This is a genomic window from Pseudomonas sp. H1_F01 (assembly GCF_054681425.1).
In genome coordinates this window covers 2,980,954-3,211,639 of sequence record NZ_CP162823.1, presented here as the reverse complement: position 1 = coordinate 3,211,639, position 230,686 = coordinate 2,980,954, and the positions used below count along the sequence as shown (strand labels likewise).

General features: G+C 62.4%; 194 protein-coding genes (2 of these 194 running past the window's edge). 105 read left to right on the top strand and 89 right to left on the bottom strand.

Annotated elements, in window-relative coordinates; genetic code table 11:
- From AB4O09_RS14775 to AB4O09_RS14755, 5 genes are all read left to right on the top strand, one after another.
- Window positions 1-490: the end of an efflux RND transporter permease subunit gene (locus AB4O09_RS14775; protein WP_003202298.1), read on the top strand. The gene continues 2,690 nt to the left of window position 1, outside the view; the window shows 490 of its 3,180 coding nt (coding positions 2,691-3,180); its start codon lies beyond the left edge, outside the window; the stop codon is at window positions 488-490.
- Complete coding sequence (locus tag AB4O09_RS14770) at window positions 487-1,908, top strand: efflux transporter outer membrane subunit (RefSeq protein WP_003202299.1); 1,422 nt, start codon at window positions 487-489, stop codon at window positions 1,906-1,908. The genes AB4O09_RS14775 and AB4O09_RS14770 overlap by 4 nt, the downstream gene beginning before the upstream one ends.
- 328 nt (window positions 1,909-2,236) lie before the next feature.
- Window positions 2,237-3,295: a tetratricopeptide repeat protein gene (locus AB4O09_RS14765; protein WP_003202300.1), complete on the top strand. Its 1,059-nt coding sequence runs from the start codon at window positions 2,237-2,239 to the stop codon at window positions 3,293-3,295.
- A gap of 152 nt (window positions 3,296-3,447) precedes the next feature.
- The gene (locus AB4O09_RS14760; RefSeq protein ID WP_003202301.1) at window positions 3,448-4,950 is read left to right on the top strand and encodes an ATPase domain-containing protein; all 1,503 of its coding nucleotides are present in this window, start codon (window positions 3,448-3,450) and stop codon (window positions 4,948-4,950) included.
- Complete coding sequence (locus AB4O09_RS14755; protein WP_013693470.1) at window positions 4,947-6,620, top strand: response regulator; 1,674 nt, start codon at window positions 4,947-4,949, stop codon at window positions 6,618-6,620. The genes AB4O09_RS14760 and AB4O09_RS14755 overlap by 4 nt, the downstream gene beginning before the upstream one ends.
- Window positions 6,621-6,784: 164 nt before the next feature.
- On the opposite strand, the gene AB4O09_RS14750 is transcribed toward AB4O09_RS14755, so the two are convergent.
- The 5 genes from AB4O09_RS14750 to AB4O09_RS14730 are packed head-to-tail and all read right to left on the bottom strand — an operon-like array spanning window position 6,785 to window position 13,322.
- A complete protein-coding gene (locus AB4O09_RS14750; RefSeq protein WP_013693471.1) occupies window positions 6,785-7,162 on the bottom strand; it encodes a response regulator in 378 nt (125 codons plus the stop codon).
- The gene (locus AB4O09_RS14745; protein WP_013693472.1) at window positions 7,155-8,435 is read right to left on the bottom strand and encodes a hybrid sensor histidine kinase/response regulator; all 1,281 of its coding nucleotides are present in this window, start codon (window positions 8,433-8,435) and stop codon (window positions 7,155-7,157) included. The genes AB4O09_RS14750 and AB4O09_RS14745 overlap by 8 nt, the downstream gene beginning before the upstream one ends.
- 5 nt (window positions 8,436-8,440) lie before the next feature.
- The gene (locus tag AB4O09_RS14740) at window positions 8,441-9,028 is read right to left on the bottom strand and encodes a chemotaxis protein CheB (protein WP_003202309.1); all 588 of its coding nucleotides are present in this window, start codon (window positions 9,026-9,028) and stop codon (window positions 8,441-8,443) included.
- The gene (locus AB4O09_RS14735) at window positions 9,025-9,840 is read right to left on the bottom strand and encodes a CheR family methyltransferase (protein ID WP_003202312.1); all 816 of its coding nucleotides are present in this window, start codon (window positions 9,838-9,840) and stop codon (window positions 9,025-9,027) included. The genes AB4O09_RS14740 and AB4O09_RS14735 overlap by 4 nt, the downstream gene beginning before the upstream one ends.
- Complete coding sequence (locus AB4O09_RS14730; RefSeq protein WP_003202314.1) at window positions 9,840-13,322, bottom strand: response regulator; 3,483 nt, start codon at window positions 13,320-13,322, stop codon at window positions 9,840-9,842. The genes AB4O09_RS14735 and AB4O09_RS14730 overlap by 1 nt, the downstream gene beginning before the upstream one ends.
- A 284-nt stretch (window positions 13,323-13,606) precedes the next feature.
- On the opposite strand from AB4O09_RS14730, the gene AB4O09_RS14725 reads away from it, so the two are divergent.
- The 10 genes from AB4O09_RS14725 (at window position 13,607) to AB4O09_RS14680 (ending at window position 25,123) form a co-directional block, all read left to right on the top strand.
- Complete coding sequence (locus tag AB4O09_RS14725) at window positions 13,607-13,981, top strand: response regulator (RefSeq protein WP_003202315.1); 375 nt, start codon at window positions 13,607-13,609, stop codon at window positions 13,979-13,981.
- Window positions 13,982-14,058: 77 nt separating this feature from the next.
- Window positions 14,059-15,351 carry a glycosyltransferase gene (locus AB4O09_RS14720; RefSeq protein WP_013693475.1) on the top strand — a complete coding sequence of 431 codons (1,293 nt, stop codon included), beginning with the start codon at window positions 14,059-14,061 and terminating at the stop codon, window positions 15,349-15,351.
- Between the two features lie 69 nt (window positions 15,352-15,420).
- Entirely contained in the window at window positions 15,421-16,326 is a 906-nt protein-coding gene (locus AB4O09_RS14715) for an AraC family transcriptional regulator (protein WP_003202319.1), read from the top strand.
- A 340-nt stretch (window positions 16,327-16,666) separates the two neighbouring features.
- Window positions 16,667-17,977, top strand: coding sequence for an ABC transporter substrate-binding protein (locus AB4O09_RS14710; protein ID WP_003202320.1), 1,311 nt, complete (start codon window positions 16,667-16,669; stop codon window positions 17,975-17,977).
- 157 nt (window positions 17,978-18,134) lie between these two features.
- Window positions 18,135-19,067, top strand: a complete 933-nt coding sequence (locus AB4O09_RS14705) for a carbohydrate ABC transporter permease (RefSeq protein WP_003202322.1) — start codon at window positions 18,135-18,137, stop codon at window positions 19,065-19,067.
- 10 nt (window positions 19,068-19,077) lie between these two features.
- Entirely contained in the window at window positions 19,078-19,908 is an 831-nt protein-coding gene (locus AB4O09_RS14700; RefSeq protein WP_003202324.1) for a carbohydrate ABC transporter permease, read from the top strand.
- 39 nt (window positions 19,909-19,947) lie between these two features.
- The gene (locus AB4O09_RS14695; RefSeq protein ID WP_013693477.1) at window positions 19,948-21,051 is read left to right on the top strand and encodes an ABC transporter ATP-binding protein; all 1,104 of its coding nucleotides are present in this window, start codon (window positions 19,948-19,950) and stop codon (window positions 21,049-21,051) included.
- A gap of 15 nt (window positions 21,052-21,066) precedes the next feature.
- Window positions 21,067-22,548, top strand: coding sequence for a mannitol dehydrogenase family protein (locus AB4O09_RS14690; RefSeq protein WP_027911597.1), 1,482 nt, complete (start codon window positions 21,067-21,069; stop codon window positions 22,546-22,548).
- 136 nt (window positions 22,549-22,684) lie between these two features.
- Window positions 22,685-24,172, top strand: a complete 1,488-nt coding sequence (xylB, locus tag AB4O09_RS14685; protein ID WP_053162800.1) for a xylulokinase — start codon at window positions 22,685-22,687, stop codon at window positions 24,170-24,172.
- 12 nt (window positions 24,173-24,184) lie between these two features.
- Entirely contained in the window at window positions 24,185-25,123 is a 939-nt protein-coding gene (locus AB4O09_RS14680; RefSeq protein WP_013693480.1) for a carbohydrate kinase family protein, read from the top strand.
- 84 nt (window positions 25,124-25,207) lie between these two features.
- On the opposite strand, the gene AB4O09_RS14675 is transcribed toward AB4O09_RS14680, so the two are convergent.
- The 4 genes from AB4O09_RS14675 to AB4O09_RS14660 all read right to left on the bottom strand — a co-directional run bounded on the left by AB4O09_RS14675 (window position 25,208) and on the right by AB4O09_RS14660 (window position 28,754).
- The gene (locus AB4O09_RS14675) at window positions 25,208-25,489 is read right to left on the bottom strand and encodes a DUF1652 domain-containing protein (protein ID WP_003202334.1); all 282 of its coding nucleotides are present in this window, start codon (window positions 25,487-25,489) and stop codon (window positions 25,208-25,210) included.
- A 389-nt stretch (window positions 25,490-25,878) separates the two neighbouring features.
- Window positions 25,879-26,886 (bottom strand): threonine ammonia-lyase, biosynthetic, encoded by a 1,008-nt coding sequence (gene ilvA, locus AB4O09_RS14670; protein WP_003202336.1) that lies wholly within the window; start codon window positions 26,884-26,886, stop codon window positions 25,879-25,881.
- A gap of 330 nt (window positions 26,887-27,216) precedes the next feature.
- Window positions 27,217-28,365: a PQQ-dependent sugar dehydrogenase gene (locus AB4O09_RS14665; RefSeq protein ID WP_003202339.1), complete on the bottom strand. Its 1,149-nt coding sequence runs from the start codon at window positions 28,363-28,365 to the stop codon at window positions 27,217-27,219.
- A 47-nt stretch (window positions 28,366-28,412) separates the two neighbouring features.
- Window positions 28,413-28,754 carry a hypothetical protein gene (locus AB4O09_RS14660; RefSeq protein ID WP_013693481.1) on the bottom strand — a complete coding sequence of 114 codons (342 nt, stop codon included), beginning with the start codon at window positions 28,752-28,754 and terminating at the stop codon, window positions 28,413-28,415.
- Between the two features lie 262 nt (window positions 28,755-29,016).
- Here AB4O09_RS14660 and ku point away from each other — a divergent pair, with 262 nt between their 5' ends.
- Both ku and ligD read left to right on the top strand, forming a co-directional pair.
- The gene (gene ku, locus AB4O09_RS14655) at window positions 29,017-29,907 is read left to right on the top strand and encodes a non-homologous end joining protein Ku (RefSeq protein ID WP_027911599.1); all 891 of its coding nucleotides are present in this window, start codon (window positions 29,017-29,019) and stop codon (window positions 29,905-29,907) included.
- Between the two features lie 32 nt (window positions 29,908-29,939).
- Window positions 29,940-31,907, top strand: a complete 1,968-nt coding sequence (gene ligD, locus AB4O09_RS14650) for a DNA ligase D (protein ID WP_460108379.1) — start codon at window positions 29,940-29,942, stop codon at window positions 31,905-31,907.
- A gap of 100 nt (window positions 31,908-32,007) precedes the next feature.
- Here the strand turns inward: ligD and lpxO are convergent, their stop codons facing one another.
- Complete coding sequence (gene lpxO / locus AB4O09_RS14645; protein ID WP_258634027.1) at window positions 32,008-32,907, bottom strand: lipid A hydroxylase LpxO; 900 nt, start codon at window positions 32,905-32,907, stop codon at window positions 32,008-32,010.
- 404 nt (window positions 32,908-33,311) lie between these two features.
- Here lpxO and AB4O09_RS14640 point away from each other — a divergent pair, with 404 nt between their 5' ends.
- Both AB4O09_RS14640 and AB4O09_RS14635 read left to right on the top strand, forming a co-directional pair.
- A complete protein-coding gene (locus tag AB4O09_RS14640) occupies window positions 33,312-34,901 on the top strand; it encodes an ABC-F family ATPase (RefSeq protein WP_003181279.1) in 1,590 nt (529 codons plus the stop codon).
- Between the two features lie 596 nt (window positions 34,902-35,497).
- Window positions 35,498-36,691: an MFS transporter gene (locus AB4O09_RS14635; RefSeq protein WP_003202348.1), complete on the top strand. Its 1,194-nt coding sequence runs from the start codon at window positions 35,498-35,500 to the stop codon at window positions 36,689-36,691.
- Between the two features lie 702 nt (window positions 36,692-37,393).
- On the opposite strand, the gene AB4O09_RS14630 is transcribed toward AB4O09_RS14635, so the two are convergent.
- Together AB4O09_RS14630 and AB4O09_RS14625 are read right to left on the bottom strand one after the other, a co-directional pair.
- Entirely contained in the window at window positions 37,394-38,431 is a 1,038-nt protein-coding gene (locus tag AB4O09_RS14630; RefSeq protein ID WP_003202350.1) for an alpha/beta hydrolase family protein, read from the bottom strand.
- 185 nt (window positions 38,432-38,616) lie between these two features.
- Window positions 38,617-39,225: an FMN-dependent NADH-azoreductase gene (locus AB4O09_RS14625; protein ID WP_003202352.1), complete on the bottom strand. Its 609-nt coding sequence runs from the start codon at window positions 39,223-39,225 to the stop codon at window positions 38,617-38,619.
- Window positions 39,226-39,354: 129 nt separating this feature from the next.
- Here AB4O09_RS14625 and AB4O09_RS14620 point away from each other — a divergent pair, with 129 nt between their 5' ends.
- Together AB4O09_RS14620 and AB4O09_RS14615 are read left to right on the top strand one after the other, a co-directional pair.
- On the top strand, window positions 39,355-40,263 hold the full coding sequence (locus tag AB4O09_RS14620) for a LysR substrate-binding domain-containing protein (protein WP_003202353.1): 909 nt from the start codon (window positions 39,355-39,357) through the stop codon (window positions 40,261-40,263).
- Window positions 40,260-40,610: an MmcQ/YjbR family DNA-binding protein gene (locus AB4O09_RS14615; RefSeq protein ID WP_013693486.1), complete on the top strand. Its 351-nt coding sequence runs from the start codon at window positions 40,260-40,262 to the stop codon at window positions 40,608-40,610. Before AB4O09_RS14620 ends, AB4O09_RS14615 begins: the two co-directional genes overlap by 4 nt.
- Before the next feature lie 4 nt (window positions 40,611-40,614).
- Here the strand turns inward: AB4O09_RS14615 and AB4O09_RS14610 are convergent, their stop codons facing one another.
- Both AB4O09_RS14610 and AB4O09_RS14605 read right to left on the bottom strand, forming a co-directional pair.
- Window positions 40,615-41,034, bottom strand: coding sequence for a DUF1294 domain-containing protein (locus AB4O09_RS14610; RefSeq protein WP_003202356.1), 420 nt, complete (start codon window positions 41,032-41,034; stop codon window positions 40,615-40,617).
- Window positions 41,031-41,861 (bottom strand): undecaprenyl-diphosphate phosphatase, encoded by an 831-nt coding sequence (locus AB4O09_RS14605; RefSeq protein WP_003202359.1) that lies wholly within the window; start codon window positions 41,859-41,861, stop codon window positions 41,031-41,033. The genes AB4O09_RS14610 and AB4O09_RS14605 overlap by 4 nt, the downstream gene beginning before the upstream one ends.
- Window positions 41,862-42,135: 274 nt before the next feature.
- On the opposite strand from AB4O09_RS14605, the gene AB4O09_RS14600 reads away from it, so the two are divergent.
- The 9 genes from AB4O09_RS14600 to AB4O09_RS14560 all read left to right on the top strand — a co-directional run bounded on the left by AB4O09_RS14600 (window position 42,136) and on the right by AB4O09_RS14560 (window position 50,530).
- A complete protein-coding gene (locus tag AB4O09_RS14600; protein WP_003202361.1) occupies window positions 42,136-43,770 on the top strand; it encodes a methyl-accepting chemotaxis protein in 1,635 nt (544 codons plus the stop codon).
- 277 nt (window positions 43,771-44,047) lie between these two features.
- On the top strand, window positions 44,048-44,611 hold the full coding sequence (pnuC, locus tag AB4O09_RS14595; protein WP_100263804.1) for a nicotinamide riboside transporter PnuC: 564 nt from the start codon (window positions 44,048-44,050) through the stop codon (window positions 44,609-44,611).
- Window positions 44,608-45,132, top strand: coding sequence for an AAA family ATPase (locus AB4O09_RS14590; protein ID WP_100263826.1), 525 nt, complete (start codon window positions 44,608-44,610; stop codon window positions 45,130-45,132). The genes pnuC and AB4O09_RS14590 overlap by 4 nt, the downstream gene beginning before the upstream one ends.
- Before the next feature lie 322 nt (window positions 45,133-45,454).
- Complete coding sequence (locus AB4O09_RS14585; RefSeq protein WP_028237513.1) at window positions 45,455-45,901, top strand: hypothetical protein; 447 nt, start codon at window positions 45,455-45,457, stop codon at window positions 45,899-45,901.
- Window position 45,902: 1 nt separating this feature from the next.
- Entirely contained in the window at window positions 45,903-46,496 is a 594-nt protein-coding gene (locus AB4O09_RS14580) for a hypothetical protein (protein ID WP_028237514.1), read from the top strand.
- A gap of 59 nt (window positions 46,497-46,555) precedes the next feature.
- Complete coding sequence (locus AB4O09_RS14575) at window positions 46,556-47,545, top strand: hypothetical protein (RefSeq protein WP_028237515.1); 990 nt, start codon at window positions 46,556-46,558, stop codon at window positions 47,543-47,545.
- Window positions 47,546-47,714: 169 nt separating this feature from the next.
- Window positions 47,715-48,395: a C39 family peptidase gene (locus AB4O09_RS14570; RefSeq protein WP_223473222.1), complete on the top strand. Its 681-nt coding sequence runs from the start codon at window positions 47,715-47,717 to the stop codon at window positions 48,393-48,395.
- A 58-nt stretch (window positions 48,396-48,453) separates the two neighbouring features.
- Window positions 48,454-49,200 carry a hypothetical protein gene (locus tag AB4O09_RS14565; RefSeq protein WP_223473221.1) on the top strand — a complete coding sequence of 249 codons (747 nt, stop codon included), beginning with the start codon at window positions 48,454-48,456 and terminating at the stop codon, window positions 49,198-49,200.
- A 46-nt stretch (window positions 49,201-49,246) separates the two neighbouring features.
- Window positions 49,247-50,530 (top strand): transporter, encoded by a 1,284-nt coding sequence (locus tag AB4O09_RS14560; protein ID WP_028237516.1) that lies wholly within the window; start codon window positions 49,247-49,249, stop codon window positions 50,528-50,530.
- A 163-nt stretch (window positions 50,531-50,693) separates the two neighbouring features.
- On the opposite strand, the gene AB4O09_RS14555 is transcribed toward AB4O09_RS14560, so the two are convergent.
- Window positions 50,694-52,019: a sigma-54 dependent transcriptional regulator gene (locus AB4O09_RS14555; protein WP_003202380.1), complete on the bottom strand. Its 1,326-nt coding sequence runs from the start codon at window positions 52,017-52,019 to the stop codon at window positions 50,694-50,696.
- A 341-nt stretch (window positions 52,020-52,360) separates the two neighbouring features.
- Here AB4O09_RS14555 and AB4O09_RS14550 point away from each other — a divergent pair, with 341 nt between their 5' ends.
- The 3 genes from AB4O09_RS14550 (at window position 52,361) to nhaB (ending at window position 55,698) form a co-directional block, all read left to right on the top strand.
- On the top strand, window positions 52,361-52,627 hold the full coding sequence (locus tag AB4O09_RS14550) for a hypothetical protein (RefSeq protein WP_013693488.1): 267 nt from the start codon (window positions 52,361-52,363) through the stop codon (window positions 52,625-52,627).
- Window positions 52,628-52,810: 183 nt separating this feature from the next.
- Window positions 52,811-54,100, top strand: coding sequence for a hypothetical protein (locus AB4O09_RS14545; RefSeq protein WP_003202384.1), 1,290 nt, complete (start codon window positions 52,811-52,813; stop codon window positions 54,098-54,100).
- A gap of 95 nt (window positions 54,101-54,195) precedes the next feature.
- A complete protein-coding gene (gene nhaB, locus AB4O09_RS14540) occupies window positions 54,196-55,698 on the top strand; it encodes a sodium/proton antiporter NhaB (RefSeq protein WP_027911603.1) in 1,503 nt (500 codons plus the stop codon).
- A gap of 160 nt (window positions 55,699-55,858) precedes the next feature.
- Here nhaB and AB4O09_RS14535 read toward each other — a convergent pair whose 3' ends face one another.
- Genes AB4O09_RS14535 through gnd form a run of 3 tightly spaced genes read right to left on the bottom strand, consistent with a single transcriptional unit; the run spans window position 55,859 to window position 59,198 of the window.
- Window positions 55,859-56,680, bottom strand: coding sequence for an HAD family hydrolase (locus AB4O09_RS14535; RefSeq protein WP_003202386.1), 822 nt, complete (start codon window positions 56,678-56,680; stop codon window positions 55,859-55,861).
- Complete coding sequence (zwf, locus tag AB4O09_RS14530) at window positions 56,677-58,197, bottom strand: glucose-6-phosphate dehydrogenase (protein WP_003202388.1); 1,521 nt, start codon at window positions 58,195-58,197, stop codon at window positions 56,677-56,679. Before zwf ends, AB4O09_RS14535 begins: the two co-directional genes overlap by 4 nt.
- Window positions 58,194-59,198 (bottom strand): phosphogluconate dehydrogenase (NAD(+)-dependent, decarboxylating), encoded by a 1,005-nt coding sequence (gene gnd / locus AB4O09_RS14525; RefSeq protein WP_223524515.1) that lies wholly within the window; start codon window positions 59,196-59,198, stop codon window positions 58,194-58,196. Before gnd ends, zwf begins: the two co-directional genes overlap by 4 nt.
- A 250-nt stretch (window positions 59,199-59,448) precedes the next feature.
- Here gnd and AB4O09_RS14520 point away from each other — a divergent pair, with 250 nt between their 5' ends.
- Both AB4O09_RS14520 and AB4O09_RS14515 read left to right on the top strand, forming a co-directional pair.
- Window positions 59,449-59,622 carry a DUF6026 family protein gene (locus AB4O09_RS14520; RefSeq protein WP_013693491.1) on the top strand — a complete coding sequence of 58 codons (174 nt, stop codon included), beginning with the start codon at window positions 59,449-59,451 and terminating at the stop codon, window positions 59,620-59,622.
- 382 nt (window positions 59,623-60,004) lie between these two features.
- Window positions 60,005-61,744 (top strand): phosphoethanolamine transferase CptA, encoded by a 1,740-nt coding sequence (locus AB4O09_RS14515; protein WP_460108374.1) that lies wholly within the window; start codon window positions 60,005-60,007, stop codon window positions 61,742-61,744.
- A 24-nt stretch (window positions 61,745-61,768) separates the two neighbouring features.
- On the opposite strand, the gene AB4O09_RS14510 is transcribed toward AB4O09_RS14515, so the two are convergent.
- The 4 genes from AB4O09_RS14510 to AB4O09_RS14495 all read right to left on the bottom strand — a co-directional run bounded on the left by AB4O09_RS14510 (window position 61,769) and on the right by AB4O09_RS14495 (window position 64,793).
- Window positions 61,769-62,263, bottom strand: a complete 495-nt coding sequence (locus tag AB4O09_RS14510; RefSeq protein ID WP_003202396.1) for a GNAT family N-acetyltransferase — start codon at window positions 62,261-62,263, stop codon at window positions 61,769-61,771.
- A 57-nt stretch (window positions 62,264-62,320) separates the two neighbouring features.
- Window positions 62,321-63,442, bottom strand: coding sequence for a cell division protein ZapE (gene zapE / locus AB4O09_RS14505; RefSeq protein ID WP_003202399.1), 1,122 nt, complete (start codon window positions 63,440-63,442; stop codon window positions 62,321-62,323).
- A gap of 241 nt (window positions 63,443-63,683) precedes the next feature.
- Window positions 63,684-64,025, bottom strand: coding sequence for a nuclear transport factor 2 family protein (locus tag AB4O09_RS14500; RefSeq protein WP_003202401.1), 342 nt, complete (start codon window positions 64,023-64,025; stop codon window positions 63,684-63,686).
- A 51-nt stretch (window positions 64,026-64,076) separates the two neighbouring features.
- Window positions 64,077-64,793, bottom strand: a complete 717-nt coding sequence (locus AB4O09_RS14495; RefSeq protein WP_013693492.1) for a helix-turn-helix transcriptional regulator — start codon at window positions 64,791-64,793, stop codon at window positions 64,077-64,079.
- A gap of 289 nt (window positions 64,794-65,082) precedes the next feature.
- On the opposite strand from AB4O09_RS14495, the gene AB4O09_RS14490 reads away from it, so the two are divergent.
- On the top strand, window positions 65,083-65,553 hold the full coding sequence (locus tag AB4O09_RS14490; RefSeq protein ID WP_003202406.1) for an LEA/WHy family protein: 471 nt from the start codon (window positions 65,083-65,085) through the stop codon (window positions 65,551-65,553).
- A gap of 1 nt (window position 65,554) precedes the next feature.
- Here AB4O09_RS14490 and AB4O09_RS14485 read toward each other — a convergent pair whose 3' ends face one another.
- The gene (locus tag AB4O09_RS14485; RefSeq protein ID WP_003202409.1) at window positions 65,555-66,478 is read right to left on the bottom strand and encodes a carbon-nitrogen hydrolase family protein; all 924 of its coding nucleotides are present in this window, start codon (window positions 66,476-66,478) and stop codon (window positions 65,555-65,557) included.
- Window positions 66,479-66,564: 86 nt separating this feature from the next.
- Here AB4O09_RS14485 and AB4O09_RS14480 point away from each other — a divergent pair, with 86 nt between their 5' ends.
- Window positions 66,565-67,473, top strand: coding sequence for a LysR substrate-binding domain-containing protein (locus AB4O09_RS14480; protein WP_305440622.1), 909 nt, complete (start codon window positions 66,565-66,567; stop codon window positions 67,471-67,473).
- A gap of 3 nt (window positions 67,474-67,476) precedes the next feature.
- On the opposite strand, the gene AB4O09_RS14475 is transcribed toward AB4O09_RS14480, so the two are convergent.
- The gene (locus AB4O09_RS14475) at window positions 67,477-67,731 is read right to left on the bottom strand and encodes a hypothetical protein (RefSeq protein ID WP_003181187.1); all 255 of its coding nucleotides are present in this window, start codon (window positions 67,729-67,731) and stop codon (window positions 67,477-67,479) included.
- Window positions 67,732-67,893: 162 nt separating this feature from the next.
- Here AB4O09_RS14475 and AB4O09_RS14470 point away from each other — a divergent pair, with 162 nt between their 5' ends.
- Window positions 67,894-68,211, top strand: coding sequence for an ElaB/YgaM/YqjD family protein (locus AB4O09_RS14470; RefSeq protein ID WP_003202414.1), 318 nt, complete (start codon window positions 67,894-67,896; stop codon window positions 68,209-68,211).
- Window positions 68,212-68,376: 165 nt separating this feature from the next.
- Here AB4O09_RS14470 and AB4O09_RS14465 read toward each other — a convergent pair whose 3' ends face one another.
- The 3 genes from AB4O09_RS14465 to AB4O09_RS14455 form a co-directional block, all read right to left on the bottom strand.
- On the bottom strand, window positions 68,377-70,260 hold the full coding sequence (locus tag AB4O09_RS14465) for a feruloyl-CoA synthase (protein WP_041931192.1): 1,884 nt from the start codon (window positions 70,258-70,260) through the stop codon (window positions 68,377-68,379).
- A gap of 135 nt (window positions 70,261-70,395) precedes the next feature.
- Window positions 70,396-71,844, bottom strand: coding sequence for an aldehyde dehydrogenase (locus AB4O09_RS14460; RefSeq protein WP_013693496.1), 1,449 nt, complete (start codon window positions 71,842-71,844; stop codon window positions 70,396-70,398).
- Window positions 71,845-71,952: 108 nt separating this feature from the next.
- Window positions 71,953-72,783, bottom strand: a complete 831-nt coding sequence (locus AB4O09_RS14455) for a p-hydroxycinnamoyl CoA hydratase/lyase (protein ID WP_003202420.1) — start codon at window positions 72,781-72,783, stop codon at window positions 71,953-71,955.
- 213 nt (window positions 72,784-72,996) lie between these two features.
- On the opposite strand from AB4O09_RS14455, the gene AB4O09_RS14450 reads away from it, so the two are divergent.
- Entirely contained in the window at window positions 72,997-73,491 is a 495-nt protein-coding gene (locus tag AB4O09_RS14450; RefSeq protein WP_003202422.1) for a MarR family winged helix-turn-helix transcriptional regulator, read from the top strand.
- A gap of 156 nt (window positions 73,492-73,647) precedes the next feature.
- Here the strand turns inward: AB4O09_RS14450 and AB4O09_RS14445 are convergent, their stop codons facing one another.
- Complete coding sequence (locus tag AB4O09_RS14445) at window positions 73,648-74,955, bottom strand: OprD family porin (RefSeq protein WP_003202424.1); 1,308 nt, start codon at window positions 74,953-74,955, stop codon at window positions 73,648-73,650.
- 312 nt (window positions 74,956-75,267) lie between these two features.
- Between AB4O09_RS14445 and mhpT the strand changes: the two genes are divergently transcribed.
- Complete coding sequence (gene mhpT / locus AB4O09_RS14440) at window positions 75,268-76,491, top strand: 3-(3-hydroxy-phenyl)propionate transporter MhpT (protein ID WP_460108371.1); 1,224 nt, start codon at window positions 75,268-75,270, stop codon at window positions 76,489-76,491.
- Window positions 76,492-76,895: 404 nt separating this feature from the next.
- On the opposite strand, the gene AB4O09_RS14435 is transcribed toward mhpT, so the two are convergent.
- The 12 genes from AB4O09_RS14435 to AB4O09_RS14380 all read right to left on the bottom strand — a co-directional run bounded on the left by AB4O09_RS14435 (window position 76,896) and on the right by AB4O09_RS14380 (window position 93,326).
- The gene (locus AB4O09_RS14435; RefSeq protein ID WP_223524507.1) at window positions 76,896-78,515 is read right to left on the bottom strand and encodes a methyl-accepting chemotaxis protein; all 1,620 of its coding nucleotides are present in this window, start codon (window positions 78,513-78,515) and stop codon (window positions 76,896-76,898) included.
- A 111-nt stretch (window positions 78,516-78,626) separates the two neighbouring features.
- Complete coding sequence (locus AB4O09_RS14430) at window positions 78,627-79,322, bottom strand: anaerobic ribonucleoside-triphosphate reductase activating protein (protein ID WP_032833023.1); 696 nt, start codon at window positions 79,320-79,322, stop codon at window positions 78,627-78,629.
- Window positions 79,319-79,480 carry an anaerobic ribonucleoside-triphosphate reductase gene (nrdD, locus tag AB4O09_RS14425; protein WP_003202433.1) on the bottom strand — a complete coding sequence of 54 codons (162 nt, stop codon included), beginning with the start codon at window positions 79,478-79,480 and terminating at the stop codon, window positions 79,319-79,321. The genes AB4O09_RS14430 and nrdD overlap by 4 nt, the downstream gene beginning before the upstream one ends.
- Before the next feature lie 31 nt (window positions 79,481-79,511).
- On the bottom strand, window positions 79,512-81,527 hold the full coding sequence (locus tag AB4O09_RS14420; protein WP_123350706.1) for a ribonucleoside triphosphate reductase: 2,016 nt from the start codon (window positions 81,525-81,527) through the stop codon (window positions 79,512-79,514).
- A 316-nt stretch (window positions 81,528-81,843) separates the two neighbouring features.
- Entirely contained in the window at window positions 81,844-82,836 is a 993-nt protein-coding gene (gene moaA / locus AB4O09_RS14415) for a GTP 3',8-cyclase MoaA (RefSeq protein WP_003202440.1), read from the bottom strand.
- 25 nt (window positions 82,837-82,861) lie between these two features.
- A complete protein-coding gene (locus AB4O09_RS14410) occupies window positions 82,862-83,830 on the bottom strand; it encodes a peptidylprolyl isomerase (RefSeq protein ID WP_003202442.1) in 969 nt (322 codons plus the stop codon).
- 10 nt (window positions 83,831-83,840) lie between these two features.
- A complete protein-coding gene (gene narI, locus AB4O09_RS14405) occupies window positions 83,841-84,521 on the bottom strand; it encodes a respiratory nitrate reductase subunit gamma (protein WP_003202444.1) in 681 nt (226 codons plus the stop codon).
- Window positions 84,514-85,269 (bottom strand): nitrate reductase molybdenum cofactor assembly chaperone, encoded by a 756-nt coding sequence (gene narJ, locus AB4O09_RS14400; RefSeq protein WP_013693501.1) that lies wholly within the window; start codon window positions 85,267-85,269, stop codon window positions 84,514-84,516. Before narJ ends, narI begins: the two co-directional genes overlap by 8 nt.
- A 2-nt stretch (window positions 85,270-85,271) precedes the next feature.
- Window positions 85,272-86,810, bottom strand: a complete 1,539-nt coding sequence (gene narH, locus AB4O09_RS14395) for a nitrate reductase subunit beta (RefSeq protein ID WP_003202449.1) — start codon at window positions 86,808-86,810, stop codon at window positions 85,272-85,274.
- Window position 86,811: 1 nt separating this feature from the next.
- Entirely contained in the window at window positions 86,812-90,585 is a 3,774-nt protein-coding gene (locus tag AB4O09_RS14390) for a nitrate reductase subunit alpha (protein ID WP_114731222.1), read from the bottom strand.
- Between the two features lie 64 nt (window positions 90,586-90,649).
- Window positions 90,650-92,047 (bottom strand): NarK family nitrate/nitrite MFS transporter, encoded by a 1,398-nt coding sequence (locus tag AB4O09_RS14385; RefSeq protein ID WP_027911613.1) that lies wholly within the window; start codon window positions 92,045-92,047, stop codon window positions 90,650-90,652.
- Window positions 92,025-93,326 carry an MFS transporter gene (locus AB4O09_RS14380; protein ID WP_003202455.1) on the bottom strand — a complete coding sequence of 434 codons (1,302 nt, stop codon included), beginning with the start codon at window positions 93,324-93,326 and terminating at the stop codon, window positions 92,025-92,027. The genes AB4O09_RS14385 and AB4O09_RS14380 overlap by 23 nt, the downstream gene beginning before the upstream one ends.
- 309 nt (window positions 93,327-93,635) lie before the next feature.
- On the opposite strand from AB4O09_RS14380, the gene AB4O09_RS14375 reads away from it, so the two are divergent.
- From AB4O09_RS14375 to AB4O09_RS14365, 3 genes are all read left to right on the top strand, one after another.
- Window positions 93,636-95,435: a HAMP domain-containing protein gene (locus AB4O09_RS14375; protein ID WP_003202457.1), complete on the top strand. Its 1,800-nt coding sequence runs from the start codon at window positions 93,636-93,638 to the stop codon at window positions 95,433-95,435.
- Complete coding sequence (gene narL, locus AB4O09_RS14370; RefSeq protein ID WP_003202460.1) at window positions 95,432-96,079, top strand: two-component system response regulator NarL; 648 nt, start codon at window positions 95,432-95,434, stop codon at window positions 96,077-96,079. The genes AB4O09_RS14375 and narL overlap by 4 nt, the downstream gene beginning before the upstream one ends.
- A gap of 254 nt (window positions 96,080-96,333) precedes the next feature.
- A complete protein-coding gene (locus AB4O09_RS14365; RefSeq protein ID WP_003202464.1) occupies window positions 96,334-97,011 on the top strand; it encodes a Crp/Fnr family transcriptional regulator in 678 nt (225 codons plus the stop codon).
- Window positions 97,012-97,745: 734 nt separating this feature from the next.
- On the opposite strand, the gene AB4O09_RS14360 is transcribed toward AB4O09_RS14365, so the two are convergent.
- From AB4O09_RS14360 to norR, 8 genes are all read right to left on the bottom strand, one after another.
- The gene (locus tag AB4O09_RS14360) at window positions 97,746-98,111 is read right to left on the bottom strand and encodes a putative zinc-binding protein (protein ID WP_003202466.1); all 366 of its coding nucleotides are present in this window, start codon (window positions 98,109-98,111) and stop codon (window positions 97,746-97,748) included.
- Window positions 98,111-98,581, bottom strand: coding sequence for a ubiquinone anaerobic biosynthesis accessory factor UbiT (ubiT, locus tag AB4O09_RS14355; RefSeq protein WP_003202468.1), 471 nt, complete (start codon window positions 98,579-98,581; stop codon window positions 98,111-98,113). The genes AB4O09_RS14360 and ubiT overlap by 1 nt, the downstream gene beginning before the upstream one ends.
- The gene (locus tag AB4O09_RS14350) at window positions 98,575-99,465 is read right to left on the bottom strand and encodes a U32 family peptidase (RefSeq protein WP_003202470.1); all 891 of its coding nucleotides are present in this window, start codon (window positions 99,463-99,465) and stop codon (window positions 98,575-98,577) included. Before AB4O09_RS14350 ends, ubiT begins: the two co-directional genes overlap by 7 nt.
- An 11-nt stretch (window positions 99,466-99,476) precedes the next feature.
- Window positions 99,477-100,472: a ubiquinone anaerobic biosynthesis protein UbiU gene (gene ubiU, locus AB4O09_RS14345; RefSeq protein ID WP_003202473.1), complete on the bottom strand. Its 996-nt coding sequence runs from the start codon at window positions 100,470-100,472 to the stop codon at window positions 99,477-99,479.
- Between the two features lie 81 nt (window positions 100,473-100,553).
- Window positions 100,554-101,789, bottom strand: a complete 1,236-nt coding sequence (locus AB4O09_RS14340; RefSeq protein ID WP_038858468.1) for a molybdopterin molybdotransferase MoeA — start codon at window positions 101,787-101,789, stop codon at window positions 100,554-100,556.
- Window positions 101,786-102,340: a molybdenum cofactor biosynthesis protein B gene (gene moaB, locus AB4O09_RS14335; RefSeq protein WP_003202476.1), complete on the bottom strand. Its 555-nt coding sequence runs from the start codon at window positions 102,338-102,340 to the stop codon at window positions 101,786-101,788. The genes AB4O09_RS14340 and moaB overlap by 4 nt, the downstream gene beginning before the upstream one ends.
- A gap of 88 nt (window positions 102,341-102,428) precedes the next feature.
- A complete protein-coding gene (gene pdxH / locus AB4O09_RS14330; protein ID WP_028236914.1) occupies window positions 102,429-103,076 on the bottom strand; it encodes a pyridoxamine 5'-phosphate oxidase in 648 nt (215 codons plus the stop codon).
- Between the two features lie 206 nt (window positions 103,077-103,282).
- Window positions 103,283-104,815, bottom strand: coding sequence for a nitric oxide reductase transcriptional regulator NorR (gene norR / locus AB4O09_RS14325; protein ID WP_460108370.1), 1,533 nt, complete (start codon window positions 104,813-104,815; stop codon window positions 103,283-103,285).
- Between the two features lie 161 nt (window positions 104,816-104,976).
- Between norR and ytfE the strand changes: the two genes are divergently transcribed.
- Window positions 104,977-105,651 (top strand): iron-sulfur cluster repair protein YtfE, encoded by a 675-nt coding sequence (gene ytfE / locus AB4O09_RS14320; RefSeq protein WP_003202481.1) that lies wholly within the window; start codon window positions 104,977-104,979, stop codon window positions 105,649-105,651.
- Between the two features lie 154 nt (window positions 105,652-105,805).
- Here the strand turns inward: ytfE and AB4O09_RS14315 are convergent, their stop codons facing one another.
- Both AB4O09_RS14315 and AB4O09_RS14310 read right to left on the bottom strand, forming a co-directional pair.
- Window positions 105,806-106,243, bottom strand: coding sequence for a hypothetical protein (locus AB4O09_RS14315; RefSeq protein WP_414880856.1), 438 nt, complete (start codon window positions 106,241-106,243; stop codon window positions 105,806-105,808).
- 25 nt (window positions 106,244-106,268) lie between these two features.
- Window positions 106,269-107,459 (bottom strand): NnrS family protein, encoded by a 1,191-nt coding sequence (locus tag AB4O09_RS14310; protein ID WP_003202486.1) that lies wholly within the window; start codon window positions 107,457-107,459, stop codon window positions 106,269-106,271.
- Between the two features lie 573 nt (window positions 107,460-108,032).
- Here AB4O09_RS14310 and AB4O09_RS14305 point away from each other — a divergent pair.
- Window positions 108,033-108,716: a Crp/Fnr family transcriptional regulator gene (locus AB4O09_RS14305; protein WP_003202487.1), complete on the top strand. Its 684-nt coding sequence runs from the start codon at window positions 108,033-108,035 to the stop codon at window positions 108,714-108,716.
- Entirely contained in the window at window positions 108,713-108,913 is a 201-nt protein-coding gene (locus AB4O09_RS14300) for a hypothetical protein (RefSeq protein ID WP_003202489.1), read from the top strand. The genes AB4O09_RS14305 and AB4O09_RS14300 overlap by 4 nt, the downstream gene beginning before the upstream one ends.
- A 4-nt stretch (window positions 108,914-108,917) precedes the next feature.
- Here AB4O09_RS14300 and AB4O09_RS14295 read toward each other — a convergent pair whose 3' ends face one another.
- From AB4O09_RS14295 to AB4O09_RS14270, 6 genes are all read right to left on the bottom strand, one after another.
- Entirely contained in the window at window positions 108,918-110,756 is a 1,839-nt protein-coding gene (locus tag AB4O09_RS14295; RefSeq protein WP_027911922.1) for a nitric oxide reductase activation protein NorD, read from the bottom strand.
- Between the two features lie 177 nt (window positions 110,757-110,933).
- Window positions 110,934-112,361, bottom strand: a complete 1,428-nt coding sequence (locus tag AB4O09_RS14290) for a cbb3-type cytochrome c oxidase subunit I (RefSeq protein ID WP_460108367.1) — start codon at window positions 112,359-112,361, stop codon at window positions 110,934-110,936.
- Between the two features lie 3 nt (window positions 112,362-112,364).
- Entirely contained in the window at window positions 112,365-112,805 is a 441-nt protein-coding gene (locus AB4O09_RS14285; RefSeq protein WP_003202495.1) for a c-type cytochrome, read from the bottom strand.
- Window positions 112,806-112,983: 178 nt separating this feature from the next.
- Entirely contained in the window at window positions 112,984-113,241 is a 258-nt protein-coding gene (locus AB4O09_RS14280; protein WP_003202497.1) for a cytochrome C oxidase subunit IV family protein, read from the bottom strand.
- A gap of 12 nt (window positions 113,242-113,253) precedes the next feature.
- Complete coding sequence (locus tag AB4O09_RS14275; RefSeq protein WP_460108365.1) at window positions 113,254-113,838, bottom strand: cytochrome c oxidase subunit 3 family protein; 585 nt, start codon at window positions 113,836-113,838, stop codon at window positions 113,254-113,256.
- Window positions 113,822-114,556 (bottom strand): CbbQ/NirQ/NorQ/GpvN family protein, encoded by a 735-nt coding sequence (locus AB4O09_RS14270; RefSeq protein ID WP_371856181.1) that lies wholly within the window; start codon window positions 114,554-114,556, stop codon window positions 113,822-113,824. The genes AB4O09_RS14275 and AB4O09_RS14270 overlap by 17 nt, the downstream gene beginning before the upstream one ends.
- Window positions 114,557-114,823: 267 nt before the next feature.
- Between AB4O09_RS14270 and AB4O09_RS14265 the strand changes: the two genes are divergently transcribed.
- The 11 genes from AB4O09_RS14265 to AB4O09_RS14215 all read left to right on the top strand — a co-directional run bounded on the left by AB4O09_RS14265 (window position 114,824) and on the right by AB4O09_RS14215 (window position 124,140).
- On the top strand, window positions 114,824-116,503 hold the full coding sequence (locus AB4O09_RS14265) for a cytochrome D1 domain-containing protein (RefSeq protein ID WP_043041934.1): 1,680 nt from the start codon (window positions 114,824-114,826) through the stop codon (window positions 116,501-116,503).
- A gap of 24 nt (window positions 116,504-116,527) precedes the next feature.
- Window positions 116,528-116,836, top strand: coding sequence for a c-type cytochrome (locus tag AB4O09_RS14260; RefSeq protein ID WP_003182369.1), 309 nt, complete (start codon window positions 116,528-116,530; stop codon window positions 116,834-116,836).
- Window positions 116,837-117,016: 180 nt separating this feature from the next.
- A complete protein-coding gene (locus AB4O09_RS14255) occupies window positions 117,017-117,346 on the top strand; it encodes a c-type cytochrome (RefSeq protein WP_003202506.1) in 330 nt (109 codons plus the stop codon).
- Window positions 117,343-118,521, top strand: a complete 1,179-nt coding sequence (locus AB4O09_RS14250; RefSeq protein ID WP_003202509.1) for a cytochrome D1 domain-containing protein — start codon at window positions 117,343-117,345, stop codon at window positions 118,519-118,521. The genes AB4O09_RS14255 and AB4O09_RS14250 overlap by 4 nt, the downstream gene beginning before the upstream one ends.
- A gap of 2 nt (window positions 118,522-118,523) precedes the next feature.
- On the top strand, window positions 118,524-118,982 hold the full coding sequence (locus AB4O09_RS14245) for an Lrp/AsnC family transcriptional regulator (RefSeq protein ID WP_003202511.1): 459 nt from the start codon (window positions 118,524-118,526) through the stop codon (window positions 118,980-118,982).
- A complete protein-coding gene (gene ahbB, locus AB4O09_RS14240) occupies window positions 118,979-119,491 on the top strand; it encodes a siroheme decarboxylase subunit beta (RefSeq protein ID WP_003202513.1) in 513 nt (170 codons plus the stop codon). The genes AB4O09_RS14245 and ahbB (AB4O09_RS14240) overlap by 4 nt, the downstream gene beginning before the upstream one ends.
- On the top strand, window positions 119,484-119,927 hold the full coding sequence (locus AB4O09_RS14235; RefSeq protein ID WP_003202515.1) for an Lrp/AsnC family transcriptional regulator: 444 nt from the start codon (window positions 119,484-119,486) through the stop codon (window positions 119,925-119,927). Before ahbB (AB4O09_RS14240) ends, AB4O09_RS14235 begins: the two co-directional genes overlap by 8 nt.
- Window positions 119,902-120,471, top strand: a complete 570-nt coding sequence (gene ahbB, locus AB4O09_RS14230; protein ID WP_003202518.1) for a siroheme decarboxylase subunit beta — start codon at window positions 119,902-119,904, stop codon at window positions 120,469-120,471. The genes AB4O09_RS14235 and ahbB (AB4O09_RS14230) overlap by 26 nt, the downstream gene beginning before the upstream one ends.
- Before the next feature lie 114 nt (window positions 120,472-120,585).
- Window positions 120,586-121,764, top strand: coding sequence for a heme d1 biosynthesis radical SAM protein NirJ (gene nirJ / locus AB4O09_RS14225; protein ID WP_003202520.1), 1,179 nt, complete (start codon window positions 120,586-120,588; stop codon window positions 121,762-121,764).
- 40 nt (window positions 121,765-121,804) lie between these two features.
- Window positions 121,805-122,647, top strand: a complete 843-nt coding sequence (gene cobA / locus AB4O09_RS14220) for a uroporphyrinogen-III C-methyltransferase (RefSeq protein ID WP_003202521.1) — start codon at window positions 121,805-121,807, stop codon at window positions 122,645-122,647.
- Window positions 122,644-124,140: a nitrite reductase gene (locus AB4O09_RS14215; RefSeq protein WP_305440659.1), complete on the top strand. Its 1,497-nt coding sequence runs from the start codon at window positions 122,644-122,646 to the stop codon at window positions 124,138-124,140. The genes cobA and AB4O09_RS14215 overlap by 4 nt, the downstream gene beginning before the upstream one ends.
- Window positions 124,141-124,301: 161 nt before the next feature.
- Here AB4O09_RS14215 and AB4O09_RS14210 read toward each other — a convergent pair whose 3' ends face one another.
- From AB4O09_RS14210 to AB4O09_RS14200, 3 genes are all read right to left on the bottom strand, one after another.
- Complete coding sequence (locus tag AB4O09_RS14210) at window positions 124,302-125,486, bottom strand: porin (RefSeq protein WP_003202526.1); 1,185 nt, start codon at window positions 125,484-125,486, stop codon at window positions 124,302-124,304.
- Between the two features lie 400 nt (window positions 125,487-125,886).
- Window positions 125,887-127,161, bottom strand: a complete 1,275-nt coding sequence (locus AB4O09_RS14205; protein WP_305440661.1) for a glucarate dehydratase family protein — start codon at window positions 127,159-127,161, stop codon at window positions 125,887-125,889.
- Window positions 127,158-128,555, bottom strand: a complete 1,398-nt coding sequence (locus AB4O09_RS14200; protein ID WP_305440663.1) for an MFS transporter — start codon at window positions 128,553-128,555, stop codon at window positions 127,158-127,160. The genes AB4O09_RS14205 and AB4O09_RS14200 overlap by 4 nt, the downstream gene beginning before the upstream one ends.
- Window positions 128,556-128,662: 107 nt before the next feature.
- Between AB4O09_RS14200 and AB4O09_RS14195 the strand changes: the two genes are divergently transcribed.
- A complete protein-coding gene (locus tag AB4O09_RS14195; RefSeq protein WP_003202532.1) occupies window positions 128,663-129,559 on the top strand; it encodes a LysR family transcriptional regulator in 897 nt (298 codons plus the stop codon).
- Between the two features lie 119 nt (window positions 129,560-129,678).
- Here AB4O09_RS14195 and AB4O09_RS14190 read toward each other — a convergent pair whose 3' ends face one another.
- Window positions 129,679-130,041, bottom strand: a complete 363-nt coding sequence (locus AB4O09_RS14190; protein ID WP_027911920.1) for a DUF6124 family protein — start codon at window positions 130,039-130,041, stop codon at window positions 129,679-129,681.
- Between the two features lie 640 nt (window positions 130,042-130,681).
- Complete coding sequence (locus tag AB4O09_RS14185) at window positions 130,682-131,584, bottom strand: ADP-ribosylglycohydrolase family protein (RefSeq protein WP_003202534.1); 903 nt, start codon at window positions 131,582-131,584, stop codon at window positions 130,682-130,684.
- Window positions 131,585-131,804: 220 nt separating this feature from the next.
- On the opposite strand from AB4O09_RS14185, the gene AB4O09_RS14180 reads away from it, so the two are divergent.
- Complete coding sequence (locus AB4O09_RS14180) at window positions 131,805-132,239, top strand: nuclear transport factor 2 family protein (RefSeq protein WP_003202535.1); 435 nt, start codon at window positions 131,805-131,807, stop codon at window positions 132,237-132,239.
- 215 nt (window positions 132,240-132,454) lie between these two features.
- Here the strand turns inward: AB4O09_RS14180 and AB4O09_RS14175 are convergent, their stop codons facing one another.
- Window positions 132,455-133,378, bottom strand: coding sequence for a LysR family transcriptional regulator (locus AB4O09_RS14175; RefSeq protein ID WP_013693517.1), 924 nt, complete (start codon window positions 133,376-133,378; stop codon window positions 132,455-132,457).
- A gap of 128 nt (window positions 133,379-133,506) precedes the next feature.
- Here AB4O09_RS14175 and AB4O09_RS14170 point away from each other — a divergent pair, with 128 nt between their 5' ends.
- Both AB4O09_RS14170 and AB4O09_RS14165 read left to right on the top strand, forming a co-directional pair.
- Complete coding sequence (locus AB4O09_RS14170; RefSeq protein WP_013693518.1) at window positions 133,507-133,713, top strand: tautomerase family protein; 207 nt, start codon at window positions 133,507-133,509, stop codon at window positions 133,711-133,713.
- Between the two features lie 325 nt (window positions 133,714-134,038).
- Window positions 134,039-134,773, top strand: a complete 735-nt coding sequence (locus AB4O09_RS14165; RefSeq protein WP_460108362.1) for an SDR family NAD(P)-dependent oxidoreductase — start codon at window positions 134,039-134,041, stop codon at window positions 134,771-134,773.
- Between the two features lie 66 nt (window positions 134,774-134,839).
- On the opposite strand, the gene AB4O09_RS14160 is transcribed toward AB4O09_RS14165, so the two are convergent.
- Together AB4O09_RS14160 and AB4O09_RS14155 are read right to left on the bottom strand one after the other, a co-directional pair.
- A complete protein-coding gene (locus AB4O09_RS14160; RefSeq protein ID WP_028236922.1) occupies window positions 134,840-136,981 on the bottom strand; it encodes a TonB-dependent siderophore receptor in 2,142 nt (713 codons plus the stop codon).
- A 260-nt stretch (window positions 136,982-137,241) separates the two neighbouring features.
- Window positions 137,242-138,633: an aminotransferase-like domain-containing protein gene (locus AB4O09_RS14155; RefSeq protein ID WP_305440670.1), complete on the bottom strand. Its 1,392-nt coding sequence runs from the start codon at window positions 138,631-138,633 to the stop codon at window positions 137,242-137,244.
- Between the two features lie 136 nt (window positions 138,634-138,769).
- Between AB4O09_RS14155 and AB4O09_RS14150 the strand changes: the two genes are divergently transcribed.
- From AB4O09_RS14150 to AB4O09_RS14080, 15 genes are all read left to right on the top strand, one after another.
- Window positions 138,770-139,918 carry an MFS transporter gene (locus tag AB4O09_RS14150; protein ID WP_415239652.1) on the top strand — a complete coding sequence of 383 codons (1,149 nt, stop codon included), beginning with the start codon at window positions 138,770-138,772 and terminating at the stop codon, window positions 139,916-139,918.
- A gap of 79 nt (window positions 139,919-139,997) precedes the next feature.
- Entirely contained in the window at window positions 139,998-140,669 is a 672-nt protein-coding gene (locus AB4O09_RS14145; protein WP_013693520.1) for a GntR family transcriptional regulator, read from the top strand.
- 112 nt (window positions 140,670-140,781) lie between these two features.
- On the top strand, window positions 140,782-141,714 hold the full coding sequence (locus tag AB4O09_RS14140) for a 4-hydroxyproline epimerase (RefSeq protein WP_305440673.1): 933 nt from the start codon (window positions 140,782-140,784) through the stop codon (window positions 141,712-141,714).
- Window positions 141,711-142,826, top strand: a complete 1,116-nt coding sequence (locus tag AB4O09_RS14135; RefSeq protein ID WP_114731232.1) for an NAD(P)/FAD-dependent oxidoreductase — start codon at window positions 141,711-141,713, stop codon at window positions 142,824-142,826. Before AB4O09_RS14140 ends, AB4O09_RS14135 begins: the two co-directional genes overlap by 4 nt.
- Window positions 142,819-143,055, top strand: a complete 237-nt coding sequence (locus AB4O09_RS14130) for a 2Fe-2S iron-sulfur cluster-binding protein (protein ID WP_003202550.1) — start codon at window positions 142,819-142,821, stop codon at window positions 143,053-143,055. Before AB4O09_RS14135 ends, AB4O09_RS14130 begins: the two co-directional genes overlap by 8 nt.
- Window positions 143,052-144,308, top strand: coding sequence for an NAD(P)/FAD-dependent oxidoreductase (locus AB4O09_RS14125; protein WP_003202551.1), 1,257 nt, complete (start codon window positions 143,052-143,054; stop codon window positions 144,306-144,308). Before AB4O09_RS14130 ends, AB4O09_RS14125 begins: the two co-directional genes overlap by 4 nt.
- A 113-nt stretch (window positions 144,309-144,421) precedes the next feature.
- The gene (locus tag AB4O09_RS14120) at window positions 144,422-145,171 is read left to right on the top strand and encodes an AraC family transcriptional regulator (RefSeq protein WP_060613920.1); all 750 of its coding nucleotides are present in this window, start codon (window positions 144,422-144,424) and stop codon (window positions 145,169-145,171) included.
- 234 nt (window positions 145,172-145,405) lie between these two features.
- Window positions 145,406-146,224, top strand: coding sequence for an ABC transporter substrate-binding protein (locus AB4O09_RS14115; protein WP_013693523.1), 819 nt, complete (start codon window positions 145,406-145,408; stop codon window positions 146,222-146,224).
- A 10-nt stretch (window positions 146,225-146,234) separates the two neighbouring features.
- The gene (gene lhpI / locus AB4O09_RS14110; protein WP_003202557.1) at window positions 146,235-148,013 is read left to right on the top strand and encodes a cis-3-hydroxy-L-proline dehydratase; all 1,779 of its coding nucleotides are present in this window, start codon (window positions 146,235-146,237) and stop codon (window positions 148,011-148,013) included.
- Window positions 148,006-148,671 carry an amino acid ABC transporter permease gene (locus AB4O09_RS14105; protein WP_013693525.1) on the top strand — a complete coding sequence of 222 codons (666 nt, stop codon included), beginning with the start codon at window positions 148,006-148,008 and terminating at the stop codon, window positions 148,669-148,671. Before lhpI ends, AB4O09_RS14105 begins: the two co-directional genes overlap by 8 nt.
- A gap of 12 nt (window positions 148,672-148,683) precedes the next feature.
- On the top strand, window positions 148,684-149,334 hold the full coding sequence (locus AB4O09_RS14100) for an amino acid ABC transporter permease (RefSeq protein WP_003202560.1): 651 nt from the start codon (window positions 148,684-148,686) through the stop codon (window positions 149,332-149,334).
- Window positions 149,327-150,049 (top strand): amino acid ABC transporter ATP-binding protein, encoded by a 723-nt coding sequence (locus tag AB4O09_RS14095; protein ID WP_003202562.1) that lies wholly within the window; start codon window positions 149,327-149,329, stop codon window positions 150,047-150,049. The genes AB4O09_RS14100 and AB4O09_RS14095 overlap by 8 nt, the downstream gene beginning before the upstream one ends.
- Window positions 150,050-150,168: 119 nt before the next feature.
- Window positions 150,169-151,197: a trans-3-hydroxy-L-proline dehydratase gene (locus tag AB4O09_RS14090; RefSeq protein WP_460108357.1), complete on the top strand. Its 1,029-nt coding sequence runs from the start codon at window positions 150,169-150,171 to the stop codon at window positions 151,195-151,197.
- Window positions 151,198-151,373: 176 nt separating this feature from the next.
- Window positions 151,374-152,291 (top strand): dihydrodipicolinate synthase family protein, encoded by a 918-nt coding sequence (locus AB4O09_RS14085; protein ID WP_003202565.1) that lies wholly within the window; start codon window positions 151,374-151,376, stop codon window positions 152,289-152,291.
- Between the two features lie 219 nt (window positions 152,292-152,510).
- Window positions 152,511-153,065 carry a DinB family protein gene (locus AB4O09_RS14080; protein ID WP_043041928.1) on the top strand — a complete coding sequence of 185 codons (555 nt, stop codon included), beginning with the start codon at window positions 152,511-152,513 and terminating at the stop codon, window positions 153,063-153,065.
- 72 nt (window positions 153,066-153,137) lie between these two features.
- On the opposite strand, the gene AB4O09_RS14075 is transcribed toward AB4O09_RS14080, so the two are convergent.
- From AB4O09_RS14075 to AB4O09_RS14055, 5 genes are all read right to left on the bottom strand, one after another.
- On the bottom strand, window positions 153,138-154,202 hold the full coding sequence (locus AB4O09_RS14075) for a 2,3-butanediol dehydrogenase (RefSeq protein ID WP_235038325.1): 1,065 nt from the start codon (window positions 154,200-154,202) through the stop codon (window positions 153,138-153,140).
- Between the two features lie 84 nt (window positions 154,203-154,286).
- Window positions 154,287-155,399, bottom strand: a complete 1,113-nt coding sequence (locus tag AB4O09_RS14070) for an acetoin dehydrogenase dihydrolipoyllysine-residue acetyltransferase subunit (protein ID WP_043041927.1) — start codon at window positions 155,397-155,399, stop codon at window positions 154,287-154,289.
- A complete protein-coding gene (locus AB4O09_RS14065) occupies window positions 155,399-156,415 on the bottom strand; it encodes an alpha-ketoacid dehydrogenase subunit beta (protein ID WP_014339122.1) in 1,017 nt (338 codons plus the stop codon). The genes AB4O09_RS14070 and AB4O09_RS14065 overlap by 1 nt, the downstream gene beginning before the upstream one ends.
- Window positions 156,416-156,451: 36 nt before the next feature.
- Entirely contained in the window at window positions 156,452-157,429 is a 978-nt protein-coding gene (locus tag AB4O09_RS14060; protein ID WP_003202577.1) for a thiamine pyrophosphate-dependent dehydrogenase E1 component subunit alpha, read from the bottom strand.
- A gap of 2 nt (window positions 157,430-157,431) precedes the next feature.
- Window positions 157,432-158,505 carry an ATP-NAD kinase family protein gene (locus AB4O09_RS14055; RefSeq protein WP_027911913.1) on the bottom strand — a complete coding sequence of 358 codons (1,074 nt, stop codon included), beginning with the start codon at window positions 158,503-158,505 and terminating at the stop codon, window positions 157,432-157,434.
- Between the two features lie 342 nt (window positions 158,506-158,847).
- Here AB4O09_RS14055 and AB4O09_RS14050 point away from each other — a divergent pair, with 342 nt between their 5' ends.
- Window positions 158,848-160,713, top strand: coding sequence for a sigma-54-dependent Fis family transcriptional regulator (locus AB4O09_RS14050; RefSeq protein WP_003202580.1), 1,866 nt, complete (start codon window positions 158,848-158,850; stop codon window positions 160,711-160,713).
- Between the two features lie 4 nt (window positions 160,714-160,717).
- Here AB4O09_RS14050 and AB4O09_RS14045 read toward each other — a convergent pair whose 3' ends face one another.
- From AB4O09_RS14045 to AB4O09_RS14035, 3 genes are all read right to left on the bottom strand, one after another.
- Entirely contained in the window at window positions 160,718-161,047 is a 330-nt protein-coding gene (locus AB4O09_RS14045; RefSeq protein WP_027911912.1) for a hypothetical protein, read from the bottom strand.
- A gap of 222 nt (window positions 161,048-161,269) precedes the next feature.
- Entirely contained in the window at window positions 161,270-162,481 is a 1,212-nt protein-coding gene (locus tag AB4O09_RS14040) for a cytochrome c biogenesis protein DipZ (protein WP_027911911.1), read from the bottom strand.
- A 183-nt stretch (window positions 162,482-162,664) separates the two neighbouring features.
- Window positions 162,665-162,928, bottom strand: a complete 264-nt coding sequence (locus AB4O09_RS14035; RefSeq protein ID WP_003202587.1) for a DUF2790 domain-containing protein — start codon at window positions 162,926-162,928, stop codon at window positions 162,665-162,667.
- A 223-nt stretch (window positions 162,929-163,151) separates the two neighbouring features.
- Between AB4O09_RS14035 and AB4O09_RS14030 the strand changes: the two genes are divergently transcribed.
- The 6 genes from AB4O09_RS14030 (at window position 163,152) to AB4O09_RS14005 (ending at window position 171,509) form a co-directional block, all read left to right on the top strand.
- Window positions 163,152-163,892, top strand: coding sequence for a response regulator (locus tag AB4O09_RS14030; RefSeq protein ID WP_003202589.1), 741 nt, complete (start codon window positions 163,152-163,154; stop codon window positions 163,890-163,892).
- Window positions 163,889-165,199, top strand: a complete 1,311-nt coding sequence (locus AB4O09_RS14025; protein WP_003202591.1) for an ATP-binding protein — start codon at window positions 163,889-163,891, stop codon at window positions 165,197-165,199. Before AB4O09_RS14030 ends, AB4O09_RS14025 begins: the two co-directional genes overlap by 4 nt.
- A gap of 346 nt (window positions 165,200-165,545) precedes the next feature.
- A complete protein-coding gene (locus tag AB4O09_RS14020) occupies window positions 165,546-166,187 on the top strand; it encodes a ferric reductase-like transmembrane domain-containing protein (protein WP_003202593.1) in 642 nt (213 codons plus the stop codon).
- 143 nt (window positions 166,188-166,330) lie between these two features.
- Window positions 166,331-168,130 (top strand): thiamine pyrophosphate-requiring protein, encoded by a 1,800-nt coding sequence (locus AB4O09_RS14015; RefSeq protein WP_013693534.1) that lies wholly within the window; start codon window positions 166,331-166,333, stop codon window positions 168,128-168,130.
- An 11-nt stretch (window positions 168,131-168,141) separates the two neighbouring features.
- Window positions 168,142-168,822, top strand: a complete 681-nt coding sequence (locus AB4O09_RS14010; protein WP_003202596.1) for a DUF2238 domain-containing protein — start codon at window positions 168,142-168,144, stop codon at window positions 168,820-168,822.
- 113 nt (window positions 168,823-168,935) lie between these two features.
- Window positions 168,936-171,509, top strand: coding sequence for a bifunctional diguanylate cyclase/phosphodiesterase (locus tag AB4O09_RS14005; protein WP_003202598.1), 2,574 nt, complete (start codon window positions 168,936-168,938; stop codon window positions 171,507-171,509).
- 148 nt (window positions 171,510-171,657) lie between these two features.
- Here the strand turns inward: AB4O09_RS14005 and AB4O09_RS14000 are convergent, their stop codons facing one another.
- The 9 genes from AB4O09_RS14000 to gspG all read right to left on the bottom strand — a co-directional run bounded on the left by AB4O09_RS14000 (window position 171,658) and on the right by gspG (window position 194,362).
- Window positions 171,658-184,221, bottom strand: a complete 12,564-nt coding sequence (locus AB4O09_RS14000; RefSeq protein WP_460108352.1) for a filamentous haemagglutinin family protein — start codon at window positions 184,219-184,221, stop codon at window positions 171,658-171,660.
- A 211-nt stretch (window positions 184,222-184,432) separates the two neighbouring features.
- Entirely contained in the window at window positions 184,433-185,623 is a 1,191-nt protein-coding gene (locus AB4O09_RS13995; protein ID WP_003202602.1) for a substrate-binding domain-containing protein, read from the bottom strand.
- 428 nt (window positions 185,624-186,051) lie between these two features.
- Complete coding sequence (gspF, locus tag AB4O09_RS13990) at window positions 186,052-187,263, bottom strand: type II secretion system inner membrane protein GspF (protein WP_027911908.1); 1,212 nt, start codon at window positions 187,261-187,263, stop codon at window positions 186,052-186,054.
- Window positions 187,263-188,681 carry a type II secretion system ATPase GspE gene (gene gspE, locus AB4O09_RS13985; protein WP_027911907.1) on the bottom strand — a complete coding sequence of 473 codons (1,419 nt, stop codon included), beginning with the start codon at window positions 188,679-188,681 and terminating at the stop codon, window positions 187,263-187,265. Before gspE ends, gspF begins: the two co-directional genes overlap by 1 nt.
- 139 nt (window positions 188,682-188,820) lie before the next feature.
- On the bottom strand, window positions 188,821-191,181 hold the full coding sequence (gene gspD / locus AB4O09_RS13980; protein ID WP_027911906.1) for a type II secretion system secretin GspD: 2,361 nt from the start codon (window positions 191,179-191,181) through the stop codon (window positions 188,821-188,823).
- Window positions 191,178-191,756, bottom strand: coding sequence for a type II secretion system protein GspM (gspM, locus tag AB4O09_RS13975; protein ID WP_027911905.1), 579 nt, complete (start codon window positions 191,754-191,756; stop codon window positions 191,178-191,180). Before gspM ends, gspD begins: the two co-directional genes overlap by 4 nt.
- Window positions 191,749-192,921, bottom strand: coding sequence for a type II secretion system protein GspL (gene gspL, locus AB4O09_RS13970; RefSeq protein WP_444758486.1), 1,173 nt, complete (start codon window positions 192,919-192,921; stop codon window positions 191,749-191,751). Before gspL ends, gspM begins: the two co-directional genes overlap by 8 nt.
- The gene (gene gspK / locus AB4O09_RS13965) at window positions 192,918-193,904 is read right to left on the bottom strand and encodes a type II secretion system minor pseudopilin GspK (RefSeq protein WP_003202613.1); all 987 of its coding nucleotides are present in this window, start codon (window positions 193,902-193,904) and stop codon (window positions 192,918-192,920) included. The genes gspL and gspK overlap by 4 nt, the downstream gene beginning before the upstream one ends.
- An 8-nt stretch (window positions 193,905-193,912) precedes the next feature.
- Window positions 193,913-194,362 carry a type II secretion system major pseudopilin GspG gene (gspG, locus tag AB4O09_RS13960; RefSeq protein WP_003202615.1) on the bottom strand — a complete coding sequence of 150 codons (450 nt, stop codon included), beginning with the start codon at window positions 194,360-194,362 and terminating at the stop codon, window positions 193,913-193,915.
- A 148-nt stretch (window positions 194,363-194,510) separates the two neighbouring features.
- Between gspG and gspI the strand changes: the two genes are divergently transcribed.
- On the top strand, window positions 194,511-194,888 hold the full coding sequence (gspI, locus tag AB4O09_RS13955) for a type II secretion system minor pseudopilin GspI (protein ID WP_003202616.1): 378 nt from the start codon (window positions 194,511-194,513) through the stop codon (window positions 194,886-194,888).
- Window positions 194,889-194,963: 75 nt separating this feature from the next.
- On the opposite strand, the gene AB4O09_RS13950 is transcribed toward gspI, so the two are convergent.
- The gene (locus AB4O09_RS13950) at window positions 194,964-195,434 is read right to left on the bottom strand and encodes a type II secretion system protein N (protein ID WP_003202618.1); all 471 of its coding nucleotides are present in this window, start codon (window positions 195,432-195,434) and stop codon (window positions 194,964-194,966) included.
- 117 nt (window positions 195,435-195,551) lie between these two features.
- Here AB4O09_RS13950 and gspH point away from each other — a divergent pair, with 117 nt between their 5' ends.
- Both gspH and AB4O09_RS13940 read left to right on the top strand, forming a co-directional pair.
- Window positions 195,552-196,004, top strand: coding sequence for a type II secretion system minor pseudopilin GspH (gene gspH, locus AB4O09_RS13945; protein WP_003202620.1), 453 nt, complete (start codon window positions 195,552-195,554; stop codon window positions 196,002-196,004).
- Window positions 196,001-196,612, top strand: a complete 612-nt coding sequence (locus AB4O09_RS13940; RefSeq protein ID WP_363809040.1) for a PulJ/GspJ family protein — start codon at window positions 196,001-196,003, stop codon at window positions 196,610-196,612. The genes gspH and AB4O09_RS13940 overlap by 4 nt, the downstream gene beginning before the upstream one ends.
- Before the next feature lie 225 nt (window positions 196,613-196,837).
- Here the strand turns inward: AB4O09_RS13940 and AB4O09_RS13935 are convergent, their stop codons facing one another.
- Genes AB4O09_RS13935 through AB4O09_RS13925 form a run of 3 tightly spaced genes read right to left on the bottom strand, consistent with a single transcriptional unit; the run spans window position 196,838 to window position 198,991 of the window.
- Window positions 196,838-197,779, bottom strand: coding sequence for a FecR family protein (locus tag AB4O09_RS13935; protein ID WP_460108415.1), 942 nt, complete (start codon window positions 197,777-197,779; stop codon window positions 196,838-196,840).
- Window positions 197,780-197,816: 37 nt separating this feature from the next.
- Window positions 197,817-198,362: a sigma-70 family RNA polymerase sigma factor gene (locus AB4O09_RS13930; RefSeq protein ID WP_460108348.1), complete on the bottom strand. Its 546-nt coding sequence runs from the start codon at window positions 198,360-198,362 to the stop codon at window positions 197,817-197,819.
- The gene (locus AB4O09_RS13925; RefSeq protein ID WP_003202627.1) at window positions 198,359-198,991 is read right to left on the bottom strand and encodes a secretin and TonB N-terminal domain-containing protein; all 633 of its coding nucleotides are present in this window, start codon (window positions 198,989-198,991) and stop codon (window positions 198,359-198,361) included. The genes AB4O09_RS13930 and AB4O09_RS13925 overlap by 4 nt, the downstream gene beginning before the upstream one ends.
- A gap of 201 nt (window positions 198,992-199,192) precedes the next feature.
- Between AB4O09_RS13925 and AB4O09_RS13920 the strand changes: the two genes are divergently transcribed.
- Window positions 199,193-199,546, top strand: a complete 354-nt coding sequence (locus AB4O09_RS13920; RefSeq protein WP_003202629.1) for a hypothetical protein — start codon at window positions 199,193-199,195, stop codon at window positions 199,544-199,546.
- Window positions 199,547-199,672: 126 nt separating this feature from the next.
- Here AB4O09_RS13920 and AB4O09_RS13915 read toward each other — a convergent pair whose 3' ends face one another.
- Window positions 199,673-200,113 (bottom strand): carboxymuconolactone decarboxylase family protein, encoded by a 441-nt coding sequence (locus tag AB4O09_RS13915; protein WP_003202631.1) that lies wholly within the window; start codon window positions 200,111-200,113, stop codon window positions 199,673-199,675.
- A 195-nt stretch (window positions 200,114-200,308) separates the two neighbouring features.
- Here AB4O09_RS13915 and pdxR point away from each other — a divergent pair, with 195 nt between their 5' ends.
- From pdxR to AB4O09_RS13900, 3 genes are all read left to right on the top strand, one after another.
- Complete coding sequence (pdxR, locus tag AB4O09_RS13910; RefSeq protein ID WP_038855998.1) at window positions 200,309-201,742, top strand: MocR-like pyridoxine biosynthesis transcription factor PdxR; 1,434 nt, start codon at window positions 200,309-200,311, stop codon at window positions 201,740-201,742.
- Window positions 201,743-201,863: 121 nt separating this feature from the next.
- Window positions 201,864-202,145, top strand: coding sequence for an antibiotic biosynthesis monooxygenase family protein (locus tag AB4O09_RS13905; protein ID WP_013693545.1), 282 nt, complete (start codon window positions 201,864-201,866; stop codon window positions 202,143-202,145).
- A 264-nt stretch (window positions 202,146-202,409) separates the two neighbouring features.
- On the top strand, window positions 202,410-202,814 hold the full coding sequence (locus AB4O09_RS13900) for a cupin domain-containing protein (protein ID WP_038855997.1): 405 nt from the start codon (window positions 202,410-202,412) through the stop codon (window positions 202,812-202,814).
- A 181-nt stretch (window positions 202,815-202,995) separates the two neighbouring features.
- Here AB4O09_RS13900 and AB4O09_RS13895 read toward each other — a convergent pair whose 3' ends face one another.
- On the bottom strand, window positions 202,996-207,864 hold the full coding sequence (locus AB4O09_RS13895; protein WP_003202639.1) for an NAD-glutamate dehydrogenase: 4,869 nt from the start codon (window positions 207,862-207,864) through the stop codon (window positions 202,996-202,998).
- Between the two features lie 442 nt (window positions 207,865-208,306).
- Between AB4O09_RS13895 and AB4O09_RS13890 the strand changes: the two genes are divergently transcribed.
- Complete coding sequence (locus tag AB4O09_RS13890; protein ID WP_003202641.1) at window positions 208,307-208,660, top strand: hypothetical protein; 354 nt, start codon at window positions 208,307-208,309, stop codon at window positions 208,658-208,660.
- 172 nt (window positions 208,661-208,832) lie between these two features.
- Here the strand turns inward: AB4O09_RS13890 and AB4O09_RS13885 are convergent, their stop codons facing one another.
- Window positions 208,833-210,986: a WG repeat-containing protein gene (locus tag AB4O09_RS13885; protein WP_038859338.1), complete on the bottom strand. Its 2,154-nt coding sequence runs from the start codon at window positions 210,984-210,986 to the stop codon at window positions 208,833-208,835.
- A gap of 255 nt (window positions 210,987-211,241) precedes the next feature.
- Between AB4O09_RS13885 and AB4O09_RS13880 the strand changes: the two genes are divergently transcribed.
- The 14 genes from AB4O09_RS13880 (at window position 211,242) to AB4O09_RS13815 (ending at window position 230,418) form a co-directional block, all read left to right on the top strand.
- Window positions 211,242-212,267, top strand: a complete 1,026-nt coding sequence (locus AB4O09_RS13880; RefSeq protein WP_013693550.1) for a LacI family DNA-binding transcriptional regulator — start codon at window positions 211,242-211,244, stop codon at window positions 212,265-212,267.
- Window positions 212,268-212,420: 153 nt separating this feature from the next.
- The gene (locus tag AB4O09_RS13875) at window positions 212,421-213,203 is read left to right on the top strand and encodes a sugar phosphate isomerase/epimerase family protein (RefSeq protein ID WP_038857623.1); all 783 of its coding nucleotides are present in this window, start codon (window positions 212,421-212,423) and stop codon (window positions 213,201-213,203) included.
- A complete protein-coding gene (locus AB4O09_RS13870; RefSeq protein ID WP_123423097.1) occupies window positions 213,196-214,176 on the top strand; it encodes a sugar kinase in 981 nt (326 codons plus the stop codon). Before AB4O09_RS13875 ends, AB4O09_RS13870 begins: the two co-directional genes overlap by 8 nt.
- An 86-nt stretch (window positions 214,177-214,262) precedes the next feature.
- Window positions 214,263-215,561, top strand: coding sequence for an MFS transporter (locus AB4O09_RS13865; RefSeq protein ID WP_003202651.1), 1,299 nt, complete (start codon window positions 214,263-214,265; stop codon window positions 215,559-215,561).
- A 15-nt stretch (window positions 215,562-215,576) separates the two neighbouring features.
- Window positions 215,577-216,554, top strand: coding sequence for an NAD(P)-dependent oxidoreductase (locus AB4O09_RS13860; protein ID WP_038857249.1), 978 nt, complete (start codon window positions 215,577-215,579; stop codon window positions 216,552-216,554).
- A gap of 1,312 nt (window positions 216,555-217,866) precedes the next feature.
- Window positions 217,867-218,826 (top strand): AAA family ATPase, encoded by a 960-nt coding sequence (locus AB4O09_RS13855; protein WP_003202654.1) that lies wholly within the window; start codon window positions 217,867-217,869, stop codon window positions 218,824-218,826.
- 9 nt (window positions 218,827-218,835) lie between these two features.
- Window positions 218,836-219,780, top strand: a complete 945-nt coding sequence (locus tag AB4O09_RS13850; protein ID WP_003202656.1) for a DUF58 domain-containing protein — start codon at window positions 218,836-218,838, stop codon at window positions 219,778-219,780.
- Complete coding sequence (locus AB4O09_RS13845) at window positions 219,777-220,271, top strand: DUF4381 domain-containing protein (RefSeq protein ID WP_460108344.1); 495 nt, start codon at window positions 219,777-219,779, stop codon at window positions 220,269-220,271. Before AB4O09_RS13850 ends, AB4O09_RS13845 begins: the two co-directional genes overlap by 4 nt.
- On the top strand, window positions 220,264-221,343 hold the full coding sequence (locus AB4O09_RS13840) for a vWA domain-containing protein (RefSeq protein WP_003202661.1): 1,080 nt from the start codon (window positions 220,264-220,266) through the stop codon (window positions 221,341-221,343). Before AB4O09_RS13845 ends, AB4O09_RS13840 begins: the two co-directional genes overlap by 8 nt.
- Window positions 221,340-223,076, top strand: a complete 1,737-nt coding sequence (locus AB4O09_RS13835; RefSeq protein WP_003202663.1) for a tetratricopeptide repeat protein — start codon at window positions 221,340-221,342, stop codon at window positions 223,074-223,076. The genes AB4O09_RS13840 and AB4O09_RS13835 overlap by 4 nt, the downstream gene beginning before the upstream one ends.
- Window positions 223,073-224,710 carry a BatD family protein gene (locus AB4O09_RS13830; protein WP_013693554.1) on the top strand — a complete coding sequence of 546 codons (1,638 nt, stop codon included), beginning with the start codon at window positions 223,073-223,075 and terminating at the stop codon, window positions 224,708-224,710. The genes AB4O09_RS13835 and AB4O09_RS13830 overlap by 4 nt, the downstream gene beginning before the upstream one ends.
- 226 nt (window positions 224,711-224,936) lie before the next feature.
- A complete protein-coding gene (locus AB4O09_RS13825; protein ID WP_003202667.1) occupies window positions 224,937-226,181 on the top strand; it encodes an exonuclease SbcCD subunit D C-terminal domain-containing protein in 1,245 nt (414 codons plus the stop codon).
- Window positions 226,178-229,819 carry an AAA family ATPase gene (locus AB4O09_RS13820; RefSeq protein WP_460108341.1) on the top strand — a complete coding sequence of 1,214 codons (3,642 nt, stop codon included), beginning with the start codon at window positions 226,178-226,180 and terminating at the stop codon, window positions 229,817-229,819. Before AB4O09_RS13825 ends, AB4O09_RS13820 begins: the two co-directional genes overlap by 4 nt.
- Window positions 229,816-230,418, top strand: coding sequence for a glutathione S-transferase (locus AB4O09_RS13815; RefSeq protein ID WP_013693556.1), 603 nt, complete (start codon window positions 229,816-229,818; stop codon window positions 230,416-230,418). Before AB4O09_RS13820 ends, AB4O09_RS13815 begins: the two co-directional genes overlap by 4 nt.
- Before the next feature lie 143 nt (window positions 230,419-230,561).
- Here AB4O09_RS13815 and AB4O09_RS13810 read toward each other — a convergent pair whose 3' ends face one another.
- A protein-coding gene (locus AB4O09_RS13810) for a hypothetical protein (RefSeq protein WP_003202672.1) crosses the window boundary here: on the bottom strand, window positions 230,562-230,686 show its 3' portion. It continues 1 nt past the right edge of the window; only the last 125 of its 126 coding nucleotides appear in the window; the start codon is cut by the window's right edge — 2 of its three bases fall inside, at window positions 230,685-230,686; it ends in the stop codon at window positions 230,562-230,564.

The following is a 230,686-nucleotide window of genomic DNA, read 5'->3' as shown; positions in this document are numbered from 1 at the left end:
CGCGGCACAGTACGAAAGCTGGAGCCTGCCATTGGCGGTGATCCTGATCGTACCGATGACCCTGCTGTCGGCCATTACCGGGGTGATTCTCTCCGGCGGCGACAACAACATCTTTACCCAGATCGGCTTGATCGTACTGGTGGGGCTTGCCTGCAAGAACGCGATCCTGATCGTCGAGTTCGCCAAGGATAAACAGCTCGAAGGCATGAACCCGCTGGCGGCGGTGCTGGAAGCGTGCCGCCTGCGTCTGCGGCCAATCCTGATGACCTCCTTCGCCTTCATCATGGGCGTGGTGCCCCTGGTGTTCTCCAGTGGTGCCGGTGCGGAAATGCGTCATGCCATGGGTGTGGCGGTGTTCTCCGGGATGCTCGGCGTGACCTTCTTCGGCCTGCTGCTCACCCCTGTGTTCTATGTACTGATCCGCAACTTCGTCGAGCGCAGCGAGGCCCGCAAAGCGGCCCGGGCTTTGAAACTGGAGGCGCAACAATGAGTTTGAAAGCGTTCGTGCCGAGCTTGCTGGTGTTGGCCTTGAGTGCCTGCGCCGTGGGCCCGGACTACAAGGCCCCGCAAACGGAGGCGGCGAATATCACCACCGCCACCGACGGCGCCGCCGGCCAGAAGAATTTCGACCGTGCCCGGTTCGAAGGCATCTGGTGGCAGCAGTTCGACGACCCGACCCTTAACGCGTTGGTGACCCGTTCCCTGGAAGGCAACCGCGAGTTGCGCGTGGCCTTCGCCCGTTTGCGGGCCGCCCGGGCGATTCGCGATGACGCCAGCAATGACGCCATGCCGACCATCACCAGCCGTGCCAGCAGCAATCTGGGCAAAGGCCAGATCCCGGGACAGACCACCGACCGGGTCAATACCGAGCGTTACGACCTGGGCCTGGACATGGCCTGGGAACTGGACTTGTTCGGACGCATCCAGCGCAACCTGGAAGCCACCGATGCCAATCAGCAGGCGATCGAAGCCGATCTCTATCAGTTGCAGGTGACCATGATCGCCGAACTGGTGGACGCCTACGGTCAATTGCGCGGCGCGCAACTGCGGGAAAAGATCGCCCTGGCGAACCTCAAGAACCAGCAGGATTCGCGCAAGATCACCGAAAGCCTGCGTGATGCCGGCGTCGGCGATCAGCTCGATGTGGTGCGGGCCGATGCGCGCCTGGCCTCGGTGGAAGCCAGCGTGCCGCAGTTGCAGGCCGAACAGGTGCGTCAACGCAATCGCATCGCCACGTTGCTGGGCGAGCGTCCGGACAAACTCAGCGTGGACCTGAGCCCGAAACAGTTGCCGGCCATCGCCAAGGCCCTGCCCATCGGCGACCCGGGTGAACTGCTGCAACGGCGCCCGGACATTCTCAGTGCCGAACGCCAACTGGCCGCTGCCACGGCGCGCATCGGCGTGGCCAAGGCCGACCTGTTCCCACGGGTCAGCCTGAGCGGTTTCCTCGGTTTCACGGCTGGCCGCGGCTCGCAGATCGGCTCCTCGGCGGCCAACGCCTGGGCGCTGGGCCCGAGCATTACCTGGGCGGCTTTCGACCTGGGCAGCGTACGGGCTCGCTTGCGCGGTGCCGACGCCGAGGCGGACGGCGCCCTGGCGACCTACGAACAGCAAGTGCTGCTGGCTCTGGAAGAATCGGAAAACGCCTTCAGTGACTACGGCAAACGCCAACAACGGCTGATCTCGCTGATCCGCCAGAGTGAATCGAGCCGCGCCGCCGCCGACCTCGCCGAGATTCGCTACCGCGAAGGCACTGTGGACTTCCTCGTGCTGCTCGACGCCCAGCGCGAACGCCTGGCCGCCGAAGACACACAGGCCCAGGCCGAAGTGGACCTGTACCGCGGCATCGTCGCGATCTACAAGGCCCTGGGCGGCGGCTGGAAACCGGAAACCGTCGCCAGCAACTGATCCCCCTGCTCAACCGAGCTCCTTTGGTTGGCCGCAACCAGCCAAATTTTTGCCCCGCTTCTCATTTGGACGCGGGGCTTTTTTTCGGCTGGCGCTAACCTCCACCTCCTCTTGGAGGAGCACCCTGTGGGAGCAAAGCTTGCTCGCGATAGCAGTGTGTCAGTTGCATTGCTGCAAAATGTGCCACCCTCATCGCGGGCAAGCCTTGCTCCCACACTGACTCGGGCAAGCTTACCCTCGGCCCATGAGATGCTTCACAGGGTTTGACTCAAGCCCCCACCTGACCGAAGCTTGCGGCATTTCACGCTTCTGGTAATGGATTCCCTGCATGCTCTCGCCTCGCCGCCGCTATCTGCTCCTCAGCCTCTGTGTCCTGTTGGTGATTGGTCTTGTCGCGGTATGGCTACGCAGCACCACGCCGCAGATCCCTGAAGCGATCAAACGTGGCTACAGCGAAGCCTTGGGAAGCGCCCGCAACGGGCAGCCAGGGGCAGCGCGGATGCTTTACCAGCAATTGGGGCGTCCGGACCTTTCGCCCAAGCGCCGCGTGTGGCTACACGCCGAACTGCCCAACTACCCCAGCCCCCAGGCTCTGAAGCTGGCGGACGCGGACCTGCACAGCGAATCACCGGACGTGCGTCGGGCCGCCATTGGCAGCATCGTCGGGCTGGTGCCGACGGGTCAGCGCAGCCTGTTGCTCGGCCCGCTCCTGGATGATGACGACCAGAATGTCCGGTTCGCCGCCGTGAACGCGTTGCTGGGCTTGTCGCCGGATGACCTCGGCCTGTATTTCGGGGCGATGCAGTTAGCCATCGACACCTGGGAACAGGTGCTCGAGGACGGTCCGAAAACCGCTGAGACCCACTACCAGCTCGCCCGACTGCACCTGCACAACGCCGAACTGAAGAAAGCCCAACAAGCCCTTGAACAGGCCTTGCGCCTGCAACCGGACAACCTGCCGGCGCTGGTCATGCAGATCGAGGTGCTGGACAAACAGGGCCAAAGCGAAGCCGCACGATTATTGCTCGCCCGACAGTTGCAAACCCAGCCCGCGTCGGCTTATCTGCAACATGCGCTGGGCATGTGGCTGCTGCAACACGGCCAGAACGAGTATGCGGTGCTCGGCTTGGCAAAAGCGGTGGAACTGGAGCCCGAGAACCGCCATTACCGCTATGACCTGGCGACCACCCTGCATGCCGAGCAGGAAGTGGAAGCGGCGCTGAAACAGCTGCAGGAAATTGTCCAGCGCTACCCCGCCGACCGCAAGGCACGGGTGCTGCTGATCAACTATTGGAAGGAGACCGGCCAGTTGCAGAATGTTCAAATCCTGCTGGCGCAACTTGAACAGTTGAACCCCGACGATCCGGCGCTGCAACAGGGTCTGTAGGCCCTTCGGTGCATGCCGAAAGTTGTGCAATACACCGCGTTTTATCGATGTAAGCGGAACCGCCATCAGCGCCAAAGGTCAAGTGTTCAGGCAGTTGAATTCAGGCGATACCCCGCCTGCTGCCCACTTCCCTAGTCATGAGAGGGCTATTTTTGTCTACATCTAACGAGTTGATCAGTGCAAAAGCCGCCACCGGCATCGAAGGACTGGACGATGTCCTTTCCGGTGGTTTGTCCCGCGGCCATGTGTTCCTGCTTGAGGGGGAACCGGGGACTGGTAAGACCACGGTCGCGCTGCATTTTCTGTTGGCCGGCGCCAAGGCTGGCGAGCGCTCGTTGTACATCACGCTATCGGAAACCGAGCGTGAACTGCGTCAGGGCGCAACCTCCCACGGGTGGACGCTGGACGACAACATTCATATTTTCGAACTGACCCCGCCCGAAAGCCTGCTCAATGCCGAGCACCAGCAGAGCCTGCTGTACTCCTCGGACCTGGAGTTGGGCGAAGCGACCCGACAGATCTTCGAAGTGGTCGAACGGGTCAAGCCGACCCGGGTGGTGCTCGACAGCCTGTCGGAGATTCGCCTGCTGGCGCAAAGCTCCTTGCGCTATCGTCGCCAGATCCTCGCAATCAAGCACTACTTCGTGCGCTACGACGCCACAGTCCTGCTGCTCGACGACCTGACCACCGAGTCCCTCGACAAGACCGTCCACAGTGTCGCCCACGGGGTGATTCGCCTGGAAGAACTGACCCCCAACTATGGCGCCGAACGACGCAGGATCCGGGTGGTCAAGTATCGCGGGCAGAAATACCGTGGTGGTTACCATGACTTCACCATCATGGGCGACGGCGTACACGTCTTCCCACGCCTGGTGGCCGCCGAACACCGTGGCCAATACCTGCGCCAGCAACTCTCCAGCGGCATCGGCGAACTGGACGCCCTGCTGGGTGGCGGTATCGAGACCGGTTCCAGCACGTTGATCCTCGGCCCGGCGGGGACCGGCAAGTCGCTGATAGCACTGATTTTTGCCGCAGCCGCCGTGCATCGCGGCGAGAAGGCCGCGCTGTTCATCTTCGATGAAGAACTGGGCTTGTTGTTCGAACGCATGAAAAACATCGGCATCGACCTGCAAGCCCTGCAAGAGACCGGCAACCTGCTGATCGAACAAGTGGACGCCGCCGAGCTGTCCCCTGGCGAGTTCTCCCACCGCGTGCGCCGTTGTGTCGATGAGGGCGATATCAAGACCGTGGTCATCGACAGCATCAATGGCTATCAGGCGGCCATGCCGGAAGAGAACGCCCTGGTGCTGCACATGCATGAATTGTTGCTCTACCTCAACCGCAAGGGCGCGGCGACCTTCATGACTGTTGCGCAGCACGGTCTGGTCGGCGACATGCAGGCGCCCGTGGACATTACTTACCTGGCTGACACGGTGATTCTTTTGCGTTATTTCGAAGCACTGGGCAAAGTGCGCCGGGCGATTTCCATCATCAAGAAACGTACGGGCAGCCATGAGTCGACCATCCGCGAATACCGCATCAGCGGCTTGGGCATGACCATCGGCGAGCCGCTCGAGGCGTTCCAAGGCGTCTTGCGAGGGGTTCCCACTTACATGGGCGAGAGCAACCCGCTGCTCAGGGATGAACACCGGTGACGCTGGCCGAGCCCCTGTCCGAGCGGGCGCTGATCCTCGCGCCGCTTGGGCGGGACAGCCAGATCGCCTTGATGATCCTCAATGAGGCCGGTTTTGCCGGCCTCATCTGCCGTCATCTGGGCCATTTGTGCGAAGAACTGGAAAAAGGTGCCGGCCTGCTGGTGATTTCCTCGGAAGCCCTGGTGGGGCCCGATCTGGAAGCGCTATTCCTGCACATCGAGCAGCAACCAGCCTGGTCTGACCTGCCCATTGTCTTGCTGACCCATCACGGCGGCCCGGAACAGAACCCGGCGGCGCGTATCGGTACGCAACTGGGCAACGTGACCTTCCTTGAGCGCCCTTTCCACCCAGTGACCCTGATCAGCCTGGTGACCACCGCCCTGCGAGGCCGTCGAAGGCAGTACGAAGCCCGCGACCGCCTGATCGACCTCAGCAACAGCGAACTGCGCCTGCAAACCACCCTTGAAACCCTTGAACAGCAAGTGGAAGAACGCACGGCCCAGTTGCGCCATAACGAAGAGGCACTGCGCCAGTCGCAGAAAATGGAAGCAGTCGGCCAACTCACCGGCGGTATCGCCCACGACTTCAACAACATGCTCACCGGGATCATCGGCAGCCTCGAACTGCTGCGCCGGCGCCTGGCCCGGGGCCGCACCGAGGACCTGGACAGCCTGATCGACCTGGGCGTGACCTCGGCCAACCGCGCCGCCGGCCTGACCCATCGCCTGCTGGCGTTTTCCCGTCGGCAATCGCTGGACTCCAAGGCGGTCCAGATGAACACGCTGGTGTTGTCCATGGGCGAGCTGCTGCAACGCAGCCTCAACGAAAGCATCCGCCTGGACATGCAGCTGGACGAACAGCTCTGGATCGCCGAAGCCGACCCCAACCAACTGGAAAGCGCCCTGCTCAACCTGGTCCTCAACGCCCGGGATGCCATGCCCAATGGCGGGAACCTGGTGGTAAAGACCTGCAACCGGCACCTGGATGCCGATTTCACCGACGCCTACACCAACCTGGAACCCGGCGACTATGTGGTGCTGAGCGTGCAGGACAGCGGTTGCGGCATGCCCGAAGCGATCATCGGTCGCGCGTTCGATCCGTTCTTCACCACCAAACCAATCGGCCAGGGCACCGGGCTGGGCCTATCGATGATCTATGGGTTCAGCAAGCAATCGCGCGGGCATGTGACCATCGACAGCGAAGTCGACAAAGGCACCACTGTGAACCTTTACCTGCCGCGCTTTCGCGGTGAGGAAATCCACGAGCCCCAGGTCAACACGCCACACGCCCCGTATGCGCAGGACGGTGAGACCGTGCTGATCGTCGAGGACGATCCAGCGGTGCGAGTGCTGGTGAGCGCGGTGTTGAGCGAGCTGGGTTATGCCTTTGTGGAAGCGGCCGACGCCAACGGCGCAGTACCGATCCTCCAGTCAGGCCAACGCATCGACCTGCTGATCAGCGATGTGGGCCTGCCCGGCATGAATGGCCGGCAACTGGCGGAAATCGGCCGGCAGATCCGCCCGGACCTGCCGATACTGTTCATCACCGGTTACGCTGAACATGCAGCCGTACGCGGCGGTTTCCTTGACCCGGGGATGCAGATGATCACCAAACCGTTCACGTTTGATCTATTGACGGCCAAGGTCCGGGAGATGATCACGGTTCCTTGATTTTGTGGGAAGGCCCTTAACCCTGTGGAAAGGTCCTTGATTCTGTGGGAGCAAAGCTTGCTCGCGATGAAGTCGCCTCGGTTTCAGGAAGACCCAGTGGGCCTCATCGCGGGCAAGCCTTGCTCCCACAAAGCCTTGCCCAATCCAAACAATACTTATGAAACCTACGACAACATCGACTGCATGATGGCCTGCAGCTCATCCAGGTCGAACGGCTTGTCCAGGATCGGTGCCTTGCGGGTAATGGGGCTGTCAGTGTCGCGCACTTCCTGCGCGTAGCCACTGATGAAAATGACCTTCAGCTCGGGACGCAACTTGACCGCAGGCTCGGCGATCTGCACCCCGGAGATACCACCCGGCAGGCGGAAATCGGTAATCATCATGTCCAGATGAGGCTTGCTCGCCAGGATCTCGAACGCCTGGGCACCGTTTTCGGCCCGTAGCACCCGGTATCCCTCGCCCGACAGGTAGGCCGACAACACCATCAGGATCGACGGGTCATCCTCGACGATCAATACAACATCTTGCGCATCTTCACTCATGAGAAGCCTTTGTTCGATCAATAGCTGCTGATACGACCTTGGGGTCTCTCAGAGGTTGCGTCTGTTCGGCGGTTTTGTCCAAGACAGTTTTCTGCAAGGGCAGGCAAACACGAAACAACGCCCCTTCATTGAGGCGACTGTTGACCGTGATGGTCCCGCCATGAGCCGCGACAATCTGCTCGGAAATGAACAGCCCCAGCCCAAGGCCCGCAGCGGCCGCCTTGGACGATACGCGCTCGAACTGCTGGAAGATACGTTTCTGGTTTTCCTCGCTGATACCGATGCCATGGTCCTGGACCTCGATACAGGCGTGGTCGGGCGTCTTGTAGACGCGCACCTCGATCGGGCCCTTGCCACCGTAGCGCAACGCATTGGTCAACAAGTTCGAGATCACCTGCTCGATACGAAACTCATCCCAAAGTCCCTCCACCGACGGTTCGGCCAGGCAGGTCAACGAGCACTCGGCGACGGCTATCTGCGGCTGGAAATTGCGCAGCAGGTTCTCCACCAGTGCCGTCAGGTTGAAGCGGGTCGGGCGGATCGACAGCTTGCCGGTGCGAATCCGCGAGACATCCAGCATGTCCTCGATCAACCGGATCAGGCTCTTGATCTGGCGCTCGTCGCGCTCGACCATCGCCCGCACCTTGTCCAGGCTGAAGGCTGCGGCGTTGTCCCGGGCCAGGTGCATCTTGCGCAACTGTGTCTCGAGGATAAGGCCATTGAGGGGCGTGCGCACTTCGTGGGCGACGATGGACATGAAGTCGTCACGCATGCGCACCGCTTGCTCCAGCTCGCCACGGGTGGCCTCCAGTTGCTGCAACAGAACCTCCTGCTCGCGGCGACTCTGCTCAAGGGCTACGACCTGCTCCTTCATGGCCTTTCGTTGACGGTACAACTCGACGAACACATTGACCTTGCTTTTGACCGCTTGGGTGTCCAGCGGCTTGTGCAGGAAGTCCACCGCACCGTTTTCATAACCGGTAAAGGCATAGTTGCGTTCACGACCTGCGGCACTGACGAAAATGATAGGGATGCTGCGGGTCTTCTCCGTGCCGCGCATCAGCTCGGCCAGTTGGAAACCGTTCATGTCCGGCATCTGCACATCGATGATGGCCAGGGCAAAGTCGTGTTGCAGCAGCAGGGACAGCGCTTCGTCCGCGGACAGGGCCTTGAAGACCTCGCGGTCGCCGCCCTTGATCAACGCTTCCAGGGCCAACAGATTCTCAGGCAGATCATCGACGATCAGCAGTTTGGCTTGAATATCTCTTGGCATGTGGTTCATTCCAGCCCGGCCAGCAATTGGCCGATGCCTTGCAAAGTAAGGATATGGTCGGGCTCGTGCAGGGCCAGCGCCGCCTCGGGCATGGTCGAGACCTGGGCTTCACCGGGGTCCTGGACCACCGTGATCCCCCCCAGCGCCCTGACCTTCGCCAAGCCACAGGCACCATCGTTGTTGGCGCCGGTCAGCACCACGGCCAGCAATTTCTGGCCGTAGACATCGGCGGCCGATTCAAACAACACATCGATGGACGGCCGCGAATGATGCACCGGCTCCTCCAGGCTCAACGACAGGCTACGGTCAGCCTCGACCGACAAGTGATAGCCGGGCGTGGCGACATACAAGGTGCCCGGCACGATGTCTTGCTTGTCCCGGGCTTCCTCCACCGGCACCGCCAGACGATGTCCGAAGACACGGGCCAGTTGGCTTTCGCGCTCGTCCGGCAAATGCAACACCACCAGGATGGGCACGCCAAAGCCTTTGCGCAGGTGTCCGAAGACCCTGAGCAGTGCCTCGACGCCACCGGCCGATGCACCGACGACAATGGCTTCGATGGGCGGATTGGATCTGTCCTTGGTCTGGTTCATAACTTGCGATAGATCCGTTCCTGTTTGACCAACGGTTCGAATCGATGGCCGTAAGCCGAGAAATCCAACGTCTCCTTACTGCCCAATACCAGGAAACCACGGTGACAAAGGGACTCATGAAACAGTCCAAACGCACGATCTTGTAGTTTCTTATTGAAATATATCAATACGTTACGACAGGAAATTAACTGAGTTTCTGAAAATACACTGTCGGTCGCCAGGCTGTGATCGGCAAAGGTCACGTTCTCGCACAGGGTTTTGTCGAACATCGCATAATCGTAGGCGGCGGTATAGTAATCGGCAAACGAGCGCCGGCCTCCGGCGGCCTGGTAGTTCTGGGTGTAGGTGCGCACGTTTTCCAGGGAAAAAATCCCCTGCTTGGCTTTTTCCAACGAGCGCGGGTTGATATCGGTGGCATAGATGAGCGTGCGGTCCAGCAGGCCTTCTTCGCGCAACAGGATCGCCATGGAGTAGACCTCCTCCCCCGTGCTGCAACCGGCGATCCAGATCTTGATCGAAGGATACGTCCTGAGCAGCGGCACGACTTCCTCGCGTATGGCCAGGAAATGCGAGGGGTCGCGAAACATCTCGCTGACCGGGATCGTCAGCAGTTGCAGCAGTTGCATGAACGCTCCCGGGTCGTGCAGCACGCGCTCCTGCAATGCCGAGATGGTCCTGCACTCGAACTGGCTCAGCGCATGGTGGACCCGGCGCTTGATGGACGCACCGGAATAGTCGCGAAAATCGTAGCTGTACTTGAGGTAGATCGCTTCGATCAACAAACGAAGTTCAATGTCGGTGTCACGTTCCACTAAATTCTTTCCATATTCGGCAACCACACGCGAATCAGCGAGAACAGACGATCCAGATCGATCGGTTTGGCCAGGTAGTCGTTGGAACCCGCCGCCAGGCAGCGTTCCTGATCATCCTTCATGGCCTTGGCCGTCACGGCAATAATGGGCAGCTTGCGCCAGCGCGGGTCCTTGCGGATCAGCGCGGTGGCTTCGAAACCGTCCATCTCCGGCATCATTACATCCATCAGCACCAGGTCGATGTCGTCGAATTCGTTCAGGCGATCGATCGCCTCCAGGCCGTTACGGCCGATGACAACGATCGCCCCCTTCGCCTCCAGGGCGCTGGTCAGGGCAAAGATGTTGCGCACATCGTCGTCCACCAGCAGCACCTTGCGGCCTTCAAACACCTTGTCGCGGCTGCGGGCGGTCTTGAGCATCCGCTGCCGTTCATGGGACAACCGGGATTCGACTTTGTGCAGAAAGAGTGTCACCTCGTCCAGCAGGCGCTCTGGCGAGCGGGCGCCCTTGATGATGATCGAGCGCGAATACTTGCGCAGTTCGGCCTCTTCATCGCGGGTCAGGTTGCGCCCGGTGTAGACGATCACCGGCGGGAAGGAACAGATGTCTTCACTGGACATGCGCTTGAGCAGGTCATTGCCGAGCATGTCCGGCAACTTGAGGTCGATGATCATGCAGTCGTAGACGTTGCTCCGCAGCAGGTCCAGGGCTTGCTGGGCCAGGCCAACGGCGGTGATCTCGATGTCATCGTCGCCGATCAGGCGGGTAATGCTATCGCGTTGCAGGTCATCGTCCTCCACCAGCAGCACCCGCTTGACCTTCTGGGTCAGCTTGGCTTCCAGGCGGGCGAACACATCCTTGAGTTCTTCGCGGGTGGTCGGCTTGACGGCATAGCCGATGGCGCCCATGTGCATGGCGGCTTCGACGCGGTCTTCGACGGAAATCACGTGCACCGGGATGTGCCGGGTTTCGGCCCGTTCCTTGAGCCGCTGCAACACCGTCAGCCCGGAATGATCCGGCAGGCGCATGTCCAAAAGGATCGCGTCGGGAGCCAGTTGCAAGGCCAGGTCGAAGCCTTCATCGGCACCGTGGGCCACCAGGCACTGGTAACCGAGCTCATGGGCCAGGTCGAACAGGATCCGGGCGAACTTGGGCTCGTCCTCGATCACCAGGATGCACCGGGTGTCGAACGGCGCCTTGTCGCGGTCGTCGGCAAATCGGGCAATCGACGTATCCACTTCAGCGATCAGCGGTGCCGGGGCGGCTTTGGGTGCAGCCGGCGCTGGCGCAGTGGCCGTCGGGGTGAACGTCATCGGTTCCATCGGCGAGTCCCCGGGCTCGACATAACGTTCAGGCATTACCAGCGTAAACACACTGCCCTGCCCCGGCTCGCTGGAAACGCAGATCGAGCCGCCCAGCAACGTGGCCAGGTCCCGGGAAATCGACAACCCCAGGCCGGTGCCGCCGTAACGACGATTGGTCGTGCCATCGGCCTGGCGGAACGCTTCGAAGATGCTTTGCTGCTGATCGGCGGCGATGCCGATCCCGGAGTCGCGCACCATGAACGCGATGCCCGAGCCCGGCTGCCCGGCCACCGACAGGCTGACGGTGCCTTGCTCGGTGAACTTCACGGCATTGGACAGCAGGTTCTTGATCACCTGCTCCAGGCGCTGGCGATCGGTGTAGAGCATCGCCGGCGCATCGGGCAATACCTGGACCTCGAACCCCAGGCCCTTGTCGGCTGCCAACGGCTCGAACATGTCCCGCAGGCCTTCCACCAGACGCTGCACGCTGGTGTTTTCCGGGCGCACTTCCAGCTTTCCGGCCTCGACCTTGGAGATGTCGAGAATATCGTTGATCAGGTTCAACAGGTCGTTGCCGGCGGAGTAGATCGACTCGGCAAACTTGACCTGTTCCTCGCTGAGGTTCTGCTGCGGGTTTTCCGACAGCAGCTTGGACAGGATCAGCGAGCTGTTGAGCGGCGTGCGCAGCTCGTGGGACATGTTGGCCAGGAACTCGGATTTGTACTTGCTCGAACGCTGCAACTCTTCGGCGCGCTCCTGCAACTGGATCTGGGCCAGGTTCAGCTCGCTGTTCTTCTGGTCCATGGCGTCGCGCTGCTCGGCCAATTGCTCGTTGGTCTGCTCCAGCTCCTGTTGCTGGGCTTCCAGGTGGGCCTGGGACTCCTTGAGAATGCGCGACTGCTCTTCCAGTTCCTCGTTGGCGGTCTTGAGCTCTTCCTGCTGCACTTGCAGTTCTTCGTTCAACTGCTGGGTTTCGGCCAGCACTTCCTGCAAGCGCTGGCGATAACGAGCGGCCTCGATGGAGGTGCCAATATTGCCGGAAATCAGCTCCAGCAGCTCAATGTCGCGCTCGGTCAATGGCCGCAGGAAGCCCAACTCGATGACACCGTTGATCCGGTCATCGTCACTGGTGGGCGCTACCAGCACGCTGTTGGGCAGCCCTTGTCCCAATCCGGAGCTGACTTTCAGGTAATCGTCCGGTACGTCATCCAGGCGAATGAGACGCCCCTGTTGCACGGCCTGGCCGGCGATGCCTTCACCGTCGACAATCTTCTGCTGCTGCGCGTCATCCTCCCGGGACAAACCATAGGTGGCGACGCGCTTGAGCACGCCATTTTCTTCTCGCACATAGAGCGCAGCGACCGCCACATCCAGGTACTTTGCACAGAACTGCAAGATGTTGCGGCCCAACAGGTTCAGGGACAACTGCCCCAGGACCTGCTCGGCCAACTGGGTCTGGCCATTGCGCAACCAAGCCTGCTTCTCCAGGTGCAAGGCGCTGCCTTGCTGGATCTTCAGGCTGGCGCCGTAGCTCTCGGACAAGCTCAACAGATCCCGGCGGCCGACGTAGGCCAGCAACCCACTGACTGCGGCGACGAACAGCAGGTACAGGGCAATGCTCCAGACAGTGGTGGTGCGCACGTCCTGGCTACGCGCCGCACGCAGTTGCTGCTCGGTATCGACGATTTCCTCGAAGGTTTGGCGGATCTCGTCCGTCAAGCGCTTGCCGCGCCCGGACCTCACCGCACTCCGGTAATCCCCGCTGCTGCGTTGCAGGTCGATCAAGCCCTGGGCGTACTTGGACCATTCCGCCTGGATCGCTTGTATCTTGTGCAGCCGGTCGGTCTGGACGGGGTTGTCGGCTGTCAATTCCAGCAGTGTATCCAACGCGACGGCGATCCGCGGCTTGGCCACTTCATAGGGCTCGAGAAAGTGCTCGTCACCGTTCAACAGGTAGCCACGCATGCCGGTTTCCAGGTCCACGCTCAGCTTGAGCGCCTCATTGGCATTATTGATCACCCGGTCGGTATGCCCGACCCACTGAATCACCGACAGCAAGTACGTGACAAGGATGATGAAAAACACCGAGCTGAGGGCGCCCATGCCCAGCGGCAGGCTGATATTGCGGCTCAGGAGCTTGCGAAAACTTTGCTCGTCGACCGAAGACGAAGGAGTCATGGAAAGGGCCTTGGTGGACAGTTGAAAACCGTGGAGTTTGCCCGAAAAACGGCGCTTGGATCCACATTATCTGACGAGTCAAAGGCGCAACTCCCGCGACGATCTACCTTGTAGCAAGGAAGCGACTATCCTTGTCAGCTCTTGTACTATAGATCCTTTCTTGTACAACCTTGGGAACTTGTGCCGCCTCGGTACTTACTCATAAAAGAGGCTCATAAAAGAGGCTCATGAAAGAGACTTTTTTTCGAGTCTCCCTCCCGCTCCCTTCTTCGAGAATGTCTACTATGTCCACCCCTCCTCCTCCTGCCACCCAGTCCACCATCCTGGTCGTCGAAGACGATGACATTGTGCGGATGTTAATCGTCGACGTGCTGGAGGAGCTGGAATACCAGGTGCTGGAGGCGGATGGTTGTGAGCAGGCGCTGGCATTTTTGCACAACGACGCGCAGCCCATCGCACTGATGATGACTGACGTCGGCCTGCCGGTCATGGATGGGCGCGAATTGGCGAAACAGGCCCGAGCCGTGCGACCACAACTGCCTGTGCTGTTTGCCAGCGGTTATGCCGAAAGCATCGATGTGCCTGAAGGCATGTCGGTGATCGGCAAGCCCTTCTCCATCGATCAGTTGCGAGACAAGGTCAAACGCATTCTTTCTTGAGCCGGATCGTATTCTTGGTCACTATCGGCGCCCCGCGCGCCGATGGCGCCTGATCCGCTTCGAGGAGCCCCCTGCTCATGCATCACCCCACCGCCACCAAGGTCCTGGTCATCGGCTATGTCTGGCCCGAGCCGCGTTCATCGGCTGCCAGTGGGCATGTCATGCAGATCCTCGACACCTTCCTCGGGCAAGGCTGGGACATCACCTTCAGCAGTCCGGCAGGTCCAGGCGAACACCGCGCCGACCTGCTCGCGCTGGGTATCCGCGAAGTGCCGATCGAACTCAATAGCAGCAGCTTCGACGCCTTCATCAGCGAGCTGGCGCCGGACATCGTGCTGTTCGACCAATTCATGATGGAAGAACAGTTCGGCTGGCGGGTCGAGAAGCACTGCCCCGGCGCCCTGCGGGTGCTGGAGACGTCAGATTTGCAGAGCCTGCGCCACGCCCGGCACCAGCGCTTGAAGGACCGCCTGAAACACGATGAGGCTGGCGAGGATTTCAGCGACCTCTTCGCCCCGGCCCTGGACGAGGAGTTCCAGCGGATGGCCGATACCGACCTGGCCAAGCGGGAAATCGCTGCTTTGTACCGCTGCGACCTCAACCTGATGGTGTCCGAGGTTGAAATCGAACTGTTGGTGGAGCACTTCAAGTTGCCCCGTAACCTGCTGCACTGGTGCCCGTTGATGCTGGACCTGCCCGGCGAGCCGCCGGTACCGTTCGAGGACCGGGCGCATTTCCTGAGCATCGGCAACTTTCGCCACGCGCCGAACTGGGACGCCGTGCTCTGGATGAAAAACGCCATCTGGCCATTGATCCGCCAACAATTACCCGGCGCGCAACTGCACCTGTACGGCGCCTACACCCCGCCCAAGGCCGCCGCGCTGCATAACCCGGCCCAGGGCTTTCACATCATGAACTGGGCCGAGGACGCCTTGCAGGTGATGTCGGCGGCACGCATCTGCCTGGCGCCGCTGCGTTTCGGCGCTGGCATCAAGGGCAAGCTGATCGACGCCATGCTCTGCGGCACCCCCAACGTCACCACACCCGTGGGGGCCGAAGCCATGCACGGCGACATGCCCTGGCCCGGTGCGATTGCCCAGAGCGCCAAAGGCATCGCCAATGCGGCGGTGCAGTTGTATCGCGACCAGGCGCGCTGGACCCAGGCCCAGGATGCGGGCCTCACTTTGCTTGCCAGCCGCTACCGACAACAGGTGCATGGCCCGGCGCTGATCGACAGCCTCAACGCTTGCCGGGTGGACCTGGCGCAACGACGCCGGGACAACTTCACCGGCAGCATGCTGCGTCACCACCAGCACAAAAGCACCCAATACATGTCCCAGTGGATCGAAGAAAAAAACCGCAACGGTTAGACGTCAGAGTGGCAGCCGCCTGGCGAAGGGGGCATTATCCGATGGCGATAACAATAAAAGCGCCAGGCCATGACCCGAACAGCCAGAATCACCGACCCCTCCTACGAGTTGATGGACGACCATAACGGGTTGTCCATCATCTACCGTCAGCACGGTTTTCCCTGCCCGCTGGTGCGCTGGCATTTCCACAAGGAATACGAGTTGCACTTGATCGTCGCCAGTTCCGGCAAAGTGTTCATAGGCGACTATATCGGCAACTTCTATCCCCAGTCGCTGTTCCTCACCGGCCCCAACCTGCCCCATAACTGGATCAGCCAGGTGGCCGAGGACGAAGTGGTGCACAAGCGCGATATGCTGGTGAACTTCACTGATGAGCTGTTCGAAAGCGGCCACCAGGTATTCGCCGAACTCAAGACGGTCGCACCGCTGCTCGAACGTGCCCAATACGGCATCGAGTTCCGCTGCAAGCGCACCATCCGCCAGGCCATGACCCTGATGCAGCGCATCGCCGATTCCCAAGGCATGAGCCGCCTGGGGCATTTTTTCATCCTGATGGAGCTGCTGGCCGCCACGGATGACTACCAACTGCTTTCCGGCGCGACCTCTGCGCAAGCGGCGGACGAACACAGCGTCGACCGCACCAACCGCGCGGTGGACTACATCTTTGCCCACTACGCCCGAGAACTGTCCCTGGAAGAAGTGGCCGAGCACCTGGGCATGAAACCCACCTATTTCAGCCGGGTGTTCAAACAGGCCACCGGTCGCTGCTTCATTGAATTCGTCAATCGCCTGCGCATCAGCAAATCCTGCGAGTTGCTGGCCGACGGCGATAAACCAGTGACAGACGTGTGCTTCGAATCGGGTTTCAACAACATTTCCAATTTCAACCGGCGTTTCCAGCAGCTCAAGGGCATGACCCCGTCCCACTACCGGCGGCTGGCGGTGCAGCGATTGACCGAGCAGAACCAGGGCTGAGAATCTCGAATCATTTCTGTGACGGGATTTATGTAGGAGCAAGGCTTGCCCGCGATGCAGGCGCCTCGGTTCCCCAAGAGACCGCGTCATCTTCATCGCGGGCAAGCCTTGCTCCCACAAAGCGGGGCGATGCGACATTTCGATAAATCCTCTCGCCACAGGGTCCTTTGTTTGGCTTGAACCCTCATCAGTGCAAAAAAGTATCAGCACAAGTGCGACGGATGATTTGTCACGCCGTCCATTGAGGGCTGTAATCAGCGCACATTCTTCCCTTCATCCGGAAGACACAAAAACAATAACTGTCCTTCTGCAGCCTTCGGGCGCGGAAAAGGAGTGCGCGATGAAACCTTCGGTAAAAGCTCTGCTTGTCTCCACCTGCATGACCCTCAGCAGCGTCAGCTTTGGCGCACAGACCCTCACCATTGCCACCGTCAACAACAGCGACATGATCCGCATGCAAAAGCTCTCGAAAACCTTCGAGGCCGAGCACCCGGACATCAAGCTCAACTGGGTGGTGCTCGAAGAAAACGTCCTGCGCCAGCGCCTGACCACCGACATCGCCACCCAGGGCGGACAGTTCGACGTGCTGACCATTGGCATGTACGAAGCTGCACTCTGGGGTGCCAAGGGCTGGCTGGAGCCGATGAAAGACCTGCCGGCCTCCTACGACCTGGACGACGTTTTCCCTTCCGTGCGCGATGGTTTGTCGGTCAAAGGCTCGCTGTACGCCCTGCCGTTCTATGCCGAAAGCTCGATCACCTATTACCGCACGGACCTGTTCAAGGACGCCGGGCTGACCATGCCCGAACACCCGACCTGGACCCAGATCGGTGAGTTCGCTGAAAAGCTCACCGATAAATCCAAGGAACAATATGGCCTGTGCCTGCGGGGCAAGGCTGGTTGGGGCGAGAACATGGCGCTCATCACCACCCTGGCCAACGGTTATGGCGCGCGCTGGTTCGATGAGAAGTGGCAGCCGCAATTCAATGGCCCCGAGTGGAAAGACGCACTCAATTTCTATGTCGACAACATGAAGAAATCCGGCCCGCCGGGTGCTTCCAGCAACGGTTTCAACGAAAACCTGGCGCTGTTCAACAGCGGCAAATGCGCGATCTGGGTGGATGCCAGCGTCGCCGGTTCGTTCGTCACCGACAAGACCCAGAGCAAGGTGGCCGATCACGTTGGATTCACCTTCGCCCCCCACGAAAAAACCGACAAGGGCACTTCGTGGATGTACTCCTGGTCCCTGGCCATCCCGACCAGTTCCAAAGCCAAGGACGCAGCTACGGTCTTTACCACCTGGGCGACGTCCAAGGAATACAGCCAATTGGTCGCCAAGACTGATGGCATTGCCAACGTACCGCCAGGCACCCGCACCTCGACCTACAGCGACGAGTACATGAAGGCCGCGCCGTTTGCCAAGGTGACCCTGGAGTCGTTGAAAGTCGCCGACCCGAAAGCGCCAACCCTCAAGCCTGTGCCCTACATCGGCATCCAGTTGGTGACCATTCCCGAGTTCCAGGCCATCGGCACCCAGGTGGGCAAGTTCTTTTCCGGCGCACTGACCGGCCAGCAGACCGTGGACCAGGCGTTGACCGCCGCGCAGTCCACCACCGAACGCGAGATGAAACGCGCTGGGTATCCCAAGTAGTCGGCTCATTGAGGCCCGCTCCCGATTCCCGTGGGAGCGAGCTTGCTCGCGATGAGGGCCTTGCAGCCCATATCGCGGGCGGCTGACACGACGCTATCGCGAGCAAGCTCGCTCCCACAGTGGATCTTCATAGGCCCGCAAAAATCGGTTCAATGCCATGAATAGCTCAACAACAACTGCCAAAGCCCCCATCGAGATTGCCCCGCCGGCACGCAAGATCCGCCTGGCGAACCCCGGTTGGTTCCTGGTCAGTCCTTCAGTGGCCTTGTTGCTGCTGTGGATGATCGTGCCGCTGGGCATGACCGTCTACTTCTCGATGATCCGCTACAACCTGCTCTACCCCGGCGAAAACGAATTCGTCGGGCTGGAGAACTTCACCTACTTCCTGACCGACTCGGGTTTCATGCCCGGTGCCACCAACACCCTGTTGCTGGTGGGCAGCGTGCTGCTGATCAGTATCGTGCTGGGGGTGTTGATCAGCGCGCTGCTGGAGGCCAGTGAGTTTTTTGGTCGCGGCATCGTCCGTGTGCTGCTGATCTCGCCGTTCTTCATCATGCCCACCGTCGGCGCGCTGATCTGGAAGAACCTGATCTTCCACCCGGTCTCGGGCATCCTCGCCTCGGTGTGGAAACTATTCGGCGCCCAACCGGTGGACTGGCTCGCCCACTATCCGCTGCTATCGATCATCATCATCGTGAGTTGGCAATGGCTGCCCTTCGCGATCCTGATCCTGATGACCGCCATGCAGTCGCTGGACCAGGAGCAGAAAGAAGCCGCGCGCCTGGACGGTGCCGGCCCGATTGCGATCTTCTGGCACCTGACCCTGCCGCACCTGGCCCGCCCGATTGCCGTGGTGCTGATGATCGAGACGATCTTCCTGCTGTCGGTGTTCGCCGAGATCTTTACCACCACCAACGGTGGCCCCGGCTACGCCTCCACCAACCTTGCCTACCTGATCTACAACCAGGCGCTGGTGCAGTTCGACGTCGGCATGGCTTCGGCCGGTGGCCTGATTGCCGTGGTCATTGCCAACATCGCCGCCATCATCCTGGTCCGGATGATCGGCAAAAACCTCACCGACAAGAACTGAGGCCGTCGCCATGACTCTTCAACAATCCCGTCGCCTGCAAAGCCTGCTGCTGGGCACGCTGGCCTGGGCCATCGCGATCCTGATCTTCTTCCCGATCTTCTGGATGGTGCTGACCAGCTTCAAGACTGAAATCGACGCGTTCGCCACGCCACCGCAGTTCATCTTCACGCCCACGCTGGAGAACTACCTGCACATCAACGAGCGCAGCAACTACTTCAGCTTCGCCTGGAACTCGGTGGTGATTTCCTTCAGCGCCACCGCCCTGTGCCTGCTGATTGCGGTGCCGGCGGCCTACTCCATGGCGTTCTATGAAACCCAGCGCACCAAAGGCACGTTGCTGTGGATGCTCTCCACCAAGATGCTGCCGCCAGTGGGCGTGCTGATGCCGATCTACCTGCTGGCCAAGCAATTTGGCCTGCTGGACACGCGTCTCGCGTTGATCGTCATCTACACGTTGATCAACCTGCCCATCGTGGTCTGGATGATTTACACCTACTTCAAGGACATTCCCCGCGACATCCTCGAGGCCGCACGCCTGGATGGCGCCACGCTGTGGCAGGAGATGGTCCGCGTGCTGCTGCCGATTGCCAAGGGCGGCCTGGCCTCTACCGTGTTGCTGTCACTGATCCTGTGCTGGAACGAGGCCTTCTGGTCGCTGAACCTCACCTCCTCCAAGGCCGCGCCGCTGACGGCGTTGATTGCCTCCTATTCCAGCCCGGAAGGTTTGTTCTGGGCCAAATTGTCGGCCGTCTCGACCCTGGCCTGCGCGCCGATCCTGATCTTCGGCTGGATCAGCCAGAAACAGCTGGTGCGCGGTTTGTCCTTCGGCGCGGTGAAATAACGCGCCCTACCCAATAATCAGAAGTGGAGGCCCATCATCATGGCCAACCTGAAAATCAAGAATCTGCAAAAGGGTTTCGAAGGCTTCTCCATCATCAAGGGCATCGACCTTGAGGTGAACGACCGCGAGTTCGTGGTCTTCGTCGGCCCGTCGGGCTGTGGCAAGTCCACGCTGCTGCGGCTGATCGCCGGCCTTGAAGAAGTCAGTGACGGCACCATCGAACTGGATGGCCGGGACATTACCGAAGTCAGCCCGGCCAAGCGTGACCTGGCGATGGTGTTTCAGACCTACGCCTTGTACCCGCACATGAGCGTGCGCAAGAACATGTCCTTCGCCCTGGACCTGGCCGGCGTGCCCAAGGCCGAGGTCGAGAAGAAGGTCAACGAAGCGGCGCGCATCCTTGAGCTGGGGCCGATGCTCGAGCGCAAGCCCAAGCAACTGTCTGGCGGCCAGCGCCAGCGTGTAGCGATTGGCCGGGCCATCGTGCGCAACCCGAAAATCTTCCTGTTCGACGAACCCCTGTCCAACCTCGACGCGGCCCTGCGGGTGCAGATGCGCCTGGAACTGGCACGCCTGCACAAAGAGTTGCAGGCGACCATGATCTACGTGACTCACGACCAGGTCGAAGCCATGACCCTGGCCGACAAGGTGGTGGTGCTCAATGGCGGGCGCATCGAACAGGTCGGTTCACCGCTGGAGCTGTATCACCAGCCAGCCAACCTGTTTGTCGCCGGGTTCCTCGGCACGCCGAAAATGGGCTTTCTCAAAGGCAAGGTCACCGGCCTGGACAGTCAGGGCTGTGAAGTGCTGCTGGACGCCGGCACCCGTATCAGCCTGCCCTTGAGCGATGCCAGCCTGAGCGTCGGCGGCGCGGTGACCCTGGGGATTCGCCCCGAACACCTGAATCTGGCGCAACCGGGTGATTGCACCCTGCAAGTCACCGCCGACGTCAGCGAGCGGCTGGGCAGCGACACCTTCTGTCACGTCGTCACGGCCTCCGGCGAAGCCTTGACCATGCGCGTTCGCGGCGACCTGGCGAGCCGTTTCGGCGAGCAACTGAGCCTGCACCTGGACGCTGAACACTGCCACTTATTCGATGCCGAGGGCGTTGCGGTGACCCGCGCGCTGCGCGCCGCCGCCTGATTGCCGAGACCTGCGATGAAACTCAATCGACAAAACCTGCACAACCTCAACCCTGGCGTCGCCCTGCCCGCCTACCCTTTGGGCGACGTCCGCCAGGGCATCGCCCACATCGGCGTCGGCGGTTTCCACCGGGCGCACCAGGCCTATTACACCGACGCGCTGATGAATACCGGCGCCGATCTGGACTGGGCCATCTGCGGCGTGGGCCTGCGGGCCGAGGATCGCCGTGCCCGGGATGACCTGGCCGGCCAGGACTACCTGTTCACCCTGTACGAACTGGGCGACACCGATGACACCGAAGTTCGCGTGATCGGCGCGATCAATGACATGTTGCTGGCTGAAGATGGCGCCCAGGCGCTGATCGACAAACTCGCCGATCCGCAGATCCGCATCGTCTCGCTGACCATCACCGAGGGCGGCTATTGCATCGACGACAGCAACGGCGAGTTCATGGCCCACTTGCCGCAGATCCGGCACGACCTGGCCCATCCTGACGCGCCGAAAACCGTCTTCGGTTTCCTCTGCGCCGCCCTGGCCAAGCGCCGCGCGGCCGGCACCCCGGCGTTCACACTGATGTCCTGCGATAACCTGCCTCACAACGGCGCCGTGACTCGCAAGGCGCTGCTGGCCTTCGCCGCGCTGCGCGATGCGGAGCTGGGGCAATGGATCGACCGCAACGTCAGTTTCCCCAACGCCATGGTCGATCGCATCACGCCCATGACCAGCGTGGCCCATCGCCTGCAACTGCATGATGAACATGGCATCGACGACGCCTGGCCGGTGGTCTGCGAACCGTTCGTGCAATGGGTCCTGGAAGACAAGTTCGTCAACGGTCGCCCGGCCTGGGAAAAGGTCGGCGTGCAGTTCACCGATGACGTCACCCCCTATGAAGAGATGAAGATCAAGCTGCTCAACGGCAGCCACCTGGCGTTGACCTACCTGGGCTTTCTCAAGGGTTATCGCTTCGTCCACGAGACCATGAACGATCCGCTGTTCGTGCGTTACATGCGCGCCTACATGGACCTGGACGTGACTCCGCAACTGGCGCCAGTGCCGGGCATCGACCTGACCGACTACAAGAACACCCTGGTGGAGCGTTTTTCCAACCAGGCCATTGCCGACCAGTTGGAACGGGTCTGTTCGGACGGCTCGTCGAAGTTTCCAAAATTCACGGTGCCGACCATTAACCGCTTGATCGCCGACGGTGGCGAAACCCGCCGCGCGGCGCTGGTGGTGGCCGCCTGGGCCGTGTACCTGAAGGGCGTTGACGAGAACGGCGTGACGTATTCAATCCCGGACCCACGGGCAGCGTTCTGCCAGGCACTGGTGGCTGACGATGCGCTGGTGACCCAGCGGGTGCTGGAGGTGGAAGAAATCTTTGGCACCGCCATTCCCCGCTCGCCGGAGTTCGTGGCAGCATTCGAATGGTGCTGCAACAGCTTGCGCGAACACGGGGTAACGCGAACGCTTGAGCGGATACTGACTGACGTGAACTGAGGTTTAATCGTTCCCACGCTCTGCGTGGGAACGCCTCGACGGACGCTCCGCGTTCGGCTTCTTGGGGACGCGGAGCGTCCCGTGCTGCATTCCCACGCAGAGCGTGGGAACGATCTGACCACTCAGGGGTTTTTCCATGGCAAACCAACAACTGTTCCTGGGCATCGACTGCGGCACCCAAGGCACCAAGGCGCTGATCCTGGACGCGACCAGTGGCCAGGTCCTGGGCCAGGGTGCCGCGGCGCACGCCATGATCAGCGGCCCCAACGGTCGCCGCGAACAAGACACCCAGCAATGGCTCGATGCATTCACCCAGGCGACGCACCAAGCCTTGGCGGACGCTGGGGTCAATGGCCAGGCGATCCTCGGCATCGGCGTCTCCGGCCAGCAACACGGCCTGGTGTTGCTCGATGACCAAGGCCAGGTGCTGCGCCCGGCCAAGCTGTGGTGCGACACCGAGACAACGCCGGAAAACGATCGGCTCCTGGCGCACCTGGGTGGTGAAGACGGCAGCCTCGAACGCCTCGGCGTGGTGATCGCGCCGGGCTACACGGTTTCCAAGCTGCTCTGGACGCGGGAGCAGCATCCCCAGGTTTTCGAACGCATCGCCAGCGTCCTGCTGCCTCACGACTTCCTCAACTACTGGCTCACCGGCCGCCATTGCAGCGAATACGGCGACGCCTCGGGAACCGGCTACTTCAACGTACGCACCCGCCAATGGGACGTGCAACTGTTACAACACATCGACCCCAGCGGTCGCTTGCAAGCAGCGCTGCCGGAACTGATCGAGGCCCATCAACCGGTCGGACGCATCCTGCCGGCCATTGCTGCGCACTTGGGCATCAACCCCGAGGCGGTGGTGGCCAGTGGTGGTGGCGACAATATGATGGGCGCCATCGGCACCGGGAACATCCAGCCCGGCGTGATCACCATGAGCCTCGGTTCCTCCGGTACGGTCTACGCCTATGCCGCCGAACCTGCGGTCAGTCCACAGCCGTCCGTGGCGACGTTCTGCTCCTCCAGCGGTGGCTGGCTGCCGTTGATCTGCACCATGAACCTGACCAACGCCACCGGGGCGATTCGCGAATTGCTGGCGCTGGACATCGACACGTTCAACGCCCTGGTGGTCCAGGCTCCGATTGGCGCCGAGGGCGTGTGCATGCTGCCGTTCCTCAACGGCGAGCGTGTTCCCGCCCTGCCCCACGCCACCGGCAGCCTGCTGGGCCTGACCACTACCAACCTGACCCGGGCCAACCTGTGTCGCGCCGTGGTCGAAGGCACGACCTTCGGTTTGCGCTATGGCTTGGACCTGCTGCGGGCCAACGGACTCCAGGCCCAGAGCATTCGCCTGATCGGCGGTGGTTCGAAGAGCGCGGAGTGGCGGCAGATCGTCGCCGACATCATGGACACCACGGTCATTTGCACCGAACAGAGCGAAGCAGCTGCCTTGGGGGCGGCGATCCAGGCAGCATGGTGCCACTCCGGTTCACAGACAGGCTTGGCCGAACTGTGCGAGCGCTGCGTCAAGCTCGACCCGAGCAGCGAAACCCGGCCAATCGCCGCGCATGTCGCGGCGTCGCAACAGGCTTATGAACGTTATCGACAACACGTCGCAACCCTTTGAGAGCGGGAAACTATGTATTTGGTGTGTGGTGAAGCGCTGTTTGATTTTTTCAGTGAGACCGAGGCGGATGGCCCGGCCTCGCAAGTGAACTACAAGGCTATTGCCGGTGGTTCACCGTTCAACGTGGCCGTGGGGCTGCGTCGCCTGGGTGTTGAATCGGCGCTGTTTACCGGGTTGTCCACCGACTACCTGGGACGACGCTTGCAGCAGGTTTTGCTCAATGAAGGTGTCAGCGCCCAATATCTGGTGGACTTCGACGCACCAACCACCCTGGCGATGGTCGCCGTAGGCGCCAATGGTTCGCCCCACTACAGTTTTCGCGGCGACGGCTGTGCGGACCGACAACTGAGCCTGGCGCATCTACCGGACCTGGGCCCCGAGGTACGCGGCTTGCATTTCGGCTCGTTCTCGCTGGTGGTCCAGCCCATCGCCGATACGCTCCTGGCCCTGATGCAACGCGAAAGCGGCCGCCGCCTGATCAGCCTCGACCCGAATGTGCGACTCAACCCGCAGCCGGATATCGAGCTGTGGCGCTCGCGGATTGCGACGCTGGTGCAATATGCCAACCTGGTCAAGGTCAGTGACGAAGACCTGAACCTGCTCTACCCCGGGAAAGAACCGGAGTCGATCATCGAAGGTTGGCTGGGGAACCGCTGCCAATTGGTCTTCCTGACCCGTGGCGGCCAGGGCGCTACGGTCTTCAGTCGCCAACACGGCTCATGGTCGCTGCCGTCCTGTCCGGTGACGATCGCCGACACCGTGGGTGCAGGCGATACCTTCCAGGCCGCACTGATTGCGTGGTTGACTGAACAACAATTGGATTCGGTCGAGGGCTTGCACACCCTGACCCGGGAACAGATCAGCGCAATGCTTGAGTTCGCCATTCGCGCGGCCGCCCTGACTTGCGGCAAAACCGGGCCAGACCTGCCCTATAGGCAACAATTGAACTGAATGGCGCATCGCAGCTAAAAAACTGGACGCCGGGTTCGGACATGACCGGACCCGAGCGTCAGGCTTACAAGGACAAGGCCTTTATCAGCGGCCAGTCATCCGCTGGTGTTGCTGATGAAAGTGATTGCCAGCGGCAGGGTTGTGGTCGAGCTCGGTACGCAGCTCCGCGATCAGGTCGTTGATGGCCCGGCAACCGGTGAGTTTATTGGCATCGATGTCGGTTTTGATCAAAGCCACGCGATCGGTTGCATGATCGTCGTAAATCTTGACCGTCATCTTGAGCTCAGGTGACAAGGTGCATTGCGAGCGCTTGGGCAACAAGCTGCTTTCAATGATGTTTCGCATTTCGAGGGCAGATAGAAACATGGCGACTCTCTCCTGTTGAGGCGGCCAACTTATGTTCACGCCGGCGGTATTTTCGTCCGTTTTCTTCCCTGCGGACTGGGACTACGAATACCGTGCCGTTCGTTCGTTCGTTCTTTTTAGCGTTTTCAGTCAACGAGTTCGCCAGGCGAACTCTTGAATCATCCCGCAAGAAGTATGCCTGTATTGAAGACCTTGCGGATTGATCTGAATCAAGCGCTTAGCTTCGTCCCGCGCCAGAGAGCTCGTGCAAAATGCAAGGAAACGCTACTTTTTCCATGCAAACTGCAATCGCTTTTATCCTGCTCGCAACCTAGAGTAGCCCCTATTGCGAAGACGCAAACGGGCATCCGTCGCCTGCTTCAAAAAAAGTGTGACGTAGCGTAAAAAACTCAAAACGCGCCCACCGCCGCACGCTCGGCCACGTGGCGCAAGCTGTCGAAATTGATATTGGCACCGGAATCGATCGCCACCAGCGTCTGGCTTCGCGCCCCCGTGTGCGCCACGTACTGCTTGATGCCTGCCACCCCCAGTGCGCCCGACGGTTCGGTGATGGAGCGGGTATCGTCATAGATATCCTTGATCGCGGCGCACAGTTGATCGTTGCTCACGGTCATCACTTCATCGACACAGAAACGGCAGATATCGAAGCCATGGGCGCCGATCTGCGCCACGGCCACGCCATCGGCGAAGGTTCCCACCTCTGGCAAGGTAACCCGCTCACCGGCTGCCAGCGCCGCCTGGAGACAGGCAGAATGCTGCGACTCGACGCCGATGATGCGTACTTCCGGGCGCAGGTACTTGACGTAGGCCGCGATCCCGGCGATCAGCCCACCGCCGCCGACCGGGACGAAAATCGCATCCAGCTGGCCGGGGTGCTGGCGCAGGATTTCCATGGCGACGGTACCCTGCCCGGCGATCACGTCCGGGTCATCGAAAGGCGAGACGAACTCCCGCCCGGTCTGCTCGGCCAGGTCCAGCGCGTGCGCCAGGGCAAACGGAAAGCTTTCCCCGTGCAGAATCGCTTCGGCGCCTCGGTTGCGCACGCCCAGCACCTTCAATTGCACAGTGGTCACAGGCATGACGATGCTGGCCGAAATCCCCAATTCCCGTGCCGCCAGCGCGACACCCTGGGCATGATTGCCGGCGGACGCGGTGATGACGCCACGGGCACGCTGCTCCGGGGTCAGTTGCACGAGTTTGTTGTAGGCACCGCGGATCTTGAAGGAAAAAGTCGGTTGCAGGTCTTCGCGCTTGAGCAGGATCCGGTTACCCAAGGCCTCGGACAATGCGGGAGCCGCTTGCAGTGGCGTGCGCACGGCCAGCTCATAGACCGGCGCGGCGAGAATCTTCTTAACGTAGTGCTCAAGCAGGGCTTGCTCGGTGCGGGTAACGGTCATGGCGATCTCCTGGTTCGGGCAGAGCCCAGGAGACAGAAAGAAAAAACCCGCCTCCAGGGCGGGTTGGGTGCAGCCGTCAGCTAACCCGCCAAATAAGGAATGGCGGTAATAATGCTTGGCTGGCTGCGCAGTACGGTTGAAGTCATGGGTGGAAATTAGCGGTGCGTTGTTGGCAAGTCAATGGCAAATATTGATTAGCTGTGGCGACAGTCTCAAGTGAACAGCATTACCTGTGGGAGCGAGCTTGCTCGCGATAGCGGTGTGTCAGTCAGCATCAATGTCGGTTACCCAAAGCCATCGCGAGCAAGCTCGCTCCCACATTTTCTACAATTACTTGAGTCCGACTTTATACAACGCCCCGTCGTCCTCATCCGTCAGCACATACAGGTAACCGTCCGGGCCCTGGCGAACATCCCGGACTCGCGCCTTGAGCTCACCCAGCAAACGCTCCTCGTGGACGACCTTGTCGCCCTGCAATTGCAGGCGGATCAGTTCCCCGGGCACCAGCGCCCCGATGAACACGTTGCGCTGCCAGGCCTTGAAACGATCATGGTCGTAGAACGCCATGCCGCTGAGCCCCGGTGACACCTGCCAGACGTGGTGTGGGCCAACGGTGCCCTCGACAGTCTTGCCCTGGGCTTCGGGAATCGGGGCACCGGAGTAATTGATGCCATGAGTCGCCAGTGGCCAGCCGTAGTTCTTGCCACGCTCGATGATGTTCATCTCATCACCGCCCTTGGGCCCGTGTTCGTTCTCCCACAACGTGCCATTCCAAGGGTTGAGGGCCGCCCCCTGGGGATTGCGCATGCCGTAGGACCATATCTCGGGACGGACGTTTTTCTGGCCGACAAAGGGGTTGTCGTCGGGCACCTTGCCGTCGGGGTAGATACGCACCACCTTGCCTTGCAGCTTGTCCAGGTCCTGGGCAGTGGGCCGCTCGTTGTTTTCCCCCAAGGTAATGAACAGATAACCGTCCCGGTCGAAGACCAGGCGCGAGCCAAAGTGGTTGCCCGTGGACAACTTGGGCTGCTGACGAAAGATCACGTCGAAATTCTTCAGGCTCTTGAGGTCTTCGGACAGTTGCCCGCGCCCCACGGCGGTGCCGGCCTTGCCGTCTGCGCCCGCCTCGGCATAAGACAGGTAGACGGTGCGATCCTGCTTGAAGTCGGGCGACAGCACCACGTCCAGCAGACCGCCCTGGCCCTTGGCCCACACTTCTGGCACGCCACTCAAGGGTGCGGACAATTGGCCATCGGGGCTGACCACGCGCAGGTTGCCCGGTCGCTCCGTCACCAGCATGCCCTGCTGACCAGGCAAGAATGCGACAGACCAAGGGTGCTCCAGCCCCTTGACCACGGTGGTCACTTCCACGGTGCCCTCCTCGCTCTTGAATGATTGGGTCGGCGCGCCAGCCGCCGGCGTGGCAAGGGTCAGGGCAGCGCTGGCGCAACATGCGGCCAGGAGTGTTTTACGCAACATGCACAATTCCTTCTGTGGTTTGAAAAGAGAGCGACTGCCTCCAGTACCTAGCGGTTGCCATTTTGGCTGCTCCTGGGTGGCGTAGGAGACTCGATGGTGGGGCGCGGCGAACCCGAGGGCTGGCCGGACCGGGGATAACCATTGCCGATGCCGCCGTTTTCCAGGGTCGGTGGGCGCGGTACCGGCACCGTCGGGTTGTCATGAATCGTCGGCACATTGGACCGCGTGCCCTGCATGCTGTTGGGATTGGCCCGCCGCGTCGGGCTGTTATAGGGATTGTTGTTGCCCGGCAGATTCTGGGCCAGAACCACGGGGCCTCCGCCAGGCGTGGCGGCTTGGGCGGCGGCGGTCAGCAACAGCGTCATGATGGCAATTATCAGCCTGTTCATTCGGACACCTCTTGAGTTCAGGCATATCGAAAACACGCTACGCCGCAGGTTCGCCCTTGTTAAGCGAAATGTCCGGGCGAAGATGTAACGAAGAGTCTCCGAACCAATATGGGAGCGAGCTTGCTCGCGATAGCGGCGGGCCAGCTTGCGTCAATGGTGCCTGCACCGTCGCCATCGCGAGCAAGCTCGCTCCCACAATGGAAACTTTTCCCAAGGCGCGAAGGTCACCAGAAAGACATCCACCGGCAAGGACAACACCACCATGGCACGGGCAATCTGGAAAGGCGCAATCAGTTTCGGGCTGGTCCACATTCCTGTCGCGCTGGTGTCGGCCACCTCGTCCCAGGGTGTGGATTTTGACTGGCTGGACAAACGCAGCATGGACCCGGTGGGCTACAAACGGGTCAACAAGGCCACGGGCAAGGAAGTGACCAAGGACGACATCGTCAAGGGCGTCCAGTACCAGAAAGGCCAGTACGTGCTGCTCAGCGAGGAAGAAATTCGTTCCGCCCACCCCAAGTCCACCCAGACCATCGATATCTTTGCCTTTGTCGACAGCGAGAAGATCCCGTTGCAGAACATCGACACGCCCTACTTTCTCGCCCCCGACAAACGCGGTGGCAAAGTCTATGCCCTGCTGCGCGAAACCCTGGTCAAGACCAACAAGGTCGCCCTGGCCCATGTCGTGCTGCACACCCGCCAGCACCTGGCGGCGCTCATGCCCCTTGAATCGGCGCTGGTACTGGTGATGCTGCGCTGGCCCGCGGAGGTACGCGACCTTGATGTCCTGGAGCTGGGCGACGAGGTGACGAACCCGACCCTGGCCAAGGGTGAGCTGGAAATGGCCAAGCGTCTCGTGGAAGACATGAGCGCCGACTGGGAGCCACAAGAATACCGGGACAGTTTCGAAGACAAAATCATGGAACTGGTGGAGAAAAAGGCCAACGAAGGCCGCCTCGAAGCGGTGGAAACCGACCCGGGCGAAGAACAACGCAAGACCGCCGATGTCATCGACCTCACCGAGTTGCTCAAGCGCAGCCTGGGCAGCAAGGGCAAGGCCACCGACAAATCCGCCGGAAAGCCCCTTGCAAAACCTGCGAAAGCCGGCAAATCCGCTCCTGCCAAAAAAGCCACCAAGGCCTCCCGGGGGTAAACCCTGGCGTGCGCAATACAAGGGAATCTGTCATGGCCAACGCCGAGAGTGAATCTGCTCGTTTGTCCAACGCCAAGTCGGACGCTACGACGGCCCGCAAGGCGCCTCAAAACCGCCTGCCCGAGCGCCTGGCGCCGCAATTGGCCACGCCCGTGGAAGAACCGCCCACCGGCGAATGGCGCTATGAAGTCCAATTCCACGGTTATCGACTGCTGACCCGCATCGAACATGGCGAAGTCCGCTTGTTCAATCGCAATCACCAGGACTGGACCGAGCGACTGAAGCTGCATGCCGACGCCCTGGCCGGGTTGAACCTGGGGGACAGTTGGCTCGACGGCGAACTGGTTCTGCTCGATGAGACCGGCCACGCCGATTTCGCGGCCCTGCGCCAGGCCTTCGACATCAGCCGCACCGTCGACATGGTGTATTTCCTGTTCGATGCGCCGTTCCTCAATGGTGCCGACCTGCGCCAGGCGCCGGTGGAAGAGCGTCGTGCAGCCCTGAAAAAAGCCCTCGGCAACAACGCCAGCAAGCGCCTGCGCTTTTCCGAGTGGTTTTCCGCCAGCCAGCACGACATGTTCGAAAGCGCTATCGCGCTCTCACTGGACAGCGTGGTCGGCAAGCGCCTGGGCAGCCCCTATATGTCCCAGCGAAGCGCCGATTGGGTAAAACTCAAGTGCCGGTTGCGCCAGGCTTTCGTCATCGTCGGGTTCACCCGCCCCCAAGGCAAGCGCAGCGGTTTCGGCGCGCTGTTGCTGGCTGTCAACGGGCCCTCGGGGCTGCTGTACGCCGGTCGGGTCGGGACAGGGTTCAGCCAGGCGCAAATCAAACAATTACACGCGCAACTGTGCGCGCAGCAGCGCGAGACTTCGCCACTGGCGTTGCCACTCGACGGTGTGCGGGGGCGCGGCGTGCAATGGGTCGAGCCCGGCCTGACCTGCGAGGTCGAGTTCACAGAATGGAGCCGCGACAACCAGGTGCGCCAGGCTATTTTCCTGGACTTGTCGAGCACTATGCCGGCCAACAAGGTAGTTCGCGAGCAGCCCCTGCCGATAAAGCCCGCGACGCCAGAACCCAAGCGTCGCAGCAAAGCCCGCGCGGCCAAAGTCGACGGCGTGACAATCACCCACGCCGATCGGGTCATCGACAGTGTCAGCGGTGTGCAAAAGGCCGAGCTGGCGCAGTATTACCTGGACATCGCCCCGTGGATCCTGCCGCACCTCAAGCAGCGGCCGGTCGCGCTGCTGCGGGCACCGGACGGTATCGGCGAAGAGCAGTTCTTTCAAAAACACGCCGATCGCCTGGAGATTCCCCATATCAAACAGCTGGATCCGCGACTGGACCCGGGCCATGCAGCGCTGATGGAAATCGATGACATCCACGCCCTGGTCAGCGCGGCGCAGATGGGCACGGTGGAACTGCACACCTGGACCGCGACCCACGACCGGATCGAGACCCCCGACCTGTTTGTCCTGGACCTGGACCCGGATCCTTCGCTGCCCTGGAGCGCCATGATCGAGGCGACCCACATGACCTTGGCGGTGCTCGACGACTTGGGTTTGCAGGCTTTTCTCAAGACCAGCGGTGGCAAAGGCATGCATGTGATCGTGCCCTTGACGAGAAGTGAAGGCTGGGACACCACCAAGGCGTTCGCCAAGGCCATCTCACAGTTCCTGACCCGGCAAATGCCAGAGCGCATCACGGCCACCATGGGACCGAAGAACCGCGTCGGGAAAATATTCGTCGACTACCTGCGCAACGCCCGCGGCGCGAGCACGGTGGCCGCCTACTCGGTGCGCGCCAGGCCCGGCCTGCCGGTCTCGGTGCCGATTGCCCGGGCCGAACTGCAGACCCTGCGCAACGCCCAGCAATGGGACATCTATACCGCCCTGGAACGAGCCAAGGGCTTGAGCGCCGATCCTTGGGAAGGCTACAACCACCGCCAGCGGATCACGGCCAGGATGTGGGAGCAACTGGATGCGCAAAAACCCACCGACTGAATGTAGGAGCTGTCGAGTGCAACGAGGCTGCGATCTTTCCACAACCCATTGAGTCCAGAGCGAACGATCAAGATCAAAAGATCGCAGGCTTCGCCAGCGCCTACATCCAGATAAAGATCACCAGCAAGCCACCAAAGAACGCCCACTTCTGCAGGTAATAAAGCGTGCGGTTGCGTTTTTTCAGGGCCTTGCCCTGCAACCGTATCTTGTAGAGCCTGGAGAACGCCCGGTTCAAGGCACCCGTCCTGTCGCCCGCGTCGTTGGGCGCACCGGCCGCCGCCATCACGGTGCGGCTGAACCAGCGGTTGAACGCGGCTGCCCAGCGAAACTTCATGGGCCGCTCCACGTCGCAGAACAGGATGATGCGATTATGGTCGGTGGAGTTCTCGGCGTAATGAATGAACGTTTCGTCGAAGATCACCGCCTCGCCATCGCGCCAATGATAAGGCTCACCATCGACATTGATGTAGCAACCAGCATCGTTGGGCGTTTCCAGGCCCAGGTGATACCGATAGGACCCGGCGTAGGGGTCGCGGTGCCGGACCAGTTTCGAGCCCGGCGGCAACTCGGCGAACATCGCTGCCTTGATCGAGCCGATGCTCTGCACCAGTTCGGTGGTGCGGGGGCACAGCTTCATGGCCGAAGGATGGCTGTCGCCGTACCACTTCAGGTAGAAACGCTTCCAACCGGTCTTGAAGAACGAGTTGAAACCCACATCGTCGTATTGCTCGGAACGTTTGATCTCCCCCGCGTGCAGCAGGCCCAGGCCTTCGGCACGGATCTCTTGCCAGTGGGCCTGCAACGGGCTCAGGTCCGGGAACTGCGCCGGGCTCAGGAACGGCCTGTTGGGCAGTTTCGAGCACAGGTACAGCAGGCAATTGATCGGCGCGAGAAACGACGAATGATCGCTCAACTGGCGTCCGAACTTATGCCGCACGCGACCGCGCAGATGAACGTAGCCAATGGAGAAGATGTAGAGCGCGACAATGATGAGCTTCACGAAAAACCATCACAATGCTGGAGTGAACAGGTCGTTTCCCCGGGCCAGCCAAGCGGCAAGGGAGATGGCATAGGGTGAGATGGCATTTTAGCCACAGTTTGTAACCGAAAGTTATCCTTCAATTGTGAAAAACTGTCTTGCCCGGGCAATACCCTATCGTTTATGCGGCCAGACCAGTACAATCGCCGCCAACTATTACGCGCCCCCTTTGGTCGATACCGCAAACGCGGCTTCGGCGCACGTCTACCGGGCCAGGCGCTCCGTATTGCTGCTGTCCTCTTATGCCGGATGGACCCTTGAGCTTGCGACCGCGACGCCTTTGCGCGGTCGGGACGTGCGCAAACAGGTACTGAACAGGTACTGCCGCACCCTTAGCTACTCTGAATGTTCCGCAGGATAAACCTTTGATCTCTACAGCTAACATCACGATGCAGTTCGGCGCCAAGCCACTGTTCGAAAACGTCTCTGTCAAATTCGGCGCGGGTAACCGCTACGGTCTGATTGGCGCCAACGGTTGCGGCAAGTCGACCTTCATGAAAATCCTCGGTGGTGACCTCGAGCCGTCCGGCGGCCAGGTCATGCTCGAACCGAACGTGCGCCTGGGTAAACTGCGCCAGGACCAGTTCGCCTACGAAGAATTCACCGTGATCGATACCGTGATCATGGGTCACGAAGAGCTGTGGAAGGTCAAGGCCGAGCGCGATCGCATCTATTCGCTGCCGGAAATGACCGAAGAAGACGGCATGGCCGTGGCCGAGCTGGAAACCGAATTTGCCGAGATGGACGGCTACACAGCCGAATCCCGTGCCGGTGAACTGCTGTTGGGCCTGGGGATTGGCATCGAGCAGCATTTCGGCCCGATGAGCGAAGTGTCGCCAGGCTGGAAGCTGCGTGTATTGCTGGCCCAGGCGCTGTTCTCCGACCCGGAAGTGCTGCTGCTCGACGAACCGACCAACCACCTGGATATCAACACCATCCGCTGGCTGGAAAACGTGCTGACCCAGCGTTCGAGCCTGATGATCATCATCTCCCACGACCGTCACTTCCTGAACAGTGTCTGCACCCACATGGCGGACCTGGACTACGGCGAGCTGCGCCTGTTCCCGGGCAACTACGACGAGTACATGACCGTGGCGACCCAGTCCCGCGAGCAACTGCTGTCGGACAACGCCAAGAAGAAAGCACAGATTTCCGAGCTGCAGTCGTTCGTCAGCCGCTTCTCGGCCAACGCCTCGAAAGCCAAGCAGGCCACCTCTCGCGCCAAGCAGATCGACAAGATCCAACTGGCCGAGGTCAAGCCTTCGAGCCGTGTCAGCCCGTTCATTCGCTTCGAACAGACCAAGAAACTGCACCGCCAGGCGGTCATTGTCGAACGCATGGCCAAGGGTTTTGATGGCAAGCCGCTGTTCAAGGACTTCAGTTTCACCGTCGAAGCCGGTGAACGCGTGGCGATCATTGGCCCGAACGGTATCGGCAAGACCACCTTGCTACGCACCCTGGTCAATGAACTGGAACCCGATGCCGGTACCGTGAAATGGACCGACGCCGCAGAGCTGGGCTACTACGCCCAGGACCATGCCCACGACTTCGAGGACGACGTCAACCTGTTCGACTGGATGGGCCAGTGGACCCAGGGCGGCGAACAACTGGTTCGTGGCACCTTGGGCCGCATGCTCTTCTCCAACGACGAGATCCTCAAGTCGGTCAAGGTCATTTCCGGTGGTGAGCAAGGCCGCATGCTGTTTGGCAAGCTGATCCTGCAAAAACCCAACGTGCTGGTCATGGACGAACCGACCAACCACTTGGACATGGAATCGATCGAAGCGCTGAACCTGGCGCTGGAAAACTACCCGGGCACGCTGATCTTCGTCAGTCACGACCGTGAGTTCGTCTCCTCCCTGGCCACCCGCATCATCGAGCTGAGCGCCGATGGCGTGGTTGACTTCAGCGGCACCTATGACGACTACCTGCGTAGCCAGGGTGTGGTGTTCTAAGGACAGCCCTTGGCTGTTCGCTGCAAAAGCAAAGCCCTGCCCACTGTGACAGGGCTTTTTGCATTCCAAGGTAAAAACCTGTGGGAGCGAGCTTGCTCGCGATGGCGGCCTGACAGCTGGCCAGGATTTTGTTGACCTGGGTACATATCCATTGTTGTGGTAACGGCGGCTTATGGTTCCGCCCTTACGGCGGGTCACTATTGAGAAGCCCGGAAGCCGGCCCAGTCAAAAGTAACCAAAACGCTCCTGCCCCACCACTCGGTGCCTCGCTTAGGCTCGGCATGTCCTCACTCCGGCATTGCTCCGTGGACCCGCCGCGAAGGGCCATCCATGGCCCAGCGCAGCTATCCCGGTCGTGCACCCATCAGCCCTGTGGGAGCAAAGCTTGCTCGCGAGGCGGCCTTACAGCCGACCTGTTTCTCCCTGGTGAGCCCAATCCCTTGTGGGAGCGGGCTTGCTCGCGAAGGGGCCGGTGCATACAACCTCAATTGAAACTGAACATCCGGCTCCCCAAGCACATTTAGTTAGCCTGCTTTCTTTTATCCCCTCCTCGCGCCATGATGAGGCTCTCTTACCGCTGCCCGCGAACGAGCCCTATGCCCACGCCCTCACCTGCCTCCAGCTCCCTGTCGGTCACCCTGCAGATCGTCTCCATCGTTTTCTACACCTTCATCGCCTTCCTCTGCATCGGCCTGCCCATTGCCGTGCTGCCGGGTTATGTCCACGAACAACTGGGCTTCAGCGCGGTGGTGGCCGGGTTGACCATCGGTTCACAGTACTTGGCGACCCTGCTCAGCCGCCCCATGGCCGGGCGGCTGTCGGACAGCGTCGGCACCAAGCGGGCAATCGTCTATGGGCTGTCGGGGATTGTGCTCAGCGGCGTACTGACTCTGCTCTCGACCTTGCTGCAAAGCTTTCCCCTGCCCAGCCTGTTGATTCTGATTGTTGGGCGCTTGCTGCTCGGCGTGGCCCAAGGGCTGATTGGCGTGGGCACCATCAGTTGGTGCATGGGCCAGGTGGGTGTGGAGCACACCGCCCGCTCGATTTCCTGGAACGGCATCGCTTCGTACGGAGCCATCGCCATCGGCGCTCCGCTGGGCGTGGTGATGGTCGGTGAGCTGGGGTTCGCCAGCCTGGGCGTCGCCTTGTCGCTGCTGGCCGGGGCGGCGCTGTTGATCATTCGTAACAAGCCGTCGGTGCCGGTCATTCGCGGCGAGCGCTTGCCTTTCTGGGCGGTGTTTGGACGCATTGCGCCGTTCGGGGCGGGCCTGAGCCTGGCGTCGATCGGCTACGGCACGCTCACCACATTCATCACGCTGTTCTATATCAGTCGCGGCTGGACCGGCGCGGCCTGGTGCCTGACAGTCTTCGGTGTCTGCTTCATCCTGGCGCGGTTGTTGTTCATTTCCAGCATCGCCCGTTTCGGGGGTTTCAACTCGGCCATTGCCTGCATGAGCATCGAAACCCTTGGGCTGGTATTGCTGTGGCTGGCGCCGTCCACCGCGTTCGCCCTGGTCGGTGCCGGGCTGGCTGGTTTCGGGCTATCGTTGGTATACCCGGCGCTGGGGGTGGAGGCCATCAAGCAAGTGCCTAATACCAGCCGGGGGGCCGGCTTGAGCGCCTATGCGGTGTTCTTTGACCTGGCGCTGGCGATTGCCGGTCCGCTGATGGGGGCGGTGGCGTTGAACCTGGGCTATTCGTCGATCTTCTTCTGTGCTGCCTTGTTGTCCCTTACCGGGCTGGGTCTGACTCTGCTGCTGCGTCGCCGAGCCGTAAGCGCACCTTATTGATCGTAATACTGAAGGTCCGGTATTTACTTGTTCTTGTGTGTATATCCGTTATTTAGGTAACGGCGGCTTAGGGTTCCGCTCTGACAGCGGGTCACTTTTGGAAGAGCGCCAAAAGTAACCAAAAACGCTTTGCCCCACCACTCGGCACCTCGCCTAGGCTCGGTGTGCCCTCACTCCGGCATTGCTCCGTGGGCCCGCCGCGAAGGGCCATCCATGGCCCAGCGCGGCTACCTCGGCATCCATGCCGAGGTGCCCACTCCACAATGCCTGCGTTCGGCCAGCGTGGTTAACGGGGCGTCGAGATCAAAATCCAAAGCAAAGCAAGAGCGCGACACGTCCAGCATCTATGTAGCTGAGCCACCGCCATCGCGAGCAAGCCCGCTCCCACAGGAGAAACGCGATCACCCAGAACCAGGTCGGCTGTTAGGCCGCCTCGCGTTGGACGTTGATCTCGGCGCCCCGTTAACCACGCTGGCTGAACGAAGGCATGCCGAGCCTAAGCGAGGCACCGAGTGGTGGGGCAGAAGCGTTTTGGTTACTTTTGACTGGGCCGGCTTCCGGGCTTCTCAAAAGTGACCCGCCGTCAGGGCGGAACCCTAAGCCGCCGTTACCGCAGAAATGGATATACACACCATCCTTACGTAAAAACCATGCCCCTCGGAACAGAAGATCAGAATCTCCGGGAACGCTTAAGTGAACAGCTTATTGATCAGCCGTCCTCATCCCCGCCCGGGTTGGCTTGCCCAAGGCCTCGCCGAAGAAACGGCTGGCCTCGGAGATCATGGTGCGGTGGATGTCCTTGCGATCGACACCGTCAGCATCCGTGCACAGCGCCGGCATCGCGGCGATCTGTTCGTCGGTGCACGGTGCCAGGAAAACAAAATGCCCCGCGCCGGCCAGGGTCTTGAAGTCCGGTGCAGTGGGCAGCTTGCGGGCCAGCGCGGCGGCATTCTTGTCGAAGGCCACGAGTTTGTCGCCATCGCCGCTGTACAGCAGCACCGGCACGTGGACATCGGCCAGGGTATGACGGCCAAACTTCAGGCTCAATGGCGCCATCAACAACAATGCCCTGACCCTGGGATCAGCCACTGGTTGCAGGTCATCGCGGTCAACGATCAGTTCGCCTTGGGTATTGCAGGCGTCTCGGTCATCCGGTCGCTCCACGCAGTAGCGGCGCAGACGATTGAGGTCCGGCGTCGCACCGGACAGGATCAACGCGGTTTCGCCGCCGGCCGAATAGCCGATCACCCCGACCTGCCCGGCGTTGACGAACGGCGAGAGCATCGGGTCATTGAGCGTGGCGGTGATGGCTTCGGAAATCTGGATCGGCCGCCCGTACAGGTTGCTCAGGGTGCCAAGCCGGCTGTGATCCTGGGCGTTGTCGCCGGGGTGAATCACTGCCACCACGACAAACCCCTTGCGTGCCAGGGAGGTGGCCAGGTCATGCAGGGCCAGCGGCGTACCGGTATTGCCATGGGACAGCATCAGCAGCGGAAAGCGGCCGATGGCGATCTGGGCGTCTGGCGCGGCATCGATCTGGTAGCCACCCAGCAGGCTGGACTGTTCCCGGTCGGTGGACGGATAAAAGGCGATGGCGTGCATCGGCTGCTGATCCAGCGGATCGAGAAAGCTCAGCTCATGGAAACCGGCGCTCCAATGCGGATGCGGCCCCGGTGCGGCCTGCACTGAACCGAGACTGGCAAACAAGCAAAGCAGCAGCGCTGCACCAAAACGCGTCATCGAATCTTCCACCTTCACCAGCGCACGGGAAGGCCCCGTCGCTCGCCGTCTTGGCCGTGCATAACCTGCGCCATAAAACCCGGCGCCGAATGCAGCAAAACCCTGCATCCCGGCCATCCAATGACGACGAGAATACAGGGTTTTACGAAGGTTGCCCCAATAGCTTTGGAGCCTTTACGCAAGCCTTACGCGGCGGCGAACTGTTCGCCGATCTGCGCCTGGGCTTCGTTCATGCCCTTATTGCGCATGTCGTCGCCCTTGGCCAGCCCTTCCGCACGAACGAATTCGATGTCGGTGATACCAAGGAAGCCGAACATCACTTTCAGGTAATCTTCATGACCCGCGCCACTAGGTTGGCCGGCATGCAAGCCACCCGCCGTGGAGACGATCACCAGTTTCTTGCCACCGCACAGGCCTTCGAAGCCGGCTTCGGTGTAGCGGAACGTCTGGCCAGCGACGGCAATGCGGTCGATCCAGGCCTTGAGTTGAGTCGGAATGCTGAAGTTGTACATCGGCGCAGCGATGACCAGCGCATCCGCCGCCTGGAATTCTGCCATCGTCTCGGCGCTAAGGTCAGCTTCGTGCTTCAGGGCCGCGTCGCGCAACTCGGCGCTGGTGCCAGCGGCGATCAAGGTCTGGGCGGAAAAATGGCTGATGGCGTCAGCGGCCAGGTCGCGATAAGTCACCGTGATGCCTGGCTCGGCGGCTTTCCAGGCTTCAACCACTTCACGGCTCAATTGGCGGGAAGCGGAGTTGTCGCCGAGGATGCTCGAATCGATGTGCAGCAGTTTCATGTCAGTGCTCTCCAAGTGAGGACCGCAACCGGGCGATCAATTGGCGACAATCCTATCGATGAAGCCAATGATCGATAAGTCAGCACAAATGCGATAGTTTGTCCTACTGACAGGACAATCGAGTTCAACATGCAAGACCTCAATGACTTGTACTACTTCGCCAAAGTCGTCGAAGCCGGCGGTTTCGCGGCGGCCGGACGGTTGCTGGGCATTCCCAAGTCACGACTGTCGCGGCGCATCGCCGAGCTGGAAGAACGCCTCGGCGCCCGGTTGCTCCAGCGCACCACCCGCCAATTGAAATTGACCGCGGTCGGCGAACGTTATCTGCGCCATTGCCAGGCCATGTTGCTGGAGGCCGAGATGGCCGACGAAGCGGTGGCGAGCATGTCCAGCGAACCCCGTGGCCGATTGCGGGTGTCGAGCCCGGTGGGGCTGGCCCACCAGTTTCTGCCGGTAGTGATCGAAACCTTCCTGGTGAAATACCCTTTGGTGCAACTGGATATGACCCTGCTCAACCGGCGGGTGGACTTGATCGGTGAAGGCATCGATGTGGCGTTGCGCGTGCGCGACCTGGGGGACGAGGATCCCTTGCTGATGACCCGGCGCCTGCGCCAGGCGCGGCTGATGATGGTTGCCAGCCCGGCCTTTGTCGAAGGACGGCGGATCGAAACCCCGGATGACCTCAAACAGTTGCCGGTGCTGGGGGCATTGGAAGCCGATCGCCAGGTGCACCTGCGCCTGGTCAGCGCAGATGGGCAGCGTGTGGAACTGGGCCTGGAAGCCCGCCTGGGCATTGACGACTTCATTGTGCGCCGCGCCTGTACCCTCGCCGGCCTGGGCTTCACTTTATTGCCGAGCATGTATTGCGAGCAGGAATTGCAGGACGGCACACTGGTGGAACTCTTGCCTGGATGGTCATCGCCCGATGGCTGGCTCCAGGCGGTCTACCCGCATCGGCGCGGCATGCTGCCAGCGGTGCGTGCATGGATCGATCATTTGGTGGAAGCCTTCGAGGGCTGTGGAGATAGAACGATATGAGGTTGAGCGAAGAGGATGTCGCGCAGTTTTGCCTGGGCCTGCCCGGCGCCAGGGAGGACTACAAATGGGGTGGCGTACGGGTATTTTCCATTGCCGGGAACAAGATGTTCGCCCTGCAGGGCCTGCGAGGCGACTCGCTGGCGTTCAAGGTCGACAAGGATCTGTTCCTGGGCCATTGCGACCGGCCGGGCATTCATCCCGCGCCTTACCTGGCGCGGGCCCAGTGGGTCATCATGCAGGTGCCCTACCCGCTGGGTGCCGAAGAGCTGCGTGGTCTGCTGCAACGCTCACACCAATTGGTGGTCAGCAAATTGCCCAAGCGCACGCAGGTGGGCTTGTTGCTCTAGCCATTCAGAACAGATAGCTGCCCAGGAACAATTGGTCGATCCAGAACACCTGGTGCAGCAGCACGATGAACCAGAACACGACCTGAAACGATACTTTGCGGGTCTTGTGGCGAAACAGCTGCTGGGCCAGCAAGGCTCCGGGCCAACCGCCGGCCAGCTCCACCGCATGCAGCACGTTCTCCGGGGTGCGCCAGGTGTCGGCGCGCGCCTTGCGCTTGTCGCTCCAGTACAGCAGGAACGCCACCACGCTGACGACGCCGTAAGCCACCATCGGCACCCACGACACCGCCCGCAGCCCGAACAGGAGCGAACCGAACAACGGCAAGGCACAGAGCAGCGCAAACACCATCAGTTTGAGCCGCAGGTGCTGCACGCTGCCTTCAGCATTGCGCCCGGCGCGTTTGCGGCTGCCTGATTCGTTCATGGCTTGGCAGCGGTCCAGTCTACCCAGCCGAACTGCCAGGTTGCCAGGATCAACAGGCCGAAGGCGATTCGATACCAGGCGAACACGGCGTAGCTGTGGCTGGCGATGAATCGCAGCAGGCCCTTGACCGCAATCATGGCGAAAATGAACGCCGTGACGAAGCCAATGGCGAACACCGGGAAATCCGTCGGGACGAACAACTCACGGTATTTGTAGCCCGAGTAGACTGCCGCGCCGACCATGGTCGGCATCGCCAGGAAGAACGAAAACTCGGTAGCGGTTTTACGCGACAGCCCGAACAGCAGGCCACCGATGATGGTCGCACCGGAACGGGAGGTGCCTGGGATCATCGCAATGCATTGGGCCAGGCCGACCTTCAGCGCGTCCTTCCAGGATATCTCGTCCACAGTTTCAGCGTGCACCTGGTGCTGGCGCTTCTCGGCCCAGAGCATCACCAGGCCGCCCACCACCAACGCGGTGGCCACCGTGATCGGGTTGAACAGGTAGTGGTGGATCCAGTCGGCTAACAGCACGCCCAAGACCACGGCGGGCAGGAAGGCGATCAGCAGGTTGGCGGTAAAGCGGCGGGCGCTGGGTTGTGTCGGCAGGCCCAGCACCACGTCGAAGATCTTGCGGCGGAACTCCCAGACCACCGCCAGGATCGCGCCGAGCTGGATGATAATGTTGAACGCCATCGCGCGCTCGCCACCGAACTCAAGCAAGTCGGCGACAATGATCTGGTGCCCGGTGCTGGAAATCGGCAGAAACTCCGTCAAGCCTTCCACTACGCCAAGAATCAATGCCGAAAAGGCAGTCCACAAATCCATTCATCCCCCAAAAAAGACGCTGTTCATGCAGGTCTTATCAATATTCAAGTGTCATGCAGGTACCCCCGCAGCGGGTGCACGATAACCGCGACCTTTCAAAAAAAACCAATGAAAAATGAGAACCGGCTCAGGTTTTGCGCTGCGGGGCCGAAATCCTATCAGACAAGCCCTGATAACGCTGCCGCGTTGTGACTCAGGTCAATTACCGATAGCGGCCGGGCGCTACAGTGCCGGCCGTCGATATGACAAGAATAAAAAACCGGAGTGACAGCGTATGAATAGCTTGCGCAGTGTGTCGATCAGCCGACGCTTGTGGCTCATCCTGGTCGTGGCCATCGTGATGTTGTTCACGCTCGGCGCCTTGATGCTTAAACAGATCCACACCGACCTCTACCAAGCCAAGGTGCAGAAAACCCAGCATGTGGTACAGACCGCCAGCGGCGTGCTGACTTACTACCAAGGCCTGGAAGCGGCCGGTACCCTGACCCGTGACGCCGCGCAAAAGCAGGCCCTCAGCGCCGTGCGTGGCCTACGCTATAACCAGAGTGACTATTTCTGGATCAACGACCTGACGCCGGTCATGATCATGCACCCGGCCAACCCGAAGCTTGAAGGCCAGAACCTCTCGGCCATCCGCGACCCGAACGGCTATGCGCTGTTCAACGAGATGGTTGCCATCGCCAAGTCCAAGGGCGCCGGCATGATCAACTACCTCTGGCCGAAACCGGGCGCCGAGGCCCCGGTGGGCAAGACCTCCTACGTCCAACTGTTCGAACCCTGGGGCTGGATCATCGGCTCAGGCGTGTACGTGGATGACGTCCAGGCCGAGTTCCAATCCCAGGTAATCAAGGCCTCGGTGGTCGGTTTGATCATCACCCTGCTCATGGGCCTGCTGTTGACCCTGATCGTGCGCAGCATCGTCGGCCCGTTGCAGGAAACGGTCAACGCCATGGCCAACATCGCCAGCGGCGAGAGCGACCTGACCCGCACCCTCGACACCCACGGCCAGGACGAAGTCACGCAACTGGCGCGGCATTTCAACGCCTTTACCGCCAAGCTGCGGCAAGTGGTGACCCAACTGCAAGCTTCGGCCAGTGCGCTGGGGCAATCTTCCAGCGAATTGGGCAACGACGCGGCGCAGGCTCAGGAACGCAGCCAGCAGCAGTCGCAACAAATGGAACTGGTAGCGACCGCGATCAATGAAGTCACCTATGGCGTGCAGGACGTGGCCAAGAACGCCGAGCACGCGGCCAGTGAGATGCGCGACGCCGAATCCCAGGCCCAGCAAGGCCAGGTCAACATCGATGGCAGCTTGCAGCAGATCGACCGCCTGTCCCAGACCATCGACCAGGCAGTGGAAGTGATCCGCACCCTGGCGAGTGAAAGCACCCAGATTGGCAGCGTGCTGGAGGTGATTCGCTCCATTGCCGAGCAGACCAACCTGCTGGCTCTCAACGCCGCGATCGAAGCCGCCCGTGCCGGCGAACAAGGCCGGGGCTTTGCGGTGGTCGCCGATGAAGTGCGGCTGCTGGCCCAGCGTACGCAGAAGTCCACTGCAGAGATCCAGGCGATGATCGAGCGCCTGCAAAGCCATTCCGAAGCTGCCGTGAAAGTCATCAGCGACAGCAGCCGTGCCTCGCAACTGACGATTGAACAAGCCGGCCTGGCCGGTGCCAGCCTCAACGCCATCGGCCAGGCCCTGCGCAATCTCAACAGCCTGAACGCCTCCATCGCCAGCGCCACCCTGCAACAGGCCCATGTGGTGGAAGACATCAACCAGAACGTCACCCAGGCCGCCGGCCTGTCCCACAGCACCGCCATGGCCGCCGAACAATCCAGCCAGGCAAGCACCCGTCTCAAGGCGTTGAGTGAACAGTTGAACGGGTTGCTCACGCAGTTCCGGGTCTGAAGATCGGTAGACCACCCCTGTGGGAGCGAGCCTGCTCGCGAATGCGGTTTGATTTGATCGTTCCCACGCTCCGCGTGGGAATGCATCCCGTGACGCTCTGCGTCACATTCCAGAAGCGGAACGCAGAGCGTCCCTGGCGACATTCCCACGCAGGAGCGTGGGAACGATCGTAATCCCTTGCTCGCGATAGCGACGGTACATTCAACATTGGTATTGGAGCTGTCCACGCCATAGCGTTTACAATCGCCGCCCTCTTCCATTTCCCCAAGGAACCGCCATGTCCGGGCTTGAACTGTTTGCCGCAGCCCTCGGCGTGATCGCCGTCTGGTTGACCGTCAAACAGAACCCCTGGTGCTGGCCGATCGGCCTGGTCATGGTGTTGCTGTACAGCTGGATTTTTTTCGAGGTGAAGTTGTACTCGGACATGCTGCTGCAGGTTGTCTACGCGGTGCTGCAACTCTACGGTTGGTGGCAATGGACCCGCGCCGGGCACAATCATGATGGACGCCAGGTCAGCCGCCTCGGCGGGTCGTCAGTGCTGTTCGGCCTGGCTATCGGTGCGGCAGGCAGCCTGCTGTTGGGCGCCGCCATGGCCCACTGGACCGATGCCGCCCAGCCCTGGCTCGATGCCGCGCTCACCGGTTTCAGCCTCGTGGCCCAGTGGTGGATGGCGCAAAAACGCGTGCAATGCTGGCCGCTGTGGATCGTCCTGGACGTGATCTTCGTCGGCCTGTTCATCTACAAGGGCTTGCACCTGACAGCGGCGCTCTACGCCCTGTTCACCCTGCTGGCCGTGCAAGGCTGGCGGGAATGGCGCGCCGATCCGGCCCTGCGCGCATGAAGGTAGTGGTGCTGACCGGCCCGGAATCCAGCGGCAAGAGTTGGCTGGCGGCGCAATTGCAGGAACACTTTGGTGGCGTGCGGGTGGATGAGTACGTGCGCCATTTCATGGAGCAGACCCAACGCGATACCTGCCTGGCCGACATCACCGACATCGCCTCCGGCCAACTGGCCTGGGAAGATGAAGCGCGTGCCCGCCGTCCGGCGCTGTTGATCCTCGATACTCACCTGTTGAGCAACATCCTCTGGAGCCAAACCCTGTTCGGCGACTGCCCGGACTGGCTCGAACCGGCCCTGCTGGCCCGCCATTATGACCTGCACCTGCTGCTGAGCCCCGAGCAGGTCGAATGGACCGGCGACGGCTTGCGTTGCCAACCTGAACTGGCTGAACGGCTGGCGTTTTTTGAAGCGATCGAGGCTTGGCTGAGCGGACACCGGCAACCGTTCCAGGTCATTGAAGGCGATTGGGCGCAACGCCAACAGCAAGTGTTCGCCGTCGTTAGCCAGCTGCTTCAAGCCTGATCGCGGGGTGATCTGTTCCATTCTTGAAACAGCGCAGTCGCTCCAAACCCGGATCCAACGCCGCTTCATCAAATTGCCATCAAGACTGTCAAGTTTCTGAAACACCCGCCCAAAAGCCTGGATTCAGAGGCCTGGAACAGTAAGTGACCGGTTAGTCACCCTGTGCCGTGTCTCAGCGCTGAAACACCCCTTCCACCCGGCATACCGTCGAAAAATACAACTCATTGAATTTAAAGGTATTTCAAAACTCGGCACGACACCTGCTCTGCCCCACTTCGCAACGCTGGACCAGGGCCAGCCCACCGAAGAAGGAATCGATGCCGTGGGGACTTTCGAGAGAAGTTTGACCTGTCTGCTGTTGATCGGCTGCGCCGCCAGCGCAACGCTCAGTCTGCCAGCGCAGGCCGAGGGCAACGGCGTCATTGTCCTCAACCGTGACGTGCAGCCCATCGCAATTGGTCGCAACGGTGGCAAAGATCCCTACCCGACCACCGTCAATGCCAACCCCTCCGAACGAATCCACCAGGCGACCGCCAGCACCGAACTGAGCGATGGCGAATTTGCCAGCGTGGCCAGCGGCTCGTCGATCCGCAACACCGTCAACCCGAATACCGGCGTGCAAGGCCTGAACGTCGTGAGCAATCCCAACGGTATGCCGGGCATGAATGCCGGTCACGGTGGCGGTAGCGGCGGCGCGATCTCCGGCACCATCAACCGCTCGCTGAGTTCCGGCCTGGCCCCGCTGGGTCGGCTGGCGGGAGGCCAGTGAGATGAAGCCCGTGCTGTTTCTGCTCGCCCTGTTCATGCTTTCCCTGCTCAGTTCTTTCACCGTATTTGCCGATCCAGGTGTTGCGGTGGTCAGTAACGCCAACCTGCAGGATTCCGGCAGCCATTACACCGGCAACTTCAACGTCAACCAGGCCGCCGGCGACCAGATCCAGCAAACCAACACCCGGGCCATCGCCATTGGCAGCCACGCCCAGGCCAGCACCCGCGTACAGCAACGCGTCGACACGCCGGCCGACCCTTCCATGAACGCCACCGCCCGTATCGGCGGCAACTCCTTCACCAACGGCAACGGTGTACTGGGCGTCAACCAGTCCGCCGGGGCCAACAACCAGATGGCCAATGTCATGCGGGTGGGCATCAGCGCCCATCCGCAGAGCATTGATGACAGCGCCCTGTCTCAACAGAACGTGGCGTTGCTACCGAACTCAGGAGCAACTGGCACCCCAACCGGCAGTCGCCAGGTCGTTACCAGCGACCAGGCCTTCACCGGCAGCCGAGGGGTAATCCAGGTGAACCAGAGCGCAGGGGTGGGAAACCGTATGGCTAACACCCTGAGCATCCGGGTTGCTGATTGACCCGGAGGCTACATAAGAAAGTACCGACACTTAACCAACGACACGCAAGGAGAAACACCATGAAACCTACAATGGCACTCAAACCATTGGTTTTCGCTCTCGCCGCGGTCATGACAATGGCGGCACAGGCTGGAGGAAACGACAACAATAATGGCCATGGCAATGGTCACGGTCATGGCAACGGCCATCAGCAAGGGCCGACGCTGGATCAATTGCTCTCCATCAATGCCGGCGCTGGGGCTACGGTGCTGGATGAGCAGAACAGCGACGGCAACGTGGTGACCAACCAGGCCACCAGAAACACCGCTGAAGCCACTGACTCGCTCAATGGCAGCAACGGCAACATGGGCGCCAACATTGCCGGCGGCGACGGCAACCAGCAAGACAACGCCGCCGCCCTGGCCACCGCCGACGAAAGCTTCATCTTCGGCTCGGCTGTCGCCGCCTCCAGCGCCACGCAGGTCAATAACAACAACTACGTCAAGAACAACTCGACGCAAAACAACGCCTCGCTCACCAATGCGGGCAACAATGGCTCCGGCAACATCGGCATCAACGTGACCGCCGGGAACTTCAACCAACAGAAAAACAACCTGGCCATCGCCGTATCCGGGGGCCGTGTCGCACAGGCCTCTGCCGCGGCTGACCAGTCCTCCACCGGCCTTGTGGTCGACAACAAAGGCGTGCGGACCTACAAGACCGACACCCTCACCAGCACCTACAGCGCCTCCGGCACGTTCAAGGCCAAAGGTACCGGTACCGCCGAAGACGATCACGGCGGCTGGGACAACAAAGGCGGCGGCTATGGCGGCGGTCACGATGACGACAAGTTCAAGTTCTCCGCCGTGGGGACCTTCGAACTGGCCGGCAGCAACACCCAGCAGGTGCTGACCCGCGACGGTTGGAAAAACCCTGTGATCAACAACGCCACCATGACCAACTCAATGAACGGCTTCTCCGGTAACGGCGGCGCCAACGTGTCGGCAGGCGTGGGCAACCAGCAGAGCAACTCGCTGTCCATCGCTGCCGGCTGCAAGGCTTGCATGTAAAAAAGTACCGCTGTAGGGGCGAGTCTGTGGGAGCAAAGCTTGCTCGCGATGAGGTCGTTACATAAAACGCCTCTGTTGGTTGTAAAACCGCTATCGCGAGCAAGCGTTGCACCCACGGACTCGCTCCCACAGGGGGCTTTTTCCTGGATGCCCACTAGGCGTATTGATCATGCGTGTCACTGCCGTTTCCCTGCTGCTCTGCCTGGCCTGCGCGGCCGAAGCAGCGCAGATGCCTGTGGCCGCCCTGCCTGGCGGCATGCTGGTCTACAAACCGGTGCAAAGCGTACGCGAACGCAAATTCAGCGACATCGTCGAACAGAAAACCGATTTCAGTTGCGGTGCCGCCGCGCTGGCCACGGTGCTGCGCCAGGCCTATTGGCTTGACGTCGATGAAGAGCACGTCATCAAAGGCATGTTGGTCAATGCCGACCAGAATCTGGTTCGCACCCAAGGGTTTTCCATGCTGGACATGAAGCGCTACGTGGAAACCATCGGCATGCGCGCCCGAGGCTACCGGATACCGCCAGAGAAACTCGAAGCGGTGACGATTCCGGTGGTGGTCCTGATGGAAATACGCGGCTACAAGCACTTCGTGGTGTTGCAGCGGGCCGACAAGCAATGGGTCTACATCGGCGACCCGGTGCTGGGCCACAAGCGCTACGCCCATGATGAGTTCATCAAAGGCTGGAACGGCATCGTCTTTGCGATCGTCGGCCCGGGCTATGACAAGACCAATGCACTACGCAGCCCTCCTCAACCCTTGACCGCCCGTAACAAGCTGGACGGTTTCAACCCGGTCAGGGATGCGGAACTGATGGATTTCGGCTTCATACAGAGCGACTTTTTTTAATCGCCGACCAACTGCCAACATAAGTACAAAAAGGAGCAGGACGCTCCGGGAGCAGCACATGAAAACCTCACACTGGCTGTCGCTGGCCTGCCTGCTCGCGACCGCCTCGGGCTACGCCCATGCGGGCTTCAAACCCATCGAAGTCAAGGACCAGGAGCTTGCCGAGCTGCGCGGTCGTTATGTCATGCCCGGCCGAGTCATCAGCTTCGGCATCGTCATGAGCAGTACCTGGCGCAACGCCAGCGGCGACTTGATCGGCGCCACCAGCGCCATGCAGATCCAGGCTGCCACCGTCAAACCCGAATTCTATGTCTCCACCATCAAGCAGACCGGTAACGGCAGCGTTCCGGACCAGGGCAGCGGCAATATTACCGGTGGCGCCGGCCTTGGCACGAGCCAGGGCGTGACCCAGAGCGTACGCGCCGCCGGAGACGGCAATACGGCCTACAACAACGTCAACATCAACGTAAAAGAGAGCAACCAGGCCCCGGCACTCGTGCCTTCCCAAGGCCAGTTGCTGACCAAGGGCCAGACCATCAGCGGCAGCAACGCCGCCGGCAGTGTCGCGGTCACCGCCACCGGCAGCGGCGTGCAAATGGCGATCCAGGCCAGCCATAACCAGGGCAGCACCCTGCAACAAGTGGCCCAAGGCGGCTTGCTGCAAAACACCCGTCTGCTGGGAAACAGCAACCTGGTCAACAACATGACGCAGCTCAACGTGGTGCTGAACAACAACGGCCCCAGTGCCGGAGCATTGGACTGCAACCTGACTCAGTTACGTGGTCTTCGAAACCTCGGATATTGATCTACGTTGATCGCCGATCAATGGGCAAATAAGGACGGCATATTTCATGTATCGATCCGTATCGTTGCGCGCTGTGATGTGTTTAAGCACGTTGTTCCCGGCGGCCGTGTTGCAGGCGGCCCCGGATGCGGACATCGAGGCCCTGAAACAGGAACTTCTTGAGCTCAAGCAACGATACGAGGTCCAGCAAAAGGCCCTGGCGGTGCTCGAACAGCGGGTTCGCCAAGTGGAGGATCAACCCGCCGCCCCACCGCCCAAACGCCTGGCCAAATCCCCGGCCGACATGAAAGGCAACCAGACCGTGGCCGGCAGCGGTGCGACAACGGCTGGCGGCAGTGGCTATGGGCAATCCCTGGCCGATGATTCCCAGCCGGCCCAGAGCGTCTCCAACCTCTATGACGAGGCCAGCGGCTTCTTCGGCGGCGGTAAATTCAGTTTCGAGACCGGCGTGACCTATTCGCGCTACGACACGCGGCAACTGATCCTCAATGGTTTCCTGGCCCTGGATTCGATTTTCCTGGGCAACATCAACCTCGACCGGATCAAGGCTGACACTTGGACGCTGGACCTCACTGGCCGTTATAACTTCGACAACCGCTGGCAGTTCGACCTCAACGTCCCGGTGGTCTACCGCGAATCCACCTATCAGTCAGGCGGCGCAAACAACGGCGCAGCCGGCGTCACCAGCGAAGAAACCGTGACCCGCGACCCGACCATCGGCGACGTCAACTTCGGCATCGCCTACAAGTTCATGGATGAGTCGATCAATTCCCCGGACGCGGTGGTCACCCTGCGGGTCAAGGCCCCCACCGGCAAGGACCCATTCGGCATCAAGCTGCGCCAATCCCAGGCCAACACCAACCTGTTCGTGCCTGACGACCTGCCCACCGGCAACGGCGTATGGTCGATCACGCCAGGGCTTTCGCTGGTCAAGACCTTCGACCCGGCGGTGCTGTTCGGCACCCTCTCCTACACCCATAACCTGGAGGAGTCGTTCGACGACATCAGTTCCACGGTCAACCAGAAGATCCCAGGCAAGGTGCGGATCGGCGACAGCTTCCAGCTCGGCGCGGGCATCGCCTTCGCCTTGAACGAGAAGATGAGCATGTCGTTCTCGGTTTCTGACCTGATCCAAAAGAAAAGCAAGCTCAAACAGGACGGCGGCGACTGGGAATCGGTGGTCTCCAGCGACGCCAACGCCGGCTACTTCAACATCGGCATGACCGTCGCCGCGTCCGACAACCTGACCATCGTGCCCAACCTGTCCATCGGGCTGACCGACGATGCGCCGGATTTCACCTTTAGCCTGAAATTCCCGTACTACTTCTGATGCCCTCAGGGATATGTGATGGGCACATATCCCAAGGGAAATGCAAAACCACTGTGGGAGCGAGCTTGCTCGCGATGAGGCCCTTTCAGTCAGCATTGATACTGAATGAAAGACCGCTATCGCGAGCAAGCTCGCTCCCACAGGGGATGTGCGCAGGTTTTAGTCAGCGGATCTGATGCTTGTGCAGCAGGCGATAGAACGTCGGCCGGGACACGCCCAGCACCCTGGCGGCCACGCTCAGGTTGTCGCTGTGACGGTTGAGCACATCGCTCAGGGCCTGGCGCTCGGCGCGGGTCTTGTAGTCCTCCAGCGTACCCATCGGCACCGCGACGCCCTGGTGGCTGGCCAAGCCAAGGTCCCGGGCTTCGATTTGTCGCCCTTCGGCCAACACCAAACCGCGCCGGACGCGGTTGGCCAGTTCCCGCACATTGCCGGGCCAATCATGCATGCCCATCGCCACCAAGGCATCTTCGCTGAAGCTGCGGGGACGGCGACCGGTTTCCTGGCTGTAGAAATGGGAGAAGTGACTGGCGAGCATCGACAGGTCGCCATGACGCTCGCGCAGCGGCGCCATCACTACTTGCAATACGTTCAAGCGGTAATACAGGTCCTCGCGAAACCGCTTGTGCTCGATGGCCGCCTCAAGGTTCACATGGGTGGCCGCCAAGACCCGCACATCGACCGCGATCGGCTGGCTGCCACCGACCCGCTCAATGTGTTTTTCCTGCAGGAAACGCAGCAGATTGGCCTGCAGCTCCAACGGCAGATCGCCGATTTCATCGAGAAACAACGTGCCTCCATGGGCCGCCTCGATCCGCCCGATCTTGCGTTGGTGAGCCCCGGTGAACGCGCCCTTCTCATGCCCGAACAACTCGGACTGGATCAGGTGCTCCGGGATCGCGCCGCAGTTGATGGCGATGAACGGCTTATTACGCCGGTAAGACTGACAATGCAGGGTGCGCGCCACCAGCTCCTTGCCGGTACCGCTCTCCCCGCGAATCAATACCGGCGACTCGGCGGGCGCCAACTTGCTCAATAATTTGCGCAGTTCGCGAATCGGCTTGCTGTCGCCCAGCAGTTCATGTTCGGGCTGATCGATGTGGATCGAGCCCTGTCCCCGCAGGCGCGCCATGCCAAACGCCCGGCCCAGTGTCACCTGGACCCTGGACACGTCGAACGGCAAGGTATGGAAGTCGAAAAACCACTCGCAGACAAAATCACCGACATTTTGCAGGCGCAACACTTCCTGGTTGAGCACAGCGATCCATTCGGTGCCGCTACGGCTGATCAACTCCTTGACGGCTTCCGGGCGTTCCAGGTGAAAAGGCTGCAATCGCAAAAGACCGACGTCACACGTCCGATCGCCAGCGTGTTCGAGGGCGCAACTGTCCACCTCCCAGCCAATAGTGCGCAGAGCTGGCAACAAGCGATGGCAATCATCGCAGGGATCAACCACGAGCAGACGACGGGACGTACTGGCTTCGATCATGACTGATCCTTGGCGTCAAAATAAGGAAATATGATTAGAAACAGGCGTTTGGCAGACCTGCATGTAACAGTAGCAAGAAGTTGACACACCCTTGTATCAATTGATTATCGGGATCGCTTCAAAGTGGTTATAAGCAGGCGTTTCGTTAGTTATCACAGACCTGTTTGTTTCAGGGTGCTTTCAAACAAAAGCCCAAAAGCCTGGTCTGAAAGAAAATCGAAATTTATTTAAATAATGTGTGACCCGCCTACGGGTTCGGGACATCAGTACAAGTAACCAGCCGCACGGTACGCCCAACCGACGGCACATCATTTGTTTGGGCACACTTAAGAGAAAACGCCATGAACGCCCCGCTCCGTATCAACGAAGCTCTTTTGATTGCCGACCGCGCATTCCGTCCTTTCCAATGCGTGGCCTGGGCTCCACAAGACGGCAACGGTGAACTTAGCCTGACCGTCATCGACCGCACCAATACCCATATTGGCCGCACCCAAATTCCAAGCAGCGCCTATACCGACCCGGTCCAACTGGCCGATCTGTTGAAACAGGCTCGTGCCGAACTGAGCCAAGAAGGCTACACATTGCAATCCTGGTCGATGCCTGAATAACCACAGGTAAAGCCTGTTATCGATTGCAGGCTTGGCTCTGGGTTGTAAAGCCATCGTTATGGCACGAATCGCCGCTGTATCTGTAGAACATGACAGTTGTGTATTGTCACATTCAGGGATTGAATGTTGCCCTCATGCAGTCGTCGCCCTTTCGGGCTGCTCGACACGCAAGGAGAGGCAGGCATGCTCGATCAATTCGCGTTTGTGTCCCCCAGGGCCATGGCCCACGCTGGGCAACTTGATCCAGGCTTTGCCACCAACGGCAAAGCCTGGGTTCATTTCGAAGACAGTACCTCGAGCCTGACCACCGGATTGACCCTCGATCACGCCGGACAAATCCTGGTGGCAGCCAGGGTCGAGACGGCCCACGGCAGTCGGTTCGGGCTGGCGCGACTCAACCACGACGGTGAGATTGACCCGGACTTCGGCACCCGCGGCTACGTGATCGGCGCGTTTGAACAGGGTTTCGAAGCGACGGCGGGCAAGGTGATCGTGTTGCCCGATGGGCATATCCTGCTGTCCGGCCTGCACTACGAAAGCAATGACCACACCCTTCCCGCCCTGGCGCTGTTCGACCAGCAAGGTTGCGCCGTTCAAAGCTTCGGCAACGCCGGCCGGCACGTCATCAGGCTTTGCGGCAATCTCTCCCAAGGCCTGCGCGACCCCTGGCTACCACCCGGCGTGCCGGGGCTTGAGGCTTGCGACATGCAAGTGCAGGCCGATGGTCGGATCCTTGTGCTCGCCAACCACCACTATCAATTTTCCGATCATGTCGGCGTACTGATCCGACTCTTGCCCGATGGGGCGTTGGATCCTTCGTTCAACGGTCGCGGCTTCGTGATGGTCCGACGCTTGTTGAAAAATACCTGGCTCGGCTGTCTGGTGCTCCAGGCTGACGGTCATATTGTCGTCGGCGGCGCCATCGACTTGCCCCAGCATGGCTTGATTGCCCGTTACGACAGCAGCGGCAAACTCGATGACAGCTTCGGCGAAAATGGCTTCCTGTCCATCCTGGCGCAGGGGCACAGCGTGATGGTCAGCCAAATCGTTCAGGATACGAGCGGTGATCTGCAGGTGTTCGGCAGCAGCCGTGATCCGATGCATAGCCTGTCACTGAAAGTACGCCCCGACGGCAAGCCGGACCGTCATTGCAACCAGGGCCAGTGCCAACTCATGGCGATCGGACGCAATGCCAGTCAGTGGACCGCCGCCCAGCTTCAAGCGGACGGAAAACTGGTGACCGCTGGCGCTACCATCGGTGGTATCGAGGCCGACTTCGTACTTGCCCGACATCTGCCAGACGCCAGCCTCGACCCGGATTTCGGCCAGGGCAAAGGCTGGGTTCGCACTCGACTCGGCTACAGCCTGGACACCGCCACCACCCTGGCTATGCAGGCTGATGGAAGAATCCTGGTGGGCGGTTATTCGCTCCAGGGGCATTATCGAGCGGTGGTTGCGCGGTATTGGGCCTGAGTCGGATTATCGCGGGTGAACGGTATTTATTCTTACTCTTGATATTCCTCATTTCTTACGGCAAGTTGCGCGCTTCTAATTAAAAGGAGCAGCCGATGTCCGGTTCAATGGCTCAGGCTTTCGCGCATAACTTTCTGGGGCATTCCCCGCGCTGGTACAAGGCGTGCATCATCACGTTCCTGATCCTCAATGCCGTGGTGCTGTGGACCCTGGGCCCGGTTGTTGCCGGCTGGATGCTGGTGGTGGAGTTCATCTTCACCCTCGCCATGGCCCTTAAATGCTACCCGCTGATGCCCGGCGGCCTGCTGCTGGTCGAAGCCCTGGTGCTGGGCATGACCACCCCCAAGGCGCTGTACGATGAGCTGCTGCACAACTTCCCGGTGATCCTGCTGCTGATGTTCATGGTGGCAGGCATCTACTTCATGAAGGATCTACTGCTGTTCCTGTTCTCACGCCTGCTCCTGGGCGTGCGCTCCAAGGCGCTGCTGGCCTTGATGTTCTGCTTTCTCTCGGCGTTCCTGTCTGCGTTCCTTGACGCATTGACCGTCACCGCGGTGATCATCAGCGCCGCGGTCGGCTTTTATGCGGTGTATCACCGTGTGGCGTCGGGCAACGATCCGCGCCAGGACAGCAATGTCGATGAAGACCACGATCTGCCGTCGAGTCATCATGAAGATCTCAATCAGTTTCGGGCGTTTCTACGCAGCCTGCTCATGCATGGCGCCGTAGGCACAGCGCTGGGCGGCGTCTGCACCTTGGTAGGAGAACCGCAGAACCTGCTGATCGGCCATGAGATGGACTGGCATTTCATCGACTTCTTCCTGAAAGTCGCGCCGGTGTCGCTGCCGGTGCTGGTGGCCGGGCTGGTGACCTGCGTAGCCCTGGAAAAACTGCGCTGGTTCGGTTACGGCACGCTGCTACCGGACAACGTACGTGCCGTGCTGGCCGACTACGCCGAGCAGGACAATCGTGAACGCACCGCACGCCAACGCGCCGCCCTGATCGTCCAGGGTATTGCCGCGCTGATCCTGATCGTGGGCCTGGCCCTGCACATTGCCGAGGTCGGTCTGATCGGCCTGATGGTCATCGTGTTGATTACCGCCTTCACCGGCATCACCGACGAGCACAGGCTCGGCAATGCGTTCAAGGACGCCATGCCGTTCACCGCGCTGCTGGTGGTGTTCTTTGCGGTGGTGGCGGTCATTCACGACCAGCAGTTGTTCACGCCGCTGATCCAGTGGGTGCTGGGCCTGCCCGCCGACCAGCAGCCCGGCATGCTGTTCATTGCAAATGGCCTGCTGTCGGCCATCAGCGACAACGTGTTCGTGGCAACCATCTACATTACCGAGGTCAAGCAGGCCTTCGTCTCCGGCCACATGAGCCGCGAACAGTTCGAGACCCTGGCGGTGGCCATCAACACCGGCACCAACCTGCCGAGCGTCGCCACACCCAACGGCCAGGCTGCATTCCTGTTCCTGCTGACCTCGGCGATCGCCCCGCTGATTCGCCTGTCCTATGGCCGGATGGTCTGGATGGCCGTGCCCTACACCGTGGTGATGGGTGGCTTGGGCTGGTATGCGGTGACTTACTGGTTGTAAAAAACTTGGAACATCGATGGCAAGGGGATCCCTCTGTGGGAGCAAGGCTTGCCCGCGATGAAGGCGATACGGTCTATCAGGAACCGAGGCGCCTGTTTCGCGAGCAAGCTTTGCTCCCACAGTGGGAATGAATTCCCCTGCCACCAAAGGCCAGGACATCCTATCGCGGCAAGATGTAGCGTTCGATCGCCAGCGCCGCACCGTCGTCAATAACCGCAGCGGTCACGACGTCCGCTTGGCGCCGGATCGCCTCTTCCGCCTGCCCCATGGCAATCGACAATCCCGCGCGATGGAACATCGCCGGGTCGTTGCCACCGTCACCCATGGCCGCCGTCTGCTCCAGCGGCACATCGAGGAAGGCTGCCAGGGTCGACAGCGCTTCTCCTTTGTTCGCCTTCATGGCCGTCACATCCAGGTAGATCGGTTGCGAGCGCGACACCTGGGCCTGGTCCTTGAGCAGCGGATGCAACCGCGCCTCCAACTCCACCAGCAGGTCCGTGTTGGCGCTGGTGGCGACGATCTTGTCGATCCGCTCCAGGTACGGCTCGAAGCTTTCGACCTCTACTGGTGGGTAGCCCAGGCCACGCGTCTCCACCGGCACCATCGGACCGTTGGCGTCGCGCACCAGCCAGTCGCCATCGGCAAATACCCAGACTTCGATGCCGGGCTGATCGGCGTACAGGGCCAGTGTGGCCAGCGCTGCTTCGGGTGGCAGGTAGTGGACGGCAAGAAAGCTGCCATCGGGATGAACCAGCGTGCCGCCATTGAACGCCGCCGTGGGCAGGTCGACACCCAGGGCCTCGATCTGCTGCAACATGGCCCGCGGTGGCCGCCCGGTGGCGAGGCTGAACAGCACACCGGCCTCACGCAATGAGCGAACCGCCTCAATGGTGCGCTGGTTCAGGCTGTGGTCGGGCAACAGCAGTGTGCCGTCCATGTCGCTGAGCAAAAAACGGATGGGATGCTTCACCAGATCACTCATCCGAGGTCGTGCCAGACGCGACTGTCGCGGGTCAGCAAGTCATCGGCGGCCGCCGGGCCATCTTCGCCGGCCTTGTAGGGCTGGAATGCCGCGTCCTGCTGCCAGGCATCGAGGAACGGCTGCACGGCGCGCCAGCCGTTTTCGATGTTGTCAGCGCGCTGGAACAGCGTCTGGTCGCCGGTCAGGCAATCGTAGATCAGGGTTTCGTAACCCGTGGATGGTTGCATTTCGAAGAAATCCTTGTAGGCAAATCCCAATTCGATATTGGCCATGTCGAGTGCCGGCCCCGGCCGCTTGGCCAGCAGGTCGAACCACATGCCTTCATTGGGCTGAATCTGGATTCTCAAGTGCGTAGGTTGCAGTTCGTCGACTTCGGTGTCGCGAAACTGCGCGTAGGGCGCGGGCTTGAAGCAGATGACGATCTCCGTGTCCCGCACGCTCATGCGCTTGCCGGTGCGCAGGTAAAACGGCACGCCGACCCACCGCCAGTTGTCGATCATGACCTTGAGGGCGACGTAGGTCTCGGTGCTGCTGTCGGGCGCCACGTTGGCCTCCTGGCGATAACCTTTCACCGCCTTGCCACCGACTTCACCGGCCGCGTACTGGCCGCGGACCGAGTTGGCCCGGGCCTGCTCCACCGACCAGGGCCGGATCGCCCCGACGACCTTGGCCTTTTCCCCACGCACTGCGTCGGCACCAAACGCCGCTGGCGGCTCCATGGCCACCATCGCCAGCAGTTGGAAAAGATGATTGGGCACCATGTCCCGCAGGGCGCCGGTATGTTCATAAAAACTGCCACGGGTTTCCACGCCGACCGTTTCGGCGGCGGTGATTTGTACGTGGTCGATGTAGTGGTTGTTCCAGAACGCCTCGAACAGGCTGTTGGAGAAACGGCTGACCAGAATGTTCTGCACCGTTTCCTTGCCCAGGTAATGGTCGATGCGATAGATCTGTTTCTCGCTCATGACCTTGAGCAGGCAGGCGTTCAGCGCTTCGGCGGTGTGCAGGTCGGAGCCGAACGGCTTTTCGATCACCACTCGCCGGAAGGCCCCCTCCTGCTCCTGAAGCAGCCCGGCCGCACCAAGGCGGCTGACCACTTCACTGAAAAAGCGCGGCGCGGTCGCCAGGTAGAAAACCGCGTTGCCGGTGCCGCTGGCGGCGATTTTGGCCGCCAGCGCCTGGTAGGTGCTCTCATCGAGGAAATCACCCTGGACGTAGCTGATGCCCCGGGCCAGCTTGGCCCACAGCACCGGATCGAGCGCCCGGTCGGCATCGCCGCCCTTGCTCGCCGCTTCGTTACGGATGAAGTCCTCGAGTTTCTTGGCAAAATCCACATCGCTGATGGCGTTGTGGTCAACCCCGATGATGCGCAGCCCATCGCCCAGCAGACCGTCGCGACTGAGGTGGTAAAGCGCCGGCATCAGCAGACGCTTGACCAGATCGCCATGGGCGCCGAACAGAAACAACGTGGTCGGCGGCGCGGGTTCTGCCTTGGATTTGCTGCCGATCGAGGTCATTTTTTCGGCGTCTCCACGTGGCCGCCGAAGCCGAAGCGCATGGCCGAGAGCATTTTGTCACCGTACGTGCTTTGCTGGCGCGAGCGGAAACGGGCAAACAACGAACTGGACAGGACCGGAACCGGCACCGCTTGCTCGATGGCAGCCTCGATGGTCCAGCGCCCTTCACCGCTGTCGGCGACCTCACCGGAAAAACCATCCAGTTTCGGATCGCTGGCCAACGCGTCGGCGGTCAAGTCCAGCAGCCAGGACGACACCACGCTGCCGCGACGCCAGACTTCAGCGATATCGGCCACGTTCAGGTCGAAGCGCTGCTCCGGTGGCAGGCTTTCGCTGGATTTGGTCTTGAGGATGTCAAAACCCTCGGCAAAGGCCTGCATCATTCCGTATTCGATGCCGTTGTGGATCATCTTCACAAAATGCCCCGAACCGGCCGGGCCAGCGTGGATGTAGCCACGTTCGGCGCGGTCATCGTCGGATTTGCGGTCACGGGTGCGCGGGATGTCGCCCATGCCCGGCGCCAGGCTGTCGAACAGCGGGTCCAGGCGCTTCACCACTTCGGCATCACCGCCAATCATCATGCAGTAACCGCGTTCCAGGCCCCAAACGCCGCCGGAGGTGCCGACATCGATGTAGCTCAGGCCTTTTTCCGACAGGGCCTGGGCGCGACGGATGTCGTCCTTGTAGTACGTGTTACCGCCATCAATGATCACATCGCCCGGCTCCAGCAGTTCGCTGAGGACGTTAATGGTGTCTTCGGTGGGTGCGCCGGCCGGCAGCATGACCCAGACCGCCCGAGGCTTCTCCAGCCCGGCGACCAGTGCCGGCAGGTCCGCGACGCCCGTGGCGCCTTCCTGACGCAGGTTTTCGACAAAAGCGGCGTTGCGGTCGTAGACGACGGTGGTGTGCCCATTGAGCATCAGGCGCCGCGCAATATTGCCGCCCATGCGGCCCAGTCCAATGATCCCGAGTTGCATGTGCTGATGCTCCCTACTACAAATAAAGGTGTGTCAAAGATTTAACACTATCGACTAATGGAGGTTAGTCCAGAGCATTGCTGCATAGTTTCCGGGTAATTCGAGCGATCACAAGGGATAACGCTCAAGATCCGGCCGAAGACACAGCGACCATGAAAAATAAAAAAGTTCCAATCACAAGCAAAAGAAATCAGAATCGGCGCCGATAGTAGAGGTGTCGACCAAATACTGGCGACATCTCTATAGTTGATGTACGCCATTTGCGAGGTGAGCAATGGGCCCTGTCGTTACCGCACGTCCTCCCCAAACCCTTTATGTGACCATTCGTCGCGATGAATTGCGCCTACTCAAGGAAGAACGCGATCTACTGCTTGATGAAGTGACGCAACTGCGCATGCAGTTGCAACACGCACAGTTGTCCCACCAGAGCCAGTCCCTGGCTCGGTAACCGCCCCAGAGGCACAGCGCCAGGAAGTGACACTGGCCAAACCGGTGTCATTTCCATGCGAGTCCGCCATGCACACTTGTGGCGAGGAGATCTGTCCCCACAGGGCTGTGGGAGCAAAGCTTGCTCGCGAAACAGGCGCCTCGGTTCCTGAAGGACCACATCGCTTTCATCGCGGGCAAGCCTTGCTTCCACAGACACATCCCCTGCCACAAATAAATCCCTCCCCCCAGGTGCTCGCACCCCGTTATCGATTTGTATTCGAAAAACTCACAAACTTTTCACAACCGACTCGTGATACTCCCCGCCTTTAAGGTTGCTCGGCGTATGCCTGCGGTCACCAATCCGGTGCAGACAGCGTCGTCGACAAAGGCTGGAGCGCTTGATGAGTTTGTTCAAACGCAGCAAAACGACTGCGAAAGGTTTCGACTGGGCCGGGCTTGGCTGGCTGTTTCTGTTCTTCTGGTACTTCTCTGGCATCACCCAACTGCTCATTCTGTTGAGCGACACCTCCGGCTTCACCGGCTTTCGCCAAGCGTTCGTGATGAGCGCGGTGTGGTTGGCGCCCATGCTGCTCTTCCCCGCCCGCACGCGCGTGCTCGCGGCCTTGATCGGCGTGGTGCTGTGGGCCTGCTCCATGGCCAGCCTCGGCTACTTCTTCATTTATCAGCAAGAATTTTCCCAGAGCGTCATCTTCATCATGTTCGAATCGAACGTGTCTGAAGCCGGCGAGTACATGACACAGTATTTTGCCTGGTGGATGGTGGCGGCGTTCCTGGCCCACACCGCCGTCGGCTATTGGCTCTGGACCCGCTTGCGCCCGGTGTACCTGCCCCGGGGCCAGGCCATGGTCGCAGCAGTCGCCATTGTCTTGGCCGTGGTCGGTTATCCGCTGATTAAGCAGACCCAGCGTACCGGCAGCTTTGCCGGTGGCCTGGAGAAATTCGAAGATCGCATCGAGCCTGCGGTGCCGTGGCAGATGGTAGTGGCGTATCGTCGCTATGGTGAGCAGTTGGAGAACATGCAAGGCATGCTCCACAGCGCCAGCAAGATCGCGCCACTGCGCAACCTCAAGGACGCCATGGCCGACCAACCGGCCACTCTGGTGCTGGTGATCGGTGAATCCACCAACCGCCAACGCATGAGCCTCTACGGTTACCCGCGGGAAACCACGCCAGAGCTGGACAAGCTCAAAGGCCAGCTGTCGGTGTTCGACAACGTCATCACCCCGCGCCCCTACACCATCGAAGCGCTGCAGCAGGTGCTGACGTTCGCCGACGAACAGAACCCGGACCTGTACCTGAGCACCCCGTCGCTGGTGAGCATGATGAAACAGGCCGGCTACAAGACCTTCTGGATTACCAACCAGCAGACCATGACCAAGCGCAACACCATGCTCACGACCTTTTCCCAACAGGCCGACGAGCAGGTGTACCTGAACAACAACCGCAACCAGAATGCCGCGCAGTACGATGGCGATGTGATCGAGCCATTCAACAAGGCCTTGGCCGACAGCGCCCCGCGCAAGCTGATCGTGGTGCATCTGCTCGGCACCCACATGAGCTACCAGTACCGGTATCCGCCGACCTTCAACAAGTTCACCGACCGCCAAGGCGTACCGGCAGGCCTGCGTGATGATCAGGTCCCGACCTACAACAGCTACGATAATGCGGTGCTGTACAACGACTTCGTCGTGTCCAGCCTGATCAAGGACTACGCCAAGACCGACCCCAACGGCTTCCTGCTGTACCTGTCGGACCATGGTGAAGACGTGTTCGACTCCTCGGGCCACGGCACCCTGGGCCGTAATGAAGGCAAGCCGACCGCGCCGATGTACACCATCCCCTTCATGGCCTGGGCCTCGCCCAAGTGGCGCGAAAGCCATGACTGGAACTTTGCCGGCGACCTGTCGCGCCCCTACAGTAGCTCGCACCTGATTCACACCTGGGCGGACATGGCTGGCTTGAGTTTTGATGAACTGGACCACAGCAAGAGCCTGGTCAGCGCGGACTTCAAGGCGCGCCCGCTGTTGATTGGCGACCCCTATCAAACCCCACGCAAGGCCCTGATCGACTTCAGCCTGATGCAGCCCAAGGCAGCGGCGGCTGCAGTCGTGCAGAAATAACCGAACCCCCTTAGAAGCCCGCTTTTACAGGGGCTTGATCCAGAACTCCATAGGTCCGTGGGCCGGGTCGAACATGCCGGCGGCAAAGCCGAACTTGGCATAGCTGGCCTGGGCCACGGCATTGCCCTCGAGCACTTCCAGGGTAATCTTGCAGCAACCACGCTGGCGGGCGATGTCCTCGACCTTCTGCAGCATCTTCTGGCTCAGCCCGAGCCCACGAAAATCCTTCATCACCGCCACGTCGTGGACGTTCACCAGTGGCCGGCAGGCAAAGGTTGAAAAACCTTCGAAACAATTGACCAGCCCCGCCGGTTCGCCGTTGACGAAAGCCAGCACGCTGAAGGCATGAGGGCGCTTGGCCAGTTCCTCGGGCAGATGCAGCAGCACCTCTGCCGGCAATGGATGCCCCCCGCCCATCGGGTCCTGTGCATAGCCGTTGAGCACATGACAGATCGCTTCGGCGTGAACCGGGTTGGTGTAGCTGGCTTGCAGTACAAGGATGTCCTTGGCTTCTTCCATGACCTTCCATCTCACTTCGTTAGTGCCGCCAGCTCGAAGCCGTCGGCGGGATACAGGTCAGGTTCGCTGACCAAAACGTTGCATTTGCATTTCCTGGAGGCGGCTGAGGGTACGGCGAAACGGGAATTGCAGATAGCCCTCGGTATACAACTCATCCATCGGCACCAGGGCCGAAAGGCACAACGGCACCTTGCGGTCATAACACTCGTCAACCAGGGCGATGAAGCGCCGTACACCATCGTCATGGATCGACAACTGCGGCAATTCGCGATCACCGGCCTCGACCCGTTCGACACCGTCTTCGGTGCCACGGGCAATGCGCCCTTCGCGTTGTTCGGCGCTCAGGCACGGCACGTCACTGAGCAGGATGACGCTGAAGCGGTCGCACAGCGCCATGAAATCCAGCGCCGAGAACGGTTGCTCGCACAGGTCGGAGTAACGGCTCCAGAGCACGGTATCGCTGGCCCGAACCGGTTCAAGCAGGCGATGACCGACCTCGATCGGCGCAGTGCTCGACGCTTGCCCGGTGGTCAACTGGTTGAAGACCTCCCCCAGCGGATCAGGTTGCCCGGGATCGCGCAGCCAATAACGTTGCTGTAACTGACCTGGGTGCTGGCGATGGTCTTGCCAACCGTTCACCGGCACGACCTGCATGTATCGATTGATCGCGGTGATGGTCGGCAGGAAACGCTCGCGGTTGTGGCCGTTGGCATAGAGTTCTTCCGGCGGCAGGTTGGAGGTACTGACCATCACCATGCCCAGCTCGAACATCACCTGGAACAGGCGCCCGAGGATGATTGCATCGCCGATGTCGTTGACGAACAGTTCGTCGAAACACAGCACCCGTACTTCAGCACTCAACTCCCGGGCCAGGGCCTGCAAGGGATCCGGCGTGCCAGTGAGCTGAAATGAACGCTGATGCACCCACGCCATGAAATGGTGGAAGTGTTGTCGACGGGCCGGCACCTTGAGGCTTTCATAAAAGCGGTCCATCAGCCAGGTCTTGCCACGTCCCACCGGGCCCCAGAGATAAACGCCCTTGATCGACTTGCGACCTTCGTGCAACGCCTTGTGGCATTGCTCCAGTGTCATGATGGCCAGTTCCTGGGCCTCGTCCTGGACGAAGCCGTGGTGTTCGATGGCATGCTGCCAGGCACTCAAGGGGGAGTCGAAAGTCATACGGCCCGGGTCCGGAAAACGAAGGTGGGGAGTATGCCATGGCGAACGACTGCAGGAACCCTGCGTGGATCTGTGGCGTGGGGTTTATCTGTGGGAGCAACATCTTGTGAAAGCATGGCCTGTGGGAGCATGGCTTGCCCGCGATAGTCGCGCCGCGGTCCAACAGCCAAACCGCGTTATCGTTCATCGCGGGCAAGCCTTGCTCCCACAGGCCTTGCTCCCACAGACCTGAGTGCAGAACCTAGATCGAGATATCCAACCGACTGATCTTGCCCTGCTCATCGAGCCGGAAGGTGTAGCGTAACTCCAACGGGCTGCCGGGGAATGTCCCGGAGATCAGGTTCTGCACCAGCACCTTGCCAGTGCGTTGCTGCACATTGAGGACTTCCACCCGCGGCTGGAAGCGCTGGGCGGTGTCTTCCATCCATTGGGCGATGGCCTGGGTGCCAACACGGTGCTGGCCTTCATCGAACACGTTGGCATCCTCGGCGAAGAAACGCGTCACTGCCGAACTGTCACGGGCATTGGCGGCGGCGATGTAGCCGGCGATGGCCGGGGCCAGGGAAGAGACGGGATTGGACATGGTACGGCTCCTTGTTTTATCGATCTGGCACTATGCTAGAACAGCGTTGTGTCAGTTTTTGTCAGGAGTGAAACGCCCGGTTTCGTCCAGCTTCATCAGCGCAAACCAGTCGCGCAGCAAGTCGCTGCGTCGGCCCGGATAGCGCTCGCCCTGCTCGGTGGCAGAGGCAATCCGGTCAGTGCGAAAAGTCCGATAGGCGCCGCGCAATTCACACCAGGCCACCACCACCCGCGCTTCATTGAAAAAGCCCAGGGCCAGCGGCCAGATCAAGCGTTGGCTCGGGGTCTTGTTCACATCGGCGTAATCGATATGCAGCTTGGCCTGGGCGCGAATGGCCTGGCGGTACACATTCAGTTCCACCGTGTTCTGCGGATAGCCATAACCCGGTGGACCGGGCAATACCGTGGGGTTGCGCAAGGCGTCTCGCACATCGGGGGCCAGCACTGCGGCGACCTTCGCCAGGGCGTCGGCGGCGGCCTTGCCCAGCACCTCGTCGGCGCGCTGATCGACGTAGCGCAAGCCCAGCACAATGGCCTCGATTTCATCGGCGGTGAACATCAGTGGCGGCAGGAACAGGCCGCTGCGCAAGACATAACCGATACCCGCCTCGCCCTGGATCGGCGCGCCGAGGGAGGTGAGTTCGGCGATGTCGCGGTACAAGGTGCGCTCGGAAACGTTCAGTTCGCCCGCCAATGTCGCAGCGGTGACCGGGCAACGCTTGCCCCGCAAGACTTGCAGCAAAGTGAGCAACCGAGAGGTACGCGACACGATGGACTGTCCGGAAAGAAAAAGTTGACGCAGATTAGCAGAGGCTGGTGTCAGAAACTGTCAGGAGCCATGATCCTTGTTTGGACCCAGAGCAAGGTGGAATCTGCCCCCGCAAGGCTGTGGGAGCAAAGCTTGCTCGCGAAACAGACACCTCGGTTCCTGAAAGACCGCATCGCCTTCATCGCGGGCAAGCCTTGCTCCCACAGGGTGGTTTGCCGTTGTCATGGGGCCGCTGTGGGTTATCGTACTCAATCGTTTCCGAGTTTTTTCCTTTCTTGAGAGTCTATCCATGCGCAGAATCCTCGGCCTTTCCGTTTTCCTGATACTGCTCAGCCTGAGCGCCTGCGCCCTCTTCCCGCACCGTGACCCGCTGAACATCAACGTAGTCGGCATCGAACCCTTGCCCAACCAGGGCCTGGAGGTGCGTTTCGCCGTGAAACTGCGCGTGCAGAACCCCAACGAAACCGCCATCGACTACAACGGCGTGGCGCTGGACCTGGAGGTCAACGACCGTACGCTGGCAACGGGGGTCAGTGACCAGAGCGGTTCGATCCCGCGCTTTTCCGAGGCGATCCTCAGTGTCCCGGTGAGCATTTCGGCGTTTTCGGTGTTGCGCCAGACCTTGGGCCTGAGCCAGACCCAAGGTCTGGACAACCTGCCCTATGTGCTCAAGGGCAAGCTCGCCGGCGGCGTATTCGGCACCCTGCGCTTCGTCGACCGCGGAACCCTCGACCTGCCGGGTTCCGCCGCCAGCTGGTGAATCATGCCGTGAAGCGCACGCCGGGCTTGGCGCGCTCATCCACCACCAACTCGAACACATCCGGCCTGGCGTAATGCCCCACCACGTCATAGTCGTAGCGCGCCCGCACCAGTTCATCGGTGTCGATTTCGGCGGTGAGTAACCCCGCCGTGTCTTTCAGCGGCCCGGCCAGCACGTCGCCCATGGGCCCGACAATCACGCTGCCACCAGCAATCAACGGCCGCTCGGCCGGCCAGTGCGCGACCTCGATACCCAGGGCCTGCGGCGAAGCCTGGACCTGGCAGGCACTGACCACAAAGCAGCGACCTTCGTGGGCGATATGGCGCATGGTCACCTGCCACATCTCCCGCTCATCCACCGTCGGCGCACACCAGACTTCCACGCCTTTGGCGTACATCGCGGTGCGCAGCAGCGGCATCATGTTTTCCCAGCACACCGCCGCGCCGACCCGACCGACCTGGCTGTCGATCACGGGCAAGGTCGACCCATCGCCCTTGCCCCAGATCAGCCGCTCGGTGCCGGTGGGCATCAACTTGCGGTGCCGGGCTACCAGGCCTGCATCGGGTTCGAAATACAGCGCGGTGCAGTACAGGGTGCTGCCGACACGCTCGATGACGCCCAGCACCAGGCTCGCCCCTGTACGCGCCGACAGCCCGGCCAGCGCTTCGGTTTCAACGCCGGGCACGTCAATGGCATTGGCAAAATAGCGGGCAAACGCCTCGCGCCCCTCCGGCAGCCGGTAACCCAGTTGAGTCCCGAACCCCTCGCCCTTGGGATAGCCACCCAGCAGCGCTTCAGGCATCACCACCAGGCGCGCGCCGGCCTCGCGAATGGCCTCTTCGTAGGAAAGGATCTGTGCCAGGGTCTCGCCCTTGCCGCCAGGCAACGAGCCGATCTGCAGGGCAGCCACAATGGATTTGGGCATGTTTTTTCAACTCCTTGATCATCAGGTGTTGCTGATTCTCAAGCAGCGGCCGATCATGAATAAAGCCCTGAATGCTGCTAAATGATATGAGCCTTATGAATATCGCTGACATCGACCTCAATCTGCTCAAGACCTTCGAAGCCCTGCATGACGAATCCAGCGCCAGCCGCGCCGCCGTGCGCCTGGGCGTGACCCAGTCGGCCATCAGCGCTGCGCTGCGCAGGCTTCGCGGTTTGTATGACGATCAATTATTCGTGCGCACCGGCCGGGGCCTGGCGCCGACGCTGCGGGCCAATCAACTGAAGCCGGTGATCAGCGAAGCATTGGATAAATGCCGCCAGAGCCTGGCGATGGTCGACCCGGATGCCAGCCATTACGAAGGCCGCTCGGTCATCGTCGGCCTGTCGGACGATTTCGAAATTGCCCATGGGCGACGCCTGATCGAAGAAGTGGCCCACCGCGCGCCGGGCCTGCGCTTGATTTTCCGCCAGACCCACAGTCAGATCGTCGGCCGGGCCCTGATGGAGCGCGACCTTGACCTGGCGATCACAGCGGGCGGTTTCGCCCAGCGATTGCTCAGCCGTCAGGTGTTGGGCGAAGGCGATTACGCTTGCCTCCTGGACCCGGCGAGCCTGGCGCAGGGCCAGCAATCCCTCAGCCTGGAGGCGTTCGTGGCCCGTGAACACCTGCTGGTGTCTTCGGGTGGTTTCATCGGCATCACCGACGAAGGGCTGGCCGGGCTTGGCCTGAGTCGGCGAGTCTGCGCCTCGACCACCCACTTTGCCGCGTTGCCGTTCCTGCTCAAGGGCAGTCAGGCCGTGGCGACCATCCCGACCCATGCCGCCCGGGCCATCGCCGACCTCAGCGGCCTGGCCTTGCTGCCCTGCCCCCTGGCCTTGCCCCGCTACCCCATCGAGTTGGGATGGCGAACCCACACGCAAATGGAGCCGACTATGCTCAAGGTTCGCGAGGCCATTACGGCAACATTCACCTAAGGCTTACTTGTTGGCAGCCATCAGTCGATTGACCTCACTGCGCACCATGTTGGCGTACTCCGGCGGCGACATGCCGTCCAGTTCGGCACGCACCCACTCGGCCCACTTGCCCTTGCGTTTGGAGCGCTCGCCGAACAAGCGGGCGGCATCGCCCTTGGCCTTGCCCAGGTTGTTTTGCCACAGTTCAAAAAGTCGGGATTTTTCGTCTTCCAGCGCGGCGCGCTCGGCCAGGGGCTTGTCAGCCAGATTGAAGCTCATGGGAATTACCTGTTGCGTAAATAGGCGCCATCTTACACCTTGGAGGGAAACGTCTTAACCACGATTTGTGATGGACTGCCCTGCCAGCGCCGAGCGTTGCAACTTTTTAACGGGCACGGCACTCCATTGTTCAATGCCATCATCCACACAAGGAGTACTTCCATGGCCCGTAAAGGCACCGTGCAAGCGAACGGAGAGCAAATCAAGGATCAAGCCTTCAGCGAATTGACGGCTCTGATTGAAGAATCGGAAAAGCTGCTCAAAAGCAGTGCCTCGCTGGTGGGCGAAGAGGCCGAAGACCTGCGAGGCCAGATATCCCAGAAACTGCAACAGGCGCTCGACTCAGTCACCAGCACCCGGGAACGTACCCGTCCCATGGTCGATGCCACTGAGGTCTATATTGGCGGCCACCCCTGGCAGACCGTGGCGATTTCCGCCGGTTTCGGCCTGGTGGTGGGTTTGTTGCTAGGACGGCGTTAAACACCACAAACCAGTCCCCGGACCTCATGTGGGAGCGAGCTTGCTCGCGATGACGGTGAGTCAGGCAACATCTCTGCTGCTGAACCACCGCAATCGCGAGCAAGCTCGCTCCCACAGGAGTTTGTGGATGAGCCTGCCACTTATGAACATCCACAAGGTTTTGCTTTAAGCCACAGGTCCCGCCCGCAGGATCGACGCATCCTCCCCGCGATACAGCGCCTCGACCTTCCCCGCCCGCCACTGCAGCACCGCCCGTTGGTTGATCGAGCCTTTGTCGGTGATTTCACCACGGTCGATGGACGCCGGTTCATCGAGCAAGGCGATCCACTCCACGCGACTGGCGTTGCCGCTGGCTTCGCGGTTCAGGCGTTGCAGCCAGTCGGCGAACCATTGGCGTACCGGCGGGCTGGCGAGGACCTGGGCGTCGCTGGCCTCCCCGCCCAGGCCCGACAAGCGTCGGCATTCAGCAAGCCGTGGGAACACCAGCGCCCCCAGGCACTCGCGATCCGGCGCGGTGATCACCAGGTCCTGGACGTAGGGCGTGCCCTCCAGCACCGCGCGGTTGCGCAACGGCCCGACGCTTACGAATACACCGGAAGACAATTTGAAGTCCTCGGCGATCCGCCCATCGAACATCAGCCCCAGTTGCGGATTGCTGGCATCGGCCAACTTGATCGCATCCCCCGAACAATAGAAACCCTCCTCGTCGAATACCTCGGCAGTTTGCTGCGGCGAGCGCCAGTAGCCGGGCATGATGTGCGGCCCGCGAAAACGCCCTTCGAACTTGCCGTCCACCGGCACCAGCCGGACTTCGCAGCCGGGCGCCGGAAGGCCAATGTAGCCGGCCATGGACAACGGCCCGGTGGTGAAGGTGCAGGACGGCGCCGCCTCGGTCATGCCCAGGCCCGCCATCATGCGGATACGTTCGCCGCAATGCTGTTCGGCGACCTTGTCGAGCCGGTCCCAGGTGCTTTGGGACAAACCCGCTGCCGCAAAGAAGAACAGACTGATGCGCTTGAAGAATCGCTCGCGCAACTCACCGTCCCGCTCCAGGGCGCTAACCAGCTCCTCCCAGCCCTTGGGCACGGTCAGGTAGGCGGTCGGTGAAATTTCCTTGAGGTTGCGCAGGGTTTCGGCGAAGCCCTGGGCGGTGGGTTTGCCGTCGTCCAGGTAGAACGTGCCGCCGTTGTACAACACGATGCCAACATTGTGGCTGCCACCGAACGTGTGGTTCCACGGCAACCAGTCCACCAGCACCGGGGGCGCCTCGCCGAACACCGGAAAGGTCTGCAGCAGCATCTGCTGATTGGCGCAAAGCATACGCTGGGTGGTGATCACCGCCTTGGGCAGTTTGGTGGAGCCTGAGGTAAACAGGAACTTGGCGATGCTGTCCGGGCCAGTGGCGGCGAACGCCTGCTCGGCCTCGGCGCCGCCGGGTTGGGCCAGCAGGCTGGCGAAGCTTGTCCTCGACCGGCCAGCTATCTCGCCACGCACCGTGATCAAGGGCACGTCCGCCGGCAATACGGCAGTGATTGCCCGCTCGAACGGTGCGGCTTCGCTGACAAACACCAGCCCCGGCTGCAACAGATCGCAGACGTGACGCAGCTTGGCGAAATCCTGGGACAGCAATGAATAGGCCGGCGAAACCGGGCAATAGGGAATACCGGCGTACATCGCGCCGAGGGCCATTTGCAGGTGCTCGATGTCGTTGCCGGAGAGCAGCGCCAAGGGTTTCTCGGCCGATAAGCCGTAACCGAGCAGGCTTTGGGCGATGGCCCGGACACTGTCGAGCATTTGGGCATAACTGACACGACACCAGTCACCACCGGCTTCACGGGCGGCGATAAACGTCTGCTCTGGGCGCACCTCGGCCCAGTGCACCAGGCGCTCGAGCAACCGCGCCGGCAGCGGGGCCAGAGGCTCCAGGGAGCGCATGTGCAAGATGCCACGCTCTTCCCGGACTTCGACGGCAGGATGACCAATCGACACCTGGCGATACCGCCTGGCCTCGGGTCGGGAGGACGGTCTGGACTCGAAACTCACGTACATTTCCTCCACCAAGGCACACTCGGGTCGCGATGCGAGCGGAGCGTGGCAGCACTAGGCTGCGGCCTTGTCATTATTATTCTGGCCTGCATCGGGGCGACGGTGTTCAAGGCTCCACCGCCCGCGATGCGACGGGTTTCAGATCGGGTAATGCCGGGGACCGTTCTGCAAGGTCACCCAACGCAGCTGGGTGAAATGCTCGATGGACGCCTTGCCGCCAAAGCTGCCGTAACCACTGGACTTGACCCCGCCAAAGGGCATCTGCGCCTCATCGTGCACGGTCGGCCCGTTGATGTGGCAAATGCCCGACTCGACCCGCTGGGCCAAGGCTAGAGCACGGCTCGTGTCGCGACTGAAGATGGCGGCCGACAGGCCGAACTCGGAATCGTTGGCCAGGCGCAACAGCTCTTCATCGCCGTCACCGCGCAGAAGCACCGCCACCGGCCCGAAAGACTCTTCGCGGTACAAGCGCATCTGCGCAGTGACGCCGTCGAGCAAGGTTGGTTGCAGGATGCTGCCTTCCAACTGCCCACCCGTGACCAGCGTTGCGCCTCTGGCCAAGGCATCGTCGATCAGCCCCTTGATGCGTTGACCGGCACTGACGTCAACCAACGAGCCCAGCACCGAATCAGCAGCCGTCGGATCGCCGGCGCGCAGGGTGGCGATCTTGGCGGTCAAGCGGGCGATGAACTCATCCGCCACACGGGCATCGACGATCAGTCGCTCGGTGGACATGCAGATCTGGCCCTGGTTGAAGTAGGCGCCGAAGGCCGCCGCTTGCACCGCAGCGTCCAGGTCGGCATCGTCCAGCACCAGCAGCGGCGCCTTGCCGCCCAGTTCCAGCAAGGCCGGCTTGAGGTGACGCGCCGACAGTTCGCCGACGATGCGCCCGACATGGGTCGAACCGGTGAAATTGACCCGACGCACCGCCGGGTTGGCGATCAACCGCTCGACAATGGCCGGCGCATCCGCCGGTGCGTTACAGATCACGTTGACCACGCCGTCACCCAGCCCTGCGTCCTGCAACACCTGGCCGATCAGCCGGTGCACCGCCGGGCTTATTTCAGAAGCCTTGAGCACCACGGTGTTACCACAGGCCAGGGGCATGGCGATGGCGCGGGTGGCGAGAATCACCGGAGCGTTCCAGGGCGCGATGCCCAGCACTACGCCGCAAGGCTGACGCAGGGCCATGGCGAAACTGCCAGGCACGTCCGAAGGAATGATTTCGCCATTGATCTGGGTCGTCATGGAAGCGGCTTCACGCAGCATGTTCGCCGCCAGGTGTACGTTGAAACCGTACCAATTGGCCATGGCACCGGTTTCGCCGGCAGCAGCGACGAATTCACTGCTACGGGCCTGCAACTGCTCGGCCGCACGCAACAGTCGCGTGCGGCGTTCGTTAGGCGCCAATGCGGCCCAGGCGGGAAACGCCGCTTGGGCAGCAGCTACTGCGGCGTCGGCATCTTCCAGGGTGGCGGCGGCCACGCGAGACACCACCTCACCCGTCACCGGGTTGCAGCGTTCGAAGGTCCGGCCGTCACGGGCCGGGCACGACTGGCCGCCAATCAACAGGGGCACGTCCAGCATGGTGATTCCTCTTTATTGTCTTTATCGGGAATGCATCGCAGCGGTGTAACAGTAGCGCCAGGGCGAGGCAGCGAACAGCGGGATGCGGCCCGCCATTCGCCGGTCGATTCAGCGCTTATAGGTTTGCAAGCCAGGCTTGATGCTCTTGTCGTCCAGAAACTGTTTCATGCCCTGCTCGCGGCCACCTTCGGTGTCGAGCAGGCGCGACTGGTCGAGCTTGGCGTACAGGTAATCCTCGTTCTGCTCCCAGGTCAGTTCGCGGCAGCGTTTGAAACCATGCTTGGCGGCCCGCAGCACCACCGGGTTCTTTTCCAGCAGGTTGCGCGCCAGCTCCACCGTGACTTCACGCAGTTGCGCCAAGGGCACGCTTTCGTTGACCAGGCCCATTTCGGCGGCTTTCTGCCCGCCGAACGTCTTGCCCGTCATGATGTAGTACAGCGACTGGCGATGGCCCACGGTGTCGGCCATGGCCTTGCTCACCAGGTTGCCTGGCGGAATGCCCCAGTTGATTTCCGAGAGACCGAAGGTCGCTTCGTCGGCGCAGATCGCCAGGTCGCACGCCACCAGCGGGCTGAAACCGCCACCAAAGCACCAGCCGTTGACCATGGCGATGGTTGGCTTGGCGTACATGCGCAGCAGCTTCCATTGCCATTGCGACGCTTCGCGACGGATTTTTTCCTGGAGGATTTCCGGCCCGGCATCCACTTCGCGGAAATATTCCTTGAGGTCCATGCCGGCGGTCCAGGCATCACCGGCCCCGGTCAGCACCAATACGCCAGCGGCCGGATCCTGCTCCAGCGTCTCGAGCACGTCGATCATCTCGCGGTTGAGGGTCGGGCTCATGGCGTTGCGTTTTTCCGGGCGATTGAGGGTGACCCAGGCGATGCCCTCCTCGATATCGACCTTGACCGTTTTCCAGCGACCTTCGTAATTACTCATGATGCGTGCTCTCTTGTTCTTGGCTGAAGATGATCAAAAACTAAACCGGAAAAATAGTTATGTCAATTAACTATTAATCGATTTATCTGTATTTTTCCGGGTCTGGGTCGGCGGTTACAAATCTCGAATTTGCGCGACCCCATAGCCAGGGCGTCGCAACCCCGGCAAACTGGATAGCCTTGTTAATCACTTACCTTGAGGAAGTTCACTTCGATGGCCAAGTCTTCCAAGCTTGCCGAACCCGCCGAACCCGCCGAGCCCCTGGCCGCCGGTACCGACGCGCAAGCGCCGCTGGACTCCGCGCTGGACGACCTGATCGGTTACGCCCTGCGCCGCGCCCAGTTGAAACTGTTCCAGAACCTGATTGGCCGGCTCGCCGTCCACGATCTGCGCCCTGCCCAGTTCTCGGCGCTGGCGATCATCGACCAGAATCCCGGCCTGATGCAGGCCGACCTGGCCAAGGCCCTGACGATCGAACCGCCGCAAGTGGTGCCGCTACTGAACAAACTGGAAAGTCGGGCCCTGGCCGTGCGTGTGCGGTGCAAGCCGGATAAACGCTCCTACGGGATATTCCTGAGCAAGACTGGCGAAACCTTGCTCAAGGAACTCAAGCAAATCGCCGCACAGAGTGACTTGGATTCCACCGCGACCCTTTCAGGCGCTGAGCGGGAGGAGTTGCTGCGGTTGTTGAAGAAGGTTTACCACTAGCAAACCTGGCGGCGCTCCCTGTGGCGAGGACGCAAGCTCCGGCTATGTGGGAGCAAAGCTTGCTCGCGACGAAGGCACCTCGATTCCTGAAAAACCGCAGCGTTTCAATCGCGGGCAAGCCTTGCTCCCACAAGAGCAAGCCAGACACCTGGGAACTCACCAGATCGGCACGCTGTACGTCACCAGGAACCGTGTCTGGTTCTCGTCGCGAAACGCCGCCGTACCCGGGAAGTTGTTGCGATAGATCGATTTGCGCGCCAGCAGCCCGACGTTTTTCAGCGGGCCGCTCTGGATCACGTACCCCAGTTCCATCTGGAACTCGCGTTCCTTGCGATCCTCGGCATTGAGGGCCGCCAGTTCGATGTGATCACCACGCACATAACGCAGCCGACTCCGCAGGCCCGGCACGCCCACGGCGGCAAAGTCGTAGTCATGGATCGCCTGCCAGGTGCGTTCCTTGGCATTGAGAAAATCCGAGCTCATGGTCATTTCGCTCAAGCCCATCAGCTCGGTGCCGGACACATAAGGTGTGGCCGTATCGCCACTGGAATGCATGTAGCCCAGGCTCACGCGATGGCCACCCAGGCGATAGCCGACCAGCGCCGAGACATTGCGGTTATCCACTTTTCCGGCCTTGGCCGCGCCGTCTTCGTCGCTGAAAAAACTGCGCAGGTCGGTGGTCAGGACGCCATCGCCCAAAGGCAGGTTATGCAATAACGCCAGAGTGTTCTGTTGATACAAATCCGCCACTTCGGCGTGGTAAGCCCGCAGGCTGAGGTCTTTGCTGACCTGGTAGTCGCCGCCCACGTACGCCATATGGGAAGAAGTCGCCGCACCGTTGAAACGACGGTTGGGCGAGGCGATGCTCATCGGTTGGTAGTCGGTGGAATCGCGCCGGGCGATGCGATCGATATAACCGGTGTTCAACGTCAAGCCGTCGATGTCCTTGGAACTGAGAGTCGTCCCGCGAAAGGTCTGCGGCAGCAGCCGCGATGGGCTGGCAAAGGCAAACGGCAGGAAGATCGACACATCGCCGGTCTTCACCGTGGTTTGCGCGAAACGCAGCTTGCCGGTCACGCCCAGGCGCGAATACTCATCAGCTGCGCGCTTGTCGCTGCTCGACACCGGCAACAGTTCGGTGCCGCTTCGGTCAGGTGACGAGTCGAGCTTGATGCCCAGCAATCCCCTCACGTCGAGGCCGAACCCAACCGCCCCTGGGGTAAACCCCGACTCGACGTTCATGAACACACCTTGAGCCCACTCCCTGGCCGCGGTCTTGGCGCCGTCGTCCTTGTAGTCGCGGTCCATGTAGTAATTGCGCAGGGTCAGGGTGCCGTGACTGTCGTCGATGAAGCCCTCCGCCCGCAAGGCCGGAGCCCCCAGGCTCAGCCCGAGACAAGCCAGCAGATGAACGAGCGATGAAACAGGGCGCGCCGTCAGGGCGGCCCGGGCAAGGTTTGGCATGTTCGATTCCACTTATTGTTGTTGTTTTGTTCGGCCCAACCTTGGTGGTGGGGGGCCGTGGGAACCAAGAATGGAAACTGCACGGGCGCTTCGTCAATCAACAATGACCGATAATCGAACATTAATATCATTAACTAATTTACCAACTGACTCGAAGATTCGTACCAAACCTCTGATTTTTATAATGATCTGGCCAGTTTATGACTCCCCATTGGCAACCTTCATTTTTTAGTTAGCTTTGTTAATCTTAAATGCACCTACCGGCTATCCTCCGAGCCGGTGTCCCTCACAAAAACAATAAGAGGATTTGCCATGAACCGTCCGGCGCGTCGTGCGACGCTGACCATCGCCTTGTGTTTCATTGTCGCGCTGATCGAGGGTTTCGACCTTCAGTCAGCCGGTACCGCAGCTGCAGGTCTGCGACAGACGTTTGCCCTCGACCCGAAAATGATGGGTTGGGTATTCAGCGCCGGGATCATAGGGCTGTTGCCAGGTGCGTTCTTCGGTGGCTGGATCGCTGATCGCATCGGTCGCAAGAAAATCCTCGTCGCCGCTGTCTTGCTGTTCGGCGTGTTTTCCCTCAGCACCGCTTATGTCGAACACTTCTCCAGCCTCTTGCTGGTGCGTTTCATGACCGGCCTGGGCTTGGGCGCCGCCCTGCCCAACCTCATTGCCCTGTGCGCCGAAGCCGTGGGCGAGCAGCGCCGGGGCACGGCTATCAGCGTGATGTATGCCGGCGTTCCGTTGGGTGGTGCATTGGCGGCAGTGGTCGCCATGTTGTTTGGCGAGCACTGGCAGATGACGTTTTTCATCGGTGGGCTCGCGCCCTTGCTGGTGGTCCCGCTGATGCTCCTGTGGCTCCCCGAATCGAGCGTCTTTCGCCAGGCGCAGGATGGCGGCTCATCGCGCGGCTCCACCGCCCAGGCGCTGTTCGGTGAAGGTCGCGGCCGCACCACCTTGGCGCTGTGGCTGAGTTATTTCTTCACCCTGACGGTGATGTACATGTTGCTCAACTGGCTGCCATCGTTGCTGCTGGAGCAGGGCTTCAGCAAACCCCAGGCCGGACTGGTGCAGATGCTGTTCAACATCGGCGGTGCTCTTGGCTCGTTGCTCGGCGGCCTGTTGCTGGACCGTTGCAATGGCATCAAGGTGGTGCTGTTCGTCTATGCCGGTCTGCTGAGCGCCCTGGCCGGGGTCGGGTTGTCGGTCGGTATCGTGCCGATGGCCATTGCCGGGTTCGCCGCTGGGTTGTTTGTCATGGCTGCGCAGTTGGTCCTCTACGCCTTGGCTCCGCCCTCCTACCCTACGACCGTACGTGCGACGGGGGTTGGTGCGGCGGTGGCCATCGGACGCCTAGGGTCGGTGGCCGGGCCTCTGGCTGCAGGGCAGATCCTGGCCGCAGGGGGTGGGACCACGGCCGTATTGCTGGCGACTTCGCCTGGGTTGGTGGTTGCGACGTTGGCTGTTCTTAGTGTGGTTCGTTATTCGGCCGGGCCTCGATTGGGTGCTTCTGAGCAGGTCGCTGGGAACTCCTGACTTGGTGTGAATATCCGTTTTTTGGGTAACGGCGGCTTATGGTTCCGCCCTTACGGCGGGTCACTTTCGAAAAGCCCGGAAGCCGGCCCAGTCGAAAGTAACCAAAGCGCTTCTGCCCCACCACTCGGCACCTCGCCTAGGCTCGGTGTGCCTGAACGAAGGCATTGCTCCGTGGGCCGCCGCGAAGGGCCATCATGGCCCAGCGCGGCTACCTCGAGGCGGCCTTATAGCCGACCTGGTTCTGGGTGATCGCGTTCCTCCTGTGGGAGCGAGCTTGCTCGCGATGACGTCGGCACAGCCAACATCACTACTAGCTGACCCTCCGCTATCGCGAGCAAGCTCGCTCCCACAGGGGGTTCAGGTGAACACGACTTCTGCGGACATCTCGCCCTGCAGTAAGCGATCTAGACCTTGAACCGCGCCACCGTCTCATGCAGTGACCCGGCCATCTGCGCCAGGTCCTGGCCCGCCGTATCGGTATGCCGGGCGCCCAGCATGACTTGTTCGGACAGGTTGCGAATGCCCACCAGGTTACGATCCACCTCTCGCGCCACCAGCGCCTGCTGTTCCGTGGCGCTGGCGATCATCAGGTTGCGCTCGTTGATCTGCGAGATCGAATGGGCGATTTCATCCAGGGCATCGCCGGAGCGCTGGGCCACTAGCAGCGTGGCTTGCACCAGTTCGCTGTTGTTCTGCATGGAGCTCACCGCATGCCCGCTGTCCAGGCGGATGTTACCGATCATGCCCTCGATTTCCCGAGTCGAATCCTGGGTCCGATGGGCCAACGCCCGGACTTCATCGGCCACCACTGCAAAACCACGCCCGGCATCACCGGCGCGGGCGGCTTCGATGGCGGCGTTCAGTGCCAGGAGATTGGTCTGTTCGGCGATGCTGCGGATCACGTCCAGCACCGAACTGATGTCCTGGACCCGCCCGGCCAATTGCTGGATTCGCCCGGAACTGTCCGTCACACCTTCGGCCAGCGCGGTAATGGAAGCCACCGTTTCCTGGACCTGTTCACGACCGCGCTGGGCCGTTTGCTCGGACACTCGCGAGGCTTCGCTGGTGCTCACCGCATTGCGCGCCACTTCATCCACCGCAGCGGTCATCTGGTTCACGGCCGCGGCAGCCTGTTCGATTTCATGCCCTTGCAACTGCAAGGTGCTGCTGGTCTGGCTGCTCACCGCGCTCAGTTCTTCGGAGGAACTGGCCACCCGATCCACCGAGGCCGCAATGTGCCGGACCATGCTGTTGAGGCTCTGCTGCATGTCGTGCATGTTGCTCATCACGCTGTCATTGGCGCCAACGCCCACGGGCACGCGGATCGTCAGGTCGCCCTGGGCGATGAGATTAAGCAGCCGCGCCGCGTCATTCGGTTCACCGCCCAGGGGACGAGTCACGCTGCGGGTCACCAGGACCGCCACGGTCGTTACCAGGGCCAGGCAAGCCAGCACCAACGCCAACATGTTGCGCCGCGCATCGTTGTAGCGTGCCTGGGCCTGCTGTTCACGTTCGACAAAGACCTTGCCCTGCATCGCCATGATCCCTTCGAGGCTTTTGTACACCTCAAGCTCCGCCGGAATCACCCCTTGCTTGAGCTGCGTCATCGCCTCCTCCGTCGCGCCCTGGCGGATCAACGCCTGCACCTGGACGAAAGCCGCCACATAGGCCTCGCGACGCTTTTTCAACTCGGCATACGCGGCCTTGCCTTCAGGCTGATCGAACAACGGCTCCAGCGTGGCGAAGGCCTGGGTAATCCGCTGCCGGGTGGCGTCGATGGATTGCTGGACTTGCGCGTTGTTCTTGTCGATCAACAAGTCCCGGGTATTCCTGGCGTTATCGCGCACGCCCGTGGCGATCACCATGATCGGGTCGATCTTCGGCCAATCCTGCCTGACGATCTGCTCGGCCTGGTCGCGCAGCATCGCCAGGTCGCTCAAGGCGTAAAGCGCCAAGGCGATCAAGGCCAGTGGGGCGATGGCAAAGCCGATCACGATGCGTTGGGCAGTGGTGAGTCTGGTCATATCAAATGCTCCCTGTTCAACTACCTGCCGGTTGGCAGCGCATTTGAAAACCTTGAAAAAGTGCGGCCCAGTCATCCCGGGCCGCTGTCGGTCGTTCATCCCGGCGCTCGCTCAACTGCGTAAGACGAACGAGGGGAACAACTCGCGCATGGCGGCCCACAGCTCAGGTTGCAAGGCTTGTGCCGAAACGCTGGAAAGGTGGGGATCGAGCATCCGCGCGGTGCGCACCAGTTGTACGGCGAACCGTGTGACGCCGCGTTCGCTCAAGCGTCGGGCCAGGGTCAGCAACCGCTCGGGGTCGAACAGGTGCCAGTGCACCGTTGTGCGACATTCATAATCCACGCCGCTGGCCAGCAGGTGGTCGAGGCTGCGCCAGTTGGCGGCACCGCTGCCTTCGACCCGGGTCACGTCCAGGGCATCCTCGGGCAAGGCCTTGACGTCGAAACCCACCCAGTCGGCAAGCCCGACCACTTTGGCGAAGGCCGCCGGCTTGATGCCGGCGCTGTGCAGGCCGATGCGAAAGCCCATCTGCCGCACTTGCTCCATGGCCGGCGCCAGGCCGTCCTGCAAGGTTGGCTCACCGCCGCTGAACACCACGGCGTCGAGCAGATCCTGACGGCGTTGCAGGAACGCCAATACCCGGCACCAATCCACCTCCTCGCTACCGCGCGGCGGGATCAGTTGCGGGTTATGGCAATAACGACAACGCCAGGCACAGCCCTGGCAAAACAGCACGCACGCCAGTTGGCCCGGATAATCGAGTGTGGTCAGGGGCACCATGCCCCCGACCCGTAGCACTCGACTCATGGACGCCCGGCCGCGCGTTCGGTGAAGTGCACCCGCTCGCGGTGCTCGGACTGCTTGCCTGGGTTGAAGGCCGCCACCGGACGGTGATAACCCATCACTCGGGTCCAGACTTCGCAACGTTGACGCTGTGCTTGTGGAAGGCTTTGCGATGCATTCATGGGTGAAGCTCCTTGCGGTCGATGGATCGGATCAGTGAACGCTGCCCTGGCGCTGTTGTTGCAGCAGCAAGGCCTCGTCGCATTTGGGGCAAAACTCGTGTTCGCCGGCCAGGTAACCGTGCACCGGGCAGATGGAAAAGGTCGGCGTGATGGTCAGGTACGGCAGGCGGAAACGTCCCAGGGCCTTGCGCACCAACTGCTTGCAGGCCTGCGTGGAGGAAATCTGCTCGGCCATGTACAGGTGCAACACGGTGCCGCCGGTGTATTTGCATTGCAGTTCGTCTTGCAGCTCCAGGGCTTCGAACGGATCTTCGGTGAAGCCCACCGGTAGTTGCGACGAGTTGGTGTAGTACGGTGCGACCGGGCTGCCGGCCTGCAAGATGTCCGGGTAGCGCTTGAGGTCTTCCTTGGCGAAGCGGTACGTGGTGCCCTCGGCAGGCGTGGCTTCGAGGTTGTAGAGGTGGCCGGTTTCCTCCTGGAATCGCAACAGCGTGGCCCGCACGTGATCCAGCAGTTTCAGGGCGAATTCCCGGCCTTGCTCGGTGTGCAGGCCTTGCTGGTCATCGGTGAAATTGCGCAGCATTTCGTGCAGACCATTCACGCCGATGGTGGAGAAGTGATTGCGCAAGGTGCCCAGGTAGCGCTTGGTGTAGGGGTACAAACCGGCATCCATATGATGCTGGATGACCTTGCGCTTGACCTCCAGGCTCTCTTTCGCCAGTTCCATCAGGGTATCGATGCGTTGCAGCAACGCACTGGTGTCGCCCTTGTACAGATAGCCCAGGCGGGCGCAGTTGATCGTCACCACGCCCAGGGAACCGGTCTGTTCCGCCGAGCCGAACAGCCCGCCGCCACGCTTGAGCAACTCGCGCACGTCCAGTTGCAAGCGGCAGCACATCGACCGCACCTGATTGGGTTGCATGTCCGAATTGAGGAAGTTCTGGAAATACGGCAAGCCGTAGCGGGCAGTCATTTCGAACAGCCGGTCGGCGTTCTCGCTGTCCCACGGGAAGTCGTGGGTGATGTTGTAGGTCGGGATCGGGAAGGTGAACACCCGGCCTTTCGCATCGCCGGCCTGCATCACCTCGATGTAGGCGCGGTTGATCAGCTCCATTTCCGTTTGCAGGTCACCGTAGGCGAACGGCATCTCTTCGCCGCCGATGATCGGGATCTGTTCGCGCAGATCCTGTGGGCAGACCCAGTCGAACGTCAGGTTGGTGAACGGGGTTTGCGTGCCCCAGCGCGACGGCACGTTGAGGTTGTAGATGAACTCCTGCAACGACTGGCGGACTTCGTCGTAGCTGAGCTGGTCCTTGCGCACATAGGGCGCGAGATAAGTGTCGAACGAGCTGAACGCCTGGGCGCCGGCCCATTCGTTCTGCAGAGTGCCAAGAAAATTAACCATCTGCCCCAGGGCACTGCTCAGATGCTTGGGAGGCCCGGCCTCGACCCGCCCCGGCACGCCGTTGAGGCCTTCGTGCAACAAGGTGCGCAAGGACCAGCCGGCACAGTAGCCGGCGAGCATGTCCAGGTCGTGGATATGCAGGTCAGCCTCGCGGTGCGCCTCGCCGATGGCCTGGCTGTAGACCTCGTCGAGCCAGTAGTTGGCGGTGACCTTGCCCGAAACGTTGAGGATCAACCCGCCGAGGGAATACCCCTGGTTGGCGTTGGCCTGCACACGCCAGTCTTCGCGGTCCAGGTATTCGTTCATCGACGTGGCGACTTCCACCAGTGTGCGACGATCCCGACGCAGGCGTCCGTGTTGCTCGCGATACACGATGTAGGCGCGCATGGAGAGAAAGAAACCGGCGTCCATCAGTACCCGTTCGACACGGTCCTGGATCTGCTCGACGTTCAACCGCGTCTGCCCTTCCAACCGCGCCAACACCGCCTCCAGCAACGCCTCGGCCTCGACTTCGGCATATTCGCCGGTGGCCTTGCCAGCGGCGATCAACGCCTGGCGGATCTTGTCCGCATCAAAGGCAACCACACTGCCATCGCGCTTGTGCAAGCGGTTACACCCTACTGAGATCAACGTGCTTCGCATTTTGGCTCCAGACACTACATATAGGCTTTTTGAGATCTTCAAACACAATATGCAGTGGAGAGTACGGGCAAAAGGCAGGGTTGCAATTGATCGACATCAAGAATCGGAAGCGACCCACATTCAGGCTCGAAAAGTCATTTTTGCAAGCACCATAGATCCCCTGTGGGAGCGGGCTTGCTCGCGAAGAGGCCAGCACATTCAACATCAATGCAAGCTGACCCACCGTCATCGCGAGCAAGCTCGCTCCCACATTGGTTTCGGGGTGACTGCAAGGTCTGTATCCACCACAGGTCCCTTTGTGGGACCTGTGTACTGCTCACCCCCCACTCATGTTCATGAACCGCACGATCTGCACTTCCCCACCCGGGTTGAAGTCATGGCGCAGTGGCTTGCCACGCAACGCCCGTTGCACCGCCTGGATCACCGGTTGGTCGTCCAGCGGATAACGCCGCAGCAAGCCGCGAAGGTCGAGGGAGTCCTCTTGTCCCAGGCACAACAGCAAGCGCCCTTCGACGGTCATGCGCACGCGGTTGCAACTGGCGCAGAAGTTGTGGGTGTTGGGCGAAATGAAACCGATCCGGGTGTCCGGATGACGCTCCAGGCGCACATAGCGCGCTGGCCCGCCGCTGTTTTCGGTGCTGTCGAGCAGCCGGTGATGGCGGGCGATTTCGGCCCGTACCTCATCGCTGGAACAGAACGACTCGCCCCGGGAACGCCCGACCTCCCCCAGCGGCATTTCCTCGATGAAGCTGATGTCGATGCGCTGCTCAATGGCGTATTGCACCAACGCCGGGACTTCATCGAAGTTGCGCCCTTTCATCACCACGCAGTTGAGCTTGATCCGCTCGAACCCGGCGACCTTCGCCGCTTCGATGCCGGCCAGCACCTGGTCCAGGTTGCCGTTGCGGGTGATCGCCCGAAAACGATCGCCGTCCAGGCTGTCGAGGCTGATGTTCATGCGCTTGACCCCGGCCTCGACCAACGGCTGGGCCAGTCGCCCCAGCTGCGAGCCGTTGCTGGTCATCACCAGTTCCCGCAGGCCGGGCAATGCCGCGATCTCGCGACACAGCCCGACGATGCCTGGACGGATCAGCGGCTCACCACCGGTCAGGCGGATTTTCTTCACCCCCAGGCCGACGAACAGCCGCGCCAGGCGCTGCAACTCCTCCAGGGTTAACACTTGCTGACGCGGCAGGAAAGTCATGTTTTTCGCCATGCAATACACACAACGAAAATCACAACGATCGGTCACCGACATCCGCAAATAATCGATCTGGCGCCCAAATCCGTCCTGCAACACCGCGTTCATGAAGATCTCCCGATTGAGCCCGTGTTCACTGCACCAGCGGCGAGTCGGCGCCCTGAAGGTGAATGCCGCGAATATCCGCCGCACCGATCAGGGTTTGCAGGTACTGCACCAGCGCTTTTTGCCACACGCCCTGCTGCAACTGGGTACGAATCGCCGTCGCCACTGCCTCATACGGCAATGGCTGGCCATCGATTCGCTGGTCGATGCTGATCACGTGCCAGCCGTAACGACTTTCCAGCGGTTTACCAGCCAGGCCCGCCGGCAGGGTGAACAACTGGCGCTCCAGTTCAGGCACGGTCTGGCCCTTGCTGATCTGCCCCAGCGAGCCGCCCTGCTCCTTGGATGGACACGCCGAATGCTTCAGCGCCAACTCGGCAAAACTGCCCGGGAACTGGTCCAGCCGCTCCAGCAGCAGCTCGGCCTGTACATGGGCCAGGCTGCGCGCCTCGGCATCGTCCGGCGCACACTCGAGCAGGATGTGCCGCACCGCCAGCAACGGTGCGCTGTGAAAGCGCGCCCGGTTGCTTTCGTAATAACGCAGGCAGGTGGCCTCGTCGCACTGTGGCACCAGCACCTCGCGTTCGAGCAACAACCGCGTCGCCGCCTCCTCTTCGTTTTCCCCGGCACCGACCTGCAACGCCAGGCCAAGCTCGGCGATACGCTGCTGGAGCAATTCGCGAATCACCAGCGCCCGAGCGGCCTGGTAGACCGCATCCTCGCGACTGTCAGCCGGGTGATATTGCAGCTCCTGGGCCATCGCCTGCGGGGTGACCGACACCCCGTTGACGCTGATGATCGGCCACTCTTGCTCACTGCTGGCAATCAACTGTGGCGCTTCATCCTCCGCCACCGGCCCGGCCTGGGCCGGCTCGAACTGCACCGCCCCCGCCGGTTCGGCATCGGCCAGCGGCGCGATCACCGGTGCCGCTTTTGCCGAAGAACCGCAGCCGCCGCTGCCGCCACCACTACCGCCACATCCGCATCCACTCGCCATGATCTTCTCCTCAAAACTTCTGCCGAACGATTTGATAACGACGCCCCAGGTACCAGACCGGCGCACTGACGATATGGACCAGACGGGTGAACGGGAACAGCACGAACAGGGTCAGGCCCAGCACCACGTGGAGCTTGTAGACCAGGCCCACCGGCGCTATCGAGGTAGCGGCGTCGACCGGACGCAACAGCACGGTGTTCTGGGCCCAATCGGCCAGCATCACCATCACCGAGCCGTCCATATGGGCGGTGGACGCCACGATGGTCATCAGCCCCAGTACCAGTTGCACCAGCAGCACCACCAGCACGAGGATGTCCGAGACATTGGAGGTGGCGCGAACCCGTGGGTCGGTCAGGCGACGGTTGAGCAGCATCACCAGGCCGATCAGGCCCAGTACGCCGAAGAAACCGCCGGAAACCATCGCCAGCAACTGCTTGTTCTCGGTGCTCAGCACATGGTGGTAGATCGCCGAGGGTGTCAGCAGGCCGACGAAGTGCCCGGCCAGCACGAACAGCACACCGATGTGAAACAGGTTGCTGGCCACGCGCATGCCACGCTTGTTCAGCATCTGGCTGGAACCTGCCTTCCAGGTGTACTGGGACAGATCAAAGCGTGCCCAACTGCCAAGCAGGCAAATCGCCAAGGCGACATAGGGGTAGACCCCGAACAACAACAGATCCCATTTAGACATTGCCCACCTCCCCGGCTGGCGCTGCGGCCAGCCCTTCATGCTGAAAATCCACCCAGTGCAGCGGCACCGCACTTTCGTCCCGCGCCTTGCCCGGCGCGCTGGGCAGTGAACTGCAACGGTCCTGCTGTTCGGCCTTCATGAAATCCACTGCCTCTTCTTCCCAGATCTTGTCCAGGGCTTCGAGGGAGTCGTCCCGTGGTTCGGCCTTCACTTGCTCACGCAACTCGGCCACGGCCACCTGGGGCTCGGCCCCGGCGATTTGCAGCAAGGCCCGGAAGCAACTGGCGTAGGCGCTTTCACGCTCGTCCAGGCGCGCCGCGAGCAAGGCCAGCAGGTGCGCGACATCGGCCAGGCCCTCGCGGGCCTCGAGGTCTTCGCGGGTGGACAGAAACTCCAGGTACAGCGGGATGTAGTCGGGCAGTTCCTTGACGCCGATGGCGAAACCGGCCTCTTCGTACTGGGCCATCATGTCGACCATGGCCTGGCCCCGGTCGCGGGATTCGCCATGGACATGTTCGAACAGCAGCAGCGACAGCGAGCGACCGCGGCCGAACAGAGCACCGTAGTGCTCCTGGCCATCCATCAGGTCCTTGCCGCAGATCACCTCCAGCAACTCGAACAACCCGGCGCGCTGGTTCGGACTGATTTCCCGCGTTTGGAGAATCGCTTGTTCCAGCTCATCCCGACCGGCCACCAGGGTCTCGGTCGGGTAGTCGAGCAGCAACGAAATCACCTTGAGAATGCGCATGCTCATTCCTCCCACAACTGCACGGTTTTGATCACGTCGCGGCGGTTGGCCTTCTTGCCACCGAACATGTTGGTGTCGGAGCTGCCACTGCAACCGCTGCCAAAGCTGAAACCGCACCCGGAACGCTCGGCGAACGCGTCGCTCATGGCGTCTTCGCGGTGGGCGCTTGGCACAACGAAACGGTCTTCGTAGTTGGCGATGGCCAGGTAGCGGTACATCTCTTCCACCTGGTTCACGCTCAAGCCGACGTCGGCCAGCACTTGCAGGTCCTGCACGCCGTCGACCTGCTCGGAACGCTTGTAGGCACGCATCGCCAGCAAGCGTTTCAGCGCAAGCTTGACCGGCTTTTCATCACCGGCGGTGAGCATGTTCGCCAGGTAGCGCAGCGGGATACGCAGGCTGTCGACGTCCGGGATCACCCCGTTCATGCCCACGGTGCCGGCCGTGGCAGCGTTCTGGATCGGCGACAGTGGCGGCACGTACCAGACCATTGGCAAGGTGCGGTATTCCGGGTGCAGCGGCAGTGCGAGTTTCCAGTCCACGGCCATTTTGTAGACCGGCGAGCGTTGCGCCGAATCGATCACCGACTGCGGCACGCCATCGGCCAGGGCCTGGCGAATCACCGCCGGGTCGTTCGGGTCGAGGAAGATCTCCAGTTGTTTCTCGTACAGGTCCTGCTCATTGGCGGTGCTTGCCACTTCGCTGATGCGATCGGCGTCATACAGCAACACGCCGAGGTAACGGATGCGGCCAACGCAGGTTTCAGCGCAGACGGTCGGCATCCCGGCTTCGATGCGCGGGTAGCAGAAGATGCATTTTTCCGACTTGCCGCTCTTCCAGTTGAAGTAGATCTTCTTGTACGGGCAGCCGCTGATGCACATGCGCCAGCCGCGGCACTTCTCCTGGTCGATCAGGACGATGCCGTCCTCTTCGCGCTTGTAGATCGCTCCGCTCGGGCACGACGCCGCGCACGCCGGGTTCAGGCAGTGCTCGCACAGGCGCGGCAGGTACATCATGAAAGTGTTTTCGTACTCGCCGTAGATGTCCGCCTGGATCTTGTCGAAGTTCTTGTCCTTGCGCCGCTTGGCGAATTCAGTGCCGAGGATTTCCTCCCAGTTCGGGCCCCATTCGATTTTCTGCATGCGCTTGCCGGACACCACCGAGCGTGGTCGCGCGGTGGGCTGGTGCTCGCCCAGCGGTGCGGTGTGCAGGTGCTGGTAGTCGAAGTCGAACGGCTCGTAGTAATCGTCCAGGCTCGGCAGGTCCGGGTTGGCGAAGATGTTCGCCAGCACGCGGAACTTGCCGCCGATGCGCGGGTTGATCGAACCGTCAGCGTTGCGGATCCAGCCGCCTTTCCACTTGTCCTGGTTTTCCCACTCCTTGGGATAGCCGATGCCAGGCTTGGATTCGACGTTGTTGAACCAGGCGTATTCCATGCCTTCGCGGCTGGTCCAGACGTTCTTGCAGGTAATCGAGCAGGTGTGGCAGCCGATGCATTTGTCCAGGTTAAGGACCATGCCGATTTGTGAGCGAATCTTCATCTCAGTTCTCCTCGATATCAGTCGGCAGTGGACGCGGCAAATCATCGCCACTGGAACCATCGAGCCAATCGACCTTGACCATCTTGCGCACCACGACGAATTCGTCGCGGTTGCAACCGACCGTGCCGTAATAGTTGAAGCCGTAGGCCTGTTGGGCGTAGCCGCCAATCATGTGGGTGGGCTTGAGCACCACGCGGGTCACCGAGTTGTGGTGGCCGCCACGGGTCTTGGTGGTTTCCGAACCCGGCACGTTCACGATCCGTTCCTGGGCGTGATACATCATCACCATGCCTTCCTTGACCCGTTGGCTGACCACCGCACGGGCGGTCAGCGCGCCGTTGACGTTGAAGCATTCGATCCAGTCGTTGTCCTCGATACCGGCGCGCTTGGCGTCGATTTCCGAGAGCCAGACAATCGGTCCGCCACGGCTCAAGGTCAGCATCAGCAGGTTGTCGCTGTAGGTGCTGTGGATACCCCACTTCTGGTGCGGGGTGATCCAGTTCAGGACGATCTCGGTCTCGCCATTGCTGCGCTTGCCCTTCACGCCGGCGATGGTGCGGGTGTTGACCGGTGGCCGATAGCTCATCAGTTGCTCGCCGAACGCCTGCATCCACGGGTGATCCTGGTAGAACTGCTGGCGACCGGTGATGGTGCGCCATGGGATCGACTCATGGACGTTGGTGTAGCCAGCGTTGTAGCTCACGTGATCGTCTTCCAGGCCAGACCAGGTCGGGCTGGAAATGATCTTGCGTGGCTGGGCCTGGATGTCACGGAAGCGAATCGCCTCGTGCTCCTTGGACACCGCCAGGTGGCTGTGGTCGATGCCGGTGAATTCCGACAGCGCTGCCCAGGCTTTCACCGCGACATGGCCGTTGGTTTCCGGCGCCAGGGACAGGATCACTTCGGCAGCATCAATGGCGCTGTCGATTTTTGGCCGCCCTTGGCTGATACCCGCCTCGACTTCCTTGTGGTTCAGTTCGCCAAGGAATTTAACTTCAGTGTCGGTGTTCCAGTTGATGCCCTTGCCGCCGTTGCCGAGTTTTTCCAGCATCGGGCCCAGGGAGGTGAACTGCTTGTAGATGTTCGGGTAGTCGCGTTCCACCACTTGCAGGTTCGGCGCGTTCTTGCCTGGGACCGGCGCCACACCGGCACTTTTCCAGTCGGTGCCGCCGAATGGCTGGGCCAGTTCGCCGACGCTGTCGTGCATCAGCGGTACGGTGACCAGGTCTTTCTCGACACCCAGGTGGCCGACCGACATGGCGGAAAACGCCTTGGCGATGCCCTTGTAGATTTCCCAGTCCGAACGCGACTCCCAGGCCGGATCGATGGCGGCCGACAGTGGGTGAATGAACGGGTGCATGTCCGAGGTGTTCATGTCGTCTTTTTCGTACCAGGTGGCGGTCGGCAAGACGATGTCGGAATACACGCAGGTCGAGGACATGCGGAAGTCCAGGGTGGTCACCAGATCGAGCTTGCCAATGGCGCCCTCGTCGACCCATTCGGCTTCGGTGGGCTTGCACTCGGTGCTATGGCCGATGTCTTCGTTCATCACGCCGTTCTTGGTGCCCAGCAGGTACTTGAGCATGTACTCGTGGCCCTTGCCCGAGGAGCCCAGCAGGTTGGAACGCCAGATGAACATGTTGCGCGGGAAGTTCACCGGGCTGTCCGGTTGCTCGCAGGCAAAGCGCAGCGAACCGTCCTGCAGCGACTTGACCACGTAGTCCTTGGGGTCCATGCCCGCGGCGGCGGCATCGCGGCAGATGTGCAGCGGGTTGGTGTTGAGCTGCGGTGCGCTCGGCAACCAGCCGGCCCGTTCGGCGCGGATGTTGTAGTCCAGGGCGTGCTCGGGAAATTGCGATTTGTCGGCCAGGGGCGAGAGCACATCGTGCATGCTCATCTTCTCGTGGCGCCATTGCGAACTGTGCCCGTAGAAGAAGCTGGTGCCGTTCATCTGCCGTGGCGGACGGTTCCAGTCCAGGCCAAAGGCCAGGGGCAGCCAGCCGCATTGCGGACGGAGTTTTTCCTGGCCGACATAGTGGGCCCAGCCGCCGCCGGTCTGGCCGACGCAACCGCAGAGCATGAGCATGTTGATCAGCCCGCGGTAGTTCATGTCCATGTGGTACCAGTGGTTCATCGCCGCACCGACGATGATCATCGAGCGTCCACGGGTCTTGTCGGCGTTGTCGGCAAACTCGCGGGCGATCTGGATCGCCTTCTCGCGGCTTACGCCAGTGATCTGCTCCTGCCAGGCCGGGGTGCCAGGCACCGAGGCGTCGTCATAGTCCTTGGCAACGTTGGCGCCGCCCAGGCCACGGTCGATCGCCAGGTTGGCCGCCGACAGGTCGAATACGGTGGCGACTTTCGCCACGCTGCCGTCGGCCAGTACCACGCTGTGCACCGGCACCCGCCGGAACTGCACCGCGTCACCGGCCACGTGCTGGAAGTACTCCTGGGCTTCGCCAGCGAAGTACGGGAACGCCACCTCGGCGACGTCGCCGCCGATCAGGCTCAGCTTGAGGTCGATCTCACGGCCCTCGCCGCCTTCACGGGGCAGGATGTTCCACTTGCCCTTCTCGCCCCAGCGATAGCCGATGGAGCCTTGGGGCGAAACCAGTTCGCCGCTGGCATCCAGGGCGATGGTCTTCCATTCCGGGTTGTTGTCCTGGCCGAGGTTGTCGGTCAGGTCGCTGGCCCGCAGGAAACGGTCCGGCTGGTAACCCGCACCTGGTGCGGCGCCGAGCATTGGCTTGAGCATCACCAGTACCGGCAGGTCGGTGTAGCGCTTGGCGTATTCGGTGAAATAGACGCTCGGCTTGTCCAGGTGGAATTCTTTGAAGATCACATGGTTGAAGGCCTGGGCCAGCGCGGCGTCGGTGCCCTGCTTGGGGTTGAGCCACAGGTCGGTGAGCTTGGCGACTTCCGAATAGTCCGGGGTGATCGCCACGGTCTTGGTGCCCTTGTAGCGCACCTCGGTGAAGAAGTGGGCGTCAGGGGTACGGGTCTGCGGAACGTTGGAGCCCCAGGCAATGATGTAGTTGGAGTTGTACCAGTCGGCCGATTCCGGCACGTCGGTCTGCTCGCCCCAGACCATCGGCGACGCTGGCGGCAAGTCGCAATACCAGTCATAGAAGCTCAGGCAGACGCCACCGATCAACGACAGGTAACGCGAGCCGGCGGCGTAGCTGACCATCGACATGGCCGGGATCGGCGAGAAGCCCACCACCCGGTCCGGGCCGTGTTCCTTGACGGTGTAGACGTTCGCTGCGGCGATGATCTCGTTGACTTCTTCCCAGTTGGAACGGATGAAGCCACCCATGCCGCGCTTGCTTTTATAGGAGTCGGCCTTGGCCTTGTCCTCGACGATGCTGGCCCAGGCTTCCACCGGCGGCAGGGTCTGCCGGGCTTCACGCCACAGCTTGAGCAATGGCTTGCGAATTTTCGGGTACTTGAGCCGGTTGGCGCTGTAGATGTACCAGCTGTAGCTCGCGCCGCGAGGGCAGCCGCGTGGTTCGTGGTTGGGCAGATCGTTGCGGGTACGCGGATAGTCGGTCTGCTGGGTTTCCCAGGTGATCAGGCCGTTCTTGACGTAGATTTTCCACGAGCACGAACCGGTGCAGTTCACCCCATGGGTGGACCGCACGATCTTGTCGTACTGCCAGCGCGAACGGTAGACGTTCTCCCAGTCCCGGGACTCCTTGCGGGTCTCGCCGTGCCCGTCTGAAAACTCGCCTTGCTTACGGTTGAAAAACCGCAGTTGATCCAGTAAATGACTCACAGTGTGTTCCTCTCAGGCTTGCTCCGCGGGGTCTGCGCCCCGCCCACGCAGGTTTAGGTTCGGCTTAGCAAGGTGTCGCGGCGCCCTTGCGGGCATACCACCACCAGGTCACCACGATGCAGCTCAGGTAGAAGCCGACGAACATGTAGAAGGCCATCTCCGGGCCGCCGGTCAGGGCCATCGAAGTGCCGAATGATTTGGGAATGAAGAAGGCTCCGAAGGCGCCCATGGCCGAGCTGAAACCCAGCACCGCAGCCGATTCCTTGCCGGCGTTCTTGAGCGCCAACTCGCGTTGCTCGGGCTTCTTGCCCAGGGCGGCTTTCTCGTGCAGGGTGCGGAAGATCACCGGGATCATGCGGAAGGTCGAACCGTTGCCCACGCCAGTGGTGATGAACAGCAACATGAACATGCCCAGGAAGCCGTAGAAGCTGCCGCCCTGGCCGTTCTGCGGAAGAAAGTGCAGGACGCCGAACACCATCACGATCATCAACACGAAGTTCCACAAGGTGACCTTCGCACCACCGAGCTTGTCCGCCAGCCAGCCGCCCAGCGGCCGTACCAGCGCGCCCACCAGCGGGCCGAGGAAGGCGAATTTCAGGGCGATGACTTCCGGGAACGAAGTCTTGATCAGCAACGGGAAGGCGGCGGAGAAACCAATGAACGAACCGAAAGTGGCCAGGTACAGCCAGCACATCAGCCAGTTGTGCTTGCGCTTGAAGATCACCGCCTGTTCGCTGAACGAGGCGCGAGCGCTGGACAGGTCATTCATGCCGAACCAGGCGATCACGGTAATGGCGAGGATGAACGGCACCCAGATGAAACCGGCGTTCTGCAACCACAGCGAGCTGCCGTCGGCCAACACCTGTGGCTGGCCGCCCATGAAGCCGAACACGCCGAAGGAGATCACCAGCGGCACGCTGAACTGCATCACCGACACGCCCAGGTTGCCCAGCCCGGCGTTCAGGCCCAGGGCGGTGCCCTGCTGGGACTTGGGATAGAAGAAGCTGATGTTGGACATGCTCGAGGCGAAGTTGCCGCCACCAAAACCGCAAAGCAATGCGATCAGCACGAACACGCTGTAGGGCGTGGCCGAATCCTGCACGGCGAAGCCCATCCACAAAGCCGGTATCAGCAACGACGCCGTGCTCAGCGCGGTCCAACGACGCCCGCCGAAGATCGGCACCATGAACGAGTAGAAGATGCGCAAGGTTGCGCCGGACAGCCCCGGCAATGCCGCCAGCCAGAACAGCTGGTCGGTGCTGAAGCTGAAACCGATGGCATTCAGGCGCACGATCACCGTGCTCCAGACCATCCACACCGCGAAGGCCAACAGCAGCGCCGGGATGGAAATCCACAGGTTGCGCCGGGCGGTCAGTTTGCCGCTACTGCCCCAGAAAGCAGGGTCTTCCGGGCGCCAGTCATGAATGACCGGGCCCTTTTCAGGCGTTTGCAGAACGGACATGTTCTTCTCCTTGGGCAATGCTGGAAAACGGGGATTGAGTGGCCGGCGGCTGTTTACCCAGCAGCGGGCGCTTGCGCATTTCGCTGAAGTACATCCAGGCCAGGGAGACCCAGACCACGCCGTACATCAACATGAAGCAGGACGAGCGCACGCCGGTGAGGTCCACCAGGGCGCCGAACATGATCGGCAGCACGAACCCGCCCAGGCCGCCGGCCAGGCCGACGATGCCGGACACCGCGCCCATGTTTTTCGGGTAGTCGTTGGCGATGTATTTGAAGACCGAGGCCTTGCCGAACGCGAAGGCAATGCCCATCACGAACAGCAGCACGGTGAACAGCGTGGGGCTGAGACCAATGTGGAAATCGACGATGCCGTTGACGGTCTGCACTTGCAGTTGAGTCTGGGGATAGGAGAGCAGGAACAGGCAGATCCAGCTGACCCACAACACCCACCAGGTCACGCTCTGGGCGCCCCAGCGGTCGGACATCCAGCCACCGACGGCCCGCAGCACGCCACCGGGCAAGGAGAAACACGCCGCCAGCAGCGCCGCGCTTTGCAGGCTGAAGCCGTATTCCTGCACGTAGTACTTGGTCATCCACAAGGCCAGTGCCACGTAGCCGCCGAACACGATCGAGTAGTACTGGCAGTAGCGCCACACGGCCGGCTCTTTCAGGGTTTTCAATTGCTCGCGCAACGTCGCGCCGCCGGTGCCGCTGTGTTCCTTTTTCTCGGTGGTGAGAAACCAGAACAACAGCGCGGTGATGAACAGGATGGCGCTGAACACTTTCGGCACCAGGTGCCAGGTGCCGAACGCGATCAACGCCGGGGCGAGGAACTTGGTCACTGCCGCACCGGCGTTGCCGGCGCCGAAGACGCCCATGGCAAAACCCTGGTTCTGCTTGTCGAACCATTTGGCGACGTAGGCGATGCCCACCGAGAACGAGCCACCGGCCAGGCCGACGAACAGGCCCAATACCAGGAACTGCCAGAAGGCCGTGGCGAGGGTGATCAGGTACAGCGGCAATACGCAGGCCAGCATCAGCAGGAAGAACACGATCCGTCCGCCAAAGCGGTCGGTCAGAAGCCCCAGGGGCAAGCGCACCAGCGAACCGGTCAACACCGGCGTAGCGGCCAGCAGGCCAAACTGGGTTTCATTGAGGGCCAGCAGTTCCTTGATCGGAACCCCCAGCACGGCAAACATCATCCAGACCATGAAGCACACGGTGAAGGCCAGGGTACTCATCCCTAGTACCAGCCCTTGTTGCACTTGCGCTCGCATCACGACGCACTCCGTCAGTTCGATTGAGCGCAGCCTAGTGATACGAACCCCGCGAAAACTTGACTTGGGTCAACGTGTGCCGGGGCGGTCCAGGCCTATGCTTGGCCCGTCTACCTCCAAGGAGGTAGACCCGGATATTGATACAACCCTTTATTTATCAATACCTTGATCAAGTCTGCCGAAGCTTTTATGGAAATGGAGCGGCCGACAACTCTTTAGAGGTAGTGCGCCCAGGATTGGCTGCTACACCCCCAGGTCCAGGGCGCCCCCTATGCTCGGTTCACAGTTTTGCCCCGCAGGCCCGCGTCGATGATGCGTTGGCTGCGCAGTTCCCTGCCCGCTCGCGCCGGGCTGGCGGTGATCCTGATCGCCATCCTGGCCCTGGCCAGTTCCTTGAGTGCAGGGTTGATCGCCTGGTTCAGCCAGGGCGACGCTGCCGCCATCAACACCGCCGGCTCCGTGCGCATGGAGACCTACCACCTGAGCTGGAAACTGGCGGCGGGGGCCAACGACGACGTCCCGGCGATCATCGCCAGCCTGCAACAACGCCTCGACAGCCCTGCCCTGCGCGCCGTGCTGGAAGATGGGCCGGAAACCTCCCTGCACAAGAGCTATCGCGACCTTGTGCAACGCTGGAACCAGACTTTGCGCCCGGCCATCGAGCGTGGCGACTCGGCGTTTTTCCAGGCCAATGCCAATGCCTTCGTCAACCAGTTGGACCGGTTCGTTACCCTGCTGCAGCGCCAGAGCGAGCACAAGCAAGGCTGGCAGCAGGTGATCCAGGGCGCGGCGCTGTTCAGCACCATGATCATCCTGCTGATCGGCCTGTATGAATTGCAGTACGGCGTGGTCACGCCCTTGCAGGAGTTGGTGGACGCCACCCAGCGCTTTCGCCGTGGCGAGTTCCAGGTGCGAGTCAATCACCAGTCCGAAGATGAACTGGGCCAGTTGGCGACCAGTTTCAACACCATGGCCGAGACCATCGAGCAATCGCACCGCACCCTGGAAAACCAGGTCCGGCAAAAGACCCTGAACCTGCAACAGGCCAACGCCGCCCTGGAGCTGCTGTACCAGAGCAGTCGCAGCCTGGCGACGCGACAGGCCAATGCCGAAGGGCTGGATGAATTGATCCGGCGCTTCCAACAGCGCCTGCCGGGCCTGCGCCTGACGCTGTGCCTGCAAGGGCAATTGCAATCACCGGCCAGGCACCTGCTGGCGTTGCATGGCGCCGACAGCCGCCAGGTCTGCGCCAGCAGCGATTGCGCCAGTTGCCATAAACGCAACGCGGCACGCCCGCAAGCCTTCAGCATCAGCAACCAGGGCAACGAACTGGGTGAGCTCAAGGCTCATTTTGTCGACGGCCACGCCGCGCAGCCCTGGGAAACCGCATTGATCCAGGCCCTGGCCAACCTGATTGGTACGTCGCTGTCGCTCAAGCGCCAGCGCGAACAGGACCATCGCCTGCTGCTGCTCGATGAACGCACGATCATTGCCCGCGAGCTCCACGATTCACTGGCCCAGGCCTTGTCGTACATGAAGCTGCAAGTCAGCCGCATGCAGACCCTGATGCGTCGGGGCGAACCGGTGCAGACCCTGGAGACCGTCACTGGTGAACTGCGTGAAGGGCTCAACAATGCTTATCGCCAGTTGCGCGAGTTGCTGACCACCTTCCGCTTGCAGATCCACGACGATGGCCTGGTCGAAGAGCTCAAGGACACCGCCGAGGAATTCTCCAACCGAGGGGACTTCAAGGTGCATCTGTTCGTCGACACCCTGGCCTTCGAGCTGTCGGCCAGCGAGCAGATCCACATCCTGCAGATCACCCGTGAGGCGCTGTCCAACTGCCTGCGCCATGCCCATGCCGAAAACGCCTGGCTCGAACTGCGCCAGGAAGGCGAGACCGTGCGGCTGTCGATCGAAGACGATGGCCGCGGCTTCAGCGGCGAGGTCGACCAGCGCGAACACCATGGCCTGAACATCATGAACGAACGGGCCCGCAGCCTGCGCGGCCAACTGCAGATTCTCTCCCGAACACCCCAGGGCACCCGCATCCAGGTGCATTTCCAACCGGAATTCCTGGGCCAACACACCGAAGGCCTCGCAACATGAACGCCCCCCTGCGCCACACCCTGCTACTGGTCGACGATCATCCGATGATGCGTCGCGGCATTCGTCAGATGCTTGAGCTCGAAGACGATTTGCAGATCGTTGGCGAAGCCAGCCACGGCGAAGAAGCCCTGACCCTGATCGAACCGCTCAAGCCCGACCTGGTGCTGCTGGACAACAACATGCCGCAGATGAACGGCATCGAGACCCTGCGTCGGCTGCGCGCCATGCACTACACCGGCAAGGTGCTGCTGTTCACCGTGTCCGATGCCGAGGACGACATCCGCGATGCCTTGCGCCTGGACGCCAACGGTTACCTGCTCAAGGACATGGAGCCGGAGCTTCTGATCCAGTACATCCGCGATGCCCTCAACGGCGCCCTGGTGATCAGCCCCGGCCTGACCCGCGTCATGGCCCAGGCGCTGCGCTCGCCACCGCGCCAGGCCGATGTGGAACTGACCGAGCGCGAACGCCAGGTCCTCAAGACCATCGCCGGCGGCTACAGCAACAAGGTCATCGGGCACAAGCTGGGCATCACCGAAGGCACGGTCAAGGTGCATGTGAAGAACCTGCTGCACAAGCTCGGCTTGCGCTCACGGGTCGAAGCCGCGGTGTGGGCGATGGAGCATTTGCGCGGGGCGGGCTAGCCCAGCAAAACACACCGATTGTGGGAGCAAAGCTTGCTCGCGATAGCGGTGGTTCAGCTTGCGCAAATGTTGAATGTACTGCTGCCATCGCGAGCAAGCTTTGCTCCCACAGGGGATTGGCAGCAGATCTGGATTTCGTTCCCCACAGGACTTGTGTCTTGATCGCGCAGCCCATCCCTCTTCCGAGGTAGGCCAGCCGAGGCATAGGCCAATGACGACTTGGGCTCTACCATGACGACACGCGGAGGTACGCCATGCTGACCCACCCTTCCATCGTTTTACTGTTGCGTCGTCATCACCTGTTCAGCCAACTGCCGGAGCGGGTCTTTGAGGATGTCTGCAGCCTGGCCGTCCTCAAACGCCTGGAATGCAACAGCACGCTCATGCACCAGGGCGATCCGGCCAAGCGGTTTTTCTTGTTGGTCAGTGGCCAGATCAAGCTGTTCCGGGTGACCGGTGAGGGCCAGGAGAACCTGGTGGAGATCATCCAGCCCGGACAGACCTTCGCCGAGGCCCTGCTGTTCAGCGAGGCTCGTTGCTATCCGGTCAGTGCGTCGGCAATCAAGGACAGCGTGCTGGTGAGTATCGAGGGTACCCATTACCGCAAGGCCCTGGAGGACCAGCCCAAGGTCTGCCTGGCGATCCTGGCGAGCATGAGCATCCATCTGCACCAGCGCCTCAAGGACATCGATAACTTGACCTTGGCCAGTGCCAGTCGGCGGGTGATCAATTTCCTGCTGCAGGAACGCGATCCGCGGGATGGTCAATTGGTGTTGCAGGTGTCCAAGCGTCTGGTGGCTTCCAAGCTGGGGATTCAGCCGGAGACGTTTTCGCGGATTCTTCATCGGTTGGTTGATGGGGGGTTGATTGCCATGGAGCGGCGTCAGATTCGTATCTTGTCCGAGGATGGGCTTGAGGGTTATCAGCAGTAGGTTTGTGTGAATATCCGTTATTTAGGTAACGGCGACTTATGGTTCAGCCCTTACGGCGGCTCACTTTTGAAGAGCCCGGAAGCCGGCCCAGTCAAAAGTAAGCAAAACGCTCTCGCCCCACCACTTGGTGCCTCGCTTAGGCTCGGCATGCCCGCCTAGTAGCCGACCTGGTTCTTGATGGGGACCGCATTCCTCCTGTGGGAGCGGGCTTGCTCGCGAAGAGGCCGGCACATCCAACATCATCACAAACTGACCCACCGCTTTCGCGAGCAAGCTCGCTCCCCACATGGGTTTTCGGGTATTCAAAGCATCCGCATACGACACAAGAACCTGTGGGAGCGAGCTTGCTCGCGATGACGTCGGCACAGCCAACCTCACCGCGAGCTAACCCACCGCTTTCGCGAGCAAGCCCGCTCCCACAGGAAAAACGCGGTCCCATCAAGAGTCAGGTCGGCTGTTAGGCCGCCTCGCGATGGACGTTGATCTCGGACGCCCCGTTAACCACGATGGCCGAACGCAGGTATTGCGCAGTGGGCCATGGATGGCCCTTCGCGGCGGCCCACGGAGCAATGCCTTCGTTCAGGCATGCCGAGCCTAAGCGAGGCACCAAGTGGTGGGGCAAAGCGCTTTTGGTTACTTTTGGCTGGTCCGGCTCCCGGCTCTTCCAAAAGTGACCCGCCGCAAGGGCGGAACCATAAGCCGCCGTTACCGAAGAAATGGATATTCACCCACCCCTAACCCGCATCAATCAACCCCACTACCCGCGAAAACACCAACTCCATCTCAGGCTCACCGCAATCCACCCCGAACCGCTTGCGCAACCCCAGCTGGTTCAGAATCACATGCACATCCGCCACCAAATCATGCTGCCGCAGACACGCCTGAACACACTGCAACGGACAACCATCCAACGCAATGATCCGCCGCCCCGACCGCGCCTTGTCAACCAGCGGCGCCACATGCCCACCCACCCCGACAATACAAGACATCTCCGCCAGACCCGCACGGTCCAGCCGCAGGGCGACGGTGTTGGCCAGTTGCGCCACATTGGAACAACCGGAACACGAATACACCAGGGGAAGCGCGTTCGAAGCTTTCATCAGACCGTCGCCAACCCCTTGCCCGCCCTCTCCAGATTGCGCCAGAGCCACGGCGGCAGGACGTCCGGATCAAGACTGTCGATCAGATTCTTCAGTGCCAGCCCCAACTCGGTATCCCCCTCGATCACCAACCGGCGACGGAAGAACAACGTGTCAGGATCTTCCTGCCGACTGGCCAGTAACAGAAACTCACGCCAGTTGCCGCTGATGGTGACCTGGGCCTCGGCCCGTTCGGCAATCCGCAATCCATCCCGTGCCAAAGTCAGGTACCAGCACAACTTCAAGTCCGGCACACGCAGGCACAACCATCGCCCACGCAGCACATCGAACCCGCCATCGCGCAGCGGCTCGGCCAGGCAGCGATTGAGCGCCTGCTGCAACGCCAGTCGCTGCACCACGAACGGCACCTTGCCCACCAGCGGCAGCAAGCGGTCGGCGCCTTTGAGCACCCACTTCTTCGGACTCAACACAGGCCCGCCTCCTCTACCTTCAACATGCCGGCATGGCCGTGCCAGTAACCATTGCAACCGTCCACGAACAGCGGTGGTGCCTCGCCCTGGCGCACCTTGTCGAAGGCCGTGACCACCTCGGCCATGCCCTGGGCGCGAGGGCTCAGGCGCAGCACATCGGCGCCGCAGGCCATCAGCGCGTTGTAATCGGCCAGCAGGTTCGTCACCTCGCCGGACATCGTCTGGATGCCGTTGAGGGTGAACAGCTGTTGGCCTTCCTGACTGCTCAGCGCAAGGCCGTCGGGGTAGTTGATGCAGCAGAACTGACAGTCGTCCTTGGGGCGGTTTTCGGCTCGGGCGGTAAAGCAGCGCGCCGAGTACGCCAAGGGCAGATGACCGTAGGCAAAAATCTCCACCTCGGGCACCTCGCGGTCCATGTCCCGCACCTGCTCCAGCACATCGCCGATCAGCGCCGCCGAGCACTCCACCGGCGGCACCCAACGGATCATGCCGCTGTCGAGCAATTGCCCCAGGGCGTGGCCGTTGTACAAGTTCAGTGCCGGGCCACCGACGAAAGGCAGCTTGCGTTCGGCCATGAACTGCACCGCGCCCATGTCATTGGCTTCCACCAACAACTGGCCGTTGTCACACAGGCGTCGCAGCGAGGACAGCTCCGAGGCCGCCTCGATCAGCGTCAGGCTCGACAACACAATCTGTGCCTGGCTGCACGCTTGCAGCTCGCGCGCCAACCCCAGCCACTGATCCAGGGAGAACGCCCGGCGTTTCGAACACACGGTTTCCCCCAGGTAAATCACGTCCAGCGGCAATGCCGACATCTCGGCATAGAAATTCCCCAGTTGCGCTTTGTCCCAATAAAACAGGACCGGTCCCAGGCTGAGTTTCATCTGGCCTCCCCTCATTGCCATGATCGATGGTAGGCACCCAGGGTGGTCTGGCTGCCTTCGGACAAGCCAGCCAGCACCTGGCGCCATTCTTCCTGCACCCGGAACCGTTGCGGCGCGGCCTGATGGGCGTCCAGTGCGGCGCGCCAGACCCGGGTCACTTGTTCAACGTAGGCCGGGCTGCGTTGGCGACCCTCGATCTTCACCGCTTCGACGCCGATGGCTGCCAACTCCGGCAGCAGGTCAAGGGTGTCGAGGCTGGTGGGTTCTTCCAGCGCATGGAAGCGCTTGCCGCCCACCAGGAAGCGGCCTTTGCACAAGGTCGGATAACCGGCCGGCTCTTCGGGCGTGTAGCGGTCGATCAGCACCTCGCTCAGGCGTGCGCTGAGGCCTTGGGCGTCCTCGCTCCAGCGCACCGCCTTGGCGGGCGAGCAGACGCCACACAGGTTCGGCGATTCGCCGGTGATGTAGGAAGACAAGTGGCAACGACCTTCAGCCATGATGCACAGGCTGCCGAAACCGAAGACTTCGATCGGCACCGGACTGCCCGCCGCCACCTGGCGCACCTGGGCCAGGGACAGTACCCGTGGCAGCACGGCGCGGCGGATGTCATAGCGCTCTGCATAAAAAGCCAGGGCCGCCGCGTGGGTGGCCGAGCCTTGTACCGACAGATGCAGCGCCAGTTGTGGATGGCGCTGGCGGGCGTAGCTGAGCACGCCGGGGTCGGCGGCGATCAGGGCATCCACGCCGAAATCGGCGGCGCGGTCCACCGCCCGTTGCCAGCGTTCCCAGCCCTTGGGTTGCGGGTAAGTATTGACCGCCACGTACAGCTTGCGTTGGTGCTGACGGATGTGTGCGACAGCCGCATCGAACTGCTTGTCGTCCATGTTCAGCCCGGCGAAGTGCCGGGCATTGGTGTCATCGCGAAAGCCGACATAGACGGCATCGGCGCCTTGGCGCACCGCCGCTTTGAGGGCAGGCAGATTCCCTGCCGGGCAAACCAGTTGCATGGGGCATCCTCATGAGAAAAACTCAAGCGCCGCCAGTCTAGCCAGCCCTCGGCCGGCGACCTTGACGGCAATCAATTGCCGTCAATGCATCAGCTCGGCGAATGGCAGGTACAGCACCTTGTCGTGCTTGTGCAGTTGCGCCTCACACTCCACCACCGCCAGCCCATCGGCCCAGCAAGCGGCCGCCAGCATCGCCGAACTTTGCTGAGGGTGCAGTTCCACGCACAGGTGGCCGTTGGCATCCGGAACCAACCTGGCCCGCAGGTACTGCCGGCGCCGGTTGCGCTTGAGCCAGTCGAACCCGGCCGGCACCTGCAACGGCACGGGTAACACGTCGCCCATGCCCTGGGCCCGGAACAGGAACGGACGCACGACGATCAGCGCGGTAATCAAGGCCGCCGACGGGTTGCCCGGCAGCCCGATCCATGGCTTGCCTTCCACATCCCCAAAAGCCAGGGGCTTGCCCGGCTGGATGGCCAGGCGCCAGAGGTCAATGCTGCCCAAGGCTTCGATGGCGTGCTTGAGGTGGTCCTCTTCACCCACCGAGACACCGCCCGAGGTGATCAGTACATCGCATTCGGCAGCGGCCAGGCGCAACGCTTGTCGGCTGGCCAATAGCTGGTCGGGCATGACCCCGAAGTCATGCACCTCGACACCCCAACCGCGCAACAGCGCGGCGAGGCTATGGCGATTACTGTTGTAGATCTGCCCTGGCGCCAGTGGCTCGCCCGGCTCACGCAGCTCATCGCCGCTGCTGAGCAGACCCACTTGCAAGGGGCGATAGACGTCCACCTGGCCGACACCGGCACCGGCGAGCAAACCCAACTCCTGGGCGCGCAGACGCGTGCCGGCTTCAAGCAACCGGTCTCCTCGACGCAGTTCCTCGCCTTCCTTGCGAACATGGTCACCGCCGTTGACCGACGGCAACCAGACCCGCTCGCCATCGACGCGACAGCTTTCCTGCGGCACCACCGTGTCGGCCCCCGGTGGCAGCGGCGCGCCAGTAAAAATCCTCACGACCTGCCCCGCCTGCAACGGTTCGCCCGGCTCGTCACCCGCGGCGATCCGCCCGCCCAACAGCAGGTAGCCGCCGTCACCCGGCAGGTCAGCGGCCCGCAGGGCATAGCCGTCCATCGCGCTGTTGTCCCAGGCCGGCAGGTTCATCGGGCACACAATGTCAGTGGCCAGCACACGCGCCAGGGCCTGGTCCAGGCCAACCCGTTGCACGGGCGGTGGCGGCGGTGCCTGGTCGAGCAGATGACGGATCGCCTCATCCACCGGCATCAGCACGCCGCTGTCGCACACCCGGCCGCTCACGAGCGTGTCTCGCAAGCCGTCGGGGCGATGCCGTCCTGGGGCTTGAGGTGCGGAGTGAAATTGCACGGGCCGGTGCGGCTGTCCAATTGCCCGGCCAGGATCTGCTCCCAACCGGTCCGGCAAGCCCCCGGCGAACCCGGCAAGCAGCACACCAGCACCCCATTGCTCATGCCCGCCAAGGCGCGCGATTGCAGGGTGGACATGCCGATCTCCGCCAGCGACACCTGGCGGAACAGCTCGCCGAAACCGTCCACCTGCTTGTCCAGCAGTGGCGCCACCGCTTGGGGGGTGTTGTCGCGCGGGGTGAACCCGGTGCCGCCGGTCATCAACACCACCTGCACCTTGGGGTCGGCGATCCATTGGGAGACCTGGGCGCGGATCTGGTAGATATCGTCCTTCACCAGCCCACGGTCGATGAGCACGTGTCCGGCTGTTTGCAGCAGGTCCGCCAGGGTTTGGCCCGAGGTGTCGGTTTCGAAGGTTCGGGTATCGCTGATGGTGAGGACCGCGATGTTCAGCGGTTGAAAGAGGCGTTGCGTCAGATGGGCCATGATCAGCCGTCCTGTCAGAAAAGATGGCCCAGCCTGAACCGCAATCGTTGCCGGGCCTATTCCTCCTTGGAGGTACCTCCCTCGGCGCTCAAGGCGCCAGGCGACTGCGCTGCCAGACGCCGTCTTGCAGGCGGTAGTCGAGGCGATCGTGCAAACGGTCGGCGCGGCCTTGCCAGAACTCCATCCGTTCGGGCCGCAGGCAATAGCCTCCCCAATGGTCGGGGCGCCGCACGGGTTGATCGGCAAAGCGTTTTTCGGTTTGCGTCAGCAAGGACTCGAGCGCAGCCCTGTCCTCCAGTGGGCGGCTTTGTGGCGAGGCCCAGGCACCCAGGCGACTGGCGACGGAACGGGATTCGAAATAGGCATCCGATAACGCCGGATCGAGTTTGTCGACCGGCCCTTCGATGCGGACTTGCCGCTCCAAACCCGGCCAGAAAAACGTCATGGCCGCCCAGGGGTTGCCCGCCAGGTCCTGGCCCTTTGCGCTGTCATAGTTGCCGAAAAACGAAAAGCCCTGGGCGTCGAAGCCCTTGAGCAACAACACCCGACAGTGAGGCCGGCCCTGCTCGTCCACCGTCGCCAGGGCCATGGCGTTGGCTTCCACCGGCGGGCTTTCGGTGTCGCGAGCCTGTTGCATCCAGAGCGCGAACAACGCCATGGGATCATCGGGGGCCTGGACTTCATCCAGGCCATCAAGGGTGTACTGGCGGCGCATTTTGGCCAGGGAAAGGGGCATGACGGTGATCTCCACGATGGATTTTGGCCAGTGTGGATTCTGTGGCGGTGGCGGGCCTTGATCGTTGTCAATGGCGGTTCTTGTGGTGAGTTGAAGGGCGCTATCGCGAGCAAGCTCGCTCCCACAGGTGATCTGTCGTGTTCACAAGATCCCTGTGGGAGCGAGCTTGCTCGCGATGAAGGCAACTCGGTCTAGCCGGTCAACGGCTACTTGAGCCCCAACCGCCGCGCCAGCTTATGCAGATTGCTCGGGTCAACCTCCAACAGCCGCGCCGCCCCCGCCCAGTTCTGCCCGCAGCGTTCCAGGGCCTTGAGGATCGCCTGTCGCTGGCAACCATCGACAGCCTCGCTCAAGGGTTGCACGGGCGCATCCAACGCTTGCAGGGCCTGTTCCGGCAGCGCCTGCGCCGAGGCCGCGCTGGCGTTGACGTCAAGGTCCAGCACCTGCGGTTCCAGGGTCATGATCAGACTGCGACTGGCGCCGCGACTCAATTGCTTCAACGCCGCGCGGCTGATGACGTGTTCCAGCTCCCGCACATTGCCGGGCCAGCTGTACGCCAGCAGCGCCTGTTGGGCCGCCGGCGACAGACGCAACCCACGCAAGCCCAGGCGCGTGCGGTTCAGTTCGAGAAAGTGCCCGGCCAACATCAACACATCGTGGCCGCGCTCGCGCAGCGGTGGGATCGGCACCGGATAGACCGAGAGCCGGTGATACAGGTCGGCGCGAAACAGCCCGTCGCGAATGCTGTCAGGTAGATGCCGGTTGGTGGCGGCGATGATCCGCACATCGACGTGCAGTGGCTTGTCCGCCCCCAGGCGCTGGATCTCGCCGTTCTGCAGGGTACGCAGCAACTTGGCCTGCACGCTCAACGGCAACTCGCCGACCTCATCGAGAAACAGCGTGCCGCCATTGGCCGCATCGAAGCGCCCGGCGCGGTCGGTGGTCGCCCCGGAGAACGCGCCTTTGACGTGGCCGAACAACTCGCTTTCGGCCAGGGACTCGGGCAACGCTGCGCAGTTGACCTGGACCAACGGCTTGTGGCCACGTCGGGACAGCCGATGCAGCCGCCGGGCGAACAACTCCTTGCCGACACCGGTTTCCCCCAGCAACAGCACTGGCAGTTCGGAGTCGGCCAATACATCCAGCTCGTTGAGCAATTGCTGCAACCCCTCGCTGCGCCCGAGGATCTCACCTTCTTCGGCTGGCAGGCGCAGGTCCGCCGGATCGCTGCGCGACGCCCGCAAGCTACGGTTTTCCTGCTCGAGCCGGGTGACCCGCACGGCGGCTTCGATCTGCAACGTACAGCGTTTGAGTTCCTCGCGGGCGCGGCTGTCGAAGGTGCCGGCGTGCAACGCATCCAGGGTGATCGCCCCCCAGAGCCGGCCTTCCACGTACAGGCTCACGCCCATGCAGTCATGCACCGGCAGCGGTTCACCGACGTGGTTGTCGAGCAAGCCGTCATAAGGGTCCGGCAGACGGCTGTCCGGCTCGAACCAGGTAGGTTCGCGCGACGCCATGATCGCCGCCAGGCGCGGGTGCTGGGCAATCACGAAGCGCCGTCCCAGCGCCTCGTGGACCAGGCCTACGGTGGCCACGGGCCTGAGACTGTCATCGTCCAGGCGCAGCAGCCCAACGGCGCCACTGTTGAAGTATTCGCGCAGGGTCTGCACCAGGCGCTGCAATCGCACCGCATTGGGCAGCTCGACGATCAGGTCGGCGGCCAGGCTTTCACGCAGCATGGTAGTGATGACCCTCCAGGGTTCGTTTGACCCTTCACAGCCAGGGTGACAATCACCCTGCCAAAAATTTAATGCTTCATTTTCAATCAGTTGAATCTGGCACGTCGGCTGCAAAGAGAGCATTCATCTGTCCCTGCAGGGATTCAACCCAAGGAAACATGATGAGCCTCGATCTGCTGGAACAAAGCCTCGGCCAACTGGCCTGCGATATTCCCGGTGCAACCCGTACCTTCCATCATTACAACCTCGACTTCTGCTGCGGCGGGCAAAAGTCCTTGCGTGAAGCGGCGCTGGGCAAAGGCCTGAACCCGCTGCTGATCGCCGACGCCCTGCGCACCCTGCAAGCCGCCGGGGAGCTGGGCCATGACTGGCGCGACGAGCCCCAGGCGACCTTGATTGCCCACATCCTGGAGCGCTACCACGCACGCCATCGCGAACAGCTGCCGGAGCTGATCCGTCTGGCCCGGCGCGTCGAGCAGGTCCACGGGGCGCGCCCCAGTTGCCCGAACGGCCTGGCCGATCACCTGCAGGACATGTACCAGGAACTCGAAGGCCACATGCTCAAGGAAGAACAGGTGCTGTTCCCGATGCTGCAACAGGGCCTGGGCGAGCGGGCCTCGGCGCCAATACAGGTACTGCGCTACGAACACGACCAGCACGGTGAAGCCCTGGAAACCATGCTCGCCCTGACCGACCAGATCACCCCTCCCGCTGACGCCTGCAACACCTGGCGCGCCCTGTATCGCGGGCTGGTGGAGTTTCGTGATGACCTGATGCAGCACATCCACCTGGAAAACAATGTGTTGTTCGTCAATGCGATGAAGCCTGCTCACTAACTCTCAAACATTGCCCATTACTTCTGTGGGAGCAAAGCTTGCTCGCGATAGCGATGGATCAGTCAACATTGATATCGACTGACACTGCGCCATCGCGAGCAAGCTTTGCTCCCACAGGCATTTGCTGCTCTCATTTGCTGCCCTCATCTGCTGCTCAAAACTGCCAATAGAACATCGCCTTGGCCAACACCACGATCAGCACCATGTGCCCCAGGATACTGCGGCGCAACCAGCAGGCGCGGCTGGGTGTCAGGCGACCGCTCTTGAGCCAGTACGCCAGCCACAAATAATGACCGATGATACTCAGCGCCAGCAGGATCTTCAGGCTCAGCAGCAGGCCGAAGCTGTTGTTCAACGGCTGGCTCAATGCCCCGCGATGCTGCCAGGCCAGGGCCATGCCGGCGCCGTACAGCACCAGCACGACGCCGTGCAGCACGCGTCGCGAGCGCTGGGCGATGGCCTGGTCGGCAGCGTCCCGCGTGCCTTGCGCCAGCGGCCGGCGGGCGCTATGCCAGATGAAAACCTCGAAAAACAGCGTGCCAATAAAGGCGATGGCCGCCAACAGGTGCATGATCAGCAAGACCCCGTACATCATCGATTCCCTCCGCCCAACCGGCTCATCCCGGATGCCCATCCACCCGAGCCTTGAGCAGCATCGGCCCATAGCGCCAGGCGTACAGACCGAACGCCAACGTCCAGCACAGCGCCGCCAGCCACAGCCCGGCCAACGGCAACAGCAGCACCAACAGCACGCGGCTCAGGCACGCCAGGTTCAGCAGGATGAACGCCAGGGTCATGCCCGCCGGTGGCTCGAGGGCGCGCCCGGTATGGCCCAGGCTGACACGGGCAACCATCGCCAGGATCAATCCGGCCATGGCGCCGATGGTCAGGCCGTGCACCGCCAGGCTCGGGTTCACTGGCACGCCGAAGTGCCACAGCGCCATGCCCAGGCACGCCACCGCCAGCCAGGCGTAGGCCAGGTGCAACGACCACAGCAGCGGCACCCGCCACAAATCCCGATCATGCCAACGCACCAGTCGAATCCCGTGGCCCACCGCCAACGCGGCGAACAACAGGCCGACCCAGACGCTGGCCACCAGCGCCGGACCGAAGGCATACAACAGTGCCACCAGCGCCGACCCTGCCAGCAACAGGCGATCAAGCCATGGCCAAGGGGCAACGCCCTCGACCCGTCCGAGGCCGCGCTGGGTAAAGAATGGAATCACGCGACCGCCGATCAACCCCATCATCGCCGCCACCAGCCACAGGCCGGTGAGCACGCTCTGGCGCTGCAAGCCCTCGTTGTGCTGCGCCAGGCCGTATACGGATAACCCATCGGCGGCGGCCAACAGCAGCAATACCAGCACAATCGGGTAATTGCGCTTCTGCCGCACACGCCACAACATCACGCCCATCAACGCGGCGACCGTCAGAGCAAAACCCAGCTCCAGCAGCGTCAGTAACGGCCAGGGCGCATCCACCAGCCAGGCCAGCCGCGCGCCCAGCCACAACAACGCCAGGGTTGCCAGGCGCTTGCCGCTCAGGCCGGGGATTGCAGTCCAGGTTTGCACTGCCGTCAGCAGGAACCCGGCAATGATCGCCAGGCCGAAACCGAACAACAGTTCATGCCGATGCCAGGCCAACCAGCCGCCAGCCGGCTGCCAGGCCGACAAGCGCCCGGTGAACGCCGCGAGCCAAAGGGGAACGACCAACAGCGCCAATACACACCCGGCCAAAAAGAACGGCCGGAACGCCAGGCGCCACAACGGCAAAATGGCCATGGCCTTGCGACGGTCAAGCACTTGCATACACCACTCCTTTGCCTCGCTGAACCGCCAGCGAGGTACGACAAATCAGGGTTCGAATGATCGGCTATCGACGCTGACTGGCCTTGTCTCAGATCAAGCCAGTTCATCGGCAACCTCCCGTCTCGAACAGGTACTTGCAAGGGGCTTGCCGGACCGGGTCAAGCCTCCCAACAAAACACCTCTGCCCCTGTGGGAGCGAGCTTGCTCGCGATAGCGCTGGGTCAGCAGGCATTGATGTCGGGTGTGCTACCGTCATCGCGAGCAAGCTCGCTCCCACAGGGACTATAGTTCATAGGGTATTTAACACCCTTTCATGGTTATTTTAACCCTGTCAGGTCAGGGTCATTTTTACCCATCTCATCCCCAACGCCCCACGAATCAACGCCCGCAGGCATGGCCCGTCTCTTGCTCAGGCACGGCATCACCTTTCTTGTCGGGGTCATCCATGAAATCCGTCGTTCTGCCGCTTACCTGGTTCGTCTTGCTCTCCTGCGTCGTGGCGCTGGCCAGCGGCCTGTCCCTGAGCCTGGTCTGACCCCGATCACCTTTTCGCTATTACAAGGATTCCATGCCATGGTGCTCCACCGCGTCCATCACCAGATTCTGCGCAGCCATCACCTGTTCGAGCCTTTGAACGAAGAAGAGCTCAACGAATTGATGAGCAACAGCCAACTGCTGAACATCGACAGGGGCGATCCGCTGTTCCGCCAGGGAGAGCCGGCGCAGGCGTTTTACTTCGTGATTTCCGGCGCGGTGAAAATCTACCGGCTGACCCCGGATGGCCAGGAAAAGGTCTTCGAGGTGATCGGCGAGCGCCAGACTTTCGCTGAAGCCATGATGCTGATGGACACCCCCAACTACGTCGCGTCCGCCGAAGCCGTCGGCCCGACCCAGGTGTACCGGCTGTCCAACGCCACTTACATGCGTCTGCTGCAAAGCAACAGCCGGCTGACCTTCGCCTTGCTCGGCAAGCTCTGCGTGCGCCTGCACCAACGGGTCAACGAGATTGAAACCCTGTCGCTGAAGAACGCCACCCACCGCGTGGTGCGCTACCTGCTGACGCAACTGGTGCGCCTGCAAACCGTGGACAGCCAGTTCGAATTGCCGATGGCCAAGCAGTTGATCGCCGGGCACTTGTCGATCCAGCCGGAAACCTTCTCGCGGATCATCCGGCGCCTGATCGATGAAAAAATCATCACCCAGGACGGTCGCCAGATCGCCATTCTCGATCGCCTGCGCCTGGAACAGTTCGAATGACTACACAGCCCACTTGCCTGTATTGCCAACAAGCCAACCCGATACACGAAACCGAATGTCGCCAGTGCGGCATGCCCCTGCCAGTCGAGGCCGCAAAGGCCAGCGAGCGCCGGTTGCGGCGCTTCACCTGGTTCTGTGTCGGCTTGACGATCTTCTGCATCGTCATGTTCTTCTGGCTGCCCCGCGACATCGTCTGAACCCTCAATCCTGAGTCAATTGCCGGTACAACTGCGGTAAACGCAGCGGCAGTTGCTCGGGCTGGCGAATCAAGGTGTAGCCGTTGGCCCCGAACATGTACGGCAGGTAATCCCCCGCTTCGCGATCGATGGTAATGCAGAACGGCGTCAGCCCTTGGCGCCGGGCTTCCAGCACTGCCTGGCGGGTGTCTTCCACACCGTAGCGTCCTTCGTACAGGTCCAGGTCATTGGGTTTGCCGTCACTGAGCAGCAACAACAATTTGCGCCGCCGCTTGCAGCCCGCCAACCGTTGCGTGGCCTGGCGGATCGCCGCGCCCATGCGCGTGTAGTAACCGGGCTTGAGGCCCTGGATCCGTCCGCGGGTGTGATCGTCGTAGCGCTGGTTGAAGGCCTTGAGTTCATGCATGCGCACCTGCTGGCGGCGCAAGGAAGAGAACCCGTACAAGGCGAAATCATCCCCCAGCACCGACAGGGTTTCGCCGAACAGCAACAGGCTGTCACGGATCACGTCGATCACCCGGTGCTCGTCGTTGAGGTGGGCATCGGTGGACATCGACAAATCGGCCAGCAGCAGGCAGGCCAGGTCGCGGCGAGTCTGGCGCTGGTCCATGAACAGTCCGCGTTCGCTGCACTGGCCGTGCTGGCGCTCGACATGAAAGTCCAGCCAGGCTTGCAGGTCCAGTTCCGAGCCTTGGGTTTGCTGGCGCAACCATTGGCGATCGTTGCGCAAGTGTTCGAACTGGCGACGCAAGCGCTGGGCCGAGCTTCGCAGACGTGCGGGCAACGGCTGGGGCTGGCAATCGCGAGGGGTGAAGGTTTGCAGGCTGACGAAGTCGTCCTGCAGTCGTTGTTTGCGGTAATCCCATTCCGGCAACAGGATGCCTGCGCCCAACGGGATGTCATCCACATCGGCCGGCGGCAGGTCCAGGTGCAGTTTCAAACCACCGCCCTTGCGCAAGCGGGTGCGCGACAGGGTCAACTGATCCAGATCCTCGGCGACGCGGGCAGCGTCCGGGTCTTCGCTGTCATCCGCCCAGCGATCCAGGTCCACATGTTCGGTCCAACTGAACAGGTTTTCCAGGCGCACGATCAGCAGCCCACCGTCACGGGTGGTGTCGTCGATTCGCTCGGCGCGCTTGCGCCCGCCCTGCTGTTCACCGGGGGGTGTGGCCAGGTATTGCTCGGACTCCTCAAGGTTGGCGGCCTGGGGATTGGCCAGGTGTTGGGGTGGGTATAGCCACAGCGGCAACGGCCAGGCCGCCCGCTCGCTGCGTGGAAAATGTTCGACACTGCCCGGTTCGCGCAAGGCTTGGCACAACGCCCGCTCCAACGCAGCTTCGGCCGGGTTGAGCGTGGCCGGATCGGGGCGCAGGGACAGGTGCGCGTCCACCAGTCGCCGGTAGCGAGGGCGCAGCGCCGGGTAGCGCTTCAACACCGCCAGGGTCCAGCACTGATTGTCCCTGCCCCAGTGTTTCATCGGCCCCGACTGCGCGGCCAACAGCGCGAGCCAGCGATACAGCTCTTCGTTGAGCCCGACATCGGGAAACGCCGCAAGGCTCGCCGGCAGCCGCAAGTTATCGCCGTCACAACAGGCCAGGGGCACTTGCTTGCAGGTGCCGGCGATCTGCTGCAACAGGTTGCGACGCAGCAGCAAATCGCGGTCGCTGACCGCTTCCACCCCCAGGTGAGGCGCACCGCCGGTGGCGCGAAACAGCACCTGCAACGAGCGTTGCCGGGGGACCAGTTCGACCCGGGCCTCAGGAAAATCTACACTGGCCCGACGGGTGATGAAACGGTGCCAGACACTGCCGACCCATTCTTCCAGCTCGAGGGTGAATGCCATGGTTATCTCCTCTTAAGCCGAACCCATTGTGGCGAGGGGATTCATGTGGGAGCAAAGCTTGCTCGCGAAACAGGTGCCTTGATCTCTGAAAGATCGCATCGCCCCCATCGCGGGCAAGCCTTGCTCCCACATAAATCCTCTCATCACAAATAAGTCCGGCTCAGTAGTTGTGATGACTTACGAAGGCACCACCGCCGCCGGTGCGCGCAGGGCCGCACGGCCACGTTGACGGAAGCTGAACAGGTAGCAGAGCAACCCGGCCAGGAACCCGACGCCGCTGACCAGTCGCGCCCAGAACAGCGGCTTCAAATGATCCATCGTGGCCATGAATGGCAAGGCACTGCCATCCGTCATCCAGCGTTGCAACCACACCTGGACCACGCCGGCTGCGGTGAGGAACAAGGTGATCATCACCATCGACAAGGTCATCAACCAGAAGCCCCAGATCTCCAGGCGCTGCGAACGCTCGTCCGCCGCTTCACCCAAGCCCCGCAAGCGTGGCATGGCGTAGCTGATCAGCGTCATCACGATCATTGCGTAGGCACCGTAGAAGGCCAGGTGACCGTGGGCCGCGGTCAGTTGCGAACCGTGGGTGTAGTAGTTGACCGGTGCCAGGGTGTGCAGGAAACCCCAGACACCTGCGCCGAAGAACGCGGTGACCGTGGTGCCCTTGGCCCACAACGTGGCGGCGCGGTTCGGGTGTTGCCGACGACGGTTTTTCACCATGCTGAAGGCGAAGACCACCATGGCCAGGAACGGTAGCGGCTCCATCGCCGAGAAGATCGAGCCTACCCACAACCAGACCTCAGGCGCGCCGATCCAGAAGAAGTGGTGGCCGGTGCCAATGATCCCGGTGATCAACGCCATGGCGATAATCACGTAGAGCCACTTCTCGACCACTTCGCGGTCCACACCGGTGATCTTGATCAGGACGAAGGCAAGCATCGAACCCATGATCAGTTCCCAGACGCCTTCGACCCAAAGATGTACCACCCACCACCAGTAGAATTTGTCGCGGGCGAGGTTCGAGGGGTTGTAGAAAGAGAACAGGAAGAACACCGCCAGGCCGATCAGCCCGGTCATCATCACCATGCTGACCGTGGTCTTGCGACCTTTGAGCAGGGTCATGCCGATGTTGTAGAGGAACCCCAGGCACACCACCACGATGCCCATCTTGGTGATGGTCGGCTGCTCGAGGAACTCGCGGCCCATGGTCGGCAGCAAGTCGTTGCCGGTGAATTTCGCCAGCGTCGCATAAGGCACCGAGAGGTAGCCCAGGATCGTCGCCACACCTGCGGCGGCGAACACCCAGAACAGCACGAGCGCCAGTTTCGGGCTGTGCAGTTCGCGGTCGGCCTCCTCCGGTATCAGGTAATACGCCGCGCCCATGAAGCCGAACAGCAGCCAGACGATCAGCAGGTTGGTGTGGACCATGCGGGCCACGTTGAAAGGGATCGGCGGGAACAGGAAGTCGCCGACCACGTATTGCAGGCCCATGATCAAACCGAACAACACTTGCCCCAGGAACAGCATCAGGGCGAACACGAAGTAGGGTTTGGCGACGGCCTGCGAGGCGAATTTCAGATGCGGATTAGCCATGCTCATCTCTCAGCCCTCCTTGTTTGGCGGCCAGCCATTGGTATTGATTTTCGAGCTCCATTTGAGGAACTCGGCGATGTCGTCGACTTCCTGCTCGCTCAGGTTGAACTGCGGCATGGCCCGACGACCCGGAACGTTCAGCGGCTGCATTTTCATCCAGGCCTGCAGGAACGGCTTGAAGGCTTCATCGCCGCCGCGACGGTTGACCACGTTGCCCAGCTCCGGCGCAAAGTACGCGCCCTCGCCCAGCAGGGTATGGCAGCCGATGCAGTTGTTGCGCTCCCAGACGCCTTTGCCGCGTATCACCGATTCCGTCAATTGCGCCTGGTTGCTGCGTTCTGGAAAGGTCTGTTCCGTGTGGTAGGTCAGGGCCAGGAATATCAGGAAGAAGAAGATGCTTCCCCCGAAATAAATATTCCTGGCCATGCCTTTGGTGAAGGTATCTGACATGGTCACTTCCTCATTGCTTGGCGTGTTCATTCTAGGAAGCGCGGGGTCGGAAACCGCTTGATGGCGATCAAGAATCTCCGATGGTTTTGGTGGGTTGTTCCAACACAGCCCGAAAGGCAGATGAGCTTTTGTGGCGAGGGGATTTATCCCCTCGCCACAGGGTTTTGTGTTTGCAGGGTCAGATCGTGAATGAAATGACGAGCCCGATCACCGTCGCCAGCAGCGCCGCCCAGCTCAACACCAACCGCCGCCACAATCGCGGCGCATGGCGCAGCTCCATGAAGCCGTCGGCGATCAGCCAGGCCTTGGTCACCGCGATCACCAGGATGGCGATGGACACCAGCCAGGTAGCCGCGACCTGGCCCAGGGCAACGGTGCCGGTGCTCAGCACGGCCAGCGTCATCCAGCAAGCGATCAAGACACGGGAAGCCGACATGAGCACCTCCGCTCAATCAAGGATGTAGACAACCGGGAACAGCAGCACCCAGACCAGATCGACCATGTGCCAATACAGCACGCCGGATTCCAGCCCACTGTTGCGCTGCGATCCATAACGACGTCGCCGACAACCCTCGGCCAGGCAGGCGAGGATCACCATGCCCAACAGCACATGCAGGAAGTGGAACGCGGTAAGGATCCAGTACAAGGTGAAGAACGTGTTGTGCTCCATCCCCAGACCGTTCGCCAACAGATGGGCGTACTCCGTGAGCTTGATCCCCACATAACCGCAGGCAAGCAACAACGCCACACTCAACAACGACGCGGCTCGACGCGGCCGGTCCTGCCTGACTTGCTCCTGGGCCAATGCGGCAAACAGGCCAGCGGTCAGCAGGCTGAGGGTCATCGCCAGGCCCGTGGAGCGGTCCAGCAATTGCCGGCCTTCGCTGAAAGTCTGCGGGTACAACGCCTGGGCGACGGTGAACGTCAGGATCAACAACGCGAACACCGACAACTCGGCGAGGATGAAAAACCACATCGCCAAGTCCCCGGGCAACCGCCGGGGCACGGCAACCGCTTCAGCCAAAGTGGACATCGACCACATCCATCAGCGCGGCGACGGTCTGCGGGTCGTCACTCAATGGCTCGGCCAGGCACGCCAGGCAGGCTTGGCGCGGGTCCATCCCAGAGCCGATCATGCGCGCGGCAAAAATCAACAGGCGCGTGGAGGCAACTTCCTCCAAGTCATGCTGATCGAGCCGGCGCAGCGCCTGCCCCAATCGCACCACCTGGGCCGCCAGGGCCAGATCGACCCCCGCCTCGCGGGCGACGATGCGCTCTTCATCGGCCACGGCCGGATAGCCAAAGCGCATCGCCACGAAACGCTGGCGAGTGCTGGGCTTCATGCCCTTGAGCAGGTTCTGGTAACCGGGGTTGTACGACACCACCAACATGAAGGACGGCGGCGCCTGCAGCACTTCGCCGGTGCGTTCCAGGTACAACTGCCGACGATCATCGGCCAGCGGGTGCAACACCACGGCCGTGTCCTGGCGCGCTTCGACCACCTCATCCAGATAACAGATGCCACCCTCGCGCACCGCCCGGGTCAAGGGCCCGTCCTGCCACCAGGTGCCCTGGGCGCCGATCAGGTGACGGCCCACCAGGTCGGCCGCGCTCAAGTCATCGTGGCAGGCCACGGTGTACAGCGGCAGTTTCAGGCGGTGGGCCATGTGCTGGACGAAACGGGTCTTGCCGCAGCCGGTCGGGCCTTTGATCAGTACCGGCATGCCGTGATGCCAGGCCTGTTCGAACATCGCCTGCTCGTTGTCCTGGGGTTGATAAAAGGGTTCATCGGGGTGCTGCAAAGTGTGGATAGCGTTCATGGCAAGGCCTGATCAGACAACACGATTGCAGGCCACGCTACGGTGCCCTGCGACAACCTGGCAAGGGCTGCGGCCGGCAAACTTGATCGCCGTCAAGCGGCTAACCACCGGCCTGGGCATAGCCTTGCACCGCACCAAGAACCTGCGCGCCGAACGTCAATTACAGCGCAGCGCGGGTCACGCCTGAGGAGAAATGGAATGCTGATCAGCCACAAAAAATCGTGGGCCCTGCGGGTCACGGCGCTGTGTACAGCGCTGGCCGCCCCCCACGCCTTCGCCGACCAAACCGCTGCGCCGGAACAACCCCGCGTGGTCAAGACCGAAGGCGCGCCCGACCTGAGCCAGGCCGACTTCGACACGGCCAAGGAAATCTACTTCCAGCGCTGCGCCGGTTGCCACGGTGTGCTTCGCAAAGGCGCCACCGGCAAGCCGCTGACACCCGACATCACCCAATCGCGCGGCCAGGCCTACCTGGAGGCGCTGATCACCTACGGCTCGGCCGCCGGCATGCCGAACTGGGGCACGTCCAATGCCTTGACCAAAGACCAGATCACGGTGATGGCCAAGTTCATCCAGCACACCCCACCGACCCCACCGGAATGGGGCATGGCGGAAACCCGCAAGACCTGGAAACTGCTGGTCAAACCCGAAGACCGGCCGACCAAGCAGATCAGCACCCTCAACCTGCAGAACCTGTTCTCGGTGACCCTGCGCGACGACGGCAAGATTGCCCTGATCGACGGCGACAGCAAGAGGATCGTCAAGCTTATCGACACCGGTTATGCGGTGCACATCTCACGCATCTCGGCGTCGGGCCGCTACCTGCTGGTGATCGGCCGGGACGCCAAGATCGACATGATCGACCTGTGGCCGAAGGAACCGACCAAGGTCGCGGAAATCAAGGTGGGCATCGAAGCGCGCTCGGTGGAGACTTCCAAGTTCAAAGGCTACGAAGACAAGTACACCATCGCCGGCTCGTACTGGCCGCCGCAGTTCACCATCATGGACGGCGAGACCCTGGAGCCCAAGCAGATCGTCTCGACGCGCGGCATGACCGTCGACACCCAGCAATACCATCCCGAGCCTCGCGTCGCGGCCATCATCGCCTCCCACGAATGGCCGGAGTTCATCGTCAACGTCAAGGAAACCGGCAAGGTGATGCTGGTCAATTACCAGGACATCAAGAACCTCACCATCACCAGCATCGACGCCGCGCCGTTCCTGCATGACGGCGGTTGGGACAGCAGCCATCGCTACTTCATGACGGCCGCCAACAACTCCAACAAGGTCGCGGTGATCGACTCCAAGGAGCGCAAGCTCACCGCCCTGGTGGACGTTGGCAAGACCCCGCACCCGGGACGCGGCGCCAACTTCAACCACCCACTCTACGGACCGGTCTGGGCCACCAGCCACTTGGGCGATGCCGGGGTTTCGCTGATCGGCACCGACCCGGTCAATCACCCGCAATACGCCTGGAAACAGGTCAGTACGCTCCAGGGCCAGGGCGGCGGCTCGCTGTTCATCAAGACTCACCCCGCGTCCCGTCACCTGTATGTCGACACCACCCTCAGCCCCGACGCCAAGCTCAGCCAGTCGGTAGCGGTGTTCGACATCGACAAGCTCGACGCCGGCTACACCGTGCTGCCGATTGCCGAGTACGCCGGTATCAAGAAAGGCGCGCTGCGAGTGGTGCAACCGGAATACAACAAGGCCGGTGACGAGGTCTGGTTCTCGGTCTGGAGTGGCCAGGAAGACGAGTCGGCGCTGGTGGTGATCGACGACAAGACCCTCAAGGTCAAGAACGTGATCAAGGACAAGCGCCTGATCACCCCGACCGGGAAATTCAACGTCTACAACACCCAACACGACATCTATTGAGCCCCATCAATAAGAGGAAAAACCATGAAGCCTATTCTGATTGCCTTGGCCTTGACTGCCGCCTACAGCCTGCCGGCGTTGGCCCAAGACGGCCCGACGCTGTTCAAGAGCAAGCCCTGCGCGGCCTGCCACTCCATCGACACCAAGGTGGTTGGCCCGGCACTCAAGGACGTCGCGGCGAAAAACGCCAGCGTCCCTGGAGCGCAAGACCTGCTCGCCAAGCACATCAAGGAAGGTACGCAAGGCAACTGGGGACCGATGCCGATGCCGGCCAACCCCGTGACGGAAGAAGAAGCCAAGATCCTGGCTGCGTGGGTCTTGACCCTTAAATAACGCTCAAGGAGCACATCCCTGTGGCGAGGGGATTTATGTGGGAGCAAGGCTTGCCCGCGATGGGGGCGATGCAGTCTTTCAGAGATCAAGGCGGCTGTTTCGCGAGCAAGCTTTGCTCCCACATAAATCCCCTCACCACAGGAGCCACGCCCAACTTTATTTCTTGATCAGGAGGACGTCATGGAACGACACAGCTCTGCAACCTTGATAACCACCCTCCTCTTTGTTTTCTCCTCCTGCGCGCTGGCCGCTCCCGACAGCCAGCGCCAGGCCCAACTGCAACACCTGCTGGACCAGGATTGTGGCGCCTGCCACGGCCTGTACATGACCGGCGGCCTCGGCCCACCCCTGACCCACGAAGCCCTGGCCGGAAAATCCCGCGACAGCCTCATCGCCACCGTCACCCTCGGACGGCCCGGCAGCGCCATGCCCGGTTGGGCACCGTTGCTTGCGCCCGACGACATTCGCTGGCTGGTGGACCGGCTCCTTCAAGGAAAACCCGCCTCATGATCCGTTCATTGCTCTCCTCCACCGCCATCGCCCTGCTGCTCTGCGGTTGCGCCCAGACACCGTTGCGCGGCACCGGCGATTTGGGCGTGGTGGTAGAGCGCGCCACCGGCAGCCTGCAAATCATTGAAAGCGACACCCGCACCGCCCTGGGCCGCGTCGAAGGCCTGGGCGACTTGTCCCACGCCTCGGTGGTGTTCTCCCGCGACCAGCGCTACGCCTACGTGTTCGGTCGCGATGGTGGCCTGAGCAAAGTCGACCTGCTGACCGCGCGCATCGAGCGGCGCATCATCCAGGGCGGCAACAGCATCGGCGGTGCAATCAGCCAGGACGGCAAGCTGATCGCCGTCTCCAACTACGAGCCTGGCGGCGTCAAGGTATTCGATGCCCAGACCCTGGAACAGGTCGCCGACATCCCCGCCACGCCGTTGCCCGGCGGCCAAAAGCGCTCACGGGTGGTCGGCTTGGTGGACGCGCCAGGGCAACGCTTCGTGTTCAGCCTGTTCGACACTGGCGAGATCTGGACCGCCGACTTCAGCCTCGGCCTCACCCCGCGCATCGAGCGTTTCACCGCCATCGGCCAGCAACCCTACGATGCCCTGATCACCCCGGACGGGCGTTATTACATGGCCGGGCTGTTCGGTGAAGACGGCATGGCCCAACTCGATCTCTGGCACCCGGAGCGCGGGGTGAAACGGGTACTGGGGCATTACGGCCGCGGCCAGGAGCGGCTCCCGGTGTACAAGATGCCGCATCTGGAAGGCTGGGCCCTGGCCGACCAGCAAGCCTTCGTGCCTGCCGTCGGGCATCACCAGGTGTTGGTGATGAACGCCCAGGATTGGCAACAGACCGACGCCATTGCCGTGGCCGGCCAACCGGTGTTCGTCACGGCGCGACCGGACGGCCGGCAGTTGTGGGTCAACTTCGCCTACCCGGACAACGACCGCGTCCAGGTCATCGACACCCAGACCCACGCCATCGTCGCCGACCTGCGGCCAGGCCCTGCGGTGCTGCACATGGAGTTCACCGCGCGAGGTGACCAACTGTGGCTGTCCGCCCGGGATGGTGGTCAGGTGCAGGTCTGGGATCCTTATCGCCTCGAACGCCTGAACAGCCTGCCGGCCCTGAGCCCGAGCGGCATTTTCTTCAGCAGTCGCGCGCACAAGCCGGGGTACTGACCATGACTTCCAGCTCACTGGCCCGGCGCCTGATCGATCAATTCCAGCATGGCCTGCCGTTGTGCGCCGAGCCCTATCGGGCCATGGCCGAGACCTTGGGCTGCAGCGAAGCCCAGGTCATCGACTGCCTGCAACACCTGCAAGTGGCCGGGACCTTGTCGCGGGTCGGCCCGGTGTTCGAACACACCCGAGCCGGGGCCAGCACCCTGGCCGCCCTGGCAGTGCCCGAAGAGCGCTTGCACCAAGTGGCCGCACGCGTCAGCCAATACCCGGAAGTCAATCACAACTATGCCCGCGAACATCGCTACAACCTCTGGTTCGTGCTGACCGGCCCCAACCGCGCCCACCTGGAAAACATCCTCCAGGAACTGGAGAACGACACCGGTCTCACGCCACTGGACCTGCCCATGCTGACCGCCTACCGCATCGACCTGGGCTTTGCCCTGGAGGCCACCCCATGAAAAACGCCCTGAGCGAACAACAGTCACTGGCACTGCGCCGTTTGCTGGAAACCGGCCTGCCCCTGACATCGCGTCCCTTCCAGGCGCTGGCCGAGCAGATCGAGGCCAGCGAGCAACAGGTGCTCGAGCAGGTGCAGCATTGGCATGAACAGGGGCTGTTCCGCCGTGTCGGCCTGGTCGTCAACCATCGCGCCTTGGGGTTTGCCGCCAACGCCATGCTGGTGCTGGACGTGCCGGACGCCTTGGTCGATGAAGTCGGCCGTCGCCTCGGGCAAACCCCGGGCATCAGCCTTTGCTACCAACGCCCCAGGCGCCTGCCCCAGTGGCAATACAACCTGTTCTGCATGATCCACGGTCGCCAGCGTGACCGTGTCGAGGCCCATGTCCAGGCGCTGCTTGAAGAACATCTGCTGGACGACCTGCCCCACCAGTTGCTGTTCAGCACGCACCTGTTCAAGCAATGCGGCGGACGTTTCGCCGCCCCGGCCGGAGCCCGTATCGATGGATGACCTGGACCGCCGCCTGATCAATCGCCTGCAACTGGGGCTGCCGCTGGTGCGCCACCCTTGGCAGGCCCTGGCCCAGGAGCTGGACAGCAGCAGTAGCGAATTGCTCGACCGCCTGCATGAGCTGCTCAACGACGGTGTACTCACCCGCTTCGGCCCGATGTTCGACATCGATCGCCTGGGCGGTGCGTTCACCCTGGCGGCGCTGGCGGTGCCCGAGCCGCGCTTCGAGGCCATCGCCGAGCTCCTCGCGGAGATGCCCGAGGTCGCCCACAACTACCGCCGCGAGCACACCTGGAACATGTGGTTCGTGCTCGCCTGCCCCAGCGAACAGGCGATCGACGACACCCTGCTGCGCATCGAACACCTGACCGGCCTGGTGCCGCTGAACCTGCCCAAAGAGGAGACCTACCATGTCGGCCTGTATTTCCCCGTCTGAGTCTTTGTGGCAAGCACCGCCACGGCTGGATGAAACGCCCTTGGCCCTGCGCCTGGTGGAACTGACCCAGGCTGGCCTGCCCTTGCTTGAAGACCCCTGGGCCTGGCTGGCCGAGCAACTGGAACTGAGCGTGGAATCCACCCTCGACCTGCTCAAGCGCCTGCAGGCCGAAGGCGCGATCCGCCGCATTGCCGCCGTGCCCAATCACTATCGCCTGGGCTATCGCCACAACGGCATGACGGTCTGGGACGTGGCCGATGCCGACATCTCGCGTCTCGGCGCCCTGCTGGGGGCGCAGCCCTTCGTCAGCCACTGCTACCGGCGCCCGCGCCAGCCCGGCTGGCGCTACAACCTGTTCGCCATGGTCCATGGCCGCAGCCGCGAAGAAATCGACAGCTACCGCGAACACTTGCGCTACCTGCTGGGGGACGCCTGCGCCGCCGACGACATGCTGGTGAGCAGCCGCATCCTGAAAAAAACCGGCCTGCGCCTTTCGCCTGTGGGAGCAAAGCTTGCTCGCGAAACAGATGCGTCGGTTTTATGAAGGACCGCATCGGCTTCATCGCGGGCAAGCCTTGCTCCCATCAAGGCTTGCTCCCACAAAGCGGGAATAAGCCGCGCTGAACTCGGACATCGATCGAAATCGAAGGAGCGCCTTATGTTGAGGATCAGCCATTACCTGCGAGCCCTGGCCGGGCATTGCCCCGCCCCACGTGTCGCGCCACCGGGCAGCAGCCGCCCGCCGGTGGTGATCTGGAACCTGCTCAGGCGCTGCAACCTGACCTGCAAGCACTGCTATGCAACGTCGGCCGACAGCGTGTTTCGCGATGAACTGGACACTCCGGCGGCGCTTCAGGTCATCGACGACCTGCACGATGCCGGCGTGCGCGTGTTGATCCTGTCCGGGGGCGAACCGCTGTTGCGCGAGGACCTGTTCCAACTCAGCGCCTATGCCCGCGACAAAGGTTTTTTCCTCGCCTTGTCCACCAACGGCACGCTGATCGACGCTTCCAATATCGAACAGATTGCGGCGGCAAACTTCGATTACGTGGGCATCAGCATCGATGGCCTGGAAGCGACCCACGATGAATTCCGCCAGCTCAAGGGCAGTTTCGCCAGCTCCATGGCGGCCATCCGGCTCTGCCGCGAACAAGGCATCCGGGTCGGATTGCGCACCACCCTCACCCAGCAGAACCATGCCCAGTTGCCACGCTTGCTGGACTTGATGAATGAGTACGACGTACAGAAATTCTACCTGTCGCACCTCAACTACAGCGGCCGGGGCAAGCGCAGTCGCAAGCTCGATGCCCATCAGCAGATGAGCCGCGAGGCCATGACCCTGATCTTCGAGCGGGCCTGGCGCGACATCGAACAGGGCCGCGACAGTGACTTCGTCAGCGGCAACAACGACGCCGACGCGATCCTGCTGCTGCAATGGGTCGCCCGGCGCCTGCCCCAACACTACGCCGCACTGGAGCAGATGCTGCGGGCCTGGGGCGGCAACGCGTCGGGTAGCGGCATCGCCAACATCGACAATACCGGCGAGGTTCACCCCGATACGTACTGGTGGCAGCACTCGGTGGGCAATGTCCGCAAGACGCCATTCAAGACACTCTGGCTCGATCGCCCCGATGCCCTGCTGCTGAAACTGCGCGAACACCCCCGGGCCGTGGGCGGTCGCTGCGGGCAATGCCGCTGGCTGGCGATCTGCAACGGCAATACCCGTACCCGGGCCTGGGCCGACGGCGACCTGTGGGGCCAGGACCCTGGCTGCCACCTCAGCGACGAAGAAATCGGCTTGCACGCGATCCCCAGCGTTGCGATGCCCTGCGCCTGATCAACCGACGGCGAACCTGATACCGAACCAAGGAAGTCCCATGCCTGCCTCCATCGTTTTGCCCGCTGCCCTGCAATCGCCCTTCAGATCGGGTGAAGTCGCCCTGGTCGGCGCCGGCCCCGGTGACCCGGGCCTGCTGACATTGCGCGCCTGGAGCCTGTTGATGCAGGCCGACGCGGTGGTCTACGACCGCTTGATCAGCCCGCAATTGCTCAGCCTGATTCCGCTGACCTGCGCCCGGCACTACGTCGGCAAGGCCGCCGGTTGCCACAGCCTGCCCCAGCCACAGATCAACGAACTGCTGGCCGACCTGGCCGACCAGGGACAACGGGTGGTACGACTCAAGGGTGGTGATCCGTTCATCTTCGGTCGTGGCGCCGAGGAGCTGGAGTATCTGCTGGCCCGCGGTATCGATTGCCAAGTCGTGCCAGGTATCACCGCCGCGGCCGGTTGCAGCACCTATGCCGGCATTCCCCTGACCCATCGCGACCTGGTCAATTCCTGTCGCTTCATCACCGGTCATTTGCAACGCGAAGGCGACTTGAATCTGCCCTGGCAAAGCCTGGCGGATGACAGCCAGACCCTGGTGTTCTACATGGGCCTGTCGAACCTCGGCACCATCGCCGCACAACTGATAGCGGCGGGCCTGGCGGCTGATACGCCGGCGGCGCTGATCAGCAACGGCACGCGCCCCGACCAGCAGGTCCTGCGCGGCACCCTCCAGCAATTGCCGGAGATGGCGCTGGCATGCGCCGAAGGCCTGCCGACCTTGACGGTGATCGGCAAGGTGGTTGGCTTGTTTGCCCATCAGGTATTGGAACATCCGGCCCGCCTGCACCCGGCCCTACCGCTCCAGCCAAATATCGCGAGGGTGGCCTCATGAGAATCGGCTGGCTTGCCCCATTGCTGTGGATCGGTGCCGTCCACGGCGCCCCGGCATCTGAACCGGACCTGGCGTTGGCCGAACAGAACTACCAGCAACACTGCCAGCAATGCCACGGGGTGAACCGCATCGGTGGTGCGGGGCCGGCGCTGTTGCCCCAGAGCCTGAGTCGGATCAAGCCCGACGAAATCCGCCAGGTGATCGAAAATGGCCGCCCGGCCAGCCAGATGGTGGCGTTCGGTGCGGTGCTGGAGCCTGCGCAGATCGATGGCTTGACCCACTATCTCCAGCGCCCACCCGCGGTCGAACCGACCTGGAGCGAGGACGACACTCGCCGCAGCCATCGCCTGCTGGCGGATGTCGCCAGCCTGCCCGATAAACCCCAGCACAACGCCGACCCGCTGAACCTGTTCGTGGTGGTGGAGGCTGGCGATCATCACGTCGATATCGTCGACGGCGATCGCTTTGAGGTCCTGGCGCGCTTCGCCTCACATTTCGCGGTGCATGGCGGACCGAAGTTTTCGCCGGACGGACGCTTCGTCTATTTCGCCTCCCGGGACGGCTGGATCAGCCTGTATGACCTGCACAACCTCACGCTCATCGCCGAGGTGCGGGCCGGGCTCAATACCCGCAATCTGGCGGTGAGCAAGGATGGGCGCTGGGTGCTGGTGGGCAACACCCTGCCCGGCAACCTGGTGGTGCTGGATGCCCGCGACCTGTCACTGGTCAAGACCATTGCAACGGTGGGGCTGGACGGCCAGGCGTCGCGGGTCAGTGCGGTCTATACCGCGCCGCCGCGCAACAGCTTCATCGTCGCCTTGAAAGATGTGAAAGAGGTCTGGGAACTGTCCACCGGCCCGAGCCCGGACTTTGTGCCCAGGCGGATCGAGGCCGAGGATTACCTCGATGATTTTTCCTTCTCGCCCGATTACCGGCAGTTGCTCGCCACCTCGCGCAAGGCCCAGGGCGGCCAGGTGATCGACCTCGACACGGGGCGGATCGTCACCGACATCGCGCTGCCTGGCATGCCGCACCTGGGCTCGGGGACCTATTGGAAGCGCGATGGGCACTGGGTGTTCGCCACGCCCAACATCAGCAAGGGGCTGATTTCGGTGATCGACTTCGACACCTGGAAAGTCATCAAGCAGATCCCCACGCTCGGGCCGGGTTTCTTCCTGCGCAGCCACGTCAACTCTCGCTACGCCTGGACCGATGTGTTCTTCGGCCCGGACAACGATGCCATCCACCTGATCGACAAACAGACCCTGGAAATCGCCCACACCCTGCGACCCATGCCCGGCAAAACCGCCGCCCACGTCGAGTTCACTCGCGACGGCCGCTACCTGCTGCTGAGTATCTGGGATACCGATGGCGCGCTGATCGTCTACGACAGCAACACCCTCAAGGAAATCAAGCGCCTGCCCATGAACAAGCCTTCGGGCAAGTACAACGTCGGCAACAAGATCGAGTTCGCCGAGGGGACGTCACACTGAAAAAAAAGGGGGGCTGATGCGCAGCCCCCAATATCAAAGGCCTGTGGGAGCAAGGCTTGCCCGCGATGAACGATAACGCGGTTCTGCTGTTCGACCGCGGCGCGGCTATCGCGGGCAAGCCTTGCTCCCACAGACGGCGTCGGACCCAAAGGATCCAACTCTTACCAGGTGAGTACCGCCCCCACCGCAAAGGTGTCGGTGTCTTCGTTCTGGGCGCTGGTGTCGTGGCCGTTGATTTCGAACTGGTTGTACTCGGCCACGAGCTTGAGGTTGTCGTTGATGTCGTGGAACAGCGCGATGCCACGGGTTTCGTAATCGGCGCCACTGCCCACCACGCCGTTGCCGTCGTCATCGGTCTTGCCATAGGACAACGCCAGGCGGTTCTTGCCCAGCTTGTAGGAGCCCTGTAACAGGTAGCCCTTGCTGTCGACATTGCGCAGGGTGGCTTCACCGGCGTTGTTGGTGAAGAACGGGTTGATGCCCTTGGCCTGGAACCCCGAGCCGGTCAGCGACAACCCGCCCATCTTCGCCTGCACACCGTACCCCAGGCCTTTGGAGGTGACCGATTCGACAGTGGAGTCGGTGTTGTCCGAGGTCTGGTAGCTGCCGTTGAGCCAGCTGTAGATCTTCGCCCCGCCCAGGTCGAACTGATAGGTGATCTCGCTCTCGGTGCGCGGGTTTTCCTGATAGGCCTTGCCCGTGGCGCTGTTGTCGTTGGTATCCACCGGGTCCATGATCCCCACCGCCACGCGCAAGCCCTCCATCACCGGCGTGCGGTAGGTGATCTGCGAGGTCGGGAACGGGTACGGATAACCGCTGCCGATGTTGCCGAACGAGACGCCACCGCCGTCCACCAAGCCCAGGCTGTCACTGACCTGGCCGTAACCGGCGAGCAACTCGTCCAGCAGGATGTTGGAGCGGGCAAACAGGCCGAAGTCCTTGCCGATCAGCACTTCGCCCCACTCCGGGTTGGCCACGGTACCGTAGAACTGGCGCACGTCGATGGCGGTGTCGGTGCCGTTGGTTTCACTGTCGTTGATGGTCACCCAGAACGAGGCCCGGGCACCGAGCTTGAGGTCATCGACCTGCTTGCCCATGTTGAAGCCCAGGTAGTTGGGCAAGAAACCCATCTTGACCCGTGCCTGCCGACGGTCGTACTGCTCACCGGCGCGGTCGACGTCGCTGTTGACGTAAAAGGCGTTGATGTAGCCGTCGGTGGAAAAGGTGGTCTGGTCCTTGTCGTACAGCATGATTTCGGCGTTGGCCCAAGGCATCAGGCCCAGGCTCGAAACACCTACGATGACCGCAGGCAAAAAACGTTGGCGGGTATTTTTATTGTTGTGCATGGCGCGCTCCGCAACAGGGGACGGGATGTCGGAGGCGATTATCGAAAGGCGCCCGGGCGCGTCATACGCTGCCTTGGAGGCAATTGGCGGATGCTTTGGCAGCGCCGGCCCGGCGCGGCAGTTTGGGTGTAAGACGGCTATTGCGACGGGGGGCGGTACTTTGGGTGTGGGCCGCAGGGCGGCCTATGGAATGCAGTCTGTGGTAGGTCTGTGGGAGCAAGGCTTGCCCGCGATAGCCGCGCCGCGGTCGAACAGCAGAACCGCGTTATCGTTCATCGCGGGCAAGCCTTGCTCCCACAGGCCTACCACAGACCTTGCTACCACAGGCCTTACTCCCACAGGCCTTACTCCCACAGGCCTTGCTCCCGCTGGCCTGCGCAGCAGGCCCCTCGCTGTCTCCTCAGAACCGCGGCTTGACGGTCTTCCAGTCCGGCCGGTAACGCTGCATCTGCCGCACATCGTCGCGCTGGCGGATGCCGCAACTGAGGAACTGCTCATGCAGCTTGCCCAGTTGATCCCGATCCAGTTCCAATCCCAGGCCCGGCGCGCGGGTGATCTTCACGCAGCCGTCGACAATCGGCAGCTTGCCGCCCTTGATCACTTCTTCATCCGGCTCCTGCCACGGGTAATGGGTGTCACAGGCGTAGTCCAGGTTCGGCACCGCGGCCGCCACGTGGGCCATGGCCATGAGGCTGATGCCCAGGTGCGAGTTCGAATGCATCGACACACCCAGGCCGAAGGTGCTGCACATTTTCGCCAAGGCCTGGGTGTCGCGCAGGCCGCCCCAATAATGGTGGTCGGCCAACACGATCTGCACGCTGTCCTGCGCCACGCTGCGGCGAAACTCATCGAAATCGGTGACCACCATATTGGTCGCCAGCGGCAGCCCCGTGCGTTTGTGCAGCTCGGCCATGCCCTCAAGCCCCGGCGTCGGGTCTTCGTAATACTGCAGGTCATCCCCCAGCAGCTCGGCCATGCGAATCGAGGTTTCCAGGGACCAGTTGCCATTGGGATCGATGCGCAACGGGTAGCCGGGAAACGCCCGTTTCAGCGCCTTGATGCAGGCGACTTCATGCTCCGGATCGAGGGCGCCGGCCTTGAGCTTGATGCTCTTGAAGCCATAGTCCTGGATCATCCGCCGAGCCTGGGCGACGATCTGCTCTTCGTTGAGCGCCTCGCCCCAACTGTCGGGTGGGTACGGCGAGTCGATGTGCTCGGCGTACTTGAAAAACAGGTAGGCGCTGAACGGAATCTCGTCGCGAATCGCGCCGCCCAGCAGGTCCACCAGCGGCACGTTCAGGTAATGGGCCTGCAAATCCAGGCAAGCCACTTCGAACGCCGAATAGGCATTGCTCACCGCCTTGCTCGCGTGGGAACCCGGCGCCAGTTCGGCACCGGCGATGCTGACCGGTTTCTGCGCGGCGACGGTCGCCTGGACGATGGCCCGCAACTGGTTGAGGTTGAACGGATCCAGGCCGATCAACTGGCTTTGCAACTGCTGCTGGATCGCCAGGGCCGGGGCATCGCCGTAACTCTCCCCGAGGCCGATGTAACCGTTGTCGCTCTCGATCTCGATGATCGAGCGTAACGCGAACGGCTCATGGATGCCGCTGGCGTTGAGCAAAGGTGGATCGCGAAAAGCGATGGGTGTGACGGTGACGCGTTTGATCTTCATACAGCGGCTCCCGTTGGGCCAGGTTTCAAAGCTTGAGGGGGTTGCGACTGATCGGCTTCGACAGCGGTTTCAGGCCGGCCGGACAGTGAGTTCGGGGTATCGCGCTTCGGTGCGGTGCGGGCGAAAAAGATCACCACGGCGGCGACCAGCGAAGTGGCGGCCAACCCATACAGGCCGCCCTCGATGGAACCGGTGGTCTGCTCCAGGAAACCGAAGGCCGTCGGCGCGACAAAGCCGCCGAGGTTACCGATGGAGTTGATCAAGGCGATCACCGCCGCCGCGATGCGCGCATCCAGGTAGCCCTGGGGAATCGGCCAGAACAACGCCGACGCCGCCTTGAAACCGATCGCCGCAAAACAGATCGCCACGAAAGCAAAGATCGGCCCGCCGGTGGTGGACATGAACATGCCGAACGCGGCGACCACCAGCGTCACCGCGACCCAGGCCTGTTGGAATTTCCATTTGCCGGCCAGGGCAGCAAAGCCGTACATCGCGATGATGGAAATGATCCATGGAATGGAGTTGAGCAAACCAACCTGGAAATCCCCCAGGTTGCCCATTTTCTTGATCATGCTCGGTAGCCAGAACGTGGCACCGTAGATGGTCAGGGCGATGGAAAAGTAGATGAAACAGAACAGCGCGATCTGCCGGTCGGCCAACAATTTGAACATCGACGGCTTGACCACCTGGGCCGCTTCCCGGGCCCGTTGCTCTTCGGCGATGGCCGCGATCAATACGGTTTTCTCTCCAGCGCTCAGCCATTTTGCCTGGCTCGGGTGCGACTGCAGCCAGAACCAGACAAACCCGCACAGCACGATGGAGGCGAAACCTTCGATCAGGAACATCCACTGCCAGCCATGCAGGCCCATCCCGCTGACATTCAACAAGGCGCCGGACACCGGGCCGGAAATCACCGAGGCGATGGCCGAGCCGCTGAGGAAGATCGCCATCGCCTTGCCGCGCTCGTTGGCGGGCAGCCATTGGGTGAAGTAGTAGATGATGCCGGGAAAGAACCCCGCCTCCGCCGCGCCGAGGATGAAGCGCAGCACATAGAAACTGGTCTCGCCGCGCACAAAGGCCATGGCCATCGCCGCCGCGCCCCAGGTGAACATGATGCGTGTCAGCCAGGCCCGCGCGCCGTAGCGTTGCAACAGCATGTTCGACGGCACTTCAAACAGTGCGTAGCCGACGAAGAACAGCCCGGCACCGAGCCCGTAGGCCGCTGCGCCGATGCCCAGGTCGGTTTCCAGGTGGCTGCGCACGAAGCCGATGTTGACCCGGTCGATGTAGTTGACGATGAACATCACCACCACCAGCGGCAGGACATGACGTTTGACCTTGGCCGCCGCGAGCGCCAGGGTGCTGTCATGGGTGGAGTCCGTTACGTTATTCAAGGGTGCCTCCCGATCATTATTTTTGTGGGGAACGGGACGATGATGGACGCAGCGGATTGTTCCCGTCTAATCTAACTTGGCACTTGATTGATACCTGGATTGAATCAATGTTTGAACTGGCCCAGCTACGCTGCTTCACCACCGTGGCGACCGAACTCAACTTCCGTCGCGCCGCCGAACGCCTGAACATGACCCAGCCACCGCTGAGCCGGCAGATCCAATTGCTGGAGCACCACCTGGGCGTCGAGCTGTTCACCCGCAGCACCCGCAGCGTGGCGCTCACGGCCGCCGGCCGGGCGTTTTTCATCGAAGCGCAGAACCTGCTGGAACAGGCCCAACAAGCTGCCATCGCTGCCCGGCGCTATGCCCAGGGCGACATCGGTTCGGTGACCATCAGCTTCGTCGGCAGCGCGGTATACGAGTTTCTGCCCAAGGTGATTGCCGAGGCCCGGCTGAAACAGCCCCAGGTCAAAATCGTCCTGGCAGAGATGAATACCTACCAGCAGCACGAAGCCCTGCGCGCCCGGCGCATCGACCTGGGCATCGTCCGCTCGCCACTGCTGGAGACCGGCTATGCCACCGAATGCCTGGTGCGCGAACCCTTCGTGCTGGCGGTGCCTGCCGGGCATCCGCTGGCCAGCGCCGAGACCGTGAGCGTCCAGGATCTGGACGCCCAACCGTTCCTCATGTACTCCCACGCCGCCTACCCGCCCTTCAACGAACTGCTCACCGGCATGCTGCGCTCGGCCCGGGTCGCGCCGCAATTCGTACAATGGCTGGGGTCGTCGCTGACGATCCTGGCGCTGGTCAACGCCGGCATGGGCCTGGCACTGGTGCCGCGTTGCGCCAGCAGCGTGGTGTTCAAGCAGGTGGTGTTTCGCGAGATCGACCTGGGCGAAGGGGTGCAAAGCGAATTGCACCTGGTGTGGCGCGAGGATAACGACAACCCCGCGTTCACCATGTTGCTGGAAGGGATTCGGGGGGCGGTTCGGGAAGGCTTGTGAAGGCGGAGCAACAAGGCCCATGCGGTTGGCAGTGCCTGACGGAACCCAACGTTCCACCGAGCTTCGCGGACTTAGGTTGTGAGGGCGCTTGCGGCGCCCCCCACAACACTGCCTGGCGACTACCCAGGCTTGTGGTTATCCAGTACTCGATTGACCGCTAGCTCACCCAACATGATGACCCGTTGCAGCACCAGCATCGTTTGGCGTCTTGGGCCGTCCGTCAAATCGGTGAGGTCGCTGACCATCACGCTGGCGGATGCCAAGGATTCGCACGCCTCAACGAGCAACGTCTCGTCATCCACCGCTGCGTCGATGGTGAAGATCGTGCTGGGCTTGCGGGGCTGTACCTGCGTTTTCGTTGCCCCGGGGTTCAGGTAGTGCTTGAGCGCGCGGTCTGCCGCCTCTTTCAACTTTTCAGGGTCGAGAGAGTCGCCGTAGAGTACCGAGTCGATATCCGGGGGGTTGGGAGTTACTTTGAACATAAGTGACAATTCCTACATTGGAGCTGCAACCGTTCTCGACTAAAAGAAGGGTGGCGGCTGTACGCAGGTTAGTCGACCGGTAGGAATTGGTAAAACCCGGCGCGCCCGAGGGCGCCCTGCGCACAACCACCATTTAGTGCAGGAATATAAATAACCTGACTGAACGGTGCTCAAGCACCTTACCAAACCTGATGGGCGACTAAACCCGACCACTGATGGGCAGTGGCAGGTCAACGATAGAGGCCAGGGGCAAAGCGCACAAGCCGGCGGATTCTGACGCATGCGTAAGTAAGGACGCAAGGTCTCGTAGCCTTTAGAGCGTAATGTGGAATGTATTTAAACGTGTCGAGCTGGATATGTTTATGGCAATTAAACGGGGCGATTTTTCTTCGTTATTTCTTGGGGCTGTATTGGTGTAAATACAGTGCATTACGGGACGCTTTGGCCTCATCGATATTAAACGAGGTCATGCCGTAGATAATACGTTGGCGGATGCTTTGGGGAATTTTCCTACAGTTGACCGGCTACAACTTGTTGCGTTATCAAATGGCACCTTGCCCGATATTTTCCTGCGGTTCCTCATAGACCGATTGGACTCACAGGGTAGTGGTGAACGGTAAATCACTACTTGAAAAGCGGCTCAGACCTGCAAGTGAAGCGCATCCGCCATGGCTTCAATCTCCTGTCGCATCCACAATTTCTGCAACCAATCGGAGGGAATAGCCTGCACGCCATAAAATGCCCCCGCCACCTGACCGACAATGGCAGCGGTGGTGTCAGCATCGTCGCCCAGGTTCGTCGCGGCCAGCACCGCATCGGTGAAACTGTCCGTCTGATGAAAGCACCACAGCGCTGCTTCCAAGGAAGCCACCGAATAACCAGTGCCTGACACATCACTACGACCTTTTCCCTGATAGGCCCCTTGGGCGAGCGCTATCACTTTGGCCTCGGTCAGTTGCTCGGACGCCACACGCAACACATCCGCCTTTGAAGCACCGGTCAATGCGTTGGCAATGACATCGGCCAACACCTGGCAACACTCCACCGCCTCTGTTGCCCCATGGGTTGTGCGTGAACTCAGAGCCGCAAAATCGCGGATGCGTTCGCGATCCGGATAAAAGAACAGCACGACCGGTGCCAGTCGCATAAGCGAGCCATTGCCAGCCGTATCAGCAGCGGTATCCCCCGCGAATGGGTCGCCATGGGACTGATAGCGTTCCAGTGCACCGCGAACGGTCATACCAATGTCAAAGCAATCACCAGTGGAACTCAGATAACCCCAATGCCACCAATTGAGGTATCGGCCCATTTGATCAGCCGCATCAAAACCACGCTTTTGCAACAGGCTCTCAGCCAGACACAAAGCCATCGATGTGTCATCGGTCCATTGGCCAGGCTTGAGACTGAAGGGGCCGCCACCGACCATGTCGGTCACAGGGGTAAAGGTATTGCGTGGCTGGAATTCAACAGTAGTGCCAACGGCGTCACCACATGCCAAGCCCAGTAAGCATCCGCGATAGCGGTCTGAAAGTGTCGAGGACATCCTGATTCCTTCTGTTGCGAGTTCGTCCGCGCAGGAGCGGCGTACAACCAGCGAGATGATAACGGCTGAGCATGCCCAAGGAACCTGATCGCAATCTTTTTTATCGAAAACGCAACGCACACTCGCTCAGCTGTTCCCCCATCTCAAAACAAGTTGTACGATGACCGACGAGCCAATAATCGCTCGCGCTTCCGATACCTACAAAAATAAGGAAATCCCCATGAAAAAAGCCACATTGGTCATCAGCTTCTTGTGCCTGTTCAGCGGCTACGCAGCGGCAGCCACTTCATCGGCCGAGCAGGAAGTGGCCCAGGCCGTCGACCACCTGACCCAAGCCATGCTGCACAAAGACATCCCACAACTCCAGGCACTGGCTGCCGAAAACCTGACCTACGGCCACTCCAGCGGCAACATCCAGGACAAGAAAGCCTTCATCGCCGACATTGAAACGGGCAAGAGTGCGTTCAAGACCCTGGAAATGCAGAACCAGAAAATCACCTTGTCCGGTGATGTGGCGCTGGTGCGCAACCACTTCTCGGCCCAGGCGCTCAAGGGCACTGAGGTGGTGCCAACGGAAATCGAGAACTTCCAGATCTGGCAGAAGCAGAAGAATGGCAAGTGGCTGCTGATCGGTCGTCAGGCGTTTCGGTTCTGATAGCGGGTTGACCGGGTCCACGAGATATCTGTTTTTGATCGTTCCCACGCTCTGCGTGGGAATGCATCCCGTGACGCTCTGCGTCACACTCCAGAAGCGGAACGCGGAGCGTCCCTGGCGACATTCCCACGCAGGAGCGTGGGAACGATCGATATGTATTTTCAGCCTTAAAAATCACATGACGGTTTGCTCCCCTCACCGGTAGTTTTTTCCCCTCAATCCGCGGCCCACTGCTCCCGGTACTGCAGCAAAAAATCCACAAAAGCACGCACCCGCTGCGGTACGTACCGGCCGTGAGGATAGAGCAAGGTAAACGGACGTGAGCGACCCGCGAAAGGCGCAAGCACCTCCACCAACTGCCCGTTGGCGAGCTCCTGTTCGACGATGAATTTGTAAGTCTGGAACAAACCGGCACCATGCTTGGCCAGTGTCACGCCACCAAGCACATCGTCCGAACAACAGTAACCCCCTTCGCCGAACACCTCCTTTTCCTTGCCTTCGACATTGAACAACCAGGAAATCCGTCGCCCGCTGCTGGGCAATTCGAACTGGATGCATTCGTGCTCGTCCAGGTCTTCGAGGACCTGCGGCGTGCCGACCTTGCGCAAGTAATCCGGGGACGCGACCACCACCAGTTTTGCGTCTTCCAGCAGCCGGGCGATCATCGACGAGTCGGGTTGGGCCCGCACCCGGATGGCGAGGTCATAACCTTCGGCGACGAAATCGATGTTTCGATTGCTCAAGTGCAAGTCCACGCTGACTTGCGGGTACAGCGCCCGGAAGGCCGGCAGCAAGGGCAGGATGCGGTGATGACCGTAGGTGGTGGGCAGGCTGATGCGCAGTTGCCCGGACGGCACCGATTGCGCGCCCATCATTTCCTGTTGTGCCTCGACCAGTTGCGTCAACGCCTGGCGGCATTGCTCGAAATAGGTCTTGCCGGCTTCCGTCAGGCGAATGCTGCGGGTGGTGCGCACGAAAAGCCGTGAGCCCAGGCGCTCTTCCAGGCGAAAGATCGAGCGACTCACCGCCGCCGGGGTAACCCCCGCCAACTGCGCCGCCGCTGTGAAGCTACCCGCCTCCGCCGCCAGGCAGAACAGTTCTATGCTGCCCAACTGCAGGTCTTCGAAATGACGCTTCATGATTCATTACACCGCGTATCAACTGAAGTTTCCAAAGGCCTGTTTATCAGTCTGCGGCATATAAATACAGTGGGCCCTCAACGGCGTGGGATTCTTCCTGCGCACTTTCTCAGCAGCAGGAGTGCAACATGCCTTTCGTCAATGTGCGAATTACCCGAGACGGCGTCACCCGGGAACAGAAAGCCCAGGTGATTTCCGAAATCACCGAAACCCTCCAGCGCGTGTTGGGCAAGGACCCGCACTTGACCCATATCGTGATCGAGGAAGTCGACACCGATAACTGGGGGTACGCGGGGATGACGACGACAGCGTATCGAAGTCTTCCGAAGGAATAACGCTCTGCCCTTTCGAGCCCGGTCCAACTGACCGGGCTTTTTTCTGCCTGCCAACCGGACTGCCTGACAATCCTGTGGGAGCGAGCTTGCTCGCGATAGCAGTGTGTCAGTCAGCATCAATACCGACTGGCCTGACGCCATCGCGAGCAAGCTCGCTCCCACAGGGGTCCACCGGGGGTATGTGTGGCCCCGGCCATTGATTACATGACGTATCAACTCAAGTACCAGAAGCCTTATTTATCAAACCCTGGCGCATCAATACCCTGAACTCAACCACCGCCAACACAGGCGCACCGGTTCAACTCAATGTGATCAGGAGTCAATCATGAGCCTCAACAAAACCGTCATCATCACCGGCGCTTCCAGCGGGATCGGCCTGGGTTTGGTCAAGGCGTTCCTGGCCCGGGGGTATAACGTGGTGGGCAATGCCCGCTCCCCTTCCGGCCTGGACACTGCCGCCGCCGAGCTCGGCCACCCGGCGGGTTTCATCGGCGTGGCCGGCGACATCGCTGACCCGGCCACTTCAACCGCCCTCATCAGCCAAGCCGTCGCGGCGTTTGGCGCCGTTGACGGGCTGGTGAACAACGCCGGTTTCTTCCTGCCAAAACCCTTCGTCGAATACAGCCCCCAGGACCTGGACGCGCTGCTGGACACCAACCTCAAGGGGCTGGTCTACGCCAGCCAGGCTGCTGCCGCGCACATGATCGGGCGCCAGCAAGGCTTCATCATCAACATTTCAGCCGCCGTGGCCCTGCAATCGAACATCCAGGTGCCGGCCGCTCTGCCGGTGTTGATCAAGGGCGGCGTCAACCAGATGGCCCGCGCCCTGGCCCTGGAACTGTCGCCCCACAACATCAAGGTCAACGCGGTCGCCCCCGGCATCATCGACACGCCCATGCACGACCCGGCGCACCGCGAATTTCTCGACAACCTGGCCCCGGCCGGTCGCGTGGGCACCGTCGAGGAAATTGCCGAGGCCGTGTTGTACCTGGCGGGCGCCGATTTCACGACTGGTGCGATACTGCCGGTGGACGGCGGGATGAGCACAGGCAAGTGGTAAAGAGGCAAGTGGTAAAAAGAAAACCCCCGAAGGCAGGACCTTCGGGGTTTTCATGACGCATTGGATTCAGAGCGTGTAGGAGATGCCAGCCTGCACGGTCCGCGGTGCGCCTGGATAGGCATAGACGTTACCGAAAGCGCCTTCTTCGTAGTCGGCGTCGAACAGGTTCTTCAGGTCCAGGTTGAGGCGGATCCGCTCGTTGACCTTGTAGTAGCCGAGCAGGTCCACAACGGTGTAGCTGTCCATGGAGAACGCATTCGCCGCAGTCTGGCCGGCCCGTTCATCAACGTACTTGGCACCCACTCCCAGGCCAAGGCCCTTAAGACCACCATCCTGGAACTCGTAGACGTTCAACAGGCTGAAGGTGTTCTTGGGCACGTTGAGCAAGCGAGTGCCGGACGGGATATTGATGTCCTTGGTCACTTCGGCATCCACATAGGCGTAACCACCGATCACGCGCCACTCCGGCGTCAAATTGCCCGCCACGTTCAGGTCGAAACCACGGCTGCGCACTTCGCCGGCGGCCACGCTGAAGGTGGAGTCCACCGGGTCAGTGGTGAGCACGTTACGTTTTTCGATCTGGTAAACCGCCGCATCGACGCTCAACTGGCGATCCAGCGCTTCCCACTTGACGCCCATTTCGTAGGACTTGCCCTCTTCCGGCTTGAACCCGCCACCTTCGCGACTGGCACCGCTGTTGGGTTTGAACGAGCGGGCAGTGTTGGCGTAGACAGCCACGGTGTCGGTCAAGTCGTAGATCACACCCAGGCGCGGGGTGACGGCGCTGTCGGTGACGTTCCAGTTCCGGCTACCGGGCGGGTTCTGGGGGACGAAACTCTCGTACTCATGCTCGAAACGCTCAAAACGCGCCCCGGCCAACAGCTTCAAGCGCTCAGTCAGCGCCACCTGATCCTGGACGAATACACCAAACGTCTTCAGATTTTCCTGGTCATTTGTGGGCGTGCGCGTCAACGCCGGGCGTGGCTGGCCATACACCGGGTCGAAGATATCGATCGGGTAGGCCCCGACAGCGCCGGAGGAGCGCTGGATAATGGACTGGTAGTCGTAGTCTTCATACTCGATACCCGTCAGCAACGTGTGCTCGAACCCGCCAGTGGAAAAATGCCCGGTGAGGTTGAGCTGAGTGTCGCGGTCGGTCCATTCCAATTTGCGGTAGTTGAAGTTGCGACCCAGGGTACGCCCATCGGCGGCGATGCCATTGCCTTCGATGGCATTGCCCTGCAAGGTGCCGTCGAGCCACTGGGTACCGCCGGCCAGGGTCCAGTCGTCGTTGAGCATGTGCTCGAAACGCACCTGCAGCATGTTGTTGTCGTTATGCAACTTGCCGGCGTCTTTTTCGCCAAAGAACGTATCGCGCGACGCGGTGCCGCGCTGGCCGGCGTAATGGGTCACGCCACGGTCCAGCGGCGCATTGTTGCGCATGAAATCGCCTTCGAAGGTCAGGCGCGTGGTGTCGTTGACCTGCCAGCTCACCACCGGCGCGATGCCGTAGCGCTCGGTCTCGACGTGGTCGCGGAACGTGTCGCCGCCCTCGCCGATCACGTTCAGGCGATAAGCCAGGCGCCCTTCTTCATCCAACGGACCGGAGGCGTCCAGCGTACCGCGACGCATCCCCTGGTCGCTGACCTGGCTGCCCAGGGTCACCGTGCGCTCGGCCAACGGCTGCTTGGACACCACGTTGAAGGTGCCGCCCGGGTCGCCACGGCCATAGAGCATGGTGGCCGGGCCGCGCAGGACTTCCAGCCGCTCGATGGTGTTGGCGTCCGGCATGTTCGGGTAGCCACGGTTGATCGGGAAGCCGTTGCGGTAGAACTCCCCAGTGGTGAAGCCGCGTACGGTGAAGGTGGTCAGGCCCTGGCCGCCGAAGTTGTTGCCCCGGCCGACCCCGCCAGCGTAATCGAGGGCGTCCTGCAGGCGCGTGGCGCCGAGGTCTTCGACAACGTCGCGAGACACCACGGAAATGGATTGCGGGGTTTCATGGATCGCCGTGTCGGTACGGGTGGCGCTGGCCGAACGGGTGGCGTGATAGCCCTTCACCGGGCCCTGTGCTGATTCATAGTCGGCATTACCCACGATATCCGTGGCTTGCAACTCAAGGGAGGCCGGCTTGGCAGGGATTGGCTCTTCTGCCCAGGTGGAAACGGAGTAAGCCTGGAGCACACACAGTGAAACGAGAATCCGACGCATCGATGCACAATCCTAATGGAAAAAAGCCACCACATCTGGAGGCTGACAAGAATGTGTCGCGAAAGATACAACAACTCATTCCTGTTTGATATTTATTCCCATTAACACTGTGATTTTTTTGTGACCGTTTAGTCCGCTATCGCGAGCAAGCTTTGCTCCCACAGAGATCTTCAGTGGGTACAAGTCTTGTGACTGGCCCCGGCCCTCCCCTGTGGGAGCAAAGCTTGCTCGCGATGGCGCCAGAACAATCCCCCCATACCCTATTGGCCCGCCGCAATCGACTCCTGCTCCACCCGCTGGAAGAACACCTGCGCACGATGATCCTGGGTATAAGCCACGTTCAACCGCAACCAGTCGCACGCCTCGCCCTGGGGCAGGAACGTCGAGCCTTGGGACAGTTGGATCTGCAGCTCTCGGGCGATCTGCTGCACCCGTTGTGCCGCCAGGCACCGAGGCCTGGCCCAGACGAACAAGCCCCCCATCGGCTCGGCAAATACCTCCCAGTGGGCCGGGTCCAGTTGGCGCAGCGTACTTGCCATCTGCTTGTTCAGGCGCTGGCGCAAGCGCTGGATCAGCTTGCGATAGGCACCGTTGGCCAGCAACGTCGCCACCACGTTTTCAGCCAGCAGCGAACAACCGATGCCGGTAATCATCTTGACTTCGGCCAGGCGCTGGATGATCTCGGGATGGGCGACCACGTAGCCGACGCGCAGCGAACTGGACAGCGTCTTGGAAAAACTCGCCAGGTAGATCACCCGGTCCAGGGCATCCAGGGAGGCCAGGCGCGAGGTCGGACCGTTCTGGAAATCGGCGTAGATGTCGTCCTCGATGAGGCGAAAGTCATGGGCCGTTGCCAGTTGCAGCAGACGATAGGCGACGCTCGGCGCCAGGCTGGTGCCGGTGGGGTTCTGATACATGCTGTTGATGAAGAAATACGAAGGCTTATGCTCGCCGAGAAGCTGTTCCAGGCGGGCGATGTCCGGGCCTTGCGCGGTTCTCGGCACCGCCACGGTCTTGACCCCATGCAGCTTCAGCAGATTGAACAGGTTGTAGTAGCCGGGGCTTTCCACCAGCACCAGGTCACCGGGCTTGAGCAGGGTCCGCACCAGCAGGTCGAGGCCCTGGCTGGCACCTTGGGTGGTAATGATTTGCGCCGGATCGACATGAATATCGATCAGGCCCAGGCGCTTTTGAATGTGCAGGCGCAGATGAGGCGAGCCCAACGGGGTGCTGTAGTTGAACAACGCGTGGTTGTCGCTGCGCACCACTTGGCGGATCGCCTGGCCCAGGTCGGTGTCGTCGCGCCAGGCGTCGGGCAGCCAGCCGCAACCGAGCTTGAGCTGCGTCGATTCATTGTCGAACAACCGCCACCGCGCGTTATCCGTTTCGGGCTCCGGCTCCACGGGTCGGACCAACTGCTGCGCGACAAAAAAACCCGCGCCATGTCGAGACTCCAGCACCCCGTTGGCGACCAGTTGGTCATAGGCCTTGATCACGCTCGACTGGCTCAGGCCGTTTTCCCGGGCCAGTTGGCGAATGGATGGCATGCGCGCGCCGGGGCGGATGCCATGGGCGTTGATCCAGCCCATGAGGTGCGTCACGAGCTGCCGGATCACGGGTTCGGCAACGTTGCGATCGATCTTCAGGTCCACGGCTGCACTCTTGGCTAAGTGTTCTCGAATTTTTAGCGAACAGTTAAGCACAAATGGCCTGGACCTGTTCCTTGTTTGCGCGGTGCCCGGCAGAGATAGTCCCCGGGACTTCATGCACACCCTTTAAGGAACACCCTTGAACCCATCGCATCGACATTCCTGGGGGCTGGCTTTCGGCCTTTGCCTGATCACCCTTGCGGTCAACCTGCAGGCACCGCTGTACACCACCTACGCGCAGTTGTCAGGCTACGGGGCCGGCGCCACGGCGGTGGCGTTTTCCGGTTATGTGCTGGGCGTACTACCGGTTCTGCTGGCGTTTGGCGGGCTGGCCGACCGGGTGGGACGCAAACCGTTGATCCTGGTCGCCCTCGGGCTGTCGATGCTGGCGACGCTGGTGACACTGCTCTGGCCGAGCCTGGAAGCGCTGGGCGTGGCGCGCCTGATGATGGGGGTCGGCACAGGGCTGGCCTCGGCCACATCAACCGCCTATATGGCCGAGCTAATGGCAACCCGCGATCCCCGCTCGCCGGCCAACCGGGTCACCGCCAGCACTTCCCTGGGCTTTGGCCTGGGCGCGGCGTTGACCAGTCTGTTCCTGTTCGTCCATCACAGCGCCACGCCCGGCAGCTTCTGGCTGCAGCTGATGTTGGCTGCCATGGCGATCGTCGTGGTCTGGCGGCTACCGGACCCGGCGTTGAAAATCAAAGACGCTCCGCTGCTGCGCCTGCCGTTGTTTCCCGCCGGCAGCCTGCCCTACAGTTTTTCCATGCTGCTGGCCTGGGCGACCTCGGGCCTGGTCATCGCCATATTGCCGTCGGTGCTGGCGACCCATGATTTGCAGCGTTGGTCTGGCCTGTCGACCTTCACGGTCATCAGTTGCGGCTTGCTCTTCCAGCCCTGGGTTCGGCGCATGCAACCGGCCAGGGCGACGGGCTTGGGTCTGCTGATCCTGCCCGCGAGCTATGCGTTGCTGGCCTGGGGCGCGAGCGCCGGCTCCCTGCTCGCCGTGTTGCTCGGAGCACTGGGCGCCAGCAGCGCCTGCTACGGTTTCCTGTACCTGGGCGGGTTGTCAGCCATCACGGCCATGGCCGGCACGGAAAAGGCCCGGGTCAGCGCCGGGTTCTTCCTGTTCGCCTATGTCGGGTTCAGCATCCCGGTGGTGGTGACCGGGTTGCTGGCCGATCATTTCGGCGCTGATGTGGCGTTGATCGTGTTCGGCCTGGCGCTGCTGGCGGGGGCGTCTATCACCGGATGGCGGATCCTCGCCACAGTTTCGGACCCTTGACTGCTTCATCGCCTGCTCCAAGGACCATCCCGGCAAAGTCGTATACCATATCCCCACCTAAGCCGAACGACCCGCCGCCGTGACTTTATCCAAGTTCAACCTGCCTGACCTGGGCAACACCCCTTCCACCTCGGAAATCATCACCCGCCACCTGCGCGATGCCATCGTGGCCGGGCACTTTGCCGAGGACGAGCCCATTCGCCAGGATGACATCGCCCGGCAGTTCAACGTCAGCAAGATCCCCGTGCGCGAAGCCCTCAAGCGCCTGGAGGCCGAGGGCCTGGTGATGTTCCAGCGCAATCGTGGGGCGATGGTGACGCGCATTTCCGAGGCGGAGCTGGCGCAGATGTTCGAAGTGCGGATGCTGCTGGAAGACAAAGTGCTGCGCCTGGCGATTCCCAACATGACCGAAGCCACCTTCGCCCGCGCCGAAAGCATCTGCCGGGAGTTCGTCGGTGAAGACGACGTCGGGCGCTGGGCCGAGCTGAACTGGCAACTGCATGCCTGCCTCTACGAACCGGCGCAACGGCCCTTCATGGTTAGTCTGATCCGCTCGGTGCACGACAAGCTGGAGCGCTACTTGCGCATGCAAATGAGCCTTTCGGCGGGCAAGGAACGCGCCGATCACGAGCACCGGGAAATCATCAAGGCCTGCCGCGCCGGTGATGTCGAGCACGCGGTGAAGCTGCTGGACGAACACATCGCCGGGGTCTGCGAGACGTTGTTCAAGTTCCTGCCTTCCAGCCATTGATGGATCGGCACTGTGCCGATTTCGTCATCGGCGACAGGTAAAACCATCAAGCCGTCGCCCCCCGGCGCGGGCCACGCTTGCCGTCACTCATCTGAACGGACGTGGCCCTCCCATGAAACGCATCACCGTGATCGATTCCCATACCGGCGGCGAACCGACCCGACTGGTCACCGACGGTTTTCCTGACCTGGGCCAGGGCAGCATGGCCGAGCGCAAGCAACGCCTGGCCACGGAACACGACGCCTGGCGCACGGCCTGCGTGCTCGAACCGAGGGGCAGCGATGTGCTGGTGGGGGCGCTGCTCTGTGAGCCGGTGGACCCGAGCGCCTGTGCCGGCGTGATCTTTTTCAATAACAGCGGCTACCTGGGCATGTGCGGCCACGGCACCATCGGCCTGGTGGCGTCACTGGCCCACCTGGGCAGGATCGGCCCCGGCGTGCACAGCATCGAAACCCCAGTGGGCACGGTACAGGCAACCTTGCACGAAGACCGCTCGGTCAGCGTGCGCAACGTGCCGGCCTACCGTTACCGCAAGGCCCTGACCCTGGAAGTGCCCGGCATCGGCCAGGTGGTGGGCGACGTGGCCTGGGGCGGCAACTGGTTTTTCCTGATCGCCGAACATGGTCAGCGCGTGGCCGGCGATAACCTCGACGCGTTGACCGCCTACACCTACGCCGTGCAGCAAGCCTTGGAGCAGCAGGGTTTTCGCGGCGGGGACGGCGGCCTGATCGACCATATCGAACTGTTTGCCGACGACCCGCAAGCCGACAGCCGCAACTTCGTCCTCTGCCCGGGCAAGGCCTATGACCGCTCCCCTTGCGGCACCGGCACCAGCGCCAAACTGGCGTGCCTGGCCGCCGATGGAAAACTGCAACCCGGCCAGATCTGGCGCCAGGCCAGTGTCATTGGCAGCGAGTTCGAGGGTTCCTATGAGCACTCTGGCGAGCGCATCGTGCCGACCATTCGCGGTCGCGCCTACATCAGCGCCGAAACCACACTGATCATCGAAGCGGATGACCCGTTCGCCTGGGGCATTCGTCCGTGAGCGAGGGCCATGTCGCCGACGTGATCATCATCGGCGCGGGCATCATCGGTGCAGCCTGTGCCCAGGCATTGGCCCGACGCAACGTCAACGTGTTGGTGCTGGACGCCGGTTGGCACGGCGCCACGGCGGCCGGCATGGGGCACCTGCTGGTGCTCGATGACAACCCGGCGGAACTGGCCCTCAGTCAATATTCCCTGCAACGCTGGCGCGAACTGGCCCCAGCCCTGCCCGACGGCTGCGCCTGGCGCAACAACGGCACCTTGTGGCTGGCAGCCAATGCCGAAGAAATGGCGGTGGCCCATAGCAAATACCTGAACCTGCTGGCCCATGGCGAAGCCTGCGAACTGATCGGCCACGCCGCGCTGCATCAGCGTGAACCCGAGCTGCGTCCGGGGCTGGAAGGTGGGCTGCTGATCAAGGGCGACGGCATCCTCTACGCCCCGGCGGCCGCGCGCTGGATGCTGGACGCGCCGAACATTCGCCAGCAACGGGCGCAGGTCAGCGAAGTCGACGGTCATCGCGTGCGCCTCGACGACGGTCGCTGGTTGAGCGCCGAAGCGGTGATTCTCGCCAATGGCATCCAGGCCACTGAATTATGCCCGGAACTGCCGATCGTGCCGAAGAAGGGCCACTTGCTGATCACCGACCGCTACCCCACTACCGTCACCCACACCCTGGTGGAACTGGGTTATGTAACCAGCGCCCATAACGCCAGCGGGCCGTCGGTGGCGTGCAATATCCAGCCACGCCCGACCGGACAATTGTTCATCGGCGCCTCGCGGCAGTTCGGCACGCTTGACCCGCAGGTGGAAGGCTGGATGCTGGCGAAGATGCTCAAGCGCGCCGTCGAATACTTGCCAGGATTGGCGCATCTGAACGGCATCAGGGCCTGGACCGGTTTTCGCGCAGCGAGCCCCGACGGCTTACCGCTGGTGGGCCAACATCCACAGCGCCAAGGGCTGTGGCTGGCGGTGGGTCACGAAGGACTGGGCGTCACAACGGCGCCGGCAACGGCCGACCTGCTCGTCGCACAGCTGTTCGACGAAACCCCACCACTGGCCGCGCAGCCTTACCTGCCGCAGCGTTTCTTGGGAGAACCGGCCCATGCCTGACTTGTTTTTGGACGGCCGCCCGCTGTCCGTCGCCAACGGCACCAGCGTCGCGGCGGCATTGGCGTTGGGCGCGGATGGTTGCAGTCGCACCTCGGTCAGCGGCCAGCGCCGTGCGCCGTTGTGCGGCATGGGTATCTGCCAGGAGTGCCGGGTGTTGATCGACGGCCGTCGACGCCTGGCCTGCCAGACCCTGTGCCACGACGGCATGCAGGTGCAGACCCGACCATGAACGAAACCACCGACCTGCTGATCATCGGCGCCGGCCCCGCTGGCATGGCCGCCGCCCTCGCCGCAGCCAGCAGCGGCGCGCGCATCGTGCTGCTGGACGACAACCCGCTGCCCGGTGGGCAGATCTGGCGCGACGGGCCCCAGGCCAACCTGCCCAGCGCCGCCCGACGCCTGCGCGAGCAACTGCAAAGCTGCGCCAACGTGCGCTGCCATGCCGGCACCCGCGTGATCGCCTGCGCGGCGGATAAAACCTTGCTGGTGGAAGATGCCGAGCGCGGCTGGCAGATCAGCTACGAGCGCTTGATTCTCTGCACCGGTGCCCGTGAGTTGTTGCTGCCGTTTCCCGGCTGGACACTCCCCGGCGTGACCGGTGCTGGCGGCTTGCAGGCGCTGATCAAAGGTGGCTTGCCGGTGCGTGGCGAACGGCTGGTCATCGCCGGCAGCGGCCCCTTGCTGTTGGCCGGCGCCGCCACCGCGAAGCATCAAGGTGCACGTGTGCTGCGCATCGCCGAGCAGGCCAGCCGCACCGCTGTCGTCGGTTTCGCCGCGCAACTGCCACGTTGGCCAGGCAAATTTTTCCAATCGTTCAGTCTGTTCGACCAGCACTACCGCACCGACACCCATGTGGTGGAAGCGCTCGGTCGGGAACGGCTGGAGGGTGTGCGACTGCATCAGCAAGGCAAGACGATTGAATTGGCCTGCGACCGGCTCGCCTGCGGCTTTGGGCTGATTCCCAATACTCAATTAGGCCAGGCCCTGGGCTGCGCGGTTGAAGACCAGGCGCTGGCGGTTGACGCCTGGCAAGCGACCACTCGCCATGAACATTACGCCGCCGGGGAATGCACCGGTTTTGGCGGCAGCGAACTGGCGCTGGTGGAAGGCGCCATCGCCGGCCACGCCGCGGTTGGCAATAGCGCAGCCGCCCAGCAGCTGTGGCCGCGCCGCGCACGCTGGCAGAGTTTCGCCGGGGCATTGAGCAAGGCCTTCGCCCTCGATCCACGGCTCAAGACCCTGGCCCGCAACGATACCCTGGTCTGCCGCTGCGAAGACGTACCGTACGGCGAACTGGTCGGCCATGAAAACTGGCGCGAAGCAAAACTGGCAAGCCGCTGCGGCATGGGTGCCTGCCAGGGCCGAGTGTGCGGCGCTGTCCTGGAACACCTGTTCGGCTGGACACCGCCCACACCCCGCCCACCCTTCAGCCCGGCGCGAATCGAAACCTTGCTGAACCTGGAAGAAACCCCACCCACCTGAACCCGAAAACAACTTCCCTGTGGGAGCGAGCCTGCTCGCGATGGCGGCGTGACAGGCACTACATTTTCGACTGACACTGCGCCATAGCTCCCACAAAAAAGACGACGCCGGCCATGTACCCCTCGCTCACCGCCTTCGCCCCCTGCGACCTCGACACCCTGCTGCGCAGCCTGCAACCCATCGCTCCTCTGCTGGACACCCTCGCGGACGTGGTGTTTTTCATCAAGGACAAACAGGCCCGCTACGCCTTCGTCAACCAGACCCTGGCCCGCCGCTGCGGTTTCAAACACAGCGGCGACCTGCTCGGCCTCACCGCCGAACAGGTATTCCCCGAGCGCTTCGGCCCGCTGTACACCGAACAGGACCGCCGGGTGCTGGCCAGCGGGCGGGAGTTGGCCGACCAGCTCGAACTGCATTTGTATTACGGCAACCAGCCCGTCTGGTGCCTGACCCACAAGCTCGCCCTGCACGATCCAGACGGCCAGGTCGTCGGCCTGGCCGGCATTTCCCGCGACCTGCAACTGCCGCAATCGAGCCATCCGGCGTTCCACAAACTGGCGGCGGTGGATGCCCATATCAAGCAGCACTTCGCCCGCCCCATCAGCCTCGCCGAGCTGACCGCCATTGCCGAATTGTCGGTGGCGCAACTGGAGCGGCACTGCAAACGCATCTTCCAGCTCACGCCGCGGCAGATGATTCACAAGGCACGGTTGGAAGAAGCCTCGCGGCTGTTACTCGACAAAGACTTGCCGATCACCGAGATCGCCCTGCGCTGCGGTTACACCGACCACAGCGCCTTCAGCCGCCAGTTTCGGGCCCTGACCAGCCTTTCGCCGAGCCAGTATCGCGAAAATCAGCGCTGATTCTTGTTCCCTGATGGGGCGTCGAGCCCCGTGATTGCTCCCATCTGTAACACCCCGCCCCAGCACCGCCTCCTCGCCCAGCTTGTTAACGCCCGGCATGAAAGCCTCTAGATCAGCCCTCCAGTGACATTACTGCGCCTCAACCAGAAACGGGCACGCCGATTGCTTATCTAATATCGTATACGAAATCCTCAATACGATATCTCACCGCATTTATTCGACAGCGAGGCATTTATGAAAAACCCTGCATTGGCCGTAGCCCTCAGCGTTGTCCTCACCCCGCTTTTCATCGCCCCCGCCCACGCCGACAAGCTCGATGACATCATCGGCTCCGGCAAGCTGCGTTGCGCCGTGACCCTGGACTTCCCACCCATGGGCTTTCGCGATGAAAGCAACAAGCCGGCGGGATTCGACGTGGACTATTGCAACGATCTGGCGAAGGTTCTCGGTGTAGATGCCGAAGTGGTGGAAACCCCATTCTCCGACCGAATCCCCGCGCTGCTGTCGGGCCGCGCCGATGTCATCGTCGCCTCCACCTCCGACACCTTGGAGCGGGCCAAGACCGTGGGCCTGACCGTGCCCTACTTCGCCTTCCAGATGGTCGTGCTGACCCGCGACAACACCGGCATCACCAGCTACGCCGACCTCAAGGGCAAGGCCCTGGGCAACACCAGCAGCACCTACGAAGCCATCGCCCTGGAGAAGGACCAGAAAAGTTGGGGCAGCGGCAGCTTCCGCGCCTACCAGTCGCAGAACGACACCTTGCTGGCAGTCGCCCAGGGGCACATCGACGCCACCGTGGTGACCAACACCGTGGCCGCCGCGACCATCAAGTCGGGCAAGTACAAGGGCCTGAAGATTGCCGGTGACGCGCCCTACGTCATCGACTACGTGTCCCTCGGCGCCAAGCGCAGCGAATACGGCCTGCTCAACTACCTCAACCTGTTCGTCAACCAGCAGGTGCGCACGGGTCGCTACAAGGAACTGTTCGTCAAATGGGTCGGCACTGACATTCCGCCGGCCAACCTGACCGTTCCCCAGGTCTATTACTGAGGATCGGCGCATGCCAAGCACGCCTGTCCGTGTGAAAGGCCGCAGCCTGGTGGAGGGTGCCGCCCAGGGCGCCCTGCTGTTCGCCGACGTGGGGCTGAGTTTCTGGGGCGGGGTCGATCCAGCCAGCGGCGAGGTCATCGACCGCCACCATCCCTTGAGTGGCCAGCGCCTGGCCGGGCGCGTGCTGGCGATCCCCAGCGGACGCGGTTCCTGCACCGGCAGCAGCGTCTTGATGGAGCTGATCAGCAACGGCCACGCGCCCGCGGCCCTGGTGCTCGCCGAAGCCGATGAAATCCTGACCCTGGGCGTGCTGGTGGCGCAGGTGATTTTCCAACGCTCGCTGCCGGTGGTGTGCGTGGGGCATGAGGCCTTCAATGGACTGCGCGGCCAGGGTTTCGTGCGCCTGGAAGGCGACATCCTGACACTGTCTGGCCGGCCGCCAAACGACGGCTGGCAAGGTTCTGACCCAGCGCCGCAGCCGCCCACATCCTCAACCCTGGAATTGAGCGAACAGGACCGGGCGTTGCTCGACGGCGCTCACGGCAAGGCTGCCCAAGTGGCGATGCAAATCGTGCTGCGCATGGCGCAGATCCAGGGCGCCACGCAACTGCTGGACGTGACCCAGGCCCATATCGACGGCTGCATCTACACCGGCCCGGCCAGCCTGCGCTTTGCCGAACAACTGGTGCAGTGGGGGGCGAAGGTTCGCGTCCCCACCACCCTCAATTCCATTTCCGTGGACCAGCGACGCTGGCGGGAACTGGGCGTCGATCCGGCCCTGGGCGAACCGGCCAGTGCCTTGGGCGATGCCTACATGGCGATGGGCGCGCAACTGAGTTTCACCTGCGCCCCCTACCTGCTGGACACCGCGCCAAAGGCCGGCGAACAAATCGTCTGGGCCGAATCCAACGCGGTGGTCTACGCCAACAGCGTGCTGGGGGCGCGCACGCAGAAGTACCCGGACTTCCTCGATATCTGCATCGCCCTGTGCGGGCGGGCACCGTTGACCGGCTGCCACCTCGACGACCGGCGCAAGGCCCAACTGATCGTCGACGTACCGGCGCTGGGCCACGTGGACGACAGTTTCTACCCGCTGCTGGGCTATCACATCGGCAGCCTGGCGGGCCGGCGCATCCCGCTGATACGTGGGCTGGAACACGCCGCCCCCACCCTGGACGACCTCAAGGCCTTCGGCGCCGCGTTCGCCACCACCAGCGCCGCGCCGTTGTTCCACATCGCCGGGGTAACGCCGGAAGCCCTCGACCCTGCCGATGTCCTGGAGAACGACGTCACCTTGCCGCAGGAAAGCGTCGATGCCGCCGGCCTGCTTGCCAGTTGGCGCGAGCTCAACAGCGCCCGGGACAACTGGGTGGACGTGGTGTCCCTGGGTAACCCGCATTTCTCCCTCAGCGAATTCGCTGCCCTCGCGACCTTGTGCACGGGCCGGGTCAAGCATCCGTATGTGGTGCTGGCGATCACCTGCGGCCGGACAGTGCTGGAGCAGGCCCGCAAAGCCGGGTACCTGGCCGCCATCGAGACCTTCGGCGCGGTGCTGGTGACCGACACCTGCTGGTGCATGTTGGGCGAACCGGTGATTCCGCCCCACGCCACCACGCTGATGACCAACTCCGGTAAATACGCCCACTACGCACCCGGCCTGGTCGGGCGTGGGGTGCACTTTGCCGCCCTCGCCGAATGCGTCGAGGCCGCCTGCACCGCCTCGACCCGCGGCCAGCCGCCGGCATGGCTGCAACCCACCGCCCGCACGGGGAGCCCGACTCATGTTTGACTACAGCTTCCAATGGCGCCCGGCCTTGCGCGCCCTGCCCGACATGCTCGCCGGGGCCTGGGTGACGTTCGAGACCGCCGCGCTGTCGATGATTTTCGGTGTGCTGATCGCCCTGGTGCTGACGGTGATGCGCCAGGCCCCGAATCGCTTGCTGCGGGGCGTGGGCAATGGCTGGGTGTCCATCGCCCGCAACACGCCCTCGCTGTTCCAGATCTACATCCTCTACTTCGGCCTCGGCTCCCTCGGACTGCACGTCAGTTCCTGGCTGGCCTTGCTGGCCGGGATCACCTTCAACAACGCCGGCTACCTGGCGGAAAACTTTCGCGGCGGCCTCAAGGCCGTGCCCAGTACGCAAATGCGCGCCGCCCGCTCCTTGGGGATGAGCGCCTTCCAGGCGTACCGGATGATCATCGTCCCGCAACTGTTGCGCATTGTGTTCTACCCGTTGACCAACCAGATGGTCTGGGCGGTGCTGATGACGTCCCTGGGGGTGGTGGTCGGCCTGAACAACGACCTCACCGGTGTCACCCAGGAATACAACGTCAAGACCTTCCGCACCTTCGAATACTTCGCCCTCGCGGCGGTGCTGTATTACCTGATCGCCAAGCTGATCGTCGGGCTGGCCCGGCTGTTGTCCTGGCGGTTGTTTCGTTATTGAGGAGCGTGGGTCATGTTTTCTACAAGCCTCAGCGTCAACGACCTGCTGTATTTGCTCGAGGGGGCCTGGGTCACGCTGCAACTGACCGTCTGGTCGATCCTTTTGGGCACCCTGGCCGGGTTGCTGTTCGGTCTGCTGCGGGCGTTGTTGCCACGGGCCAGCCTGCCGTTGGCCTGGTTGCTGGACGTGTTCCGCAGCGTGCCGCTGCTGATCCAGTTCGTGCTGTTCAACTCGCTCAAGAGCATCGCCGGCCTGAACCTCAGCGCCTTCGCCGTCGGTTGCATCGTCCTCGGGGTCTATGCCGCGGCTTACTTCACCGAAATCGTCCGCGGTGGCGTGCTGGCGGTGCCGTTGAGCACCCGCCGGGCCAGTCGGTCACTGGGCCTGAGCTATGTGCAGGACCTGCGGTTCATCGTCCTGCCGATTGCCACCCGGGTGGCCTTTCCCGGCTGGCTGAACCTGGTGCTGGGCGTGATGAAAGACACCGCCCTGGTGATGTGGATCGGCATCGTCGAATTGCTGCGGGCATCGCAAACCATCGTCACGCGCATTCAGGAACCCCTGCTGGTGCTGTGCATCGCGGGCCTCATTTACTACGTCATGAGCCTGGTGGTCGCCCGCCTCGGCGCACGCCTGGAAAGAAGGTGGCAGGAAAATGATTGAGATCGAAAACGTACACAAATCCTTCGGTGACCTGGAAGTGGTCAAGGGTGTGAGCCTGACCGTGGACAAGGGCGAAGTGGTGTCGATCATCGGCGGTTCCGGCTCCGGCAAGTCGACCTTGCTGATGTGCATCAACGGCCTGGAACCGATCCAGAAAGGCAGCATCCGCGTGGACGGCATCGAGGTCCATGACCGGACCACCGACCTCAATCGCCTGCGGCAGAAGATCGGCATCGTGTTTCAGCAATGGAACGCCTTCCCCCACCTGACAGTGCTGGAAAACGTGATGCTCGCGCCGCGCAAGGTGTTGGGCAAAAGCAGGCAGGACGCCGAAGCACTGGCGGTGCAACAGCTTGAACATGTGGGCCTGGGGGACAAGCTCAAGGCCTTCCCCGGCAAGCTTTCCGGCGGCCAGCAGCAGCGCATGGCCATCGCCCGGGCGCTGGCGATGTCGCCGGACTACATGCTCTTCGACGAAGCCACCTCGGCCCTGGACCCGCAACTGGTGGGCGAAGTGCTGGACACCATGCGCATGCTCGCCGAAGACGGCATGACCATGGTGCTGGTGACCCACGAGATCCGCTTCGCCCGGGACGTGTCCGACCGCGTGGCGTTCTTTTGCAATGGCCGGGTCCATGAAATCGGGCCGCCGGACCAGGTGATTGGCAATCCGGTGCAGCCGGAGACGGCGGCTTTTCTCAAGTCGGTGAAATAGCCGATGGCCCCTTCGCGAGCAAGCTCGCTCCCACACTGTTTCGTGTGCACCACAAAACCCTTTGTGGGAGCAAGGCTTGCCCGCGATGAGGCCCGACCAGACACACAAGGATTTGACTCATGCGCTCATCAAAAATCATCCATGTCGTCAGCTGCCACGCCGAAGGCGAAGTCGGCGATGTGATCGTCGGCGGCGTCGCCCCTCCACCCGGTGCCACGGTGTGGGAACAGTCACGCTGGATCGCCCAGGACCAGACCCTTCGCAACTTTGTCCTCAACGAGCCCCGCGGCGGTGTGTTCCGCCACGTCAACCTGCTGGTGCCAGCCAAGGACCCACGGGCGCAAATGGCCTGGATCATCATGGAACCGGCCGACACCCCGCCGATGTCCGGCTCCAACTCGCTGTGCGTCGCCACCGTGCTGCTGGACAGCGGCATCCTGCCAATGACCGAGCCCCAGACCCGCCTGGTGCTCGAAGCGCCGGGTGGCCTGATCGAAGCGGTGGCCGACTGCCGCGACGGCAAGGTGCAACGGGTCGAGATCAAGAACGTGCCCTCCTTCGCCGACCGCCTCGATGCCTGGCTCGAAGTCGAGGGCCTGGGCTCGTTGCAGGTGGACACGGCGTATGGCGGCGACAGCTTTGTCATCGTCGACGCCCAGCGCCTGGGCTTTGCCATCCGCCCTGACGAAGCCGCCGAACTGGTGGCCGTGGGTTTGAAGATCACCCGCGCCGCCAACGAACAACTGGGCTTCGTGCATCCGTTGAACCCCGACTGGTCGCACATCTCGTTCTGCCAGATCGCCGCGCCCATCGTCCAGGAAAACGGCATCGCCACCGGCGCCAATGCCGTGGTGATCCAGCCCGGCAAGATCGACCGCTCGCCCACCGGCACCGGCTGCTCGGCACGCATGGCGGTGCTGCACGCCAAGGGCTTGATGCAGGTCGGCGAGCGTTTTATCGGCCGCTCGATCATCGGCTCCGAATTCCTCTGCCGCATCGACTCACTGACCGACGTGGCCGGACGCCCGGCGATTTATCCGTGCATCGCCGGACGGGCGTGGATCACCGGGACGCATCAGCTGTTGCTCGACCCGGCCGATCCGTGGCCCGAGGGCTACCGGCTTTCGGATACCTGGCCGGGTGCATGACTTTTTTGAACTGGCTTCGCCCCCCCTGTGGGAGCAAGGCTTGCCCGCGATGAAGTTGACGCGGTCTTCCGTGAAACCGAGGCGCCTGCATCGCGAGCAAGCTTTGCTCCCACAGGGGATTTGTTGTGAATTCACTTTTACCTGCGTATACGAAATACCATAACCGGAGACAACCCATGAGCAAACGCATCAACTGGAGCGGCGTCTTCCCTGCCGTCACCACCCAATTCAACGACGACTTTTCCATCAACCTGGAAAAAACCCACCAAGTGATTTCCAACGTCATTCGTGACGGTGTTTCCGGCCTGGTGGTCTGCGGGTCGGTGGGGGAAAACACGTCCTTGAGCGCCGAGGAAAAAATCGCCGTGACCGAAGTCGCGGTAGACGCCTCCCGTGGCCGCGTGCCGGTGATCTGCGGCGTGGCCGAATTCACCAGCGTGCAAGCCGCCAAGGTTGCCAACGCGGTGCGCAAGGTTGGCGTCGACGGGGTGATGCTGATGCCGGCGCTGGTCTATGGCTCCAAGCCGTTCGAGACCGCCGAGCATTTCCGCTACGTGGCCCGGCATGCCGACGTGCCGCTGATGGTCTACAACAACCCGCCGATCTACAAGAATGACGTGACACCGGACATCCTGATTTCCCTGGCCGATTGCGACAACGTGGTGTGTTTCAAGGATTCCTCCGGTGACACCCGGCGCTTTATCGACGTGCGCAACGAAGTCGGCGACCGTTTTGTGTTGTTCGCAGGCCTTGATGACGTGGTGCTGGAAAGCCTCGCCGTGGGGGCCGAAGGTTGGGTCTCGGGCATGTCCAACGTGTTCCCGCAGGAAGGCGAGACCATTTTCCGCCTGGCCCGCGCCGGGCGCTTCGCCGAAGCGATGCCGATCTACGAATGGCTGATGCCGATCCTGCACCTGGACGCCCGCGCCGACCTGGTGCAATGCATCAAGCTGTGCGAAGCCATCGCCGGCCGCGGCAGCGCCCTCACCCGCCCACCGCGCCTGGCCCTGCCGGAAGCGGACCGGGTGTATGTGGAGCAGATCATGGCCAAGGCCCTGGCGAATCGGCCGGTGTTGCCGGATGTGGGGCTTTGACCACAAGGCATGACGCTAACCGGCGGTGATTGTGCCGCCGCTATCGCGAGCAAGCTCGCTTCCACAGGGACCAAGGTGCAAGGAGGATTTGCAGCCCATACAAAATCCCTTGTGGGAGCGAGCTTGCTCGCGATAGCGGTCTGCCTGAGCCGGCTATGCTGGATGTGCCGACTAAATCGCGAGCAAGCTTGCTCCCACAAAGTCTTGACGAGGCTTCCCATGAATTATTTCCTGGCCCAGGCCCTGAACAACCGATGGGCCAACCACAGGCTACTCGACGCCTGCGCGCAGTTGAGCGAGGCTGAATACGAAGCGCCGCGCACGGGGTTCTTCCCGTCCATACAAGCCACGCTTTGCCACATCCTGGAAGTGGACCGCTATTACCTCACTGCCCTGGAAGGCGACCGCGATGGGCAGATAAAGGACTTTTCCGAGACCCTGGCCTTTGCCCAACTGAAGCAAAGCCAAACCCAGACCGACCAGCGGCTGGTGGCGTTCTGCGAAACCCTGCGGGAGAAAGACCTCGCCCGCTGCGTGGAGCTGGTGCGTGTCGACGATGTAGTGCGCGAGCGCATCGACCGGCTGCTGTTGCACCTGTTCGAACATCAGATCCATCACCGCGGCCAGGTGCATTCGATGCTCAGTGGCACCGGCATCAAGCCACCGCAGCTCGATGAATTCTTCCTCGATTGCGACCGTACGTTTCGGCAAGACGAAGAGCAGCAACTGCAATTCAACGAAACGACCGTCTGGCAAGACTATCGGCCGGACTGAACGTCGCCCCTGGCCGGAAAAAAATGCGATGGCCGCTGCCGGCCATCGCCAAATCGCCCACGTCAGGCGCTCTCAGATCCGTGCGGGAGACACGATGATTTTCACGTTGTGCTCCTTGTTATTGACCAACTCCTCGAAGCCCTGGCCGACAATCTGCTCCAGCTGGATGCGACCCGTGACCAGTGGCGAAATGTCCAAGCGCCCATCGGCGATGAAGGCAATCACATCGGCGAATTCGCCGTTGTAGGCCAGCGCGCCGAGCACCTGTTTTTCGGTGGAGACCAGTTCGAAGAAATTGAATTGGCTGGGTTCCTCGAAGATACCCACCAACACGCATTTGCCGGCCTTGCGGATCAGGTCGATGGCCAGTTTCGCGGTGTGCTTGTTGCCGATGCATTCAAAACTGACATCGGCCCCCAGGCCACCGGTCAGGCGGCGGACTTCGGCCAGGGCGTCGCATTCGTTCGGATCGATCACATGGTTGGCCCCTACTTCCAGGGCCTTGGCCTTGCGCGCACCGGACATTTCCAGGGCGATCACCTGAGCCGCGCCGGCGGCCTTGGCGCACATGATGGTGCACAGGCCGATGGTGCCGGCGCCGACCACCACCACGTTCTGGCCCAGCAGGCTGCCGGCCTTTTTCACCGCATGCATGCCCACCGCCAACGGCTCGATCAACGCACCGGCCTCGGCCGGGAAATCGGCGGGCAGTTTATAGAGCAGGTTGGCCGGTACGTTGACCAGTTCGGCGAACGCACCGTTGTTCATCAGCCCGGTGAAGGCCAGGTTCTCGCAAATGTTGTAGAGCCCGTGGGTGCAGTAATAGCAGGTGCCGCAGTGCTGACAGGCGTCCGCCGCCACCGGTTCACCGACACTGAAGCCTTCGACGCCGGCACCCAGTTCGACGATCTCGCCGCAGAACTCATGGCCGAGGATGCACTGGCCCTTGATACCGGTCAGCGGGTGTGGCGCGTCCACCGGGATGAACACCGGCCCGGCCACGTACTCATGCAGGTCGGAGCCGCAAATGCCGCACCATTGCACGCGGATCTGCACCCAACCGGCGGGCGGCGAAACCGGCAGTGGCACGTCTTCGACGCGGATGTCGTTGCGGCCATGCCAGACGGCGGCGCGCATGCTGCGGGTCGGCTTGATTGAAACGTTCATGACGTTGCCTCCAGAATTTTGTAGGGACGACGACGCATGTCGCCGTCCACTTGATCAGTGCTGCTCGATGAAGCCGAGGATCAGCCGGTTGACCTGCTCGGCCGCTTCCATTTGCACCATGTGGCCCTGGCCGGACAGCACCTCCACCTGGGCTCTCAGCCCCTCGCTATGGACCGCCGGAATGATTGCGTCATCGCTGCCCCAGATCACCAGGCTCGGTACGTCGCCGGCCTGCACCACTTCGCGCAAGTCCATCTGTTGGCGGCCGTCGGCGAACAGCGTCGCTGACAGTTGCTGCAGCGCCGCGTCCACGCCCTCCAGGCGCTTGTACTTGAGCATGTCGTCGAGCATCTGGCGGTTGACCAGTTCGGCATTGGAAAACAGTTGCACCAGTTGCGGCTTGAGGGCGTTGCGGTTGGCCGCTTCGACAAAACCTTGCAGGTAGCTGCCGTTGATCTCCGCGCCCAGCCCGGCGCTGCCGATCAAGGTCAGCGACCGGACTCGCTGGGGCATCAGGCGTGCGGCGTTAAGCGACACCGCCCCACCCATGGAATGCCCCACCAGATGCGCGGCGTTGATGTCCAGGTGATCGAGCAAGGCCAGCACCACGCCGCTCAATTCGTCCAGATCGCTGCGTTGCAGGGTTTTCGAAGATTCGCCGTGGCCCGGCAGGTCCAGCGCAATGACCCGACGCCCGGCCGCCAACGCCTCGTGGTTGAACAGCCAGTTGTTCAGGTCGCCGCCGAAACCATGCACCAGCAACAACGGCGTACCGCCCTCGCCCCGCTCGAAATAGCGGATCACCCGGCCGTCCAACTCGACTTTCTGCGGTTTCGGTCCACTGTCTTCGTCGGCGGCATCGCCGGGCACAAAGGTCGATTGGAACTGCTCGATGACCGCATCGATCTCGGCCTCGCTGGCATCGCCGTCGACCACGATGCCGAGCAAGGCGCCGACCGCCAGGGTTTCGTCCTGGCGGGCGATCTGGCGGCGCAGGATTCCGGAAAACGGTGCCTCGACGCTGCTGGAGATCTTGTCGGTCTCCACGTCCATCACTTCATCGCCCTTGGTGATGGCCTGGCCCTCCTCCTTGAGCCAGGCATCGACCCGGCCCTCGGTCATCGACAGGCCCCACTTGGGCATGGTCAGGGTATGAATCTGGCTCATCAGCGCTTGCTCCACTCGATCACGTTGAGCACGGCTTGTTCGATCTTCGCCGCGTCAGGGATGTACAGGTCTTCCAGCGAATCGGAGAACGGCACCGGGGTGTGCGGCGCGGTGACCATTTCAATCGGCGCCTTGAGCGCGCCAAAGGCTTTTTGCGCCACCAGCGCCGAAATATCGGTGGCCATGGAACAGCGTGGGTTGGCCTCATCGATCACCACCAGGCGCCCGGTCTTCTCGACACTTTCCAGGATGCTGTCCTCGTCCAATGGGCTGGTGGTGCGCAGGTCGATGACTTCGCAGTCGATGCCACGCCCGGCCAGGCTACGCGCCGCGTCCATCGCGGTGTTGACGGTGCGCCCGTAGGACACGAGGGTCACGTCCTTGCCGTCGCGCAGGAAGTTGGCCTCGCCAAAGGGAATGGTGTAGAGCTCTTCCGGCACCTCGCCCTGCATGCTGTAGAGCAACTTGTGCTCGCAGAAGATCACCGGGTCGTTGTCGCGGATCGCCTGGATCAGCAGGCCCTTGGCGTCGTAAGGCGATGACGGGCACACTACTTTCAGTCCCGGAATGTGCGTCCACAACGACGTGAGCATCTGCGAATGCTGGGCGGCGGCGCGCAGGCCGGCGCCGACCATGGTGCGGATCACCAGGGGCGTGGAGGCCTTGCCGCCGAACATGTAGCGAAACTTCGCCGCCTGGTTGAGGATCTGGTCCAGGCAGCACCCGGCAAAGTCGACGAACATCAGTTCGCACACCGGGCGCACGCCGCAGGTGGCGGCCCCGACCGCCGCGCCGACGTAACCGATTTCCGACAGCGGCGTGTCCAGCACGCGTCCGGGGAACTGGTCGTAAAGCCCCTTGGTAACGCCGAGCACACCGCCCCAGGCGTCGTTTTCACCGGGTGCGCCAGCACCACCGGCCACGTCCTCACCCATGATGAAGACGCTGGAGTCGCGGCGCATTTCCTGGGCCAGGGCCTCGTTGATTGCCTGCTGATAGCTGATTTTTCTCGCCATGATGGGATTCTCTATTGTTGTTATTCAGGGGGGCGTTCAGGGATAGCTGACGTAGACGTCGGTCAGCAGGTCCGCCGCGGTGGGCTTGGGATCGGATTTGGCCTTGTTCACGGCGTTTTCAATCAGCATGTCCACTTCCTTGTCGATCTGGTCCAACTGCTCGACGGTGAGCAATCCGGCCCGGGTGGTGCGCTCGCGGAACTGCATCAGGCAGTCCTGGTTCTCGCGAAAATGCTTGACCTCGTCGGGCGCCCGATAGGTCTGGGCGTCGCCCTCGAAGTGACCGTAGTAGCGCGTCAGCTTGACCTCGATCAGCGACGGCCCTTCCCCGGCACGGGCGCGTTCGACGGCGGCCCCGGCGGCCTCATGCACGGCAAAGAAGTCAAAGCCATCCACCGTCACCCCGGGCATACCGAACCCGGCCGCACGGTCGGCGATGTGATCGCAGGCCACCGACCAATTGGAGGCGGTGGCTTCGGCGTAGCCATTGTTTTCGGCGATGAACAGGCACGGCAGGTTCCACACCGAGGCCATGTTCATGGCTTCGAACACCGCGCCCTCGTTGGAGCCGCCGTCGCCGAAAAACACCACGGCAACGCTGTCGGTGCCCTTGAGCCGGGCCGCCAGTGCGGCGCCCACCACCAGCGGCGCGCCGGCACCGACAATGCCATTGGCACCGAGCATGCCCTTCTCGAAATCGGCGATGTGCATCGAACCGCCCTTGCCTTGGCAGACGCCGGTTTTCTTGCCATAGATCTCGGCCATCATCCCGTAGACATCCACGCCCTTGGCGATGCAATGGCCGTGACCACGGTGGTTGGACGCGATGCAATCGTCATCGCCCAGGTGGGCCATGACACCGGCGGCCGAGGCTTCTTCGCCGGCATACAGGTGGACGAAACCGGGAATCTCGCCAGTAGCGAACTCCACGTGCAGGCGCTCTTCGAAGGCGCGGATGGTGCGCATCACCTGGTAGGCGTGCAGCAGTTGATCGTGGGTGAGCGGTGTCGACATTTTTATTCTCCTGGGGTGTCTTCTTGAAGATTCAGAGGGTGTTGCGGGTGTTCGCGGCCGATGGCCAGCAAACGGTGTTGCGCGGCGTAGGCCAGCACCGCATTGACGTCGATGCTCAGCGGGCCGCCTGCATCGAGGGTGACCGTGGGCCGGTCCTGCGTGTTGAATTCGATTTCCCGTTCGCCATCCAGGGCCAGGGTGCCGCTGGAGAGCGACAGGCCGTGGGCGATGCCAGGTTCCAGGGGCCCGGCAGCGAGCACGCCACAGCCTTGCAGCAGCCCTGGCGCAAGCGGCACCAGCAGCGCTTCGGGGGATTGCGGGTCCAGGCGCATCCAGGCACCACCCGGTGCCTGGCGTGACACCGGAAACCACAAGCCGCACAGCGCCGACAGGCCAATGGATTGCGGTTCGGCGAAAGTCACGAAGACTTCGGCCAGATCCTGTGCGCGACTGATCGCCCGGGCGCCGACAAACCGCAGCGGCGACACGGCGACGTCCACCAGGGCGACTTCGCGCAAGCCACGTCCGGCATCACAGACCAACAAGCGCTTGTTGCGGCGCAAGCCGATCGAATCCGGGATTCGGCCACTGGCGTACAACCCTCCGGCCAAGCCGGCACTGGTGGCCTCGCGCAGTTCGGGAAAGGCGTTGTTGGTGCCGGTGGACAGGGTCAGCAACGGGATGTCCCCCACTTCGGCGGCCACCGCCTTATGGGTGCCGTCGCCGCCAAGCACGGCGATCAGCGCCACCTCGCGCTCGGCCATCAGGCGTGCGGCCCGGCGGGTGTCTTCGACGGTCTGGCGCAGGGTCAGGTCGAGAAACTCCAGGGCCGGCCAGTGGCTGCTGCGGGCCTGGCGGCTGTGGCTGTTCTTCAGCACGGCGGCGGCCATGCCAATCATGTCGGTGGGCATCAACACCTGTTCGATGCCGGTGGCGCCGAAAGCGGCTAGCAGGCGCTGGATCACCGAGACCTTGTCAGTGCTGGAAAACAACCCGGCATTGGCGGTCAGGCGCCGCACGTCACGGCCCGATGCAGGGTTGGCGATGATGCCCACGGTCAATGGCCGGCGACTCATGACACCACCGTGGAGGGGGCAGGCACACGGCCTGGGCAGGAAACCATAGACACCTCGTTGTTATTATTGGATGACCCGTCGAGCGGGCCCCAGAGGTAGAGCAAGGGCGGTGCCAGTTGTAAAAAAAACCTGCTAAAAGCCCGGGCCAGAGCGGCCCCGATGGGATTTTCGATGAAGCGAACCGAGCCCCGGTGAGACGCCCCATGTCAGCCTGCACGAGGTTTCGGCGAGACTCTGAGACGTGGCGTCTCACACCGCCCGAAGAACCCGTCGAGCTTGTCTGCACCCGGCGAACGGCGCTTAATGTGCGCACAACGATAAGAAGCTGAATCGGAGGCCTCTATGCTTTCCGCTCACTCCCGGGCGCACGTGGATTGCGTCAGCCGCGTGGTGAAAAACGCGAACCAATTGCCACAACTGCCCGTCCCGGACCTGATCCTCGACTCCTGGCGCCGGTCCATGGAGCAACATCACCTGGACCCCGGTTCGCTGCAGGGCCCGCGCATCCTGTCCCAGGACGTGCTCAAGCAATGCCGTGAACGCTCCGAGCTGTTCCTCAATATCGCCAGCGAAGAAGTGGCTCGCCTCCATGGCCGGGTCCGCGATGCCGACTACTGCGTGCTACTGACCGATGCCCAGGGCCAGACCATCGACTATCGGGTGGAAACCACGATTCGCAATGACTGCCGCAAGGCCGGGCTGTACCTGGGCACCTGTTGGTCGGAGGGCGAGGAAGGCACCTGCGGCGTGGCGGCGGTGCTCACGGCCAAGGCCCCGGTGACGGTGCACAAGCGCGACCATTTCCGGGCGGCGTTCATTGGCCTGACCTGCTCCGCCGCGCCGGTCTTCGATCCCCAGGGCGAATTGCTCGGGGTGCTGGACGTCTCGGCGGTGCGCTCGCCGGATGATCGGCGCTCGCAGCACCTGATCCGGCAAATGGTGGTGCAGAGCGCCCGGGAGATCGAACAGGCGTTTTTCATGAGCAGCGCCCAGGGTTACTGGGTGCTGCGGGCCCATCGCAACGCCGGCTACGTCGACAGCCAGCCGGACTTCCTGTTCGCCTGGGACGACGACGGTTGCCTGCAAGCCTTGAACCCGGCCGCCCGCCAGTACCTGCTGCAACATTACGGGCAGTTGCCGCAACACATCGGCCAGGTGTTCGACCAGCAGTTGCTGCACCGTGCCCGGGACGAAAGCCTCTGCTCGCTCGACCACGCCATGCACGGGCGCTTGAGCGCGCCGCGCCAGCGGGCCAGTTCACGTTCGCGGGTGGCGATGACCCCGTTGGAGATCGATCCACGCCTGGCCGACAGCCTGCGCCTGGCGGTGCGGGTGAAAGATCGCAACCTGCCGGTGCTGATCCAGGGCGAAACCGGTTCCGGCAAGGAAGTGTTCGCCCGTCAGTTGCACCAGGCCAGCCAGCGCCGTGATCGCCCTTTCGTGGCGTTGAATTGCGCCGCTATTCCGGAAAGCCTGATCGAGAGCGAACTGTTCGGCTACGTCGCCGGCGCCTTCACCGGCGCCTCGGCCAAGGGCATGCAGGGCCTGTTGCAACAGGCCGATGGCGGCACCTTGTTCCTGGATGAAATCGGCGACATGCCGCTGGCCTTGCAGACCCGCCTGCTACGCGTATTGGCCGAGGGTGAAGTGGCGCCGCTGGGCGCGTCCCGTCGCAAGGCCGTGGACATCCAGGTGATCTGCGCCACCCACCGCGACCTGGAGACCCTGGTGGCCGCCGGCGAGTTTCGCGAGGATTTGTATTTCCGCCTGGGTGGCGCGCGCTTCCAACTGCCCCCGTTGCGCGAACGCAGCGATCGGCTGGCGTTGATCAATCGAATTCTTGCCGAGGAGTCGACGCTGTGCGGGGCAACAGTGCAATTGAGCAGCGCGGCCCTGGAATGCCTGCTCGGCTATCACTGGCCAGGCAATGTGCGCCAGCTGCGCCATGTGCTGCGTTATGCGTGCGCGGTGTGCGAAGCCAGCGTGGTCCAGCTCAGCCACCTGCCCGAATCAATGCACCGCGTGGACGTCACCGACCACGGACCGGAACCGAGCGCCAGCCCGGAACGCCAGGCACTGCTCGATGCCTTGGTGCGCCACCGCTGGAAACCCACCGCCGCCGCCCGGGCCCTGGGCATTTCCCGGGCGACCCTGTATCGACGGGTAAACCTGCATGGCATCGAAATGCCAGGCCGCAGCCCGGCCTGAGGGCCTATCGTCGCGCCAGTTCGTGACGTACACATTGTTCGTAGTAGGTCTGCTTGACTGCGACCGGCTTGAGACGCGAGGCGCTGTTGTAGGTCTGCTCGGTAATGCCCAGAGCGGTCATGCGCATCCAGGGCCGGGGAAACTTGCGCACTTGCAGCTTCTTGCGCGCGCCGTACAGGCTGACGCCGGAAAGCTTCGACGCCTGCGCCCCTGCCGCGATATCCGAACCCCAGCGGCACACCGACTGCTGGTTTTGCGTCAGCGCCCTGGCCTGGGCCTCAAGCGAAACGGCGGCCAGGAGAAACGTCGCCACGACCCACATAGAAATACGCATAGGTTTGTCGCCCAACTTTCTGAAAGGAAAGAAGTTTGACCTTATGTAACTGAGCAAGGGGCCAGCACGGCTGTGCAATTTTTGTGGCTAGGGGATTATCTGTGGGAGCAAGGCTTGCCCACGAAGCAGACGACTCGGTTCCCGATAGACCGTGCGAACTTCATCGCGGGCAAGCCTTGCTCCCACAGATCCCCTTGCCAATAGCAAGCTCCCTCGCCACGGTCATTGACCCGCCTTCGCCTCCTGCAGCAGTTGCTGGATCACCTGCTCCTGCTCGCCATAGCGCCCTTCGCCAAAATGGCTGTAGCGCACCTGCCCCTTGGCATCGATGAAGTAATGAGCCGGCCAGTACTGATTGTTGAAGGCACGCCAGATCGCATACTGATTATCGATCGCCACCGGATAATGGATGTCCAGCTTGCGCACCTGCTCGCGCACGTTGTCGATGATCTTCTCGTAGCCGTACTCCGGGGTGTGGACACCGATCACCACCAGCCCGTCCTTTTCATACTTCTTCGCCCAACCGTTCACATAGGGCAAGGTGTGCTGGCAGTTGATGCAGTCGTAGGTCCAGAAGTCCACCAGCACCACCTTGCCCTTGAGTGATTCGCTGCTTAGCGGGGGCGAGTTCAGCCATTGCACCGCGCCATCCAGCGCAGGCATGGCGCCCTGGGATTCGAGGGCCGGCATGGAACTTGCGCCGGCCTTGCTCACCACATAGTCGATGGCCTTGGGCACGTTCTCCAGCAGGCTTTTTTCCAAGCTGGCCGATTGTTGGGAGGAAGTCGCCGCCAACAAGCGGTCATCCGCCCCGGTACCAATTGCCACGGCCGCCAGCAATACCGCCAACCCTGTTCCCCGGCGCAGCCAGGTGGTGATCGGCAGCGAGAGTTTCAGGCGTCCGACCAGTCCGCGCCCGGCCAGAATCAGTGTGCCCAGGGACAAGGCGCTGCCCAGGCCGTAGGCGAGCAACAGCAAGCTGGTTTGTGCGCTGGCGCCTTGCAGCATGGCCCCGGTCAGGATCACCCCGAGTATCGGTCCGGCGCACGGTGCCCAGAGCAGCCCGGTGGCGACCCCGACCAGCACTGAAGCCACAGGCCCGGCCATCCGCCCGGCGCCGGCGTCCAGGCGATTGCCCAGGCTGACCAGCGGCCGCGCCAGCCAGGTGCCGACCCGACTGAAGATCAGCGACAAGGCAAACACCACCATCACCACCAAGGCCACTTGGCGGCCGACGCTGCTGGCACGCAGCACCCACTCGCTGCTGACCACCGCCAGGCTGGAGACCAGGGCAAACGTCAGCACCATGCCGCCAAGGGTCAGCAGCACCGAGCCACGGGAGCGATCGGCCCGGGCAAACAGAAACGGCACCACCGGAAGAATACAGGGGCTGAGGATCGTCAGGATCCCGCCGAGAAAAGCGATCAGAAGCATGGCAACACCTCAATGGTAGGTAGGTAGATAGACAGCACACACCCAATCGGGCAGCGCCTCTGTGGGAGCAAAGCTTGCTCGCGACGCAGACGCCTCGATTACTGGCAATCACCGCGTCATCGTTTATCGCGAGCAAGCTTTGCTCCCACAGGTTTACTGTCACAAGTTGGCTTCCACGGCGACTCAGTTACCGTCATTGCAGTTATCGGAAAACTTGCGGTAGTCCAACGCCTGCTTGTGGCCTGCCGAATCCAGGTAGGTCATCTGGGCGTTGACGACGCCGCAGGTCGGCTCGGCGTCTTCGCTAAGGGACAGCACCTTCTGGATGTCCAGGTGGGTGCCGTAGGTGTAGGCCTGCGCCTGCACGTTGCTTTCGGCCCGGGCCGACAGCGTGCAAATGTTCAGTGCAGCGAAAAGGCAGGCGGCGTAGATGGCTTTGCTGTTCATGGCGATTCCTCGATTCAATGGGTTTATCTGCCGAGGCCTGTTGTGTTGCCTCGATGGACGCCATTGAATGCCGCGCAGGTATCGCGCCTGTATCGAACCAGGTGGCTTTTTGCATCGCTGTGTATCCGTCGCGCGCCAGATACACTGCAATACAAACCGCCGCGAGCCGGGCCGGCCGGCGCCTGTAGACTGCTCACAACGAAACGCCGAGGAGCTGGACACCATGGATCATGTCGATCACGTGTTGATAGTGGATGACGATCGCGAGATCAGAGAGCTGGTTGGCAACTACCTGAAAAAGAACGGCCTGCGCACCACTGTCGTTGCCGATGGCCGGCAAATGCGCGCCTTCCTGGAAACCACCCCGGTGGACCTGATCGTGCTGGACATCATGATGCCCGGCGACGACGGACTGGTGCTGTGCCGGGAGCTGCGTGCCGGCAAGCACAAGGCCACGCCGGTATTGATGCTCACCGCGCGCAACGACGAAACCGACCGCATCATCGGCCTGGAAATGGGCGCCGACGATTACCTGGTCAAACCCTTCGCCGCCCGGGAGCTGCTCGCGCGTATCAACGCCGTGCTGCGCCGCACCCGCATGCTGCCGCCCAACCTGGTGGTCACCGAAAGCGGTCGCCTGCTGGCGTTCGGGCGCTGGCGCCTGGACACCACCGCCCGCCACCTGCTGGACACCGACGGCACCATGGTTGCCTTGAGCGGCGCCGAATATCGTTTGTTGCGGGTATTCCTCGACCATCCGCAACGGGTGCTCAACCGCGACCAGTTGCTTAACCTCACCCAGGGCCGGGACGCCGACCTGTTCGATCGCTCCATCGACCTGCTGGTCAGCCGCCTGCGCCAGCGCCTGCTGGATGATGCCCGGGAGCCGGCCTACATCAAGACCGTGCGCAGCGAAGGCTACGTGTTCTCGCTGCCGGTGGAGATCCTCGAGGCCTCGGTATGAGCCTGCCGCTGCGCTGGCCGCGTACGCTGGCCTCGAGGCTGTCGCTGATCTTCCTGATTGGCCTGATCCTGGCCCAGGGGCTGTCCTTCGGCGTCCAGTACTACGAGCGCTACCAGAGCGCCAAGTCGACCATGCTCGGCAACCTGGAAACCGACGTCTCGACCTCCGTCGCCATTCTTGACCGTCTGCCTGCCACCGAACGCCAGGCCTGGCTGCCGAAACTCGCCCGGCGCAACTATGGCTACCTGCTCGACGAAGGCCAATCCGGGCAACCGATGGATCTTGCCGACGCGCCGATCTCGGTCAGTTCGATCCAGGAAGCCATCGGCCAGGCGTATGGCCTGACCTTCAAACAGATTCCCGGGCCGAAAATGCACTATCAGGCGCACCTGCGCCTGGGGGACGGCAGCCCGCTGACCATCGACGTACGCCCGGCGATGACACCCCTCTCCCCCTGGCTGCCAATGGTGTTGCTGGGGCAGTTGGCGCTGTTGATCGGCTGCACCTGGCTGGCCGTGCGCCTCGCCGTCGGCCCACTGACCCGGCTGGCCCAGGCGGTGGAAACCCTCGACCCTAACGCCCACAGCGTTCGCCTGGACGAGAAAGGCCCGACCGAAGTGGTGCATGCCGCCAAAGCGTTCAACGCCATGCAAGACCGCATCGCTGCCTACCTCAAGGAGCGCATGCAGTTGCTGGCAGCGATTTCCCACGACTTGCAGACCCCCATCACGCGCATGAAGCTGCGCGCTGAATTCATGGACGAGGGGATCGAAAGGGACAAGCTGTGGAGCGACTTGAGTGAAATGGAGCACCTGGTGCGTGAAGGCGTGGCTTATGCCCGCAGCATCCACGGCGCCACGGAGGCCAGTTGCCGGATCAGCCTGGATGCGTTCCTCGACAGCCTGGCGTTCGACTACCAGGACACGGGCAAGGACGTGCAATTGACCGGGAAAAACGCCGCGGTCATCGACACCCGTCCCCATGCCTTGCGGCGGGTGCTGGTCAATCTGGTGGACAATGCCCTGAAGTTCGGTGGCGCGGCGCAGATCCATGTGCAGATCGCCGACAACGGGCAATTGGCGATACAGATACTGGACCGTGGCCCCGGGATCAACGAGCAGGAACTGGCCGAGGTGCTCAAGCCGTTTTACCGGGTGGAAAGCTCGCGCAACCGGGAAACCGGCGGCACCGGCCTGGGCTTGGCCATCGCCCAGCAACTGGCGATCGCCATGGGCGGCTCACTGACCCTGAGCAACCGCGACGGCGGTGGTCTGTGCGCCGAGTTGCGGCTGGCATTCGCAAGCTGACATAGCCTCTGTGGGAGCGAGCTTGCTCGCGAAGACAGCTGCAAATTCAACACAAATATTGATGCCTTACCCAATCCCCCTGTGGGAGCGAGCTTGCTCGCGATAGCGGTGTATCTGCCAGCACCTGTTCAACTGACCTGACGCCATCGCGAGCAAGCTCGCTCCCACAGGGGCTGGGTGTTGGATTTGGATACGATTTGTATGCCAGTGTGTCTGCGGGTGATCGGCATACACAAACTTGCACAATCCTGCGTTGCGGACACACCCCGCTTACACCTGCTTGCAAGACTCCCCGGTGTTCCCGGCGGCTATCACGGCCGGGTCTCACCATCCACGGAGCCTTTACATGCCTACCGCAACTGCATCCCCCTTTCGTTATCAGGGCTGGTCGCTGTTCAGCCTGCTCGCCGCCCTGGTGCTGTTGATGACCGGGTTGATCCTGGTGCTCAACCCGGACCTGACCGAAGGCGTGCGCAGTGCCATTCGCGCCACGGCTCGTTCGTCTTTTATCTTGTTCCTGCTGGCCTTCACCGCCTCGGCATTCGCGGTGCTGGTGCCCTCGCCCCTGAGCCGGTCCCTGGTGCGCGAACGGCGCTTCATCGGGCTGGCCTTTGCGTTTTCCCATCTGGTCCATGCCGTGCTGATCTACAGCTACGGCCAGCTCAATCCCGAGTTCTGGCCCGGCCGCACCACCCTTGGCAACGTGCCTGGCACGGTGGGCTACGTGTTCATCCTGCTGCTGGCGCTGACCTCGTTCAAAAGCACCACGCGCCTGATCGGTTTCAAGGCCTGGAAGCGCCTGCATGTCACCGGCATGTGGGTGCTGGCGGCGATCTTTGCCTATTCCAACTTCAAACGCATCCCCATGAGCGCCTGGTATGTGCTGCCCTTCGGCCTGATCTGCGCCGCCACCGCCATCCGCCTGGTGGGCAAGCTGGCCCAGGCCACCCAGCGACGCCAACGACCGCAACACGCGACTGATCTGTAGGAGCTCGCACATAGCGCCTGCGCCGCAGCACCTTGGCGTTGAAAAAATCGAAACCTTGGACGGCAAGCACTGGTCAAGTCCTGTATGAACGTCAACCGCTGCACGTCGCGCCAAGCGACGGCGGCCTGAAGCGAGGGACAGGCATGAGCATGACCGTTGGTGATTTTCTGGTGGAACGTCTTTACGAATGGGGGGTTCGCCGTATCTATGGCTATCCGGGCGATGGCATCAACGGCGTCTTTGGCGCCTTGAACCGCGCCCAGGGAAAAATCCGCTTCATCCAGGCCCGCCACGAGGAAATGGCCGCATTCATGGCCTGCGCCCACGCCAAGTTTACCGGTGAGCTGGGCGTCTGCATCGCCACCTCCGGGCCCGGCGCGTCGCACTTGGTGACCGGCCTCTACGACGCGCGGATGGACCACATGCCAGTGCTCGCCATCAGCGGCCAACAGGCGCGCGCAGCGCTGGGCGGGCACTACCAGCAGGAGCTGGACCTGGTCAGCCTGTTCAAGGACGTGGCCGGGGCATTCGTGCAGCAAGCCAGTGTGCCCGCCCAGGTGCGCCACCTGCTGGACCGCGCCGTACGCACGGCGGTGGGCGAGCGCCGGGTCACGGCGCTGATCCTGCCAAACGATCTCCAGGAAATGGAATACACCGCACCACGCCACAAGCACGGTACGGTTCACTCCGGCGTCGGTTACCGCAAACCCAGCGTCGTCCCCTACGAAGAGGACCTGCGCAAGGCCGCCGAGGTCCTCAATGCCGGCAAGAAAGTCGCCATCCTGGTCGGTGCCGGAGCGCTGCACGCCACCGACGAAGTGATCGCCATCGCCGAGAAGCTCGGCGCCGGCGTGGCCAAGGCGCTGCTGGGCAAGGCCGCCGTGCCGGATGACCTGCCCTGGGTCACGGGCACCATCGGCCTGCTCGGCACTGAGCCCAGCGACAACCTCATGGCCGGCTGCGACACCCTGCTGATGATCGGCTCCGGCTTCCCCTACGCAGAATTCCTCCCACCTGAAGGCCAGGCCCGGGGCGTACAGATCGACATTCAGGCGGACATGCTCAGCCTGCGTTACCCCATGGAAGTCAACCTGCACGGCGATAGCGTCGATACCTTGCGCGCCCTGCTGCCGCTGATCGAAGAAAAACCCGACCGCACCTGGCGCAAGAAGATCGAGCATTGGCGCGAACGCTGGGAGCGGACCCTGGAAAAACGCGCCCGGGTCAGCGCCAAGCCGATCAATCCGCAGCGGGTCACCTTCGAACTGTCGCCGCGACTACCGGAGCACGCCATCATTACCTGCGATTCCGGCTCCTGCGCCAACTGGTACGCCCGGGACATCAAGATCCGCCGTGGCATGATGTGTTCGCTGTCCGGTGGCCTGGCGTCGATGGGCGCGGCCGTGCCCTATGCCATCGCGGCGAAGTTCTGCCATCCGCAGCGGCCGGTGATCGCCCTGGTGGGTGATGGCGCCATGCAGATGAACAACATGGCCGAGCTGATCACCGTCGCCAAATACTGGCGCACCTGGGCCAATGGCACCTGGATCTGCGCGGTGTTCAACAATCGGGATTTGAACCAGGTCACCTGGGAACAGCGGGTCATGGAGGGCGATCCGAAATTCGCCGCCTCCCAGGACATCCCCGACGTGCCCTACCACCTGTTCGCCGAATCCATTGGCTTGAAGGGCATCCTGGTGCTGCACGAGGACGACGTGGCCACGGCCTGGGAAACCGCGCTGGCGGCGGATCGCCCGGTGCTGATAGAGTTTCGCACCGACCCCGACGTGCCACCGCTGCCGCCGCACATCAAGCTGGAACAGGCGAAAAAGTTTGCCTCGACCCTGCTCCAGGGCGACCCGAACGAGCGAGGCATCGTGGTCGAAACCGCCAAGCAGGTATTGAGCAGCCTGCTGCCGGGCCAGCGCACGGATAAAGAGTGAGGCACGACGCGATGCCAACCATTGAGCTGCATCGTCGCTATGAACGATCCCTGCTCCTGGCTTTCTGCGTGGTGTGGGGGTGGCTGGCCATTGCGCCGATAAAACGCAGCGACTGGCTGGCGGAGAACCTGCTGGTCATCGCGTTATTGGTGGTCCTGGTGACCGTTCATCGGAGATTCAGCTTCTCCCGGCTGTCCGCGACGCTGTTGTTCGTGTTCCTTTGCATCCATGAAGTCGGCGCCCACTACACATATGCCAAGGTGCCTTACAACCAGTGGTGGCAGGCCCTGACGGGGGGCCAGTCGCTTGATCAGTTCATGGGTTTCCAGCGCAACCAGTTCGACCGGCTGGTGCACTTCAGCTACGGCCTGCTGCTGGCCTATCCGCTGCGCGAGGCCTTGCTTCGGGTTGCGCCAGCAACGGGGTTCAGGGGCTATTTCCTGGCCTGGAGCCTGATTCTTGCGTCGTCGGCGATTTATGAAATCATCGAATGGTTGGGCGGCGCCTACATCGGGGGCGATACCGCCAAGGCCTTTGTCGGTGCCCAACAGGACCCTTGGGATTCACAAAAGGACATGGCCCTGGCGGCGCTCGCCGCGTTCATGGCCCTGCTGGTCGCCGCCGGGGTCAGTTACCTGCGCCAGCGGGACTTCGCCCTCGAATGGACGTTGCGCTTCAAGGCCCGCACCTGATGCAGGCCCCCATGTCCGCCAGTTCCTGTGTGATCACGTCTAAGTAAATCAGCCCACCAGCCGATATAAGACAGGTGCGGATGAAATCGCTTTTTGGCTGATGACTTATTTTTATGATTGAAATTGCAGGCAATGACTCGACTGTCCTTTCCCCGGGTTCGCCAACCCGAAGTTTCACCCGTCGCACTTTTCCGGCCATCATGCTCCTGCTGTTTGTCATGTCTGCACTGGCGATCGCCGTGCTGCTCAACATCACCGGCGCCCAGGACCGCCGCGCCCGTGAACAGAGCCTGTTTTTCGCCCAGCGGGCCATCGAGGGGATCCGCAAAGGTATCGGACGGGACCTGAGCGACTACTCCAAGTGGAGCGACGCCTACCGGCACCTGCATGCCAGCGTGGACAAGGAATGGGCCTATGACCAGGAAAACGTCGGCAGCAGCGTGTTTTCGCTCTATGGCTACCAGGCGGTGTTTGTCATTTCGCCAACCGGCCAGACTGTCTATTCGGTGATCGATGGCCAGATGAGTGAGGTCGATGCCGATACCTGGTTGGCCGGCGACTTGCGAGCGCTGTTGAAAAAAGCCAGCGCCGCGGAAAATCACGAGGAAGTGGTGGTCGAGATGCTCCATCACGAGGACGCCCCTGCGTTTGTCGCCGCGTCCGCCATCACCGTCGGCACGGACAGCAGCGTGCCCGAAATCCCCGGCCCGCCCAGCCTGATGCTCTTCGTCAAGGTCCTGGATCCCGGAGCTTTGGAAAACCTGGCGCGGGACTTCGCCCTGCCCGATGCCCATATCGCCAGGACACCGGGCCCAGCCGATACCGCCCAGTTGCAGCTCGACGAGCTGACCCAGGAGGCCTTGGCCTGGCGACCGCAGACCCCGGGCCAGGACCTGCGCAAATTCCTCCTGCCGTTGCTGGCCGTGGCGTTACTGGTGCTGGGGATTCTGGCCCTGGCCGTTCTGCGCCATGCCTTGGCCATGCTCCGCGCCCAGGAACGCCAGTACGCCAGCCTGCTGGCCCACCGCAAAGCGCTGGAACGCAGTGAGGAACGTTTCCGCGACATTGCCGAAGTCTCATCCGACTGGTTGTGGGAGGTCGATTCGACCGGGACCCTGACCTATCTGTCGGAACGCTTCGACCAGGTGACCGGCTTCAGTCCCACGGAGTGGCTGGGCAAACCGCTGCACCGGCTGCTTCACCCCCATGGCGGCTCGATCTCGATTGCCCAATGGCTGCTCGGCGGGGCCAACAGCGTTTCCTCGGCGCCGCTACTGTGCGAGTACACCGCGCGCAACCAGCGCATCCGGACCTGCAAACTCTCGGTGCGGGCCATCGAAGCTGGCACCCTGGGTTTTCGCGGCACGGCCACCGATATCACCGACGAATTGCGGGCACTGGCCCAGATCAAGCACCTTTCCCTGCATGATCCACTGACCGGGTTGGCCAACCGCAACCGCTTGTTCGATTGCCTGCGCGAACACCTGGGCCGAGCCGATCGCCCGCCCCTGGCGCTGCTGAACCTGGACATGGACCGTTTCAAGCCGGTCAACGACTCCCTGGGCCATGCCGTGGGCGATAAAGTGCTCAAGGAAGTGGCGCATATCCTCCAGCAAAACGTCCGTGGCACCGATCTGGTGGCACGTCTGGGCGGTGATGAGTTTGTCATTGTCATGCCCGACCCGGGCGATGCCAGCGATCTCGATCAACTCTGTGCACGGCTGATCGATTGCATGCAACGGCCCATGCACCTGGACGGCAACACGCTGTACCTGGGGGTGAGCATCGGTGTCGCCTGGTCGCAGCCCGGTGACGAACGTGCCGATGAACTGCTGCGCCACGCCGACATCGCCTTGTATGCGGCCAAGGCAGCCGGCCGCAACACCTGGCGCGTGTACGTGGAAGCCATGGGCAACCTGGCCCGCGACCGGCGGCGATACGAACAGCAACTGCGCGACGCCATGCAACGGGATCAACTGGAACTGCGCTACTTGCCTCGCTTCGATGTGAGCGCCGAGCAACTGCACGGTTTCGAAGCCCAGACCTTCTGGCACCATCCCGAGAAAGGCGAACTGGGTGGGGCCGATTTCATACCGGTGGCCGAAACCTCGGGCCAGCTTGAAGAACTGGGCACCTGGATGCTGATCAACGTCTGTGAAGAGGCCGCCACCTGGCCGAGCGCCGTCAATGTTTCCATCGCGGTTTCACCCCGGTGGTTCAACAGCAGCTTCCTGCTCAACCAGGTGCAGGAAGCCCTCGAAACGAGCGGCCTGGCGCCCCACCGGCTGACCCTGGAAGTGGCCGAAGGTGTCCTGCTGGCCGACCACAAGACCGTGGCCAGCACCCTCCATGCGCTCAAGGACCTCGGCGTGCGGATCAACATCGACAAGTTCGGCACCAGCATCGCCTCCCTGCGCGAAGTACTGGACCAGCCGTTCGATGGCATCCGCTTCGATCGCAACATCCTCACGCAACTGGGCCTGGAGGATGACAAGGAGGGCGTCCTGGCGATGATCCGATTGAGCCGCAGCGTAGGGCTGATGGTCACCGCAGAAGGCATCGAGAACGCGCGGCAATTCAGCCAGCTGCGCAACGTGTCCTGCGACCATGTCCAAGGCCCCTACTTCGGCGCGGCCCTGGCCCGCTCGGAAATGGCCTCGTTCTTCACCACGCCGCGGTGGCTGTAACCCACCTCCCCACCGCTATCGCGAGCAAGCTCGCTCCCACAGGGTTCTGTGGGGTGTTCATGAGCTATGCGCACCGCTGGACCTATTGTGGGAGCGAGCTTGCTCGCGATGAGGCCAGCACAGCCAACCTCACTGCAAGCTCGGTCTCTTACAAACTCAACCGCCCCCGCTCCTCCTCAGTCAGCCGCTGACGGCTCTGTTCATCCAAAGGCCCTGCGCCCAGGACCTGCACCGGGCTGGCCGGGTCGTAGGCCCGAGGCGCTTCGCGGCTGGCGCCGTCGCGGGACGGGGCCAGTTGCTCGGAGCCAAAGCTCACCACCTGCACGGTAAACACCGACGCCTGGTTCTGCCGCGCCGCGTTCTGTTGCTGACGCGCCACGTCTTCAGCGGCCTGCGTAGCCGAAGACGCCGCCGAACTGGCCGAGGTAATGGCCCCGGTGTTCACCGAGGCCGCCAGCGGCACGCCGGTGGATTTGCCCTGGGTCTGGATGTTGGCTGCGTTCACCACGGTCAACGCCGCGATGTTGACGTTGCCCGACACCCGGATCCCCGCCTCGCCCGCATCGATGGTGCCCAACGGCGCGATCAGGTCGATATCCCCCGGCGCCACTTCGGCAATCGGGTTGAGGGTGGCAATACCGGCACCGGTACTCGGCACCGACGGCGACAGCGTCACGTTGCCCCAGGTGTCGTACAAGCGCTTGGGCGGCGTGTACACCACGGTGGTCTTCGAACCACGACCGGCGTTGATGTCGCCCTGGGCCGACCAGCCGAGGATCGAGCCACCAAAGGTGGTCATGATCCGGCTCTGGCCCAGCAGGATGCTGTTCTGCGCATACAACTGGATATCGCCCTCGCCCTGGGTGATCACCCCGGCGGTGGACGGCGGCGCATTGCCCTCGATGCCGAATGTTTGCCCGCCGCCCGGGGTGAGCATTTGGATACTGCCGCCGAAATCGGTGTGCACACCCGCCCCGCCGAACATCGTGATGTCACCCTTGTAGGTGATCGCGTTGCCCGCCACATCCTTGCTTGGGAACAACAAGTCGATAGCCTCCCGCCCGCGCAGGTAGCTGCCCTGGCGCACGCCGCCGGCTTCGTTGTACTCCCGACCACCGGCCTTGAGCTCGGCAAAGTACACGTCGCGGGCAAACACCCGCTGCTGCTCCGCCGGCAGTGCCGCGAAGAAGTTGCGGGCCTGCTCGGTGTCGCCGCTGAAGCCGAAGCGTTCCTTGAGCCAATCCACCAGTTCCGCCTCGTAGGTCTTGGCGACCTTGCCGTCCTGGTTCGCCAGGGGCACACCGGCCAAAGCCTGGTTGGCCGGGTCCAGGTAGGCCTTGACGAAGCGCTCGTAATCCGCGCCATTGAGGCCCGCGCCGGCTTGCAGCACCAGGCTCGCCCCAGGACGCGGATCCCCTGGCACCACCGCGCCGATACTGGTGATGCTGACCTTGTCGTCCATCAGGATATTGCGCCCGGCGGTGATTTCAAGCAGGCCGGGGCCGGCGACGTTGAAGGTGCTGTAAAGGATGTCGCGCCCGGCTGACACGATGGAGATGTCGGTGGGGTTGTTGTGGATGAAGAGGTTGCCGGTGCTGGTGTAATTACCCACGTCGGAGTTCTCATTCAGAGACCCGCCCAGCGGTATGCCGCTGCTGACAATGTCTCGCCCAGCCATCATCCGTACAGGTCCGGCGCCTTCGTAGGCGATTCGCCCCGGCCATCTGCCCGTGGAGACTGATGTCATCGACCGTCCAGTGGCGACTGCCAGCAAGTCACCTTCAAGCGCATAGAAGCGAGCAGGATCGACATTGAGGGCCCATTCGCTGGAAGCGCTGCTGGTGTCGAAGGCAAACAGCGGCAATATGTTCGCATCAGGACGTGCGAAATTGCCGTCGGCTGAAAGGTTGCTGGCCTTTATGATGAAACCATCCATGCCGACAAAGGCTGGCCGAAACGGTGTCGCCAGGGCTGCGGACGCTGCACCGGAACGACTGACCGACATGTCGCCGCCGTAGATGGAGCCGCCGGCCATGAATTGCAGCTCACTGTTGATGCCGGGAGCTAGCAAAAGGGCCGGACGATTGTTGCCGTTATAACCTGTTCCATCCCATATCGAGGACTGGCCGTAGTAAAGACTGCCACTGGCTGCCACAGCTCTCAAAATCGATGGGTAGAGCAATGCCAGATCCGTTGGCGTAGCGCCAGTCACGGGCGTCAGGTTGCCTCCCGACGACCATAAATCAATCGCCGTATTGGCAGTCCACAATGTAAACCAGCTCTCGCCCGATCCATTGGTCACACCGTTTTTGAAGGGCGACACGCTCATCATCGGCGCCCGACCCGGGTCCGCAACGTCCGTCACCACCAGATCGCCTGAGGTGACCAGGTCGAACGTGGCATCACCCGGCATCAGGGTCAACCCGCCTGTTGGCTGACTGCGCGTGGCTCTAAAGGAATCGTACGCACGCGTTTCTCCGGAAGACTGTGCCGAAGCAACGTTGCCATACCGTAGGTCGATCCGACCGATGGAGCCGCTGTCGATCTGTGCATGACCGCGCAGGTTGATGACCGCACCGTTGAGGTGCCCGCCGGAGAACACGCTATTGGGATTCAAGGCGCCGCCTACACGCAGCTTGAGGTCACCACCGCCGGTCAATTGCAGACTCCCATCGGCACCTACGCGCCCGGTGCTGCCCACAGCCAGCACTAGCCCTTGGCTGCGGCTGTTGCTGATCGGCACAAGACGACTCCCTGCCATTTGATCGAGCACCCCCGCATCGCCGGCGACCTGAACATTCAAGTTACCGCCGCCCAGAGTACCGAACCCCGTAAACCCGACCATCAAATCAGCCTTGCCGTCCTTCGCAGCGGTGTAACTGCCAAAATTGATCCACCAAGCAGGGGGTTGGAACTGCGAGCCGGTAGCGATCGAACCGCTGCCCTGGCGCCACAGCCAATTGCCGACGTTCACCGTATCGTAACCAACGTCTCCCCCATTGGGCCGCCCTAAATTCGTACTCGAGACATCCAGGCTATTACCGGTCAGATTGCCGCCAACTTTCAGAGTCAGGTTGCCGCCAAAGTCAGGGTACCAGGCGCGGTAAAGACTATTCGTACCGCCATCCACGAACTGTTCGTTTTCACCCAGTGCATCATTGAGTACCTTGCCCCCCGCCCCACGCGCCTTGGGTTGGTTGTACGGGTCTTTGGCGTAAGTTTGGCTAGCTGAACTGCCAGCGGTGTAGACGCCATACAGCGAGTCCATTTTCAGATCGCCTGCAGACAGCAGCTCAAGGTCTGCCGCTGCGGTGCGGATCACACTCCAACGTTGGCTGCCTGCCTTGTATTCCGTTTGCCCAACAGCTTTGCAAAACGACGGGGTGTCGTCACACATCCCAGGATAGGCAAGGTTTTCGAAATCAATCGGTTGACCCACGAGGTCTGGAAGCCCATAGTTTTCCGCCCCTTCCTCCGTCCAGACAAAGCCGCTACTGGCTTTGCAAAACGACGGGGTATCCTCACACATCCCTGGATAGGCAACGTTCTCAAAATCAATGAATTTGCCTGCCAGACTCGGATCTCCGAAGTTTTCCGCCCCTTCCTCAGTCCACACCAACCCCCCAGCCCCAGCCTTACCAAACATTCCGTAGTGACTGTCAGCCAAATGCAGATCACCACCCGCCAGCACCGGCCGCACGACCCGACTGTCCGCCGCCTGCGTATCGGCACCGGCCACCAGTCGCAATGACCAGGACTGCGATCCCTCGGCCAGCATCGGCGCGATGGCCCAGTTGCTCCCCGCCACTTCCGGACGCAACTGCACCGACTCGACACCGGTCGGCAACTTGATGTCGGTACCTGAAGGAATTTTCGAACCCACACTCAGTGCCAGGGCGCTGCTGAGACGCAGCACATTGGTCAAGCTGTTACTCGCGCCTTCAATGTCTGGCAACGCAACGCCTTTGGGCCAGATCAGGTTGCCTATCGTTGTGCTGCTGCCCAGCAGGCTACCCGCCCCCAGCACCGTGCCCGCCTCCAGGGTTTTGGTCGAAGCCAACAACGTGCCGGCCGCGAACAACAGATTGCCCTGTGCGTCATGCACCGCCGCGGCCAGCACCGTGCCGGCCGGCAGCACCATTGGCTGTTTCAGCGTGGCGGCGACCGGCAACCGCGTTCCCGCAGCCAGGGTCGCGCCCTTGAGCGGCACGTCGAAGTTGAGCACCGAGCCGGCCGGGAACGCCGTGTCCACCTCCAGGGTCACGCCAGTGCCGGGCACGACAATATCGCCCGCCGCAAAATCAATGCCTGGCAACAGCACCCAGCCCTTGTCATCGTTGCTGGCGGGCGGCTGGGCAAAACCGTCGGTGATGCTGCCGTAGATGTTCAGGTCACCGCCAGCGCGCAGCGTCAGGCTGGCGGATTCGCCGGAGCCGTAGACGTTTTCATCCAGGACGTTATGCGGATTGAGGCTCGCATAGCGATAGCGCGACAGGTCCAGATCCCCCTGGACCACCAGATCGCCATCGGCCGTCGCACTCACCACCTCCACACCGGGGCGCAGATGGAACACGTCGCGATAACGGCTGTTGTTCAGCCCGGCGAGTTTGCGCTGCAACAGATCGTTGTTGGCGTGGGCGTTGGTGATAAAGGCGGTGTTGTCTGGATCCACCACATCCTTCAGCCATGTCTGATTGATGACCTGATAAGGCTTGCCGCTGGCCGCCGGCACGTTAACCAGCGGCGCGTCGCTGTATTGCCATGTGGCAACCACCGCAATCGAGCGGGCGCCGAGTACATCCACGGGACCACTGGCATCGATCGCCACATCGCCCCCCGACACGCCACCCAGTCGTGGCGCGCTGAGTTGCAACGTCCCGCGAGGCCGACCGTCGCTCATGCCGGACGCACTGCCCAGCGCGACCTCGGTACCGTGGCGCAAATCGATACGCGCGCCGTTGCCCAGGGTCAGGAGCCCTTCCCTGGCGGTCAAGTCAATGATGGCGCGGTTCGGCGAGTCGATGATCTTGCCGTAGCTGTCCACCCGCAGGCGCCGACCATGGGCGTCAAGCACGGCACCGCTGCCCAGGGTCAGGGCATTTTTTGCAGCCAGGTAAATGCTGCCAACCCGCTCGCCGCTGGCGTCCACCGTGCCGTTGACCAGCAGGCTGCCGTTGTCCAGGGACACGTCAATGGACGAGGCCTTGAGTTCATTGCCGATCACCAAGTGGCCCTGCTTGAGCTGGAAGCTGCGGGAGCCGAATACTTGGCCGTCGTTCAAGCGTTGGTTCAACGCGGCGAACTGCTCGCTGAGACTGCCATTGCCACCCAGGCGCTGGGCCTGGATCTCCACGCCCCCGGCCAGGTACGGCATGAGCGTGCCACCGGCATCGTATTCACCGCTGCTGCTGGCGAGGATTCGTCCTTGCAGGTCGACAACCCCGGCCGTACTGCCCAAGGCCACGGCGCTGAGCCGCCCGGCCTGGTTGTGGCGCGCCGAAAGATCAATGCTGGAGCCAGCCGCCTGGCGGATGTTGCCGTTTTGGCTTTTCAGGATGACTTCACCACCGGCGCTGTAGCGGGTGACGTCGTTGAAAGTCACCGTGCGGCCTGCCACATCGATCAGCGACCCGTCGGCCAGGCTCAGCTCATCCGTCGCGCTAAGGGTCAGTTTGCCGCTGGGCAACACCACCGCGCTGGCCAGGTTGAGGCTCGCGCCCTTGAGGGACAATTCGCCGCCAAGCCCCGAAACGGTGCCCGGCTTGGCGGTTGTGCCTGCCACGTTGAGTGCGCCGCCTGCGGTGATGCGGTTGATCGAACCGGCTTCACCGGTGAGCAACGGAGTGAGAATGTTCAGGTTGCCACCGCTGTAGGCGTAGCCCGTTTTAGCGTCATAGGCGCCCTGGCTCTGATACACCGCCAGGCTGCCCTTGTGATTGGCGGTCACGCGTTCGCTGGCGCTGAGATTGACGTTGGCGAAGCCCAGCGCCAGTCGGTCCAGGGTGGTGATCGAGCTCGGTTGGGCGAACTCGCCATAGCCGAACTCGATACGCTGGGCCTGGATGTCCAGGCGACCGGCGCCTGTGCCGGCCCCACCGGCAATCACCGAACCCGGCGCACCGACTGCGCCGTTCCAGATCAGGTTGCTGGTGCGCAGGGTCGCCACATCACTGGCGGTGCCGGAGCCATAGATGCCCGGGGTACTGAGCATCAGGTTGTTCAGGCGCGACTTGCCTGTGGCTGAGTCATAGGTGTCGAGGCTGACGGTGCCATAGAAGTTCAGCGCCTGGCTGGCTGACAGTTCGAGGGTTTCCAGGGCCGGGGCACCGTATTCGGTGTCTCCGCGCAGCAGGCGATCGAGCACGGTCTGGCTCAGGGTGAGGCCGGCCGGCAAGACCTGCCGCGTCGCCGCGTCGCCCAATGCCTGAGTGGTGCCGACGTTGATGTTGCTAAGGGCCAGGGTCAGGTGCCGGGTGCCGTAGCGAACCTGGTCGTTCAGCTCCAGGCTGCTGCCGGAGGCGGCAACGATGCTGCCTTCGGAATGGATCCGGGTCACGCCGCTGCAAGGTGTCAGGCTGCATCCGCCAATGTTGACCGTGCCTGTGGTGCCTGATACTGGGGCCAGGATATTGAGCAAGCCATTGGAGGCAGCAAGCGAGCTGTAGTTCTGGTTCCTCACATTGAAGTTATAGATAAAACCATCGCGCGCGTCGTAAGCGGCCTTGCCCCGCCCGATGGTATTGATGGCGGCGCCCTGTTCCACCAGCAACTCGCCACCATCGGCCAGGAGGAATACCTCAGGCGCCGACAGCGTCGCACCTTCACGCAGCGCAACACTGCGCGACACCCGTTGCGGCGTGATGTAATTACCACCTTGGCCATAAAGCACCGAAAACTGGCCGCCGATCACTTGGCGTGAAGCATTCAACGCGTTCAGGCTTTCAGCATTGAGCGTCATACCCTCGAAGCCGGGCGTAACCCCGCGTCCTTCGGCGACCACCTCCAGGGCTGTGCCATTGCTGGCAACCACTGCGACGGTGCCACCGAACCCTCCGGTCTGGGGCGCGAACTTGCCGATGCCCTTGAAGGAAAAGGCTTGGTCTCCAGCGCCCTCTGCCAGATTCAACTTCAACGTCTTGGCATCGACTGGCAGGAGGGCCCTGGGAACACCCAAGCGCGCGGCGTCGGCCACGGCGAACTGGGCGTAGCTGGTTTCGTTATATTGCGAGTAGCGACGCAGCACGTCGCCCGACGTCAGGATGAGTTGGCTGGACATGCTGTTGCGCTGCCCGGTATTGGCCACCGACAGCACGCCGGCGGTGGTCCAGGAACCGTTGCGCATCTGTTGCGCGCTTGAAGTGGAGCCTTGCCCCGCCAAACCGTTGACCTCGACCCGGAACGCCCCCGGCAGCAAGGCATAGGTGGACGGCATCAGGGTGTAGGTGCCGGCCGCCAGCCCGGGCACACCGGCACCGATGGTGATTTGCTGCCCTACCCTCGGATCCACCGCACCGCCTTCGGCAGCGACCGGCGCATACTGGCTCTGGTTGCCCGGCACGATGGCGTAGACCGGATTGCTGGACAGTCCCGGCAAGGTGAAACCGCCATTGGCGCCGATTTGCACCAGCGGGTTGAAACGCGCATCGGTGGAACCGCCTCGGCCAGAGATAAAACCGGCGCCAAGCAGTTCACCGCCACCCGAGAGATCGAGCACCGAGCCTTCCTGGGCCGCCACTGACTTGCCGCCGAGAATCACGCCGATATTCAGGTCACCATACTCGGAGAGCACCGCGCCTTGCCCTAGCAACACGACCTTCTTGCCAGCGTACGTATAATTTTGACCATCGATGGTGCCGCCATACGGCAGGACCAGGCCCAGGCCACTGACCGAAGTCAGGCTGCCCGGTAACAGCTCCACTCGATCAGTGGTACCTAAGCCATCGTTTATGCCGACTTCAATCAACCCCAACGGTGCTCGTACCACCCCGCCCTGCTCAATCTTCGCACTACCCAGTTGCAAGCGGCCAAATGCCGAATAAGGCACTGCAGGTGTGACCTGGGTAGTACGCTCAATGACCAGACTGCGCGCGGGATCGAAAACCGGGGCGCCGGGGCGCATATATCCCGCCAAAACCCGAGCCCCTACGCCGGTCGCCGGGTACAACTGCGCCGCTTGCAGGATCATGTCCGAGGGGGTCAGCAATTGGGTGGTAAAGCCCGTAGGCAATCCGTCACTGGATAACCCTGCCAGGAATCGCAAATCACCCCGGCTGCGTAGCTGAACCCGGTCGAAACCGGCGCGTTCCAGCGCGACGGCACCGCCGTCGGCCTGCCTCACCGTGCCTTTGCTACTGAACATCACGCTACCCTGAACATCCAGCAGGTCCGCATTGACGGAAAATACCGCCTTGTTCGTCAATAGCGACACCCCGCCGCCATCGACCACTGGCCGGGTATAGGGGTCAAAACTCGGTCGAGTGGTCGACAGCCCCGTCGCTAGTGCCAGCAACACATGGGGGGCATTGAGCTCGACCCGGGTATTGGCTGGCGCGGTTGCGCTCAATCCAAAGCTGCGGGCGTACAGGTTCAGGCTTTGACCGAGGGACATCGACAGGTCGCCATCGACGCTCATCAGGCCGTTGCTTAACAGGGACAGGCTATCGAAACCACCGGCCTGGACCTGATCGACACCTAGCCGCCCGTGACCATAGACCAGCGAATCCGCCGAGGTTTCAGCCGTATCGCTCAGTGGGCTGGCCTGGGCAGCGCGCGCCAGCACCAGTTCACGCACCTTCAACACCCGATCATTGACCGCACTCTTGAAGTAATAGGGCGTTTCCAGCGCTACCGACAAACTACCCCCCGCGGCCCCTGCTCCACCCGAACGGGCGCTGAACGAACCGTCCAGGTACAGGCCATTGGCCGACGCCAGGGAAATGCTGCCGCCATTGCTCGCCACCGACGTACGCCCCTGGCCGGGGATATCCAGCACGGCCTGGCTGCCATCCGCTTGCAAACGCGCACCGTCGCGCACCACCACAAACAATTCGGACGCCGAAGTCGATCCTTTCGCGGCATCGATCTGGCCGCCGATGACAATCTGCCCGCCGTCGTGCACCAGGCCGTAGGCCTGACCGCGCATGTCCCGAGCTGTTATGGCCCGGCTCGATACATCGATCAGTGATTGTTCACCCAGCCATATGGAACGACCGTGGCCCTGGGCATTGACTTGATCGCGGACCGTATCGCCGACGCTCAACTCGGTGAGACTGACCCTACCGCCCCAGGCGTTGAGGGTGCCGTTGGCAGTCAACTGACCGATGCTGCGCACATCGATGCCCTGGCCCGGATCGACGCTGATCACGCTACCCTCGCCCAGGTTCAACACCGTGCTCGCCATGTCGGCGGCGCTGGAGTTCGCAGTACCGGCAGTGAGGCTCAGGCTCGCGCCGCGACGCTGGGTCAGGACGCCTTTGATCGCATCTTCCTGGTACAGCTGCGGCGTCCAGCGCTGCAACGCATCAGCCGCTTCTGCGCCGCTGCCGGTGCTCAACGCCTGCTCGCCAAAGCGGTACACCGGCATCGTCACATCGACCCGGGTCCCATCGACCACGGTCAGACCTTCGTTACCGGTGATGTCATAGGCCGAGAAACCCTTGTCGAAGAAATCGCCACTCAGTTGCAAGGTGCCCGGTTCAAGCGGCGAGCCGCTGTCGCCGATCAGCACTTTATTGGCCGCCAGCTTCAAGGTCCCGCCACCGCTCACGCCGGTGCCGCGCAGTTCACCGTCCAGGTTCAAGTCGCCGCTGCTTGACGACGTATTGATAGCCGCCGTCAGGGTCAGGTCCCCGCCCTTAGCGCCGCGGGTCTTGCCATCGGCCATGACCGCGGCGCCGGAGCTGACGTCGATCAGGCTGCCCTGGCGCACATCGATATTGTCGCTGCGCACGACCACGGCACCGCCGTTGATAAACGGCAGGTTCTGACGGTCGTTGCCGTCAAGCAACAGATTGCTCCAGCGGCCAGCGGTGTTCAACGTCACGCCCTCGCCCAACGTGACCACAGCACGCTGACCTGCGGCGGGCGAAAGCACGACATCGCCCATCTGGAAATTATCGGTTCTGACCTGTTTAAGCACGTTACCCAAGGCAATGCGACCACTGCGGGCCGTCAGGTCGGCGTTCACTTCGACCTGCGGTGCATAAAGCGTGATGTCGCCGCCATCGGCCACTTTTAGCGTGCCATCGACTTTGATGCCTTCTGCCGCCGCCACCTTGACCGCACCGAGCTGGAAGCCGTTGAGCAGATCGTTATCCAGAACCAGTTTGCCTTGCCGATCGGTGTCGACCACCGAGGTCAGGTCCAGCCCCGCAGCAATTTTCTCGGTCACCTTGCCGACGGTGACCTGATCAAGCGTGGGGTTCAAGGCGCTGTTGATCACACCGCTGGCCTTGTCATAGATCGGCGTGTAGCTACCCACCCACAATTGCGCCCGTCGGGCCACGGCGTTTTGCGATTGCTGGTAGCCATCGAGGTTGAGGTTCGGCGCCTGGGTCTGGCGTTCGCCCTGATAGACCTCACCAACGATCTGGCCTTCCAGCACCGCGTTGCGGGTCGACACCACCAGCTTGCCGGCATCACGACCGACGGTGTAGCCAGCTTCAAAGCGCTGTCGTGGGGCGATCAGCGGGTTGTAGTAGTAATCAGTCTGGCCCCAGCGCTGGCTGTGGTCTTCGTAGCCCTTGTAAATCCCGGTGTAGAGGATGTCCCCCGGCGCCTTGGACAAGTCATACAAACGCCCATTGGGGCCCTTGAGCCAGGACTGGCGTAAGTAGCCGCTCTGCACATCCAAAGTGCCGCCGGACAGGTTCAGTTGCGCTGCCTGTTGGGTCACCACGTCGTTGCCGGTGAACGTCAGGGTGCCACCTTGAGCAGCCCATTCACCGGCGCTGTGGCCTCGGGTCCCCAAATAACCGCCCACTTCCAACAGCCCGCCCGCCGTGTACCAACGGTCGGTGGCGTAGCCGTTGGTGCCCGCCGGCACGTAGATCAAGTCACGCACGTCCACCCACACATCATTGTTGGTCAGCTTGCCGCCCTCGCGGTTGACCGGTGCGTCGCGCTGTTCGTTGCCCTGGACGTTGACCTTGATGGAGTTGGATTCCATCGCCACCTTGACGCCGATGGCGCCGGACACATCGATCACCGCACCATCACGCACCAGGCTGCGCCCGGCAGCGCTGACCGCGACCTGGCCGCCGGTGGCCAGAGTGATGGAACCATTCTGGAAGTCGACGCTGCCGCCGCTGACAATCTCGACCCGGGACTGGTCGCTGCGGTCCACCACACTGCTGAGGTTGTTGAACTGGCCGGTGATCAGGTTGTTCGGCGTGCCATCCAAGCCGGCCGGTCCGGCATTGCGCTGGCTGTCCAGGGCACTGCCGCCGGCAGCATCGAGCAACACCGCCGTGGCGCTGCCCTGCCCCAGGATCACGCTGCCGCTGCTGTCGCTCGAGGCGTTGAGCAGGTGCACGGTGCCGCGGATGTCCACTGAACTGCTCGCCACCGCCACGCCGTTCTGCTGCACAGTGTGCCCGGTGAGGGTGACGTCGCCGGTGCTGGCCTGGATCAGGCCGCTGTTGATCACCGTGCCGGCGCTGCTGCCCGGTTTGAGGGAGGTCGCGACCTCGTTGCCACGGGTGGTGGAACGCAGGTTGCCGCTGGTGCCCTGGCCGCGCCGGATGTAGAAGCTGTCGCCTGCCGCCAGGGTGGTCTGGCCCTTGGCGGTGATGATGGAGCCAGCGTTCTCCACTTCGCTACCCAGCAGCAAGGCATAGCCGCCCCCGGCCGTGGAAGTGGCGGCACGGTGGGTTTGGATCAACGCGCCCTGCTGCACTTCGATCTTGCCCGCTGCGTCGGTGAAAGTCGGTTGGCTGCCGGTGGCATCGACATACAAGCCGCGCTTGCTGAATTGTTCATCGCTGATGTTGGCCGCCACCGCCGCCAGGTTACGCACGTTGACCTGGCTGCTGCCGCTGAAAATGATGCCGTTGCGGTTGACCAGCATCACCGTGCCGTTGCCCTTGATCTGGCCCTGGATCTGGCTCGGTCGCGCCTGGGGGTCGTTGACCCGGTTGAGCACAGCCCAGTCCGACTGCTGCTGGAAATCCACCGTGGTATTGCGCCCGACGTTGAAGGTTTCCCAGTTGAGAATCGCCTTGTCGGCGGTCTGCTCGATCTTCACCGTGGTCTTGCCACCGGTCTGGGTCTGCTGCGGTCCCTTGGCGTTGAGCCAGCCCTGGGTCAGGCTGTTATCGACCTTGAGCCCACCCTCGCCCAAGCCGTCGGGCACAACCTGTACCTGCCCGAGCGCGGCTTGCCGCCCCGCTGCCTGGGCCGCCTGCTGGGCGGCGATGGCGGCTACGGTGTTGTTGAGGTTGGTCAGCGAACGCTGCAACTGCGCATTGGCCCGTTGCTGCTGCGCCAGGGGCGGCGGCATGCCTGGTTGCGCGGTCGTAGGCCGCGCCGCGCCACCGGCCTGGGACGCGCCCTTGGCGGCAAACCAGGCCGAACTGAACGCCGTCGCTGCGTGGGCATTGCCGGCCACCATCAGCAGGGCAATGGCCTGGGCCAGCGGCTTGAGCCGCAACATCGACAACTCGCCATCGCGACGTGGAGCATTCAGGTTCGTCTGGGGTTTGCAGCGCAGCATCCTACTCATCCTTCCGGGTTCGCTCTAAGGGGCGCAACGCAGTGCTATCAAGCTGCCAGCGTTGGTTATAGGGGATAGGCGGTTACAGCCGCTCGGGACCGAACGGATGTCATGAAAATTTCATGTGGCTGTGTTGGTACGGCTGTGACGCAAAAAATCAGCAACGGCTTTCGCCGTTGCTGATCGGTGTTACGTGTCGCTTAGCGTGGTGTTACAGCGGACGACCGATGCCATTGCACACGTTGGTGTTGCCGATGCTTTGAGCGTTGGTAGCGGTCAGGAAGCTGCCACGGATGGCAGATTTCCAAGCGCCAGGCAGTGGAACGAAGCGGTTGGCAGTGATCGCCGCGTCGTTGCTGTTGGCAGCGGTGCCGTTGTAGTGACGGGTGAAGAAATCACGCACCTGAGTGGTTTGTGCAGCATTGGCGTAGCACTGGCTGAAGATCACGTTGGTGAAGCCCAGGATCGGATAACCGGTGGTTGGGTAGAGGCGCAAGCTAGGATCAGCCGGAATTGTTTCATCAATCACTTTTTGAGAAGTGAAAACAGGAACCCAGGCATTCGGGTTTGACCGGTCGGCAGCAGCCGGAACGGGAACGGCATTGATCGCTACCGACACGTTGGCCGGTGCTGGGGAAAGACCGCCAACACGAGCGACCTTGGTGGCGTCATCCAGACCGGCCAGGGTAGTAGCGGCATAGTCCGGGCTCATGTAGGTGATACGACCTTGGGCAGCGTTCAACGCTGTCATTACAGCCTGGCTGCCAGTAGCGGATACGGCGCTGGCTGGCAGACCACCACTGTAGCTGGAAGCGAAGTTGGTGGTGATGGCAAAGGTGCCGGTTTCAGCGCACTTGGCGTTCAGGAAGCGGGTGAACAGCTCGGAGGTGCCGCTGCTCTCGGCACGGTAAACCACGGTGATCGCGCCGGTACGGCCCGAACCAGTGATCTGGCTCCAGTCGGTCAGACGGCCGGAGAACACGCCGCACAGTTGGTTGACGCTCAGGTCGACGTTGGCAGTGCCGGTCTTGTTGAACGGAATGGCAACCGAAGTGGCGACCGAAGGCACCTGGATCAATGGACCCCAGGCGGCACCGTGGGCACTGACGTAGGTGCTCAGTTCAGTGGCGCTGAGCTTGGAGTCGCTACCAGCCCAGTGCACTTTCTTGCCGCTGGTGTCGCCAGGCACGAACTTGGTGTAGTCGTTGGTCAGGAAAGCCGACTTGCCAGCACCGCTGCCCACGCCGATGTAAGGGGCAAAACCGGCAGTCAGTACGCCGGAGGTCTGGTACAGCGGCTGAGGCAAGGTAGCACCACCGCCATTGACATCAGCCATGGCGGCCTGAGCGGCGCAGAGGCCGGCGAGGGTCAGGGATACCGCGAGAACGTTGCGCTTAAACATGAAGAATCTCCTTTCATCGTGTTCGTACGTAGGTTGGGTGACGCGTGCTTGCCGTCATGGCGCTCGGTCCTGTGCCGATGGCGATGGGGTGAGGCCATGGGTTAGAAATTCGCAGTTTCCGGTGACAGATAAAGGAAAAAACCTCGGGAGCTGAGGGCTGTTTTTCGAGTTTTTTCCTCGGGTGTTCGAGGGCTCTGGGTTGGGGTTTCGAGCGGGTTTCACGGCCGTGCCATGTGGGGGCGCGGTGGAGAGGACGGCGGGTGGTTGTCGGGCGCGGAAAAATGACAGAACGAGGAACCCGAGCTTGGCGCGGTCAAGGCTCGGGAGATGCTGCGGCACGGCAAAAATAACTGGCTGATCGCGGCAGTTGTGGCGAGGGGATTTATCCCCTCGCCACAAGATCAATGTTCGCCACGGGTTGCGTGTGCTTACTGAACCAACTGATTGATCTCGATAATCGGCAATAACACCGCCATGACGATCACCAGCACTACGCCGCCCATGACCACGATCATCAACGGCTCCAGCAGCGCGGTCATGCCCATCGCCCGGCGTTCGATGTCTCGGGACAGGGTTTGCGCGGCGCGTTCGAGCATCGGTGGCAGGCAGCCGGTTTTCTCGCCGCTGGCGATCAGGTGGATCAGCACCGGCGGGAAGACTTTTTCCACCCGCAGCGCCGCCGCCAGGTTGACCCCTTCGCGGACCTTGGCCGTGGCCTCGCTGACGCTCTGGCTCAGGCGGTCGTTGGACAAGGTTTGGCGCGCGGCCTCCAGCGCCCGCAGCAACGGCACCCCTGCTCCGCCGAGAATTGCCAGGGTGGAGGCAAACCGCGCGGTGTTGAGGCCCAGTACAAAGCGCCCGATCAGCGGCAGGCGCAACACCCGCGCGTGCCAGTTCAACCGCGCCGCCGGTTTGCGCAAGTACATGCGCCAACTCCAGAACCCACCGGCCAGCACGCCAAAGCACAACCAGCCCCAGGCACGAATGAAATCACTGGCGGTGAGCATCGCCACGGTCAGCGCGGGCAGGTCCTGCCGGGCCTGGGAGAACGCACTGACCACCTGCGGCACCACATAGCTGAGGAGGAAAATCACGATGGCAACCGACACCAGTCCCACCACCCCGGGGTAGATGAACGCCGTGAGAATTTTGCCCCGCAGGTTGTTGCGTTCCTCGATGTAATCCGCCAACCGCTCCATCACCTGGGCCAGGTCACCGGACTCTTCACCGGCGGCAATCAACGCCCGGTAGATTTCCGGAAAATCCCGTGGCCGCGCCGCCAGGGCTTCGGCCAGGCGCATGCCGCTGCGCACATCGGCGCGCACCGCGCTCAGGGTCTGGGCGATGTGCTTGCGCTCGGCCTGTTCCACCGTGGCGCTCAACGCCGCTTCCAACGGCAGGCTTGCGCCCAGCAGGCTCGCCAGTTGCCGGGTGGCCCAGGCCAGGTCGTTGTCCGAAAGCTTGGCGTTGAACAAGCCACCGCCGTTGGCTGGCGGCGTATTGCGCTCAACCTGCACCTGCAATGCCGTCAGCCCACGGCTGCGCAACAGGTTGAAAGCCGCCCCCTGGCTGTCGGCTTCCAAGTGTCCGGATTCGATCTTGCCCTGGGCGTCGGCGGCCTCGAAACGGTAGCGATTCATCAGGCGTCCCGTGTTACGCGCAGGATTTCTTCAGGGGCCGTGGTGCCACTGCGCACCCAGCGCTCGCCGTCCTCGCGCATGCTGAACATCCCCGCTCGGCGAGCGGCGGCGCGCAGTGCCTGCTCCCCTGCCCCCTGGTGGATCAGCGTGCGGATGTCATCGTCAATGCAGAATAATTCATGGATGCCGGTGCGGCCGCTGTAGCCGGTCTGGTTACAGCTCGGGCACCCCACCGGCCGCCAGGTGCCGGGCGTGGCCGGATCGGGCTGTTTGCACTGCGGGCACAACCTGCGCACCAGTCGCTGGGCGAGCACGCCGAGCATCGATGAGGCCAGCAGGAACGGCTCGACGCCCATGTCGATCAAGCGGTTGACGGCCGACACCGCATCATTGGTGTGCAGCGTCGCCAGCACCAGGTGCCCGGTGAGGGAGGCCTGCACGGCGATTTGCGCGGTCTCCAGGTCGCGGATTTCGCCGATCATGATGATGTCCGGGTCCTGGCGCAGGATCGCCCGCAGAGCCAGGGCGAAGGTCATGTCGATCTTGGCGTTGACCTGGATCTGGCTGATGCCCGGCAGGTCGTATTCCACCGGGTCTTCCACCGTGAGGATGTTGTGGACGCTGGCGTCCAGCCGGGCCAGGGCGGCGTAGAGGCTGGTGGTCTTGCCACTACCGGTGGGGCCGGTGACCAGGACGATGCCGTGGGGCTGGCGGATCAGATGATCGAGCTTGCCCAGCACGTCCGGGTCCATGCCCAGGGTTTCCAGTTGCAGGCGTCCGGCCTGCTTGTCCAACAGCCGCATCACCACCCGTTCGCCATGGCCGGTGGGCACCGTCGAGACGCGGATATCGATCGGTCGCCCGGCGACGCGCAGGGCGATGCGCCCGTCCTGGGGCAGGCGTTTTTCGGCGATGTCGAGCTGGGCCATGATCTTGATCCGCGACACCAGCGCGCCGTGCAGGGCCTTGCGCGGCGAAACCACATCGCGCAGGGTGCCGTCGACGCGGTAGCGCACCACCGAATGGCTCTCGTAGGGTTCGATGTGGATGTCGCTGGCCTCGTCCCGTGCGGCCTGGGTCAGCAAGGCGTTGATCATGCGGATCACCGGCGCGCCGTCCTGGGTGTCCAGCAGGTCAGTGATCTCGGGGATGTCCTGCATCAGCCGGTCGAGGTCGACTTCGTTTTCCGCCGCGCCCACCACCGCCGCGGCGCTGCCGGTGTCGGCATAGGCACTGTTGAGCAGCCCATCGAGCTCCTCGTCGCGCACCCGCTCCAACCGCACCTCGCCAAACTGGCGACGCACTTCACTGATGGACCAGCCCGGCGTGGACGGACACACCATCAGCACCGCCCCTTCTTCGGACTGGCGCAACACCAGGCGCTGGGCCTTGGCCCAGGCGTATGGGAGGGTGTTCATGTTGCCCCCCCAGGCCCAAGACACACACACGCCCCCTGTGGGAGCGAGCCTGCTCGTGATAGCGGTGTGTCAGTCTGCATGGCTATCGATCGGGGCGCCGTCATCGCGAGCAGGCTCGCTCCCACAGGGTTGGTGTTCATCAACGGGTGCCTCCTTCGACGGGCACCGCCTTGATCACCGCCCTGGGTGCCTGCAAGCTCACCGGCGCAGCTCCGGGGATGGCCCGGGCCGAGGCCGGTAGTTGCGGGGCTTGCATGTCCGGCAGTGCCCAGCTGCGTTCCGGTTGCAGCAGGCCCTGGGCGCGGCGCATGAAGTCGTAGCGGTTGAGGGTGATGCCGCGGCCCGCCGCCGTGTCGCGGATGATGTAGGGCCGCAGGAACACCATCAGGTTGGTCTTGGTGATCTGCCGCCGCTCGTTGCGAAACAGCGCGCCAATCCCCGGGATCGTCGACAACCACGGCACCGCGTCATTGCTCTGGCTGTAGCCATCCTGCAACAGCCCGCCAAGGACCATGATCTGTCCGTCGTCGAGCAGGATGCTGGTGTCGATGGCGCGCTTGTTGGTGACGATACCCGTGGTGCTCGAGGCGCGATTATCGACGCTGCTGACCTCCTGATAGATATCGAGCTTGACCGTCCCGCCTTCGGAAATCTGCGGCCGGACATTGAGCTTCAAACCCACCTCCTCGCGGGTCACGGTCTGGAACGGGTTGTTGCTGGTGCCGCCTCCGCCGGTGACGTAGCTACCGCTGACGAAGGGAATGGTCTGGCCGACAAAAATGCTTGCTGCTTCGTTGTCCAGGGTCAGCAGGTTCGGTGTCGACAACACATTGGTGCCACCCTTGCTCTTCAAGGCCCGGGCCAGGACCTTGAGGTCGAGAATCTTGCCGATACCGGGAATGTCCACCGTGCCGTTGACCACTCCCAGGTTCAGGCCCTGGGGCAGCACGTCGATGCTGGTCTTGCCATTGAGATTGAGCCCCGTGCCGCCGAGATTGACCCCGCCGATCACGCCGCTGCCACCGAGGTTGCCGGTCTGCCATTGCACGCCGAATTCGCTGGCGTCGTCCTCGCCGACCTCGACGATCAGGCTCTCGATCACCACCTGGGCGCGACGCTGGTCCAGCAGGTCGATGACTTCCCGCAGGTTGCGGTACAGCGGGTCTGGCGCGGAGATCAGCAAGGTGTTGGTGGTGGCGTCGGCCTGGATGGTCACGCCGCCAGCGCTGAAGGCAGTGCCCTGTTCGTTTTTCGTCGAAGCGGAAGTCGTGCCGTTGCTGCCCTGGGCGTAGCCGTTGCCGCTGGTCGACGCACTGCCGCCGGTGGTGCTGCTGGTGCCATCGCCACTGCTGCTCTGCCCGCTCTGGCCATTGGTGTTGCCGCCCATGCCGCTGAGCACCGAACGCGAGTTGTCGCTGCCCTCGCCTTCGCTTTCCCCGGTGAGCAATCCGCGCAGGGCCTGGGCCAGTTTGCCGGCCTGGGCATTGCGCAGGTACACCACATGCAGGTTGCTCGGGTTGTTCTGGGCGTTGTCGAGTTTGTAGATCAGGTTGCGCGCCAGCTCCGTGCGTTCGGGGCTGCCGGCGCGGATGATGATGGAGTTGGAGCGCGGATCGCCAATCACATTGATCTTCTGGGTCTGGTCGCCGCCCTGGGTTTCCAGCAGGTCGGAGACCATTTGCGCGATGTCGACGGCGATGCCGTTGTGGATCGGCACCACGTCGGTGTCGATGGCGCTCGGGGTGTCGATGCCTTCGATGAGTTGCGCGACCCGCGACAGGTTCTCGGCGTAATCGGTGACGACAATGGTGTTGTTGCCCGGGTAGGCATTGATCGGGTTGTTCGGCGACACGATCGGGCGCAGCACCGGGATCAGGTTCACCGCGTTTTCATATTGCAGGCGGAAGGTGCGGGTCAGCATGCCGTTGCCGGCCGGTTTGTCGGCGCTGTAGATCGGTCCACCCAGCAGCTTGGCATCGGCCTCCGGCACCACCTGGGCCACGCCGCCGACGTCTACCACGCTGAAGCCTTGCATGCGCAGCGCGGCCAGCAGCATGTCGTAGGCCTGGTGGGCCGGCACCGGGCCTTCGGAAACCAGCGTCAGGTTGCCCTTGACCCGCGGGTCCACCAGGAACTGTTGGCCGGTGGAACGGGACAAGGCCCGCACTACCGCCTGGATATCGGCCTCGACGAAATTCAGCGTCACCGGTTGATCGCCCAAGGGCGTGCGCGCCGGCGCAGTGCTGCGCGGCTCACGGGCACGGGCGGTAAGGTCGACCTGATGCCGCACCGCGGGCTTATGTTCACGCAGGTCCTGGGCCCGCTGGCGATCGAGCAATGCATCGCCGCTGCGCTGGGTACTCCCCAACGGAATGCCCAATTCACTGTCCACCAGCAACGGTGGCTGCGACGCGGGTGGCGTGCTGTTGCACGCGCTCAACGCGAGCAACAACAGCGGTGCAGCCTTGCGCCAATGACGTGGGTATCTGGCCCCTTTCATGAAGCTTCCTTAGCGCCTTGCGCCTGATCCATGCGAACGGTTCCGGACAGTGTGCCGGCGGTGTTGTCGGTGTCGTTGTCGTGGTTGTCGGGATTGGCAAGGGCGGTGCGCTGCAAACGGGCCTCGATCACTTCCAGGGAGAATTGCCGTGGGTTGCCCAATAGCCAGCTGATCACCGCCTCTGCCGGAGCCTGGTCGAACGTGAGCTGCCAGGCGTTGGGGCGCTCGGCGTCGGGCGCTCGCAGTTGGTAGTGCTCGCTCAAGCCGCTGGCGTCCAGGCTCTGGCGCAAGGCCGCTTCAAGAGGCTGGTCGGGCGCAAGCCCTGCGACGTCACGCAACAGCACTTCGAGGGCTTCGGTCTGTGAACGCAGCTTCGGGGTTTCGGCTTGCCAGTAGGCGATGGTCTTGAGCGGTGGCTGGATCAGTGCGAGCCAGACCAGGCAGCCGCCCAACACCAGCGCAGCCAGGGCCACGGCGGCTTGCTCGCGCACTGCCAGCTCCTGCCAGAACGTGCGCAAACGCGTGCGACAGGCTTGCCAGCGCCCCCACGCCAGGGCCAGGGATTGCTTATTCATCTTCGGCGTCCGGAGTTTCGTCGGAGCCGCCCTGGCCGGCCGGAGCCACACGCAGGGTCCAACCCTGATCGATGGCAGCGACGTCAATGCCGGCCTGGGCCAGGAGAATTTTCCAATCCTCTTCGGCAGTGGTTTTCTGCGCCTCGGCCACGACATTCAGGCGCAACTCACCGTTCTCGAATACCAGCGCCTGGACATTGCCGCTCATGAACGGCATGGCGCTGCCCGCCTGTTGCACCAGGCTGGCAAAGCGTTGGGCCGGGTCGGTCGCTGCACCGTTCTGGCGCGCCGCGATTTGCTGGCGCGCCTGTTGCAGCGGGTTGAGAATCACCGGCAACTCGGGAAACGCCTGCTTCACCCGCTGGCTCATCTGCGCCTTGAGCCGTTGGCCCTGGGCCGCTTCGCGGGCGGCGTAGAGGTTCAACCCAATCACCCATACTGCCAGCGCTGTCGCGCAGATCGCCGCCGCCCGGCCCCAACCGCCGCGCTCGGCCGCGTTGCGTGCAAGGCCGGCATGCAGTCCCCAACCTGGCGCAGCACCCATCCAGCGTTGGGTTTCGGCCAAGGTGCTGATCGAAGATTGCGGCGGCGCCTCGCCGACCCAGTGCAACCCAGGCCCCGTTTCCAGCAGCCATTCGTCCAGCGCCTCCTCCTGCAACGGTTGCACCACCGCGTGCTGCAGGTCATGGCGCACCAGCAGGTGGCCGTCCTCGATACAGGCCACCGGCCCCGACAGCACCGGCAAGACGTAGGCCGCCGGATAGAGGCCACGCAGCTTCATGCCAGCCTGGTGCACAAGCCGGCCCAGCGTGGCGAGGGATTCACGGTCCAGCCAGGCGATCTGCACCTGCCCGTCGACGCCGCGCGGACTGTGGGCCACCTGCATGTGTTCGCTGGCACCGAGCATCAGGGCCTGGGCCGCGCACGTCACCGCGGCGGTGATCTTGGCCGCTGGCAACGACGGTAACTCCAGGCGAGTCAACAGGCTGTCGCGGGGATGAAGGAAGCACTCCACAGAAATAGTCTTACCGCCTTGGCCCAATGCCCGCAGGCTGCTGCGGCCCTGCTCACGAACCTGGCCCTGGCGATCCAGCCAGGCAAATGCCACCTCACTGTCGAGATCCAGGCTGCCCAGCGGCGCCAGGGCGATGCGCAAGCGCGTCATACGCCCACCCTTGACCAGATCACCTGGGGCAAACGGTCCTCGGTGCGTTGCAGCAACGCCTCCAGTTCGACCCGCCGCTGTCCGCTGCGTGCCTGGCCTCGCAGGAGAAACCAGTCGCTGGTGATGCCAACCTTGACGCTGGCGGTGTCCAGCTCCGGCATGCGCAGGCGATTGACGAAATCCCCACGATTGATAAACCAGTGGCCACCGTCGCGTTCCCTGACCAGTGCCTCGGCCCGTTGCAGCGACAGCCCCGGCACGTAGGCGGCCAGCACCGGGGCACTGGCAGTGTTGCCATTGAGCCAGGTGTTGGTCGGCAGGATCGTCACGTAAGGCGCCAGTGTTTCCAGTAACCGCGCATTGACGCCCTTGACGCTGCGCAAGTCTTGCAAGGTGCGCAGCATCGGGCGCGTCGGTGCCTGCGGCGTGTTGTCGGCCTGTGGCGAGGTCTCGCGGCCGCTGTTGAAGGTATTGGCCTTTGGCGCCTGGTCCACCCGCTGCGGATTCAACAGGCGCGGATAGGCCTCGACCACCCTTTCGACAATGCGCGTGCTGACCGCTTGTGCCACGCCCAACTGCTGGCACAGGCGTTCGAAGGCGCGCACTTGTTCTTCGTCCACACGCTCATTGGCGACGAGGTTGCGCAGGTTGAACTTGCCTTGCTCATCTTCCAGCTGGCCTTCGAACGGCGTGTCGATCTGGCCCGAACCCGGCATCACGATGGGGTTGGCCCAGGGTTGGCCAAAGCGCGTCAGCGGATCGCGCTGGCGGGCGTCCCAGAGCAACTGGCGACTCAGTTGCAGGCCACCCTGCAACCGCGCCGTGCCCTGGACGCGCAACTGCTCGGCCTCCAGGCTGCGGGTGAACAGGGTCTGGCGGGTCAGCATGCCGCCGGCGATGACCGCCACCACGGCAGCGATCAGCAAGGCACTGATGACCGCCATGCCGCGCTGCTTCGCCGCGAGGGGCGAATCCGTCTGCATCACGGCCCTTACAACTGCCAGGAGCCAATGTCGGCATTCACGCCGTCGCCGTCAGGCTGACCGTCGGCCCCCAGGGAAAAGATATCGACTTCGCCGTTGGCACCCGGGTTGAGGTAGTTATATGGACGGCCCCATGGGTCGTTGGGCAGGCGCTCCAGATAAGAGCGCCAGGTGCTGTTTTTCGCATCGGCGGGCTTTTCCACCAGCACTTTGAGGCCCTGGTTCATGCTCGGGTAACTGCCGTGGTCCAGGCGATACAGCTTCAGGGCTTGCATCAGGCCGCCAATGTCCTGTTTCGCCGCCGTTGCCCGCGCCTGGTCAGGGCGGTCGAGTACCTTGGGCACCACCATCGCCGCCAGGATGCCGAGGATCACCACCACGACCATGATTTCGATCAGGGTGAAACCCGACTGCCCGCGAGGGCCTGGGAAACGGGCTTTGTAACGGGCAATCTGCATCTCGACGGTCCTTCGCTGGATTCGATTCGAGGCGCAGTGTTGCAAGAAAATATGTCAGTGATATTGAAATTGCTCTGGAGCTTGCGTCGTCAATTGGTCATGAACGGCGGCTAGCCTTGAAGGCTGCCCTCGCCCCCGAGCCCGCGCCATGTCACGCCCTGCGCCGCAAGCCGGCTTCACCCTGATCGAAGTGCTGGTGGCCCTGGCGATCATCGCCGTGGCCATGTCGGCCGCGGTGCGCGTGGCTGCGGTGATGACCCAGAGCAACGGCCTGCTGCGCGACAAATCCATCGCCCTGCTGGCCGCCCGTAGCCAACTGGCGCAGTTGCGTCTGGAAGGCCGTTTTGCCCAGGGCTCGAAAGTGTTCGAATGCGATCAGGGGCGATTGCTGTTGCGTTGCGAACAGAACTTGCGCCCGGCGGAAAACGGTAGGCTGCTGCGGGTCGAACTGAGCGTGTCGGACCGCAGTCGGGAAGCACCGCCGTTGGCTCGGTTGGAGACGTTGGTCAGCCGGGAAAAGCCTTGAGTGGTGTGGGCTAACACATCCTTTGTGGCGAGGGGTTTATCTGTGGGAGCAAGGCTTGCCCGCGATGCAGGCGCCTCATTTCCTCGGAGACTGCGTCGTCTTCATCGCGGGCAAGCCTTGCTCCCACAGAGAAGGCAGACTCACCGAATCCGGCAACCGAGCCAGGACCAGCCGGGTCTGCTCATTGCCGCGCTCGATGACCACCGCCTGCGCCTCGATCGCCACCAACCGTACCCCTTGGGCCACCCGTTCACCCACCAGGAAACTGCGCGGCGGTCCGTCGTTGAGACTGAGGATCGCCACGGGCGTGCGAGTGCCGGCCATCACGCCGCTGACCTTGATGTCCACTGCTGCCGGCTGGTTGGAGAACCATTGCAGCGCCGGGTTATCGGAACGCTCGGCCATGCGTTGCGGGGCGACATCCGGCGTGCGCGACTCGGCCGACGTGAGCAGCAGCGAAGACCAGGTCGCCACCCCGGCCAACGCCGCCAACAGGCCCACGGCCTGGACGATTTGCGCCGGGGACACACGCTCTATGAACGTCATGGCCTGAATCTCCTTTTTTTGGTTCCAGCGTCCAGCGTACGCGTCAATTCTCTCCGTTTTATTTCACATCCTTATCATCTTCACCGTGCAGGATGGCTTTCACGCAAAGGAGCGCGCATGAACCTCGGCAAGCAACGCGGTTTCACCCTGATCGAATTGATGGTGGTGCTGGTGATCATCGGCATTGCCAGCGCCGCCGTGAGCCTGAGCATCAAGCCGGATCCGTTGAAGTTGCTGCGCCAGGATGGCGAGCGACTGGTGCAACTGTTGCAACTGGCCCAGACCGAAGCCCGCACTGACGGACGGCCGATTACCTGGCGCTGGGATGCCAAGGGGTTCGGCTTCAGTCGTCGCGCCGATCAAGGCGTGGGGCTGGATCGCTTCAAGGACGATCCGCAATTGCATTCCCGTCGTTGGCAGAGCCCGTCGATGGAGGTTCGCGTGGAACCCAGGCAGCGGGTCGTGCTCAATGCCGAATGGCTCGGCGAGCCCTTGCAGATCCGCTTGTCGGACGGCCTGAACAGTCTCACGGTGCAACGCAGTGCCGCCGGGCGGGTGCAACTCCAATGAGCGCCCGGCAGACCGGTTTCACCTTGCTGGAAGTGATGGTGGCGATCCTGCTGATGGCGGTGGTCAGCCTGATCGCCTGGCGCGGGCTGGACAGCGTGACCCGTGCCGACAGCCATTTGCAGGCCAGTACCGAACAGACCGAAGCCTTGTTGCGGGTATTGAACCAACTGGAGCGCGACGTGGCCCTGCGCGCCAGCATCGAGCTGAGTGAACCGGTAAAACCCGGCGTCGACGACCCGCCCTCGACCGCCCCGCCCGCCCTCACCGTGCGCAGCACCGATGGCAGGGGGTTTCGCCTGGATGTGATCCGCGTGGCGGCGACCCAGGAGGGCGAGTTGCAACGGGTGCGCTGGTGGCTCAAGGGCGACACGCTTTACCGCGCCCAAGGCCAGGCCCGCAATCGCTATCCACTGCCCGCGCCCGGCCCGGGCGTGGCGGTGCTCAGTGACGTCAGCGACGCCGGACTGCGGTTCTGGGACAGGGAAAAAGGCTGGCGCAAGCTCAGCGGCAACCGCCAGGAAAACCCGATGGGCATCGAAATCAGCCTGACCCGGCAGACGCCTCAGGGCATAGAGAAATATCGACAGGTGCTGGGGCCATTGGAATAGCTCCCCCAGATTATCGGGTGACCTTCAAGGCTTGGCACACATTGTGGGAGCGAGCTTGCTCGCGATAGCGGTGGGTCTGTTGAGGGCGATGTCGAATGTGCCGACCTCATCGCGAGCAAGCTCGCTCCCACAGGGGTATTGGGTGAATTCTAGATTTGGGCCAAGCACCGGGCCTTTGTGGGAGCGAGCTTGCTCGCGATGAGGCCTGCCCAGACGCCACTGGCCTCAGCTCAGCACCACCACCCCACCCGGCAATTCAGTGCATTTGGCGCCGTAGGCATCGCGGATCAACAGCGCCACGCCCGCCAGTTGGTCCAGGCGAAACCGCGCCTGGACCTTGCGCTGGCCCAGTTCGCGGTTGAGCAGCAGCAACATGCCGGGACGGTAGCGGTTGATTTCATCGATGACGCTGGCCAGGGTCGCGTCGTTGAACACCAGGACCTGCTCACGCCAGGCGATGGCTGCCGACACATCGGCACGCTTGGGAGCGCCCACCCGACCAGGGTCGTAAGTCAGTTGCATGCCCGGCTCCAGGCGAAACCGCTGGCCTTGTACCTCGACCTGCACCACACCCTCCAGGCAAGTCGCGCAGACGCTCTGGTCGGTGTAGCGAATGTTGAAGCGTGCCCGGGCGGCGCTGATCCAGCCGGCGCCGGCCTGGACGCTGACTACCTGGGCACTGCGCCCCTGCACTTCAATCTCACCGCTGAGCAATTCCAGTCCTTGTCCGCCATCGGCCAGCACGCGGCGGCTGAGGCGGGTCTGGGTATTGAGTTCCAGGCTGACGCCCTCGGCCAGTTCCACCCGGCGCTGTTCGCCGACGTCGGTAACGTAGTCGGCTCCCAGCCCGGAAACACCACCGGGCACCGTGGCGCGGATCAACAGGAAAGCCGCCGACGCCGCGATGGCGCCACCCAACAACGCCCGACGGCCGAAATGCCGGGGCGCCTGCACTGCGGCGGCGGCAGGTTGTAGCCCCTGCCACAGCGCCTTGGCCTGTTCGAAGGCCCGGGCATGTTCGGGGCTTTGCCCGCACCACAGGCGCAAGGCCCGGGCATCGGCCACGGTGGCGCCCCCCGAGGTCAGCAGGATCAGCCAGTCTCGGGCCTCGCTGGCCAATCGGGCCTGGGGCGTGGCGTCAGGGGAAGTGATGCTGAAGATGTTCAAGCGCACACACACTCACGAAAGGGTCGGGTCTCTACTCTCAAGACGGTTTTCCCGCGCCGGGACCGAACCGCTGAATGACTTTTCTTTCCAGGCGCTGGGCGCAGTGCCCCAACGCAGCCTTGATTTCCTTCTCCACCATGCGCGTGGAAATACCGAAGCGCTGGGAAATTTCCAGGTGCGGCGCTTCCTCCAGGCGTGCGGCGATGAAAATCCTGCGACGGCGCGCCGGCAGTTCGTACAAGGCCTTGAGCAGGGTCTGCAGTTCCTTCTGCCCACCCACCACGCGGGCCGGATCCAGCGCTTCATCCGAGACCTGCAGCAATTCCTCGACTTCATCGCCGGTGAGCAGGCGCGCATCGGCCTGTCGACGGTCGGCGGCGATGTTCAGGGCCATGCGATATAAATAAGCGTTGGGCTGGGCAATCTCCTGCGTATCGATCATTCGATCGACCCGCAGGTAGGTTTCATGCAGCACGTCGTTGGCCAGTTCCTCGGACCCCAGGCGCCTGCGCAGGCGCACCTTGAAATCCTCATACGAGGTGAGGAACAACTTCACCAACGGGCTGCGACCGGAGTCTTTCATCGCCCGGACACCCCTTCCCCTGCTATGCATTCCATGCTTCTTCCTGATGAGTCGGGTAACAAAAGCAGGGTCACCGGCTGGCGCAACGAGCTGGGCGCCGGACGGTCGATCCTGAGGTTTTGCAAACTGTTGACCAAGGCCTTGTCCCGCATCAGGTCGCCCGTGGAACTGACCAGGCGGCTGTGCTGGACCACGCCGTCCCGGCCGATCCACACTTGCAGCACCGCCCGGAAACTGCCTGGGCGGGTCAACGGTGAACGACACAAATTGCGCTGGATGACCGTCTGGATCGCTGCCGCGTAGTTGCTGTCACTCAAGCCTGGGGTGACGCCGGGAGGCAGCGGTACCTCGCGGACCTGCACCGGCTGCAACGTGAACGCATCCTCCCGGGCATAGTGCGCCGCCAGCCCGGTGCCGCTGAGCAACACCCTCAACCCTTCGGAGGGTGTGAACTGCCCCTGGACACCCAGCGTATGACGCTGGCTCGACAACTGGTGGTCCACCAGCACCGCCATGCCCGTCGCCCGGCTGAACTGCTCCAGCGCCGTGGTCAGTTCCTGGGGCGCGATGTCCAGGTCCACCAGGCCGACCGCCTGGATCGGCCCGGCCAGCAGACACAGCAACACCATCAGCCACCGCAAGGGCGCCCTGGTCAATCCACGCCCGCGTCCGCCCCCGGCTCTGCCCTGCTGCACGACTGACGTATCCGTTGAAAACCGTCATCCTGAGGGGTGTTTATGAATGTCGTATGACATCTGATACAAATCCTCCGGGCCGCACTAGACTGGTGCCCAGACAACGAACCGTCGGGTGTGACGGGCAGGAGGTCGATGATGAAACAGTGGACGAAAATGATGGCCGGTGTCGGGCTGCTCCTGGCCCTGCCGTGGGCCCAGGGCGAAGAAGCCCCGGCGTGTATCGAGGTGACCGTCGGTGGCTACAAGACCCCCGACTACAACTGCCTGAGCCGGCAGATGGGCAACGACCCGCAGGCTGCAACAGCTGCGCAACGGGCCCAGGATGCCATGAATGTGCCGGTCAACGAACGCGCACCGAACAGCATCGGCCTGGCAACCCCGGCGGCCACTGGCGTGCGCATGGGCAATACGTTTGGCACGTCGGTCAAGCCCCAGCGGCCGCCGGTTCCGACCAGCAATTCGCTGCTGCCCAACGGAAATAAATAGAGGCAAACGACAGACCTGCTCTGTGGGAGCAAAGCTTGCTCGCGATCCAGGCGCCACGGTCCGCCAGATTCACCTCATCATCGTTCATCGCGGGCAAGCCTTGCTCCCACAGTTGGCTCTCGCGGATCAGCCACCCGGACTCTGGCGAAAACTCACCGCCAGCCGGTTCCAGCTGTTGATGGTGCTGATCGCCAGGGTCAGGTCCACCAGTTCCTCCTCGCTGAAGCAGGCCCGGGCCTGGGCATAGACGTCGTCCGGCACCTGGCTTTCAGCCAATAGCGTCACCGCCTCGGTCCAGGCCAGGGCGGCGCGTTCGCGGGCAGTGAAAAAACCGCTGTCGCGCCACACTGCCACCGCGTAGAGCCGCCGCTCGGTCTCGCCCTGGCGTCGCGCCTCCACCGAATGCATGTCGGTGCAGAAGGCACAGCCATTGAGTTGTGAAGCGCGGATCTTGATCAGATGCAGCAGCGCCGGTTCGATACTCAGGCGACTGGTCAGGGCTTCCAGGCCGATCATGGCTTTCATCGCCCCAGGCGATGCAGTGTAGTAATCCAGACGCGGGCTCATGGCGGGCTCCGTGGTATTCGAGACCTTCACGCTAGGCCCTGGGACCGGCCAATGACAGGTCCAATTTGTCGAAAAACCCGGAGGCAAGTCCAATAGGCGGGATTTTCCCCACGCAACTTCTATGCAGTCGCACAATGCGGGTAATCTTGCGCCTTTGACGCCGGCGGCCAAACAATCGCCCAGGAGCTTGCGGGTATGGAACTTCATGTTGTCATCAACGGCCGCAAGGACCTGTCGGGCCAGTTGTATCAACAATTGCGCAACGCCATCGAAAGCGGTCGCCTGGCGGCCGGCACGCAACTGCCGCCCAGCCGCCTGCTGGCCGAACAACTGGGAGTCTCGCGCAAGACCGTCTCCGACACCTACGCTCAACTGACCTACGAAAACCTGCTCACCGGCATCATCGGCAAAGGCACCTACGTCAACACGCGGCCGGCCAGGATCGTGCGCAAACAGAGCCACCGCGAACTGGCCGGCGCCGACGTCGTCGAAGCCTGGCGCACCATGCCCGACCTGATGCGCCATCCCACCCTCGAAGGCGCGTTGCGCTACGACTTCATCGGCGGCGCCACGGGCAAGGGCCAGTTTCCGCTGGACGACTGGCGGCGCTGCACGGCCCATGCGCTGCGCCAGATCGCCAGCGCCAAGGGCTTCTACAGCCAGCCCGAAGGCCTGCCGTCGCTGCGCAATGCCATTGCCCGGCACATCGCGTTTTCCCGCGGGGTCAATTGCCAGGATGAAGACGTGGTGGTGTGCAACGGCGCACAGCAAGCCCTGGACCTGATCTCGCGGGTGTTGACCCGGCCCGGCAGCCTGGTGGCCATGGAAGATCCGGGCTACCCGCCGGCGCGCTTGCTGTTCGGCTCCCAGGGCGCCACGGTGGTCGGAGTGCCGGTGGACGAGCAAGGCATGCGGGTCGACCTGATCCCCGACGGCACGCGGTTGATTTATGTGACGCCCTCCCACCAGTTTCCCCTGGGCATGCCCATGAGCCAGGCCCGCCGCGAGGCCCTGCTGGCGCGGGCCTATGAGCTGGGGGCGATCATCATCGAAGACGACTACGACAGCGAATTCCGCTACGAAGGCCGGCCCGCCGATTCGTTGCAGAGCCTGGACGAGCGCGGGATCGTGGCGTACGTCGGCACCTTCTCCAAGACCTTGTTGCCGGAGTTGCGCCTGGGCTATGCGATCCTGCCGCCGGCGATTCTTGAAGCGGTAATCCTGGCCAAGCGCCTCACCGACCAGCACACCTCCACCCTGCCCCAGTGGGCGCTGGCGAAGTTCATCGCCGAGGGTTGCCTGCTCAAGCATATCCGCCGCTGCCACACCCTGTATGCCGGTCGCCGCGAGCGAATCCTGGCTCGCATGGGCGGGGACTTATCGCCCTGGTTCGAGGCCGTGCCCACCACCGCGGGCTTTCATATGGCGGTGTTGTGCAAGGTTCCGATGGACCTGGCGCTGGTGATCGAACTGGCGAAAAAAGCCGAAGTCGGGCTCTACAGCCTTGATGGTTTTTTCAACGAGGCCCCCGTGCGGCCGGGCCTGTTCTTTGGTTTCGGCGCGATCGAAACCCTGGACATCGACATAGCCCTGGACCGCTTGCGCGACATTCTGCAGCAAGTGGCCTGAGGGATTGGACTGGGCATTTATCCGCCCATTGGCTGTTTGAGCCTTGCCCCGGCGGGCCTATCCTGCATGGGTGTCATTGATGTTGAACAACCCCCTGCGACTTGATTCAGGAGCCTGAACAATGTCTCGCCAAGTGATCAATACCGTACAGGTGCAAGCCGCCGCCGGTCGCTCGGAAGAACTGGGCCGGCAATTGCAGCAAATCGTCGAGACCCTGCGTACGCAGCCGGGCTGCGATGCCTACCTGGTCGACCGTTGCCCGGACGATGGCGACCGCTGGAGCGTCAGTGCCCGCTGGCAGTCGGAAGCGGCCATGCAAGCCCACTTCAACTGCCCGGAAGTGCAAGGCTTCATCAGCCTGATCGACAACCGCCTGGCGCGCAGCGTCGACTTCAATAGCTGACACTCCGCGTCTGTAGGAGCAGCCGAGTGCAACGAGGCTGCGATCCTGTCCAATCCAATTAAATCCCAAGCCAAAGATCAAGAGCCAAAGATCGCAACCTTCGGCAGCTCCTACAGGGGGTAGCTTTCAAATTGGGTGGATCGCGGTATTGGTCTACCCACCTTCCGAAAGATTGGACGTTTGCTTGCCCCTCCGTGGGGCTTAGGGTGAATCCATCGCCGCGACAGCGCGAAATCACTCGAAACCACATGGGTCATACCTTTCATGAAAACACTCTGTCTGATCGCCGCCCTCGGCCTGCTGCCCATTACCCAGACCTACGCCCACGAAGCCGCGCCTTCGGAGAAGGTCACGGTGCTGCAGGAGCAATTGCTGAAAAACGCTCCAGGTAAAAAAACCATGATGCTGACCGTCGACTATGCCCCCGGCCAAGCGTCCATTGCCCATAAGCATGAGGGCACGGCCATGGCCTACGTACTGGAAGGCGCCATCACTTCCCAGGTCAAGGGTGAGCCGGCGAAGACCTACAAGGCTGGAGAGTTCTGGTATGAAGCAGCGGGGTCCGAGCACCTGGTCTCGAGAAACGCCAGCACGAGCCAGCCGGCGAAACTGCTGGTGTTCATGGTGATGGGTGAGGATGAAGCGGTGTTGATACCGCTGAAAAACTAACAGCCCCAGCACAGCTGTCCCCCTGTGGGAGCGAGCTTGCTCGCGATAGCGGTGGGTCAGCGACATTGAACGTGACTGATACACCGCCATCGCGAGCAAGCTCGCTCCCACAGGGACTCACAGCGAATCTAAAAAAAAGCCCCGCATCTCTCAATGCGGGGCTTTTTCATTCAACGCCGGATCAGTTGGCCGTCACGACCGCCTGACCACTCAACGCCAGGTCCAGCAGTTCGCGGTTGGCGACCGCGTACATGGCGTAGTCGGTGCCGCTGGCGGCACGGATGTCCACCAGCATGGCGCGCCAGCGCTCGACCATTTCGTGATGCTGCTCAAGCCACATCGCCAGGCGGGTTTCCACATCCTGGGTCGCGTCGCCGTCCTGCAGGACCGAGATGGTGATCGCCCGTTGCTGCCAGTCGATGTCATCGCGGAACGCTTCACGGGCCAGTGCCTGCCAGTTGTTTTCCACCGGCAGTGCGCTGATCTGTTGCAGGTACCAGGTGATGTCCAGGGCGCTGCCCACGGCGAAGTAGGCCTTGGCCACATCGGCAGCGTTCTGGCCGGTGACGTCGGACGCCTCGATGATCGGCAACAAGGTGTACAGGTGCGTGGTGCCGGCAACCATACGCGCCAGCAACTCCGGCACACCGGCGGCCACATAGGCCTGGTAGCGGGTCTGCCAGCCTTCGCGGGTCGGACCTTCCAGCAGTTCGTCGAGCTTGAGGCCCAACGCTGCCAGGTGCGGGCCGAAGTGCGCGACGTCACGGGCAGCGTTCTGCTCGTTGCGGCGGCTGCGCAGGAACCAGCGCGTGGCGCGACGACCCAGGCGCATCAGTTCGTCCATCAGCTCCAGTTGCACGTCGGCCGAGACCTGGTGGTCCAGGGCCTCGATCTGACGGAACCAGTGCGGGAGGTGGAAGATATCCCGAACGATGACATAAGCACCCGCAACGTTCGCCGGGCTCATGCCCGTAGACTCCTTGAGCCGCTGAACGAAGGTGATGCCCATGTGGTTGACCAGGTCGTTGGCGATCTGGGTGCTGACGATCTCGCGCTTGAGGCGATGGCGACGCATGGCCTCGGAGAACTGGTTCACCAGCGTCGGCGGGAAAGCCGTCTCCATGTCACGGGTCAGGTAATCGTCGTCCGGTACCAGGGAGTTGAGCAGCGCTTCCTTGAGGTCGATCTTGCTGTAGGAGATCAACACCGACAGTTCGGCACGGGTCAGGCCATGGCCCGCCGCGACACGCTCGTTGATCGCCTCTTCAGACGGCAGGAACTCGATGGCGCGATCCAGCTTGCCGCGGCCTTCCAGATCGTTCATCAGACGCTTGTATTCGGCGATCCGCACGAAGGCACGGCGCGCCGCCAGGGACAGGGCCTGGGTCTGCTTGTAGTTGTTGCCCAACACCAGGCTACCGACTTCGTCGGTCATGCTCGCCAGCAACTGGTTGCGTTGCTTGTCGGTCATGTCGCCGGCCTGCACCACTTCGTTGAGCAGGATCTTGATGTTCACTTCGTGGTCGGAGCAGTCCACACCGCCCGCGTTGTCGATGAAGTCGGTGTTGGAACCGCCGCCATTGAGGCCGAACTCGACGCGACCCAGTTGGGTCATGCCCAGGTTGCCGCCCTCGCCCACGACCTTGCAGCGCAGTTCGTTGCCGTTCACGCGCAGAGCATCGTTGGCCTTGTCGCCGACATCGGCGTGGCTTTCAGTGCTGGCCTTGACGTAGGTGCCGATACCGCCGTTCCACAACAGGTCCACCGGCGCCTTGAGCAAGGCGTTGAGCAGCTCGGTCGGGGTCAGCTTGTCAGCCTTGATGTCGAAGCGTTCTTTCATCTGTGGCGAGATGGCGATGCTCTTCGCGCTGCGCGAGAAGATACCGCCGCCTTCGGACATGATGCTGGTGTCGTAGTCGCTCCAGGCCGAACGCGGCAGGTCGAACAGGCGCTTGCGCTCGGCAAAGCTGCTGGCAGGCTCCGGGTTCGGGTCGATGAAGATGTGCAGGTGGTTGAAGGCCGCGACCAGTTGCAGCTTGTCGGACATCAACAAGCCGTTGCCGAACACGTCGCCGGCCATGTCGCCGACGCCCACCACAGTGATGCTGTCTTCCTGGACATTGATGCCGCGCTCGCGGAAGTGGCGCTGCACGCCGACCCACGCGCCCTTGGCGGTGATGCCCATTTTCTTGTGGTCGTAGCCAGCCGAACCGCCGGAGGCGAACGCATCGCCCAGCCAGAAGCCATAGTCGATGGCGATGCCGTTGGCGATGTCGGAGAAGGTCGCAGTGCCCTTGTCCGCCGCCACCACCAGGTACGGGTCATCGTCGTCATGACGTACGACGTTGGCCGGCGGTACCAGTGCGCCGTCCTTCAGGTTGTCGGTGATGTCCAACAGGCCCGAGATGAAGATGCGGTAGCAGGCGATGCCCTCGGCCGCGATCTCGTCCCGGCTGCCGCCCAACGGCAGGCGACGTGGCAGGAAACCACCCTTGGCGCCCACCGGCACGATCACCGAGTTCTTCACTTGCTGGGCTTTTACCAGGCCAAGCACTTCGGTGCGGTAGTCTTCTTCACGGTCGGACCAGCGCAGGCCGCCGCGGGCAACGTTGCCGAAGCGCAGGTGCACGCCTTCGACCCGTGGCGAGTAGACGAAGATCTCGAACTTGGGCACCGGTTTCGGCAGTTCCGGGATCAGGTGCGGGTTGAACTTGAAGCTGAAGTAGGACTTGTTCTGGCCGTTGGCGTCGGTCTGGTAGAAGTTGGTCCGCAGGGTGGCCTTGATCAGGTCCAGGTAGCGACGCAGGATGCGGTCTTCGTTGAGCACCTGGACGTCGTCCAGGGCCGAGAGAATCGCTTGTTCCAGGCGCAGTTGCTTGTCTTCCAGGTCATCGCCACTGAGTTTGCGCGCCAGGTAGAAGCGGGTCTTGAACAACCGGGTCAACTCGCGAGCGATGTCGGTGTGGTTGTTCAGGGTGCTGGCGATGTAACCCAGGTCGAAGCCCAGGCGGATCTGCTTCAGGTAACGGGCGTAGGCACGCAGCAGCGCCACGTCGCGCCATGGCAGGCCGGCGGTCAGCACCAGGCGGTTGAACGCATCGTTCTCGGCATCGCCACGCACGATGTGGACGAAGGCGTCCTGCAAGGTGTCGTTGAGTTGCTGGATATCCAGGTCCAGGCCTTCGGCGGCGGTGAACGCGAAATCATGAATCCAGAACTCGCGGCCATTGGTGTGGCGCAGACGGTACGGGAACTCGCCCAGCACGCGCAGGCCGAGGTTTTCCAGGATCGGCAGCACGTCGGACAGCGCCAGTGGCGTATCGGCGTGATACAGCTTGCAGTGCAGCTCACGCTGGCCGGAGACCTGGCCCAGTGGCTGGTAGAAGCTCATGACCAGCGGATTTTTTTCGCTCAGGCTCAGCAGGTGCTGCATGTCGACCACGGCCGAGTGCGCAGCAAAGCGCTCGCGGTAGCCGGCCGGGAAGCCTTTCGGGAAATCCGACAGCACGTTGGTGCCCTGGGCTTCGCCGAAGCTCTCGACGACCAGGCTGGCGTAGTCGTCCTTCCAGCTGCGGCAGGCCTGGACCACTTCTTTTTCCAGCAAGACCGGATCGATGTCGAGACGGTTCTTCGGATCCACCCGCAGGATCAGTTGTACACGGGCCAGTACGGACTCGGAGAAGAAGGTCCAGAACTCGCAGTCCGAGGCTTTCAGGCGATCCATCAGCACTTGCTGGATCTTCTGGCGCACTTCGGTGGAGTAGATGTCACGTGGCACGTAGGCCAGGCAGTAGCAGAAACGGCCATACGGGTCTTTGCGCAGGAACACGCGGATCTTGTTGCGTTCCTGGATCTGCACGATGGACATGACAGTGCTGAACAGCTCGTCCACCGGGGTCTGGAACAGGTCGTCACGGGGCAGCACTTCGACCACCTGGGCCAGTTCCTTGCCCAGGTGCGCCTTGGCCTGGAAGCCCGAGCGACGCTCGATTTCCGCGACCTTGCGGCGGATGTACGGGATGACCCGCACGCTCTCGCCATACACCGAAGAGGTGTACAGGCCCATGAAGCGGCATTCCTTGATGACCTTGCCGTTGGCGTCGATTTCACGGATCGACACGTAGTCCGGGTAGGCCGGACGGTGTACGCGGCTCGGGTGCGCGGCCTTGGCGAACGACAACGGCGTCGGTTCGCGCAGGTAATTGACGGCGTAGTCTTCGATGCGCAGGTCTTCGGCGGTCAGGCCGGCGCGCAGCAATTTGGTCAGGCCGAGGAACGAATCAGGGTTGTATTCGATGTGGCCGCCATCGGCCTCATCGCGAACCACGAACTCTTCGTAGCCCAGGAAGGTGAAGTGGTTGCCCACCAGCCATTCCAGGAAACTCTTGATCTCGCTCTTTTCCTCAGCGTCGATGGCGTAGGCGCTGCTGTCCAGGCTGTCGAGGATTTCCTGGACCTTGGCTTTCATCGGTTCGAAGTCGGCCACGGCCACGCGCACTTCGCCCAGCACTTGCTCAAGTTCCTTGCTCAGGACGTTGAGTTCGGCGGCGTTGGCGCAGCGGTCGATCTCCAGGTACATCAACGACTCTTGCAGGATGCCGTCGCCCTGGGTGCCTTTTGGCAGGATTTCCAGCAACTCGCCCTTGCTGCCGCGACGCACGCTCAGCACGGTGGTTTGCAGGGTATGGATGCTGTAGCCGCGACGGTTCAGCTCGGTGCGGACCGAGTCCACCAGGAATGGCAGATCGTGGTGCAACACTTCCACGGCCGTGTGGGTCGACTGCCAGCCGTGGCGTTCGTAATCGGGGTTGTAGACGCGCACCTGCGGTTGCGTGTGATCGAAGCGCTCAAGCAGGCGCCAGGCAGACAGGGTGCAGCCGGCAAGGTCGGACAACCGGCGCTGGGTAAGTTCATCGAGGGAAATGATGCCGAAGAATTGTTCAGCGAACAGCGCCACTTGTGGCAGTGCCTGTTCACTGATGTGCTGCGCCAGTGCCGCTTGCAGTTGATGCTGGAAGTCGGCTTTGCTGGCTGCGGTGAAGAACGCCATCTGTGGTACTCCGCTTGGGCTTGTTATTGATTGAAGCGTCGCGTGCAACCCCTGCGGGGCTGTCGGCCATCCCGTTCCTGATTCTCGGGCAGAGGAAACAGGATGACAGGTGGATGAAGCTGGACAGGACCCGCAGGTCACATCCTTTTCCATGTAATTTCATGTCATGGACACCTGCAAAAACCACTCCGGGATGGCCTTTGCAGGTGCACATCCGTTGCGCAGCTTAACGAGTGCGACAATGTGCCTGCTTGCAGCGCTGCGACATATTCGGTCATCGGCAAGCTAAACCGGCCCGAGTTCATCGAACAACCCTAGCAGCCCAGGGGCGAAACGGCACCTGGCAGTGTGAAATCGCAGCCCGATTGCGGTAATCCAGCGCAAAGTCCTCCAGGCTGGCAGAATCCACTTTTTTCGGCTCATTGAGCCAGGAGCCATCACCATGCAAATGACCACCACCCTGCTGATCGCCAATCCGTGCGACGACGAAGAAGACAACATGGCCATGCTCTGCTGCCACAGCGCCCAGGGCGAAATGTTCCTGATGACCCGCTACCCCGACGAAGACGAACTGGAGATTGCCCTGGATGGCGAGCCTTCGACGCTGGACGGCGTGAAAGTCACGCTGAGCCCTACCCGCTTGCTGATTGAGATTGCGGCGGCGGATGCCGATGCGTTGAACGGCGACGACGTGCTGGAAATCACCCACGACACCGATGCGGCGGACCTGGCGGAAGTGGAACTGACGTTGCAGAACATCCTCAAGGGGACGGGCACCTATATAAGCCAACTCTGATTCCTGTCGGCGTTGATCGTTCCCACGCTCTGCGTGGGAATGCATCCCGTGACGCTCTGCGTCACCTTCCAGAAGCAGAACGCGGAGCGTCCCTGACGGCATTCCCACGCGGAGCGTGAGGAACGATCAAAGGCGACTGCTCTTGCGTGGCGAGGGATCCGTGCACCGGCTGTTATTCGTCTTTCTGCACCAGATTGCCGTCAGCGTCATAGGCCAGGTACGCGTCACTATCCTTCGGGTCCCTCACGTAATAACGGGCCTCATTGCCGTTATCCGGCACTTCCAGGCTGGCATAGGACCCCAGTTCCTTGATCAGTTTGTTGTCTTGACTGATCAGGACCAGCCCGGAACCACCACCGGCCCGAATGGCCGCTGCGTACCGAGTCTGGAACGCGTTGAGCTGGCTGTACTCCAGCGGGACTCGCAAGATGCCCGCCAGGTCGATGGCGCCATAGCTGCCGGCGCGTGCGACCACCGCCATGCCGTTGGAAAACGGTTCCACCTCGTCATACGGTAACTTGATGGGCAGCCGCGTCCCCTGGCGATTGATAAAAGCAAACTTCCTGCTTTTAGCGTCCTGCACCAACAGCGGTTGCTGCCCGACAAACCGGCCTATCACGTTGTCACCCGGCAGGTTGAGCCGTTTACCGTCCAGGTCGAAAACGTTCTGACGACTCCGGTCGGCAGAGCTGGCGTAGAGCAAACCCTCGCTGTGCTCGATGCCTGAGAACTGCGCCGGCAGGATTTCCTTGCCGTCCAGGGTATAGGCGCCGTAGAGGCCTTCCATGACATCGGTTCGTTTGCCGAGACGGGCGATGAACACGTTGCCAGTCACGGTGGGGTTGACGAATTTCATCGGCAATACGAAACGATGCCCCTTGGCATCGTAGAGCCCATAAGGTCCGTTGGTTTCCCGCTCCACCAACAGCAGGCCATTGCTCAACGTTTCGGTGATGTATTCGAACGGCAGGTCCACGAGCTTGTTGCTGCCGGCAGGAAAATAGGCGAGCTGGCTGCGCAACGCCTGCCAGTCCGAGTCCGGGTCGCTGGACTTTTCCGGGGAAAACAATGTGTAGGTATCCGCCATCTGGCTGTCTTGCACCTGCACCCAACGGGGCTTGATCAACCACTGGCCGGCCTGGTCGATGAAGCCGTAGCGCTCGGCGTTTCGGTCCAGAGCGATGTAACGCGCCTGCTCCGCCAGGACGTTGTCGACCTGGGTGAACTCAACGCTGTTGTCTTCCATCGGATCGAGCACATGAATGACGATGCGTTGCGGGGTGGCCTCGAATTGATAGTCGACCTCGGTGTTTTTCAACGGCCCCACCTGAGCGGCCAGCGCCTGGGTCAGGCGTTCCAACTGCTGCTGTACCGCCTGGCCGGTCTTGAGCTGCTTGAGATCGTCCTTGGTCTGCAGCAGCGCTTTGTAATAGTCGTGCAACGCCGCGATATCGCCTTCGGAGGGGAACGCGCGGGAGTTGTTGCCGTTGCTGTAGAGCGCCTTGCCCGCGTCATCCAGCCCCTGCACCACGAAGGTCGACATCTTCGGCGTACTCAGGCGCACAGAGGCGCTGGCGTCACCCAGGGCGGTGAGCTGGAAGGACTGGCCATCGTCCAGGGTCACCTTCGGGTGATCCTTGTCCAGGACCACTTTCCTGAACGCCGGATAACTGCGGTAAGCGACCGTCAGGCCGAGACTCGCCAGAGGCTTGTTCACCGCAAGTGCGAAGGCGTCATGGGACGCGATCATGTCGTCGGACTCGACCTTGGGCGGCGCCTTGAGATCGGCGAAGGTTTTTTCGCTGCCATCGCGAAACCGCAGGCGCTGCGGCAGGTACTGCTCGGCCACCGGTTCATCCGGCGTCGCGGCGCGCTTCCAGAGCGGATCAAGGCTGCTGGTGTCGAGCCTCACTTCGGAACCGTCGGCGAATAGCCTCTGGGCAAAACGCAGGCCCTGGATCGAGGCCAGTTCAGCTTTCAGTTGCGCACTGGTGAGTGGGACAAACAGCGGTTCGTACTGCAACGGCCGCTCGTCGGCAGGCTCGGTCGTCTCAATACTCAGGCTCAATTGCGCGTCACTGATCAGCTCCAGGGAACGGAGCGTTTCACCGGTGTCCTGAATCAAATAGTTGAGGCGTCTCTCCACCTCGGGCAGTGCCAGCGTGCCGATGTCTTCCATGCCCCCTTCGTTCAGTTGCTCGGCGGCGAAACCTTCATCCACCGGCGCGCCGCTGTGGCGAAACAGGGTGTAGGACGCACAACCCAGCACCAACAAGGTCACGCTCAGTATCGACAGCAATCTCACGCGAGGCTGGGAGAAGTTCATGGAGGCTTCGATCGTCAAAGGGCTTGGGGAAGGCAGGCAGCTAACCACACGGCCTTACGCGCTGCAAATCGCCCTGGAGGGCCTGTTCTGTTACTTCGGCCTGCCGACCTGCCTGGATCGTCGCCCTTGTCCGGCTGAAGTGAACCACCGTCGGTCGTGCCTCTGACACGTCGCCCTTGACGGAGGGATGGATTCTGATGTTTCCTGAAACCGGTTTCAGAACCGCTAATAAATCCAATAAGCAGGTTTCAATCCGTGAATTCTTTCTCCGCCGCCCAGCGCAGCCGCGTGACCATGCTTGATGTCGCCGAACGCGCCGGGGTCTCCAAGGCCAGTGTCTCGCGTTTCATTGGCGAGGACCGCGCCCTGCTCTCCGAGGCCATTGCCCGGCGTATCGAGCAAGCCATCAGCGAACTGGGCTACCGGCCGAACCAGATGGCCCGCGGCCTCAAGCGCGGGCGCACACGCCTGATCGGCATGCTGGTGGCCGATATCCGCAACCCCTATTCGATTGCCGTGATGCATGGCGTGGAAACCGCCTGTCGTCGCCATGGCTACAGCCTGGTGGTGTGCAACACCGACCGTGATGACGAGCAGGAGCGCCAGCACCTGGCGCTGTTGCGCGCCTACAACATCGAAGGGTTGATCGTGAACACCCTGGGTCACCACCGTGACGAACTGTTTGAACTGCGCAGCGAAATGCCTCTGGTGTTGGTGGATCGCAAGGTCGATCAACTCGACAGCGACCTGGTCGGCCTCGACAACCCAAAGGCCGTCGAGATGGCCCTCGATCACCTCGAACAACGGGGCTACCGCGATCTGTTGCTGGTGACCGAACCGTTCGACGGCACCAGCTCACGAATCGAGCGAGTCGAGAGTTTCAAGACCGGCATCGCGCGACGCCCTGCCCTGACCGGCGCCGTGGTGGAAACCTGCGATCAACTGAGCGCGCGCATCAAGGCTTTCCTGGCCCAACCGGGGCAAGGCCCCAAGGCGCTGTTCTGTGCCAATGGCATTGCCGCGCTGGCCGCCACGACGGTGTTGCGCGAGCTCGGTTGCCACTTGTTCGACGACGTAGGCCTGATTGCCCTCGACGATCTGGATTGGTACCCCTTGGTGGGCAGCGGCATCACGGCCCTGGCCCAACCGACAGCGGAGATCGGCGCCAGTGCGTTCGACTGTCTGCTCAAGCGTTTGCGTGGGGATAAAGGGCCAGTGCGGACCTTGGATTTTGCGGCGCGGTTGATCGAGCGTGGGTCGACGCGTGGGGTTTCTCGATGATCGAGCCGGCCTTATCGCGAGCAAGCTCGCTCCCACAGGGATTTCCAGCGCGACGCAGATCCCGTGTGGGAGCGAGCTTGCTCGCGATGAGGCCCTGAAGCACACCACCTTTTTTTGCACAAAACTGAAACCGGTTTCAGAGGTATAAAAACAATGCACAATCCACCCGTCTCCATCAGTCTTTCCAGCTACGGCGCCGACCTGATACGGCAACAAGGCCAAGGCAGTTTCATCGATCTGCTGGCAGCAGCCGGTGCCTCGCGCATCGAATGGCGCGAAGAATTGCTCACCACCGAACAGCCCGCCGAGCTGGCCGCTCGCGCTCGCGCCCAGGGGCTGCAAAGTATTTTCTCGTCGCCACTGGAGCTGTGGCTCGCCGGGCAGTCCAGGCCCAACCCCGCCCTGGCGCTGACCCTGCAACGGTCCGAGGCGTTCGGCGCGGCATGGCTGAAAGTCTCCCTCGGGCACTTCACCGACACCCATGATCTGTCGGCATTGGCGGATGTGCTCGGCGCAAGCCCGGTGCAGTTGCTGGTGGAAAACGACCAGACCTTGCAAGGCGGACGGATCGAACCGTTGCAACGTTTCTTCAGCGCAGCAGAAGCGCACGCATTGCCCGTCGGCATGACCTTCGACATCGGCAACTGGCAATGGCAGGACCAATCGGCCGCCGTCGCCGCCCGACAGCTCGGACGGTATGTGGCTTACGTGCATTGCAAGGCAGTGGCCCAGCGCGCCGACGGCAAACTGGTCGCCGTGCCTCCGGCCATGACCGACCTGCACCTGTGGGAACAACTGCTCAAGCACATGCCCGTCGGTGTGATGCGCGCCGCCGAATATCCGCTGCAAGGCGAAGACTTGTTGCAATTGACCGCTGGACATGTCGCCACGCTGTCCCGTCTCGGACAATCGCGCCGGGAGCCTGCCCATGCCTGAGTTCGATGTGTTGTCGTTCGGCGAAACCATGGCGATGCTGGTGGCTGACCAGCGCGGTGAGCTGGTCAGCGTCGACCAGTTCCACAAGCGTATCGCCGGGGCCGACAGCAACGTGGCCATCGGCCTGTCGCGACTGGACTTCAAGGTTGCGTGGCTGAGCCGGGTCGGCGCTGATTCCCTGGGACGCTTCGTGGTGCAGACCCTGGAAAACGAAGGCCTGGATTGTCGCCACGTAGCGGTCGATCCAACGCACCCCACCGGCTTTCAGTTCAAGTCGCGTACCGACGATGGCAGCGACCCGCAGGTCGAGTATTTCCGTCGTGGCTCGGCGGCCAGTCATCTGTCGATCGATTCCATCGCGCCAGCGCTGCTTGAAGCCCGTCACTTGCACGCCACCGGCATCGTCCCGGCGTTGTCGGCCACGGCCCGCGAGATGTCCTTTGAATTGATGACCCGCATGCGCGAAGCCGGCCGCAGCCTGTCGTTCGACCCCAACCTGAGGCCGAGCCTGTGGACCAGCGAGTCGGCCATGATTGCGCAAATCAATCGCCTCGCCGCCCTCGCCCACTGGGTCCTGCCGGGGCTCGGCGAAGGTCGCTTGCTGACCGGTTTCGACGACCCGGCCGATATCGCCGCGTTCTATCTGGATCAAGGCGCCGAAATCGTCGTGATCAAGCTCGGCGCGGACGGTGCCTATTACCGCACGCACCTGGACCAGGGCGTTATCGCCGGCGTACCGGTAGCCCGGGTGGTGGACACCGTGGGCGCTGGCGATGGCTTCGCCGTCGGCCTGATCAGTGCGTTGCTCGACGGCCGCGCCATCACCGAGGCCGTGCAGCGCGCCAACTGGATCGGCAGCCGCGCGGTGCAGAGCCGTGGGGATATGGAAGGGTTGCCGACGCGCACCGAGTTATTGGCTGAATTTGAAACCGCCTATCGCGAGCAAGCTCGCTCCCACATGGGATCGAGTTAACCCCTGTGGGAGCGAGCTTGCTCGCGATAGAGCTACCACAAAACGCACCTGCTGCAACAAAAACAACAAGCTCAGGAGTCAACGACATGCAAACGCTCAACCTCGCCACCCGTCGCTGGTGGTACATCATGCCCATCGTGTTCATCACCTACAGCCTGGCCTACCTGGACCGGGCCAACTATGGATTTGCCGCCGCCTCGGGCATGGCCAAGGACCTGATGATCACCCCGGGGCTGTCATCGCTGCTCGGCGCACTGTTTTTCCTCGGCTACTTTTTCTTCCAGGTACCGGGGGCGATCTACGCGCAAAAGCACAGCGTGAAGAAGCTGATCTTCGTCAGCCTGATTCTCTGGGGCTCACTGGCCACCCTGACGGGCGTGGTCTCCAACGCCTACTGGTTGATCGTGATCCGCTTCATGCTCGGGGTGGTCGAGGCCGCCGTGATGCCGGCGATGCTGGTGTACCTGTGCCACTGGTTCACCCGGGCCGAACGCTCGCGCGCCAATACCTTCCTGATCCTTGGCAACCCGGTGACCATGCTCTGGATGTCGGTGGTGTCGGGTTACCTGGTGCAGCAGTTCGACTGGCGCTGGATGTTCATCATCGAAGGCCTGCCGGCGGTGCTCTGGGCCTTTATTTGGTGGCGCCTGGCCGATGATCGCCCAGCCCAGGCCAAGTGGCTCAGCGATCAGGAGAAACGGGACCTGGAAAGCGCCTTGGCGGCCGAACAGGTCGGCATCAAGGCAGTGAAGAACTACGCCGAGGCCTTTCGCTCGCCCAAGGTGATCATCCTGGCGCTGCAGTTTTTCTGCTGGAGCATCGGGGTCTACGGGTTCGTGCTGTGGTTGCCGTCGATCCTCAAGGCCGGCCTGCAGATGAACATGGTCGAGGCCGGGTGGCTATCGTCCTTGCCTTACCTGGCGGCAGTGATCGGCATGCTGGTGGTGTCCTGGGCGTCGGACAAGGCGCAGAAGCGCAAGCGTTTTGTCTGGCCGCCCCTGCTGATCGCCTCCGTCGCGTTCTACGCCTCCTACCTGCTGGGGGCCGAGCATTTCTGGTGGTCCTATGGCTTGCTGGTGGTCGCCGGCGCTTGCATGTACGCGCCGTATGGTCCGTTCTTTGCCATCGTTCCGGAAATCCTCCCGGCCAACGTCGCCGGCGGCGCCATGGCGTTGATCAACAGCATGGGCGCGCTGGGTTCGTTCGGCGGCTCGTATCTGGTGGGCTACCTCAACGGCACCACCGGCTCCCCTGGCATGTCCTTCCTGCTGATGAGCGGCGCTTTGCTGCTGTCGGTGGTACTGACCCTCGCCCTCAAGCCCGGCGCCAGCGACCGGGAAGTCTCCAATACCGCGACGCCACACCCGGCGCCCGCCCGTTCCTGAATCGAGACCCGTCCCATGAAAAAGCATGTGGTGTTGTACAAAGCGCTGTCCCCTCAATTGATGGCCCGTCTGCAAGCCCAGGCCCACGTCACGCTCATCGAGCGCCTCGATGCCCAGGGCCTGGCGCAACTGCGCGACGCCCTCCCCGCCGCCCACGGCCTGCTGGGCGCCAGCCTCAAGCTGGATGCGGCGCTGTTGGACCTGGCGCCGAACCTGCAAGCCATCGCCAGCGTCTCGGTGGGGGTCGACAACTACGACATCGATTACCTGACCGAACGCCGGATCCTGCTCAGTAATACCCCCGACGTGCTGACCGAAACCACCGCCGACACTGGGTTCGCCTTGATCCTGGCGACCGCTCGACGCGTGGTGGAACTGGCCAACCTGGTTCGCGCAGGAGAGTGGCAACAGAGCATCGGCCCGCGGCATTTCGGCACCGACGTCCATGGCAAGACCCTGGGCATCATCGGCATGGGCCGCATTGGCGAGGCCCTGGCCCAACGCGGGCATTTCGGCTTCGGCATGCCGGTGCTCTACCACAGCCATTCACCCAAGCCCGCGGTCGAGCAGCGTTTCGGCGCGCGCTATTGCAGCCTCAAGACACTGTTGCAGCAGGCGGACTTCATTTGCCTGACCCTGCCCTTGACCGCTGAGACTCAAGGGCTGATCGGTGCACAAGCGTTCGCGCAGATGCGCCCTGAAACCATTTTCATCAATATTTCCCGGGGCAAGGTGGTCGATGAAGCGGCGCTGATCGACGCCCTGCGCAGCGGGCAGATCCGTGGCGCGGGGCTGGATGTGTTCGAGCGCGAACCCTTGAGTGCGGATTCGCCGCTATTGCAAATGGATAACGTGGTCGCGACCCCGCATATGGGCTCGGCCACCTACGAGACACGGGAAGCGATGGCGCGTTGTGCGGTGGACAACCTGTTGGCGGCATTGGCGGGGGAGCGGCCGGTGAATCTGGTGAATCCAGGGGCGTGGCGGGGCTGAGTTCCTGTGGGAGCTGAGCTTGCTCGCGATAGCGGTGGGTCAGGCTGCATTGAAGTTGAATGTGCCGCCGTCATCGCGAGCAAGCTCGGCTCCCACACTGATCTCGGGTGCTCATGGCATCAGTGTCCATCGCCAACCCCTGTGGGAGCTGAGCTTGCTCGCGATAGCGGTGGGTCAGGCTGCATTGAAATTGAATGTGCCGCCGTCATCGCGAGCAAGCTCGGCTCCCACACTGATCTCGGGTGCTCATGGCATCAGTGTCCATCGCCAACCCCTGTGGGAGCTGAGCTTGCTCGCGATAGCGGTGGGTCAGGCTGCATTGAAGTTGAATGTCCCGCCGTCATCGCGAGCAAGCTCGGCTCCCACACTGATCCCGGGTGCTCATGGCATCGGTGTCCATCGCCAACCCCTGTGGGAGCTGAGCTTGCTCGCGATAGCGGTGGGTCAGGCTGCATTGAAGTTGAATGTCCCGCCGTCATCGCGAGCAAGCTCGGCTCCCACACTGATCTCGGGTGCTCATGGCATCGGTGTCCATCGCCACCCCCTGTGGGAGCTGAGCTTGCTCGCGATAGCGGTGGGTCAGGCTGCATTGAAGTTGAATGTGCCGCCGTCATCGCGAGCAAGCTCGGCTCCCACACTGATCCCGGGTGCTCATGGCATCGGTGTCCATCGCCAACCCCTGTGGGAGCTGAGCTTGCTCGCGATAGCGGTGGGTCAGGCTGCATTGAAGTTGAATGTGCCGCCGTCATCGCGAGCAAGCTCGGCTCCCACACTGATCTCGGGTGCTCATGGCATCAGTGTCCATCGCCAACCCCTGTGGGAGCTGAGCTTGCTCGCGATAGCGGTGGGTCAGGCTGCATTGAAGTTGAATGTGCCGCCGTCATCGCGAGCAAGCCCGCTCCCACACTGATCTCGGGTGCTCATGGCATCGGTGTCCATCGCCACCCCCTGTGGGAGCTGAGCTTGCTCGCGATAGCGGTGGGTCAGGCTGCATTGAAGTTGAATGTCCCGCCGTCATCGCGAGCAAGCTCGGCTCCCACACTGATCTCGGGTGCTCATGGCATCGGTGTCCATCGCCACCCCTGTGGGAGCCGAGCTTGCTCGCGCTAGCGGTGGGTCAGGCTGCATTGAAGTTGAATGTGTCGCCGTCATCGCGAGCAAGCCCGCTCCCACAATGACTCCAAACCGATCACAAATCCGCACGCCAGACAAAATCCCGTTAGTCGCCACCCCCCGCCATGCATTAAAGTAACGCCCCCAGCCCCGGCGTTATCCGAACGCCTGGGGCCACCCTTTCCAGGAACAGTCACCGATGGAACATCGTGAAGCGCTGCTTGCGCTGCGAACCTTTCTTTCAACGCAGATTCTCGGCCAGGAAAAACTCATCGAGCGTCTGCTCATCGCCCTGCTTGCCGACGGCCACATGCTGGTGGAAGGCGCGCCGGGGCTGGCCAAGACCAAGGCCATCAAGGAACTGGCCGAAGGCGTCGAAGCGCAATTCCATCGCATTCAGTTCACCCCTGACCTGCTGCCCGCCGACATCACCGGTACGGAAATCTACCGCCCGGAAACCGGCAGTTTCGTGTTCCAGCAAGGGCCGATTTTCCATAACCTGGTGCTGGCGGACGAAATCAACCGCGCGCCGGCCAAGGTCCAGTCGGCCTTGCTCGAAGCCATGGCCGAGCGCCAGGTCAGCGTTGGGCGCAGCACCTATGAACTGTCGCCGCTGTTCCTGGTGATGGCCACGCAGAACCCGATCGAGCAGGAAGGCACCTACCCGCTGCCCGAAGCCCAGCTCGACCGGTTCCTGATGCACGTCAAGATCGGCTTTCCCGATGCCGCGGTGGAACGCCGTATCCTGCAGCAGGCCCGGGGTGAAGCGCTGAACGGCGAGACCAAGCCCGAACGCCGCGTGAGCCAGCAGGCGATTTTCTCCGCGCGCAAGGAAATCCTCGGGTTGTACATGGCCGACGCCGTGGAGGAATACTTGGTGCAACTGATCATGGCCACCCGTAACCCGGCCAAGTTCGATCCGGAAATGGCCGAATGGATCGCCTACGGCGCCAGCCCGCGGGGTTCCATCGCCCTGGACCGCTGCGCCCGTGCCCACGCCTGGCTGGCCGGACGCGACTTTGTCAGCCCGGAAGATATCCAGGCCGTGCTGTTCGACGTGCTGCGCCATCGCATCATCCTGTCGTTCGAAGCCGAGGCCGCTGGCATCGACCAGGACCGGGTCGTGCAGCGGATTCTCGACGTCGTCGCTGTCGCTTGAGCATGAGTCATGAATAACCCGTTGGCGCCCGCACCGGGCATCCGCGTCAGCCTTTCGGAGCTGATCGAGATGCGCCATCGTGTGCGCGAGGTGCAGTTGTTCTCGACACCGGGACAGCGCAGTCCGCTGATCGGCCTGCATCACTCCAAGCTGCGCGGACGCGGGGTGGATTTCGACCAGGTGCGGGTCTACCAGGCCGGCGACGACGTACGCACCATTGACTGGCGCGTCACCGCCCGGACCCAGGAGCCCCACACCAAACTGTTCCACGAAGAACGCGAGCGGCCGATCTTCATCATGATCGAGCAAAGCCACCGGCTGTTCTTCGGTTCGGGGCTGATGTTCAAGTCGGTGCTCGCCGCCCAGGCCGCCAGCCTGATCGGCTGGGCCGCGCTGGGGCACAACGACCGGGTCGGCGGCCTGGTGTTCGGCAATAACACCCATTACGAGGTCAAGCCGCGGCGCAGCAAACAGAGCCTGTTGCAATTGCTCAACCGGCTGGTGCGGGTCAATCAGTCACTGCACACCGAAGGCGAGCCGGATCGCGACTCGTTCGGCATCGCCCTGCGCCGCGCCCGGGAAGTACTGCGGCCCGGCAGCCTGGTGATCGTGATTTGCGACGAGCGTGCGTTGTCCGACAGCGCCGAACAGCAGTTGAGCTTGCTGTCGCGCCATTGCGACCTGTTGCTGCTGCCGCTGTCGGACCCGCTGGATCACGCCCTGCCCGCCGCCGGCCTGCTGCGCTTCGCCCAACACTCTTCACAGTTGGAGCTCGACACCCTGAACTTCGAACTGCGCCAGGCCTATCGCGCCCAGGCCGAGGCACGCCAGGAGCGCTGGGAAATACTGGCGCAGAAGCTGCGGATCCTGATGATGCCCCTCAGCACCCAGGGCGACATGGTCGAGCAACTGCGCGAATACCTGAACCCCAAGCGGGCCGGGAAAAGTCGATGAGCAACCTGGATAAATTGCAGCCACTGATAGCGCCGCCCCCTATCGGTTTCTGGCCTCCCGCGCCGGGCTGGTGGTTGCTGCTGGTGTTGATCCCCTTGCTGGGTCTGGGCCTGTGGCAGTTGCGCCGGTTCATTCCCGCCAAGCGCACCGTCCCCCGTGCCGAACAACCCCTGGACCCGGTGCGACTGGCCGCGCTGGCCGAACTCGCCCTGCTGCCCAAACCCTACGATGGGGCGCCGGCTGGGGCCTGGCTGCAACAGCTCAACGGGTTGCTCAAACGCCTGTGTCGCAACCATTACCCCTACAGCCAGAGCCACACCCTCAACGGGCGCAAATGGCTGGCTTTCCTGGATAACCGCTGCCCGGCAGCTGGCCTGACCCGCTGGATGGTGCTGGTGGAAGGCGCTTACAAACCCGAATGCAAGCTCGATGACAAAGCCATCGCCGGCCTGACCCAGGCGGTCGAAATCTGGATTCGCAAACATGTTTGAGTTCGCCTGGCCGTGGGTATTCGCCCTGTTGCCGCTGCCTTGGCTGATGCGCCTGGTGCTGCCGGCGGCCGACAGCGGCGAGCCAGCGCTCAAAGTCAGTTTCCTCGGCGACCTGGAAGGCCTGGTGGGTCGGCGAGCCCGGGCCAATCTGCCGACCTGGCGGCAACAGGCGCCCTTCATCCTGCTCTGGCTGCTGTTGCTGATCGCCGCTGCCCGACCGCAGTGGTTGGGCGAGCCATTGCCCATTGCCGCCAGCGGTCGCGACCTGCTGGTGGCGGTGGATGTCTCGGGTTCCATGGACTTTCCCGACATGCAATGGAAAGACGAAGAGGTCAGTCGCCTTGCGCTGGTCCAGCACATGCTCGGGGATTTTCTCGAAGGCCGCGAAGGTGACCGGGTTGGCCTGATCCTGTTCGGCAGCCAGGCCTATCTGCAGGCACCGCTGACCTTCGACCGCCGCACCGTGCGCCATTGGCTCGATGAGGCGCGCATCGGTATCGCCGGCAAGAATACGGCCATCGGTGACGCCATCGGCCTGGCCCTCAAGCGCCTGCGCCAGCGGCCGGCCCATAGCCGCGTGTTGATCCTGGTCACCGACGGCGCCAACAACGGCGGCGAAATCGACCCACTGACCGCCGCGCGACTGGCCGCCGACGAAGGCGTGAAAATCTACCCGATCGGCATCGGCGCCGCCCCGGAACAAAGCGGCACCACAGGTTCGCTCGGCGTCAACCCGAGCCTGGACCTGGACGAACCGACACTCAAGGAAATCGCCGAAGTCACCGGCGGCCAGTATTTTCGCGCCCAGGATGGTGAGCAACTACTGGGGATCAAGACCACCCTCGACCAGCTCGAACCGGTGACCCAGCAACCGACCCAGGCCCGTCCTGCCCTGGCGCTGTATCACTGGCCCCTGGCCGTTGCGCTGCTATTGAGCATGTTGCTGGTGGCCCGGGCGCGCTGGCCGGACAATCCGTTGCAGCGCCTGTTCAACCAGCCGCTGTTCCAGCCAGCCCAACACACCGAGTGGCGCCAGCGGCTCAAGCGCCTGCGCTTGCGGAGGCGTCGATGATCGCCCTCTGGCCACATTGGCTACGCCCCTGGTTCGTGTTGCTGCTGCCTCTGCTGGGCTGGTTGCTCTGGCAACTGTGGCACCGGCAGAAACGCGTGGGCCGCTGGCAGATGATCCTGCCTCCCGCCTTTCATGCTGTGCTGCTCAGTGGCGGCAGTGGCCGTGAAAGCCGGTTGCCGTGGATTGCCCTGGGCCTGGGTTGGCTGTTGATCGTGCTGGCGTTGCTGGGGCCGAGTTGGGCGCGGGTCGAACAGACTAGCCAGAAACCCGCCGACCCGCTGGTGGTGGTGCTGGAGCTGACCCCGGAAATGCTCGCCACCGACGTCCCGCCCACGCGCCTGGAACAGGCTCGGCGCAAGGTACTGGACCTGTTGCAGAACCGCAGCGACGCCCAGACCGCGATCATCGTCTATGCCGGCAGTGCCCATACGCTGGTGCCGCTGTCCGACGACCTGTCCACCAGCGCCAACCTGCTCGAAGCCCTCGCGCCGTCGATCATGCCGCAGAGCGGCCATCGTGCCGACCTGGCGGTCCGCAAGGCGCTGACCCTGCTGGACCAGAGCGAGCTTGGACAGGGTCGGATCCTGCTGATCGGCTCATCGCTGAATGAGCAGGAGCGCCAAGGCATTCGCCAGGCCCTGGACGGTTCCGCCACGCAATGGCTGATGCTGGGCATCGGTACCCGGGAAGGTGCCCCCGTGGCCCAAGAGGATGGCAGCTACCTCAAGGATGCCCAAGGCGCGATTCTACTGCCGCGCCTCGACAACCCGGGCCTCAAGGCGTTCTCCAATGAGCTGGACGGCCGCTACCGGCCGGCGCGCCTGGATGACAGCGACCTGCGCGGCCTGGGCCTGTTGGACGGTCCTCGCCATCTGCGCAGCGATGGACAAACCCTGCGCCTGGACACCTGGGCCGACCAGGGTTATTGGCTGCTCCTGCCCCTGCTGCTGTTGGCCGCCTGTGCCGGGCGGCGAGGCTGGCTGTTCTGCCTGCCGCTGTTGTTCGTGTTGCCGCAAACCGGCCACGCCTTCGAATTCCAGGACCTGTGGCTGCGCGCCGACCAACAGGGCCAGCACTTGCTCAAGCAAAAACGTCCCGCCGAAGCCGCCGCCCACTTCGAGGACAGCCAGTGGCAAGGCGTCGCCCTGTACGAAGCCGGTCAATACAGCGAAGCCGCCCGACGCTTCGCCGAAGGCAATGACGCCCGCGCGCACTACAATCGCGGCAACGCCCTGGCCAGGAGCGGCGAACTGGAAGCCGCGCTGGATGCCTATGAGCAGGCCCTGGAGTTGCAACCCGACCTGCGCCCCGCCCAGACCAACAAGGCCCTGGTGGAAAGCTTGTTGAAAGAGCCGGCCGCCGTACCGGAAGAACCCAAGCCTGCCGAAAGCGAGGAGCCGGCCCCCACCGAGCAACCGCCAGACGCCGACTCACCCACCCAGTCTTCCGAACCGGGACAGCCCTCCCACGAGCCAAGCACGACATCGGACGAGTCCCAGCCCCCGCGGACGGCACAACCGCCTACCGCCCAGGATGTACCGGGCAGCGAACTGCCCGATGAGCAGACCACCACCCCGCCACTGCGTCCTGCCGCAGGTCAGCGCAATGAAGAAGAACAGCGCCAGGCACTGGAACAATGGCTGCGCCAGATCCCGGATAATCCAGGGGAGCTGCTCAGGCGTAAATTCTGGTATGAACAGCAAAGCCATCAGGCCCAGGAAAAAACCCAATGACCCGCTTCACCGCCTACCTCCTCGTGTTGCTGCTCTGGGCCTCTGGAACCCAGGCTGCACAGCTGACTGCCAGTGTGGACCGCAGCCGCCTGAACTCCGGGGAAACGGTGGAACTGACCCTGGAATCCAACGACGCCACGTTGTTCGGCAAACCGGACCTGGGCCCGCTCCAGGCCTTGTTCGATGTGCGCGGTACCCGTCAGGTCAACCAGTTGACGACCCTCGACGGTGAGAACCGTGCCACCACCCGCTGGATCGTGACCCTGCTGCCGCGCCAAAGCGGCACCGTGATCATTCCGCCGTTGCAACTGGGCGAAGTGACCAGCCAGCCGATCACCCTGCAAGTGGTCGAAGGCGAAACCCGCAACGCCTCCCAGCCCCTGGCAGCAGTATTCATCGAGGCCAGCCTCGACCAGACCGAAGTGTATGTTCAGGCCCAGGCGATCTTGACCCTGCGCATCTACCATTCGGTGTCGCTGTACGACGACAGCAGCCTCACGCCGCTGCACATTCCCGATGCCCGCACCGAGCAACTGGGCGAATCGCGCACCTATGAAAAAGTCATCAACGATGTCCGCCATGGCGTGATCGAACTGCGCTACGGCATCTATCCGCAACGCAGCGGCGAACTGACGATTCCGGCCCAGACATTCAGTGCCACCCTGGTCGAGCCGGTAGCCCAGGACGCCGTACCTTCGGGCCCCAAACCCGGCCAGTTGATGCGGGTAAGCTCCGCGCAACTGTTGCTGCGCGTCAAGCCCAAGCCTGCCAGCTATCCGGCCGACGTGCCCTGGCTGCCGGCACGCAGCCTGTCCTTGAGTGAAAGCTGGAGCCCGGAACCGACCCACAGCCAGGTGGGCGATTCCCTGACCCGCAGCCTGACCCTGGAAGCCGAAGGCCTGGCCAGCGCCCAGTTGCCACCGCTACCGGCCACGGAGATCAACGGCCTGCGACGCTATCCGGACCAACCGGTACTCAGCAGCCGCAACAGCGAGCGCGGGCTGGTGGGCAGCCGCGAAGACCGCGAGGCCCTGGTGCCCAACCGCAGCGGGACCATCGAGCTGCCACCGGTGGAAGTGGTCTGGTGGAACACCCTGGAAGACCACCTGGACCGCACCAGCCTCCCGGCGCGGACCCTGCAAGTGGCGAACAATCCAAGCTTGATGGTGGACACGCCGGCCGGCACGACGCAGATCGTGACAACGGTCGACAGCGAGGCCCTGTGGTACTGGCAACTGAGCACCTTCCTCCTCGCCTGCACCACGCTGCTGGGCTTTGGCTTGTGGTGGCGCGCCCGCTGGCAGCCAGCGATCCTGCGCTCGACCCAGACCGGACCGAGCCCACGCACCCTGCTGGATGACCTCAAACGTACCTGCCTGGCCAACGACCCCCACGCCACCCGCCAGGCCCTGGACGCCTGGGCCCGCCAGCAGCCGGAAACCCTGGCCGACATGGCGGCGCGTTTCGTGCCGCTGTCCGACGCCCTGGACGGCCTCAACGGCGCGCTCTACAGCGAAACCGGCCAGCATTGGCAGGGTGAAGACTTGTGGCGGGCCATCCGCACCATCCCGCCCACCGAAGGGGGGCTGGGCTCGGCGGGTGATTCGGGGTTGCCGCCGCTTTACCCCAAATAAACCCGCTTTTTTCGTAGCCTTTGTGGCGAGGGGTTTTATGTGCGGGCAAAACGGGTGGGAGCATGGCGGGCAAGCCTTGCTCCCACATAAATATCCTTGCCACAGGATCAGTGTTCATAGATCCAGCGAAGTTGAACAAGTCCTAGCCCCGGTTTCCCAGTAAACTCTGCTTCTTTTAGCCGCCCTCTTCTTCACCGCGGCCATCATCAGTTTCCTGGAGTTCACCTTGCGTCTGTTTCACACCTCCGACTGGCACCTGGGGCAAAACCTGCACGGCCAGGAACGCGATTTCGAACACGCCTGCTTCCTCGACTGGCTGCTGCGTCAACTGACCCACGAAAAGCCCGACGTATTGCTGATCGCTGGCGACATCTTCGACACCGTCAACCCGCCGGTCAAAGCCCAGGAGCGGCTGTACGATTTCATCGTCAGTGCCCATGAACAGAACGCCAACCTGACCATCGTGATGATCGCCGGCAACCACGACTCTGGCTCGCGGATCGAGCTGCCTGCGCCGCTGATGCGACGCCTGCGCACCCATGCCCTGGGTCGGGTGCTGTGGCTGGACGACGGTCAACTGGACGTCGAGCGCCTGTTGTTGCCGTTGCCCGATGCCAAAGGCAAGGTCAAGGCGTGGTGCCTGGCCCTGCCGTTCCTGCGCCCTGCCGAAGTCACCGGTGCGCAACTGGGCGACGACTACCTGCGAGGCATCGGCCAGGTGCATGAGTGGCTGATCGCCGCGGCCAACAACAAGCGCAAGAAAGGCCAGGCGCTGATCGCCATCAGTCATGCGCACATGGCCGGTGGTTCGGTGTCCGAGGATTCCGAGCGCAGCCTGATCATCGGCAACGCCGAGGCCCTGCCCGCCAGCCTGTTCGGCCCGAGCATCAGCTACGTCGCCCTCGGCCACTTGCACAAGCCGCAGAAGGTCAACGGTGAAGAGCGTATCCGCTACAGCGGTTCGCCGATCCCGCTGTCATTTTCGGAGATCGGCTATCAGCATCAGATCCTCGACATCACCCTGGACGGCGAAGCCCTGGTCAAGGTCGAGCCGCGCCTGATCCCGCGGGCCGTCAACCTGCAACGCCTGGGCCCGGCGCCACTGGCCGATCTCCTGGTGCAACTCAAGGACCTGCCCGACATCGACCTGCTGGCCGATGTCCAGCGCCAACCCTGGCTGGAAGTGCGGGTGCGCCTCGATGAGCCGCAGCCGGACCTGCGTCACCAGGTGGAGACCGCACTGCAAGGCAAGGCCGTACGCCTGGTGCGGATCGCCGCCGAGTATGCCGGCAACGGTGGCGCTGGCAGTGCCGATGATGGCAGCGCGCTGGTGGAGCTGGATCAACTCAGCCCGCAGGAGTTGTTCAGCCGCGCCTGGCAGGACACCTACGGCAACGAAGTGGACGAACAGACCCTCAAGGACTTTGCCGTGCTGTTGCAAGACGTGCAGATGGAGAGCGAGCAGCCATGAAGATCCTCGCGATCCGCCTCAAGAACCTGGCGTCCCTGGCCGGGCCGTTTGAAATCGATTTCACCGCCGAACCCTTGGCCAGCGCCGGCCTGTTCGCCATTACCGGCCCCACGGGTGCCGGCAAGAGCACGCTGCTCGACGCCCTGTGCCTGGCGCTGTTCGGCGCCGTGCCGCGCCTCAATAACACCGGGCGTGACGCCAAGGTACCGGACGTCGATGGCGAGATTGCCACGGGCGATCCGCGCACGCTGTTGCGCCGAGGTACCGGCGATGGCTATGCCGAAGTGGATTTTCGCGGCATCGACGGACGCCGCTATCGGGCCCGCTGGGAAGCCAATCGCGCCCGGGAAAAAGCCGGCGGCAAGTTGCAAGCCAGCCGCCAGAGCCTGCGGGACCTGGACAACGATCAACTGCTGGCGAGCCAGAAAGGCGAATACAAGACCCAGCTCGAAGCGGCCCTGGGCCTGAACTTCGAACAGTTCACCCGGGCCGTGCTGCTGGCGCAGAGCGAGTTCAGCGCGTTCCTCAAGGCCGATGACAACGATCGCAGTGAACTGCTGGAAAAGCTCACCGACACCGCCCTGTATACCCGCCTCGGCCGCCGCGCCTTCGACAAGGCCAAGCAAGCCAAGGACAGCCACCGGCAGTTGCAGGACCAGGCCACCGGTGTCACGCCGCTGGCCCCCGAGGCCCGGGCCGAGCTGGACCAGCGTTTCAACGACGCCCAGCAACAACTCAAGGCCCAACAGGCGCAACTCAAGCAACTGGAGCAGCAGCACACCTGGCTGCGCGACCTGGGCCTGTTGCAGGATGAACACGCCAGCGCCGCCGAACAGCTGCAACAGGCCCAGGCCGATTGGAACGCCCTGGCCGACGAACGCCTGAAACTGGTTCGCCTGGAGCAACTGACGCCCCAGCGCCATCAGTTCATTCGCCAGGCCGAACTGAGCCGACAGCTCGACCCCTTGGCCGTGCAGATCCAGCAGCTTACCCAGCAGCAGCTCAATCTCCATGACCAGCAGGCCGAACTGGAAAAAAGCCTGGGCGCCGCGCAACTGGCGCTGGCTGCGGCCCGGCAACACAGCAGCGACAGCGCGCCGTTGCTGCGCCAGGCCTTTGAAGAGCAAAGTACCCTGGCCCGCCTCGCCAGGGACGCCAGCCAGGGCGCCGAGCGCCAGGAACAGGCACAGCAGGCCTGCACCGAAGGCCAGCGCACCATCGACACCTTGCTCGAACAGCAAAGGCAGGTGGCCGAGCGCTTGCAGCGCATCGCCGGCACGTTGGAACAAAGCACGCACCTGACCCCGCTCAGCGATGCCTGGAACGCCTATCGCGATCGCCTCCAACAACTGATGCTGATCGGCAATCGCCTGAACCAGGGCCAGGCCGAACTCGCCACACTGGAACAAGGCGCCGCCCGCGCCGCCGAGGAACTCGCCACCCACCGGCAAGACCTCGAAGTGCTCTACAAGGAAGCCGGCGCCGAGCCGGAGGCAGTGGCCGAACAGATCCAGTTGCTTGGCAATCTGCTGCAAGACAACCGCAAGCAATTGCGTGCTTTTGAAGACCTGACCCGGCTGTGGGCCAGTCAGCAAGAGCTGGACAAACGCGGCGCCGAACTTGAACAACGCCAGCAACGGGCGTTGCAGGAACGTGACCGGCTGGTGCGTGAAGGCGGCGAAGCCAAGGCCGAACTGACCATTGCCGAACAGACCCTGACCGTCACCCGTGAACTGCTGGAGCGCCAGCGCCTGGCCCGCAGCGAAAGCGTCGAGCAACTGCGCGCACAGTTGCAGGATGAACAGCCCTGCCCCGTGTGTGGCAGCATCGAGCATCCTTATCATCAGCCCGAAGCCCTGCTGGAAAACCTCGGGCGCTTTGATGAAACCGAAGAAGCCAACGCCCGCAAGGCCGTCGACCTGCTCAATGAAAAAGTCATCGACCTGCGGGCGCAATACAGCGGGGTCATCGCCCAGCTCAAGGAACTCAAACAGCAGCAGGAACAGCTCGCCAGCCAGCAACAGAGCCTGGCACCCAGCCTTGAAGCCCACCCGTTGTCGGCGCAACTGCTGGCCCAGGAGACGAACAAGCGCGACGCCTGGCTGACCCAGCAGAACAGCCAACTGAACCTGCGCATCAGCCAGGACGAACAACGGCAAACCGCCCTGCTGACCCTGCAGCAGGACGCCGCGCGCATGACGCAGCGGCTGCGTGAAGCCGAGGCAGCCAGCCAACAGGCCTCACAGCACCTGGGCAACCAGCAGCAGGAGCTGGCCCGCGACCGCCAGCGCCTGGACGAGGAACTGAGCCACTTCAGCGCCCTGCTACCCGCTGACACCCTGCAGGCCTTGCGCAGCGAACCCGCCGCAACCTTCTTGCAGCTCGACCAGCAGATCGCCCAGCGCCTGGAGCAACTGGAACAGCAGCGCGACGAACTGGGCGAACAGCTCCAGCGCCAGCAGACCCTGGAGAAAGAACAGGACCGCCAGCAGACCCGCCTCCAGCAACTGGAAGCGGCCCGCCTGCAATTCAGCGCCCTGAGCGAGCAACAACAGGCCTGCCAGGAGAAACTCACGCGATTGCTCGGCGAGCACACCAGCGCCGAACAGTGGCAGCAACAACTCGACCAGCGCCTGGAACAGACGCGGGATGCCGAGGCGACGGCCAATCAGCAGTTGCAGCAATTGCGCAACGATCTGGTGCAACTGGCCGCCGAACTCAAGGCCCGACAGGAACAGGCGCAATCCCTGGACCACGAACGCCAGGCGCTGGCCGCCGGTATCGCGCAATGGCGCACCACCCATCCGGAACTGGACGATGCCACCCTCGAGGCCCTGCTCGGCCTGGACGAGCAACACGTCAGCCAGTTGCGCCAGCGCTTGCTCAACGGCGAAAAAGCCATCGAACAAGCCAGAGTCCTGCTCACCGAACGCGAGCAGCGCCTGCAAAACCACCAGGCCCAACACAATGGCAACCTGGCGCCTGAGCAACTCGCCCAGGCTCTCACCGAACTGCAAGGCCAATTCGCCGTAAGCGAACAGCACTGCGCCGAACTGCGCGCCGAACAGGCCGAAGACCAGCGCCGGCAGAACGCCAACCAGGCCCTGGCCCAGCAGATCGAACAGGCCTACAACGAGTACCAGCGCTGGGCGCGCCTCGATGCCCTGATCGGTTCGGCCACCGGCGACCGTTTCCGCAAGCTGGCTCAGGCCTACAACCTCGACTTGCTAGTGCACCACGCCAATGCCCAACTGCGGCAACTGGTGCGCCGCTACCGGCTCAAGCGCGGCGGCAGCATGCTCGGGCTGCTGGTGATGGACACGGAAATGGGCGATGAACTGCGCTCGGTGCATTCGTTGTCCGGCGGCGAAACCTTCCTGGTCTCCCTCGCCTTGGCATTGGGCCTGGCCTCGATGGCGTCCAGCACACTGAAGATCGAATCGCTGTTCATCGACGAAGGCTTCGGCAGCCTCGACCCCGAATCGCTGCAACTGGCGATGGACGCCCTCGACGGCCTCCAGGCCCAGGGCCGCAAGGTCGCGGTGATCTCCCACGTGCAGGAAATGCACGAGCGGATCCCGGTGCAGATCCAGGTGCGTCGCCAGGGCAACGGCTTGAGCACAGTGGAGGTGAAATGAGCCACGCCACGCTCTATTCCTTCCGTCGCTGTCCCTACGCCATGCGGGCGCGCATGGCCTTGCGCTACAGCGCGGTCGCACTGGATATTGTCGAAGTCAGTCTGAAGGCCAAGCCAGCCGAGATGCTCGCGCTTTCAAGCAAAGGCACGGTGCCGGTGCTGCAGGTCGATGGCCGGGTGATCGATGAAAGCCTGGAGATCATGAACTGGGCCTTGGCCCAGCACGATCCGCAAGACTGGAGGCTACGGGACGACCCCGAAGGCCAGGCGCTGACAGCGGCGTTGATCGAGGAAAACGACCAGGTATTCAAGCTGCACTTGAATCGCTACAAATACCCCGAGCGCCATCCCGAGTACCCGAAGGAACATTACCGTAGCGAGGGTGAAAGCTTTCTGCGCAGGCTGGAGACCTTGCTTGAGACCCGGACGTTTCTGGCGGCGCATCACCCGAGCCTGGCCGACGTGGCAGTGATGCCCTTCATACGGCAGTTCGCCCACGTCGACCGCGACTGGTTTGCCCAGGCGCCCTACCCTCGGCTACAAGACTGGTTGCAGAGGTTCCTGGATTGCGAGCTGTTCGTGGCGATCATGGCCAAGTAACCGCTTGCACCCAGCCCTGTGGCGAGGGAATTTCTGTGGGAGCAAGGCTTGCCCGCGATGAAGGCGATGCGGTCCTTCAGAAATCGAGTCGCCTGTATCGCGGGCAAGCCTTGCTCCCACACAATCTCTATAACCAGAGCCGATCAGTCGCTAAGCAAGCTCAACAATCGCTCACGCGCCGCTTCCAACTCGCCGGAATCTGGCTGGGCCGCGGAAACAATCGGAGTGGAATAGAGAAACAGCAGCATCACCGCCAGACGCATCGCCA

Bases quoted from the DNA above. Each gene is read 5' to 3' on its own strand.
- AB4O09_RS14265 (WP_043041934.1), top strand. From the start codon at position 114,824: ATGCTGATCAGCCACAAAAAATCGTGGGCCCTGCGGGTCACGGCGCTG.
- AB4O09_RS14210 (WP_003202526.1), bottom strand. From the start codon at position 125,486: ATGCACAACAATAAAAATACCCGCCAACGTTTTTTGCCTGCGGTCATC.
- gspK (WP_003202613.1), bottom strand. From the start codon at position 193,904: ATGCAGACGGATTCGCCCCTCGCGGCGAAGCAGCGCGGCATGGCGGTC.
- AB4O09_RS14435 (WP_223524507.1), bottom strand. From the start codon at position 78,515: ATGACCAGACTCACCACTGCCCAACGCATCGTGATCGGCTTTGCCATC.
- AB4O09_RS14160 (WP_028236922.1), bottom strand. From the start codon at position 136,981: ATGCGTCGGATTCTCGTTTCACTGTGTGTGCTCCAGGCTTACTCCGTT.
- AB4O09_RS13905 (WP_013693545.1), top strand. From the start codon at position 201,864: ATGTCTCGCCAAGTGATCAATACCGTACAGGTGCAAGCCGCCGCCGGT.
- AB4O09_RS14070 (WP_043041927.1), bottom strand. From the start codon at position 155,399: ATGAGCCAGATTCATACCCTGACCATGCCCAAGTGGGGCCTGTCGATG.
- AB4O09_RS14000 (WP_460108352.1), bottom strand. From the start codon at position 184,221: ATGCTGCGCTGCAAACCCCAGACGAACCTGAATGCTCCACGTCGCGAT.
- ku (WP_027911599.1), top strand. From the start codon at position 29,017: ATGGCACGGGCAATCTGGAAAGGCGCAATCAGTTTCGGGCTGGTCCAC.
- AB4O09_RS14450 (WP_003202422.1), top strand. From the start codon at position 72,997: ATGGCCAAGTCTTCCAAGCTTGCCGAACCCGCCGAACCCGCCGAGCCC.
- AB4O09_RS14625 (WP_003202352.1), bottom strand. From the start codon at position 39,225: ATGAAACTGCTGCACATCGATTCGAGCATCCTCGGCGACAACTCCGCT.
- AB4O09_RS14140 (WP_305440673.1), top strand. From the start codon at position 140,782: ATGAAACGCATCACCGTGATCGATTCCCATACCGGCGGCGAACCGACC.
- AB4O09_RS14030 (WP_003202589.1), top strand. From the start codon at position 163,152: ATGGATCATGTCGATCACGTGTTGATAGTGGATGACGATCGCGAGATC.
- AB4O09_RS14630 (WP_003202350.1), bottom strand. From the start codon at position 38,431: ATGACGCGTTTTGGTGCAGCGCTGCTGCTTTGCTTGTTTGCCAGTCTC.
- AB4O09_RS14465 (WP_041931192.1), bottom strand. From the start codon at position 70,260: ATGTACGTGAGTTTCGAGTCCAGACCGTCCTCCCGACCCGAGGCCAGG.
- zapE (WP_003202399.1), bottom strand. From the start codon at position 63,442: ATGACTTTCGACTCCCCCTTGAGTGCCTGGCAGCATGCCATCGAACAC.
- gspG (WP_003202615.1), bottom strand. From the start codon at position 194,362: ATGCAGATTGCCCGTTACAAAGCCCGTTTCCCAGGCCCTCGCGGGCAG.
- AB4O09_RS13840 (WP_003202661.1), top strand. From the start codon at position 220,264: ATGTTTGAGTTCGCCTGGCCGTGGGTATTCGCCCTGTTGCCGCTGCCT.
- AB4O09_RS13820 (WP_460108341.1), top strand. From the start codon at position 226,178: ATGAAGATCCTCGCGATCCGCCTCAAGAACCTGGCGTCCCTGGCCGGG.
- zwf (WP_003202388.1), bottom strand. From the start codon at position 58,197: ATGACCTCGATCGGCAGCAAATCCAAGGCAGAACCCGCGCCGCCGACC.
- gspH (WP_003202620.1), top strand. From the start codon at position 195,552: ATGAACCTCGGCAAGCAACGCGGTTTCACCCTGATCGAATTGATGGTG.
- AB4O09_RS14720 (WP_013693475.1), top strand. From the start codon at position 14,059: ATGCATCACCCCACCGCCACCAAGGTCCTGGTCATCGGCTATGTCTGG.
- AB4O09_RS14515 (WP_460108374.1), top strand. From the start codon at position 60,005: ATGAGTTTGTTCAAACGCAGCAAAACGACTGCGAAAGGTTTCGACTGG.
- AB4O09_RS14660 (WP_013693481.1), bottom strand. From the start codon at position 28,754: ATGAACAGGCTGATAATTGCCATCATGACGCTGTTGCTGACCGCCGCC.
- AB4O09_RS14715 (WP_003202319.1), top strand. From the start codon at position 15,421: ATGACCCGAACAGCCAGAATCACCGACCCCTCCTACGAGTTGATGGAC.
- ilvA (WP_003202336.1), bottom strand. From the start codon at position 26,886: ATGACCGTTACCCGCACCGAGCAAGCCCTGCTTGAGCACTACGTTAAG.
- AB4O09_RS14475 (WP_003181187.1), bottom strand. From the start codon at position 67,731: ATGAGCTTCAATCTGGCTGACAAGCCCCTGGCCGAGCGCGCCGCGCTG.
- gspI (WP_003202616.1), top strand. From the start codon at position 194,511: ATGTCACGCCCTGCGCCGCAAGCCGGCTTCACCCTGATCGAAGTGCTG.
- AB4O09_RS14765 (WP_003202300.1), top strand. From the start codon at position 2,237: ATGCTCTCGCCTCGCCGCCGCTATCTGCTCCTCAGCCTCTGTGTCCTG.
- ahbB (WP_003202518.1), top strand. From the start codon at position 119,902: ATGTCGGCCTGTATTTCCCCGTCTGAGTCTTTGTGGCAAGCACCGCCA.
- AB4O09_RS14725 (WP_003202315.1), top strand. From the start codon at position 13,607: ATGTCCACCCCTCCTCCTCCTGCCACCCAGTCCACCATCCTGGTCGTC.
- AB4O09_RS14105 (WP_013693525.1), top strand. From the start codon at position 148,006: ATGTTTGACTACAGCTTCCAATGGCGCCCGGCCTTGCGCGCCCTGCCC.
- AB4O09_RS14020 (WP_003202593.1), top strand. From the start codon at position 165,546: ATGCCTACCGCAACTGCATCCCCCTTTCGTTATCAGGGCTGGTCGCTG.
- AB4O09_RS14600 (WP_003202361.1), top strand. From the start codon at position 42,136: ATGAATAGCTTGCGCAGTGTGTCGATCAGCCGACGCTTGTGGCTCATC.
- AB4O09_RS14185 (WP_003202534.1), bottom strand. From the start codon at position 131,584: ATGTCCTCGACACTTTCAGACCGCTATCGCGGATGCTTACTGGGCTTG.
- AB4O09_RS13850 (WP_003202656.1), top strand. From the start codon at position 218,836: ATGAATAACCCGTTGGCGCCCGCACCGGGCATCCGCGTCAGCCTTTCG.
- AB4O09_RS14565 (WP_223473221.1), top strand. From the start codon at position 48,454: ATGAAAACCTCACACTGGCTGTCGCTGGCCTGCCTGCTCGCGACCGCC.
- AB4O09_RS14035 (WP_003202587.1), bottom strand. From the start codon at position 162,928: ATGAACAGCAAAGCCATCTACGCCGCCTGCCTTTTCGCTGCACTGAAC.
- AB4O09_RS13885 (WP_038859338.1), bottom strand. From the start codon at position 210,986: ATGAACTTCTCCCAGCCTCGCGTGAGATTGCTGTCGATACTGAGCGTG.
- narH (WP_003202449.1), bottom strand. From the start codon at position 86,810: ATGAAGATTCGCTCACAAATCGGCATGGTCCTTAACCTGGACAAATGC.
- AB4O09_RS14690 (WP_027911597.1), top strand. From the start codon at position 21,067: ATGAAACTCAATCGACAAAACCTGCACAACCTCAACCCTGGCGTCGCC.
- AB4O09_RS14065 (WP_014339122.1), bottom strand. From the start codon at position 156,415: ATGGCGAGAAAAATCAGCTATCAGCAGGCAATCAACGAGGCCCTGGCC.
- AB4O09_RS14120 (WP_060613920.1), top strand. From the start codon at position 144,422: ATGTACCCCTCGCTCACCGCCTTCGCCCCCTGCGACCTCGACACCCTG.
- AB4O09_RS14040 (WP_027911911.1), bottom strand. From the start codon at position 162,481: ATGCTTCTGATCGCTTTTCTCGGCGGGATCCTGACGATCCTCAGCCCC.
- AB4O09_RS14460 (WP_013693496.1), bottom strand. From the start codon at position 71,844: ATGCTGGACGTGCCCCTGTTGATTGGCGGCCAGTCGTGCCCGGCCCGT.
- AB4O09_RS13870 (WP_123423097.1), top strand. From the start codon at position 213,196: ATGCCTGAGTTCGATGTGTTGTCGTTCGGCGAAACCATGGCGATGCTG.
- AB4O09_RS13995 (WP_003202602.1), bottom strand. From the start codon at position 185,623: ATGTTTAAGCGCAACGTTCTCGCGGTATCCCTGACCCTCGCCGGCCTC.
- AB4O09_RS14305 (WP_003202487.1), top strand. From the start codon at position 108,033: ATGGTGCTCCACCGCGTCCATCACCAGATTCTGCGCAGCCATCACCTG.
- cobA (WP_003202521.1), top strand. From the start codon at position 121,805: ATGCCTGCCTCCATCGTTTTGCCCGCTGCCCTGCAATCGCCCTTCAGA.
- AB4O09_RS14215 (WP_305440659.1), top strand. From the start codon at position 122,644: ATGAGAATCGGCTGGCTTGCCCCATTGCTGTGGATCGGTGCCGTCCAC.
- AB4O09_RS14015 (WP_013693534.1), top strand. From the start codon at position 166,331: ATGAGCATGACCGTTGGTGATTTTCTGGTGGAACGTCTTTACGAATGG.
- AB4O09_RS14480 (WP_305440622.1), top strand. From the start codon at position 66,565: ATGAGCCTTATGAATATCGCTGACATCGACCTCAATCTGCTCAAGACC.
- AB4O09_RS14255 (WP_003202506.1), top strand. From the start codon at position 117,017: ATGGAACGACACAGCTCTGCAACCTTGATAACCACCCTCCTCTTTGTT.
- AB4O09_RS13890 (WP_003202641.1), top strand. From the start codon at position 208,307: ATGCAAATGACCACCACCCTGCTGATCGCCAATCCGTGCGACGACGAA.
- AB4O09_RS14770 (WP_003202299.1), top strand. From the start codon at position 487: ATGAGTTTGAAAGCGTTCGTGCCGAGCTTGCTGGTGTTGGCCTTGAGT.
- AB4O09_RS14295 (WP_027911922.1), bottom strand. From the start codon at position 110,756: ATGGCATTCACCCTCGAGCTGGAAGAATGGGTCGGCAGTGTCTGGCAC.
- AB4O09_RS14360 (WP_003202466.1), bottom strand. From the start codon at position 98,111: ATGAAAGCTTCGAACGCGCTTCCCCTGGTGTATTCGTGTTCCGGTTGT.
- AB4O09_RS14080 (WP_043041928.1), top strand. From the start codon at position 152,511: ATGAATTATTTCCTGGCCCAGGCCCTGAACAACCGATGGGCCAACCAC.
- AB4O09_RS13950 (WP_003202618.1), bottom strand. From the start codon at position 195,434: ATGACGTTCATAGAGCGTGTGTCCCCGGCGCAAATCGTCCAGGCCGTG.
- ahbB (WP_003202513.1), top strand. From the start codon at position 118,979: ATGAAAAACGCCCTGAGCGAACAACAGTCACTGGCACTGCGCCGTTTG.
- AB4O09_RS14010 (WP_003202596.1), top strand. From the start codon at position 168,142: ATGCCAACCATTGAGCTGCATCGTCGCTATGAACGATCCCTGCTCCTG.
- pdxR (WP_038855998.1), top strand. From the start codon at position 200,309: ATGGAACTTCATGTTGTCATCAACGGCCGCAAGGACCTGTCGGGCCAG.
- AB4O09_RS14085 (WP_003202565.1), top strand. From the start codon at position 151,374: ATGAGCAAACGCATCAACTGGAGCGGCGTCTTCCCTGCCGTCACCACC.
- gspL (WP_444758486.1), bottom strand. From the start codon at position 192,921: ATGACGCGCTTGCGCATCGCCCTGGCGCCGCTGGGCAGCCTGGATCTC.
- AB4O09_RS14260 (WP_003182369.1), top strand. From the start codon at position 116,528: ATGAAGCCTATTCTGATTGCCTTGGCCTTGACTGCCGCCTACAGCCTG.
- AB4O09_RS14095 (WP_003202562.1), top strand. From the start codon at position 149,327: ATGATTGAGATCGAAAACGTACACAAATCCTTCGGTGACCTGGAAGTG.
- AB4O09_RS14025 (WP_003202591.1), top strand. From the start codon at position 163,889: ATGAGCCTGCCGCTGCGCTGGCCGCGTACGCTGGCCTCGAGGCTGTCG.
- AB4O09_RS14545 (WP_003202384.1), top strand. From the start codon at position 52,811: ATGCTCGATCAATTCGCGTTTGTGTCCCCCAGGGCCATGGCCCACGCT.
- AB4O09_RS14270 (WP_371856181.1), bottom strand. From the start codon at position 114,556: ATGTTCGAACAGGCCTGGCATCACGGCATGCCGGTACTGATCAAAGGC.
- AB4O09_RS14055 (WP_027911913.1), bottom strand. From the start codon at position 158,505: ATGAGTCGCCGGCCATTGACCGTGGGCATCATCGCCAACCCTGCATCG.
- AB4O09_RS14680 (WP_013693480.1), top strand. From the start codon at position 24,185: ATGTATTTGGTGTGTGGTGAAGCGCTGTTTGATTTTTTCAGTGAGACC.
- AB4O09_RS14045 (WP_027911912.1), bottom strand. From the start codon at position 161,047: ATGCGTATTTCTATGTGGGTCGTGGCGACGTTTCTCCTGGCCGCCGTT.
- AB4O09_RS13895 (WP_003202639.1), bottom strand. From the start codon at position 207,864: ATGGCGTTCTTCACCGCAGCCAGCAAAGCCGACTTCCAGCATCAACTG.
- AB4O09_RS13925 (WP_003202627.1), bottom strand. From the start codon at position 198,991: ATGGTGTTGCTGTGTCTGCTGGCCGGGCCGATCCAGGCGGTCGGCCTG.
- AB4O09_RS14710 (WP_003202320.1), top strand. From the start codon at position 16,667: ATGAAACCTTCGGTAAAAGCTCTGCTTGTCTCCACCTGCATGACCCTC.
- narJ (WP_013693501.1), bottom strand. From the start codon at position 85,269: ATGCGCATTCTCAAGGTGATTTCGTTGCTGCTCGACTACCCGACCGAG.
- pnuC (WP_100263804.1), top strand. From the start codon at position 44,048: ATGTCCGGGCTTGAACTGTTTGCCGCAGCCCTCGGCGTGATCGCCGTC.
- nrdD (WP_003202433.1), bottom strand. From the start codon at position 79,480: ATGAATGCATCGCAAAGCCTTCCACAAGCACAGCGTCAACGTTGCGAA.
- AB4O09_RS14385 (WP_027911613.1), bottom strand. From the start codon at position 92,047: ATGTCCGTTCTGCAAACGCCTGAAAAGGGCCCGGTCATTCATGACTGG.
- AB4O09_RS14610 (WP_003202356.1), bottom strand. From the start codon at position 41,034: ATGAACGAATCAGGCAGCCGCAAACGCGCCGGGCGCAATGCTGAAGGC.
- AB4O09_RS14205 (WP_305440661.1), bottom strand. From the start codon at position 127,161: ATGAAGATCAAACGCGTCACCGTCACACCCATCGCTTTTCGCGATCCA.
- AB4O09_RS14675 (WP_003202334.1), bottom strand. From the start codon at position 25,489: ATGTTTCTATCTGCCCTCGAAATGCGAAACATCATTGAAAGCAGCTTG.
- AB4O09_RS14730 (WP_003202314.1), bottom strand. From the start codon at position 13,322: ATGACTCCTTCGTCTTCGGTCGACGAGCAAAGTTTTCGCAAGCTCCTG.
- AB4O09_RS14410 (WP_003202442.1), bottom strand. From the start codon at position 83,830: ATGGCGAGTGGATGCGGATGTGGCGGTAGTGGTGGCGGCAGCGGCGGC.
- AB4O09_RS14745 (WP_013693472.1), bottom strand. From the start codon at position 8,435: ATGCCAAGAGATATTCAAGCCAAACTGCTGATCGTCGATGATCTGCCT.
- AB4O09_RS13930 (WP_460108348.1), bottom strand. From the start codon at position 198,362: ATGAAAGACTCCGGTCGCAGCCCGTTGGTGAAGTTGTTCCTCACCTCG.
- AB4O09_RS14125 (WP_003202551.1), top strand. From the start codon at position 143,052: ATGAACGAAACCACCGACCTGCTGATCATCGGCGCCGGCCCCGCTGGC.
- ubiU (WP_003202473.1), bottom strand. From the start codon at position 100,472: ATGCAACTGGTTTGCCCGGCAGGGAATCTGCCTGCCCTCAAAGCGGCG.
- AB4O09_RS14470 (WP_003202414.1), top strand. From the start codon at position 67,894: ATGGCCCGTAAAGGCACCGTGCAAGCGAACGGAGAGCAAATCAAGGAT.
- AB4O09_RS14570 (WP_223473222.1), top strand. From the start codon at position 47,715: ATGCGTGTCACTGCCGTTTCCCTGCTGCTCTGCCTGGCCTGCGCGGCC.
- AB4O09_RS14300 (WP_003202489.1), top strand. From the start codon at position 108,713: ATGACTACACAGCCCACTTGCCTGTATTGCCAACAAGCCAACCCGATA.
- AB4O09_RS14170 (WP_013693518.1), top strand. From the start codon at position 133,507: ATGCCTTTCGTCAATGTGCGAATTACCCGAGACGGCGTCACCCGGGAA.
- AB4O09_RS13815 (WP_013693556.1), top strand. From the start codon at position 229,816: ATGAGCCACGCCACGCTCTATTCCTTCCGTCGCTGTCCCTACGCCATG.
- AB4O09_RS13845 (WP_460108344.1), top strand. From the start codon at position 219,777: ATGAGCAACCTGGATAAATTGCAGCCACTGATAGCGCCGCCCCCTATC.
- AB4O09_RS14550 (WP_013693488.1), top strand. From the start codon at position 52,361: ATGAACGCCCCGCTCCGTATCAACGAAGCTCTTTTGATTGCCGACCGC.
- AB4O09_RS14740 (WP_003202309.1), bottom strand. From the start codon at position 9,028: ATGAACCAGACCAAGGACAGATCCAATCCGCCCATCGAAGCCATTGTC.
- AB4O09_RS14050 (WP_003202580.1), top strand. From the start codon at position 158,848: ATGCTTTCCGCTCACTCCCGGGCGCACGTGGATTGCGTCAGCCGCGTG.
- moaA (WP_003202440.1), bottom strand. From the start codon at position 82,836: ATGAACGCGGTGTTGCAGGACGGATTTGGGCGCCAGATCGATTATTTG.
- AB4O09_RS14285 (WP_003202495.1), bottom strand. From the start codon at position 112,805: ATGTCAGATACCTTCACCAAAGGCATGGCCAGGAATATTTATTTCGGG.
- pdxH (WP_028236914.1), bottom strand. From the start codon at position 103,076: ATGCCCCTTTCCCTGGCCAAAATGCGCCGCCAGTACACCCTTGATGGC.
- nirJ (WP_003202520.1), top strand. From the start codon at position 120,586: ATGTTGAGGATCAGCCATTACCTGCGAGCCCTGGCCGGGCATTGCCCC.
- gspF (WP_027911908.1), bottom strand. From the start codon at position 187,263: ATGAATCGCTACCGTTTCGAGGCCGCCGACGCCCAGGGCAAGATCGAA.
- AB4O09_RS13855 (WP_003202654.1), top strand. From the start codon at position 217,867: ATGGAACATCGTGAAGCGCTGCTTGCGCTGCGAACCTTTCTTTCAACG.
- AB4O09_RS14090 (WP_460108357.1), top strand. From the start codon at position 150,169: ATGCGCTCATCAAAAATCATCCATGTCGTCAGCTGCCACGCCGAAGGC.
- AB4O09_RS14310 (WP_003202486.1), bottom strand. From the start codon at position 107,459: ATGCAAGTGCTTGACCGTCGCAAGGCCATGGCCATTTTGCCGTTGTGG.
- narL (WP_003202460.1), top strand. From the start codon at position 95,432: ATGAACGCCCCCCTGCGCCACACCCTGCTACTGGTCGACGATCATCCG.
- AB4O09_RS14190 (WP_027911920.1), bottom strand. From the start codon at position 130,041: ATGTTCAAAGTAACTCCCAACCCCCCGGATATCGACTCGGTACTCTAC.
- AB4O09_RS14380 (WP_003202455.1), bottom strand. From the start codon at position 93,326: ATGCGAGCGCAAGTGCAACAAGGGCTGGTACTAGGGATGAGTACCCTG.
- xylB (WP_053162800.1), top strand. From the start codon at position 22,685: ATGGCAAACCAACAACTGTTCCTGGGCATCGACTGCGGCACCCAAGGC.
- AB4O09_RS14485 (WP_003202409.1), bottom strand. From the start codon at position 66,478: ATGCCCAAATCCATTGTGGCTGCCCTGCAGATCGGCTCGTTGCCTGGC.
- AB4O09_RS14750 (WP_013693471.1), bottom strand. From the start codon at position 7,162: ATGAGTGAAGATGCGCAAGATGTTGTATTGATCGTCGAGGATGACCCG.
- AB4O09_RS14635 (WP_003202348.1), top strand. From the start codon at position 35,498: ATGCCCACGCCCTCACCTGCCTCCAGCTCCCTGTCGGTCACCCTGCAG.
- AB4O09_RS14180 (WP_003202535.1), top strand. From the start codon at position 131,805: ATGAAAAAAGCCACATTGGTCATCAGCTTCTTGTGCCTGTTCAGCGGC.
- AB4O09_RS13830 (WP_013693554.1), top strand. From the start codon at position 223,073: ATGACCCGCTTCACCGCCTACCTCCTCGTGTTGCTGCTCTGGGCCTCT.
- mhpT (WP_460108371.1), top strand. From the start codon at position 75,268: ATGAACCGTCCGGCGCGTCGTGCGACGCTGACCATCGCCTTGTGTTTC.
- AB4O09_RS14275 (WP_460108365.1), bottom strand. From the start codon at position 113,838: ATGTCCACTTTGGCTGAAGCGGTTGCCGTGCCCCGGCGGTTGCCCGGG.
- AB4O09_RS14175 (WP_013693517.1), bottom strand. From the start codon at position 133,378: ATGAAGCGTCATTTCGAAGACCTGCAGTTGGGCAGCATAGAACTGTTC.
- AB4O09_RS14605 (WP_003202359.1), bottom strand. From the start codon at position 41,861: ATGGATTTGTGGACTGCCTTTTCGGCATTGATTCTTGGCGTAGTGGAA.
- AB4O09_RS14455 (WP_003202420.1), bottom strand. From the start codon at position 72,783: ATGAGTAATTACGAAGGTCGCTGGAAAACGGTCAAGGTCGATATCGAG.
- AB4O09_RS14375 (WP_003202457.1), top strand. From the start codon at position 93,636: ATGATGCGTTGGCTGCGCAGTTCCCTGCCCGCTCGCGCCGGGCTGGCG.
- AB4O09_RS13865 (WP_003202651.1), top strand. From the start codon at position 214,263: ATGCAAACGCTCAACCTCGCCACCCGTCGCTGGTGGTACATCATGCCC.
- AB4O09_RS14580 (WP_028237514.1), top strand. From the start codon at position 45,903: ATGAAGCCCGTGCTGTTTCTGCTCGCCCTGTTCATGCTTTCCCTGCTC.
- lhpI (WP_003202557.1), top strand. From the start codon at position 146,235: ATGCCAAGCACGCCTGTCCGTGTGAAAGGCCGCAGCCTGGTGGAGGGT.
- AB4O09_RS13875 (WP_038857623.1), top strand. From the start codon at position 212,421: ATGCACAATCCACCCGTCTCCATCAGTCTTTCCAGCTACGGCGCCGAC.
- gspM (WP_027911905.1), bottom strand. From the start codon at position 191,756: ATGAATAAGCAATCCCTGGCCCTGGCGTGGGGGCGCTGGCAAGCCTGT.
- AB4O09_RS14350 (WP_003202470.1), bottom strand. From the start codon at position 99,465: ATGAAACTCAGCCTGGGACCGGTCCTGTTTTATTGGGACAAAGCGCAA.
- gspD (WP_027911906.1), bottom strand. From the start codon at position 191,181: ATGAAAGGGGCCAGATACCCACGTCATTGGCGCAAGGCTGCACCGCTG.
- AB4O09_RS14615 (WP_013693486.1), top strand. From the start codon at position 40,260: ATGAGGTTGAGCGAAGAGGATGTCGCGCAGTTTTGCCTGGGCCTGCCC.
- AB4O09_RS14005 (WP_003202598.1), top strand. From the start codon at position 168,936: ATGATTGAAATTGCAGGCAATGACTCGACTGTCCTTTCCCCGGGTTCG.
- narI (WP_003202444.1), bottom strand. From the start codon at position 84,521: ATGTCTAAATGGGATCTGTTGTTGTTCGGGGTCTACCCCTATGTCGCC.
- AB4O09_RS13835 (WP_003202663.1), top strand. From the start codon at position 221,340: ATGATCGCCCTCTGGCCACATTGGCTACGCCCCTGGTTCGTGTTGCTG.
- AB4O09_RS13900 (WP_038855997.1), top strand. From the start codon at position 202,410: ATGAAAACACTCTGTCTGATCGCCGCCCTCGGCCTGCTGCCCATTACC.
- AB4O09_RS14500 (WP_003202401.1), bottom strand. From the start codon at position 64,025: ATGTCCAATCCCGTCTCTTCCCTGGCCCCGGCCATCGCCGGCTACATC.
- AB4O09_RS14165 (WP_460108362.1), top strand. From the start codon at position 134,039: ATGAGCCTCAACAAAACCGTCATCATCACCGGCGCTTCCAGCGGGATC.
- AB4O09_RS14115 (WP_013693523.1), top strand. From the start codon at position 145,406: ATGAAAAACCCTGCATTGGCCGTAGCCCTCAGCGTTGTCCTCACCCCG.
- AB4O09_RS14560 (WP_028237516.1), top strand. From the start codon at position 49,247: ATGTATCGATCCGTATCGTTGCGCGCTGTGATGTGTTTAAGCACGTTG.
- AB4O09_RS13860 (WP_038857249.1), top strand. From the start codon at position 215,577: ATGAAAAAGCATGTGGTGTTGTACAAAGCGCTGTCCCCTCAATTGATG.
- AB4O09_RS14365 (WP_003202464.1), top strand. From the start codon at position 96,334: ATGCTGACCCACCCTTCCATCGTTTTACTGTTGCGTCGTCATCACCTG.
- AB4O09_RS14695 (WP_013693477.1), top strand. From the start codon at position 19,948: ATGGCCAACCTGAAAATCAAGAATCTGCAAAAGGGTTTCGAAGGCTTC.
- AB4O09_RS14075 (WP_235038325.1), bottom strand. From the start codon at position 154,202: ATGCGCGCCGCCGTCTGGCATGGCCGCAACGACATCCGCGTCGAAGAC.
- AB4O09_RS14100 (WP_003202560.1), top strand. From the start codon at position 148,684: ATGTTTTCTACAAGCCTCAGCGTCAACGACCTGCTGTATTTGCTCGAG.
- AB4O09_RS14520 (WP_013693491.1), top strand. From the start codon at position 59,449: ATGGGCCCTGTCGTTACCGCACGTCCTCCCCAAACCCTTTATGTGACC.
- ytfE (WP_003202481.1), top strand. From the start codon at position 104,977: ATGAGCCTCGATCTGCTGGAACAAAGCCTCGGCCAACTGGCCTGCGAT.
- AB4O09_RS14280 (WP_003202497.1), bottom strand. From the start codon at position 113,241: ATGTCGGCTTCCCGTGTCTTGATCGCTTGCTGGATGACGCTGGCCGTG.
- AB4O09_RS14575 (WP_028237515.1), top strand. From the start codon at position 46,556: ATGAAACCTACAATGGCACTCAAACCATTGGTTTTCGCTCTCGCCGCG.
- AB4O09_RS14445 (WP_003202424.1), bottom strand. From the start codon at position 74,955: ATGCCAAACCTTGCCCGGGCCGCCCTGACGGCGCGCCCTGTTTCATCG.
- nhaB (WP_027911603.1), top strand. From the start codon at position 54,196: ATGTCCGGTTCAATGGCTCAGGCTTTCGCGCATAACTTTCTGGGGCAT.
- AB4O09_RS13920 (WP_003202629.1), top strand. From the start codon at position 199,193: ATGATGAAACAGTGGACGAAAATGATGGCCGGTGTCGGGCTGCTCCTG.
- AB4O09_RS14490 (WP_003202406.1), top strand. From the start codon at position 65,083: ATGCGCAGAATCCTCGGCCTTTCCGTTTTCCTGATACTGCTCAGCCTG.
- ligD (WP_460108379.1), top strand. From the start codon at position 29,940: ATGGCCAACGCCGAGAGTGAATCTGCTCGTTTGTCCAACGCCAAGTCG.
- AB4O09_RS14700 (WP_003202324.1), top strand. From the start codon at position 19,078: ATGACTCTTCAACAATCCCGTCGCCTGCAAAGCCTGCTGCTGGGCACG.
- AB4O09_RS13915 (WP_003202631.1), bottom strand. From the start codon at position 200,113: ATGAGCCCGCGTCTGGATTACTACACTGCATCGCCTGGGGCGATGAAA.
- AB4O09_RS14315 (WP_414880856.1), bottom strand. From the start codon at position 106,243: ATGTACGGGGTCTTGCTGATCATGCACCTGTTGGCGGCCATCGCCTTT.
- AB4O09_RS14555 (WP_003202380.1), bottom strand. From the start codon at position 52,019: ATGATCGAAGCCAGTACGTCCCGTCGTCTGCTCGTGGTTGATCCCTGC.
- AB4O09_RS14665 (WP_003202339.1), bottom strand. From the start codon at position 28,365: ATGTTGCGTAAAACACTCCTGGCCGCATGTTGCGCCAGCGCTGCCCTG.
- AB4O09_RS14245 (WP_003202511.1), top strand. From the start codon at position 118,524: ATGACTTCCAGCTCACTGGCCCGGCGCCTGATCGATCAATTCCAGCAT.
- AB4O09_RS14060 (WP_003202577.1), bottom strand. From the start codon at position 157,429: ATGTCGACACCGCTCACCCACGATCAACTGCTGCACGCCTACCAGGTG.
- AB4O09_RS14235 (WP_003202515.1), top strand. From the start codon at position 119,484: ATGGATGACCTGGACCGCCGCCTGATCAATCGCCTGCAACTGGGGCTG.
- gspE (WP_027911907.1), bottom strand. From the start codon at position 188,681: ATGAACACCCTCCCATACGCCTGGGCCAAGGCCCAGCGCCTGGTGTTG.
- AB4O09_RS14430 (WP_032833023.1), bottom strand. From the start codon at position 79,322: ATGAGTCGAGTGCTACGGGTCGGGGGCATGGTGCCCCTGACCACACTC.
- AB4O09_RS14535 (WP_003202386.1), bottom strand. From the start codon at position 56,680: ATGAGTGATCTGGTGAAGCATCCCATCCGTTTTTTGCTCAGCGACATG.
- AB4O09_RS14510 (WP_003202396.1), bottom strand. From the start codon at position 62,263: ATGGAAGAAGCCAAGGACATCCTTGTACTGCAAGCCAGCTACACCAAC.
- AB4O09_RS14620 (WP_003202353.1), top strand. From the start codon at position 39,355: ATGCAAGACCTCAATGACTTGTACTACTTCGCCAAAGTCGTCGAAGCC.
- moaB (WP_003202476.1), bottom strand. From the start codon at position 102,340: ATGGCCCATCTGACGCAACGCCTCTTTCAACCGCTGAACATCGCGGTC.
- AB4O09_RS14590 (WP_100263826.1), top strand. From the start codon at position 44,608: ATGAAGGTAGTGGTGCTGACCGGCCCGGAATCCAGCGGCAAGAGTTGG.
- AB4O09_RS14195 (WP_003202532.1), top strand. From the start codon at position 128,663: ATGTTTGAACTGGCCCAGCTACGCTGCTTCACCACCGTGGCGACCGAA.
- AB4O09_RS14290 (WP_460108367.1), bottom strand. From the start codon at position 112,361: ATGAGCATGGCTAATCCGCATCTGAAATTCGCCTCGCAGGCCGTCGCC.
- AB4O09_RS13940 (WP_363809040.1), top strand. From the start codon at position 196,001: ATGAGCGCCCGGCAGACCGGTTTCACCTTGCTGGAAGTGATGGTGGCG.
- norR (WP_460108370.1), bottom strand. From the start codon at position 104,815: ATGCTGCGTGAAAGCCTGGCCGCCGACCTGATCGTCGAGCTGCCCAAT.
- AB4O09_RS14420 (WP_123350706.1), bottom strand. From the start codon at position 81,527: ATGCGAAGCACGTTGATCTCAGTAGGGTGTAACCGCTTGCACAAGCGC.
- AB4O09_RS14130 (WP_003202550.1), top strand. From the start codon at position 142,819: ATGCCTGACTTGTTTTTGGACGGCCGCCCGCTGTCCGTCGCCAACGGC.
- AB4O09_RS14705 (WP_003202322.1), top strand. From the start codon at position 18,135: ATGAATAGCTCAACAACAACTGCCAAAGCCCCCATCGAGATTGCCCCG.
- AB4O09_RS14250 (WP_003202509.1), top strand. From the start codon at position 117,343: ATGATCCGTTCATTGCTCTCCTCCACCGCCATCGCCCTGCTGCTCTGC.